Here is a 230,686-nt window from a genome sequence, read left to right as displayed (position 1 = left end):
CTCTGCCGCCAGTTCAGCAATAGCCCGCAGCGGGTCGATAGCACCGGCATCGGTAGTACCGGCTGTCGCCACAATGGCCAGGATCTGATCGCCATTAGCTTGCGCCTGCGCCACCTTCTCGCGTAAATCGTTGAGATCCATACGGGCGAACTCATCGGTTTTCACCAGCGTCACGCACTGGTAACCCAGACCGAGCAGCGCCATGTTCTTCTGCACAGAGAAATGCGCGTTTTCAGAACATAACACTTTAATTTTACGCAGATTGCCGACCAGACCATCCTGCTGAATGGAATGTCCCTGACGTGCGAAAAATGCATCGCGCGCCAGCATCAGCCCCATCAGATTGCTCTGGGTGCCGCCGCTGGTAAACACGCCCGCGTCGCCAGCCTGATAGCCCACCTGAGTACGCAGCCATTCGATCAGTTTCATCTCAATGATGGTCGCTGACGGGCTTTGATCCCAGGAGTCCATGCTCTGGTTAGTGGCGTTGATCAGCACTTCCGCCGCCTGGCTGACCACCAGGCTCGGGCAATGCAAATGCGCAACACATTGCGGATGGTGCACAGACAGGCTGTCTTTTAAAAAGTACTCAATCGCACGTTCAATCGCGGCCTGGTTACCCAGACCGTTTGGATTGAAATCCAGCGTAATACGCTCGCGCAGCTCAGCAACGGTTTTGCCCTGATACATCTCAGGTTGTTGCAGCCACTGCACAACAGCTTCACTGCTCTGTGCAATGGCCTGCTGGTAGGCTTCAGTACTTTGCGCTGAGCCTGCCAGAATCGGGTTTAACTCGGACATCAGAATCTCTTACTCCGCTCAGGCAGGTTTGATGCCAGCCGCTAACAGCGCCTGCTCAAACTTGTCGAGGAAAATACCCAGCTCATCGTTGGTGATCAGCAGGGAAGGCAACAGGCGCAGCACGCAACCATTACGGCCGCCGCGTTCGAGGATCAGGCCAGCTTCGAAGCATTTTTTCTGCAACAACGCAGACAGTTCGCCGTCAGCCGGGTAGCAACCCATGTGATCCTGCGCTTCGTTTGGTTTGACGATCTCGATACCGATCATCAGGCCCAGACCCCGCACGTGACCCATCACCGGATAACGTTTTTGCATGTCAGCCAGTTTGCCTTTCAGCCACTCACCCTGTGCCGCCACTTTCTCGGCAATTTTCTCTTCTTTCAGGATTTTCAGCGTGGTCAGGCCGGTGGCCATCGCCAGCTGGTTACCGCGGAAGGTGCCGGTGTGGTGACCCGGTGCCCAGGCATCGAACTCTTTCCTGATACCCAGAACGGCCAGTGGCAGACCGCCGCCAACCGCTTTAGACATCACAATGATGTCAGGCTCAATGCCCGCGTGTTCGAACGCAAACTGTTTACCGGTACGGCAGAAACCGGCCTGAACTTCGTCCAGGATCAGCATAATGCCGTGTTCCTGAGTCACTTTACGGATGCGCTGCAACCACTCAGCCGGAGCCGGGTTCACGCCGCCTTCACCCTGAACCGCTTCCAGAATGACAGCCGCAGGTTTGCGAACGCCGCTCTCAACGTCGTTGATCAGGTTTTCGAAGTAATAGGTTAAGGCTTTAACGCCAGCGTCACCGCCAATGCCCAGCGGGCAGCGGTACTGATGCGGATAAGGCATAAACTGCACTTCCGGCATCATGCCGTTAACCGCTTCTTTCGGAGACAGGTTACCGGTCACTGCCAGCGTGGCGTGCGTCATACCGTGATAGCCACCCGAGAAGCTGATGATACCGCTACGGCCGGTGACTTTTTTAGCCAGTTTCATTGCGGCTTCAACTGCGTCAGCGCCCGACGGGCCGGTGAACTGCAGGCAATACTCTTTGCCCTGTTGTGGCAATAAAGAGAGCAGATATTCAGAGAACTGATCTTTCAACGGCGTTGTCAGATCCAGTGTATGTAACGGCAAGCCGCTGGTAATGACATTTTGGATGCTTTGCAGCACCTCAGGGTGATTATGTCCAAGCGCAAGCGTACCCGCGCCAGCCAGGCAATCAAGATATTGTTTATTCTCAACATCAGTGATCCAAACGCCATTGGCCTTGGCAATTGCCAGTGGCAATTTACGTGGATAGCTCCGAACATTCGATTCAAATTCAGCTTGTCTCGCCAAATAGGTTTCATTGTTTCCGTTTAATGAATTCGCACCTAAACTGTCAATACGGACTTTATCCGTCATCATATCTCTCCTACAACCGTGTGTTATTAGAACGCCACAATTGAATAAATTTGATTAAGAAAATTACCAGCGTGTGAAAAACGCGGCCAATATATGGCTTTTTTGCCCCCACCTCAATAACTTATTTTGTATAGATTTGTTTATTCTTTCCCATATGAATCAATATGTTGCTGATTTAATGAACGATAATGCTGACTTAACTGTGTTAGGCAGTCATTAATAAAGCACTAAAAAGCACGTCCGGCTTGCTAAACAGCGTGTAAACACGCGACAGAACAGGCTTAAAATCGAGCCGTTAAGATACGCCGGCAGACCTGCTGATCATGAGGTCGCCGCAAAGGTTGTTATCCCTAAACAGTCCTTCAGGAAAGTTGTGTAATTATAGCCTGCAGGCTGTTATATGAGCGATGATATTAAAGTACGGGGCAGTAAATGGCTGAATAACCGTCAGTTATAAATTTTGAAATATATCACATCGGTCTATCGTCCGGTTATGACAGAAATAATACAACGAAAGATATCCGCTACGTATAAATCCTTTTTTCAAATATTCCCTCATTATTCAGCTTATTAACCGACCTTTGCGGCAGAAGAAAATAACATGCAAAAACGGCTGCTGGGAAAATCCGGAGGGCAGTCGACGTGACGCTCACCCAAAGCGTGCGGGGCCCTATCGCCGCCGCACTGGGAACCGTTGAGGTTCAGGGGACCGTTATCCGGCAGCATTGCAGACCCGCGTCCGGCGTTAAACGTTTCGTGAACATTCAGGCTTAGTTGCGCTCCGGGTCACCTGCCTGCTCGCGTTTTTGTCTTGCCGCCTCACGGGCTTCAGCGTCGCGTTTCTCATGAGTGGCGATGGCTTCATTCTGAATTCGGGTAGTGGTTTCTTCCTGTTCTTTGATTTGCCGGTCGACCCGTTCCTGACTTTCCCGGGCATAATCGGCCGCATACTGACTCTGCTGGCGTTCAATCTGCCGCATCTGTTCCTCCTGTTGCCGGTTTTGATCGGCGAAGTGCTCTTGCAGTTGTTGTCTGCCTTGCTGATCGGCAATTGCCGTGAAACTGAGAAGTAATGCAGAAGTACAGGTAATGCGGGCCCAGCGGGATAAAGAACCTGACATGGATAAACTCCCTTTCCAAAATATTTAAAATTCTTTATAAAAACATCGGATTGCCGGGAAAGAATATAAAGCGGGGCGACAGGCAGAAAGGGGAAGTCTCTTAAAAGTCTGAAAACAGCGAAAGTCTCCTTCCGCCGTCCCAGGTTTCAGCAATCAATATCCCTGCGTGACAATTTTGGCAGCGGAAGCCAGCACATCACGACGGGATTTCGCGTCTTTCTCCGGCTGAGTGAAATAGGTAATCAGGATCAGCGGCGCCTTATTATCCGGCCAGATCACCGCGATATCATTGGTTGTGCCGTAATCGCCGCTGCCGGTTTTATCGCCGACGACCCAGGTCGCAGGCAGCCCTGCGCGGATACTCATCGCGCCGGTGGTGTTGCCTTTCATCCATTCCACCAGTTGCGCACGTTGCGGTTCAGCCAGCGCACTGCCCAGCGCGACATGTTGCAGACTCAATGCCATGGCACGCGGTGAGGTGGTGTCGCGGTCATCGCCCGGAATGGCAGTGTTCAGCGTCGGTTCAGTGCGATCCAGACGGAACGTTTTATCGCCGAGCGTACGGGCATATTCCGTGACTTTCTGCGGGCCGCCAAGCTGCCCGATCAGTTTATTCATGGCGGTATTATCGCTGTACTGCAAGGCAGCAGCAGCCAGTTCACCAACCGTCATGCCGGTATTGAGATGCTTTTCGGTGATCGGGTTGTAATTTACCAGATCAGATTTTTTCAGGCTGACGTGCCGGTTCAGCAACTCTGTTTGCGTTTCGCTCTGCTTAAGAATGGCTGACGCGGCCATGAACTTGCTGGTGCTGCACATGGCGAAACGCTCATCAGCGCGGTAAGCAATCTGGGAGTTATCTTCGGTATTAATCAGCATTACACCAAGACGACCGCCGCTGTCTTTTTCCAGCGCCGCAAGTTGCTGCTGTACAGATGTCATTTTAGTGGCCGTTTGCGCCCATGACGCCGCGCTGAATGCGAGCATGGGCACCACAGCCGCCGCCATCAGCACGGTTTTACGCAGGGTATTTTTCATCATCAAAGCCTTCTCCTTTATATTGGCGAAGGGATTATGGCAAAAGCTGAGGCAGAAAGTAAAAAACCCGACAGAAATTGTCAGGTTTTAAACATGAAACGGAAAATTTTGGGAAACTAAAGGAGATTTAGAACGTTTCCCAGTTGCCCTGATCAGCGGCCGGAACCGGCTGACGATTTGACAGCAAGGCGGGAGATTTTGTCTGCCCGGCTTTACGCACCGCTGCCGTCGCCGAACCGGCGCTGACTTTAAAGATGCTGATCGCCTGTGATAAACGCTCAGCCTGCTCATTGAGCGAATACGCCGCCGAAGAAGCTTCCTGCACTAATGCGGCGTTCTGCTGGGTCACTTCATCCATCTGAGTGATGGCTTTGTTGATCTCTTCGATACCGGTGCTTTGTTCGTTACTGGCAATCGCAATTTCGCCCACAATGTCAGTCACATTTCTCACACTGGACACCACTTCCGCCATGGTGGCCCCGGCTTTGGCGACCAGTTGCGTGCCGTTATCCACTTTCGCTACAGAATCGTCGATCAGCACTTTGATCTCTTTGGCGGCACTGGCAGAGCGTTGCGCCAGATTACGCACTTCGGATGCCACCACGGCAAAGCCGCGCCCCTGCTCACCGGCACGGGCCGCTTCAACGGCAGCGTTCAGTGCCAGAATGTTGGTCTGGAAAGCAATGCCGTCAATCACGGCAATGATATCGACGATTTTGCGCGAGGAAGTATTGATACCTTCCATCGTGTTCACCACTTCGCCCACCACTTCACCGCCCTGCACCGCCACGCGGGAAGCCTGCGCCGCCAGCTGATTGGCCTGCCGTGCGTTATCGGCATTCTGTTTCACCGTTGCGGTCATCTGTTCCATCGCCGACGCAGTTTCTTCCAGCGAACTGGCCTGCTGTTCGGTACGGGAAGACAAATCGAGGTTTCCGGCAGCAATTTCGCTGGATGCACTGGTGATGGCATGAGTGCCTGCGCGCACTTCGGTGACGATTTTCAGCAGGTTTTCATTCATGTTTTTCAGCCCCTGCATGAGCTGCCCGGTTTCATCCTGCGAAGTCACCAGAATTTGTGTGGTCAGATCCCCTGCCGCCACGTTTTCAGCCACTTTCACCGCAGTATGCAGCGGACGGGTGATTGAACGACTCAGGAAATAACCCAGCGCGGCCGCCATTAAAATGGCCAGCGTGGAGAAAATCAACGTCAGCTGAATGGCGGTGGCACCATCGGCTACCGCTGTTTTACCTTCAGCTTGCAGTTGCTGATCCTGAGAGGTGGCAAAAGCGGTCGCCAGATCCAGATACGCATTTTGCGAGGTAGTCAGTTTACGCAGAACATATTCGGTCGCGCCGTCCATATCACCGGCACGGGCTAAGGCAATCAGTTGCTCTTTCGCAGCCTCAAACGTTTCACCCGCCTCCTGCAACGCTTTAATTTTCTGCTTGCCCGTTACGGTGGATTGGATCGCGGCGATTTTATCCATCGCGACATTGGTCTTTTTTACCGTGTCATCCAGTTGCAAATAACGCTTCTTATTTTGCTCCGGATTTTTAGTATCAATAACGATGCCGCGCAGATATTTAATCTGGTCATTTACGCCGTCGCGGACGTCAAATGCCAGCCGGACTTTCACGTAACGATCGTTGACTATTTGTTCAATACTGCTGTTAATGCTGCTTATTTTTGTGATTGCGATGCCGCTGACAATGAACAAAAGCAAAATGATAAGACCGAATGCTGCCCCTAAACGGGCACCGACACGCATATTGTTGATGAGTTTATACATTTTTATTTCCCTTATTTCCTGCCAATAAAACAAATAACATGAAAAATAATTCAATATATTGATTACATAGCGGAACTACATTTTAATGATTTATTTAATTCAACAGGGGTTATCGGTATAAATAAGGGAATCTTTAGTGACGTAAATATTGAGAAAGTGTAAAGAAGGATGACCGTTTAGCTCCCTCCCCTGCGAAGGGGGAGGAGCACAACGAAACCGCCGGGCAGGAGGACGAGTATTAATCAGGCAAACATTTCCTCAAGCCAGCCAACCCGCATTTCAGGCACGGATCGCAGCAACTCGCGGGTGTAATCATCCAGCGGTTCGGCCAGTGCGGAGGCGACCGGTCCCTGACGCACAATCACGCCCTGTTTGAGCACCGCGACCTCATCGGCAATTTCACGCACTACCTGCAAATCGTGGGTAATAAACAGGTAAGAAATGCCGGTTTCCTGCTGGATCTGGCGCAGTAACGCCAGCACATCACGGGCGACTAACGGGTCGAGCGCTGAGGTGGGTTCATCGCAAACGATAATTTTTGGCTCCGCCGCCAGCGCCCGCGCAATACACACACGCTGTTTTTGCCCGCCCGAAAGTGCGGCGGGGAAACGCGCCGCCAGTTCGGCATGTAATCCGACCTGCGCCAGCAATTCACTCACCCGGGCCTCGCGCTGGCTGCGGTTCAGGGTGGTAAAGCAGGCCAGTACACGGGAAATCTGACCGCCAATGCGCTCTTTCGGATCCAGCGCCGTGTCGGGGATCTGATGGATCAGTTGTACATCGCGCAACTGGACGCGGCTGCGCTGGCGCAAACTGGCGGGTAATACTTGCTGATTCAGGCTGATTTCCCCGCTTTCCTGCGTAAGCAGCCCGCAAATCACTTTACCGAGCGTCGATTTCCCCGAACCGGACTCACCGATCACCGCCAGCGTGCGCCCGCGCGGCAAACTCAGCGAAATATTTTGCAGTACCGGCTGTGCATGATAGCGCGCACTGATGTTACTGATATCCAGCGCGACGGGTGCAGGGCCCGTTTGCGGCGTTTTGTTCCCGCCCTGCGCGTGCAGCAAACGGCGGGTGTAATCCTGTTGTGGCTGGCTCAGCAATTGCGCCGTTTCCGCCTGTTCAACAGTTTTACCATGCTGCAACACCATGATGTGATCGCTTATCTGCGCCACGACCGCCAGATCATGGCTGATGTAAATCGCCGCGACGCCGGAAAGGCGGATCACATCGCTGATGGCTTTCAGCACGCCGAGCTGGGTGGTGACATCCAGCGCAGTGGTCGGCTCATCGAAAATCAACAATTCAGGCCCGGCACACAGCGCCATGGCAATCATCGCGCGCTGTAACTGTCCGCCGGAGACCTGATGCGGATAACGCTGATAAAACGCCTGTGGATCCGGCAGGCCGAGCTGTTCAAACAGAGCAATGGCTTTGGCCTGCGCCTGCTGGCGGGGATACACATTGTGTTTCAGCGCCGCCTCAATGACCTGCTCGCCGAGAGTGATCGCCGGATTAAACGCCGCTCCGGCAGACTGCGCGACATAAGCAATCTGTCTGCCACGCACCTGACGCAACTGGCGCTCAGAAAGCGAAGTCAGTTCCCGCCCGCTGAACGCAATTTTGCCGGAATGAATGCGCATCCCCTGACGGCAATGCCCGAGAATGGCCAGCCCGATGGTGGATTTGCCTGCGCCCGATTCGCCGATCAGACCCAGCACTTCGCCGCGCTTCACGGTGAAAGAGACGCAATCCACCAGCGTGCGCGGATTTTTACCCTGCGACACCACACACAGGTTTTCGACATTCAGTACGTGCTCATTCATGCTTTTTTCCCCACACACGACGCTCGCCGCTCATCAGCCAGTCCGCCACAGCGTTGACTGCCAGTGCCAGTACCGCGATTGCGCCCCCTGGCACCAGCGCCGCCCAGACGCCAAACAAAATACCGTCTTTATTATCGCGCGCCAGCCCGCCCCAGTCAGCGGTCGGTGGCTGAATACCCAGTCCGAGGAATGACAGCGCCGAGAGAAACAGCAGAATAAAAATAAAACGCAGGCCGAATTCGGCAATCAGCGTCTGGAGCGCATTGGGTAAAATCACATGCCCGAGGATCCAGCCGAGACTTTCACCGCGCAACCGCGCCACGTCGACAAACTCCATCACACCGATATCCACCGCGAGGGAGCGTGCCACGCGCAGCACACGGGTCGATTCCAGCAGGCCAAGTACCAGCGTCAGCACCAGAATGGTTTTCGGCAAAACAGCCAGCACGATCAGCGCCAGGATCAGCGTCGGGATAGCCATCACGATATCGTTGCAGCGGGAAATCACCTGATCCAGCCAGCCGCCACGCAGTCCGGCAATAAACCCGAACGTACAACCGACGATAAACGCCACCAGCGCCGCCAGTGTGGTCACACCCAGGGAAACACGGGTGCCCCAGATCAGGCGGGAAAGCAGATCACGGCCGAGATTATCGGTGCCCAGAACAGAATCAGGACCCGGTAAATCCCACGACATGCCGAGGGTCTGATCCGGCGCGTGCGGAGCCAGCCACGGAGCAAAAATGGCGATAAGGATAAACAGGCTCAGCACCAGCAGGCCAAGTATCGAAGCAGGTTTTAATGCAGGCATTACAGCAATTCCTAAGATTCAGCGGTTGTGGCGTAAACGTGGATTAGCGACCAGCGCCATTACATCCGCCAGCAAATTCAGCAGGATATAAATACCTGCCAGCAACAGCGCGCAATCCTGCATCACCGGAATATCGCGTTTGCTGATGCTGTCGACCATGTACTGCCCGAGTCCCGGATAAACAAATACGTTCTCGACAATCACCACACCGACCATCAGATAGGCCAGATTGATCGCCACGACGTTGATGATCGGCCCCACAGCATTGGGCAATACGTGACGCCATAAAATACGCGACGGCGACAGCCCTTTGAGCAACGCGGTATCCACATACGCCGAACTTTGCGCGGCTATCAGCGCGACGCGGGTCATGTTGCTCATATGGCCGAGGATCGCCAGTACCAGCGTGGCGCACGGCAGGGAAATGGCGGAGAGTTTGGCGGTCAGCGGCATATCCGCAGTGATACTGCTGTTGCTTGGTGCCCACGCCAGCGTGATGGCAAATATCAGGATCAGCAAATAACCGGAGAAAAATTCCGGCAGCGCCACCGTGGCGCGGGTGATGGCGTTGAGCAGCGTATCAATGACGCTGCCGTGATAACGCACGGAAATAAACCCGATCAGCAGCGCCAGAGGAACCGCAATCGCGGCGGTGCATCCGGCCAGAAACAGCGTATTACCCAGACGGGTAAACAGCGGGCCGCTGATGGCTTCACGGGTAGAAAAACTGGTGCCAAAATCACCGTGCAGCACGCCAAACAACCAGCTCAGATAGCGGCTGACCGCCGGTTTATCCAGCCCAAGCTGGAGATTCAGTTCGCGAATGGCATCCGGCGTGGCGCTCTGACCGAGGATCGCCGTCGCCGCATTGCCCGGCAGCAGCTGCACACCGGCAAAAATCAGCATGGAAACCGCCAGCACCACCAGCACGCCATAGAACAGCCGCACCAGCACCATGCTCAGCAAGCCGGAACGGTGTGGCGAAAAACGGCCCGCAGGCCGTTGAGTCACTTTCTGTTGTGCAGATAAGTCAGACATATTTTTACCCGGTTCAGCCTTCAATCCAGACTTTCTCTGCCGCACGGTTACCACTGAGCGGCATCCCCGGAACGGAAGTGAACCCCTTGATTTTGGCGGAACAACCGTCGAGTGCATCGGCATACAGCGGGATGATTTCGCTTCCCTGATCAACCAGCATTACCTGAATGTCATGATAAATCTGTTTGCGGCGTGCCTCGTCTGCTTCACCGCGTGCGGCTTTGACCATCGCATCGAATGCCGGTACGTGCCACGCCGATTCATTCCATGAAGACTGGCTGGTGAACACCAGAGAAAGCAGCGCATCAGCGGTCGGACGGTTCGCCCAGTTCGACGACACAAAGGCTTTCTTCTGCCAGATATCATTCCAGAACGCATCGTCGGGCACGCGCACCACATTCAGGTTAATGCCGGCTTTGGCGGCAGATTGCTGATAAAGCTGACCGGCATCGACCGCGCCAGGGAAACCGGCATCGGCGACATTCAGCGTCAGCGGACCGCTGAAACCGGATTTCTTCCAGTGGAACTGCGCTTTTTCAGGATCGTACGGACGCTGCGGGATATCTTTTGCAAAATAACGGTTCGACGGGAAAATCGGGTTGTCGTTCGCCACGCTGGCGTAACCGCCAAGCACGGTGTCGATAATTTTCTGACGATCGATGGCGTATTTCAGCGCCAGACGGCCATCAACATTATCGAACGGTGCCAGATTTGACAGCCCGGGGAAGGTGTAAATCATGCTGTCTTTCGCCCGTACCAGTTTCAGGTTCGGCATACGTTCGATGCGGCTGACAATGCGCGGATTCACACGGTTAATCAGTTGCGCCGAACCACTGACCAGTGCTGCCACGCGGGCCGTTGAATCGTTCATCGCCAGCGTTTCGACAGAATCGACATGCCCGCGTTCGCTGTTCCAGTAGTTCGGATTATGTTTGGTCAGCGTGGACACGCCCGGCTGGAATTTCTCAAGGATAAATGCGCCGGTGCCGATGCCTTTATCAAAGTTTTCATTTTCAGCGGTAATGGCGAAATGCACGGCGCTCAGCAGCCAGACAAATTCAACGTCCGGCGCGGTGAGTTTAATCGTGACTTCATGGTCGCCGGTGGCTTCAATTGAACTGACGGTATCCAGATACCCTTTCACCGGCGAGGTGGATTTCTCACCACGATGGTGATTCAGGGAATACACCACATCTTTCGCGCCCAGCGAGCGGCCATCGTGGAACTGTACGCCCTGGCGAATTTTCAGCACCCAGGTTTTGCTGCCATCGGTGGAGGCCCAGGCTTCAGCCAGTGACGGTGCCAGTCTGGCGTTTTCGTCGATTTCCACCAGATTGTTAAACATCTGAGAACCGACGAAATACATGTAAGTTTCGAACCAGAATGCCGGATCCAGACGGTCGGTGCTGGAGGCATTGTCCACGCCGACGACCAGATGGCCGCCTTTTTTCGGTTTTTCTGCCTCCGCAGCAAAGGCATTGCCCAGCCACAGAGAATGGGTAGCCGCAGCAACGGAAAGTGCCCCCGCACTTTTAATAAACGAACGACGATCAATCATGTGTTTTCCCTGTCTGCGAAGAGTGCATCTTCAGCATTAATGTGTGTTTTATTGTTTTTATGGATGTTTTCGGGTTATGGATATTATTTGGCGAAGGCCTGTTTCAGCGCGGCAATATGTTCCGGCCCGATCCCGCAACAACCGCCGACCAGGGTCGCACCCTGCGCTACCCAGTCTTTCGCGAAATCAAGATAACCGGCAGGATCGGTGTCCTGACGCATTTTGCTCAACCCTTCATTGGCGCCGCGTTTATTATCGGAAGGCTCGAACGCATTGGCATAAACGCCGATATCAAGCTGAGATCCCTGCGTCGTCAGCGCCGCTCGTGCAGTTTTCACCGCCGTCGCCATCACCTCAGGGCGGCTGCAATTGAACAGCACCGCCGCCGCAGAAACCCGCAGCGCCGCACTGACCGCATCGCCAACGGATTCACCGGAGCGCAGCAGCGCATTACCCTGATCGTCGGGATTATCCTGCAAGGTGAAAGACAGCCACAGCGGACGCGGGTCATCGCCCAGCACATCGCGCACCGCTTCGACTTCTGCGACAGAGCTTTGCGTCTCCGCCAGCCAGACATCGACACTGTCCGTCAGATTATCCACCAGCACTTGCAGTAATTTTTTGGCCGCCACCGGCTCGAACAGATCCGGGCGATAAGATCCGAGAACCGGAGGGAGCGAACCCGCGACCTGCACGGCAGCCGGTGCCGCCTCCGCCGCCTCACGAGCCAGCTTGCCGGAGAGCGCAATCAGCGCAGCGCCCTGCTCCGCAAAAATCTCTTCACCCACGTGGAACGGCACAACGGCGTAACTGTTGGTGGTGATGACCTGAGAACCGGCAGCAATAAAAGCATCGTGAGCGGCCCGCACAAATTCCGGCGCCTGCATCAGCGCCAGCGCAGACCATTCAGGCTGGCGAAAAGGAGCCCCCATCCGGGCCAGTTCGCGGCCCATGCCACCATCAAGGATTTTAATGTTACTGATCATTGTGCCACCACCATTGTGTTTTTCTTAACCGAATCAATCGTTAATCCGGGAGGTGGAGACACTCTACAAAACGAACGTTTAGATGTCTAGATTTCTTAATGGCTAAAAGGTGGGTTTTTAATGACAAACTGGTTTCACTCGCCGGGAGGGGTGGATCGAGAATATTTCGGTTCCTTAAGTGCTGCGGTCACATGACGTGCTGCGCCGAAACCGACCAAGAGGGAAAAGTGCTTTTTCCCTCTTGGATCTCCCTTCGCTTTTTCAACACGCGCTATCGCTCGCTGGCCATGTTTCAGGTAGCACAGCGACAGGCTGGAAATCTTGCCGCTGCGCGGTGCCTTCATTTCGGGATTGCAGCCTCAGGTCTGCAACCTCTCACTCAGCAAGCTTTCTGAATCGCCCGCACGATCTTAAAAATCAACGGCAGACTGTTTTTCATCTTTTAAAAAGGTTGATTGGCGTGCTCAAAATCCAGCTGAACGGAGCGGCTTCGAGACCTGTGGCTCGAAGACCGAGAGAAGGCAGTGCGAAGCACCTGGATTTGCGCCACTTACTATAGCCACGAAACACGTCCATCGTGCCCGCGACAGCGCGTAGTGAAAAAGCGCGGAGTCCAGAGGCCCGCGCGTTACCGGGTCTCTGGTCGGTGTGGGCCGACGCCCACGGTCTTGATCTTAAAAGGCCAGTGTGGACGGCCCCCGTCTGTAATACTTATTTACACTCGTAAACTCAATGCGTATTATTCTCATTCGCTTTATTGACTCAACCTGAAATTCTTCCTTTCCAGTCTTTCTATCCGGAGATCCCGGAGGGGTGATTCATGCTGAGAGAGCCGTATAAATACAAAATTGCAGTGGCTTAAAAAATAATAAAATAACCGTGTGGAGAATAGTTATGTGTGTCTTTTCAGGGAATTGCGCTGTCAGGAACAATAAACAAAACATTGATAATAATTCAGGAAAGAAACTTTCACTTTCAGTGATCGCGTTGTTAATGTCGTCGTCATTGCATTCTGCTTATGCCGCAGAAACAACGGCTAAAAAAACGGCGGGCGATACCGTTGTGGTGACCGGCGGGAACAATAGCACCTCCGCAACGGATACCGCCGCCACCGATTACAGTGTTCCGGTCACCACCGCAGGCACAAAAATGACCCTGACGGCGCGCGATATTCCGCAGTCCGTCAGTATCATCAGCAAGCAGCGCATGCAGGATCAGCAGTTACAATCTTTGGGTGATGTGCTGAGAAACACCACCGGTATTCAGGAAAGCGTCTCGGACCTTGACCGTCGCACTTATTACGCCCGTGGCTTTCTGATCGACAACTACATGGTCGATAACATTCCGACCACCTTCGATCCACGCTGGGATCTGGGCGATTCGCAATCTGACACGGCGATTTATGACCGTATCGAAGTCGTGCGCGGCGCAACCGGCCTGATGACAGGACCAGGCAACCCGTCGGCCTCCGTCAACCAGGTGCGTAAACACGCCGACAGCAAAGAATTCACCGGCAATGTTTCGGCTACTTACGGCAGCTGGAATAAACAACGTTATGTGGCCGATTTATCGACGCCGCTCAACGCATCCGGCAGCGTGCGTGGCCGTCTGGTCACCGGTTATCAGGATAAAAACAGCTACGTTGAGCGTTACGGCGCAACCAAAAAATTCGTTTACGCCACCGTCGATGCCGACCTCACCGATTCCACCCTGCTGTCCGCAGGCTACGAATTCCAGCAAACCAACACCGACAGCCCGACCTGGGGCGGTATGCCGCGCTGGTATCTGGACGGCAGCAAAACCGATTATCGTCGCGGCTTTAACTCCGCCCCGGACTGGGCATACAGCGATAAAGAAACCACCAAACTCTTCACCACCCTGAAGCAGTCGTTCGATAACGGCTGGCAGGCCACCCTGAACGGCACGCATACCGAATCCCATATTGACAGTAAGATGATGTATATCGACGGGACATTCGATAAAACCACCGGCGTGGGGGAATCCGCTTATGCCGGTTATCCGGTCGTCGCCGGTACCGGCTATAACACCGGTAAACGAAAAGTCGATGGCGTGGACGCCTTCGCCAGCGGTCCGTACGAACTGTTTGGCCGTCAGCATGAACTGATGACCGGGGTGAGCTACAGCAAACAGCAGAACACGTATTACAGTTCATTTGCCAATATCTCAACCGAAGAACTGGGCAACTTTAACGATTTCAACGGACAATTCCCTGAAACCGACTGGGCCCCGCGCACGCTGGCGGAAGAAAATGTTATTCGTCAGAAATCGGCTTACGTCGCGACGCGTCTTTCGCTGGCCGACCCGCTGCACCTGATCGTTGGCGCACGTTACACCAACTGGAATTCGCACACGCTCACCGATCAGATCGAGAAGAACAACATCACGCCGTACGCGGGTCTGGTGTTTGACATCAACGATACCTGGTCGACTTATGCGAGCTATACGTCAGTGTTCCAGCCACAGACTTACCGCGATATCAACGGCGGGTATCTGTCACCGGTCATCGGCAAAAACTACGAAGCGGGCGTGAAATCCGACTGGTTCAACAGCCGTCTGACGGCTTCCGTGTCCATCTTCCGCGCGGAACTGGATAACGTCGCGCAAAGTACTGGCCGCGTTATTCCGGGCACGACCGATACCGCTTACGAAGGTAAAAATGGCACCGTCAGCCGTGGCGTAGAATTTGAAGTGAACGGCGCACTGACCGATAACTGGCAGATGACGTTCGGCGGCACCCGTTACATTGCAGAAGATGAAAATGGCGATGCGGTGAACCCGCAACTGCCGCGCACCCAGTTGAAACTGTTCTCAAGCTACCGTCTGCCGATGTTGCAGGATCTGACCGTCGGCGGTGGCGTGAACTGGCAGACACATGTCTGGGATACGGTTCCTGGCCCAAGCGGCAACGGTACGCGCTATGCCGAGCAAGGCAGTTATGCGCTGGTTAACCTGTTCAGCCGTTATCAGGTCACCCGACAACTGGCGGTGCAGGCCAACGTCAACAACCTGTTTGACAAAGAATATGACACCAGTGTGAACCAGTATGTGGTTTACGGTGAACCGAGAAATGTGTCGGTGACGGCGAGCTATAGTTTCTGATTTGCTGAGGCCGCAGCAATTGCGGCTTATCACTTGCAGTGAGGGCAGAACGGGTATATTTCGGTTTCTCACTCGCCGTGATGGCTGGATCGAGAATATTTCGGTTTCTCAAGTGCTGCGGTCACATGACGCGCTGCGCCGAAACCGACCAGAGGGGAAAGGCTTTTCCCCTCTGAACTCCCCTCGCTTTTTCAATACGCGCTCCGCTCGCTGGCTATGTTTCAGGTATCTCCGCGACAGGCTGGAAATCTTGCCGCTGCGCGGTACCTTCTCTCGGTCCTGAAGCCTGAGGTCTTCAGGCCGCTCCGTTCAGCAAGCTTTCTGAATCGCCCCCACGATCTTAAATTCAACGGCATACTGTTTTTTATCTTTTAAAAAGGTTGATTGGCGTGCTCAAAATTCAGCTGAACGGAGCGGCTTCGAGACCTGTGGCTCGAAGACCGAGAGAAGGCAGTGCGAAGCACCTGGATTTGCGCCACTCACTATTGCACCAGAACATGTCCGTCGTGCCTGCGACAGCGCGCAGTAAAAGAGCCCGGGGGGTCTTGGGGGGTGGCGGCGATAGGCCGCCCCCCAAGTCGGTGTGGGCCGACGCCCACGGTCTTGACCTTGACCTGGACATTGATTTTAAAATCGCCCCCTTTGCACCGATCCGTGCAAAAAAACCAAAACTTACATAATTCCCCATGTTTCAACATGCTTTTATAAAGTACCATTAACATCATGAACACCATCCCTCATCCCCCTGTCTTTGATGGTCATAACGACCTGTTACTCCGCCTGTGGCTGCATGATGCAGCAGATCCTGCTGCCTTGTTTCTTGATGGCTCACTGGAAGGACATCTCGATTTCAGGCGCTGTCGTCTGGGTGGTTTCGCAGGTGGGTTATTTGCCATTTTCGTACCACCTGCTTCATATATGCCACAACTGAAGCCCGATTCACCTGCGGAACCTCATGACGCTTTTGCCATTACTCAGGCACAGATTTCACTGCTGGAACGCCTTGAAACGCAGTCCGCCGGGCGGGCAAAAATCTGCCGGACGGTCGGTGAAATTGAAGCGTGTATTACACAGAATGTGCTGGCGATGGTGATGCATATCGAAGGGGCGGAAGCACTCGGCGATGATTTCTCGCGGCTGGAGCGCTGGTATGAAAAGGGGCTGCGCAGCATCGGCCCGTTATGGAACTTACCCAACCAGTTTGGTACCGGCGTTAAGGGCGATTTCCCGGGATCACCGGATACCGGAGATGGCCTGACGCCCGCCGGGCTTGGATTGCTGCATGAATGTAACCGGAAAAGGATTCTGTTCGATGTCTCGCACATGAACGAAAAAGCCTTCTGGCAGACGGCAAAATTCAGCGATGCGCCGCTGGTAGCCACCCATTCAAATGTGCACGCGTTATGTCCGCAACCGCGTAATCTGACCGATAAACAACTGGCTGCCATTGCCGAAAGCAACGGCTTCGTTGGCGTTAATTTCGGCACGGCTTTTCTGCGGGCGGATGGAAAACGCAACGGCGACACCCCTATCACCGAAATTGTTAAACATCTTGATAACCTTGTTGGTAAACTGGGGGAAGAAAATGTCGGTTTTGGTTCGGATTTCGACGGTATCAATGTGCCGGATACGCTCGGTGATGTCGCCGGATTACCGTTGCTGCTTCAGGCTATGTCTGATGCGGGATACGGCGATGCATTGATCGAAAAAATCGCGTACCGCAACTGGCTGAAAGTATTAAAGCAAACCTGGGGTGAATAGTTTTTCATCCGATATTTTGCGCTAATCCCTGTGGCTTACAGGGCAATATCGGTTTGAGCTCATCGCAACAATTTTTTAGCCAAACCAGCGATATTTGACAATAAGCCGATCACCTGCCGCAATAAAAGGGGCAATGAACTTAACACTGTAATCATCAAGAGGACGTTATTATGTGGACTAAACCTTCATTCGAAGACCTGCGTTTAGGCTTAGAAGTGACACTGTACATTTCTAACCGCTAAGCCTTTATGCCCACGGTTAACTGTGGGCATCTTCCTTCCCTTTCCCCTGGTTCTTACATGCAGATTATCGTACTTGGTTCCGCGGCAGGCGGCGGCTTCCCGCAGTGGAACTGCAATTGCAGCAACTGTCAGGGTGTGCGTAATGGCACCATGAAAACGTCCCCCCGCACGCAATCTTCGATTGCCGTCAGCGACAATGGCACCGACTGGGTGCTGTGTAACGCCTCGCCGGATATTTGCCACCAGATTGCCGCCACGCCGGAACTGATAAAACAAGACGTTTTACGCGGCACCTCCATTGGTTCCATTATCCTGACCGACAGCCAGATTGATCACTGCACCGGCCTGCTGAATTTGCGTGAAGGCTGTCCGCATCAGGTGTGGTGTACGCCGGAAGTCCACGAAGACCTCACCACCGGTTTCCCGATTTTCACCATGCTTTCTCACTGGAATGGCGGCCTGCAACACCACGCTATCAGGCCGGAGAACCGCTTCTCCGTTGCCGTCTGCCCGAATCTTACATTCACTGCCATTCCGCTGCTGAGCAACGCGCCACCGTATTCGAAATACCGCGGCAAACCGCTCCCCGGCCACAATATCGCACTCTTTATTGAAGACACAAAAACCGGCACCTCGCTGCTGTACGCACCGGGTCTGGGCGAACCGGACGATGAACTGCTGAAATGGCTGCATAAAGCCGATTGCCTGCTGATTGACGGCACGCTGTGGCAGGACAACGAGCTGGCGACCACCGGCGTCGGCCGCAATACCGGCAAAGACATGGGCCATCTGGCGCTTGCCGAAGAACAAGGGCTGATCGCCCTGCTGTCGTCACTTCCGGCAAAACGCAAAATTCTCATCCATATTAATAATACCAACCCGATCCTCAATGAATCCTCTGCCGAGCGGCAGGCGCTGACGCAACAAAACATCGAAGTCAGCCGGGACGGGATGCGCATCGAACTGTAGGGCAAAACGACCATGAGCATATCGACAACACAGACGTCACCGATGACGCCGCAAGAATTTGAACAGGCGCTGCGTGCCAAAGGCGCGTTTTATCACATCCATCATCCCTACCACATTGCGATGCATAACGGTCAGGCGACCCGCGGGCAAATTCAGGGCTGGGTGGCGAACCGTTTCTATTATCAGACCAGCATTCCGCTGAAAGACGCGGCGATTATGGCCAACTGCCCGGATGCGCAAACACGCCGTAAATGGGTGCAGCGTATTCTCGATCACGACGGACATGGCGGCAGTGAAGGCGGTATCGAAGCCTGGCTGCGTCTGGGCGAAGCGGTGGGGTTAGACCGCGATGTGCTGCTTTCAGAAGAAAGGGTGTTGCCGGGGGTGCGTTTTGCGGTCGATGCCTACGTCAATTTTGCCCGCCGCGCCGTCTGGCAGGAAGCTGCGTGCAGCTCGCTCACCGAACTGTTCGCTCCGCAAATCCATCAGGCGCGTCTCGACACCTGGCCACAGCATTACACATGGATTGAGGAAGAGGGTTACGGTTATTTCCGCAGCCGCCTGAGCCAGGCTAACCGCGACGTCGAACACGGCCTGCAACTGGCACTGGAGTACTGCGATACTGTCGAAAAACAACAGCGCATGCTGGAAATCCTGCAATTCAAACTCGATATTTTGTGGAGCATGCTCGATTCCATGAGCATGGCCTACGAACTGAACCGCCCGCCGTACCACAGCGTGACGCAGCAGGCGGTCTGGCATAAAGGAAGACTCCTGTGATCACCATTACCGAACACTACACGCCGATGTTTCGTCGCGGCTACCGCATGCAGTTTGAGAAAACGCAGGACTGCCATGTGATTTTGTATCCGGAAGGGATGGCGAAACTCAACGACAGTGCGACCTTCATTTTACAACTGGTGGATGGCGGGCGGACAATTGCCAATATCATTGATGAGCTGAATACGCGCTTTCCGGAAGCCGGTGGCGTGAATGATGACGTCAAAGATTTCTTCGCTCAGGCCCATGCACAAAAGTGGATTACCTTCCGTGAACCTGCTTAAACCTGCGGTCAAACCGCCGCTGTGGTTGCTGGCCGAACTGACCTACCGCTGTCCGCTGCAATGCCCGTATTGCTCGAACCCGCTCGATTTCGCTAAGCAGGAAAAAGAACTGACCACCGCGCAATGGATCAAAGTATTCGAAGAAGCGCGGGAAATGGGCGCGGTGCAAATCGGTTTCTCCGGCGGCGAACCGCTGGTGCGTAAAGATTTGCCGGAGCTTATCCGTGCCGCGCGGGATCTCGGTTTTTACACCAACCTGATCACCTCCGGTATCGGGCTGACCGAAAAGAAAATTGATGCTTTTGCTGAGGCCGGACTGGACCATATCCAGATCAGTTTTCAGGCCAGCGATGAAACGCTGAACGCCGCGCTGGCCGGTAACGCCAAAGCGTTCCGGCAAAAACTGGAGATGGCCAAAGCGGTAAAGGCCCACGGTTATCCGATGGTGCTGAACTTTGTGCTGCACCGTCATAACATCGATCAGATCGACAAGATTATCGACCTCAGTATCGAGCTGGAAGCCGATGACGTCGAGCTGGCGACCTGTCAGTTTTACGGCTGGGCACAGCTCAACCGCGAAGGTTTGCTGCCGACCCGTGAGCAGATCGCCCGTGCCGAACAGGTGGTGCATCAGTACCGCGAAAAAATGGCCGGTACCGGTAATCTGGCTAACCTGTTGTTTGTGACGCCCGATTATTACGAAGAGCGTCCGAAAGGCTGCATGGGCGGCTGGGGGGCGATATTCCTCAGTGTGACGCCGGAAGGCATGGCGCTGCCGTGCCACAGCGCGCGCCAGTTGCCGGTGGAATTCCCGTCGGTGCTGGAAAATACCTTGCAGGAAATCTGGTACGACTCCTTCGGCTTTAACAAATACCGCGGCTTCGACTGGATGCCGGAACCCTGCCGCTCCTGTTCTGAAAAAGAGAAAGACTTTGGCGGCTGCCGCTGTCAGGCGTTTATGCTTACCGGCAATGCCGACAACGCCGATCCGGTATGCTCCAAATCTGAGCATCACGGCAAAATCCTCGCCGCGCGCGAACAGGCCAACTGCACCAACATTCAGATCAACCAGTTGCAGTTCCGCAACCGCGCGAACTCTCAGCTGATTTTCAAAGGCTGATACCCTGATGCTGCCAGCCGTACACACCCTGACACTGGCCAGCGGATTGCGGGTCAATATTCTCCATGACCCGCAGGCATCACGCGCTGCCGCGCTTGTTCATCTCAATGCCGGAAGCCACCACGAACCGCCGGAATTTCCCGGACTGGCACATCTGTTTGAGCATGTGGTGTTTGCCGGAAGCCGTCGGTTTCAGGGCGGGGACCGGCTGATGATGTGGGCGCAGGCGGAGGGCGCACAACTCAATGCCACCACGCACGCCACCTCGACGGCGTGGTTTTTCGAGATCATTCCGGCAAAATTTGAAGAGGGTCTGGCGCGGCTTATGGATATGCTGGTGCAGCCTTTGCTGTCGACGGATGCCGTGCAACAGGAAGTGGCCGTGATTGACGCCGAATACCGCATGCTCAGCGCTCATGCGGATCCCCTTTGTGATGTCGCGCTGAGTCTGGCCTTTGCCGCTCCGGCACAACTGCACGATTTTCACATCGGTCACCGTACCGCTTTCGGTGAGGACATTTCCGCTCTGCAACAGGCACTGAGGCATTATCATCAGCGATTCTTCACCGCAGGGCTGCTCACGTTATGGTTACAAGGCCCGCAATCTGTCGCTGAACTGACCGCGCTGGCAGAACATTACGGTAATGCCTTTGCTGCCGGTAAAGGTTCCCCACCGGCGCATACTCAGCCACTGGCGCTGAGCCGGGAACGCTATCTTCAGTTGCGTCTGGAAAGTTCACCACGCCTGCGTTTTTCGTTCCCGGTCACGCCTTGCCCGGCGCTGACGTTATTGCGCCAGTTGCTTACCGATGAAGCGCCGGGCAGTTTACTGGAACAACTGCGAACGCAGGCGCTGGCAGACAGCGTGCGGGTTTCGCTGCCGTACGCCTCTGCCGGTGACGCTATCCTCAGCATCGAATTCATGACCTGCGCCACTGCGCCCACGTTACGTGCCGGTGTGGAAACGCTGTTCTGCCACTGGCTGCAACAGATCCGTGATTTAAGCGCCGGGCATTTACAGCATTATACTGCCCTCGCCCGTCGCGATTTCAGCCGCTTAACCCCGCTGGATCAGCTGCGCGTCCGTACGCTGGATTTTGCGCCCGCTGCGCAAAATGGCTGGCAGAGATTGCTCAGCGAACTAAAACCGGAAAACATGACACGGCTGTGGATTGCCCCGGATGTTCACGGGCATAACGCGCCAGCTCAGGGTTTCACCCTGCCGGTCAGTTTAACTGAATGGCAGTCAAAAAGTGACAGCGTCACTAAATCAACCTTTATGTTTTACCTTTCGCCTGCCGTAACCGCACATAAAACGGATGAAAGCATCCACACAACCGGTGCGCCGCTGACCTTATTTCAGGCCTGCATCGCCCGCGCCAGCCTGCGGGCGCTTTGCGCGCAATCCGCTCATGAAGGCAATTCTCTGGTGTTTACTCATGTGCAGGGCAACGGCTTGTTGCAGCTCAGCGGACCGCAGGCATGGGCAACACATACACTCGCCACAGCGCTGGCACTGCTGCGCGCCCCTTCTCCCACCGCGCTGGCACAAGGTAAACGGCTGTATGAGCAGGAACAGCACCAGCGTAACTCGGATATCGCGATACGCACCCTGCTGGCAACATTGCCGGAAGTGGTCAGCGGGTCGTCCGGCAACGTACATGAGTTGCCGGCTGCCGGTGACGATGCCGCCGTGCTGATGTTCTGCCCGCTGGTGGAAAACACCGCTGAATGTCTGGCCGCCACGCAGGTTCTGGCGTCTTTCCTCGAGCCAAAATTCTTCCAGCGATTGCGCGTCGAAAAAAATGTCGGATACGTGGTGAGTTGCCGTTTCCATCAGACGGCGCGCCAGTCCGGCATTCTGTTTGCGTTGCAGTCGCCAGTGTATGACGCAGAAACGCTGCTGGGGCTTATCGGCGATTTTATCGCTGACATTCCGGCGCTTGTTGCTGAGATTTCCGCCGAAGCACTGGAAGAAAAGTACGGCGCGCTGCGGGAATCGCTGAGCGTGAAGCCTGCGGACAGGCTGGAAGCAGCGAGGCAACAGTGGCTGAGGGAGTTTGCGTATGCGCCGGAAATCAATGAAGCGTCTGTTGCGACGATGACAACAGAACAACTGCTCGCCTGTGTACGAGAACCGGACAACCCCCTCCGCGCCTCCGCAGGGGGAGGAGTAAAAACTCTTCTTCGTCTACACTATCCACGAAGACGAAGTTAAGGAAAACCATGCAAAAAACTACCCACACGCTGCAAAACACAGCATTCGACACCCTGCTGGATCACTATAAAAAAGCGTCACTGCGTACCAGCGGCATCTGGTTACTGCTCGCCAACCTGAGTTTTGTTCTTTTTCTGTTTGGCCGCCATCAGTTCAGGGTGCTGCTGGATCCGAACGCCGACGTGGCGGTTTCCGGTCCGGTGCTGGATAAATTAGCGCTGATTTTCCTGGTGTTTTTTATCATTCTTTTGCCGGTGCTGCGCTTCATACGCTCACGTATGCCCGCGATGATCCTGGCGTTTCTGGTCGGTTTGTACTGGGCCGTGGTGTTCCATTTCATGCTGGCCAGTGACGCGCAGCAACAACTGGTCTTCCCGCTGTTTTGTATGCTGATTTTTACGGCGCTGATTGCGCTGTACCCGACCATGCCGGTTCTTTACAGCTTCACCTTACCGCTGTGGTTCTCATTATTTTTTCATCTGGTATTGCTGAAACCGGCGATTCCGATTCTGGAAATCGCCGCAATGATTGTCGTCAGCGCCCTGTTTGAAACGGCGCGTATGATGCTCAGCCGCTGGTTTGTACTTTCTGTCCGGCGGGAATGCGACAACCAGTTGCTGGTCAGTAAGCTGGATAATCTGGCGCATTACGATCCGCTGACGGGCATAGCGAACCGCCGCCAGCTCGATAACCAGCTTGAACAGATGATTGCGCAAACGGAACGTCAGGGCGGCACCTTTTCCCTGATCATGATCGACGTGGATTTCTTCAAAAAATACAACGACCATTACGGCCATCAGGCCGGAGATACCTGTCTGGTGGGCATTGCGGAGTGTTTCAAGCAGGTCGTCAGGCAACCGGCCGATCTGGTGGCCCGTTATGGCGGCGAGGAGTTTGTCGTCCTGCTGCACAACGCCGATGCAAAAGACGCTGAAGTGGTCGCGGAACGCATCAGGCAAAGTGTGACGCAGGCGGCCATCCCCCACGCCTTATCGCAGGTGTCAGACACGGTGACGGTCAGTCAGGGCATTATGCAATGGTCGCCGGGAATGACATCGCTGGAATTACTCAAACGTGCCGACGGCGCACTGTATGACGCCAAGCATGCGGGACGAAACGGCTATTGCGTGGGGCAATGAAACAGGGCGCGGCTTCGAACGAAATCGCGCCCCCTCAGCATGTTACAAGGTCGCGCGATGCACCTGATCCCGTCCGTAAACCAGCGAATCCGCACTGATGTCAGCAATGGATTTCGCCCCGGTCAGTATCATCGCCACCCGCATCTCTTTTTCGATCAGGTTCAGCAGGTTAATGACCCCGGCCTCGCCCGCTGCCGCCAGCGCATACACAAACGCCCTGCCCAGCAGCACACTGTCCGCACCGAGCGCGATCATACGCACCACGTCCAGCCCGGTACGGATGCCGGAATCCGCAAGAATGGTGATGTCGCCTTTCACCGCGTCAGCTATCGCGGGCAATGCGTGAGCGGTGGACAGCACGCCGTCAAGCTGACGTCCCCCGTGGTTGGAGACCACAATGCCATCCGCACCAAATTTTACCGCGTCTTTTGCATCTTCCGGATCCAGAATACCTTTGATAATCATCGGGCCTTTCCAGAACTCACGGATCCACTCCAGATCTTTCCATGAAATCGAGGGGTCGAAGTTCGCCGCCAGCCAGCCGATATAATCTTCCAGCGTGGTCGGTTTGCCGCGATAGGCCGAGACATTACCGAGATCATGCGGTTTGCCGTTCAGGCCGACATCCCACGCCCATTGCGGATGCATCACCGCCTGAAACATCCGGCGTACTGCGGCGTTCGGGCCACTCATGCCGGAATGCGCATCACGATAACGTGCGCCGGGCGTCGGCATATCCACGGTAAACACCAGCGTCCTGACGCCCGCTGCCTGCGCACGCTCCAGCGCATTGCGCATGAAACCCCGGTCTTTTAATACGTAAAGCTGGAACCACATCGGGCGGTCAATGGCCGGTGCCACTTCTTCAATCGGACAGACAGAGACAGTGGAAAGTGTGAAAGGAATGCCTTTTTTCGCCGCCGCGCGGGCCGCCTGCACTTCGCCGCGTCGCGCATACATACCGGTCAGACCCACCGGTGCCAGCACGACGGGCATCGCCAGCTTTTCGCCAAACAGCTGGGTTTCAAGACTGAGATCGGACATGTTTTTGAGGATGCGCTGACGCAGGGCGATGTCAGCCAGATCGGCGGTGTTACGTCTGAGCGTATGCTCGTTGTAAGCGCCGCCGTCGATGTAATGAAACAGGAAGGGCGGCAGTTTACTTTTTGCCGCAGCGCGGTAGTCCGTTGATGCTGAAATAATCATTGTTTTCTCTCGTTATCTTGCGCTCTTGTAATTGGCGCTGTAGGGGTGTCAAAAGTGTAGCTGATAAACACAACCTGAGAGAAAACAATGGCAATGAAAAACCCTATTTTCACGCTGCAGAGCATGGGAGTAGAAGGAAGGGGAAATCTTGAAAATGCGCGGCGGGTTTAATCTCGCCGCTTTGATCGTGTTCACGGATTCATCATTTACCAGGTTTGTTGAGATGCCAGTGTAAAAGCCTGACGATCACCTGATATAAAATAACGGTAATAACAGGACAAATGATAAATAGCGCCCATCCGATAAAACCTTCAACATCTGGTTCTCCAAATATAGCGGCTGATTCATTCCAAAAAGCATATTGTTCTTTAGTCACCGGGGATGAAGGCCGCAGAATAAGAAAAACCAGAATGTAAATCCCCAAGCCGATTAAAATTCTACATCCCGTTGCCACACGACGCCTGTCCATTCAGGATCACCTCTATCATTCCATAACTCATTAAACCATTAGGTAATTCTGTCTGCCGGGTAGACATCAGGGCCTGACGAATAGCCATAAAATCACTGCGATGCTGAAGGGTGATACATCCTAAAGAAATTCCTAGTGGACCCGGGGGATGCAGGCGAAAATTACCACGCTCAACCCCTTCAATCCACGTTTTGTCATCTATTGAACCATCGTCCCGATAAAGAGCAAACCACTCCGCCTTAATCACCGGGGTAGGCGTAAACCACGAATAGGAATCACGAAGATCAGCCCTTACAATACCTTTCACCCCGCCCGTTGCTCGTTTGATAATATGATAGCGGCCATGTGGAATCGGCCCCAAATTAAGAATTCCACTACAACTTGCCCTGTTGCGATACGCATCTTTGCCAGAATAGGCCATGTAGGTACCTACTCCGTACATCAACAAAGGACAGTAATCCGCATCATTAATAACAAACTTTCCTTGTAAAGCCATGAAACCGCCTTTTTGAAAATTTAGCCTAAGGGAAGACACTACAGGAATCGCACCGCAAAAAACAGACGCCAGGACGGCCTGAATTGATAATAAAATTCTGAAAATTCAGTTTGTTACGACATCCGCTAATTGCACTAATAGCAGTATGGGCATAACGTGAAGTCTCATTTTACTAAAGGGAATTACAACCATGCCGATACCCGCTTATATGTGGCTTTATGATGATGGCGGTTCCGCTATTAAAGGTTCAGTGGATGTTGCAGGGCGTGAGGGAAGTATTGAGATCATCGGTTTCAGCCACGGTCTGAATATTCCCGTCGATAGCCGCAGTGGCAGCATTACCGGGACACGTTCTCATTCACCGATGATGTTTGAAAAGGAATTCGATTCGTCGAGTCCTTATTTATATAAAGCGGTCTCAAAAGGCCAAACGCTAAAATCCGCTGAGATCCGCTGGTATCGTATTAACGATGCCGGGCGAGAAGAGGCTTATTTTATTATGACGATTGAGGGCGTGAAGATTACTGGCGTAAATCCCGGGATGCCGAACGTTAAAATGTCGGGTAATTCGCAGATTAATCACATGGAATCAGTGTCAATGATGTACAACAAAATCACCTGGCACTGTGTTGACGGCAATATTAAATATACCGATGAATGGAATGACCGGTCATGATAAAAATGGGGTTAACACCCCATGTCACCGCACGATACACATCGGTTTACCCGTTACCGGTTCCGGATAGATTTGCGCATCAATATCAAACACCTGTGCCAGCAATTCGGGTGTCATCACCTCTTCCGGTGTGCCCTGCGCGATAATTTTTCCCGCTGCCATCATCACCAGATAATCACAATAACGGCTGGCCTGATTCAGATCATGGAGCACCGCCACCAGCGTTTTCCCCTGCTGATTCTGACTGCGCAACAGGCTCATCAGCTCGACCTGATGGCTGATATCGAGGTAGGTGGTCGGCTCGTCGAGCAGCACCAGCGGCGTATCCTGCGCCAGCACCATCGCCAGAAACACCCGCTGACGCTGCCCGCCGGAGAGTTCACTGACGCGTTTCTCTGCCAGTTCTGTGATATTGGTTTCCTGCATCGCCCGTTCGACGATGGTCTTATCCTGCTGCCCCAGCCTGCCCCACAGGTTCAGCCACGGGCTGCGGCCATAGCCCACCAGTTCACGCACGCTGATACCTTCCGGCGCAATATGCTGCTGCGGCAGTAACGCCAGTTTGCGGGCGAGAGGGCGGCCATGCAGCGTAGATAAATCATCATCACCGAGACGCAACGTACCGCAAGCCGGTGTCAGCAAACGTGAAAAGCATTTCAGCAGCGTGGATTTTCCGCAGCCGTTCGGGCCGATCAGCGCGGTAATTTTCCCGGCGGGTAGCGTCAGCGACAGGCCATTAAGGATATTTTTATTGCCGTATCCGGCAGTCAGATTTTCTGCACTGAGTTGCATAATCAGCGGGTTCTCATTAATAGCCAGAAGAAATACGGCGCACCGATCACCGCCGTTAATACGCCCGCAGGCAGTTCCAGTGGCGGGTGCAGCGTTCGCGCCAGCACATCGGCCAGCAGCAGAATCAGCGCCCCGACCAGTAATGACGCGGGGATCAGCACACGGTGACGACCGCCGACCAGTTTGCGGGTCAGGTGCGGTGCCACTAAACCGATAAAACCAACCGGCCCGCACGCCGCAACACTTATCGCCGCCAGCGCCACTGCCAGCAACAACACCAGCCGCTGCACGCGGGATACGCGAATACCCAGCGTCGAGGCGCTGTCATCACCGAGCGCCAGCACATCCAGGTCGCGGCAAAACCACAGACTCAGCGGCAGCAGGATCAGCAACCACGGCGCGACTATCTCAACAAAATTCCAGCCGCGCCCCCACAGGCTGCCGGTCAGCCACAGCAGTGCATTGTTGATTTCCATCGGGTGCGACAGCATCAGATAGTCAGTCAGGCTGGCGTAAAAGGCGGTCAGCGCAACCCCCGTCAGCGCCAGACGCAGCGGTGCTGAACGCCCGGCCATCAGGCGCAGCAACACAAAAGCGGCGATGCCGCCGGTAAACGCCAGCGGCGGCAGCCATAACACCGGCAGTGCAGGCAATAGCATCAGCGCCCCTGCTGACGCTAATCCGGCAGCATGATTAACCCCCAGAATGTCCGGCGAGGCCAGCGGATTGCGGATAATTCCCTGCACCAGCACGCCGGAAAGCGCCAGCGCCGCACCGACCAGCATCGCCAGCAAGGTGCGCGGCAACCGGTATTCAAACAGCGGAAAATGGTTGCTGTCAGCGGGCGATACTGCCAGACGCATTTGCTCAAACGTCAGCGTGTGGGTTCCGTAGCGCAGGGAAATCACAAAAGTCAGCAGCAACAACGCGCTGAGCGTGAGGAAAAGAGTGAACTGCCGGGTCATGTGCGCGTCCTCACCAGCCAGACAAAGAACGGTGCGCCAATCAGCGCCAGCACCACGCCCGCCGGTAATTCACCCGGCCACGCCAGAAAGCGCGCCAGTAAATCGGCCAGCAGCATCAGCGTGGCCCCGAAAATCATGCTGAGCGGCAACATACGGCGCAAATCATAGCCAATCCAGTAACGGGAAATATGCGGCACCAGCAGGCCGATAAACGCCAGCGGTCCGGCGACGCTGACACAGGCACCGACCAGCAGCAACACCATCAGATTGATGGTCAGGCGCAAACGCGGCAGGTTCACGCCCAGTGTCTGCGCGCTGTCGTCGCTGACCTGTAACAGGTTCAGGCGACCGGCAAGCAGCAACACCCACGGCGCGATGATCGCGGTGAACGGAAACAGGTGCCAGAATTCCGGCCAGCGGGCATGTGCCACGCCACCGGCCAGCCAGCTCAGAATGCCGTAGGCATGATCTTCGGAGAGGATCAGCGTGGCTTTGGCCAGTGCGGCGCACAGTGCAGAAACCGCCACGCCGGCGAGGATCAACCGGCTGCGATCGCCAGCCTGCCGCCAGCCGCCGCCCGTCAGCATCACCGTGCCCCAACTGACACCGCCGCCCAGCGCGGCCACCAGCGCGATGCTGAAGCCGGAGAAAAGTTGCGGGCTGAGTGCGCTGACCAATACCATCGCCAGTGACGCTCCGGCGTTGATGCCAAACAGTGAAGGCGACGCCAGCGGATTGCGGGTGAGGGTTTGCAGCAAACTGCCCGCCAGCGCCAGACTGGCGCCGAGCAGCATCGCCACCAGACTGCGCGGCAGGCGCAGGTTCAGTACCAGCGCCTGCGCCAGAGAAACCGGCGGGCCGGGCAGCAAGGCACGCAAAGATTCCACCGCGCCAATGGGCACCGCAGAACGGCAAAAAAGCGTCAGCCAGAAGCTGACGCCCAATATGAACAGGGGCAGCGTCCAGCGCCACCCGGCAAACAGATATTTTACTGCCATCATGGTGCGGTTTTAAGCGCCTGATGATGCAGGATCTGCACCGTGTCGCGGGCGATCTGTTCGGCGGCAAATACCCCGCGCATCCGCGCCCAGACGTTACTGTCCACCGACGCCTCCTGTTTTTGCTGCGCGGCTTTCATCATCTGCCACAGCGGATCCTGCTGCCACTGGCGCACGATGCTTTCCTGACGGTAGTGCGCAACGATCAGCCAGTCCGGATTGATCGCCAGCAACTGTTCGAAGCTGATATTGGCCAGCGCCTGCTGGTTAACCGGCTCCGGCACAATCAGGCCGAGCGAGGTCAGCACGCTGCCGGTGTAGGAGTCGCGCGTATGCAGATTGAACTGCTGCTCGCGCGACGTGCCGAAAACCACCTGCGTACCTTTTGGCAACTGCGCGGCAAACGCCTGCATCCGCTGGTGATGTTCCTTCAGCCGTTGTTGCATCAGCACATCTTTGCCCAGCACCTTGCCGATGATCGCCGCTGACGCCAGATCCTCACTGTAGGTTTCATTGCGGGATTTCAGCAGCAGCGTCGGTGCAATGCCTTTCAGTGCGGCGTAAATTCCGCTGTGACGGCTGCTGTCGGCGATGATCAAATCCGGTTTCAGCGCGGCAATCGCCTCAAGGCTCGGCTGCGAACGCGTGCCGACCGACTGCCAGGCGCTGATGCGCTGACGCACCTGCGGTAAAATGCGATCCGCATCGTTATCGTCTGCCACACCCACCGGGCTGACATCCACCACCGCCAGCGCATCCACAAAGGACAGTTCCAGCACCACTACCCGTTTTGGCGTGCTATCAATCGTAAAACTGCCCTGCTGATCGGTTACCGTCACGGCCTGCGCGGCAGGCAGTAAAAAACATAAGCTGGCAAAAAGCGCAAAGCGGGAGAAAAAAGACATAAAACCTCTGTGCGTTATCAGTCATTAAATATTGCCGAAACCCGGCGGGTCTCAGAACTTCAGGGAGCCTTGCATATACAACGTGCGCGGCTGCCCTGCGTAGATGCCTTTGTTGTTATCGTCATAGGCGCGGGTGAAATATTCGTGATCGAAAATGTTTTTCACACCGAAAGCCAGGTTCAGGTTTGCCATGTCTGCACCGAACTGATAACCGGCCCGTGCGCCCCACAGCATAAAGCCCGGAATGCGGCCGGTGCTGCCGTCAGCACTTTCTTCGACCGTGTTGGCGTTGTCAGCAAACTGACCGGACTGGTATTCGCTGTTGACGTTGAAGAACCAGTTGCCCGGTGTGTAATCCAGCCCCAGCGTGCCCTTGTTTTTCGGCGAGAACGGCACCTGATTGCCATGCGTATCGCCCTCTTCGCGGATCACCGCGTTGACATAGGCATAACTGGCGTAGGCAGAGACGTTTTCCAGTTTCGGCGACAGATCGGACAGGTCGTAACGGATCTGGCTTTCCAGCCCGGTGTGACGGGTTTTACCGCGCGCGGTTACGCTGTCGGTGGTCTGGCTGGAATCGTACTGATTGTTAAAGTTGATCAGGAACAGACCGACTTCCGCTTTCACAATGTTGTTATCAAAGCGCGTACCCAGTTCCCAGGTGCGGGCTTTTTCCGGCCCGATGTTGCCGCTGTCCACCGCTTTGCCAATCTGGCTGTACTGCACGGTGCCGAAAGAACCTTCGGTGTTGCCGTAAATATTCCAGGCGTCGTTCAGGTGATACACGACATTCAGCGCAGGCAGCGGCGCGTTGTAGCTGATTTCCTGCTTCGTGCCTTTGATATAGTTATTCTGGTAAGACTGGATATGTTCGTAGCGCATACCCGGCGTGAGGGTCCAGTCGCCGACGTCGATACGGTCATCGATATAAAACGCGTTGGCCTGCGTGCCGGACTGGGTATCGCGGTCATACGGGCTGTTGCCGGTCGGCAGTACGCCGGATTTAGCCGGGCTGTAGTAGCGCAGTTCGTGGGTAGATTCGCTGACGTAGCGGTAACCGACGCCCACTTCATGCGCGGTCTGGCCCAGATTGAAGCTCTGGCTGTAACGCGGTTCGATACCACGCACCCAATACTGGCGCGGGGAAAGCGTCAGATTTTTGCCCTGATCGAGATAGCCGCTGCGCAGCGTGTAGGTGTAGAAGCTCTGAATGTTGAATTTATGCTGTTGATCCGGCTGGTACTGATAACCGAAACTGGCGAGCTGGCGGCGTCCCCAGAATTCGTCGTACGGGCGCGTGGACTGAAAACGGCTGGCATTGTAATCGGCACGGGACAAACCGCCCGGCATTTCTGCGCGGCCTTCGTAATATTGCAGCAGGCTGTTAAACGTGTGGATTTCATTCGGCGCGTAACGGGTTTTCAGCATCACGTCGTCGATTTTCGTCGCGCTGTGTTCACGCCAGTCGCTGCCGCGGGTGCCGGAATACAATAATGCGCCACCGAGGCCGTTATCCGCCGTACCGCCAATCATCAGGTTGCCGGTGCCTTTCGGGTGATTCTGGCTGGAGGTCGGGCTGTAAGTGCCTTCCGTTCCGGCTTCGATACCAAAATCTTTCGGTATGGCACGGGTGACAAAGTTCACCACGCCGCCGACGCTTTGCGGCCCGTAACGCACCGCACCGCCGCCGCGTACCACATCCACCGCATCCATGTTACCGGGTGAAACCGGCGCAAGGGAAAGTTGCGGCTGGCCGTAAGGCGCGAACGGCACCGGAATGCCGTCCATCAGCACGGTTGTTCGGCTGGCAAGGCGCGGGTTCAGGCCACGGATACCGAAATTCATCGCCATATCGTGACTGCCGGTGCCGTTATTTTCCGGCGCATTCACACCCGGAATGCGGTTCATCACTTCACGCACCGTCGTCGCGCCGGTTTTCACAAAGTCTTCACGACGGATGACATCACGCGCCCCGCCATGCTCAAAAACGTCGTTTTCACGCGCATCCGCCAGCCAGTCACCGACCACGGTCAGTGATTCCGGCGTCTGTACCGGTACCGGGATAGCCGCCAGCGTAAAAGCACTATTACCCAGTGATTTGGCTTCCAGCCCGCTGTCTGCCAGCAGCGCCGTCAGGCCATCATCAGGGGTATAATTTCCCTGCAACCCGTTGCTGTGCTTGCCGCGCGTCAGCGATGAATCCACCGACAGTGTGATACCCGCTTTGGCCGCAAACTGATTCAGTGCGGTATCAAGATCGCCCGCAGCAATCTGATAAGACGCAGACTGAACCGCAGCCGCAGCGGGAAGCGCAGACATCAGCGCAGCAGGAATGATCGCGCAGTGAATAGCGATCGCCAGTGGTGTTGTTTTGCCAAAAGAACGAACAACGCGTGAGCGTGAAATGGACATACCGTCTCCAGATTTTATGTTTTTTTACTGTGTGTTTTTGAGCGTGTTACTTAGGAGTCGGATGAGAATGCAAAAGGGACAATCGCGAATGCGATTATTTATCATTTTTATTTGCAGAGAAATTTTTAACCGGCATTACGCAGGTACCACGTTCACCCAATAGCGGGTCATTGTCTGAATTTTTACGGGTAATGTGCGCGAGAGAATATTCAGCACGCTGTCGGTGTCGTTCAGCGGGAAGGTGCCGCTGATGCGCAGATCCGCGACGGCCGGATCACAGCTCAGGTGCCCGTGACGGTAACGGGCGAGTTCGTCCACCACCTCAGCCAGTCGCCGGTCGCTGACGCTCAGCACGCCTTTGTTCCAGCTTCCCGCACCACTTTCGATCGCCGTGACCTCGCCAAATGCCGTGCCGGTAAAGCGCACGGAGTGGCCTTCGCTGACCTGCAAACGTGGCACAGGATGGCCCGGCAGCGTAATTTCTACTGCGTGTTTCAGCACGGTCAGACGGGTCGCATCATCATACTGGCGGACGATAAATTCCGTGCCGAGCGCACGCAACATGCCCTGCTGCGTTTGCACCAGAAAAGGCCGTGCAACAGGCTGCGGATCGCGCGCCGTGGTAATACGGATTTCGCCCTGATGCAGGCGGATCAACCGCTGCTGCGGCGTAAAACGGATATCGGCGGCACTGGCGGTATTGAGTGAAAGCTGCGAACCGTCATCCAGACGCAGCGTTTTGATTTCGCCGGTGGAGGTGCGCGTATCTGCCAGCAGCCCCTGTCCGGCAGGCGTCTGCCACGCTTTCCAGGTCCCTCCCAGCCCGAGCAAGACCAGCAGCCCTTTCAGCACACGGCGTCGGGTGATGTCCGATTGCCGGTGCGCATGACTGAGCGTCTGATAACTGAATTTACCGGGCATGCTGTGCATCTGGCCCTGTAAGGATTCCACCCGCTGCCATGCCCAGCGATGATCTTCATGCTGCGCCAGCCAGACCTGCCATTTCTGATTTTGCTGCGGCGTAACCTCGCCGGAACACAAGGTGGCGAACCACCGGGCGGCCATTTTCAACGCGAGTCGCTGATGATCAGAGACGGAAGAATTCATCACGTTCAGCCGTGTTCCAGGCTGAACAACAAACAATGTTCAGTCGCCTTTGCCATGTACTTCTTGACCGAGCTGACCGAAACGTTGAGACGTTCAGCGATCACCGGATACGTCAGTCCTTCAAGCTGGGAAAGCAGAAAAGCCTGACGCACTTTTTCGCCCAACCCGTCAAGCATCGTGTCAATCTGCTGCAATGTTTCAAGCAGACACTGCCGCTGTTCCGGCGACGGCATATGCTCTTCCGGCATCAATGCCAGCATGTCGAGATAAGCACGTTCCAGCGCGTTGCGGCGGAAAAAATCCACCATGACGCGTCGGGCAATGGTGCAAAGAAAGGATTTGGGTTCGCGAATTTCCTGTGCGCTGTCACCGGTCAGGACGCGCATAAAGGTATCCTGCGCCAGATCATCGGCGTCATTTGCCGACCCCAGTTTGAACTGGAGCCAGTTTTTCAGCCAGCGGTGGTGCGAGCTGTACAGCGCTTCAAACGCGCGGGCGGGCGATACGGCAGCGTTGGTGGACATAGAAAGTTACATAACCAGACCAGAAATTCACAATTGGATGATAATTGATAATAGTTATCATTACAATCTGGAGCACGTGCTTTTCGCGGCATTATCTGAAGCGATCAGAAAATGGGAGGTTTATGCGTTTCGGGTTGGCAACCGGCTATGATTTCCTGCGATATATATTTTTTAACCTGAGGATGACGCCATTAATGATATTAATGGCGGATCCTGTGCCAGCGCACTTATTTTTCGACAATCTCTTTGACATCACCCTGATGGACCTGATGAATACTGCCATCAGTATCTTTATAAGATATCAGACCCGTATCTTTATCTTTCACCGGCTTGCCATGTGTGGTGATCATATGCCCGTCATTGGTTGAAATGATATAATCACTGGAACAGGCACTGACAGCAAACATGATGCCCATAACAGCCACTCCGCTTAATAATTTTTTCATAAAAACTCCTGTTTAATTTTAACGATAAATGTCCAAAAAATACGCTATCTGGCTAATAAACATATGATTATTTTTCAAACCACCCGCTTTTACATAATAGCATTCTGATGGGAAATATCAGGCATTAATACCGTCACTAAATACAACGATTGGACAACGAGATGCAGAAAAAAAAGCAGGATGTTAATATTTTAACATCCTGATAAAGAATTTTTCATACTTATATTACGCTGAATTATATTAATAATGATCCATGGGAAATTTATTATTGTTTACACCAGAAATTGAATCAAAAAGGTTATCAAACCGGAACGCCCGAAAAGGATGCACACAATCTCAAGCGGTGCGGGCGGTAATTTGGATGGTCAACCGTATATGACGGCACGTAACCTGAATATGTATTACCAGCAGCTTGATGCCGGACAAAAACCGATCATGATGATGACCGCAGCGACGCCCACGGATGACCTGCAATTCCTGACCGATTTGAGAGAGAGAAACAACCTTGAATACTTTGCTGATTTTTGGCGCAGGCAGCGGTGTCGACGCAGAACTGGTTAAGCTGACCGCGCAGGAATGGCCGGTGCGGACGCGCAAATCGTGTCAACGCTGCGCGGCATACGATTTTGCGCCGATGAAAGCCGACCCTGAAGGGATTGCCAGAACGACAAAATGGAAGGCTCCGCTGGAAATTGGCGGTGAATACGATTATCCCGGAATTGCACAATCACTGGATGATCTCGTGCCAGCAGAAACTTTACTGGCGGCTCTGCAGAGTACGGCAAATCAACTGACAGGTCTGAAAGAACGACTTGCTGCCCGTGGCATACCGCAACAGATCCTGAACATGCCTGCGATAAGTTTCAGTTTTATTCCCGAAAAATTGCGCCGCTGGGGCTGTTATGAAAGAACCTCTGATTGCGGCCGATTCAGCGAAAAGCACCATCGCTAAAATACGGGCGAAAAAAAATGATGCGAATCATTCGCGGCGTGACGCCGGACAAATGCTGGCTCAGGAAAAAACCTCTTCCACGGTAAAAAAACAAACCCGGCGAAGAGTATCGAGCCTGACGAAACCGGTCAGCACCAATGACAGAAATGAAGCCCGACTCAACATCATGCGGGCGTTACTTTTGGGTGAAATAACGCAGGGACAAGCGTTAAAAGCTCTGCGGATCACTGTGCTGGGATTAAAGCAGGACACTTTCGCGAAATTGGTTTCCGTATCGCGTAAGTCACTGTCAGAAGTAGAAAATGATAAAGGAAATTATACCCCTGACATCATCAACAGACTGTTCAAACCCTTTGGTCTGAAAGTCGGGCTGGTGCCTGTTTCTCAGCAGATATTCAGGACTCTCTTTGAGAGCAGTGAGTAAGATGTAAAAAAAGCCGCTCCTGTTACAGCGCGGCTTTGTCATGTTTCGCGTTCCCGCTTTTACCCTTTCGTCGCCACTTTCAGCAAAATGACGCCGGAGAAAATCAGCAGTACGGCGATGACGCGCAGCGGGCTGAGGCTTTCGCCAAACATCACCACACCGAGAATGAATGCGCCGATGGCGCCGATACCCACCCAGACGGTGTAGGATGTGCCGAGGGGCAGCGTTTTCATGGAAATCGCCAGCAAAACGACGCTGAGTATCATAAAGAAAACGGTAAGAATACTGGGAATGAGACGGGTGAAACCGTGGGATTCTTTCATCGCAGTCGACCAGACCACTTCAAAAATACCGGCGAAAAACAGATAAACCCAGGCCATGACAGTTCCTTAAAGCACGCAAGGTCGTCCCTGCATCAGTATGGCTGAGTCTCTGGTCGTCCAGTCAGCATGAAGAGTGAAGGAGTATAGTTCACTCTTTCATGCTGTTACAAAAACATAATCAGGATTCAGAGCGGCACAGAAAACTGGAAACAGGCACCGTGTTTCGGCTGTTCGATAAGCTTAATATCGCTGCCGTGCAGTTGCAAAATGCGACGGACAATCATCAGCCCCAGCCCGCCAGCACGGTGTTTGTTGGTACTGAGGATCGACGGACGGACGAACAGACTGTCTTTCAGCTCTGGCGCAATGCCCGGCCCGCTGTCTTTCAGTTGCACCATCACCTGCCCTGCCTGTTTCCACAGTTTTATTTCGATCACCCCACCTTCCGGCGTGAAACGAATGGCGTTATCCAGCAAATTGGTCAGCACCCGTTCAATCATCCCTAAATCCGCATTCACCAGCGGAATACCCGGCGTGATATCGGCCAGTAATTTTTGCCCGCGGGTTTCAGTTGCCAGTTCAAATTTCTGGAAAACATCCTGCACCAGTTCGCTCAGCGAGAAAGGCTCTTTCTGCGGTTTCACGACGCCGTATTCCAGCCGCGCCAGCTCAAATAATTCCTGTGCCAGCCGCCCGACTTTTTTACTTTGCGTCAGGGCAATATTCAGATAACGCTGGCGGTCCTCATCACTCAGATGATCGGCTTTTACCGACAGCGTTTCCAGATATCCGTGCAGGGAGGTCAGCGGCGTGCGCAGGTCATGGGAAATATTGGCGATAAATTCGCGGCGTTGCTGATCCTGCACCATCAGGCTTTGCCATTGCTGGTCGATGCGTTTTGCCAGCGCGACAAACGCCTGTTGCAGTTGCGTGACTTCATCGCGGGCTGCACCGGCCGGCGTATTCGTTTTTGCCAGCGCCTGAATCGCCTCCATGCCGCCGGTATCAAGCCGGGCAATCTGCGACGTGAGTTTACGCACCGGGCGCGTCACCCAGCGGAACGCCAGCGCGCCCGCCAGCAGGCCAAACAGCGCCACAAGCCCCATAGACCGCAGCGCCAGAGAAATCGCCGACTGATACTGCGCGTCGCTGGTCAGCGCAGTGTATTGATCGCCGAGAAGAATGATGTACACATAACCCTTGATGATACCGTCCACCCGCAAGGGCGCGGCGCTGAATACCTGACGCGTTTGCGGATCCCGCGGATTCTCGCCATATACCGGCATTTTCGCGCCGTTTAATAGCGCGTTCACCGGCGCTAAATCAATCTTCTGCTGTTGCAGTCGTCCGGGGGGCGCAGCATTACCGACGATATTGCCGTCTTTATCGAGGAGATAGACCTCAACACTTGGGTTCACCGCCATCAGTTGATCAAACAGCGTATGAACCGCTTTCGGATCCCAGTTCCCCTGGCTGAGCAGTGGATTATTTGCTGCGATCTGTGTCGCCAGGTTGGCCGACAGACGCTGGATCACCGACTGGCTGTACTGGTTGCTCGAGCGCACCTGCATGTAACCGGAAAACGCGCAACAGGCGATCAGCAGCCCCGTAAACACCAGGGTCAGTCGTTGCGCCAGCGTGAGATTTTTCATGATTTACCCTTGTGACTCCTCAGAAGAGGACACGAATTTATAGCCTTTTCCCCACACGGTCAGGATCCGTTCCGGCTCGGCCGGATTGGCTTCTATCTTGATGCGCAGCCGGTTGATATGGGTGTTTACCGTATGTTCATACCCTTCATGTTCATAGCCCCAGACCTGATTTAACAGACTGAGTCGCGAGAACACTTTGCCGGGATTTTTGGCAAAGAAGTACAACAGATCAAATTCGCGCGGGGTCAGCTCGACCGGCTGATGATTGAGCATGACGTCACGCGCAATCGGGTCGATCACCAGACCGGAGAAACTCAGCGTACCGGCGTCCATCTTCATATTACGGCTCATCGCTTCCTGCCGCCGGAACAGTGCCTTGACCCGCGCCACCAGTTCCAGCATGGAGAAAGGTTTTGCCAGATAATCGTCCGCACCCAGTTCCAGCCCGAGCACACGGTGCACTTCGCTGGAACGCGCACTGATAATAATGATCGGCGTGTAACGCGTCATATTGCGGGCCCGGCGGCAGATTTCCAGCCCATCGACGCCCGGCAGCATCAGATCCAGGATCAGCGCGTCCCAGCCACCTTTCTCCAGATGTGCCACCCCCAGATTGCCATCGGCGGCGTGGGTAATTTCATAACCTTCATCACGCAGATGCAGGCTGAGCAATTCTGCGATATCCCCGTCATCTTCAACGATCAGGATCTTCTTCGTCTTATCCATGTGTTATCCCAAAACGTGGCGTTTTCCCATGGTTTGAGTCTACACAAGCCAGGCCCGCCGAGTTATCACATTTTATTTAACTTTGCGTGAGGTCTCGGGGAACAAATCCGCTTAATACTCACCACATCACAGGGCGGACAGCCGGACTTCATTATGACAATACACACGGACTTACCTCATCAGGCAAAATCCAAACCGGCCACGGTGCACCCTTTGTGGCTGCGGCTGACCCACTGGCTGAATGCGCTGGCGGTGCTGATTATGGTGACCAGCGGCTGGCAGATTTATAACGCGTCGCCGCTGTTTAATTTTGATTTCCCCTCCACCCTCACGCTCGGTGGCTGGTTGGGCGGCGCTATTCAGTGGCATTTCGCCGGGATGTGGCTGTTCGGTTTCAATGGCCTGTTTTATCTGCTGATGAATATTTTTACCGGCCGGATGAAACAGAAATTCTGGCCGCTGACGCCGCGCGGCATCTTCAATGATTTTTGCGCCGCCCTGCGCGGCAAGCTGAAACACGATGATTTACGTCACTACAACATGGTGCAGCGCGCCGCCTACGTTTTCGTGATGTTCGACGGCATCGTGCTGGTGATTTCCGGACTGGTGGTGTGGAAATCGGTGCAGTTTCCGCTGCTGCGCGCACTGATGGGCGGCTTCGATACCGCGCGTTACGTCCATTTTCTGGCGATGGCGTCGCTGGTGGGATTTGTGGTGCTGCATATCGTGATGGTGGCGCTGGTGCCAAAAACGCTGATTGCCATGCTGCGTGGTCGCTGAGGAAACCCCATGAAAAAACTTATTAAAAAAACCATCAGCCAGATTTTCAGCACCGCTGACAGCGAGGCGATTGTACAGGAAGCCCAAAAGCAGATTATCCGCGAACTGGATGCGCCTTCCCGTCGCCTGTTTTTACAACGCGGGCTGACGCTCGGCGGCGTCGCGATGCTGACCGGTTGCGATATCAGCGATAACGCCAGCGTGGAAAACGCACTCGGCAAAATCTCCGGTTTCAATGACCGTGTACAGGGCTGGCTGTTCGGCTCAACGCGTCTCGCGCCGGTGTATGCCGAATCGATGATCACCCGTCCGTTTCCGTTTAATGCGTTTTATGCCGAAGAAGATGCGCCACAGGTCGACGGTAACGACTATCGCCTGAAAATCGCCGGTCTGGCGCTGGATAAACGCGAATGGTCACTGCCGGCGCTGTACAACATGGCGCAGGTCAGCCAGGTGACGCGACACATTTGTGTCGAAGGCTGGAGCGCGATTGGCAAATGGGGCGGCGTGCCGTTCGGTGATTTTCTGCGCCTGATCGGCGCTGACCTCACGGCGGAATATGTCAGCTTTAAATGCGCCGATGAGTATTACACCAGCATTGATATGGCGACGGCGCTGCATCCGCAAACCCTGCTGGCGCTGACCTATGACGGCCAGATTTTGCCGCGCAAATACGGCTTCCCGATGAAGCTGAGAATGCCGACCAAACTCGGTTACAAGAATCCAAAACACATCGAAGTGATTGAAATTACCAATAAGTTTACCGGTGGCTACTGGGAAGATCAGGGCTACAACTGGTTCGGCGGAAGCTGAACACGATCAACAACACCCTTTGTATCTCAAAACCTGAAAGAGGATTTACCATGAAAAAATTAACCGTAATGATGATGTCGGCTTGTCTGATGATGGGCGCAGTAAGCACCACGTATGCCGCTGACGCGATGGCGAAGAAAGACACCATGGGTCACATGTCGAAAGACTGCATGAAAAAAGACAGCATGAGCAAAGACAACATGGCAAAAGACAGTATGGGCAAAGACTGCATGTCGAAAGATCACATGAAGAAAGACAATATGTCGAAAGATGCCATGAAAAAAGATGCCATGAGCCAGTAAACCGTTTTACCCTGCGAGCCTGTAGCAAAAACGCCTCCGTCTGTTCTGCGGAGGCGTTTTGCTTTTGTTAAGCGTAAATAACCCGATGATTAAGACTTAATTCAAATATTCATTATTTTGTGGCACTGGACGCCAGGCGAATCTGAATATCATTGTCGAGATTATTCACCCAATGGTTATAACTGCGGTGGATCTCGCCTTTCTCTGCCAGCAGGTTAGTGCTGCCGACATAATTAATGGTGTAGCCGCTGGTGTTATAGGTAATACGGATATCGGCTTTGTGCTCACGATTATTCAGATGACCGTTAATCACGCCCGGTGCGCCATCCGTCATTATCCAGCCCCGTTTTTGCCCGGCGTCGATAATAGCGGTTCTGATCTGACTGTCTGAATTATGGGTTACCAGCGTGGTATGCGGCGTGGATACCGGCTCGGTACGCGCGCAGCCAGAAAGCGCCATGACACAAACAAGGCCGATAAGTAACTTACTTATAGATTTCATGTGAACCTTTTGGATTTAAAATTTGAGATAAAAGATTGAAAAGTCAACACAATATACGCCATTGTCCGAAAGGTGTCATGAGACGCGCCGGTTGAGTTTCATATATTTTACGCGTAGTATATAAATCATATATGATTCGTATACTGCCGAGGCAAACCCATGGGTATCATTAAGATTTCAGAACTGATGCACGAGAATTTGCGTATTGCCAGCCTGGCGTATACGCGTTCGATGAACGCACAGGCCGAGCACTGGATGAAAATTGGCATGCTGATGGAAACACATCCCGACATGACGCACAGCGAAATTTCGCAATTGCTGGTGCGTTGCAGCGTGGAATCGGACGAGAACAGTGACAGCATCCGCACGCTGTTAAACGTGGGCGGCACACACAGGAAGGCAAGCAATGAATAATGGTTCAGACAGCAGGTATTTCATCAACAATAACCGCATGATCAAAACGCCGGAAGGCATCGACAAAGCCCGTATCGCCGGGAAACTGGCCGCCCGTGTATTGCATATGATCACGCCTTACGTTGTGCCGGGAGTCACCACCAATGAACTGGATCGCCTCTGCCACGATTTTATCGTTAATGAGTTGCAGGCGATCCCGGCCAATATCGGTTATCACGGTTATCAGAAAACCACCTGCACCTCCGTTAACCATGTGATCTGCCACGGCATTCCTTCCGATAAGGCGCTGAAAAAAGGCGACATTGTTAACATTGACGTGGCGCTGATCAAAGACGGCTGGTACGGCGACACCAGTCGCATGTATTACGCCGGTGAACCCGGCATTCTGGCGCGCCGTCTGGTGGATACCACCTTTGAAGCGATGATGGCTGGCATTGCAGTGGTTCGCCCCGGCGCAACGCTTGGCGATGTGGGTTATGCGATTGCCGCTGTCGCCAGACGAGAAGGTTTTACGATTGTGGAAGAATATTGCGGGCATGGCATCGGCATGGGCTACCACGAAGATCCGCAGGTATTGCATTACGGCGAGCGAGGCCGCGGGCTGGTGTTACAGGAAGGTATGTTATTTACCATCGAACCGATGCTGAACGCCGGTAAAAAACAAAACAAAGTGCTGCCCGATGGCTGGACCGTGGTGACCAAAGACCATTCGTTATCCGCGCAATGGGAACATATGATTGCGGTGACGAAAGATGGCTACGAAATACTGACTCCGTGGCCGGAAGATAACTGATGTCTGACCGTATATTTCGGTAACAATCAAACGAAAAGCCCGATATTTAAATCGGGCTTGGAAAAATCGTATAGCTTACTGACAAACCAAAGTCATTTTAATGACGCAATGATATAGCGCCATTATTAACAACCCCGCCGCCCTTAATATGACGCATACCCACTTTTAAATATTGCCGTTTTTTAAACAGACCTGCAGTATCTTCTTTTACCGATAAGATGCCCGGGGCATTCGCAAGACTCTGGTATTTTATATTCCATTGTCCTTCTTCATATATCATAAATGCCGAACCTGAAATATTTTCCATTAACCCTTCCTGACCATTCATATGGTAGCCATAGTCCCGGTACTCCATCGCATCGATCATCCCCTGACCGTGTTCATTTACCGCCAGGTCGTTATATTCTGTATCCTCTTTCCCACCCTGGACATGTCTGACACGAAGGGTATTTTCATCTAATTTATCCGCAACAAACGTACAGCCACTGAACCCGGGTGTAAATACCAGCTCAGGTTGACCTTTTTGAGGATGAGCCGGGATATCGACATGCCCCCCTTGCGGAGCCCAATATGCGAGTGTTGCTCCTGCTCTCTTTTGATAATCAGATGTTTTTGAATCAACAATTCTTAATGCATGAATATTATCATTTTCATTTACAGAAATATGAATTGCACTAAATGCAAGGATATCCCCAATTCTATCCGGGTGAGTGAGGATTTTTTTCGTAGCATCATCCATGTCCATCTTCGCTGGATTAATAAGGTCCGTTAATAAGGGAATAGATTTCATTACCTCATCGTTTAAAACATCCCCTAATTTTATGGGAGTTCCTGTGACTTCCGCGCTAACCGGTGTAGCAGAAATCACAGGTAAAGCACCGGGCAAGTCTCTGTCTTTTCCTGTACTTAATTTGGGTTCATAGAGAGGACCTTCACCGAGCCGGGTACGCGGATGTGGCGCGAGACCATCATAGTCAGTCAATGTGACAGGATTATTCCTGCACATCCTGAACATATTAAGGCCATCAATCGTGCCCGCGGGATCCACACTCAGCCACCGACCTACCCAGGGTTGATAATAACGGTATCCGTAGTAGTACAGGCCGCTCGCATCCCGCTCTTTACCCGAGTAACGCAGGGTTTTGTAATTCGCCTCAACCTGACTGCGTGCTGACCACACCGCAGTGCCACCGTAGGGGTAATACTCCTCCGCGCTGATAATATTGCCGGCACCGTCCAGCTCAAGTACGCTACTGCCGTTGAGATTGTCATAGCTGTAACGTATCTGATCATTAGCGAGATCCGCCGGTTTACCTTCAACCCAGTGCATTATCCGTACCTGCGCCCGGCCCGCTTCTCCCAGGCAAATAACCTGCAGGTTTTCTGTTTGCATTCCGCCGCTGTTTGTTGTTCTCAGCTCCAGTCCCGGCAGGTAAATAACCTGCCTCATCTGCATAATATTATTGGCTTTTTGCTCAACGACCTTCAGTATTCGCTGGCTGCTGGTATCATAGCGGTAACACTCCCGGTCATCTGCATCACCCTCACGCGCGACCAGGGTCACCTGAAGTAACTCGTTACGTGCCGTCCAGCTAAGCCGCTGGCCAGGCTGGAGATATTTCTGCTGTCCACCTGCAGTGAACGAGGCGTCTACCTGAGACGGAATTTCTGCAAGTGTGCCTGATACGCCCCGGTTACTGCGGTCGCTGACGGTGATGGCCTGCGTGTAGTTGTTGTTTGTAGCGGGAGCGCTATGGCGTATCAGCGTCAGGTTGCCAGCATTATCGTAGGTATATGTGCGGGTGTAGGTCGTATAAGCAGAACTGTCTGTGGGAAGAGGAACGTTGGGAGATCGCAGGCTGCTGCCCTGCTGCCCGGCATTCGCCATTTCGCGCCCGGTGCCGCTGACGAGCTGGTAAAGGCTGTCGTAAGTGTATGTGTTCTCCGGCACCACTTTCTGATTACGCCAGAAGCGGGTTTCTTCGGCGTCATTGCGGATGCTAAGCACATTGCCCACCGGGTCATACTCATAGCGCAAATCCTGCAGCACTTTCGCGCCGGATGCATGTCCGGCCGGGCGCTCCGTTTTAATTCCGATCAGGCGCTGTGTTTCAGGCTCGTATTGGTAAGTTGTCACCACGCCATTCCCGTGCTCCTCCCGCAGCTTCTGCCCGGCAGCGGAGTACGTCAGGGACTTCACGATAACCTGCTCATTTGCGCCCCTGAGCCTCAGCCAACTGCCGGTCTGACGGCCAGCCACATCATAGGCCACGCGCTGCACATTATCCTGTGCATCTGTGGTAGTGAGTGTCATCCCGGTGGCATCAGTGGCAGTCAGCATGTTATAGGCTTCACTGGCGAGGAGGTCATTCCATACGGATGCATCTTGCCCTTGCCAGTCAGCCACGGTATCCGGGTTATTCGCGTCCTTCAGCAAACGGCGGGTGACGGACAGCGGCACACGGGTTAGGGCAATACTGTCTGTCTGAATCAAACCCGCAGTGTCGTAGTGACTGATGCACTGACCGGCAAGATTCAGCGCCCGCTCAGCATCCGTATTTCCCGCATACACGAAGCGATCTGATATGCAGGCGGCTTCGCCGTTAACCTGCTCCGTCATGCTGAGCGGACGTCCCGGCAAAGTGGCGTCCTCATACACAAAGGTGCGGCTCACTGCCTGACTTATGTCCTGCGTGCCGTCGTCAGCGGTTCTGATGTTACTGATCGTTATAAATGGCCGTCCGGCAGCGTCATCCAGGCAGACGGTAGTCCCGGCATCTGTGCTTTGTTTGTGTAGCAACCTGCCAGCCAGATCCGTCTGACGCCTGATGTTAACCAGACCGGCACCTTGCAGACGTGGGTCGGCACTGTGCTTGAGAAATCCGCACGCATTGTACTGATAAAAAGTGGTACGTTCGTCTGTCGCTTGCGGTGAATCCGGATGACGGTAGTACGTGATACTACGTACGGTCAGGCCACGATTGTCGGTAACATTTACCCACGGGGTTTGGCTAAACAGCGATGTGCTCATAATACTCTCCAGTTTGTGTTGTACAGCCAGTCAGGCTGTACACAAGAGTATAGTGGGCAGGATAATTGCTGAGATGTTTGATAAACAGGAAGCCGCCTTTCCCGTTTCGCACCGCCATGCGATATGAAGGAACTCACATGTCACTGGCTGCCATTCGGGCATATGCAGCGGCATAAGAAATCGCTTAACTGCGCTCGATTTCTTTGGTCGCGCGATCTAACGCATCGGTGATTTTATACAGCGTTTCCTGTTCGATCGGGCCTTTTGCGAGGCGCAGGTTGAGTGCCATGCGGATATTATTTATCGCGCGCTGCATTTCCGGAATACTGCGGTTGTTTGACAAAATCGCCAGCGAATGCAGTTTCTCCGTCACTGAACCGAGCAGATCTCCCTGCTCTGCCAGCGATTGCGAACCTTCCGGCGTAATGGAGTATTGCTTCTTACCCCCCTCTTCCTGACTGGCCATGATCAAACCCTGCTCCTCCAGGAAGGTCAGGTTCGGATAAATAATACTGGCGCTCGGCGTATATTCGCCTTTAGAGAGTTGTTCGATAGCCTTGATCAGTTCATAACCGTGAGCGGAACGCTGCTGCAAAAAATGCAGCATCAGCAGGCGGATATCCCCCGTTTCGAACATTCTTTCCCGGCGGTGTTTATGATTCATCATCATCGTTACTTATTATGCCAATAGGCCACACAACGCACCAGGTTCGGCTCTAATCCACGGGTTTCCACGAAATAATCATTCAGCCCTTTCGCGAATTTCCCTTCACCGGTCGCCCAGATGTAGTAATCGCTTTCAGGCAGGGGGAGACTTTTCAGCTTTTTAACCGCCGCGTCATCTTCCTGATAACCGTTGTGCTCATCACTGACAATCCATTCGATGTTAAAGTCTTTTTCTTCATCTAAATAACTGACGCAACTCACCTCTTTCACTTTCACCAGCACGGTGACTCTGGCGTCTGAACCGGCCTGTTTCAGCTCGCGCAGACGGCGTTTCACTGCCGGAAGACCGGTTTCATCGCAGACATACAACTGCCATTTATAAGTGGTCGGGATGATCAGTGAACCACGTGGCCCGCCGATGATCAGTTTATCGCCCGGCTTCGCTCCAGCCGCCCATTCGCTGGCGACACCACCGTCGTGAATATAGAAATCCAGCGTCAGTTCGTTGGTCTGTGCATCGTAATGCAGCGGCGTGTATTCGCGGTTCAGCGGACGCGGCCCTTCGCCCCACACGATCCCTTCTTCGGTGGCGACCGGCGGCGTAATCACATCACCCGGAACCGCCGGGAAAAAGAGTTTGATGTGATCATCAAAGCCGCGTGACGTAAACCCGGTCAGCTCGTCGCCGTTTAATACAATGCGTTTAAAACAGCCGGAAATCGTTTCGCTGCTTTTTACCGTGATATGACGGAAAACCAGTTCATTTTTGACACGGACCGGCAGGTTGGCGGCAGGGCTTTCAGTGCGATGTTGTGCCATCACGTTCTCTCTTTTGCGGTAAGGTTTGCTGAAAGATATATCTTAGCCATGTTTTACGCAACTTCACAAAGTGTAAGGATCTGCCATCCCTCCTCTGTTTTTCACCTCTGCATAGCCCGTTTCTCAGAACGAATTGCAAAGATTTTGTTAAGAAGTGCATTTTTCTTTATCATTTTATTGATAATAATTATCAGTATCATTATCATTCTCACAAAGCCGAGAAGGGGTAAGAGGTTGAATAAGCCCATATTTTATAAGGATAAAGGCTTTTTCACGGAAGAATAGAATGCAGATGACAGCACGTCTGATTTGTCGAAAGGCAGTAAATGCGAGCAGAACTTTAAAAATGAGTGCAGGACTAAAAAAATGTTCAAATCCTTTACACAGCAGGGTTTGGTGAAGAACGTCATTTTCATGGGGACGATTCTCACCACCACATTTAACGTAAATGCAGCGGAAGCCGTTAAAGACAATACCGATCTCACCGCAAACAACACGCAATCTTCTGAAGCCATCAAAAAAAAACCGGCGGTGCGGACAGCTCAGGATCTGGCGCAGAACAATGAAGAAGTTATGACGGTCACCGAAACGATGCCGGATAAAAAACCGGGCTCGAAAACCACCCTCACGGCGGCCGACATGCAGCGCAAAGGCGGTAATGATTTCGGGACTATCATGCGTTATGAACCGCTGATCACCGCGACCGGCGCTAATGGCGGCTCCGGCAACGGCAAAAGCGGTTTCGACCGCAGCGGTTATACCGGCTATAACATCCGTGGTCTGGAAAGCAACCGGGTGGGTATTGACGTCGACGGCATTCCCCAGCCCAGCGCCACCGGGCGCAGCTACGTCAGCCGTGCGGGTCTGAATACCTTTGGTATTGGCCGCGATTACATCGACCCGTATATTTACGGTCAGGTGGATATTGAATCCGGCGCCACATCAGCCGACCGCGCCAACACGTCCATCGGGGGAGCTGTTTCCTTCCTGCCAAAATCTGCCGATGATTACCTGCATCCGGGCAAGGAAACCTATTTCGGTTACCAGTCTGATTATGATTCTTCCGACCGTTCCTGGCATAACGGCATCACCGCTGCCGCCGGTGACGACACCCTGCGTGGCCTGATCGCCATCAGCCGCCGCGACGGTCAGGAGACCCGCAACAACAGCGGAACGCTAGATGCGTATCCGGCCAACTGGCACTCTGACGCCGTTATGACGTCAGTCATCTGGCAGCCGAATGATGCACATAAAATCACCGGCACCCTCGATTACTACGAAAAAGTGAACCACACCCATTACGATACCTGGAACAATGCCGGCAGCGCGATTCTGGGCACCGCACAACAGCAAAGTAACACCCGCCGCTGGGGCGCGAGCCTGAAAGACGAATGGACGCCGTTCAACGATTACGTGGATGCCATCGTCACGAAAGTGTATTACCAGTACACCCAGGCGCACGACAACACCTATCTGCCAAACGAAAGTCAGCAGATGATGAACGTGTACTCGAACTATGACGTGAACACCTACGGCGCGGAGACCAGCTGGCTGAAAACACTGGGTCGTCATGAGCTGAGTGCCGGTATCAACGGCCGCGTGTCCAACACAGAACGTCCGTTCCGCGAAAGTCCGGATCAAAGTGCTTTCACGACGATCATGCAGCCGGAAGCCAACAGCCGGACGTATATCCTCGGCGGCTTCCTGCAAGACACCATCAGGTTTGACCTGGACGGCCATAACTTCTCTGTGGTGCCTGCGGTGCGTGTCGCGTATCAAAATACCAAGGCACGAAACCTGTCAGATTTGTCCAACAGCATTGTTTCTGAAGATCAGGTTTCCACCCTGTACGGTAAAGCCAACTCCGATACGCAGGCTCTGCCATCGCTGGCCTTCACCTATGACATCACCCCTAAACTGATGACTTATCTGCAGTACCAGCGCGGCGCGCAGTTCCCGGATGCCAGCCAGCTTTACGGTTCCTGGAACCTCGGTTCTAACTATGCAGGACGTGGTCAGTATGCGCTGATCGGTAACACTGACCTGAAAACCGAAACCAGCAATAACTTTGAATGGGGTATGAAAGGCGAAGCCACGGAAGGCGTGACCTTCAAAACCTCCGTCTTCTATAACACCTACAAAAACTTTATTGCCAATACCCGTTACACCCGCGCGGGTAGTCCGGGTATGTTCACCAACGTGCCATCCAATATTTATACGATTTATCAGGCAGAAAACCGCGATGAAGCGTTTATCTACGGTGGCGATCTGAGCACTAAAATTAACTACGGTACCTGGTTCAGTAATGTTGATGGTCTGAGTACTACGTTCGCACTGGGTTATGCGAAAGGTCAGTCTAAATCCAGTTACGACGGTGACAAATATGTTGACCTCGACAGCGTGCCACCAATGAAATTTGTGGCAGGCGTGGCGTGGGATGATCCGTCAGGCATCTACGGTACCGCCCTGACGGCGACCTTCGTGAAAGGCAAAAAAGCCGAAGCGACCAGCCGACAGAGCTATACCAATGCCGGTACGCCAATCACCGGCTCCACCACCGAATACATGAATGTGCCGGGTTACGGTATGGTGGATGCAACGGCCTACTGGAAAGTCGCGAAGAACGTCAAGCTCAGCGGCGGTGTTTACAACATCACCGACCGCAAATACTGGGATTATCTGAGCAGCCGTACGCTGACCGAAACCACTAATCAGGATGAATACAATAAAGCGCTGGCCGTGATGCCGGGACGCAGCTTCCAGCTGGGTGTGAACGTCGATTTCTAACCGATAATACTCAACCGGGCAAAATCAGGAGCGTCATGTGCAAACATGACGCTTTTTTAATTTTACGCAAATAACCTGTTTTCACGCACGTCCACATTGGGGTTCAGCAGATAAACTCTGGTTTTACCCAACCGAAATGTGAGATTACATGGACTTAATCAGAAAACCTCTGGCACTTGCCCTCGCTTTACTCTTGTTACCGGCGGTTGTTTCTGCCACGACCTTGCGATACACCGATCACGAACCGCTGGGCGCAATGCGCACCCGCTTTATCAAAGATGTATTATTTCCGGCGATTGAAAAAGAATCCCATGGGCGCCTGAAAATTGAAGAGCACTGGGGTGGCGAACTCTCTACCGGCTACGATGCATTGCGCACTGTGCGCGAAGGAAACAATGCAGATATTGGCATTGTGGTGCCGGAATATACCGCCAAAGAGTTACCACTGCATCAGCTTTTCAAAAGTTTTCCGACAGGGCCATCCGGCGATAAACAGATAGCGTTCTTCCGCCGCGTATACGCCGAAATCCCAGCCTTCCCCGCTGAACTGGCAAAGAATGGTGTGGTAGATATTTTTCTCTCAACAGGTTATCCGGTGGCCTTTTTCAGCACACATCCGCTGGAGAAACTGCAGAATATCAAAGGCACCGCTTGGCGTTCAGCCAGTTTTTGGCATCAGAACTTCCTGCGTAATGCGGGCGCGACCCCAGTGACCACACCGTGGGGCGAACAAACGGTAAATGCATTTAAGACCGGTAAACTCGACGGCATTTTGGTCAACATTGACAGCGGTTATGATCTGAAAATCCAGAAGATGGCACCGGAGGTTATAGTCTCGAAAGAACTGTGGTTGGGTCATCTTTACCTTCTGGTGATGAACCATAAAGTCTGGAACGGACTGGCGCAGGAAGATAAGGACGCCATCACCCGCGCCGCTAATACCGCTTATAAAGTTGCCGGTTCGATGATGGATCACAGCGTTGAACCGCAACTGGATGCCCTGCGTAAAGACGGTGCAAATGTCCGCGTTCTGCAACACAGTGAAGTCACGTACTGGCAGGAAGTGACTGGCTATCAGGACATCCAGGCCAACTGGGTGAAGAACCAGGAAGCCGCTGGTGTTAAGGATGTCGCATCCACCCTGCAAAAAGTCAGTAAAGTCATGGAAGAAGAGATGAAGTAAAAATGCCTTATTCTGCGGCAGGAGGGGATCCCCTGCCAGGATCCCATTCTGATTATCAGGTTCTCTGAAGCAGCGCTGACGCCATCTGTATTATCTGCCGGTACTGGCTGAGCCGCGTTCTCTGTAGTCGGCGCAGGCTGATCTGATCACCCTGTGCAGCAGACCGATTTTAAAAACCGTATCACCCCGTGGCAGACGCTGCGTAGCGGCGTCAAACAGCACGGTTTGGCATGAAGGCACTTGCAGCTTGATATATCGCCCCAATATAGAGCTACACTATAAAGTTGCAATGTCACCTGCCAGGAGCAATGATAATGAACAGAGAACTGAATGATTTTGAACGTTTTGTCATCGAAAACAAAGGGACAGAGCGCCCGAATACCGGTGAGTATAACGACCACTTTTCACCGGGCCGCTACGTCTGTAAAAGATGTTCTGCGCCGCTGTATTCCTCAGAACACAAATTCGAATCCCATTGCGGCTGGCCAGCTTTCGACGATGAAATTCCGGGTGCGGTAGAACGTGTACCGGATGCCGATGGCCGCAGAACAGAAATTGTTTGTGCGAACTGTAAGGCACATCTGGGGCATGTCTTTGAGGGAGAATATTTGACCGAGAAGAATCTGCGCCATTGTGTAAACTCCGTTTCAATGATTTTTGAAAGTGCCGACGCGCAGGGAAATTACCACAAAGCAGAATAATCGCTTATTTCTGATGTGATAAACCCATAAAAAGAAGGGCCGCACAGGGGCAGCCCTTAAAAGGAAGAACTCCAACAATATTATAATGGCATGATGTTTTACCCTAAGGGTTGCTCAATAAACATCATGCCGGCATTATAATTGAATATGATTTATTTTCTATTCTCATTGCGTCTGTAAAAAGTAATAACTTTGTAAGACGGATTTATTATCACCACGTCTTACCGATATTAAACTGGAATTGCTCAGCGCTGTCCCCTTCATATTTCACCAGCGGCTGCGCATAAGAGAATACCAGCGGGCCAAGCGGGGATTGCCATTGCAGCGCTATACCACTGGAAACACGAATATGTGTCGGGTCACTGTAATCCGGAATACCCGCGGCTTCGGTCGCTGAGGTATTTTTCCATTTTGTATCCCACACCGTGCCGGAGTCGACAAATAATGATGTACGGACCGAACTGGCGTATTTCTCGCTGATGAACGGCGTCGGCACATACAGTTCCGCGCTGGCAATCGCCATCGCATTACCGCCCACCGCATCAGTCGATTTGGTCACCGGACAGGTGGAATACGAGTTGTCAGCGCTGCTGCATTTGTAATACGCCGCTTTCGGCCCGATGGTGTTGGAGGAGAAACCGCGAACCGAGCTGGAGCCGCCCGCGTAGAAGTTGTCGTAGAACGGCACTTCGTTGCTGCCAATGCCTGCCGCATAACCGGCTTTGGCGCGGCCCATTAATACCCAGTCCGATTTGTCGCTCAGCGGGATGTAATGGTTGGCATCGAAGGTGATTTTGTAATAGCTGTCGTCCGAGCCTGGCGTGGTGACTTTTGCTACCAGACTGGCGCGCGTGCCGGATGACGGGAAGAAGCCGCGGTTAAGATCGTTATACGCCCAGCCGGCGCTGGCGAAGAAGTCATTGGTGCTCAGTTGTGCATCGCTGCTGGTAGACGTCGTCACCAGCCCCGGCTGTACGCCGCTGGCATTGAGATAGCGCCAGACCGCCACCTGCGGCTCCATATCACTCAGCGTACTGTGAACGTAATCCAGCCCCAGATTCAGCGTATTATTTTCGCTGACCGGCAGACCGAGATTCACGCCCGTGCCGTAACTTTGCAGGTTATACGCCGCCAGATCGTTATCTTCTGCGTCGTAATGGTTGTAGAACACTTTACCGCCGAGGCTGATACCATCAACGGTGTAATACGGGTTAGTCGCCGAGACTTCGACATAAGTCTGATAAGAGTTACGTGTACCGCTAAAGCTGACCGTATTACCGCTGCCCAGCCAGTTATCCTGCGTCACACCGAGCTGATAACTGATGCCACTGTCAGTGCCGTAACCCACACCCACGTTGAATGTACCGGTATTGCGTTCTTTGACTTTGTAAACCACATCAACCTGATCTTGTGAACCCGGTACCGGCTGCGTATCCACATCGACCGACTCGAAATAGCCGGTACGGTTCAGCCTGTCTTTGCCCTTTTGCACCAGATCATTGCCCAGCCACGCGCCCTCCATCTGGCGCATTTCACGCCGCAATACTTCATCTTTCGAGGTGTCATTACCTTCAAAACGAATGCGTCGCACCGAATAACGGTTGCCGGTATCCACGCTGATACGCAGTTTCACGGTTTTATCCGTTTCATTAATGTCGCTTTGCGTCGTGACATGCGGATAGGCATAGCCGTAGCGGCCCAGCAAATTTTTGATATCGCTTTCCACTGTGGTGACTTTCGCGCCGTTATACCACTCACCGGCAGGAATAGTGGCAAGTGTTTCAATTTCGGAAGAATGTCCGGCCATATCACCGGTCACCACCACGCCGGACACGGTATATTTCGCACCCTCGGTAATATTGACGGTAATATAAATTCCTTTTTTATCCGGTGTTAAACTGACCTGGGTGGAATCAATATTAAAACGGGCATAACCGCGATCGAGATAAAAACTGCGAAGTGTTTCTAAATCACCTGACAATTTTTGTTTTTCATATTTTTTATCGCCAATCACATTCCACCACGGCACCTCATCGCGCAGCTGGAAATGGGCGATTAAATCGTCACTGGTAAAAGCTTTATTGCCCACAATATTGATTTGTTGAATTTTTGCCGACACACCTTCGGTAAAGACCAGTTTCACGTCCACGCGGTTACGCGGCAACGGCGTCACCACCGCTTTAACACTCGCGCTGTATTTGCCGACGCTGTAATAAAAATCCTCCAGCCCCTTTTCAATCGACGAAATGGTGGTGCGGTCCAGCGCTTCCCCGACGCGGATCCCTGAGGCTTCCAGGTTCTGCTGCAACATCTCGTCCTTTATGGCTTTGTTGCCTGAGAACGTAATGCTGGCAATCGTTGGCCGTTCTTTCACCTGGACAATCAGCGTGTTGCCATCTTCAAGCACCTTCACATCGTCAAAATTGCCGGTCGCAAACAATGCACGGATCGTCTGGCTGATATCGTCATCGGATACCGTATCTCCCACGCGCACAGGAATGCTCAGCAACGCCGCACCCACAGTGACCCGCTGCAATCCTTCGACGTGAATGTCTTTTACAACAAACCCGCCGGCAGCAAAAACCGGGACACTGCTGAACAGCAGCGACGCTAAGAGTAATTTTTTCATTGTCATGTGATCCGTGCTCGCCGTTTTTCAACTCACAAAAATTCCTGTTAACAAAAGATTTTGCTAGCAGAAGAAATAACCTCGCTAACAGACTGTGAGATATAGGCGAGGTTCAGCGGCTAACTTTTGATTTTCGTAAAACATGACATTGGATTACGCATTACTTACATTCTTTTCGCCGGAAGAACAGTTGCAGTCCGCGTAAATTCATCGGGCGCGGACCCGGTTTAAGACGAAAATGCCTTTAAGGTATCGCTATCGGGTAATGCGGTCATTGCGCCTCTGGCAGTGGTGGCCAGTGACCCGCATGCCAGTGCCTGCCGGATAATAGATTGCCAGACATTGTCCGACCTCAGCGGCCAGTGTTGCGCCAGTCCGGCCAGCAATCCGGCAACAAATGCATCTCCGGCACCGGTGGTATCCACGGCTTTCACTTCAGGCGCGGGGTAGTGTTTCAGACCCGCGTTATATTTCCGGTAGACCGAAACCCCTTGTTTCCCCTGCGTGACCAACAGCAGTTCGGGTTTATACACGTCGCACAGGCGCAGTACCCCTTCTGATAACAACGCTTCACCCGTCAGAAATTCCAGTTCATCCTCTGAGACTTTAATCACATCAGCCAGCGACAATGCGCGGGCAAGGTTTTCACGCAGTTGCCCCTCGTCAGGCCATAAGTCATGGCGGATATTGGGGTCAAAACAAATATAACCGCCTGCCGCTTTCATCTTTGCCATTGCCAGAAAGGCGGCAGAACGTGAAGGTTCTGCGGATAACGCAATCGAGCACAAATGTAGAAAATCCCCGGCGTCGAAAGCCGGAATGTCAGTGTCCCGGAGAAATAAATCGGCGCCCGGACGTACCATAAACGTGAAGGTGCGTTCCCCGTCAGCATCGTTTTCCACCACGACAGTGGACGTCCGGTGATCAGGGTCAGGATACATCCAGTCGATGTTCACCCCCTCATCACCGAGTGTTTTCATCAGGAACTTGCCGAAAGGGTCATCACCCACGCGCCCGATAAATGCGCTGTCTCCGCCGAGGCGGCGGATCCCGACGGCAACATTCGCCGGTGCCCCGCCCGGACATTTTAATAAGCGGCCATCTTCTTCAGCGATCAAATCCACCACCGCATCGCCCAATACCCAAACCCGGTTATTCATCTTCATTCCTTTTTTCAAACTCTGATAAATTGTCTGTCGATAAAATAGAAGAACCGGTTTAGCTATTCAAGTGCAAATAAATTCTCAGGATCAGAGAGCGATTTGCCAGCAAGATCACAATTCCACGACAGGACTGCAAAACTTCATTGCCTGCGGGCCGCGTCAATGTTTATTGTGCTCAGGAAAACCAGTTTAGCAATTTAGCTAAATAGTTTTCCCATAATAATTAAACCTCTTCTGAGTGATAAAAATGATGATCAAACCTCGTTATCTTGCTGTTGCTATTGGATTAATTTTATCAGGCACCGCCCAGGGCACCGATATTTCAGCCAGCGCCATTGAAGCCCGCTTTGCGGCACTGGAAAAACGACTACAGGTCGCCGAGAACCGCGCCGCCAAAGCCGAGAGGCGTGCCAGTGAAGCAGAACAGCAGGTCAAAACGCTGGAAGCGCGCACGGCCAGTAATGAACAGCAGACGCGCCTGGTGGCGAAGGATGTTGAGATGACCGGGCAAAAAACGGCGGAGGTGGCTAAACGTACGGAAACGTTAGCGGCGGATACGACTAAAAACAGCAGTGATAACAGCGGGTTTAAATTCACGGGATATGCACGTTCAGGCGTGATCATGAATGACTCCGCGACCTCAACGGAAAGCGGCCCTTATGTCACCCCTGCCGGACAAACCGGCGGTGCCGTCGGGCGTCTGGGCAACGAAAAAGACACCTACGTCGAGCTGAATCTGGAGCATAACCAGACGATGGCCAGCGGCGCGACCTCCCGCTACAAAGTCATGCTGGCTGACGGTCAGCGCAGCTATAACGACTGGACCGCGGCGACCAGCGATTTAAATATCCGTCAGGCCTTTGTTGAACTCGGCTCTTTACCCACGTTCAGCGGTCCCTGGAAAGATTCCACACTCTGGGCGGGCAAACGCTTTGACCGCGATAATTTCGACATTCACTGGCTTGATTCCGACATCATCTTCCTGGCAGGCACCGGCGGCGGGATCTACGACGTCAAATGGGGCGAGAATTTGAAAAGTAACTTCTCGCTTTACGGCAGAAACTTTGACGATCTTGAAGACAATAACAACGATGATACCCGCATCGAAAATTACATTGTCACGGCCAACAACTATGCCGGGCCTTTCCAGTGGATGCTGAGCGGGTTGCGTGCCAAAAACAATCAGGATCGCGAGAATACCGGCACAAGTGGGATCACTAATGCGGCTGACACCGGCTTCCACACCCTGCTGGCATACCACGGCGACAGTTTCTATGGCCTGCGTGAAGGGACATCCAAAACAGCGCTGCTTTACGGTCACGGGCTGGGGGCGGAGGTGAAAGCACTGGGTTCTGACGGACATCTGACTGACGATGCCAGTACACTTCGTCTGGCAACCTACGGCATCACGCCGATCAGCAAAAACTGGAGTATTGCACCGGCTGTGCTGGCTCAGCAGAGTAAAGACCGTTACGTCTCCGGGGATGATTATAAATGGCTGACGTTCAACACCCGGCTGATCCAGCAAATTACCGAGAATTTCGAGCTGGCGTATGAAGGCAGCTATCAGTATATGGATCTCGATCCGCAGGGTTACAGCGATTACAACAAAGTGAAAGGCGGTTTCTACAAACTGACCTTCGCACCGACCTTCAAGGTGGGCGATATCAGCAATATGCTGAGCCGCCCTGAAATCCGCTTCTTTGCCACTTACATGGACTGGAGCAAAGAACTCGACAGCTACTCTTCCAGTGATTCCTTTGGTACTGATGGTTTTGCGGCAGGCGGGCAGTGGAATTTCGGCATCCAGATGGAAACCTGGTTCTAAACGGCACAGTTTGATTCACAAAAAAAGCGCCCGGCCTGACCGGGCGTTAACGGTAATGATAAATTAAGGGATTCTATGAACATCAATGCAATCGCGACTGAGCTGCTTCCGCTGTTGGGCGGGAAGGACAATATTGCCAGCGCGGCACACTGTGCCACACGTCTGCGCCTGGTGCTGGCAGACGACAGTCTGATCAACAAAAGTGCCATCGAAAAAGTGGAAGGCGTAAAAGGCTGTTTCAGCAACGCCGGACAGATTCAGATCATTTTCGGTACGGGGCTGGTGAACAAGGTGTACGCCGAGTTTATTAAAGTGGCCGGTATCAGCGAATCGAGTAAATCCGAAGCCGCCGATATTGCGGCACGAAAACTTAATCCTTTCCAGCGACTCGCGCGCGTACTGTCGAATATCTTTGTGCCGATTATTCCGGCGATTGTCGCCTCCGGCCTGCTGATGGGGCTGCTTGGCATGGTGAAAACCTATGGCTGGGCTAATCCTGAGAGCGCGATTTTTATCATGCTCGATATGTTCAGCTCGGCGGCATTTATCATTCTGCCGATCCTGATTGGTTTCACTGCCGCGCGCGAATTTGGCGGCAATCCGTTCCTCGGCGCCACCCTGGGCGGCATTCTGACACATCCGGCGCTGACCAACGCCTGGGGCGTTGCCAGTGGTTTCCATACCATGAATTTCTTTGGTATTGAGATTGCGATGATCGGTTATCAGGGCACGGTATTCCCGGTGTTGCTGGCCGTCTGGTTCATGAGCTTTATTGAAAAACGCCTGCGCAAAGTAATCCCTGATGCCCTGGATTTGATCCTGACACCTTTCCTGACGGTCATCATTTCCGGTTTTATCGCTTTCCTGCTCATCGGCCCTGCGGGTCGTGTACTCGGGGACGGTATCTCCTTTATTCTCAGCACGTTAATTACCCATGCCGGTTGGGTGGCAGGCCTGGTGTTTGGCGGATTGTATTCGGTTATCGTGATCACCGGCATTCACCACAGCTTCCATGCTATTGAGGCCGGTTTACTGGGGAACCCGAATATAGGGGTGAATTTCCTGCTGCCTATCTGGTCAATGGCCAATGTTGCGCAGGGCGGCGCCTGTCTTGCGGTCTATTTCAAAACGCGTGATGCGAAAATTAAAGCCATTGCAGTGCCTTCGGCATTCTCCGCCATGCTTGGCATAACGGAAGCGGCCATTTTCGGTATCAACCTGCGCTTTATGAAACCTTTTCTCGCGGCGCTGGCAGGCGGTGCGCTCGGCGGTGCCTGGGTAGTCGCGATGCACGTCAACATGACGGCGGTGGGCCTGACCGGTATTCCGGGGCTGGCCATCGTGCAATCCAGTTCGATTCTCAGCTACCTTATTGGTCTGGTGATTGCCTTCGGCAGCGCATTCCTGCTGTCACTGCTGCTGAAATACAACACGGAGAGTGAAAAATGACGGAAACCCGTTTGCTGAAAAAAGCCCTGCGCAGTGTGGTGGCCGGTCAGGTCAGAGCGGCGGCGGATCCTTATCGCCCCGGCTGGCATCTCGCGCCGCCGGTCGGGCTGCTCAATGACCCTAATGGCTTTATCCAGCATAATGGTCGTTTCCATTTGTTCTATCAGTGGAACCCGCTGGCGTGCGCGCACGGTGCCAAGTTCTGGGGGCACTGGAGTTCAGCCGATTTACTTCACTGGCAGCATGAACCGGTGGCGCTGGTGCCGTCAGAAGAATTCGAAACCCACGGGTGTTATTCCGGTTCAGCCGTAACAGATAACGGACAGCTGACGCTCATTTACACCGGTAATGTGAAATATCCCGATGGCAGCCGCACGGCATTTCAATGTCTGGCCCGCGAAAATGCTGAAGGGCAATTTGATAAAGCCGGGCCGGTATTCAACCTGCCGCAAGGCTATACCGGACATGTGCGGGATCCGAAAGTCTGGTGGCATGACAAACACTGGTACATGGTGCTGGGCGCTCAGGATCTCAGCCTTAAAGGCAAAGTGTTATTACTGCGCTCAGACAACTTACTGGCCTGGGATCTGCTCGGCGAAATTGCCGGTTCAGGTTTATACGGGCTGGGTGAATTCGGCTACATGTGGGAATGTCCGGACTTATTCCCTCTCGCCGGTCACGACGTTCTGATTTGCTGTCCGCAAGGTTTGGCAGCGGGATCTGACCGTTATCTGAATACCTTCCAGGCGGGTTATTTTGTCGGGCAACTCGATTACGACAAGGCAACCTTTGCCCACGGCGATTTCGCTGAACTGGATCTGGGATTCGAATTTTATGCGCCGCAAACGACACTGACTGATGACGGGCGACGCCTGCTGATCGGATGGATGGGGATCCCGGACGGCGATGAGTTTTATCAGCCGACAATACAAAATGGCTGGTTGCATACCCTGACCTGCCCGCGGGAACTGACGCTGGTGGCGGGTAAAATCATTCAGCAACCGGCGCGTGAACTGCAACAACTGCGTCGTAACGTGCAGGAATGGCAAGGGGTTGCGGATAACGCGCCTTCTCCGGACATCACCAAAGCCGAGACAGAGATTGTCACTGAACACGCCTTCTGCGCCGATTTTGGTGGCGATATGACGCTCAGCCGGGACGGGGAATGTCTGCGTTTGACGCGAAAAAACCGGCGCACGGGCTTGCCTGAACATCGTGTCTGGCGGGGCCGGTTGCGCAAGCTGACGGTGTTATCCGACGCCTCAAGCCTTGAGATTTTCATTAATGACGGGGAAGCGGTGATGTCCTCACGCTATTTCCCTGTTTTACCGGCACAATTGAACTTGCGGGGTTCTCATCAGATTACGCTGCGCCACTGGTCGTTGGCGGAATGCGTGATAGAATAAATGTCTTTCCGGATAACAGAATATGGCGCAGTGAAAAAGACCAAACGCATCACTATCAGTGGCATAGCCGAACTGGCTGGCGTGTCGAAATCGACTGCCAGCCAGGTACTCAACGGACACAGCAAGAAGTTTCGTATTTCCGATCTCACCCGGGATCGTGTGCTCGCCGTGGCGGCAGAACATCATTATCAGCCGAGCATTCACGCCCGTTCGCTCAATGTCACCCGCAGTTTCACGCTTGGACTGGTGGTGCCTGAAATGACTAACTATGGCTTTGCCGCCTGCTCTAACGAACTTGAAACGCTGTGTCGCGAGAACGGCATGCAGTTGCTGATTGCCTGTACGGATGAAAATACCAGTCAGGAAACCATGGTGGTCAATAATCTTATCCAGCGTCAGGTCGACGGGCTTATCGTGGCGTCCAGCATGCTCAGCGATGCGGAATACGTAAAAATCAGCCAGCAAGTCCCTGTCGTTTTGTTTGACCGTCACATACAGGACACACAGCTCCCTATTGTCGTCTGTGAAGCCATTGAATCTTCAGCGGAACTGGTCTCCCGGATAGCAAAAACCCAGCGGGATGAGTTTTATTTTCTCGGCGGTCAGCCGCGTATTTCCCCGACCCGCGACCGCCTCGCAGGTTATCAGCTTGGTCTGCAGCGTGCGGGCGTCAGTCTGGATCCCGACTGGATCCTCTACGGTAATTACCACCCAAGCTCGGGGTACGAAATGTTTGCCCAACTTTGTGCCCGCCTTGGACGCCCGCCCAAAGCCCTCTTCGTTGCTTCATGTGGATTGATGGAAGGGGTTCTGCGATATATGAGCCAGCATCAGTTGCTTGAGAGTGATATCCATCTGTGCAGTTTTGACGATCACTATCTTTACGACTCCCTGTCCGTGAAAATTGACACGGTCGCCCAGGACTGCCGGGAACTGGCCATGCACTGCTTCAGCATGATAAGTGATCTCATGAATGAACAACCCATAGAACAGACGCAATGCTTTTTAAGCCCCAAATTGCATTGGCGCTCTCCGCCGTTCTCGCAGATCAAATAGATATTCAATGTCGTCACATGAGGATGATGAGAGATGTTAATTCATCTCGCGTCATCTGATTGTTCCTGCCAGCTTTGCTTCATCATGTTCCGGCTTCAGCAGCGGTGAACTCATCATTTCGCTGCCTGAAAGGGCATTGCGCACCGTTGCGCCGGTGAAGGGCACAGAGAAAATTACAAAACCTTTTGCATTAAATTGACACATTTTGTTATGTTATCACATATCAAAACAGTCACAACGATGAACAGGTTTAGGGAATGACACACAACAGGACGCAAAACACTGAACCGGTTCTTGCGGTACAAGGACTGACAGTTCGGCTCGCAGGTGAAACACGCCTCAGCGGACTGAGTTTCAGCGTCGGCGCAGGCGAGCGCGTATGTCTGCTTGGTGCCTCCGGTTCCGGTAAATCGCTGACAGCCAAAGCCATCACCGGCACATTGCCTGCGGGTGCCACACTCAGTGGCAGCATTCGGGTAAATGGCGTCGGGGTGTGTGGCAGACATCCGGTTTCGCGCTGCGCCGCCAGCCGCGTCGCCACGGTTTTTCAGGACTCCTCCACCGCGCTGAACCCGCTGATGACACTCGGTAAACAGTTGCGTCTCGCCCTGCCCGCCGCCCGCGAAGACGAACTCCGCACGATGCTGGATGCCGTAGGGCTGGGCGATATAACGCAATTTTACGCCCGTTATCCGGCGGAACTTTCCGGCGGTCAGCGCCAGCGTTTGTGTCTGGCGCTGGCGATGCAATCCGCGTCTTCGCTGCTGGTGGCCGATGAGCCGACTACCGCGCTCGACGTGCTGACCCAGCAACAGGTTTTACAGGTCATGCGTAACGCCTGCGCCAGCCCGCAATCGCCCCGTGCGCTGCTGTTTATCACCCATGATATTGCCGTCGCCGCACAGTTATGTGAGCGCGCACTGGTGATGGAAAATGGCGTGCTGGTGGAATCTGCCGGTATGGCGCAGTTGCTCAGTCATCCGCAACATCCTTATTCCCAAAAACTGGTTCACGCCGCAAGACAGGCCGCCGCGCTGCATCAGAATGCCGCGTCACTGTACGGGGTTGCCATCTGATGGAACCTTCACTGCCTCGGGTCTCCGGGCCGTTTCTGCATCTGCAAAATATCAGCCGCCATCTCGCCCTGCCGGGTTCTTTCTGGCGCACGCAGCGCACTGCCCTTTTTGAGCATCTGTCGCTGCGTATCGGCCGCCATGAAACCCTCGGGCTGGTCGGCGCGTCAGGCTGCGGAAAATCCTCCCTGCTGAGGATCCTGCTGGCACTCGAAGCGCCCGACAGCGGCGACGTGTATTGCGCCGGAGTCAGGATCCGTCCCGGTTCTGCGCGTTCTCTGCGTGAATACCGGCAGCGTGTGCAGTATATTCCGCAGGATCCGGCCGGTTCGCTGCCGCCGGTTCACACCGTTTATCAGATTATTGCCGAACCGCTGAAACGCCTCGGGTTTACCGGCGATATCCGGCTGCGCGTCAGCGATGTGATGGCGCAGGTTTGCCTGAGCGAGACGTTGTTATGGCGTGTGGCAGGTGAACTCTCAGGCGGACAGGCGCAGCGGCTGGCGATCGCCCGTGCGCTGGCGATAGGCCCGCAATTTCTGGTGGCCGACGAGCCGGTCAGCGGGCTGGACCTGCCGCTGCGCGGGCAAATCAAACACCTGTTGCAACAGGTGACACAGCAAAATGGCATGGGCCTGTTAATGGTCACGCACGACATGTCGATGGTTGCCGGATTGTGCGGACGGCTGCTGGTGATGCACGGCGGCGAAATTGTGGAAGACCGCGCCACGCAGGATGTTTTGCGCGCTCCGGACCATACGCATACCCGGCAACTGCTGCAGGCCATTCCTCATTTACCTTTAACCGTTGACGGATAACCGGATGCTGACCCGATCCATTGCGCACACCTCCGCGCCCAAACCGCCGCTGCTGCTCGCCAGCAGTCTGGTATTTAACATCGGCTTTTATGCCGTGGTGCCGTTCCTGGCGATTTTTCTGCGCGATGATTTATTGCTTTCCGGCTGGGCAATCGGACTGGTGCTGGGCCTGCGGACATTCTCGCAGCAAGGGATGTTTTTGCTCGGCGGCGCGCTGTCTGACCGCTACGGCGCGCGGGTGATCATTCTGCTGGGCTGCGTGGTGCGCATCGCCGGTTTTCTGCTGCTCGGGCTTTCCGACACGCTGGCACCGGTTATTCTCGGCGCCTGCCTGACCGGCATCGGCGGCGCGCTGTTTTCTCCTTCGATTGAAGCCCTGCTGGCGCAGGCCGGAACGCACAGCGAAAAAGCCGGAAAACGCAGCCGGGCTGAATGGTTTGCGCTGTCCGCCGTGTGCGCCGAACTGGGCGCGGTGCTGGGGCCATTACTCGGATCGCTGCTGTCCGGTTACGGTTTTCAGCCGGTGGCGCTGGCCGGTTCCGGCCTGTTTCTGATTGCGTTGCTGGTGTTGTTTTTCACCCTGCCCGCCACGCCAAAACGCGCCGCTGAACTGAAAATTGTGCCCTGGTGGCAGACCTTCCGTCAGCCGCGTTTTGTGGCCTTTATCATTGCCTACAGCGCTTACCTGTTCAGTTACAACCAGTTGTATCTGGCGCTGCCGGTGGAGCTGCGCCGTTCAGGTGGCAGCGAACAAGATCTCGGGCCGCTGTTCGTACTGGCCTCGGTGCTGGTGATCGTTCTGCAAATGCCGCTGGCGCGATTTTCCCGCCGGCTGGGTGCCGCACGGATTTTACCTGCGGGCTTCGGATTACTGTCGTCCGCTTTTATCGCCGTGGCGCTGTTCGCCTGGACGGTTCCGCCGGAAGGCTGGCTGCGGCTGCTGCCTTCCGTATTGCTGATCACTCTGCTGACTGTCGGACAGATGCTGATTGTGCCGGTCGGCATGGATCTCATTCCGCGCTTTGCCGGACAACATAATCTCGGCGCGCATTACGGTGCGCTGTCGTCAATGGGCGGCATTGCGGTGCTGACGGGGAATTTCCTGCTCGGCGGCCTGCTCGATAATGCCCTGACGCCCTCTCCGGGCGCAGTGATCCCGTGGCTGGCACTGGCCGCCGTTCCTTTTTTAAGCGCGCTGGCGATGCGGCGAATCTGCCGCCAGTTGCCTCCTCCTGCAATCTGACAAGGAATTTGTGATGTCTGTGAAACATGTAAGCCCGCTGGCCGGGCTGCTTTCTGCTGCGCTTTTACTGACCGGATGCTTCGGTGAAGCCGATAAAAACCCCGGCAAAACTGCGGATCAGCGCCTGCGGCTGGCGATGTTACAACCGCCGCGTTCCGGCCTGACGCCGCTCAGCGACGATGCGTTTAAACTTTCGCGCTGGAGTACGACAGAGACGCTGGTGACGCTCGATAAACTCGGCGAAGCGCAACCGGCGCTGGCGACAAAATGGCAGCAAACCGGTGATAACAGCTGGCGTTTCGAGCTGCGTCATGGCGTCAGATTCCACGACGGCAGCCTGCTTGATGCCGCCACCGTGGTGAATGCCCTGACTGTCGCCGCCCATGCCGCGCCGAAACCACGCATTCTGGATGGCGTGCAACTGACCGCCGTAGCGGACGGCGAACAGGCTGTTATGGTGACCACCGCACAGCCGGATCCGTTGCTGCCGCAGCGTCTTTCCAGCCCGCAACTGGCGATTCTTTCACAAAAAGCCTACAGCACCAGCGGCGTGGTGGATCCGCGCCATGCCGGTTCCGGTCCGTTTGAACTGGTGCAGGTGAACGGCACCAGCAGCGCCCGGCTGGAACGCTTCGGCGGTTACTGGGGCGAAAAGGCCAAAGCCAGTGGCATCGATGTCAGTTTCGTGCCGGACGGCACCGCACGCGGCGCGGCGTTACGTACCGGCGCGGCGGATATTGTCGAGGCCATTCCGGTGTCTCAGGCTCCATTGCTGGATCAGACGCTCATCCATGAAGTGCCGATGCCGCGCACCAACACGTTGTATCTCAACACGCGGCTTGGCGTAATGCAGGATCCGGCGCTGCGTGCCGCCGTTCGCGACGCCATTAACCGCCAGCAACTGGTGGATAACGTCTACGAAAAGCGCGCCGATGTGGCACAGGGTCTGCTCGGCCCGGCATTGCCGTGGGCCGCACCACTGCGCCAGCCGGTGAGCCAGCCGGTGACCGCCCGTAAACCGGCTGGTGAAACCATCACCTTAGCAACCTTCAGCGACCGTGCCGAACTGCCGGAGGTGGCGGTCTATGTTGCGCAGCAGCTGACGGCAGCCGGTTTTACCGTGAAACAGGTGGTCCGTGAATACTCACAAATCGAATCTGACGCGCTGGCGGGCAAGTTCGATGCCTTTATTTTATCCCGTGCCACTGTGCTGGATTCCGGCGACCCGGTGGCGTACCTGTACAGTGATTTTGCCTGCAAAGGCTCGTTTAACATTGCACAGCTTTGCCGCCCTGACATCGATCAGGCACTGCAAAAGGCTTCCGTTATTCCGGCAGGCGCTGAACGCCGTCAGGCGATCATGCTGGCCGAAAACCTGATCCTCGCCACGGATGCGGCCATTCCGATGCTGCATGAGCGGGTGATTCAGGGCGAGTTGGCAGACATACGCGACGCGGTGCGCGACCCGCGTGAACGCACGTTAATCAATGCCGCGACACAGCGCGTGGTGCAGGCCGACTGATGAGTGAATCTCTGTATTGCCGCACCTGCGCGGGCGTCAGTCGTCTGCGTATGAGTCAGACCGGTGGCGCAGGGGTGCCGCTGATTTCACGCTTGCTGACGCTGGCCGCCATCGTGGTGCTGACCGGCCTGCTGCCGTGGTTGTCGGGCAGTGATCCGGCGCTGTCATTGCTGCGCGCACGCTCCGGCGAACAGGAAGCCACGGCAGAAACTCTCAACGCGATCCGCCTGACGCTCGGGCTGGATCAGGGGCCATGGCATGCGCTGACGCACTGGCTGGGCGGTTTGCCGGGCGGCGATGCGGGCGTTTCCTGGGTGTCCGGCCTGCCGGTTTTACCCGGCATGTTGCGGGCAACAGGGGTTTCACTGACGCTGATGACGGCTTCCGCTGGCGTGGCGTTTCTGATTGCAGTGCTGTTATGCGCGGGCACGCTGATCCGCGGCTTGCAGGGCGGCACGCCCCGCCCCGCCGGTTTTCTGGCCGCCCTGCTGACGGCGCTGCCCGAATTTTTACTGGCGTCGGTGCTGCTGATCACCGGCGCGGTCTGGCTGAAATTTTTCCCGCCTTATGGCTGGGCCGGCTGGCATTACGCGGTTCTGCCTGCGCTGGCGCTGGGCATTCCGGCGGGCGGTTATCTCGGGCGACTGTATTCCGATGCCCTCAGCGGTGCCTTTAATGAAAGCTGGCTGACCACCTGGAGCGTGCTGGGAATTTCGCGCCGCCATATCGCACTGGCCATTATCCGGCGCACGTTGCCCGGCGTGATGCCGTTAACCGGACTGGTGCTGGTGTCGCTGACCGGCGGCGCAATTGCGGTGGAAAAAGTCTTCGCCATTCCCGGCCTCGGGCGCGCTACGCTGGGCGCGGCAGCAGCCGGAGATTTACCGGCATTACAAACCGGCGTGCTGATCCTGCTGCTGCTGGCTTCCGCCCTCGGCATGCTGACGGGCGGCATCCGGCGGATATTACTGGGCCGTGCGTTGTCATTGGGCGCGATGCCGGTTCCGCAACCTGTTGCCCTGCCTGAAAAACAGCGGGCATGGCTGCCGCTGCTGTGTCTGAGCATTCTGGTCGTTATGGTTTTCGCCGGTTTGCCACGCGACCCGCTGACCTCAGCGTATCTGCGCCTGCAACCGCCCTCTTTCGCTTTGCCCTTTGGCGCTGACGCCATGGGTCGTGACCTGCTCGCCCGCGTGGCACACGGCACGCTCAATACCTGTTTGCAGGCGCTGGCGGTTTCACTGATTTGTCTGCTCGCAGGCATGACTGCCGGTGCTTTTCCCCGCGCGATGACCGGCCCGATTGAAGTCACTAATGCGCTGCCGCCGGTCATTGCCGGGCTGGTGATCGCCGCCATTAATGGCCCGACCGCCACCGGCGCGGTAATTGCCGTCACCGTCGTCAGCTGGGCGCCGCTGGCGGCACATACTGCCGCGCTGGTGGCCGAAATCCGCGCAAGGCCATATATTCAGATGCTTGCGGTGATGGGCGTGGGTACATTGCGCCGTCATGTATTTTATGTGTTTCCTGCGCTGGCCGGTCCGCTGTTGCGCCACGCCCTGCTGCGTTTACCGGGCATCGCGCTGGCGCTGGCATCATTAGGTTTTCTCGGGCTTGGCGCACCGCCGCCCGCGCCGGAATGGGGACGTGTGCTGGCCGAGGGTATGCCTTACATAGAACGCGCCCCGTGGAGCGTGCTCGCGCCGGCCGGAGCACTGGCGTTGTTGTCCGTGCTGGCGGTGACGATGAGCAGTTTACGTTGGAAAAATCGCGTCCGGCAGCCAGGTACGCTGCATTAATCACTGTTCTACCGAGCTATCCAATATTGACTTTTCAGTTCCGGAGATCATGGAATAATCTCAGCAGGAATATTTTTTCTGTAAAAAAGTCTCTGATAAAAGTTTTGTCACTTCAGGAAGATAATTATTGCGCATTGCTTCTCTGTGTATCCTCCTCATTACATGCGGCATTTCGCCTGAAAAATTTACAAGTAAACAATAAAATAAATAACTTCTGCTTATATGAATAAACTTATTAGAAACATCTAAAAAATATATATTTCTCATTTTATGAAATCTCCGGGCGGCATTATTTAAAACCGTCAATCCTATATCACTTTTATCCTGGATGTTTTTGAGTAGAATAGCACAGACTTTAAATATGACTTAAGTAACACTCATTTTTTATTCATACCACTAATGATTTAATACAATGGATTCATTTCATAACCCGCAAACAAGGTGTCAGCGAGCGGGCTATATACTGCGTTGTGTCAAAGGGAATTAAACAATGGGCATTCAGGAATACATTCTTGCAGGCAGTAAATTACCGGTCCACAACCATTACCAGTTAAGACTTACACGACTTGAATCTCAGCAACCCGGCGTCGATATTTCGGTGCTCAGGTTCAGCGGCAGCGAGGCCATCAGCGATATTCTGCGCTATGAGATTGAGTTCACCAGCGCGGTGAAAGACATTCCCGCTCAGCACATCATCAATTATTCCGCCCTGTTCCTGATGTATCCCGACGGCAAGCCGTGGAAATCCGTTAAACCGCGCATTATCCCCGGTGTCATTACCCGGTTCCGCCAGTGCGGCACTTCCGCCGATGAGACCCGTTACGTCGCCACGCTGGAACACCGCGTCACGCGGTTAAATCAGGGCAGCAATAACGCGATTTACCAGAACGACAGCGTCATCAGCATGACCGAGAACACCTTCCTGCGTTACAACATGGACCGGCTGGATTTTCGGTTTGCGCTGCATGACCGGTATCCGCTGAAAAAATTTATGATGCAGTTCGGCGAAAGTGAATACGCCCATATTGCACGACGCCTGGCCGACAGCGGTATCTCGTACTTCTTTGAATACGATGAAGAAAACAACTGCGACGTTATGGTGCTCGCCGACCATTCTTACGCCTGGCCGGAACCGGTCGCCATCCCGTTCCGTAACCCGGCGGGCATGTTCGACGGCGGCCTGGAATCGGTCTGGGAGATGTCAGTCAGCCGCAAAGCCATCCCGAAATCGGTGACGGTTAACGACGATTACTACCCCGCAGCACAAAGCGATATGACCGCCACGGCGACCACCAATCCGGATTATCCAGCGCTGGTTGCCGAAGATTACCGCTGGGGTGAGTACTATCCTGAGCCGGGCAAGGAATACAGCAGCGATCCCGGACAGGGCATGTGGTACGCCAAACGCCGTCAGGAACGTTACCTTAGTGAGCAAATCACCTTTGAGGGCAAATCCAACTGCATGACGCTGCGTCCGGGGATGGTCATCACCACGCCCGGCAAAGACTGGCCTGAGGCGCCGGATGGCCTGCTGATTGTCTCCACAAACTCTAAAAACGTCGCCCGCGACACGGCGTATTTCGTCACCTTCACTGCCGTTCCCCGTAATACACAGCATCCGTACCGCCCTGCGTTGTTGCCGTGGCCAACTGTCACCGGCACGCTGCCTGCCCGTATCTCCAGCGCGCATCCGGATGAACCTTACGCGCACATCAACGCCGACGGTTTGTACCGTGCGCAGTTTGGCTTCGACCGCACCGAATGGCAGAAAGGCTTTGAGAGCTGCTGGTTGCGTCTGGCCAAACCGTATTCCGGTGATACCTGCGGCTTCCATATGCCGCTGCTGGATTCCACCGGCGTGGCGATTGCCTTCGAGAACGGTGACGTTGACCGGCCTTATATTGCTTATGCGCTGCACGATTCACGACATCCGGATCATGTGGCGCTGCCTAATTACAAGCGGAACATCATCCGCACTCCTTCTGGAAATAAGATTCGACTTGAGGACCAACGGGGCAAAGAACATATAAAAATCAGCACGGTACATTCAGGTAAGAGCCAGCTCAGTCTGGGACACCTGGTGGACAGTGCCAGAAAGCAGCGAGGTGAAGGCGCAGAATTGCGAACTGATGCCTATGTTGCCGTTCGCGGCGGGAAAGGCGTGCTGCTATCTACCGAGCCGAAGAACAGTGCTCAGGGACAGCAACTGGATATGGATGCCGCCATTGCCCAGCTTGAAAAAGCCCTGGCTCTGGCCAAAACCCTGAAGAGTACCGCCGATATCGCTCAGGCGTCTCCGGCAGAAACCACCGATCAGGAGTTGCTTAAGACAGACCTCACCAAACTCGCTCAGCCAGGTGTCGTCGTCTATGGCGATGCCGGTATTGCGCACACCACGCCGAAAACGATCCAACAAACTGCAGGTAAGAATCTGGTGGCCACCGCTGGCCAGGATGCCAGTTTCAGCGTATTCCGTCGCTTCTCAGTTGCCGCCGGTGAACTGTTCTCCGTATTTGCGAACAAGTTAGGCATCAAGCTCATCGCAGCTGCAGGAAAGGTGCAGCTACAGGCGCAAAAAGACCAGATGGAGCTGACCTCCTTCGAGGACATGCAGATCACCAGTACCAACGGCCGCATCGTGCTTAACGCCAAAAAAGAGCTGCTGCTGATGTGTGGCGGAGCTGGGATCCGCATTAAGGATGGAACGATCGAAGAACTTGCTCCTACCCGTATCACCCAAAAATCGCCGGTACTGGAGTATCAGGGTGGGGACAGCGTGAAGCAGGCGATGCCAACCTTTAATCAGGGGGACTTTGGTATGAAGTACAAACTACATATCAATGGTGACCCATCGCATGTTCTCAAGAACCAAAAGTTCCGGGTTCATCGTCAGGATGGCTCTGTCTCTGAGGGTATAACCGATGCAAACGGTGAGTCCTCTCTGTTGCAAATGAGTGAACTGGAAAATGTCGCCATTGAGTTGATCAAGGGAGTGAAATAATGGCTGATTCATGCTCTAACATTCGTAATCCAAAGCTTCTTTCAGAAGGTGATATTTGTCGTCCAGTTACATCCGGGAAGGCACTGATACAGGAGTGCGGTGTACAGCCTCCGCTGCCCTGCATTGTTATTTTGGTACACGGGGTCAATGACGTAGGGGAAGCCTACGAAAATCAGGACGTCGGTATTTGTGCCGGACTTAACACGCGCCTTGGCCGCACTGATATGCATCATCATGAGTGGAAACAGCATGATTTTATGATTTCCGACGCAGACGGAAACATCACAACAGAAACCTGTGCAGTGCAGGATCAGACATGTGTTGGTGTCGTTAACCGTTCACCGGTTATCCCTTTTTACTGGGGATATAAGCCGGTCGATCATGATGCATTTGTGCAAGACCAGAAACGCTATAAATCCGAGCTGCTAAAAAAGGGTAATGACGCAGACTTACCCTACGATACCTATCGTGAAAACGACACGAAAAAGTTGAAGGCGCATAACAATGCCAAAATCGACAATCTGAATAACTGGCTGGATCCTTTATCCGCTAAAGGTGGCGGTACGTTTGCGAACGCCACCACCAATATCCCGGATATGTTTGGTCCGGGAGCCGCTGGGCCGATACTGGCCATGATTGGGAAACTGATGTCGCGTACTGAAACGTTCAATTTGAACAATAAGGACTGGAGCCATCCAATCTATCAAAACCCGCACCGCATTTATCAGGCTTATGCAGCACGACGGCTGGCGGATTTGATATTGGATATTCGCCGAAATCAGGATACACAATCCGACACCATCAATATCGTCGCTCACAGTCAGGGGACGATTATCACCATGTTGGCCAATATGTGGGTTGAAGCTGAAGGATATCCTACCGCTGACTGTGTAATCCTTAATCACTCCCCTTATGCACTGGAAAATCGCTGGCTGGAAAACTTTATGCCAGGTAACCAGCAAACCAGTGATGCGCGACAAAAGACCTTTGCTCATTTCTGCAAATTGATGGCGAAGAATCCAAACGCACCGCAGGGCACCCTTTCACATGACAGTGCCTATATTCAAAAAATAATGGATACAGGCTGCCTGGCTAAAAAGGCAAAAGAAACTATCTGGGAAAGTGCCCTTTATAACCGCAATAACTTTGGTCGGGTTTATAACTATTTTTGCCCTAATGATCAGGTGGTATCCATGTCACCGATTCAGGGGTTTGGCTGGAGAGGTATTCCGGACAAAATTAAGGCACAGCTGGGCGATAATCTCTATCAACGTGTCTTCTGCAAAGATGTTTGGGTCGGTGACAAAACGGGTTTCCATTACACAATGCCACCACGTCAGGCTGATGATTCTAAAGATACTGGCTATTCCTTTACCGACGTCACTATCAACGCGCCGGTACTACCTGAGCCGTTTCAGTTTGCACTAATGGCGCAGGGTAAAGATAACTATAAAGCCAAAATGGCCGGTAACGATCCTGAGATAGCCAAAGCAGCAATGAAAGCGGAGAAGTTTATCCCGGAAACGGTTGATGTACCCAATAGCCCGCTCTTTTATGGGATGAGGTCAAACGGGAGCGTTCTAAGTCCAGAACAGCTGGAGGAGCTGAATGCCACGTATGCCCCTAAAAAGTTTGTTTCAGGAATAGTGTCTGGACACAGAGACTCATTTCAGCAGCTTATTCTCCAGCGGGAAATGACAAATGATGAGTTAACTGCTGCGGTGCAAATGGATGTTTCCTACAGCCAGCATTCATCGATTGTCGCCAGTGATAAAACCCCTTCCCATGCAATGGTCTACGACTTAGCGATCGGACAATGTGAGGCATTTGAAAATCAGGAATTCTGGGAGAGATTGCTACTTCAGGCCGACTGGAGAAGACCAGAAAACCCCGAACCCAAAATAAAACAATATTATATAGAGGGAATTTTACCTTACGAAGACATCAAACAGTTCATGAATAAGCCCGAATTGGACAAGGGTATGCCGATTGGAGAAGAGTTTGGTGTCAAGAACGATTATGGATCCCGCCAGATGGTTAAGCCTGGCAATCATCGTAATATGGAAAATACAACGGTTCAGCTTTTGCAGTGGGATATGCCCAAACCTCAGGTCTGACAGGGAAGATATATGCAAACGTTAAAAATGGCGGGTGTGCTTATTCTGGTAATTAACATCGGAGCATGTCAGGCCACACCTCAGTCTCCCCCGACGCAAGTCGTCTATCGATTTGATGATCATCGTTATCTGGAACTGACAGGATTTAACTGTCAGGGAGGGTTACGGTATATCGATACTCAACGAGGTATCCAACATCAGATTTATGACGTTTCAGATGGGTACCGGATTTTCACCAAGAAATTTGTTCATCCTTCCGAACGCTATATTGCAATTACCTCATATGAAGGAGGCGGGTTTGCCATTTCAAAAGATTATGGGCAAACGTGGGATGGCGCTCGTTTTTCACCTGGTGGTGGAGCAATACGATATAAAGGCTCTAATCCTACTCGTGAAGAAATTGAGTCGTTCACAGTAGTCAACGATCAGGGCTTTATGCTGACAAAAGCTGGTGATATTTACATGAGTTCCAAACCCTTTGATGACCCACGCCTTGAGCCTGGAGGAAGTGGGATTGACTATTCCTTCACGACAAAACGCGGAGTGTTGCAAACCAACCATATGCGTCCAGGTTATGGTGGAGGTAAATGGGGAACAGAGTATTCGTCATGGAACTCTTTTGCTGGCCCTAATCATTGGACTACAGACACCTATAGAAGAAATTTTCAGGGTATCCCTAATAAAGTGCCCGAAGTCAAAAATTATACCGGCTGGGATCATATGCGCTGTGACCCAAATTTAGGATTGGCTTCAAAATGATACTTATTCAAAGAATTGGCATAGGCCTTATGGCGGGCTTAATCAGTGCATGTCAGGCCGCACCTCAGTCCCCCCCGACGCAAGTCGTCTATCGGTTTGATGATCATCGTTATCTGGAACTGACAGGATTCAACTGTCAGGGAGGGTTACGGTATATCGATACTCAACGAGGTATCCAACATCAGATTTATGACGTTTCAACAGGGTACCGGATTTTCACCAAGAAATTTGTTCATCCTTCTGAACGCTATATTGCAATTACCTCATATGAAGGAGGCGGGTTTGCCATTTCAAAAGACTATGGACGTACGTGGGATGGTGCAAGTTTTTCACCTGGAGGGGGGGCTGTAAGATACAAAGACGACCATCCGCAACGTGAGGAAATTGAATCGCTCACAGTAGTCCACGATCAGGGTTTTATGCTGACTAAAGCTGGTGATATTTACATGAGTTCAAAACCCTTTGATGACCCACGTCTTGAGCCTGGAGGAAGCGGTATTGATTATACCATCACGACAAAACGTGGCCTTGTACAAGATCATCACATTGCACCTGGATACGGTGGAGGGAAATGGGGTGAGAATTACCTTTCATGGAATTCAGTGCAAGGCCCAAAACCATGGTCAATTTTGGCTTATAAAACCAATTTTCAGGGCATCCCCAATAAAGTACCCGCAGTCAAAAACTATAGCGGCTGGGATCATATGCGCTGTGACCCAAATTTAGGAATTACATCAAAATAAAATAGTGCGTTTGCGAAGCGTCTCGCTCACAGCGTGCGAACATTCTGCTATCAGGGAAGGTATAAGTAATGAAAGGTGTCATTCGCCTAGGCGATCCCCATACTCACGGTGGCAACGTCAGCTCAGCGTCTGGGGCATTATTTGAAGGTAAACCGGTGATGTTAGCCGGTGATACTGTCAGCTGTTCTCAGCATGGCACCGTGCCAGTGAATCAGGGGCATCCGACCTGGAAAATGAATGGTAAAGCCGTGATTGTGGACGGCTGCGTTGCGCAGTGTGGTTGCACTCTCAAAACAACCCTGCCGAACGCCGGAGCACAATGATGAACTGGCATCTTCCGCAGATGGCCCGCAACGCCTTACCCAAACTTCCTGGCTGGTGGTGGTGGTTAGCGGTACCGGCAGCCTGTATTGCACTGGCAGCCATCGCGCTGTTTTTCACCTGGCCGGTTCAGCGTGGATTTACCAACCTGCGGTTTTGGTTCTGGCTGTTACTGTTGCCGGTGTTGGTTTCCAGCGCAGTGATGGCCTTTGTGCTCAGTGCGGCTTTACAGGTCCGGCGTGAGACTGACTGGCGACATCTGTTTATTGACCGCAAATATGCCCACTGGCAGCACTGGGGACGCCGGTCTCTGCGGCTGGTGGCATTTCACTGCCTGACGCCGGAAACGGATATCGCCAGCCGGGAACTGGGTCTGGAAGGTCAGCCGCCGCAGGCCCCCGCGAAACCGGCAGAAATCATCCCCGTGCAACCTTTGCAACTGGGGGAATCCCCATTGAAAGATATTCTCTCCCAGACGCTCGAACCACTGTCCGAGACGTTGCGTGCGCAGTCCTCTATCGAAATATGGTTGTATGCAAACACGCCGGAAGAACAGGCCACAAACGCGGTCGAACAGTACTGGTCTGCCAAATTAAAAAAACGCTTGCCCACTGAGAACATCCACTGGCAGAGCATTGCCCAGGACGCCGCCTTGCTGGACAGCTGGTGTGATGAAGACATTTCCGTTCCGCGTCTGGTGATTGCCCTGCATTTGCTTGACGGCAAAAGCCAGGCCAGTGCCAGCAGCTCCGCCCTGCTCTTCCAGAGGTCTTCCGGGCCGGTGATAAAAGCCCCGCCTTTCCGACCGGTATACCTGTTCCGCCCGCTGGTGACACAGTCGCACGACCTCGATGCGGACTTCCCGCGATTTCTTGCCGCCAGCCAAACCGGGGCCAAACGTCTGAGCCATCTGTGGGATGCCGGGCTGCACAGCCGCGAGCGCGGCGCCCTGCTGGCCATGCTGGATGAACACGACGTGATGCTGCCGGCACAGGGGCGTCACGATCTGTCCCTGTTGTTAGGCCCTGCGAGTCCTGCCTCCTTCTGGCTTGCCCTGTGCCTCGCGGCGCAGGGATGCGATTTAGGCCAGCGCGGCCAGCTGGTCGCCGCACAGTCTGAGGAGTCCATCAGCCTGGTTCAGCTCAGCACCCAGCCTGCTGCGCCCGTGGACATGCCTGTCGATACGATTTCACGCTATCCGCTGGCCTATCTCGCGGGAATTGTGGCCGTGATGCTGGCCCTGATATTACTCCCCGCCGATCGTGATACGCAGAGTGGCATGCTGCCCTGGCTGGGCGGCGGACTGGTGGTTGTCGCGGCCCTACTGAGTTTCTCTGTCCCTCTGGCACTGCGCTTATGGCGTAAGCGGCTCGATGTGGAATGGCACCTGCTGGAACAACAACGTCATGACTAAAAGCCTTCACCTGATGCTGGTGGTGATGCTCGCCCTGGCCCTGAGCGTCCTGTGGCTGAGCGTGGACGGGGAAACCCTCACCCACGGCGTAGCCTGGTGGGCAACCGGCGTCATCCTGCTGAGCTATTTTCTGCTGGCCCGCTACGCCTTCGCCCTGGAATTGCTCGATTTTAACCGCCCGCCCGAGACACAGGACGATGCGCGCATCACGGCGTTTGATACCCTGCGTTTCACCCTGCGTCACCGCTATGACTGGCACTGGAAACACAAACAGCCGTGGCTTTTGGTCACCGGTGAGGCAGCGGTGGTGGAAAAAATCGCCCCCGGCCTGACGCAGGCGCGCTGGCAGGAAAGCCAGAACGCCGTCCTAATCTGGTGTGGCGAGGCCGATGCGCTGGATTTAGCCGCCGTGACGCAGCTGCGCGACATGCGCGGGCGCCGCGCCTTTAACGCCGTGCTGTGGGTCACTGATGTGACGGCTGAGCCGCAATACCTGTGGACTACGCAGCCGGTGCCTAATCAGACGCTGCCGGCGGGCAACAGCGACACCGTATATCGGCAGTTTATCGCGCTCGGGCACACCCTCAGCTGGCGTCCGCCGGTGTTTGGCGTGTGCCTGAGTGAGCCGCAGTGGGAACAGGACGACCGCCCGGTGCAGAGTATCGGCTGTCACTGGCCGGCGGGCACGCCGGTCTCACTTGATGACCAGCTCAGTCAGTTGGCCGCCACGCTCATTCCACAGGGCATTGCGCAGCTGAACGAGAACAAACACTGGGCCTGGCTGCTGCAGCTGTCTGGGGATTTGAAACACCACACCGGCGCGTTGCTCAGGCAGCGTTTTCAGCCGTGGCTCGGTGAGAATCAGCGCGTGCTGGCCGGCGGCATCTTCTTTATGCCTGCTGCCCCTGAATCAGCTTCTGTTCAGCAACGCTCCCACGCCTGCTATTTGTCCCCCGCCTGGAACGGCGTTATCGCGCAAAGCCGGATGCAACAGGGCCGCCGCGACCACCTGTCCACCGGTGACAGACTGGCCATCGGCACGCTGACGCTGGCGGGGCTGTGGGTACTCGGCATGGGAATATCTGCCTGTGCCAACCGCGCGCTTATCGCCGACAGCCAGGCGCTGCTGCAGGCGGCCCGCACGCCGGCCCCGATGTCCGACACGCTGACCCGCAGCGTCGCCCTGCAGGACAACATTGACCGCCTGCTGTGGTGGCAGCAAAACGGCTCGCCGTGGCTGCACCGCTTCGGTCTTGATCAGCGCGATGCGGTGATCGAAGCACTGTGGCCCGCCTATACCCGGCAAAGTCAGGCTCTGCTGATAACGCCTATGGTTAACGCGCTGAAAGACCGGCTGCAGGCGTTTGTGTCCCTGCCGCCGGGCTCTGCCGAACGACGTCTGGCCGGGAAACTGGCCTATCAGCAGCTGAAAGCTTACCTGATGCTGATGCATCCTGAACACGCCGATCCGGCCTTTATGCAGCCGGTGCTGTCTCCTCTGTGGACGGTGCCGGACGGCGTGGCTCCCGGAGAATGGCTGGCCCGTTCAGACAAACTGCTCGCCTTTTATCTGCAGCAACTGCCGCGCCATCCGCAGTGGAAGCTGCCTGCCGATGACACTCTGGTGGCCAACGTGCGCACTATTCTGCGCAGCCAGAAAGGCATCAGCAACAGCGAAAACGCGCTGTATCAGCAGGTGTTGCTGAGCGTGTCGCCGCACTATGCCGACGTCACGCTCGACAGCCTGCTTGGAGAGTTTGCCGGCGGTCAGCTGTTCTCCACCGATGACACCCTGCCGGGCATGTTCACCCGTGAAGCCTGGGAGGGGGAAGTCAGCGACGCGATTGATAAAGCGGCGGCGGCACGCCACGTCACCTCCGACTGGGTGCTGGATGATAAAGGCGAACAACAGCTGCTGACCAAAGACCCGCTGCAGTACCGCCTGACCGAACGCTACTTTGCCGATTACACCAGCGCCTGGCTCAATTTCCTCAACAGCATCCGCTGGAACACCAGCGACTCGCTGAGCACCTCCCTCGATCAGCTGACCCGGCTGGCCGATGCCCGTCAGTCGCCGCTGCTGGCCCTGAGCCGCACCCTGCGTTATCAGGGCGCGGCCGGTCAGCACCGCGAAGCGATGGGGGATTCCCTGCTGAAATCGGCACAAAAGCTGGTGTCGAAAACCACGCCGGACGCCGGATTTGCCGGCGGGCGCAATGACCCGACCCGCGTACTGAGCGAGACCTTCGCCCCGCTGCTGGCCGTGTTACCGCCGGAAACCCCGGCGGCAGGTGAAACGCAAACCGTGCAAAACACCGCCGTCGTTTCCGTCAGCAACTATTTGCTGCAGGTGTCACAAACGCGGCTGCAACTGATGCAGGTGGCCAATGCCTCCGACCCGCAGGCGATGGCACAAAACCTGGTCAGATCCGCCTTCAGCAACGGTGACACCACGCTGTCGCAGGGGCGTCACTACGCACAGCTTCTGGCGGCCAGCCTTGGCGGAGAGTGGAGCAGCTTTGCCGACGCCGCGTTTGTCCAGCCGCTGGAACAGGCGTGGAACGGCGTGATGACTCCGGCACAGCAGGGGATCAACAGCGCCTGGCAGGTTCAGGTGCAGAACCCGTGGCAGGCGGAATTTACCGGACGCTACCCGTTCGATAACACCAAAAATGACGCGGATTTCACCCAGCTGGCTCACTATCTGACGCCGGATACCGGCCTGATTGACCAGTTTATTACCCGGCAACTGGCCGGCGTGCTGGAAAAGCAGGGTGACAGCTGGGTACCTGACCCGCTCAACACCCAGGGAATGAGCATCAACCCGGACTTCCTCAGCGCGGTTAACCAGCTGAGCCAGCTTGGCCGCCGCGTCTTCCCGCAGGGCAAACCCGGCGTGACCTTTGAGCTGCAGATCCGCCCGACCCGCAACGTGGTAGAAACTGACCTGCAGATAGACGACGCCACCCTGAAGTACTTTAACCAGCTGCCGGGCTGGCAGACGTTCCGCTGGCCAGACGCCGCCAGCGATCATCCACAGGTGTCCCTGACGTACTCACCGGTCGCGGCATCAGGGAAAAGCGCCGACGCCTTCCAGAGCTATTTTCAGGCGGACGGAGGCTGGGCCTGGCTGCGTTTACTCGATAAGGCGCAGGTTGAACAGCTCGACAGCAGCCGCTATCGCCTGAGCTGGCAAACCGCCACCAGAGAGACGCTGAACGTGGTGTTACGCACCCAAAGCGGCGGTGGCCCGCTGGAACTGCTGACCCTGCGACGCTTTACGTTGCCGGCCCAAATATTTACCTCTCCGGGCCTGGCCACGGACAATGCGGAGGACACAACGCACCATGACGCCCGATAATTTCCAGCGAGTAAGACGCGGCACCGTGCTGTTTTTACTGCCCTTACTGATTAGCAGCTGCGGCCTGACGCAGCGCGTGGGCAACGGCGCTTCTGCGGTCGCCGATGCCGTGCTCTACCGTAAAATAGACACCCTGCATCTGAAGCTGACCTCCCGCGCCGCGCTCAACAGCAACGAAGGCGGCGAGGCGCTGCCGACGGTGGTTCGCGTTTATCAGCTCAAAGACCGTAAAACCTTCGATACGGCCAGCTACGCCGCCCTGCTCAGGCAGGACAACACCGTGCTGGCCGCTGACCTGCTCGACCGGCAGGTTGTCCAGGTAATGCCGGACGCAGAGGCGACGGTGGCCGTGCCGCTGCATGCCGACGCACAGTTTGTCGCCGTGGTGGCCCTCTTTATGGCACCGGATGTCACAAACAACACCTGGCGGCTGGTTCTCGAACGCAGCGACCTCGATGACAGTAAAGACCAGATCGTTGAGCTCAATGACAACCGGCTGCAACTGAGGAAAAGTCAGTAATGGAAGACGATTTCTTAAAATATTTTGACGGCGAAATGCGCTACCTGAAGGAAGCCGGGCTGGAGTTTGCGAAAGAATTCCCGGAACTGGGGCGTGCACTGGGATTAGATGGCAGTCCGGTACCGCGCGATGACTCCGTCGAACGGCTGTTTCAGGGCTTTTCGCTGATGATGGCCAAGCTGCGTCAGAAGATAGATGACGATATTCCCGAGCTGACCGAGCCGCTGCTCTCGCACCTGCTGCCGGTGATCAACCGCACCCTGCCTTCCACCGCGATTGTCGAACTGACACCGGCGGCGCCTGCGCTGCACATCCGCGAGGAAATATTACCGGCAGAAAGCGAACTGTTAACCCGGCCGCCGGGCAATGACAACCAGCGCTGTGCCTACCGCACGACCCGCGACCTGAAGGTGCATCCGTTTGCCCTCGATAACGTCTCGTTATTCACCCTGCAGGAAGGCCAGCAGGCGCTGAAACTGCGCTTTACCCTGCCCGCCCTCACTGAAATCCGCCGCGCCGACTGGCAGAACATCAGCCTGTATCTCAACGGCGACCGCGTGCTGCAGTCTGCGCTGTATCTGGCTCTCAGCCGTCAGATAAAGCGGGTAAACGTGCGGTTCTGGCAGGAATCGACAGTGCTGACGCCGGTGGACGTGCAGTTTGTGCCGCGCTGGCAGGCAGAAAACGACGCCTCAATCTGGCCGGAAAGCGACAGCCCGGCACTCTGCGGCGAGGTGCGCCCGTGGCTGGAGTATTTCACTTCCCCCGAACGCTATTTCTTTATGCAGCTGCGCGGGCTGGAGACCCTGACCTTCCCGGCCGACACCACCGCCTTTGATATCGAGGTGACGCTCAGCGAGCGCTGGCCATACGATCTGGCCGTGCCGCCGGATGCCATCCGCATGCACTGCGTGCCGGTGATCAACCTGTTCCGCCTGCTGGCCCAGCCGCTGTCCGTGACCGCCGCGGTCAGCGATTACCGCCTGCGTCCGCACCGGCTCAGCGACGGCCGCACTGAAATCTATGCGGTTAATGATGTCGCGGAAGTGACCGAGGACAACACTGAGTTCAGCTACGTGCCCTACAGCCAGTTCCGTGAGAAAGGCGGCATGCTCCAGTATGCAAAAAACTGGCCTGACCGTTATTACCACACCCGCATGTACCGGGGAACGTCCGGGCTGAACGAGACCATTTTAATGCTCGGGGGACGCACCCACGAGGCGCAGAACGGCCTGAAAATGCGCCTGAACATGACCTGCACCAACGGTGCCTGGCCGCGCATGGCGTTGCAGGAGAGCGTCTTCGACGGCGAAACTGCGCTGGGTAATCTTGAGCTGAAGTGTGCGACCCGCAAGCGTCCCTCGATGCCGTATTACCCGCCTGCCGCTGAACTTTATCAGTGGCAGGTGTTATCGCTGCTGCATCCGCAGGCCATCGCCGGTCTGATGGAGATCGGCACGCTGCGTCACGCGCTCAGCCTGCTGGACTGGACGCATGACCCGGAAAACGCGCGCCGCATTGCAGGCATCACGCATGTTGAATACGCACCGTCGCACTACCCCGCTGAAGGCTGGCACGGCGTGGCCATCCGCGTAACCCTGGATGAACATCAGTTCTGTGGTCTGGGTGACGCCCTGCTGTTTTGCGAGGTTCTGGAGCAGTTCTACACCCAGTACGCCGATATCCGCCGGTTCATTCAGCTGACGGTGACACTCAGCCAGTCCGGGACACAATGGGCATGGCCGGAACGCCGCCTGACGCGGGTGTTGTTCTGATGATGCCAGATGATTTTGATGACGATGCAAAAAAGAAAGAGAACGTCCTGAAGGAATTCTGGCGGGACAAGGACGGTAACGACCGGGCGTACGCGTTTAACTTCTACCGTTTCTGCCAGCTGCTGGAGAAACAACTCTCGGATAACAAACCGATCGGCAGCACCTTCTCGCCGAAAAACGATGCGGTGCGCTTTCGTCCGCATCCGGGGATGGGTTTTCCGGTCAGCGAACTTAAAGCCGTCGAAACGCGCGAAGAATGCCCTGATACACCGCCGACGGTGCGCGCCACCTTCATGGGATTATACGGCGTGGACTCGCCGCTGCCGACCGGTTACATCGATGATATTGCTCAGCGACGCGAAGGTCACGAGGCGCTGGAAGCCTTTTTAGACATCTTCAACCACCGGATGATGACGCAGTTTTACCGCATCTGGCGAAAGTACAATTATCCCGCCACCTTTGAGGACGGCGGTACCGACAAAACGTCGCGCAGCCTGATGGCCCTGACCGGTATCACCGGCAGTGGCGACGTACCCGCCTCGCGATTGCTGGCGTTACTGCAGCCGCTGGTCAGAACCACCCGCACGGCGGAGGGGATTGTCAGTGTGATCCGCTCACAGGCGCCCAACACGCAGGTCACCGTAAAACCGCATAAGGTCACGCGAATGGCCGCCGGCAAACGAGCGAGATTCTCTTTTTCAGAACAACAAAGGTTGAGCGATCATCTGGTTCTTGGCAGTCATACGGAGGATGCTAACTACTGCATCGGTGTAGAAATGTTTACCGAAGACGCGGCAGAGGCCAAAGGCTGGCTGCCCGGCGGTCAGTTGCGTGAAGACGTGTTTACCCTGCTGCGCGTCTATCTGGGGTGTGATTACGATGCCAGCCTGACGCTGACGATTCCGATGAAGCTCGCACCGCTGCCGCGCCTGGGCGATCCCAGGCTAATGGCGGGCTACAACGTGGTGATGGGGTTGCGGGAAGATAATCTGGATAAAATGCCGAAAGAGGTGACGATGAAACTGGGCAGGATCCGGAATGAAAGAAGATGTTAATGGTTTAATCGCTTTGCGAAAAGTGAATGGTTCGCTGTTTAACTGGCCGGTAACGTTAAGCATTAAAACACCGCCGCAGGTAGCCCGTTGAAATAAAGATCTTCTCTAACGAACAATACCGAATAGCCGGGCCCATTCTTCTACCTGCGATCGGTATATAAATTGAAAAAACTGTGGATAATTACCGGACTCATCTTCTACAAGTTGCACAAGGCACGGAAATTCTTTTGGTGCCTGCCGCAAAATATCTATTTCAATCTCGTCAGGTTCGAAAACCGAGGGGAATGTATCATCAAGATGCAGATAGTCTTTAATCATCCAGTCACGGTATTCATATATATTATTCAGCAGCTTCATGCCTTCGCCCCAACAGTTTTTTTAACTAAGATAGCAGGCATCTGGCAAACGTACCATGATGATAATTATGATTTTTATATCAACCCATCCCTTTCTAAAGCAAAACTCAAAGACACATTTTTATTTTCAGATACATTAAGCATTATCTTAGTACAGAAGTTCCTTTCATTACATTGAATTCATTTTACTTTAAAAAGAATGAATACCCGATGATTAAGACCATTCTTAATAATTTTTGCCCCCTCTTTGCTAATGTGAATTTCTCATTTACGCGGATAAATTACATCTTGAAACAAATTTTGCTGATGTGAGTGGCGCAACTCCTGCACCGTGAAACTGACGCGCCGTTTATGGCCGGGAATTACGTTGGGCAGGATCCGGGATAAGAAGTAAAAAGGCCGCTGCACCATTGGCGTTACAGCGACCTTTATCCTCACCTCACCTTATAACATCACTTTCGCCGCCATTTCGCGGCTGTAATCACGGCTGGCATCCACCAGCGTGCGGGTGTAATCATCATGGATATCGCCGCGCAGCAGGGCGTCGGTGTCCAGCGTTTCGAGGATTTTGCCGTACTTCATCACCGCGACGCGCTGGCAGAGATGGGCGATAACGCCCAGATCATGCGTCACCATCAGATACGTCAGCCCTTCCTCTTTTTGAAGATCGAACAGCAGATTGAGAATTTCCGCCTGCACGGAAACATCCAGCGCAGAAGTCGGTTCGTCGAGCAGCAAAACACGCGGTTTAAGGATCAGCGCCCGTGCAATCGCCACACGCTGACGCTGACCGCCGGAAAGCTGATGCGGGTAACGGCTGCGGAAAGCGCGGTTCAGACCGACTTTTTCCAGAATGGTGTTGATCCGCTGTTCCCGCTGATCGATACGGTGGATTTGCAGCGGCTCTTCCAGAATGTCGCCGATGGTATGACGCGGATGAAGTGAACCATACGGATCCTGAAACACCATCTGCACCAGTCTGCAACGCTCCCGGCCAATGCGGTGTTCAAGCTGCTGGCCGTCGATTTCCAGCTCGCCCTGCCAGTGGGTAAACAGTCCCGCCAGACATTTCAGCACCGTGGTTTTGCCCGAACCGGATTCGCCCACCAGCCCGAAAATCTCGCCTTCACGCACGGCGATATTCACATCGGTCAGCACCTGCGTGTTTTTTGCTCCTTCGCCAAAAGTCAGGTTCAGGTTACGCACGTCAATCATGGTTTTAGCTGTCATGTTGGCTCCTTAATCAGTCAGCCAGCTGGCCTGACGCTGCATTACCGGCAACGGATAACGGCGGTTATCCATGTCCGGCAGCGCGTTCAGCAGACCCCGGGTGTACGGATGCTGCGCGTTATCCAGATCGGTGGCGGCAATGGATTCCACAATGCGTCCGGCGTACATCACCAGCACACGGTCGCAGAAACTGCGCACCAGATTGATATCGTGACTGATAAATATCAGCCCCAGTCCCCGGGTTTTCACCAGGTCGTCGAGCAGCGCCAGCACCTGTAAACGCACAGAGACATCAAGCGCCGAGGTCGGCTCATCGGCGATCACCATTTCCGGGTCGGTGATCAGCATCATTGCGATCATGATGCGCTGCCCCTGCCCGCCGGAAATCTCGTGCGGATACAAGCCGTACACGCGTTCCGGGTCGCGGATACGCACCACGTCGAGCATGTTCAGCACTTTGCTTTTGGCATCGTTATAGGAACATTTGTGGTGCGAACGCCACGCCTCGGCAATCTGGTCGCCGACGCACAGCACCGGATTCAGCGAGTATTTTGGATCCTGCATAATCATTGAAATCCGCTTACCGCGCACCTGTCGCATCTGCGCCGGGCTGGCGTGCAGCAAATCCACATCGGCGAACTGCATTTTGCTGGCGGTGATACGCGCTTTCGACGGATGCAGATGCAACAGCGCGCGGCCGACGGTGGATTTACCCGACCCGGATTCGCCGACAATCGCCAGTTTTTCGCGGCCGAGCTGGAAGGACACGCCGCGAACCGCCTGCGTAACCTGACGGCCATTCACAAAGCTGACGTGCAGGTCCTGCACGTCGAGTAACGCCGGAGCGTCAGTCATTTCGGGGATCGAGAATGTCACGAAGGCCATCTCCTAAAAAGTTGAACGCCAGGCTGTTAATCAGGATCGCCAGACCGGGAATGGTCGCCACCCACCAGCACTCCATCATGTAGGTGCGGCCGCTGGAAATCATTGCGCCCCACTCCGGATCCGGCGGCTGAGCGCCAAGCCCGAGGAAGCCCAGACCGGCGGCAGTCAGGATAATCCCCGCCATATTCATGGTGATGCGGATGATCACCGACGGCAGACACAGCGGCACAATGTGACGCCACAACACCCGTACCGGACTCGCACCCTGTAACCGCACCGCCGAGATAAAGTCAGCCTGTCGCAGCGAGAGCGTTTCGGCACGCGCCAGACGCGCAATGGGCGGCCAGGCGGTGAGCGTAATGGCGATCACCACATGTTCCAGACCCGGCCCGAGTGCCGCGACAAATGCCAGCGCCAGCACCAGGCTCGGGAAGGAGATAAAGATGTCAGTGACGCGCATCAGCACCATGTCGGTTTTGCCACCGAAATATCCGGCTGTCACGCCGAGCAATAACCCGAGAGGCCCGACGGTGACCGACACCAGCAGCACGATGTACAGCGTGATGCGCGAGCCATACACCAGACGGCTGAAGATATCGCGGCCAAATTCGTCAGTGCCGAACCAGTGCGCCGCCGACGGCGGGCTGAGCGCGTTGTTTAAATCCTGCACCAGCGGATGAAAGGGTGCGATCCACGGCGCAAAAACCGCCACAATCATCAGCACCAGAACAATCGCGCCACCGATGGCGGTCAGCGGATTACACGCCATCTGCCACAGAAAATGACCGACACGGCCAACCGCCCTTTTCACGCGCTGACGTTTTTCATCGCCCGCGCTGAGCGGAACGGAATCGAGAGAAATCGTCATACTTTTGTCCTCGGATCAAAGACCTGATACAGCAGGTCAGAGAGCAAATTCAGCACCACGAAAATCATGCCGACCACCAGCACACAGCCCATCACCGCGTTCATGTCGCCCAGCATCAGGCTGCTGGTGAGATACGAACCGAAGCCCGGCCAGGAAAACACGGTTTCGATCAGCACCGCGCCTTCCAGCAGCGAGCCATACGCCAGCGCCACCACAGTCAGCAACTGGACCAGAATGTTGCGGAACGCGTGATTCCACAGCACCTGCCATTCGCTCAGCCCTTTGACGCGGGCAGTGATGATGAATTCCTGCGAAAGCTGCGCCAGCATAAAGCTGCGGGTCATACGGCTGATGTAGGCCAGCGAGTGAAAGCCGAGCAATGACGCAGGCAGGATCAGGTGATTGAGCGCGTTGCGGAACACTTCCCCGTTTCCGGCGATCAGCGCGTCAATCAGCATAAATCCGCTGTGGCGCGTGACCTGCCCGTCGAGACTGAAATCCACCCGACCGGCACCGCCGACCCAGCCAAGCCAGGCGTAAAACACCAGTAAACCCATCATGCCGACCCAGAATATCGGGGTGGAATACCCGGCCAGACTGATGATGCGCACCCCATAATCCGCGAGGCTGTTGCGTTTTGCCGCCGCCAGCACGCCGAGCGGAATACCGACGCCCGCGCCGAGAATGATCGCCAGTGTCGCCAGTTCCATGGTGGCCGGGAAGACGCGCAGAATGTCCTGCGTCACCGGTTTGCCGGTCAGCAGCGCATTGCCTAAATCACCGTGCGCCAGCCCGGAAAGGTAAATGCCGAACTGCGTCCATAACGGTTTATCAAAGCCGAGCTGATGGTAAACCTGCTCATACGTGCTGTGGTCGGCATCCGGTCCGACAATCGCCAGCACCGGATCGACCGGCATCACGCGGCCAATAAAAAACGTCAGCAGCAGCAGGCCGAACAGCGTGACCGCCACCTGCACCAGCCGCTTGCCGATGCGTCCGGCCGGGAAAGACATCCGCGCCGTTTGCTTTGAAGCAGGAGCCGGGATTTGCATGGTCATAACCCTTTACCTCCGGTTGGCTGCACGTCGGCAGGTTCGTCTTTCCAGACATCGCGCAGGAACGTGGTCGCGGAAGGATGTGGCAGGTAATTTTTGACATCCCTGCGCACCACAATGGAATCGACCATTTGCGAGAGCGGCACCAGCGCCGGGATCAGCGCGTCGTAACGTTCCTGAATGGCGAAGTAATCCTGTTTCTGTTTCTCCGGGTCACGTTCAAGCAGCGCCTGATCGATATCCGCATTCAGCTGTTTGTCATAGAAACCGGTGCGCCAGCCCTGAAAATTGGTCAGCCGCGCGGCGTCATTGTTGTCCGGGTTGTAGACCAGCGCGCGCAGGCTGGAATGCGGATGCGGTTCCACGCCGCTGCCGCCGCGCCCGACCAGCATGTCAAACTTGCGTTCACGCATCGCGCCGTAAATCTGGTTGCCGGTCCCGGTAACGATTTTGGCGCGGATCCCCGCCTGCATCAGCGTGGACTGCACCGCAATCGCGATATTGAGGAATGGCTGATCGGCCAGTACCCGCAGCGTCGTGTCAAAACCGTCAGGATAACCGGCTTCCGCCAGCAAGGTTTTGGCGCGCGGAATATCCAGCTTATAGCCCGGATCCGGCAGCGTGGCAGGCATGCCGACCTGAATGGGACGCTGATGCGCAATGCCATAACCGTTCATCAGCGCCTTGCCGATACCCTGATAATCAATCAGATAGCGCACCGCTTCGCGCACTTTCGGGTTAGCGAAATGCGGCTCTTTCATGCTCATCGCCACGTAATAAATAGTGCCTTTTTTCACCTGATCGACCTGCATGGCCGGGTCGTGACTCAGCGCTTTCACGTCCGACACCGCCATGTTATTGGCAATATCCAGGTCGCCTTTTTCAATCATCAGACGCAGGGTCTGGGATTCCTGAAAATGACGGAATACCACGCGGGAAAGTTTCGGCTCGCCGCGCCAGTACTGCGGATTACGGCTCATGTTCAGCACATCTTTTGCCTGCCAGTTATCGAGGCGGAACGGGCCGGAACCGGCTTCGTTAGTGGTCAGCCAGCGGTTGCCCCAGTCGCCGTTCACTTCATGCGCCTGCACGATTTTGCTGTCCAGCGCCACCACGCTGCCGAGCGCGGCCAGCGAGTAGATCACCAGTTTCGGGTCATTCGGTTTAGGTAGCTGAATTTCAACGGTATAAGGATCGGGGGCACGCACCATCTCATCGACATTCTTTTTACTGAAGCCGTAGGATTTCCACACCGAGGCCTGTGCCAGATTGAGATGCAAAATGCGACGCATCGACCACACCACATCCTCAGCAGTCACCGGATTGCCGGAATGGAATTTCACGCCTTCACGCAAATGAAAGGTGATGAGGTTGCGGGCGTCGTTGACCTCCCACGAGGTTGCCAGTGCGGGGCGCACGTTGGTCAGTTGTTGCGGATCAAGCTCAATCAGCGGGTCGTAAAGATTGACCACGATGCCGACAATATCATTGCCGGTCATCGCGGCCGGATCGAGCGTTAACAGGTTATTCATGTTCATGCCGATAATCAGCTGGTCGGGCGGCGTTTTTGCCTGCGCCGTCCAGCCAGCCGTCATCAGCAGGAGCGCGAAAAGCCATGCGCCCCACGGTTTGCCAGAGTTCATGATGTACCTTCCGGGTAGAGTCAGAGGTTTATTATTTTTTCTGCCCGCAGGTCAGTCGCGGCTGACGGTATGGGTTTCTATGTAATCAAAATTAATGTCCTCCCCGAGGCCGGGGCGATCAGAAAGATGCACAAAGCCCTGTTCATCCATCGGATCAACAATGCTGTTCAGATACGCTGCCGGTTCGTCGTACTCCAGGAACGGGTGCAGCAGACCGCGTTCGTACCAGCGACAATTGCGGATGGCACCGACCACCGCCAGGCTGGCCGCGCCGTTGCCGTGCACTTCACAATCCATACCGAAGGCTTCCGCCAGACTGGCGACTTTCATACATGGCGAGATGCCGCCGACGCCGTTGGCACCAGCGCGTAAGATGTCGCAGGCACCGGCTTTCACCCAGTCCGCACGGCTGTGATGCTTGCCACCCAGACTTTCCGGCCCGATCACGTCGATAGACAGATTTTCTGCCAGCCACGCGTAGGACGCCATGCTCTCCTCTTCCATCGGTTCTTCGAACCACGCGAAATTGAGTTTTTCCAGCGCCTTACCGATGGTCAGCGCCTGACTGCGGCTGTACCAGTGATAGCCGTCGAGCATCAGTTCGATATCCGGCCCGACCGCCTCACGCACGGCGGCGCAGGCTTTAATGTCCATTTTCGGGTCCGGCGCAAACGCCACCGGCGGCATCCAGGTATGCAGTTTGATGGCCTGATAACCGCGCGCCACCAGTTTTTCGGCAAACTGGCCGAATTCGTCCGGGGTCGACAGCCCGCCCTTCAGTTCATCGCCACACATGGTACTGCCGTACGCCGGGACTTTTTCGCGGAATCCGCCCAGCAGTTTGTGCACCGGCATATTCAGTTTGCGGCCAATCAGATCCCACAGCGCCTGTTCGACAAACGACAGCGCCCGCTCGGTCAACTGATGTGCACTGCCGCGCTGCCAGTGCACCAGATCCTGCCAGAGACGTTCGCGGTCGAACGGGTTCTGCCCAATCAACACTTTTCTGAAAAAGGCATTCACCACATGCGGACGCACCACTTCCGGCGGCGCGAACGAATATCCGCAATCCCCTTCGTCAGTGGTGAGGGTTAACATGGCCATTTTCGCCTGACTTTCTTCACCCGGATGAGAATGACCCGCGCTGTCAGAAACGCGACGGGTCGGATAAGTAAAAACAGAGACTTCAACAGAACTTATTTTCACAGCGATACCTGCCATTACTGAGAGAGTTGACGCTCTTCCGAGCGCTCCGTTATTGCACGTTCATTCAGCCATGTGAGCGCACTCACACTTCTTTAAAACTGCAATCCAACAATAATAAAATAGCGTTTCATAATTGAAGTTAGCCAGTTTGGTGACGCATTTCCACGGCTAAAAGCCGAAAATTTGCGGGTAACTTTGGGCATCTGCACGGGAGAATGTGAGCATTTTCACGAAAGTAAGAAGAAGTGTGATCTGTACGGGAAATAGACGGATGGGATGTAGGGGATATTCCGGCCCTGACTTTGTGATGAGAAAAGTGGGCACGGGGAAGTCAATCCGTTAGGCTAACGTTTTTAGAAAGTGTTTGGTGAGCAGCCGGAGTGGACTATGTTGCGCGTTATTGATACGGAAACTTGTGGATTACAGGGCGGCGTGGTGGAAGTCGCCTCGGTCGACATTGAAGACGGGAAAATCGTCAACCCGATGAGTGATCTGGTACGTCCTGACCGTCCGATAAGCCATCAGGCGATGGCAATACACAAGATTACCGAGGCGATGGTGGCCGACAAACCGTGGATTGAGGAGATCATTGCGCGTTATCACGGCAGTCAATATTATGTGGCCCACAACGCCAGTTTTGACCAGCGCATGCTGCCTGAAATGCAGGGTGAATGGATCTGCACCGTGAAACTGTCACGCCGTTTATGGCCGGGGATCAAGTACAGCAATATGGCGCTGTATAAATCCCTCAAACTGGAAGTGGCAACGCCTGCGGATCTGCATCATCACCGCGCGCTGTTTGACTGCTACATCACCGCCGCGTTACTTATCCGCATCATGGATGAATCAGGCTGGACACCGGAAGAAATGGTGACCATTACCGGGCGCCCTGCTTTAGTCAGCACCATGATGTTCGGCAAATATCGCGGCAGGAAAATTGCCGAAATCGCCGAAGACGACCCGATGTATCTGCGCTGGATGCTGAATAACATCAAAGAATTAACGCCGGACCTGCGGATGACGCTGAAGCATTATCTGGAAGTGCCGTAGGCATTACAGCGGTACCTCATCACGACACACCTTCAGCACCAGTTGCCGCAGCCAGCGGTGCGCCGGGTCGACTTCAGAACGCGGATGCCACATCTGGGAAATCGTGATTTCACGGGTTTTCAGCGGCAGTTCGAAAGCATACAACCGGTCTGGCTCAGCAATCAGGAATGATCCGGGGATCAGCGCTACCAGATCGGAGTTTTGCGCAATCGCCAGGGCGGCGGAAAAACCCGGCACGACGGCGGCAATTTTCCGTTTCAGCCCGACTTCAGCCAGCGCGTCATCCACGGGTCCGTAGGTATTGTTGCGACGTGAAACGACAACATGTCCGAATGACACATAGTCTTCCGCGGTAATCGCCTTCTTAAGCGCCAGCGGATGGCCTTTTCTCACCACCCCCATAAACCGGTCACGGAACAACGTCTGTAAGCGAATTTCCGGCCCCATTTCGCCTAAAACGCCGATCTCAAGGTCGACCCGCCCTTCCCGCAACGCATTTGAGGTTTTCTCCGGTTTTGGCATGAACCGCAAACAGACGCAAGGAGCAACCTGTGCAGCGGCGGCGATCATCGCGGCGCCAAACGCCACCACAAAACCATCATTGGAACGGATCAGGAAAGTGCGCTCAAGTCTGGCCAGGTTGAAATCTGCGGATGAAGGCCGCAACAGGGCGCGCGCCTCAAACGCTACATTCCGGGTGCGCTGACGAATTTCTTCGGCATAAGGCGTCAGCACCATATTGCGCCCGGCGCGCACCAGCAGCGGGTCGCCGGTGGTGGCACGCAGGCGGCTCAATGTGCGGCTCATGGCCGACGCACTTAATCCCAGACGACGTGCAGCCCCCGCCACACTGCCTTCAGCGAGAAGCACATCCAGGGCAATCAGTAAGTTCAGATCGGGTTCAGTCATTCCACCATACTAGCGCAGCGGTAAAAATGAGAGAAGGCGTTTGGTGCAGGTATTTAGTGCAGATGCTGCGTCTTCCGCACTATATTACCTGCCGGTATAGTTGCGTGACTCAATATCAATAAGGCGAATGCGTTATGGAATTATTTTCCGACAAACCAGGCGATGAAGGGTTACCCGGCCGCGAGCGCGGATTCGCCATGGCCGCTGTGATGATCATGGCAACGATGGCGGTATTCGACGGCTCGATGGTCAACATCGCGCTGCCGCAAATCGCACAGGCGCTGGATATTTCAGCAGGCGCAGCGGTGTGGGTGTCGAACGGTTATCTGCTGTCGGCGTCCATGACACTGGCAATCTTCGCCGCGCTGGCCAGTCACATCGGCTTTCGCCGGTTGTTTGCCGCCGGACTGACGGTGTTTACTCTCGCCTCCCTGGGTTGTGCGTTGTCATCGTCGCTCGATATGCTGATTATCATGCGGGTACTTCAGGGCATCGGCGCAGCGGCGACGCTGAGTATCGGTCCGGCGATATTGCGCTCCGTTTTCCCCAACCGTCTTCTCGGGCGAATACTGGGGCTGAATGCCCTGATGATCGCCACCAGCACCGCTGTCGCGCCGGTGCTGGGCGGGACGATATTATCGGCGATGAGCTGGCAGTGGCTGTTTGCGATCAATATTCCCCTCGGCATCATTGCGGTTGTTCTTACCCTTCGCGTGGTGCCATCAAACCCGGCCAGTACGCGCCAGCCGTTTGATACGGCGGGGGCGATTTTATCGGCGGTCGCACTGGGCGCGCTGATTATGGCGGCAGAATCCTTTGCGCGTCCGGGAAATGACGAACTTGCCACCGCCATTACCTATGGTCTGACAGCGATCATCGCAGGCGTGGCCTTTGTCTGGCGGCAGCGTCGCGCGCCAAAACCGCTGCTGCCGCTCGGCATGTTTGCCTCTGCACGGTTCACGCTGGCGGCCTTCACCTCGCTGGCCTCTTTCGTCAGTCAGGGGATTACCTTTGTTGCGCTGCCGTTTCTGTTCCAGAGCGTATACGGTTACAGCGCCTTCGTTTCCGCGTTGCTTTTCACGCCGTGGCCGCTGGGGATTATTCTGGCGGCACCGCATGCAGGACGCCTCGCCGACCGCTATCCCGCAGCCATTATTTCTACTGTGGGTCTGGCAGTATTTGCGGTGGGGTTATTGTTACTTGCGCAACTCCCCGCACATCCACAGGTCTGGGATATCGGTCTGAGAAGCTTTATCTGCGGACTGGGCTTCGGCTGTTTCCAGAGCCCGAATAACCGTGAAATGCTTTCCAATGCGTCGCGGGAAAACAGCGGTTATGCCTCCGGCGTACTGGCCATTATGCGCACCTTCGGCCAGTGTCTCGGTGCCGCCTGCGTCGGCGTTATCCTGACAATTTATTCAGCCAGGAGTGTGTTGCAGGAAGCCCAGGCAGTACAGGTCAGTTTATGGGTGGCGGTGATTGCGACGGTTGTGGCGATGCTGATCAGCCTGAGCCGCTTGCGAAACCCTGCCACTCACCTGCAGAATGGCTGAAACATAAACGTGCTGAGGAAGGATAAATTCTATGCTGGAACTGAGACCCAACTGTGAGTGCTGCAACACCGATCTGCCGCCTGCCGCCGATGCGAGGATTTGTTCGTTTGAATGCACCTTCTGCGTTCCTTGTGCCGAAAACACGCTGAAGGGAATATGCCCCAACTGCGGCGGAGAACTTGTCGCCCGTCCGCGCAGACCGGCGAATAAGCTGGCAAATAATCCGGCCTCAACTGCGCGGGTCTTTAAGCCAGAGGGTTGTGCTTCTTAGTGAACGTTATCCGCACGTCAGCGTTTCAGCCGCTGGCGTGCCCTGATGAAAAATCATCTGCCAGCCAGTTCCTCCGGCATTCGTCCAGCAAGATGCGCGCAGCGTGTAACGGCGGTTTTCGTTGCCCCTGTTCAGAAAGGTTTTATACGTCAGGATCACACAACTTTCATTAAGCGTCTGTAGCTGAAAACCCTCTGCTTCGAGCCTTAAATCCTGTGTTTCAGCAGTCAGCGCCGCCACTGTTTGTTGCCGGTCAACCATCACCCCCGAACGCGTGATTTCCCTGAAATCCGCATGCAAGACCTTTTCCAGCCATAATTTATCTTTCCGCCGGACACCATGGAGACTGCATTCCAGTGCCTTTATTTCATCCAAAACAACGGTCATCGGTCTTCTCCTTACTTCAGGATATATATAAACGCGTCTGTTTCCTGAAACTGAGCTAAAGTTATCCTTCTTCTGCTACTCCCGCCGCATAAAGGGAGTTAAAGAATTCTATATCATTATTATTAAAAAGGATTTTTATGCCCCGTACCACTTCTCTGGTTTCGTTATCTGCTCTGATCGCCTCGGTTTTTCTGCTCACCGGCTGTCCGCCTCCACCTGATTTAACCCAGTGGCAGCGCCCTGACAGCACCATAGATGACGCGCGTGTTGCGATGGGACAATGTGGCGTTCCGCTGCCGGGACCGGAACCTGATTTTACCGCTAATGAAACGGTACTGTATTACCAGTGCATGGAAGGAAAAGGGTTTACCTATAAACATGATTTTCATATCTGTGATGTCCACAAAAACACCCCTGCCTGCATCGAGAAACAGCAGGGACATCCGCTCAGCCAGCGGCAGCTTGAAGCGCTACCTTTTGTAGCCGATGAGGGTTTTCACCCGATCAAACCGGATTCAGGCCGGGATGAATCGCAGCTTATCAGCTGGCGTAAAACGGGCGCCTCACTGCATTTTTCGCACGCTGTTGAGAACGATAAGCTCGCGTTACAGGTGATGTATGACTGCGGGTATCCGAAACCGTTAGGCTCGGTTCCTTTCGTTCCTACCATTCTTAAGGCCGCGAAAGTTCAGCAATGCATGCTGGATAAAGGTTTTGAACCGAAACATAAACTCAGTCTGGTTTGCCGCAATTATCCGCAAGTGACAGGCTGCAAGAAATAGCGAAACCTATGTCCAGATTTCCCTGCCATCGGGCATGATCCAGACAATGCCTGCCGGTGATCGGGCTAAAAACCAGTAACCGGTATCGTCGAGATCGTCAAATTCATCCTCTGAATTCCCCCGGGGCCACGCGTCTTTTAACTGTTGTAATTGCTGGCCGTGTGTTCCGCCGAGATACTCGCCGCCTGAGGCCAGTCTGATTTTCCCTTCATTCATCAATCTTTCCAGCAAGGTAAAAAACACCTCAACCCGAAAGGCATCGTTGTCAGGAATATGCGCGCATTCGACACTGATATGTTGCCAAACGGCGCCTATTGATAGTCCGCAGGCGCTTTCTGAAACGGCATCGCAGACTGTTTTAATTTCCATTACCGGGCCCTTTTTTATTCAAATAATTTGATTGTTAACAGCAAAACACTCCGCTATTCATCCTGCGGCCAGTGTCCCTATCTGTCATAACGCGTTTTCCTTGCTATTTTATGATGAACAATACTTCCCCATATCATAAAACTAAAGACTCATCGGTATATCACCCGCAATATTCATCGAAATTGTTCGGGTAACTTCAGACAGGAGAAATAAAATGCATCACGCCTCACGCAACGTGCAAATCCGTAATGTGAAAGCAGGCCAGAATGTGGTGATTTACGAACCCGCTAATGTGTATGACTGCACTTTGCATGACGACGTTTTTGTCGGGCCCTTTGTGGAAATTCAGGCCAACACCAGCATCGGACGGGGGACAAAAATCCAGTCGCATACCTTTATTTGTGAATATGTCACTGTCGGGGAAAACTGCTTTATCGGCCACGGTGTGATGTTTGCTAATGATATGTTTAAAACCGGCAGGCCTGATGCGGAACGAAATTCATGGGCCAGAATTCACGTGGGTAACGATGTTTCCATTGGCAGCGGTGCGACCATTCTGGGCGTCACAATCTGCGATGGCACAGTGATTGGTGCGGGAAGCGTAGTGACGAAAGACATCACGATAAAAGGCATTTACGCCGGAAATCCCGCACGGTGGTTGCGCACGTTGTAGCTCCTCTGCCCCAAAATTTATGAGTCTGTGGAGGTCTTTTCTTGAACAGCCTTGCAAAGGTCATTAAGGAGCATCGTTCTTCTTACCCTAATCCTATTACATTGAGAGAAAACGAAATCGTCATGATCAGTCATTGTGATTTGGAATGGCGCGGCTGGATATGGATCCGTCAGAGTTCAGGCAATGCAGGATGGGCGCCCCAGCAAATATTTACCCTTAGTGCTCCGGACCGGGGAATTTGCACTGAGAATTATACGGCATATGAATTATCGGTTGCTCCGGGGGAAGTCCTCACGCTGGAGAAAAAGCTCAACGGCTGGTTCTGGGCATGCAACAAATCTGGAGAATCAGGTTGGGTGCCTGAGGAAAACCTAATGAACATCAGCAAGTGACAGATAATGTTACCCGCGCAGCAGTTATAAAAAAGGCCGCTTTCGCGGCCTTTCAGATTTCAGAACTTATAACACCGCTAATTATTTAGCATCAGCGTCTGGCAGTGCGTAAGCGATGATGTAATCGCCCAGTTTGGTGCCGAACGAACCGTGACCGCCTGCTGCGATAACAACGTACTGTTTGCCATTGACGGAGTAAGTCATTGGGGTTGCCTGGCCGCCTGCTGGCAGACGTGCTTCCCACAGTTTGTCACCGTTGCTCATGTTGAACGCGCGCAGGTAGTTATCTGCGGTTGCCGCGATGAAGAACACGTTACCGGCGGTAGAAACCGGTGCGCCCAGCATGGGCATACCCATTTTGAACGGCAGCGGTAATGGTGAGCTGTCGCGCACGGTACCGATCCGTTTTTTCCACACGATATCGTTGGTTTTCAGGTCAACACCGGAAATGTAACCCCATGCAGGCTGTTTACATGGGAAGCCCAGCGGAGACAGGAACGGATTCAGCGTCACGCCAAATGGCACGCCGTACTGCGGCTGAATACCCGTCTCGGTACCGGAACCGCCTTTATCGTTCGCATCTGGCTCGATAGGGTTGCCCGGACCGCGTGGGATCAGTTTAGACACGAATGGCAGCGCAATCGGGTTCGCGATAGCCACCTGACGGTCTGTATCCACAGAAATACCGCCCCATTCGAACATACCGAGGTTGCCCGGGAACACCAGAGTGCCCTGCTCGGATGGCGGCGTGAAGGTGCCTTCATAACGCAGTTTGTGGAAGATCACACGACACATCAGTTGGTCGTAGATCGTAGCGCCCCACATGTCTTTACCGGTCAGTTTGGCTTCAGGACGGAAAGTCAGTTTGGAGAATGGCTGGGTCGGAGACACATGGTCGCCTTTCGCCGCGCCTTGCGGAACAGGTTTCTCAGGCGCATCAACAATCAGCTTACCGTCACGGCGATCCAGCACGAAGATGTTACCGGTTTTGGTCGGTACATAAATCGCCGGAACTTTGTTGCCGCTCTTGTCAGTGATATCAGCCAGCGTTGGCTGCGCTGGCACGTCCATATCCCACAGGTCGTGATGCACAGTCTGATAGAACCAGGCCAGTTTACCGGTGGTCGCATTCAGCGCCAGCAGGCCGCTCGCGAAACGTTCCATTTCCGGAGTACGGTTGCCGCCCCAGATATCAGGGGTTGCCACGCCGATTGGCAGGTAAACCAGATCCAGTTTGTCATCATAAGCCGCAGGTGCCCATGAGTTCGGGGAGTTCGGCGTGAAATGCTGACCATCCTCAGGGATTTTGTTCGGCTCAGCCGCACCCGGATCGAAGGCCCACAGCAGTTTACCGGTCTCAACATCAAAACCACGGATCACGCCGGAAGGTTCGCGGTTTGAGTAGTTATCGGTAACCGCACCCGCCACGATGATCACAGATTTGGTGATGATAGGTGGTGAAGTTGGCTCGTAGTGGCCTGGGGTTGCATAAGGCATGTTGCCTTGCAGGTTCAGCTCACCGTTGTTGCCAAATGCCGGGCAACGTGCGCCGGTTTCAGCGTCCAGCGCAAACAGACGGCCATCGTTGACAGGCAGAATGATACGACGGGAACAGACAGCAGGCGCCGCGCCGTTGGTGGCGTTGCCTTCTGCGGCTGGTGTGGTCTCATGATAAGACACACCACGACAGGTCACGTGCTGGAAGGTTGGGTTGGGTTTCAGCTCAGGATCGAACTTCCACTTCTCTTTACCGGTTGCGGCATCCAGAGCAAACAGCTTCTGGTGCGGCGTACACAGATAAAGCATGTCGCCGATTTTGATTGGCGTGACTTCGTCAGTGATTTCGCCCGGATCGTTCGGGGTCTTCAGGTCACCGGTGCGGAAAGTCCAGGCCACGTCGAGCTTACTGACGTTTTTATCGTTGATCTGGTTCAGTGGCGAGTAACGGGTACCGCCCTGAGTACGTCCATACGCCGGCCAGTCGCCATCAGGGATGCCGGACTCAGATTTTGCCGGAGCAGAATCCGCCGCTTTGATGGTGCCGTTAATCACCTGCGGGTCGTTAAAGATGGCGTAGCCCAGCACGATCACGGTGAACAGCAGAGAAACTGCCAGCGCGCCGCGTGCAAAGGCGTTTTTCGCCAGCATCTGGTTATAAACCACGGGCAGCAGGATCCACAGACCCAGGAAGAAGGTGACGTCCAGACGCGGCGTCAGTGCCCAGAAGTCTGTGCCCACTTCCCATACAGCCCAGACAGTGGTGCCGAACAGGAAGATGGCATAGAGCAATAATGCAGAAGAGCGGCGACGGTAAAGCAGCCACGCAGTAACCAGCGAAATAACACCGGCAATGATGTAATAAAGAGAACCTCCTAATTTTGCCAGCCAGATACCACCGGCAAGAAGGTAAATCCCGCTTAACGCGGCGAACAAAGCGGTAATTATGACGACAATGCGTGATAACGAGGCTTTCGTTTCCATAGTTGATGACCTTACTGATTTTTTATAATCGTCGATTCAGGGATAGCCTGAATCTTCAAGAACATCCGGTTTTCACCGGGTGTCATTCCTTGCATGTGCTGCCCTGCTTCAAAAAGTGCAGGTAACGGGCAGCACCGCGTGGTTCGTTGTGGTTACTGACTGAAAATTATTCGAAACTATAAGAAAGCGTAGCTCCGCCACCGTAGTTTCTGCCAGGTGCCGGTTCGAAATAACGGCCGTTGCCTTCATTGACAATCACAGACCCGACATAATTTCTGTCGAACAAATTGTCGACACGGGTAAACAAGTCGAGCGTCACGTTGTTCCAGTTGAAGCGGTAACCCGCATTCACGCTGGCGACGGTATATGCCGGTGCCTGTTCACTGTTTTCGTCGTTGACTTCAATGTCGCTCATGTAGCGGATATCGGCACCCGCGTGCCATCCCTCAACCGGCGCCCACTCCAGAGAAGCGTAGCCCATGTTGCGCGCAATACCCGGCAGACGGTTGCCTGCGGGTGTGCAATCACCCGCGCCACAGGTCTCATTGCGGAAGGTCGCATCGAGCAGCGTCCAGGCCATTTTTACGCGCCAGTTTTCTTCAATCTGCTGATCTAATGACAGTTCCAGACCCCGACGGCGTGTCTTACCGGCGTTGGTGTAGCTCGACCGACCGCCGGTACTTTGTGCCACAATCAGCTCGTCATCAGTATCGGTCTGGAAGACGGCGGCGGTCACCAAGCCGTTGCCCACGCGCCATTTGCTGCCCAGCTCCACGGTGGTACTGGTGGAAGGTTCCAGCCCCAGATTCAGGCCCGATTTACCGTCGGTGCGGTAAGACAGTTCATTAATGGTCGGCGTTTCAAAACCACGACCGGCAGAAATATAGGTGTTCAGTGCAGGCGTCACGGCATAGTTCAGGGACGCCATCGGCAGCAGTTTATGATAACGGCGCGAACCGCTGTCATCAGGGTTGCTGCCGGTAATGTAATAATCCTGCGAGTCGAAACTCACGGTGCTGTAGCGCGCACCGGCATCGAGTGTCCAGCGCGATGTCAGGTTCCACGTGGTTTGCAGATAGGGATCGAGGTTCCACATCACGTTTTTTTCATTACGGCGTTCGTCGCCTTTCACACCCAGATCGCCTTCACTGTTGAAGTTCTCATAGCCGAAACGACGTTCGGTCATGGTTTCATAATCCAGACCGCCGGTAACCGAGAACGGCACGGAACCTATCTGATCGTCATGTTTCCAGCGGGTGTCTACGCCGGAGTATTTACGTTCCAGAACAATCACCCCGCCCGCGTTCAGCGGATTTTTCTGCGACGTAGCCGGGATAGTCTGATATTGCGTGGTGTGACGCTCGCCGTGATAAGTCATCAGGCTAAACTCATCGTTTTCGCCCATCTGACGCTGATAACGCAGGCCGACCTGCGTCTGATCAAGACTTTTACGTGCGTTGTACTGATCGGCGCGTCTGGCCTGCTTCGGGTCATCGTGCCATTCAGATTCTGTCAGGCCGCCCGGATCGTTGGCATCCACGGACACGCTGTTAAACATCAGTGTCAGGGTGCTGGCATCATCAATGCGCACGCCCAGTTTGCCGTTGCCGAGATTTTTCTGCGTACCGCTGTGGTCACGGTAACCATCAGTGGTGAAACGGGAACCGGAAATCAGGTAATTCACATCACCGGCATGGGTGCCGTCGCCGGTTGCGCCGCTGGCTTTGACGCTGTTACGAAACGAACCGTAGCTGCCAAAATAAGTGCCGGCTTCCAGGCTGGCAGGCTGTGAACCGGTTTGGGTATCGACGTTTACCACACCGCCGGAGGCGTTGCCGTACAGCGCCGAGAACGGCCCGCGCAACACTTCAACACGCTCTACCGAGTTGAGATCGATATTGGAGGTCTGCCCCTGCCCGTCCGGCATGGTGGCCGGGATACCATCAACGTAAATACGCACGCCGCGCACGCCATACATAGAACGGCTGCCGAATCCGCGAACGGAAAGTTGCAGATCCTGTGCATAGTTCTGGCGGTTCTGAACCTGTAAACCGGGGACGCTGCCCAGGCTTTCAGACAGATTGACCTGCGCTTTGCTGTTTCTGAAATCTTCGCCATCAATCACGCTGACTGCCGCCGGGGTGTCGAGTTCAGACAACTCACCGGTGCCTGCCTGTTTGATGACCATCATCGTCGAAGCATCGGATGCGTCATCCGTCTCACCTTTCGGCGTCGCGGTGGCTGACTGGGCGTAACTGACTGATACCGGGTTCAAAAATGACAGAAACGTGATGATAAAAGCAGAGGTTTTGGCGTTCACTTTATGAGTTCTTTTGTTTTACGTTAAAAGGTTGAGTCAAAAAAAGACGACGCATCTCTCAATTTTGGACATAAGAAGTAGACATAAATCGACCAATCTGATTGAGAGCCGTGAAGGGCCTCACTATAGATTTTTTCTTCCTGTTAGTACATACGCAACTTTACAAATATAACTTTTTAACAAAATACCGCACGCAGTGTACATCTGACCTCATTTTCAAATTCCATCTCCGTGCAAAATATGGGGGTTTACTCGTCTGTTACTGTTTTTACCCCCACCTGAAATAAAAATTCGCTTTCATTCGAAAATTCATCCCACCCTTGCCTGGTATTTATCTGCGTCCCGGTGGTAACGATTACACAATATACAATTCGTTGATAATAAACATATTTATCAAAAACAAAAAAGACACCTGACACGTATTTACCAGAGAATACTTTCAGTTGGCTAATTCCGTTTCGTCTTTCGAAACCCACGCTAAAACGCAGGCTACAGAATAAATATAGACCATTCTTTTAAGACGACGACATATTCATCGCCGTTTTTTCAGCCGATCCGTTGCGCGTAATGAAACTGTGGCGTCTTTACAAAATATATAAAATGGAAAATTCTCGCCATGCTTAAAATAACCGCAAATAACGCCGGGGAAGCGTTTTCACAGCGCCCTGCGGGTTCCGCGGCTTTATGACGTTTTTGTCATCCGCACGTCACTCCCCTGTCAGAGCACCGCGCTCAAAGTGGCATCACACACTGAGTTTCATTTCTGATCACAGTAAAAGAGGTCGTGCCATGCGTTTACGTTTAGTTTCAACATTGTTATTTGCCGCCACAGCGGCGTTCGGTTCACAGGCAGCCACCGCCGCACCGGTGAAAAATATTGTGCTGGTTCACGGCGCGTTTGTCGGCGGTTCAGGCTGGCGCCCGGTGTACGATATCCTGACACATGACGGCTATAAAGTGACCCTGGTGCAGGAGCCGCTTACGTCGTTTACCGATGACGTCGCCGCCACCAAACGTATTCTGGCTATGCAAGACGGCCCGGCCATTCTGGTCGGCCACAGTTACGGCGGCGCGATTATTACGGAAGCAGGAAATGATCCGCACGTGGCGGGGCTGGTGTATATCGCCGCGCATGCGCTGGATAACGGGGAAACGGAAGCAATTAACGGCAAGAAATTCCCGAACTCCGCGCATCCGTTTGTGAAAACGCCGGACGGTTTCCTGTACATCAATCCGGCCAATTTCCCGTCTGATTTCGCTGCAGACCTGCCACGCAAACAGGCTGAATTTGAAGCGCAGGCCCAGATGCTGACGTCCGCCAGCGTATTCACGGCAAACATTCCTGATCCGGCATGGAAAGTGAAGCCAAGCTGGTACATGGTGGCGAAGTCCGACAAGATCATTAACCCTGATTTAGAACGTATGTACGCCAAACGCGCACACAGCCACACCGTTGAAATCGCAGGCGCCAGCCATTCCGTTTATGAATCACATCCAAAAGAAGTGGCCGCACTGATTGAGCAGGCGGCAACGGGGGCGGTGAAGTAAGACGGGAAACGCCCCCCGCTACGCCCTGCGGGTAAACGCAATCATCAGGGAAAGGGCATAGACGACACAGCCCAGAAATACAGCGGGGGCGAGGCTGTCAAACAGATGTCCGGGCTGGGCATCTGAATACAACACCAGTGCCACGACGGAAACTCCCATCATGGCACCCGGCACGTGGATCCAGCGGGTCAGGCGTTCTTTTTGCGTTTTGTAGGCCACTAATTCCTGATTTGTCCGTTCAAGCGCATTGCTGAGCCGCTCGCAGTCTTCTTCGTTATCACGCAGGCGTTCTGCCAGGCGGCTGTTTTCATCTTCCAGTCCGGCGATCTGCTTCTTCAGTTTCGCCTTTTCATTCTTCGCATTCTGCCCTTCATACTCTTCGAGTTTCAGGCTGGCACGAAGCTGGGTGATTTTACGGTTCGCCTCGGCCGTCAGTTCTTTCTGCTGTCCGAGCAAGGCGTAATTCCCGTCAGCCCGGCGGTTGGCGGCATGACGTTTATCCTCTTCCTCACGCAACCGGTGTTCTGTCTCGGTTTCCAGCCGGGTTAAACGCTGTTGCAGCGTATCGCGCGCCGCCGCCATCGCGGCCATCTGACTGCCGGTATACGCAATCAGGCTGTTGGCGGCGTCCAGTTCTGCGGAGGTGGAATTGCCTGCCGCACGCTGGCGCGAACGCAACAATGCCAGTTCATCGACATGCTGCTTTCTCTGTATATCCGACTCGCGCAGCAGTTCGCTGATCCGCGTGTTGAGACGCAACAACTCCCCTTTCATCCGCTCAGCGTCTTCTGTGTCGCGGGTCTGGTTGCGCGCAACGGCCAGTTCATTGGTCAGGCTGCGGACCTGCTTTTCCAGTGAGGCAAGTTTTTCGAGCGTGACGGCGGTGTCTTTATAAACGGTTTTTACTTTTGCCTTATCTGACTCAGTGCGGCTGAAACTGACGCCCCTGAGCGCGCTTTCCACTTCGCGGGCGATGGTCGTTTTATCCATGGCCTTCATCCGGTTGCACGCACTGGCCAGGAAAGTGGCGGCTTCGTTGCTGTTACCGGTTCCAAACGCTTGTTTGATAAGGCTCTGTATCACGCTCATGGTATCGCACTCACTTGCCGTAAAAAGTCAGGGCACGCCCGTTGTGCACCCGTTTACTGATTGTATCAGATAGGATTTATTTTATTTACAGGAGTTATTTTAAGCGAGGTGAGTACAGCAGGATCCGTGGATTTTCTGACTTAAATCGCGATCACCCGCAGGCTTTTGACGCCTTTCGCGCCGAGCATCAGCGCACTTTCACTGTCAGCCATCGCCGCCGGGCCGGTGACCATAATCGCATAGCGGGCATTAAAGGGTTGCGGCTGGCGGTGGGCGAGATGCAGATGTTCGATGATGAGGTTAACGTCGAGCAACACCACCAGGTTTTTCGCCATCGCGCTGAGCGTGTTGACGCATAAATGATGATCACTGAGAAACACCGCGCCGGTTTCTGCCACGCCAAAGCAGGCACGAACCACGCCAACGTCCACGTCTTTCAGCGATGCCGCATCGGTGCGCGCATCGAAATCCACATCCGCGATAATCTCCGGCGTGGCGGAGCAAAACACAGAGTCTGCCGGATATAACCCGCGCAGATAGGCGTTCAGCGTGGTGTAGCCGTTTTTCGGCACCCGCAGGAACCTGTCATCCCAGATACCGCCCATCAGGGTCAGCGCCCGACCAAAATCCTCAGGCGGATTGGGTTTTTGAGTCTGTGGCGGGAACAGCGTTTGCATGAATTTATGCTGACGAATGCCGGTCAGGAAATCGTTGCGGTTCATGGGGTTTCCTTGTCAGGTGAAAGTCAGCAAAACCGGAGTCAGGTTCCCCTGCTCCGGCCGCCGCGTGTTAATTAATGGAACTGCAGGTAAGCAACGTGCGTTTGCAGGTATTCCTGCAAACCGTGTTTACCGTCGGCGCCACCGACACCTGACTTACGCCAGCCCGCGTGGAAGCCCTGCATGGCTTCGAAGTTTTCACGGTTGATGTAAGTCTCGCCGAATTTCAGCTGCTTCAGCGCTTTCATCGCCGTGTTGATATTGCTGGTGTAAATCGACGACGTCAGGCCGTATTCGCTGTCGTTTGCCATGGCAATCGCTTCATCCAGCGTTTTGAACGTCGCGACCGGCAGCACCGGGCCGAACACTTCTTCGTGCATGATCGGCATTTCCTGCCTCACATCCACCAGCACCGTCGGCTGATAGAAGAACCCTTTATCGCCATGACGTTTTCCGCCCAGCAGAACTTTTGCCCCCTGTGACACGGCTTTCGCCACTTTCTCTTCCACACGCTGCAATGCCGCAGCGCTGATCAGCGGCCCCATATCCAGTTCTTTTTGCTCAGCGGTATTGCCGAAGGTGACTTTTTTCATCGCCTCGCTGATGCGGGAAATGAATTCGTCGTACACACCTTCCTGCACGTACACACGTTCCGCGCAGTTACACACCTGTCCGGTATTGATGACGCGTGAACTGACGATGGCTTTCACCGCCAGATCCAAATCTGCGTCATTCATCACGATAGCCGGGGCTTTACCGCCCAGTTCCAGCGAGACTTTGGTGACGTTTTGCGCCGCTGCGGTCATGGTCGCAATACCGGCGGCCACGCTGCCGGTCAGGCTGACCATGCCGACTTTCGGATTCGCCGCCAGTTCCTGCCCGACTGTCGGACCATAGCCGGTCACAATATTCAGCACACCTTTTGGCAGACCAACTTTATGAATGATTTCCGCGAAAATGATGGCGTTATTTGGCGTGATTTCACTCGGTTTGATCACGATGGTATTGCCGGTGATGAGCGCCGGTGCGGCTTTACGGGCGATCAGGAAGAACGGGAAGTTCCACGGCAGAATACCGGTGGTCACCCCGATAGCTTTGCGGAACACAAAAATGTTTTCATTTGGCCGGTCACTCTGAATGATTTCGCCTTCGTAACGGCGCGCCCATTCCGCCATGTAGTCAAGGTAATCGGCGGTGAACAGCACTTCGGTTTGCGCCAGGCCGTAGGTTTTGCCGCCTTCCGCAATAATGGTTTCGGTCAGTTCGGCTTCGCGCTCACGGATACCGTCGGCAATTTTATGCAGCCACACGCCGCGTTCTACCGCAGGCAAGGCTTCCCAACCTGGCTGCGCCGCTTCGGCCGCATCAATGGCTTTTTTGGCATCTTCCGCCGACCCTTCAGGGATCTGCGAAATCACCTGTTCTGTCGCCGGATTCACAACATCAATCCATTTACCGCCCGTGTTTTCAACGAACCCGCCGTTGATGTACATACGTTTCTGAACTGTGCTCATGTAGGAGTCTCCAAATACGGATAGAGGTGATGAACGAGTTGTTAATAAAAAAGTTCTTTTTTGTGAAGTTTTAACAGCCTGTTCTATCCGCTGAGTTTTTACCTTTCCGTGGTTGCCATTTAATTTTGAGAAATGGCAAAAATGTCATGGTCCGACTGTCAGACATAACATTTCTGCAAAATACGGGGATCCGCAGAAATACCCCGTGCAGCTCGGAAAAGGCAGGATATTCACTACCTGATGCTGCGTGGCGCATAGCCAAATTCGCGTTTAAACAATGTGGAGAAATAATTGCTGTCGCAGAAACCGCAGTGGTGGGCGATCTCAGTGATCGGGCTGTCGCTGAAACGCAGCATGTTGCGCGCATTGAGCAGACGCAGGCGGTTGAGGTAGTTGAGCGGGGTGCAGCCGGTTTGCTGTTTCATCTGGCGGTGCAGGGTGCGCAGCGACATCGAGAACTGCGCGGCCAGTTCAGGCCAGTCGATTTCCTCGTTGTAATGCTCATTCATCCAGTCCAGCAGATTGTTCAGGTCACCGCCCTGCCCGCGATAGCCAACATCACGGCTGCCTTTACGCAGTAATAATAAGAGCTGCATAAAATACAATTCCTGCTGCGCCTGAGATTCCGGCGATTGCATGACGGGGTGTCGCGCCAGCAGGTCGATCAGGGTTTTAGCCTGCACAATCTGCGTCGGGCTGATGCGCCAGTGCGCCGGATACATCCCGTCCACCTCCTGCGGCAGTAAATCGCCGACGCCGTTAAGAAAACGGAACGCGTCCGGGCTGCGGTACAGCACGTTAGTCAGATGCAGGTTTTCAGTATCTTCATAAAGATGATGGTCACAGTGGCGCACAAAACACACGCTGCCCGCACTGAGGATCAGCGGCTGATCGTTAAAAACGTGCGTGCCGGTACCCTGCTCGACCAGCACAATTTCATTGAAATCCTGATGATGATGTTCAGGAAACGTTTCCTGCGGATAACGGGGTTCAATGGCGACCGGGAAATCTCCTGAGGGAAAATACTCACTACTGCGTAACACGGTCATTTCCGACTCCTTATTAACATTATCGTAATATCTTAGTCGGCGCCGTGGCGTCCATCGGGCTGAAACTGTGATCCGCCAGCCGCTTTTGAACAAAACATTCCCCGCCTTACGAAATCCTGCGTAATACGGCGTCCCGCGTCGCTTTATGCCTTATTTCAGTGCGTTTTTTTGAAAGCGGTAATGTGTGTTTTTCTGACCGTTTAGCCTGCCTGAAATAAGATTGTTATCAAATTGTGAGGTTGTTCGCTTAAACCTTTGCTTCTTTGCCATAGTTCGCCCTGAACTGGCACTCGCGGAAAGGTGAGCCTGTCAGCAACCTCCTAGAGTCGTGATCATGCGCCTGGCGCGTCGGCAATTTTTTAGTCGTTAAACTTTATGCGGACTTATGCGGAGTACAAACAATGAAATTAAAACACGTACTGAGCCTCACCCTGATAGCAGGCAGTATTTTGCTGGCAGGCGCGGCATCGGCAGAAGTGAAAATTGCACTGGTGGCAAAGTCGCTGGGCAACGGTTTTTTTGAGGCAGCAAACGTCGGCGCGCAGCAGGCTGCCAAAGAACTGGGCGATGTGAAAGTGATTTATACCGGCCCGACCACCACCACTGCCGAAGCGCAAATCGAAGTGCTCAATGGTCTGATCGCGCAAGGCGTGGATGCCATTGCCGTCTCCGCCAATGACCCGGATGCGCTGGTGCCGGTGCTGAAAAAAGCCATGCAACGCGGCATTAAAGTGGTGTCCTGGGATTCCGGTGTCGCCAAAGATGGCCGCCAGATCCACCTCAATCCCTCCAACAATGCGTTAATTGGCGAAACCAACGTCAAACTCGCCGCCGACGCGCTGAAAGCGCTGAATGTGGAGAAAGGCGATGTGGCGATCCTGAGCGCCACGCCAACCTCCACCAATCAGAATCTGTGGATTGCGGAAATGAAAAAAGTGCTGCCGAAATACCCTTCGGTAAATCTGGTGACGGTGGCGTATGGCGATGATCTGTCAGATAAAAGCTACCGCGAAACCATTGGCCTGCTGAAATCCTACCCGGACCTGAAAGTGATTATTTCCCCTTCTTCCGTGGGTATTGTGGCGGCGGCGCAGGCGGTAAAAGATCAGGGCAAAATCGGCAAGGTTTATGTCACGGGCCTGGGGCTGCCATCCGAAATGGCGGGGGCAGTGAAATCCGGTGCCACCAAAAGTTTTGCCATCTGGAACCCGATTGATCTGGGCTACGCCGCCACTTATCTGGCCTACGATCTGGTCAAAGGCACCGCCACTAAAACCGAAGCCAGCATGGGGCGTTTAGGCAAGGTGAAACTCGATGCCGACGGCAGCGGCGCTATGGCTGAGCCGTTTGTTTACGACGCCAGCAACATCGATAAATTCTCTAAAATCTTCTGATCCTGAATGCGGCTGACCGGTGCGCCGGTTGGCCGTTTTGTTGTATTTAGCCAGACAGGGGAACTCCATGAGTGATTCAGCGACACCGTTGTTGTCATTGCAGGGCATCAGCAAAGTCTTTCCGGGTGTCAGGGCGTTAAATAACGTTCACGTGGATTTGTATCCGGGAAAAGTAACCGCCCTGATTGGCGAAAACGGCGCGGGAAAATCAACGCTGGTAAAAGTCATGACCGGCATCTATCAGCCGGAAGAAGGCGAGTTGCGTTATAAAGCCATTCCGATAAAACTGCCGAATCCGGAATCTGCGCACAAAGTCGGGATCACCGCCATTCATCAGGAAACCGTGCTGTTTGACGAGCTTTCCGTGACCGAGAATATCTTCGTCGGTCACTATCTTTACCGCGGCATTTTCAAACGTCTGGACTGGCCGGCGATGCATCAGCAGGCACGCGACATCCTGACGCGGCTGGAAGTGAATATTGATCCGCACGCCATTCTGAAAGAGTTAAGCATCGCGCAACGCCATATGGTAGCGATCGCCCGTGCGCTGTCATTTGATGCGCAGGTGGTTATTCTCGACGAACCCACAGCTGCCCTTTCGCAACATGAAATCGTTGAGTTTTATCAGATTGTCGAACGCCTGAAACAGGAGGGTAAAGCGATTCTGTTTATCTCACATAAATTCGACGAGATTTTCTCCATCTCCGATTACTACACTGTTTTGCGCGACGGCAGCTATGTCGGCTCCGGCAAACTCAGCGACATCAGCGAACAGCAGATGGTGACCATGATGGTGGGCCGTGAAGTCAGCCAGGCTTACCCGAAAGTGAACTGTGAGCCGGGCGAAACCGTGCTTGAGGTGCAAAACCTTAGCCATCCGACCGAATTTGCGGGCATTAATTTTTCGCTGCGCAAAGGCGAAATTCTCGGTTTTTACGGGCTGGTGGGCGCGGGCCGTACCGAACTGATGCAGGCGCTGTTTGGCGTCACGCAGCCAAACGGCGGCAAAATTCTGATCAACGGCAAAGAGCACCATTTCTCCCGCCCGTCGCAGGCCATCCGCGCCGGGATTGTATACGTGCCGGAAGAACGTCAGAAACAGGGGGCGATCATTGATTTGCCGATCAGCCAGAACATCAGCCTGCCGCAGCTCAGCCAGCTTAATCCGCACGGTGTGCTCAATGACAAAAAAGAGTGGGCGCTGGCCGATGATTACGCCCGGCGGTTGCAGGTGAAAGCATCAAGCTGGAAACAGGCCGTGGGCACGCTGTCCGGCGGTAATCAGCAAAAAGTGGTGATTGCTAAATGGCTGGCGACCAGACCGGACATCATCATTCTCGATGAGCCGACCAAAGGGATTGATATCGGATCAAAAGCGGCGGTACATCAGTTTATGTCTGAACTGGTCGGGCGCGGGCTGGCAGTGATTATGGTGTCGTCAGAATTACCGGAAGTGATGGGCATGGCCGATCGCATCATTGTGATGCACGAAGGGCTGATGGTGGCGGAATTCAACGCCGGTGAGGCGACCGCAGAAATGATTGTCAGCGCGGCCAGCGGCGCGGGCGAGGAGGCAGCATGATCAAAAACCTGCTGAAATACCGCGAGCTGCTGCTGGCGGTGGTGATAGTGCTGATGGTGCTCGGCGTCGGCGCGCGTTCACCGGAGTTTGTCGGTGCCGGAAACCTGCTTGAGATGTTTAACGATACCTCGATTCTGATCATCCTCGCGCTCGGGCAGATGATGGTGCTGCTGACCAAAGGTATCGATTTATCGATGGCCGCCAATCTGGCGCTGACCGGCATGATCGTCGCACTGATTAACTTCCACCATCCGGATATTCCGGTGTGGTCGCTGGTGTTACTGGCGACGTTTCTCGGGCTGGTGATGGGCGCGATCAATGGTTTGCTGGTGTGGAAAGTGGGTATTCCGCCGATTGTGGTCACGCTCGGTACCATGAGCATTTATCGCGGCATTATCTTTCTGCTCTCCAATGGCGGCTGGATCAACGCTCATCAGATGAGCCCTGACTTTCTCAGTCTGCCACGCGCCACCTTTATCGGCCTGCCGCTGCTCGGCTGGTGTGCGATTGCCGCGCTGATTCTGGTGGCGTATTTCCTGCGTTACAGCCGTACCGGACGCGCGCTCTACACCGCAGGCGGCAACGCGACAGCGGCGTATTACACCGGCATTAATGCGGGCAAAATGCAGTTCGTCAGCTTCTGCCTTTCCGGCGCGCTGGCCGGATTCTGCGGCTATCTGTGGATTTCACGTTTCGCCGTGGCTTATGTGGATGTCGCCAACGGCTTTGAATTACAAATTGTCGCAGCCTGTGTGATCGGCGGGATCAGCACCATGGGCGGCATCGGCTCGGTGGTCGGTTGCCTGCTGGGCGCGTTGTTCCTCGGCGTTATCAATAATGCCCTGCCGGTGATTGAAGTATCGCCGTTCTGGCAGATGGCCATTTCCGGCGGCGTGATTGTCATCGCCGTGATCCTCAACGAACGCGCCAACAAACGTAAAGGACGGCTGATCCTGCGCCACTCCCCTGCCGTCCAGCCTGTGCGAACTGAAACCGGGGTAAGCTCATGAACAAGACCTTAACGTCGCGCAACACACCGCATTCCGCCACCGGAGAAAAGACAACCATGGCCGTCACGCCGTTTTTCCGCCGCATGATGTGCTGGGAAGGGTTTTTGCTGCTGGTAACGCTGCTGGTGTTTGTGGTGAATGCGTTCGCCTCACCGTATTTCCTCAATATATGGAACCTGTCGGACGCGACGTTTAACTTCACCGAAAAAGCCATCATTGTGCTGCCGATGGCGATGCTGATTATCGCCCGTGAGATCGACTTATCCGTCGCCTCCACCATGGCGCTGAGTTCCACCATGATGGGATTCTGCGCACAGGCCGGTTTACCAACGCCCGCACTGGTTGGCGTCGGGCTGAGCGTCGGCTTGTTGTGCGGGCTGATTAACGGCCTGCTGGTCACGCGGCTGAATCTGTCTTCTATCGTGATTACTATCGGGACCATGAGCCTGTTTCGTGGCATGACTTATGTGCTGCTGGGTGATCAGTCGCTGAATCAATATCCCGCCAGTTTTGCCTGGTTCGGTCAGGGGTATGTCTGGGGGCCGTTGTCGTTTGAGTTCACGTTATTCCTGGTGCTGGGGGCGGTATTTTATTTCCTGTTGCACAAAACCAACTTTGGTCGCCGCACTTATGCCATCGGTAATAATCCGGTCGCCGCGTGGTATTCCGGTATTAACGTCAAACGCCATAACCTGACGCTGTTCGTGCTGGTGGGTGTGATGTCCGGGCTGGCGGCGGTACTGCTGACGTCGCGCCTCGGCAGTACGCGGCCAACACTGGCGCTCGGCTGGGAACTGAGCGTGATTACCATGGCAGTGCTCGGCGGCGTCAGCGTGCTCGGCGGTTCCGGCAGCATGACCGGCGTCATTATTGCCGCGTTCCTGATGGGGCTGCTGACGTTCGGCCTCAGTCTGCTGAATGTGCCGGGGATTGTGATGTCGGTGATTGTCGGTGCGATGCTGATTGTGGTGATTTCACTGCCGGTGCTGTACCGCAAGGTGCTGGCGCGGGGGAAATAGCGTTTTAACTCCCCCGTCTTCGGGCGGGGGGTGTCGAATGAGTCATTGACGTTCAGGGTGAGGATTGCGTTTCAATGCCTTCACGTAACGCTTCCGCCAGGTTATCGAGCATAAAACTGATAAATGCCGTGCAGTCGCTGGCGCGATCGCATTCGCCAAGAATGCGGTAGTAATCCTGCTGCTGATTATGGATCAGCGTTTCTACCGGCAGCCAGGCCAGCTCTGAACGCCACTGGCTGAGGATCAGCGTTTGCCATAAGCGCCCCATCCTGCCGTTACCGTCGGCAAACGGGTGAATAAATTCAAACTCATAATGGAAAATAGAACTGGCGATGAGCGGGTGGATATCCGTTTCCTTTAACCAGTTCAGCAAATCTGACATCAGACGCGGGAGTTGCCCGGCCGGTGGTGCCATATGAATCAGCTGATTGTCACGATACACGCCCACATTGCCGCTGCGCAGGTGGCCGGGCGCATCCACCAGTCCGAGCATCAGCGTCTGATGAGCTTTCAGAACATCCTCAAGACGATGACTTTTCAATACCGGTAACTGTTCGTACGTCAGAATGGCGTTACGCACTTCCTGAATATCTTTTTGCGGCGCCAGCACGCGTTTGCCTTCCATAATGGCGGTCACCTGCGGTGTCGACAGGCTGTTGTGTTCGATAGCGAGTGAAGCCTGAATCGTGCGGATACGGTTTTCTTTTCGCAGCAGCACAGATGACTGTTCAGCATGCGCAGCCCAACGCCCCAGCAATTCCCCGACGTCCACAACCCGGTTGAGGATCTGCGGTGTGATACTGTACGGAGGCTGATAACCTGCCATTCAGTGCTCCTTGTTGAAATAGTGATGGGGCATAGTATCACGCGGCAAAATCTTCAAAAATCCCTCATTCATCATAGCCCTTGATCCCTGCCGCCCTCCTCCCGTAGTTTAAACCAACACAGGGTTTCTGAATGTCTTGATAAAAAAGGATAACGCATGAGAATTTTAGTGGTGGGAGCTGGCGCGACCGGCGGATATTTTGGTGCGCGGCTGGCACAGGCCGGGCAGGATGTGACGTTTCTTTTACGTGAAAAACGGGCGCAGGCCGTTCAGCAGGACGGGCTGACCATTCACAGTCCGCACGGTGATTTCCATTTTCAACCCAATGTATTACAGGCCTCACAGCTCACCGGGTCTTACGACCTGATTTTGCTGACGGTAAAAAGCTTCGGGCTGGAAGCAGCAATCAAAGATATCGCGCCGGTCGTCGGTGAAAACACGATGGTCATGCCGGTGCTTAACGGCATGAAACACATGGAGACGCTGAGCCTGCGTTTCGGTGAACATGCATTAATCGGGGGGTTGTGCAAAATCAACGCGACGCTGGATGCTGACGGGCATGTTCACCAGATGACGCCTTTGCATCAGATTATTTACGGTGAACTCTCCGGCGAAAAAACCGAACGCATCCTGAAAGTCGATCAGGCATTCCAGAGCGCAGGCGTTGAAGCCATCCTTTCTGAAACGATTATTACGGATTTGTGGGAGAAATGGCTGCTGCTCTCGAGTTTCGGGGCGATCACCTGCACCATGCGCGGCAACATCGGACAGGTGGCTTCTGCGCCGGGCGGGACGGAGTTCGCACAGGCCATTGTCACCGAGGCGCTGACCACCATGAAAGCCTTTGGCTACGCGGAACGCGCGGCTGCGGTGGCAAAAATCAGGGAATCGGTAACCGACAAAAGCTCACCGCAAACCTCGTCCATGTATCGCGATATGATGCAGGGTTATCCGATTGAAGCGGATCAGATTATTGGCGATCTGGTCGGGCGCGCGACGCGGGTGGGGATAAATATTCCACTGTTACAGGCGGCGTATACGCATTTGTGTGTATATCAGAAGAACTTCGTAAAACAGTAAATTCTTTCCGCCTGTTCCGGCAAATTTAAATGCTGAACAGGCGCTTTCAAAATTTATTTCGACAGTGAATGCCAGCAATAATAAACATCTTAAAATCAGTGCATTACACTTTTTCTAATTGTATTCTGCGGGACAAAGTCATAATTTTCAGCCTCACTTTTAAAATGGAATTTTTGAAAATGGCTATACCCGCTTATTTATGGCTTAAAGACGATGGCGGCGCACTGATTAAAGGTGGCGTTGACGTGAAAGATCGAGAATACAGCATCGAGGTAAAAGGTTTTCACCATAACCTGATGACTCCAACAGATGACCGTACGGGAAAAATCACGGGTACACGTGTCCATTCACCTATGATGCTTGTAAAAGATTTCGACTGTTCAAGCCCGTACATATACAAGGCGGTGGCAACGGGTCAATGCCTTGCTTCAGCTGAAATCAAATGGTATCGGATAAATGATGCTGGTCAGGAAGTGGAGTATTTCAACATGCTCCTGGAAAAGGTTCGTATCGTTTCGATTACGCCAGCAATGGCCGCTGCCAGCAATCCGAACGAAAATCATATGGAAACTATTGAGTTGCGCTACGAGAAAATCGCCTGGATGCATAATGATGGGAACATCATATTTGCTGATTCGTGGAATGATCGCCAAACTGCATGATTAAAAAGGGGCCAAAGCCCCTTAATCATAAAGCCATTTACCCGCCTTAGCCGATTCCGCGAACATTCTTACCGTTAAGGGCTTTCTGGTTTTTTCTACATCCTTGCGCTTAACCTTAAACCAGCGAGTGAAAAACGGAAGGTTTTCCCACGGAAAGTAGAAGGACCAATTTACGACTGACAGATCCACTTTAAAGGTTTTTTCATAGACTTCGAGGGCGCATACGAAATCATCACCCGGAGCAAAATCTTGTAGCTCAGTATCAAACTCAAGCGGCACTTCCCTTTTCAAATCGAAATCGTAGTAGCCAGGTATTTCCTCGCGGAACATTAATAAGACTTTTTCTTCCATTAAAAGTACGTCCATGCAATACGATCTTCTGGACGTGCTATTAAATTATATTTTGATCTGGTTTCGGCGGCCACCTGCTGAATTAATATGACTGCCATTGCATATCCAACAAAGGGGACATATCTATCTATCAGTGCAGCCCATTTCGTGGTTTTTCGCATAGTCAAGGTATTGAACGACTTACCAACCGGCGTCCACGCTCTAAGGCCAAAGGGCAGTTTGGCTTGCTTTAAAAGGGCCCTCGATAGCTTTGACGCTACGCTGGTTCCCGGTATTGCAGTTACCACCTTGCCCTGAACCGGAATGTAAGGCTGCCCTGTAATAATGAGAACTGTAGCCGTAGTATCCAACCCAAGGTGGTTTGATAAGCTTTCAATAAAAATTAGACCAAATAACTCTTGGTTACTCAGATTGGCATGCCCGTGATAAAAGTACGTTCCGCTCAGCTCTTCAGTCGTATCCATTTCAATATCCTTTTGATTAGAGGGGTTTTAGAATACCGCCGCTTTCCTACGCAGACAATTGTTCCCTGACACTGAATCCCCTTACTGCCCGGCGCGTCACTTTAATCGCATCGTCTACTTCACATCTCATAACGGTTTCTCATGACTGCCATTGCATGCGCTATTTTCGCCCCGGTAACATCCGCACCAACGTATTGTCACGCAGACGATAGTGATGCCAGAGCGCCGCAAAAGCATGTAAACCGATCAGGTAATAACCCGCATTTGCCAGCCATGTATGCAAAGTTTTAAGTTCTTTTTGCAATGACAAATCCGGCAAAACACTTTTGGGCATCATTAGGTTAAACATTGTCCAGTCATGACCGCTGTAGTATTTCGATAAAATGCCCAGTACAGGTAATCCGATAAACATCAGATAAATAACCGCGTGAACCAGCACTGAAAGATTATGTTGCCAGTGAGGTGGCGCAGGTTTAACGGAGGGCGTGGTATACATCGCGCGAACAAACACGCGCACACACATCAGAAATAATACACAAAAACCCAGGCTGTAATGTGCCAGCGTTAATAGTTCGCGTGCCTGTGAGCCTTTGATGAATGCCCCCTTGATATCCATCGTAGTATAGGTAAGAACGACTAAAACCAGCACCAGCCAGTGAATCACGATTTGCACAGAGGAATATCGGGTACGCATAGAAGTTCCGGTAAACGAAGATACGTTAACCATACTTGCTGAGACTTAAGCTTACATTAAGAGTAATGAGGGGAAACAATGTATGGGGAAAAAATCCGCAGAACGCCTGAAATGGTGAAAAAGGGAAATAAAAAATGGCGATGAACCGGATTTTTCTGCCCGGCTAAAAAGCGGGGCAGAAAAGCTCAGCACATCAGCCGTTCGGTTAGCGTTTGATCAGGAAACTTTCCAGTGTAGCACCGCCATCCAGTGCTGCTTTAATGGCAGAAGGCGTGCGGCCCTGGCCAGTCCAGGTTTTTTTAGAGCCGTCAGTATCCGTGTACTCATAAATAGCCGGGCGTGGCTTACGTTTGGCTTTGGTGGTGACTTTGGCGCTCTGGTGGCCCAGAAGATCATCAATTGCGATGCCGTCGTTTGCCAGCATTTCACGGTATTTCAGTAACTTTTCGTCGCGCTCTTGTTGCTGCGCACTGCGCGCTTTTGCATTTTCGCGAGTTTCTTCGACAATGGCGGTCAGTTTCTCAAGAATTTCTTCCAGAGTGCTCAAAGGCATTTCGCGAGCCTGAGCCCGAAGTGTACGGATATTATTCAAAACGTTTAATGCATTGTCCATGATGTGCTCACTTTAGAGATGTATCATTAAATTAGTGACTCTGATTCTACACAAACAAATAATGATATCAATTGCGTCAGGATAATATTACACCTTATTACACAATTCCTGTGTGAGCCCCTTCAGTTTATTGAATTTTAATACGTTCTTTTTATAAGGGCTTATTGCGTCTGGATTAATAAATTTTTAGCGCACAAATCACCTTGAGAACGTCAAAATAAGCAGAAAAATATTATTAAGCTAAATTTCCCCCTCTTTATAAGAGTATCGCTGCGTGAATAACATATGTTGCTATTATGTACAAATCAGGCCAGTTCTTTTCTTTTGGTGCGGTTCTCCATGCTTAACCTTATTCATGCCGCTAAAATTCTTCTGCCGGAAACCGATGAAAGGCATCTTATGCACAAAAAAATTAAAGCGGTTAATGCGGCATCGCTTTAAAATGTGATTCACATCACACAGGAATTTTATTAACGCCATGTTTAAGACTATTTTTGTTGTTTGTGCCGCGTGCGTGGCGCTGAAGCTTGCGCTGGACTGGCAGATTATATTGCAGGTGGCGGAAGGTTAACCGTCAGCTGAGAAGCCAGAGCCGCAAATTCGGTCAGATTGCGGGTTAATACGCCGCGTCGCCATATCAGCCATGTGGTCAAAAAACGATAATTATCGGCCAGCGGCCAGATGCTCACCGTGGTGCTGCCCGGCATACTTTCCAGCATACTGCGTGGCATCAGCGCCAGCCCGCCGCCAGCGATCACGCAAGCCAGCATGCCGTGATAAGACTCCATTTCGTAGATTTTCCCCGGTGCAGCGCCATCATCCGCAAACCAGCTTTCGAAATGACGGCGATAAGAGCAGTTCGAGCGGAATGCATACAGAATCTCCCCGTTAACATCCTGACCGCGTGTTACAGGCGCGTGGTGCAAAGGGGCGACAATCACCATTTCTTCTTTATACACGGGCACGCCATCCAGAACCGGATGCAGTACCGGCCCGTCTACAAACGTCGCTTCCAGCTCCCCTTCCAGCAATTTATCCAGTAATTCCCCGGAAGGGCCAGTGCTCAGCGCCAGTTCGACTTTACTGAATTGCTGGTGATAACGCGCCAGCAGAGCGGGGATCCGCACCGCGGCGGTGCTTTCCAGCGCGCCCAATGCAAATATCCCCTGCGGTTCCGTGCCCGCCACAGAGATCCGCGCTTCATCGACTAAATCGAGAATGCGGTTGTTGTAAGTGAGAAAGTTTCGCCCGGCCGGGGAAAGGCGCAATCGCTGGTTTTCACGAATAAACAGCGCCACACCCAGTTCAGCTTCGAGCTGTTTGATACGCGTGGTGAGATTGGAGGGCACGCGGTGAACCAACTGCGCCGCCGCGCTGATACTGCCGGTTTGTGCGACGGCGCGAAACATTTCGAGCTGTGACAGATTCATAGTCTTTCTCAAAAAGTGAACGGTTTACTTATTTTTATTCATTTTTATTCATCTGTGCAAGTCTCTATGCTCATCGGACAGGATAAATGAGGAACACATAATGACAACGCCCGACACGCACGCAATTTCGCTGAACCCGTTCAACGGCCAGCGTATCGCAGAGTATCCTTTCGACACCGCACCGGCACTTGAGGAGTCCGTCGCACAAGGCAGCGCAGCCTTTAAGCAGTGGCGCAAAACGGATATCGCTCAGCGCGCATCCCTGCTGAACAATCTGGCGACAGAACTTCGCGCAGCCGGTGAAGACATCGCCCGCATGATCAGCCGCGAAATGGGTAAACCCGTTAAACAGGCACGCGCTGAAGTGGAGAAATCCGCAGGCCTGTGCGAATGGTATGCCCGGCAGGGTCCGGCGATGCTCGCACCTGAACCCACCATGGTCGATAACGGCGAAGCGCACATTCATTACCGCCCTTCCGGCATGATCCTGGCGATTATGCCGTGGAACTTCCCGGTCTGGCAGATCCTGCGCGGCGCGGTACCTGCGTTACTGGCGGGCAATACATTCCTGCTCAAACCTGCGCCGAACGTGATGGGCACAACTTATCTGGTGAAACAGGCTGCGCTGAAAGCCGGTTTCCCGGCGGGGGCGTTTGGCGTCATTAACGTCGGGAATGCAGATGTTGCCGCGTTGATTGCCGACCCGCGCGTTGTCGCCGTCACGGTGACCGGCAGCGTGCGTGCGGGTGGTGCTATTGCGGAGCTGGCAGGTAAATCGCTGAAGAAATGTGTGCTGGAGCTGGGCGGTTCTGATCCCTTTATCGTGCTTAATGATGCCAGCCTCGATGAGGCGGTGAAAGCGGCTGTCGCGGGCCGCTATCAGAATACCGGACAGGTTTGCGCCGCCGCGAAACGCATGATTGTGGAAGAAGGTGTGCTCGAAGCCTTTACTGAGAAATTTGTCGCGGCCACACAGGCACTCGTCATCGGTAACCCGCTGGATGACGACACCTATATTGGCCCGATGGCGCGCTACGACCTGCGCGATGAACTGCACAAACAGGTGCAGGACACGCTGGCCGAAGGCGCAACGCTGTTGCTGGGAGGTGAGAAAATTGCCGGCGACGGTAACTTCTACGCCCCCACCATTCTGAGCAACGTGACGCCGCAAATGACGGCATTCCGTCAGGAATTGTTTGGGCCCGTTGCCGCAATTACCGCCGCGCGTGATGCTGAGCATGCTGTCGAACTGGCGAATGACAGTGATTTTGGCCTGAGCGCCACGATTTATACCGCCGACCTTGCACGGGCAGAACAGATGACCGGCGAACTGCAAACCGGGGGCGTATTTATCAATGGCTACAGTGCGTCAGACCCGCGCGTGGCATTTGGTGGCGTGAAAAAAAGTGGCTATGGCCGCGAATTGTCACATTTCGGTTTACGCGAATTCTGCAATGTGCAGACCGTATGGAGCAACCGTAAGTAACGGTTGTCCTGTTGAGGGTTAAGATAATCACAGGATTTCATAATCCTGTGATTATCTCTTTTAACTGACCCCGTGAGCCCGGTGCCTGGATCCTGGTGACGGCCTGATGATAACGGGACGCCTTTGTTGTTACTTAAACAACCCCATCAGATGGTTTAAAATCAGCGAAGAAAGGGTGAAATCAGGGTCAGCAAATGTGACGCCCTGCGCACCAAGATGTGAGAATAATGGCAACGTCAGTGCAGGTAATACACATAACAGCAGGCCATTGATACCACTGGCAATCATCGCGCCACGGAACCCGCCGGTAGCATTACCGAAGATGGCCGCCGCGCCTCCCGTAATAAAGCTCGCCATAATGCCCGGAACAATAATGGGCAATCCGACAAACGGGAAGATGAGAATACAAGCCAGTTCCACAGAGAAGCTCACCAGAAAACCAATCAACGTGGCATTTGGCGCTTTCGTGAAAAGCACCATGACATCCACCGCCGGGACCGCGCCAGGGGCGAAAACTCGCGAGAACCCTTTAAACGCCGGTACGATTTCCGCCGTAAATAAGTTGACGCCCGCTTTGGCGAGATACAGACCGCAAGCAAACACGGCCGACTGCTCAAGAATAAAAATAAGCGTATTTTTATCTGCCGCACCTGCACCATACACCAGCGTCATCGCCGTTTTGATCTGCGGTTGTGTAGCAAATACACAGGATATGAGCAGAAGAACCAGCATCGTTAAAAGCGTGGCGATGTTGGGTTCCCGCAGGAAATCAAACTTGTTACTGATTTTAAGATGTTCTGTATCGGTCTTTTTATTACCGAACCATTTCCCCATATATGAGCCGATGATATATGAAGATATGGCCGCGTGAGAAATGGCATATTCATCAGAGCCTATGATTTCACGGCTAAATCTGTTCAGGAAAAACGGCGATGCGGCCATATAAAAGCCGATGAAAATCGACGAGATGATAATAATGGGATAATAGCTATAACCCAGTTGCATCAGCACTGCTGTTAATGCAAAGGACATAAACAAGACAAGATGCAGCGAGAGATAGATAAATTTCAGGCGCGTAAAGCGGGCCAGAAGAATATTGATCACCATAGAAAACAACAGAATTATCGCTGCCGTTGAACCAATCTGATCGATGGTCGCCGCCATGATTGCTTCATTACTCGGCACCACACCAACAATGTTAAAGGCGTTAGAAAACAAGGTGCTAAAGGCCGTTAACACTTTCATTAAGATTGAGCCACCGACTTTTATCATGGTAAATCCGATAAAAGAAAGTGCCGTTCCGGTGATTATTCTTGATACCGATGCTTTTTGAAAAACCAGTCCCAGAAATGCAATAATCGCAATGATAACAGCCGGTGTTTTAACCAAACTCAGAAATATTTCCATCTTCCCCTCTTTCATTGAATTTATTTTGATTGAAAGTTGCGGCCTTTTTCTAAGAAACTTTATCGTTACATTTTTCCAACATATCTCATTCAACCTTATTCAGCCGTTATGGGATCTTGCTTTATGAAACAATGTTTCTTTTTATTTGGCACGACGTTTTATATAGATATCCTGAAAGGGATGATGTGAAGTGACTCGCAATTAGTGGAGCAGAAGGCATTTTTTAATTCGTTTTGGAATGGACATAACAGGAGGGCACCGGTCTGACGAAGCGCAATGCTGGCCGCCGCTTCCCGCGTTGCGGGTCTGAATCCTTCGACGCTCTCCAGTGCACTCTCCGGACCGCGGACAAAAGGTGAAATGCGCATCCCGCAGGCCGGGCGCAAAACGCCTTCCTTTTTGTACTCATTTCAAAAATACCTGACCTGTAACCAGGTGAAAATATCCTCTTTTATTTTCGCGTTAATTGTGGCGGGAGATTAATTAACAAAGAATTAGCAATTAAAGCTAAAGGTCATTACATGAAAAGGTATTTATTAGCATTGCCCGCTGAATATTTCCGGTGCGCTAACGCCCTTATTCATTAACGGTGCAACTCAAGATCCGATTTAGAAAAATGACCTGATGAGGAGTAAATCCATGAAAGGCTTAGTGAATGATGTTTTATCAATATTCTCACCCAAAGCGGTTAAGCCTGTTTTGGTCCGCCAGGGGTTATCGCATCGCGAGATTGCCTCGCTGCAGGCCGTCGGTGTGACCACGGTGTCCTGGGCCACCTCCATGGAAGAACTCAACAACGCATTTGTAAAAAAAGCGCTGGATGCAGGCGCCGTCGGCTACCACATTACCCATGTAGAATCGCACAAACCGGGCAAGGAGCAACAACACGTCATGGCTGCCACCGCGACCTTTTATCATATCAATCACAAAGTAGCTTATGGCTGATGTACAGGGAAAGTCGCTATAAAAATGCCGCAGGCGTGCGGCGTTTTGACATTATCCCCCCCCACACACCTTTCGGCGGATGAGGGGTTTCAGCAATCTCTTAGCGTGTCACCGGATTACATCTGGGTCAATCATGTAACCCGCTGCAACGCCTGAAATTTCTCTGGAAAGCACCCGTCATTTCCGCACTTAGCCCGTTGGTTTAGCTCACTCAATTACGCTATAGTGCGTGCGCCGCGGCAAAATCCGCTGCCGGGTTTCGCAGCCTGAATATCACGTTAGAAACACATATGTCATAATTATGTGTTGGGCCTTCCTGTACCTGTCAAACGCAGAGATATCGTGTTTGTACATTCAATGGTGGCTCAGGCAGGGCAACCTTCGGGTTGGCCGGGTTTCTAACGTTCGCCGGTACTGCGAACCCTGTCTGAGCTACCACCAATAAGAGTTTCGCAGCTCTGTCGGTGGCTTATATCCACACGTTAGAGATTCAAAACATGAAACTATCACATACCCCTACATTTCTGCCCTTCTTCCCGGCTGTTCCTGCGCTGTCAAAAACAGGAGCAACCCGTCATGAATAATCACGACTGGCATCAGGCCGATATCATTGCTGCATTGCGTAAGAAAGGCACAACGCTGGCCGCCGTTTCCCGCGCTGCCGGTCTGAGTTCCTCGACGCTGTCTAACGCACTTTCAAGACCCTGGCCGAAAGGTGAACTCCTGATTGCCCAGGCACTGGAAATACACCCAAGCACCATCTGGCCAAGCCGGTATTTTGATCCCAGGACCCGTGAACGTATTCAGCGGACGGTGAGATCGTCGAACAGAATATAGAAATCGATATCAGGGCGCGGAATGCGCCCTTTATAGTGGCTATTTCAAAAAATTGCGAATCTGTAACCCATAAGAACATGGCTAACACCGCGACCTTTTCGCTATCAATCACCAAGTGGCTCATGGCTGATTTGCAGATCAAGCCGTTATGAAATGAAAACACCTCAGGCTTTAAGGATTGCGGCTTTTTTTATATTGGGGAAAGGTTTACATAAGGTCACTGCTCATCCGGTCCAATGACTGAAAGCCGCGCTCGTCAACATGCAGCAGCATCATTTTCTTTTTCTTAACACCTATAACGGGTAAGATTAGTCCTAATAACAACCTGTAAGGAAATAGAAATGGGATCTATGGTTTTTTGTAGAGGATGCGGAAAGGAGATCCACGAGTCGGCTAAATCATGCCCGCATTGTGGAGCAACTCAAAGTATTAATCCTCAGGGGACTAAAAGCAGGGTTGCTGCTGCTTTGTTAGCATTCTTCCTGGGTGGTTTTGGTGTTCATAAGTTTTATCTGGGTAAAATCGGGCAAGGGTTCTTATACCTCATCTTCTGCTGGACATTTATTCCTTCAATAATTGCCTTCATTGAATTCATTATTTATCTGTGCGATTCAGATGAAAACTTCGCCAAAAAATACGGTTGAGTTAATTATTTGATTATAAAAGCCGCTTTCAAAAGTGGCTTTTTAGAATCTACTCAACACGACATGAGGTTATTGATAAAAAAAACCCACACCCACCTTTCGGCGAATGCGGGTTCTCAGTAATCTTTTGTCCGTTAAATCACATTACATCTGGATCAGATGTTTGATTTTCACGTCCGGATTGGTGTCGGCAGCGTAATCAACACCGTTCAGGCCAAAGCCGAACAGACGCATGAACTCGCTTTTATAGCCCGCGAAATCAGTCAGTTCAGCGATGTTGTCGTTAGTGACTTCATTCCACAGTTTACCGACTTCTTCCTGCACTTCCGGCGCGATCTCTTTGAGGTCAGCGCGCAGACGGCCTTCGTTATCGACCAGTGGCTCAGCGCCGTACAGGCTGTCTTTGTACAGACCGTAGACCTGCTCGATACACCCTTCATGAGTGCCCTTTTCTTTCATCACTTTGAACAGCAGGGAAAGGTACAGCGGCATCACCGGAATAGCAGAACTCGCCTGCGTCACAACGGCTTTCAGTACGGAAACGCGTGCATCGCCGCCCTGTTCTGCCAGCGTGCTGCGGATATCCAGAACACGTTTGTCCAGATCCTTCTTCGCTTCACCGATAGAACCGTTCCAGTAAATGTCCTGCGTGACTTCTTCACCCAGGTAGGTGAAGGCGGTAGTTTTCGCGCCTTCAGCCAGCACACCGGCGGCTTTCAGGTCGTCGATCCACATCTGCCAGTCTTCGCCACCCATAACGGCCACTGTGCCCGCGATTTCTTCCGGGGTTGCCGGTTCCAGCGTGGTTTCGTTGATGGTTTCTTTGTCGGTATTGATGCCGCGAATGGTGACTTGTTTACCGATTGGTTTCAGGGTGGAGTTGAACACTTCACCGGTTTTAGGATGGGTGCGGCGCGGTGCTGCCAGGCTGTAAACCACCAGATCAACCTGACCCAAATCTTGTTTGATCAGCTCAATGGTCTTTTGCTTCACTTCATCGGAGAACGCGTCACCGTTGATACTTTTTGCGTACAGGCCTTTCGCATCGGCGAATTCTTCGAATGCGGCTGAGTTATACCAGCCCGCAGTGGCGGTTTTGGATTCATCGCCCGGACGTTCGAAGAAGATGCCCAGCGTGGCAGCGTCAGAACCGAAAGCAGCAGAGATGCGGGCAGCGAGGCCGTAACCGGTAGAAGCGCCGATCACCAGGACTTTTTTAGGACCGCCTGCGATTTTGCCTTGCGCGGTAACGTAGTCGATTTGTTCTTTAACGTTCGCCTTGCAACCTTCCGGATGGGCAGTAACACAGATAAAGCCACGGATACGTGGTTTGATAATCATATAGACCTCATTGCAACTGTCTCAGTAAATTGGCCGATAGAATATAGGTTTGCGCCGTTTCAGGCAAAACCTGACGCTTCATCGCCGTGTAAACAGACTTCTCTGACCCGAAAATAGGCTCGTTTGCGTCAGAAAGTATAAAAATTGAACCAAAAGTGATCCCCGTAGTGTAACGCAGTCACGCCGGGATTTTCATTTCAGGCTTCACGCATTCCAAAAGCATGGCGGCGGCAAACCGGACATTCATTATCCCGGGCGGACCAGGCGGGAAATAAGTGGCGACATACCCGGCATTGTGCTTGTTCAAGGCTGTAAACGGTTAATGTACCTTCATTGCTTTCACGCACGAATAACGCGCCGTCGAAGCAAACCGCTTCGCAGTTGCCACAACCGGTACACTTCACAGGATCCAGCGTTAACGCGAGATTATCCAGGCAGATGGCTTGTTCGGGGCAAATCCGGCTACAGGCACCGCAGAGGGCGCAACGGCCTTTGTCGAGATCAAGGTGATATTCGCTGATCTGCGTAAAACGGGTGCGCCTGGACCGACGCCCGACAGGAACGTTACCGGCAGAAGCGCCTTCGTTTTTAAGATGCAACCACCGGCGGCGTGAACCGTTGAACGTTTGCCGGGACGGCGGCACAATATTCCACAGTGGTTCCTGCATTTGTTTCAGACGAACATTCAGCGTGGCGACGGCCAGAAACCAGCCAGCCGCGCTGTCCGCTGTCATCTCAACAAAACGAATGCCGTATTCACTGTGCCACATCAGTAATTCTTCCGGGCATGGCGCAATAGTGCTGAGCGGCGTCACCAGCCGGTCACCGCGATAATGCCTTTGCGCCGGTGAAATACCCTCCGGCGCACCCGTCGGGCAGTTAAAAAGACAATACCCGCAGCCGATACAGGCCTGCGGATTAATCACCATCATTTTTTCTTTATTGAACGTGACAGCCCCTGTCGGGCAAACTTCCGCGCAGGCTACGCAGCGGCTATTTTTCACGGTGTTGCGGACGCATGCCTTTCCGGCACCCGTAAAGCGCGGACGGTCATTAAGCGAAAATACCTCCATCAGTGAATGCTGAAGAAGTTAAAACGCAACATTATTTCAGCAAGCAGCATCAGGATCCCACCCGCGGACAGTAATCCCCCACGAATACGGTGATTTTGCCCGCTATATGCCGTCGCGCCCGTACCTGCAATCAGTATCACCCATGCAACCAACCGCAATGTCTGCGACTGGTCAAAAGCGACCAGCGGCTGGTGCGGGAAAGTGATGACATCACTGTTCACGCCGCCCAGATAGCCCAGATACAGCAGTTGTTCCAGCAAACGCATCAGCGTTACCGCAATCAACAGGCCGATGCCGAAGCCGGCTAAACGTCGGGCAAGCTGCCATGGCAGCCACGGACAGCGCGAAATCCGCCAAAGCCCGGCAATCGCGCCCAGGCTGAGCGCCGCACCATAAAACATGACGTAAGTATTGACGTGCATCCAGGTCACGACCGAAGCGTGAACGTAAACCGCGCTCATACAAAACAGATCAGTCAGTCCCAACAATGAAGCGAGCAGCAACAACGACGTCATGACGCGCTTTAACATCAGGGCAATCAACGTTGTCAATCCCAGCATACCCAGATAAAGACTGGCGAAGACAATTTCCCGGCTCAGCCAGGAACTGCTGATGTGGCTCAGCGCGTGGAAGGCATTCAGCGGGTAGCCCAGATGCGCTGTCGAAACCATCAGCCCCAGCGCACCTGTGATGAAAGCCAGCAACATTGCCGGTGTGGCAACGCGCCATTTATCCTGCGCGTTCAGGTTGTCAGCGCCATAAATCAGCGTAAAGGTGATGAAAACGATGCTGCCCACGGAAAGCTGGAGCAGCAGTGTGAAGATGATAAGTGGCCATTCCTGCAGCATTATTGACTCCTTTTTTCCGCACCCTGGTGCGGTTTGATGACCAGATTAGGCTGAGTCAGCGCGGAATCCGGTAATCCCTGAACATCACAAAGACTGCCGTATTTCGCCCGTAACTCATCGATCGGACCAAACTTAATAGCGCCTAACGGACAGGTCGAGACGCACACAGGCTGCTGACCGGTTACCTGCAAATCGATACAGAAATCACATTTCGACATCTGACCGGTCTGCGTATTGAGCTGAGGAGCACCGTACGGGCAAGACCACGCACAGTATCCGCAACCGACGCATTTATCGGTATTCACCCGCACGATGCCGTCACCGGGACGTTTATGCATGGCCGTCGTCGGGCAATTTTTAGTACAAACCGGGTCGTTGCAGTGATTGCAGGAAATAGACAGCGTATAGGCGTACACGTTGTTGACCATTCCGCCCATGCCTGTGGGGATGAAACCGCCCCCTTTGATTTCATAGATACGACGAAAACGCCTGCCCACTTCAAGATTGTTTTTATCTTTGCAGGCGACCTGACAGGCTTTGCAGCCGGAACAACGGGAGGAGTCGATATAGAAGCCGAGCTGGCGATCGCTGACCGGAGGATAATCTGTAAACTGGCTCATGCTTTAATAACCTCCACAAGCATAGTCTGATGGGAATTCCCTTTTGCCAGCGCGGTAATACGCGCCGAACTGAGTACGTTAGCGCAACCGCCGTGATCGACACCGCGGGCATCCGGTTGCCACCAGGCACCGGCCTGCATAGCCACCACGCCGGGCATAATCCGCTGAGTCACTTCCGCCGGGATTTGTGTCACGCCGCGGTCATTGTGAATACGCACAAGGTCGCCCTGGGCAATACCACGACGATGAGCATCCAGCGGATTGATCCATAACTTTTGTTCCTGAACTTCCTGCAGCCACGGGTTGGCATACTGCGTGGAATTCGCACGGTTCTTGCCTTTCCAGGTAATCATCTGCAACGGAAATTTTTCCGCCAGCGGATCTTCCGGCCCTTCGTGAGCGGGCACATAGTGCGATAATGCCGGGATTTCCGGATGGTGCATGTCATAAAGCCTGCGCGAGAAAATCTCGATTTTTCCGGAAGGTGTCTGGAAAGGATGATTTTTCGGGTCGCGGATATTATCTTCAAACGCCACATATGGCTCGCTTTTGAACAGATGACGACGCGTTACCAACAGTTCTTTAAATGTCGGGAGTTTCTCATCAGGCATCGCCTGACGGGTTTTCTCCCAGATGTGAGTAATCCATTCTTTCTCTGTCCGACCCTGGCTGAATTCTTGTTCAACACCCAATTTCGCCGCCACCTCGCGCAACCAGTCGTAGTCAGAACGACTTTCGAAAGGTGGCTCGATGAGCTTTTCCGACAGCATCAGGTAATTACCTGTTCCCCAGGTTTCGCCAATGTTCCAGCGCTCCATAAAGCTGGTTTCGGGCAACAACAGATCGACATATTTAGCGCTTGGCGTGAGGTAAAGATCGCTGGCAACAATGAATTCAATTTTCGATTCATCTTCGAGCACCTTTACGGCCTGGTGGATATCCGGGTTCTGGTTAGCCAGATAATTACCCGCCAGCGAGAAAAGAATGCGGATATTGCTGTCGAGTTTATCCCCGCCGGTCAGCCCGTCCTGCGGCGTGACCAGACTCGCGTCATCCGCTGCCTGCACCCAGTTCATTACCGAGATTTTTTGTTTCACCGGATTGTCCGGCATCTCCGGCCCTGTGGTGAATTTACGGTTGCCGATACCCCCGTAGCCACCAGCCCAGCCGCCTTTGATCCCGACATTCCCGGTAAGGGTAGCCAGCAATGTCGAGCCGCGCGCGGTGCGTTCGCCGCAATTATGCCGCTGTGGTCCCCAGCCCTGGATCAGTGCGGCAGGTTTGGTTGTTGCATACTCTCTGGCCAGCCGGCGGATGGTCTGAGCAGGAACATGGGTGATCACTTCTGCCCACTCAGGGGTTTTCACGACGCCGTCTTTCACCCCGGTCAGATACGACATCAGCGATTCGTCTGGCGGTACATCTTCAGGCATTGAGCTTTCATCAAATCCCAGCGTATAGCGCTCGATGAAGGCATTATCGTGCAGATTTTCGCTGACGATGACATACATCATCGCATCCATAAGCGCGTTATCCGTTGAAGGACGCAGCGGGATCCATTCATCCGCCAGCGAAGAAGCGGTATCTGAATAGCGCGGATCTACCACAATGAAGCGCGTGCCGTTTTGCTTCATCTGCTGAAAATAGTGATTGGTGTGACCAAAGATGGTTTCTGTCGGATTATGCCCCCACAGGATCACCAGTGGCGTATCTGCCAGCGTATCCAGCGTGTTACCGCTCGCCGCCGTGCCGTAGGTGTAAGGCGTCGCCGCCGCCGTATTTCCCATACTGACAGAATGGTAGGAACTAAGATGACCGCCGGTCAGATTCAATAACCGGCGGGCCATCGTATCGCCGGAGAATGCGCCGCCGCTGACCGCGGTTCCCACATGAACGTAACGCGATGACGGTCCGTATTTTTTCGTAATACGTTGCAGATTATCGGCGATAAGTGTCGTCGCTTCGTCCCAGCTTATCCGGACAAATTTACCCTCGCCGCGTTTGCCCACGCGCTTCATCGGATATTTCAGACGATCCGGGTGATAGACAAATTTCCGGTAACTCCGTCCACGCACACAGGCGCGCATCACCGGCATGTCCGGGTCAAGTTCTGCATCGGGCCGCGTGGTAATTTGAATGACTGCACCGTCCTGAACATGCGCCCGGATATCGCATTTCCCGCCGCAGTCAAACGTACTACATGTCGCCACCACGTTGACCGGAGAGGGCACTAATCCTGACGAGGTAACGGAGGATTTATCGGCGGCATGACTGAATTTGAATCCGACCAGAGGAAGCGCAGCCACCATGCTGCTGACCTTAACGAAATCACGCCGGGTAACGTTTGAAATTATGTCACATTTATTTTTCATAACATTGGCTCAAAAAAGGAAAAGATCTTCCCATGCTTAACTCAAATTATTCCTTGTGGAATATCAAACCAACGCACGCCGTTACTCACTGTCAGGCAAAAATTTCCGTTTTGTCTCCTTCTGGTGTTGGCTGACATTTCCGGTAATTATTGTTAAGCATTGCGAATCATTTTCGCGAATATTTCATCACTAAAAAGTAACTTTTCATTCACCAAAATCGCGCCAGCCCCCTTCATTTCTCCCGTTTCCTTTCAAAATCCGGATTATGCGTTAGATTTATAGCGTGTGATCTGAATCACACAAAAACCATAATAAAGTCATGATTAGGGAGCATCTGTGAGTAAGAAAATAAACAGTGGCGGTCAGGATGAGGCGGCGAAAGCCTCGCAACCGACCGAACCGCTGGTAAAAGTCATTGCCTTTATAGCCACCCTGGGTGGCTTACTTTTTGGCTACGATACAGGGGTTATTGCCGGTGCTTTGCTGTTCATGAAGCACGATCTGCATCTGACATCGTTAACCACCGGGATGGTCACCAGTTTCCTGATCCTGGGTTCAGCAGTGGGTGCGGTCTGCGCCGGTCGCGTGGCGGACCGCTTCGGACGTAAGAAAGTCATTCTGGTGATGGCACTGATCTTTATGGCCGGTTCGCTCGGCTGTGCTACGGCACCCAACGTCGTGATAATGATTATCTGCCGGTTTATTCTGGGGCTGGCGGTCGGTGGCGCGGCAGCGATTGTGCCGATATATATTGCGGAAATCGTCCCCTCTCATCGCCGCTGGCAGTTCGTTACGTTACAGGAACTGATGATCGTCTCCGGTCAGTTGATTGCGTACACCAGTAACGCGGCCATCAACGAAGTGTGGGGTGGCGAAACCACCTGGCGCTGGATGCTGGGTGTCGCCTGCGTCCCGGCTGTGGTGTTGTGGGTCGGAATGCTTTTCCTGCCCGATACGCCGCGCTGGTATGCCATGCATGGCCGTTATCGCGAAGCGCGCGACGTGCTGGAACGTACCCGCAAAGCCAGCAAAGTGGAAAAAGAACTGAGCGAAATCCGCAGTTCCATGAGTTCCAGAAGCGAGAAACATTCCCGCCGTCAGAAAACGATCTCCGTCTGGATGAAGCGTCTGGTGTTTCTGGGGATTGGCATCGCCATGCTGCAACAGCTTTCCGGCGTGAACACCATTATGTTTTACGCACCGACCATGTTGCAGGCCACCGGGCTGAGCACCAACGCCTCGCTGCTCGCCACCATCGCCAACGGGGTGATTTCGGTGCTCATGACGTTTGTCGGCATTATGCTGCTGAGCCGCTTTGGCCGTCGTCCGCTGCTGCTGACGGGTCAGATTGGCTGCACGCTTACGCTTCTTGCCATCGGGCTAGTGACATGGTTGATGCCGGAAACTGTCAACGGGCATCCGGATACCGTACGCAGTTATCTGGTGTTAGGTGGCATGCTGGTTTTCCTGTGCTTTCAGCAGGGCGCACTTTCGCCTGTCACCTGGCTGTTGCTGTCGGAAATCTTCCCGATGCGCATCCGCGGCATGGCTAACGGTGTATCGGTATTTGCCATGCAGATGACCAACTTCTCCATCGCCTTTATGTTCCCGATCATGCTGGAATCTATCGGGCTGACGATGTCATTCTTCTGCTTTGCCGCCATCGGCGTCGCAGGTGGCCTATTCGCCGTGATATTCGCGCCGGAGACGCAGGGCAAAACCTTAGAGCAGATTGAGAAACACTTTAAGAAACAGTTGCAGGATGACCCCGTTCCGCAGGAAGCAGGCAGTTAAGTTAATAAGGTCATAACTCTGTCCGGCCAGTATGTTATCTGGCCGGACAGGACGTCAGAAGAAAGAAAAGCCTGCCCCCTCCCCCCTCACATCTGATGCATCATGTTGTATAATCGGTTTCCACGCCCTTATCCCAACTCCGGGTGCGCGCACATTATTTGCTACGGTGAACTTTTGAATTATCCCATCAGTTCGATTAATCACGCTTATCTGGGCAGCAGCGTTTACGCCACCTTGCGTGAGGCTCTGATTACCGGCCGTCTGAAACCTAATGATCGCCTGCGTATCCGCGAGCTGGCCGAACAGGTCGGCACCAGCGTCACGCCGGTGCGGGATGCAATTTTGCAACTGGCCAAAGAGCAGGCGCTGGAAATGCGCACGCCGAAAGATATCCGCGTACCTCAGCTCGATGAACAGCAGTACCAGGAAATCCGCACTTTGCGGCTGGAACTCGAAGGTCTCGGCGCGGAGAAAGCCGCGCAGTCGGTGACGGAATACGAATTACAGCGGATTGCGCAGAACATCGAAAACAACCGTCAGGCCATCAGCAACGAAGATTTACCCGAAGCCCTGCGCCTGAACAGTGAGTTTCACCTGATGCTGGCGCAAAGCGCGCGGATGCCGTTACTGAGTAACTTTATCGACAGTTTATGGATGCGCACCGGCCCGCTGATTGCGCAGGCGTATGCCCATTTCTCCGAACGCATGGCAATTGAACATCACGAAGAGATTTTGATCGCGCTGCGTAAAGGCGACGGCGCAACCGCCAGACGCGCCATTCAGGAAGATATTCTCGACGGCAGCCAGAAGATGGTCGAGTTTCTGGCCGTGGGACGTGAAAAAGCGTGAGGCGAAAGTGTCAAATATGACCCTTTAATGCCGATTTTTACTGCCAGAATGCACAAACGGCGGCGTGAACGGCATAAAGGTTCAAATATGACACTTTCAGAGCTTAAATGGTTCGACGTGACGGGTCTGTCACCCCATTTCGGCCAGCACGCCCGCCAGTGTTTCCAGCAACAGCGTAGCGTGTTCCGGCTGAAAGACCAGCGGCGGGCGAATTTTCAGGACGTTCGCTGCCGGGCCCGTAGCGCTAATCAAAACCCGTTTCCGCCGCATGGCATTGACCACAAAAGCCGCCCGTTCTGGCGCGGGTGTATTGTACTGATCGCTCACCAGTTCCACTCCGATAAACAAACCATCGCCGCGAACATCACCTATAACCGGATAACGCTTCGCCAGCTTTTGCAGCCCTTCTCGCAAGATAGCACCGGTCATCCTGGCATTCTGCTGCAACGCTTCACGACGTAAAATCTGTAAAACGGCATGCGCTGCACGACAGGAAACCGGGTTGCCGCCGAACGTATTGAAATAGCGCTGACGGCGGCCAAACTCCGTGAACAATTCCGGTCTGCCCACCAGTCCGGCAACCGGATGACCGTTGCCCATCGGTTTGCCCAGGCTGATCAGGTCAGGTGTCACGCCGTAACGGGCGAACCCCCAGCGCTGGCTGCCGGTACGACCAAAGCCGGGCTGCACTTCGTCTGCGATAAATAATCCCCCTGCCGCCCGTACCCGTGCCACGGCGCGTTGCATCTCCGCCGGTTCGGGGCTGAAAACACCGTCGCTGGAGAAAATAGTGTCCGCTAACAACGCCGCCGGTTTTACGCCTGCCTGTTTCATCGCGTCCAGCGCCCGCTCCACGCCGGCAGCAAATTTACCCGGATGGCGAAACGTGTCCGGCGCATCGGTCAGCCAGACATTTTTGCCCTGCTCAAACCCGTCGCCAAGCGAGGGCGAGAGTTCTGCCAGCGCGCTGGTCACTCCGTGATACGCCCAACGCGTTACAATGACGCCCTGCCCGCCCGTGACTTGCCGTGCGATACGCAACGCCAGATCGTTGGCCTCGCTGCCGGTGCAGGTCATGGTCAGGTTGCGCAGCTCAGGCGGAAACTCGGTCAGGAAATCTTCAGCAAATTCGACAATCGCATCATTCAGATAACGGGTGTGGGTGTTGAGTTGCGCGGCCTGCGTGGCGATGGCTTCAACCACCGCCGGATGGCAATGGCCAACCGACGCCACATTATTATAAGCATCCAGATAGCGCCGCCCTTCGCTGTCGTATAACCAGACGCCTTCACCGCGCACCACATGCAGCGGCTCCTGATAAAACAGCCGGTAGCCGCCACCGAGAAACTGCTGGCGGCCTTCTGATACCTGTTTCGACGTGAGCATAAAACGGCCTCTTATTTCTGTTCAAATGCGCACGACTGACGAAATATCAGGTCAGTCTGCGTAAAGGGCAGCGACATCAGACGCGATAAACTTCCCCAGGCGTGGGCCTGATTACGCAAAATATAGTCACGGTTTTGCGGATACAGCGCCGCACGGTGCCGGGCAATCAGCAAACTCAGCGCCAGCCGTGACGCCACCAGTTCCGGCAAGATATCCAGCTCGGCACCGGTGAGTGGCAAACGCCCGGTATAAGCGGCAATCATCGGCCGGCAATAAAGGAAAAGATCGTCGCCTTCACTGTTGAGCTGATAAGCCAGCGCGGTGGCCAGTTCGTTGATAAGCGGCGCGTGAAGGGCGTCACCGAAATCAATAATGCCCGCCAGACGTTGCGGATCGGCGCTGTTAACCAGTACGTTGTGGGCGTTCAGATCATTGTGGATCACTTGTCTGCGCAACTGCTGGCTGGCCGGAACCACTTTTTGTCGGTGGGTTTCCAGCACGCGGGTAATGGTACGGCGCTGTTCAGGATCAGTGAATTGCGTTATCCCGCCTTCAAGACGTGACATGTCGCTGATATCCCACAGCAAATCACGCTTTGCACCGGGATGTTCAAAATCTCGCAGCGCAATATCCAGCCGGGCCAGCGCGTCACCCAGTTCATGCATCAGCCTTGGGGTACGCGGCACCTGATATTGCGCAGTGCCCGGCAGATAACTCACGGCACGCAGCGTCAGAAATTGCCCGGCAACCTTCACCTGCGGCGTGAGTTCGCCGTGGCGGCTTTGCAGTAAACGCGGCACCGGCAGCTGGCTGTCATGCAGGGCCAGATGGCTGAGAATGGCAGTCTGGAAATCCACTTCAGCAGGCACTTCCGCCGGATTCACAAAACGCAGCATATAAGCGTGGCCGGGATCCGTTGTCAGACAAAAATTGCTGTCGCGTTCACCGCCCAGCACCTCCGCTTTGCCTTCCAGCCCGTAAACCTGCGCAGCAATATTCTCAGCCTGCAACGTGCTGACTCGCGGAACCTCCGTCGTAAGGAGGCCGGTTAATAACAGCGAAGGCGTGTCAGACATGCTGACCGCCGTTTACGTGGATCTCAGCGCCGTTAACGTAAGAGGCACCCGAGGTACACAGGAAATGGATCAGCGAAGCGACTTCTTCGGCTTTGCCCAGACGCTGTAAGGGTACGCTGCGCTCGACGATATCCTGCGTGCCCGGAGAAAGAATCGCAGTATCAATTTCTCCCGGCGCAATAGCGTTCACACGTACACCGTGCGGACCGAATTCGTGCGCCATTTCGCGTGTCAGTGTGGAAAGCGCCGCTTTGGAGCAGGCATAGGCCACACCTGCAAACGGATGCACTTTGCTGCCCGCAATCGAGGTCACATTAATGATGCTGCCCTTTGCGGCTTTCAGTTCATCAAATAATCCGGTCGCCAGGATCGCGGTCGAGAACAGGTTGACGTTAAACACCTGTAACCAGGTGGCGTAATCGCTGTCGAGCACGCCAAGACGGCCGCCGGTGGGCGTTTTCGGTGAAATACCGGCGTTATCGACCAGTGCATCCAGCCGCCCGCCGAGGCGTTCCTTGATCATCGGCAGGGCTTTCTGCACGCTGTCGATATCTTCCAGATCCAGATGAATATGATTGAGGAAACCCTCTGCCCACGGGCATTCATCTACCCAGTTCTGCCGCGATGCGGTGAAAATCCGCCACCCTGCCGCATAGAAATGTTTGACGGTCGCGTGACCAATGCCACGGCTTGCACCGGTCAGCAAAAGTGTTTTTTTCTGCGTTGTGTCGGTCATGAGAAGGGCTCCCGTTATTTTTGATATTTGATGCATCAGGAATAATGAAAAAAAGAGGACCTGTAAAGTCCTCTGATGAATTTAACGTCAGTGTGTGGCCGGAGAATGACGCAGGCGTTCGCCCCGGCGGCGCAGTAATTCCATCACCAGCAGCAAAATCAGCGAAGCCCCCACCATTAGCGAAGCCGCAGCCGCAATGGTCGGGTCGAGGTTTTCACGGATGCCGGCAAACATCTGAATGGGCAGCGTTCGCTGACGCGGGCTGGCAAGAAATAACGTCACCACCACTTCGTCGAATGAAGCAGCAAACGCAAACAGCGCCCCGGAGAAAACACCCGGCGCAATCAGCGGCAGCGTGACTTTGCGGAACACCGTCCACGGCGACGCGCCGAGGCTGGCGGCGGCGCGGGATAAATTACGGTCATAATTTTTGAGTATCGCCACCACAGTGATCACCACAAACGGTACGCCAAGTAACGCATGCGCCAGCACCAGCCCGAGATAGCTGTTGAGCAGCGACACGCGGGCAAAGAAGAAGAACATGCCCACGGCGATAATCACTACCGGCGCGATCATCGGCGATATCAGGATCGCCATAACCAGCGATTTGCCACGAAACTCGCCGCGCACCAGCCCGACCGACGCCAGCACACCCAGCACGGTCGCCAGCAAAGTGGCCAGCGGCGCAATCAGCAGACTGTTGCCCAGCGAGCTCAGCCATTCATCTGAGTGGAAAAATGTCTGATACCAGCGCAGCGAAAAACCGGTCAGCGGGTAGCTGAGGAACGAACCGGCATTGAACGACAGCGGCACAATGATCAACACCGGTACAATCAGAAACAACAGGATCGCCGCGCTGTAGAAATTAAAACACCAGCGCCACAACCGCAGAATTAACGCCCCTTTTTGTCTCATTGTGTGTTTCATCTTCAGGCTCCTTAATGCGCTGCAATTTCAGCTTTGGTACGCGTGACGCGGATATAAACGATATATAACAGCACCACAATCACCAGCAACTGACTGCCCAGCGCCGCAGCCATTCCCCAGTTCATCGTGGTATTAGTGAAGAACGCCACGAAATAACTGATCATCTGATCCCCCGGGCCGCCCAGCAGCGCTGGCGTGATGTAGTAACCCATCGCCATCATAAACACCAGCAACGCACCGGCGGTTACACCCGCATAAGTTTGCGGCACATAAACCCGCCAGAATGCCGTGAAAGGATGCGCACCCAGTGAAATCGCAGCGCGAACATAGTTAGGGGAAATGCCTTTCATCACTGCATATAAAGGAAGGACGATAAACGGCAGCATGATGTGGGTCATCGAGATATAAACACCGAGGCGGTTGAACACCATCACCAGCGGATGATCAATAATGCCGGTGGAAAGTAACGCACGGTTAATCAGACCACCCGATTGCAGCAGTACAATCCAGCTTGCAGTGCGGACAATCAGCGACGTCCAGAACGGCAGCAACACCAGAATCATCAGCAGATTCGCGCGTCCGGCCGGTTGTTTTGCCAGCCAGTAAGCCAGCGGATAACCCAGCGCGACGCAGCAAACCGTCACCACCAGCGCCATCCACAATGTGCGCAGCAGGACGTTGACATACAGCGCCTGATCCGGTGGCAGGGCAACAATTTTTCCGCTATCAGCGTCTACCTTGCGGTCAAACACCGACAATAAATAAAGAGAAGTGACCGGAGCCGAAGCACGTTTCACCGTCTGCCAGGTACTGAGTTCTCCCCACAGCGGCATACTCCGGATCAGTGGTTCACGCACCGCCCCACCGCCCTCCGGTACGTGGCGTAATGTGCCGGTGATCAGGCTGCGGTAACGGTTATCTTCGTAGCTTAAACGTTTGGCGATTGTCGCCATCTGACCGCTGTTGCGGGCATTACGCAAATCGGCGACCAGTGCGGAAAACGTTGCCTCATCTGGCACGCTTTTGCCGTCCCAGTGGGAAAGCAGTGCCACGGTTTCCGGCATCGTTGCGCCCAGCTCGGGATTGGTCACACTCTTACCCAGAATGGACGCAATCGGGAAGAGAAAACTGACGATGACAAACAACAGTAACGGTGCAATCAGTAATAACGATCGGCGGGTGTACGCCGCGTCCACTTTGCGCAGACGCTGACGCAATGTCGGCCCTTCTGCTGATTCTTCCGGCACCGGAGTGGTTAACATTTCGGTTTGGCTCATGTTTTTCTCCCGCTGCGAGGTTTTTATGCTTTTATCGGGCTCACAGCCCAAAATCATTCAAGTTGCAGCAAGGCGGCGAACGAGACGGATCCCCGGTCACATACTTGAGTATGTGACCGGGATTCGCGAGTGAAGCCAACGCAGGTGCAGCTTGAAGGATGAAGGGCCGACTACTTAGAAGACCAGGCGTTGAACCGTTGCTCGAGATCTTCACCATGCTCAATCCAGAAGTGAGTATCTACCTGCAAAGCGCCTGCCAGGTTTTTCTCGGCGGTTGGCAGATTCTGAGCATATTTCGGGTCGATCATACCGGTAACGGATTTTTCGGTCGGCCCGTAGGGGATGGTTTCGGCAAAGACTTTCTGGTTTTCAGGTTTGTTGGCGAAAGCAATAAACTGTTCTGCCAGATCTTTATGTTGGGAACCTTTGACGATGGCCCAGCTGTCAAGGTCGTAGAGGCTGTTGTCCCAGACCATTTTGAAATCATGGCCTTCCCCTTGTGCGGCGCTGACGCGGCCATTATAAGCAGACGTCATAACCACATCGCCGGAAACCAGCCACTGCAAGGGTTGTGCACCGGATTCCCACCATTGAATGTTCGGCTTGATCTGGTCAAGTTTTTTGAATGCGCGCTCTACGCCCGCAGGCGTTGCCAGCACTTTATAGATATCTTCGCGTTTTACGCCGTCAGCCAGCAAGGCGATTTCCAGCGTGAATTTGGCACTCTTGCGCAGTGCACGTTTGCCCGGAAAATCTTTCACATCCCAGAAGTCGGCCCAGCTTGTTGGCGCTTTTTTCAGTTTGCTGGCGTCATAAGTCAGCACGGTTGACCACAGGAAAATGCCCGCACCACATTCGGTGACCGCACCCGGCACATATTGCGCTTTATCGCCCAGCTTGCTCCAGTCCAGCGGTTCAAACAGCCCTTCATCACAGCCGCGGATAAGCTCCGGGCTTTCCACTTCCACCACGTCCCAGCCAACCTGTTTGGTTTCGACCATTGCACGGATACGCGCCATTTCACCGTTGTATTCTCCCGGCTCAATCGTGCCCTTTCCTGCTGCCGCAAAAGGTTTGTAAAAGGCTTTGTCCTGGGCGTCCTTGTTCAGGCCGCCAAAAGAAATCACGGTCAGGGATCCCGCCTGAGCCTGAAACACCATCCCTGCAATAAGCGTGGTAAGGACTATTTTCTTGAACATGCTGTGACTCCTGGGTTAACAAAAAAGGAAAAGCGCTAAGAGAACGGCATTGTTAAAAATATGATGCATCATATTTTATTACAGAGCATAAATTATGCCATTTCTGTTGAGTCCGCCCGCCACGCACAGAACGGCGGGCGGACAGGGATTAAAGAGGCGTTATGTGATTTTTTTATGCCTCATGACACTCAGTTTCTGATGACGGGCACTGCTTTCGTGCATCGGTGCACTTTATCTGCACAGCGACTCACCCGGCGCGATGCACGGGTTTCCTCAGTCAGCCAGCACGCGGGACAAAATGGTCAGTGCAGCTTTGAACTGCACATCAGGAATGGTCAGCGGATACAGGAAACGGATCACGTTGCCGTGTACACCGCAACTGAGCATCAGCAATCCGGCGTCCAGTGCTTTGCGCAGATACTGCCTGGTCAGTTCAGAAGAAGGCTTTCCGGTAGACGGATCGTTAAATTCAGCCGCCACCATCGATCCCCGCGCGCGGACATCCACCAGCGCCGCGCAATTCGCTTTGGCTTTCTCCAGCACTTCGGCCAGCTCTGCGCCCAGACGATTTGCGCGCTCGCAGAGTTTTTCTTCTTCAATGATGTCCAGCACCGCCAGCGCAGAAGCGACAGCCAGCGGATTACCCGCGTACGTGCCGCCAAGGCCACCCGGCTCCGGTGCATCCATCAGTTCAGCACGCCCGGTGACCCCGGAGATCGGCAAACCGCCGCCGAGACTTTTCGCCATAGTGACGATGTCCGGTTTGGCATCCGGATAGTACTCTGAGGCAAACATTTTACCGGTGCGCGCAAACCCGCTCTGTACTTCGTCGGCAATCATCACGATGCCGTGACGGTCACAGATTTCGCGCAGACCTTTCACGAAATCTTCCGGGGCAATATTAAAGCCGCCCTCGCCTTGTACCGGCTCATACAGGATCGCAGCAATCTGCTGCGGCGCGATATCGCTGCGGAAAATACGCTCGATGCTGTCGAGTGCCATTTCAGTGGTGACGCCGTGAACAGCGTTGGGATATTGCGCGTGAAAGACCGAGGCCGGGAACGGCCCGAAGCCCACTTTGTAAGGCACCACTTTGCCGGTCAGCGCCATGGTCAGCAGCGTGCGGCCATGAAAGGCGCCGGAGAAGGTGATGATGCCGGGACGACCGGTGGCGGAGCGGGCAATTTTCACCGCGTTTTCGACAGCTTCCGCGCCGGTACTGAAGAACGTGGTTTTCGCTTTGCCGCTCACCGGTGAAATCATGTTGATGCGTTCGGCCAGATCCACAAAGCTGGCATAAGGCACAATCTGGTAGGAAGTGTGCGTGAACAGGTCGAGCTGGTTGCGGATGGCTTCAACGATTTTCGGGTGACGATGCCCGGTGTTCAGTACCGCAATCCCGGCAGTGAAATCAATATACTCCCGCCCTTGCTCATCCCACAGCGTGGCATTTTCTGCTTTCGCTGCATAGAAATCACACATGACGCCAACACCACGCGGTGTCGCCTCTTTACGGCGTTTTTCCAGTTCACTGTGACTCATCTTTCGCTCCTGCCTTCAGGTTGATGTTTTACAGATTGCCGGTTGCGAGATGAATAATTTGTCGAATTAGCAATCCGTTCTTGTTTTTTATCCCGTCAGCGGCCCTATAATCCAGAACCAGTTTTAATTATTTTGAGGATCCACTTTGCGCTCATTGCTTTCTGACCTCATTTTGCAACGTCTCACTGAGCTTTCAGATGCCCTGCCCGGCACGCTGAACAAGCGGCTTTATCAGGCATTACAACAGGCTATATTTGATGGCAGTATTTCCCCTGGCAGCCGTTTACCAGCCTCAAGAGACCTTGCCAAAGAGCTGAATATTTCGCGCAACACAGTGCTGGCTGCCTACGAGCAGTTGCAGGCCGAAGGCTACATTCAGACCCGCAGCGGAAGTGGTACCTTCGTTCCCGCAGATTTACCGAAAGACGGCGTATTCGCCGATAAAACACCCACGCGCTGCACTCCGGTTCGCAGCCACGTGTCACTTTCCAAGCGCGGTTCTCAATTGCTGACGCGTACCGGTGTTGCCTCGCATCAGTGGGGCGCGTTTATGCCGGGCGTACCGGACGTCACCAAATTTCCGCATGACATCTGGCGTAAATTGCAGAACCGCCTGAGCCGTCGTCTGTCTCCCGAATTTCTCACCTACTCCGGTCATGGTGGCTGCCCGCAACTGCAGCATGCGCTGGCAGATTATTTGCGTATTGCGCGGTCTGTTGACTGCACGGCAGATCAGATCCTGATCACCGCCGGTACCCATCAGGCGCTGGACTTGCTGGCGAAAATGCTCTGCGACCCCGGCGACACGGCCTGGATTGAGGAGCCGAGTTACTGGGGAATTCGTAACGTGCTGACCATCAACGGCGTTGATATTCAGCCGGTGCCGGTGGACGAAAACGGGCTGAACCCGCCTGACAGTCCGCCACAGGACCGTGCACCGAAGCTGATATGCGTGACACCGTCACATCACTATCCGCTTGGTTCGGTGATGAGCCTGGCCCGGCGGCAAAAAATTCTTGCCATCGCCAGTCAGCAAGGTAGCTGGGTGGTGGAAGATGATTACGACAGTGAATTTCGCTATTCAGGCAGCCCGATCCCCGCGTTGCAGGGACTGAGCAGCGATGCGCCGGTGATTTACATCGGTACTTTCAGTAAGACAATGTATCCGGCAATGCGGATAAGTTACGTCGTGCTGCCTCGCCCGCTGGCCTCACGCCTGAAAATTGCGCACTCCGAATTGTACCGTGCCGGTAACGGACTCACGCAACTCACGCTGGCACAATTTATTCGCGAAGGGCATTACGCCGCTCATATCCGCCGGATGCGATTGCTTTACGGCAGGCGGCGTAATGCCCTGATACGGCTTATAGAACAGGAACTCGGCCCGGAATTTCTGTGTGAAAACAGTAACGCCGGTCTGCATCTGATTTTGTCACTGCCTGATTCGATTGATGATGTGGCGCTGAGCGCAGAGCTGGAGCAGAAAAAAATTCTCACGCGGCCGCTGTCGGCATATTACCTGCGCCCTGCCCCGCGGCGCGGACTTTTGCTCGGTTACGGCTGCGTTCCTGAAGAAGAAATTGAAACGACTTTCGGGCATATCGTCGATTGTTTGCGGCGCAGGCTGCAATCCGGTGGTGCAATCCCACTTACCGATAATGAGGCGCTACCCAAAAGAGGGATTGCCTGATCCTGCGTTAAATACCGTATTTATTGCTAGCAATAAATCTTAGACATATAAAAATCATAATAGAATTCATAAGCCTGCGAGATTTCTCTCAGGCTCATATTTTGTGTTCTTTTGTCAAAAAATGCTTGTTAGCGTCAGAAGTGGGTGGTAAAGATTTTTAATAACGCCAGACAAACACTCCTTCTGAGGATGTTTTATGCACAAATTGTGCCGTGTCGCGTCATCCCTTTTTCGATAATTTTTAACTGCGGAGTGTCTGTGATGAGAACGTATGTCAGCTTCAAAAATATCAAGAAGAGTTACGACGGGGAAAAATTGGTGGTCAAAAACCTCAACCTTGATGTGCGCGAAGGAGAATTTCTGACACTGCTGGGCCCATCCGGTTCCGGCAAAACCACCAGCCTCATGATGCTTGCAGGTTTCGAAACGCCTACGCAGGGTGAAATCTTACTGCGTGATAAACCTCTGCATAATTTGCCACCACATCAGCGAGATATCGGCATGGTGTTCCAGAACTATGCGCTTTTCCCTCACATGACCGTGGCCGAAAATCTGGCATTTCCACTGACCATCCGCCGGCTTAATAAATCTGATATCAAAGAGAAAGTTGACCGCATTCTGGACATGGTCAAACTCAAATCTCTGGCTGACCGCTACCCCGCACAAATGTCGGGCGGTCAGCAGCAACGTGTTGCGCTAGCCCGCGCACTGGTGTTTGAACCTAAGCTGGTGCTGATGGACGAACCCCTTGGCGCACTGGATAAACAATTGCGCGAACATATGCAGATGGAAATTAAGCAACTCCACAAAATGTTAGATCTGACGATTGTTTATGTGACGCATGACCAGAGTGAAGCAATGACAATGTCTGACCGTGTTGCGGTGTTTAATGATGGCGTGATACAGCAGATGGACAGCCCGAGTGTCATCTATGAAAAACCGGATAATGCATTCGTGGCCCAGTTCATCGGTGAGAATAACAGCCTGCTGGCGACCAACAATGCAGCGGAAGGCGATTACTATCGCGCCTCGCTTGATGACGGAACCCAACTGCGTGCTGTAAAAATCCGGCCAAGTTCACCGGGCAAAAAGATTTTGCTCTCGATTCGTCCTGAACGTATCAGTGTGAATAGCCCTCAGCCGGGGATGGAACAGGTGAAGGCAAGAATTCAGCAATTTATTTATCTGGGTGATCATGTACGCATGATGACAGAAGTAGCCGGTCAGGATAATTTTATGGTTAAACTTTCTGCGGCTGCAATGGATCCTGACTGGAAGCCAGGTTCCGAGGTGTTACTTTCCTGGCAACCTGAACATCTGCGCGCACTGGATGTGATCACCCACTGATTTAAATCCTGAAATCCCTGAATTCGGAGATTACCTGCTCTTGGGATTCAGGGATACTAACATCCTTAAATCATGGTACTGTCTCCCATCATCCCATCATCCCATCATCCCATCATCCTATTATCTTATGATTCTTACATCCTATCATCCTGATATCTTTGTATCTTCTTTCGCTACCCTTCTGGAATCATGTGATTCAATAATTACAGAATCCTTGCACGTAGAATCCCGTAATCACAGGATGAGGTCAGTACAGTACCGCATCTTATCATCTTATCATCCCGTCATCTCAGGATGCCTGCTGGGATTACAGAATCACAGGATAATATCTCAGGATCCTGTGATTCTTGCTCATCTATCCCAGGATTATGAAATTCTGACCGCATCCCGTAATCTCAGGATTTAATATCCAACCAATAGCTCTATCTACATGATTATTATGGTATGATTACAGGATTACTTAATCCCTAAGTTGATACAAAATCCCATAATCCTGAGATTAATTCTGCATCATATAATCTCAGGATACTTATCATCTTGCTGCCAGCGACTTGTGTACGCGGTTTAGCATGCTCATAACTTTAAATCCTGATATCTCCGAATCCTCGAATCAGAGTGGGATTACAGGATTATAAAATCCTTGAATGCTACGTTATGGATATCATGAGCCTCCTGTAATCATTAAATCTTGTAAGCTCAGGATTCGGGGATACAGTAATACTCTTCACTGCATTGCATCAGGATTCCAGGATGATAAGAGTGCTGTAATCCTGATACGTATCCTTGTATCTCAGGATGCTGGTAATTGTAGAATTATATAATCACAGAATTACAGAATTACAGGACTAATCTGCGCTGGCATCATCGAATCCAAAGAGTCTGGGATTGTAAGATAGAAAGATGGTGAGATGGTGAGATGGTGAGATGGTGAGATGGTGAGATGGTGAGATGGTGAGATGGTGAGATGGTGAGATGGTGAGATTATAGAATCCGGGAATGAGGTCTTACAATGACTCAGCGTTTTTATTTTTCCGCATCTCATCTGTATGACATAAGCCGATGATGACAAAATCCTGAAATCATAAAATCTCGGAATCTTGTCATCCTGCAATCCTTAAATCATGGAAGAAAGGGCGTTCACACTCATAAGATAGAGAAATCACCGAATCTCAGGATTACATAATCATGGGATATTATAATTCAATAATCCTTAAATATTGAAATCCCCGGATGCAAACTTTATAGTAGCGCCTCAATCCTGTGATTCATGGATTAGAAAATCTCAGAATCCTGTGATTACACACTTTATGAATCCTGAAATCTTATGATTTTAGAATCCTGTTATCTTCATTGTACACTTCATCAGAGGTTGTCATGGCAGCGAAAATTATTTCTTTCCTGAACGGGAAGGGCGGAGTAGGGAAAACCACGACGTCTATAAACATAGCAACCTGTCTTGCCCGGCAAGGACACAAAGTCGTAATGGTGGATACCGATCCGCAGGGAAGTATCAGTAACTGGTATGACGAAAGCAAATGCCAGTTCGACCTTGCAGAAGCGGCTTCAGAAAAAGAAGTCTATACCGTTCGCAAGCAACTGAAAGAATATGATTACGTGGTGATAGATGGTGCTGCTGCCATTTCAGCGATTTCATCCGCTGCGGTGATGGTCAGTGATCTGGTGCTGATCCCCGTGACACCGTCACCTTTAGATTTTGCCGCCTGTGGCGCTATTCTGGCCGTCGTGGAAGCCCGCGAGAACTTGCAACCGGTGATTGCCCGTTTTCTTATCACCAAAAAAGTCGCTTCAGCTAAAATGCTTGAAGTGTTGAAAGAATCCATCGCCGATACCGGAGTTCCTGCATTACGTACTGGCACGACACAGCGCCAGGTTTACATTCGCACAATGATGGATGGCGGTACCGTTTTCGATACGACAGACGGAAATGCGAAGGGTGAAATTGAAATTATGACCAAAGAAATTACGGAGTTGCTGAAATGAAAATGAAACTTGGCCAGCACAGACAACTGACGACAGCCCTGGAAGCGGTATCTAAACCACCCGCATCAGTAAAGAAATTGCAGACCAACATCGATGAAGAACTGCATCGCCGTTTCAAAACCAGCTGCTTCCTGCAAGATCGCGAAATGAAAGACGTTCTGACAGAGTTGATCGAGGCCTGGCTCATCACCAACGAACGCACATGATACGTTGATCACCGGTTGGATCGGGCCTCTCAGGGCCCGTTTCTGATGACTCCTCCGGCATGAGATCCTTACGCGGTCTGGCTTCAGCGCTAACTTATCCCTTCCTGAATTATCTTCTCCTGTGTGCTCAGATCCCAAGATCTAATAATGTTTTGTTTATTTTCTAAGTTTAGATCTTTCTCTTTAGAGACGGTTTTTACCTTTTATTATCAAAAGGTTATGACAGTCATTGTGGAGGTATTTCCTGCGTCAGGTGGAGATCATTCCTGTTGGAGGTGGATCCTTTTTATGCTGAATGTAGAGTCTTTTTCTGTGGATAATGTCTTTATGGATCAGGCTATTATCTACGTGGAATGATTTCCTGTGGATATCTCGTTTACCCGCCAGTCAGCCAACCTGGCAAGCTTAACATCTCCCTAACAGACTGTCACAACAGGCATTTCTTATAAGTGGAAGGATTTCCTGATCCCATAGCTAACATCAATATGTGGAACAATTTCCTGTGACAGCGTCACGTTGTGTCACTGAGTCCGATAAACGATCTCCAATACCCGCTGGCAGGGCAGAGCAATGCTCTTTGAGCCGTTCAGGTAAGGGCATATGTGGAAGCTTTTCCTGCTCCTGATCTGCTCAATGTGGAAACATTATCTGATCCCTGGAAAGCATCCTCTTATCCTTTATCTAAAATAATCTTTATAAATCAGATAATTAAAATAGTGGTGACAATGTCACTTTTCTATATGTGGAATGTTTTCCTGATCAAAGATGATGATGTTCGCGATGTTTGCCCGCAGAAAACCTCAATGCGTTACTAAAGGTGGAGAAATTTCCTGATCCTGTTGCCGGCTATATGTGGAAAGATTTTCTGCGAGTGCGCCCCGACTTCTTATGTGGAATGATTTCCTGTAAATATGATCAACCACTTCTTAATGTGGAGACATTTTCTGATCCCCGGACCCCCTATATGTGGAAAGTTTTTCTGTGCATCCGCTCAGGCTGAAAACCCTGGGTCGAAGCGAAGTGAGAAGGGGATCACAAAGCTGACTTTGATGTTTTTGTGTGCTCCGGCGCTTCATATGTGGAGTGATTTTCTGATCGCACAGAGTCTGTGGTGAGGAATTGCTGATAAAATTCCGCGAAGATCATCCTTCGTATAAGTGGAATAATTTCCTGTAAAAAACTCGACGATCCAAGGTGTTAAAAAAAGGATCCCTGACGGCGCTGAAAAGCATATGTGGAGATTTTTCCTGATCAGACTTTTCGGATCATTGTTTAATGTGTTGATTATAAAAGAATAAATAACCCTTGTTTTTACTTTACGTCGGTATTTTTTATGTGGAATAATTTAACTACTTTCCACTTATGGATCCTGCTACATGGAACTGAATAAACTCACCGTAGTTCAGGGGAATGATCTTCTTGAAGGCGCTTACAGCGTCACTCTGGATGAAATGCGCCTGCTAAATCTGGCACTGGCACAAATTGATAGCAGGAAACCTCAGCCAGATACGCTTTATCGACTTTTCCCTCAGGATTATCAGCGGATCTACGGGGTAAACCCGACAAGCAGCCACCGCCAGTTGCGTGAAGCAGCTGAAAGCCTGATGAAAAAGCCGGTCACCATCTACAAACCGGATGTTAAAACCGGCAAGGTTCGCACTGTGCAACTCTCCTGGTTTTCACGTCTCGAATATGTGAGCAGCGACGATCACAGCGCAGTAGTTTTGCGGTTCGGGCAGGATGTCGCTCCGTATCTTTATGAACTTAAAGAATCTTTTACCAAGTTGAATTTTGCCAACATCGCAAAACTTGATACGCCTTTCTCCGTACGATTGTATGGCTGGCTCATCAAAGCTAAGAACCTCTACGGACGCCGCAGCGGCAAAGCCATAGAAGTGACGCTGGATCTTAACTGGATGCGCGAGAAGGCCGGTTTGGCGGGCAAATATGAGGACTATCGGGACTTCCGTCAGAAACTCCTTGAGCCTACGATCAACCGGATCAACGCCAATACCGATATTTCGGTGGTCTGGGAGCCGGTAAAGCAGGGCAGAACCGTCGTATCCATCAAGTTTGCCTATGTGGATGAATCCGCGCCAGAAGCCAGCAAACCGCTACGCCCGCGTTTACCGCGCCGTCCGCGTGCTGTCGCCGGATCGGCGCTGGAAGGCGAGTGGGCACGCCGTTGCATCTCCATCTTCGAGGAGTATCGCGAGAAACTCAGCGCTTACGATGTGGATGAGAAGGCCACCTTGCCGGATCTGCGCAAGCTTTCGGGTTGGTATAAGCTGATCGGTGAGAAGAATAAGCAAAAAGAGATCCTCGCAGAGGTTAGTGCACGCAGCAAAAAAGCCGCTGCCTGATTGGCCTGAACCAGAAATAAAAACGGCGTATCTATAAAAGATACGCCGTTTTTATTTGTCAAAATCACCCCCCGTCAGAGTATATGTCTAATACGAATAGGGCTTAACGAGTTAGTGAGTACTTACTGGGTGATATCAGGAAATCTTTCCACATTAGCCGTTTTGGCGACTTTTCCAGCGTACTGTTTAAAAGCTATAAGCCATACGTTCTAAAAAATGATCACATGAGGCATAAAACCCAGTGCGGAAGCCTATTTCTAACGTATATGCAGGCTTGAAGTGTAAGTGATACTGACATTATCGGCCACGTTTGCCCTTAAATTGCCACCATGCACCATTTGCACCGCCATTTTATCGCCATTTAAGCCAGAGGGTTTAGCCTTACTGCTTCCTCAAGGTGCTCGGGTGCAAAATGGGCGTAACCCGCCATGCGTCAGCGGGTGATCGATATCATGCGCAAATATGCCTTGAAAGAAGACGGTGACGAACGCGGCGCAGCGGGCTACATCGCCAAATACATCGTAAAGAACATCGACGGTTACGCACTGGAAGGCGAGCGTGACCACGAAACCGGCGAGCTGCTGACAGATTCCGCTGCCGCTGTCACCGCCTGGGCTGCTACCTGGCGGATCCCTCAATTTCATCCTATCGGCCTGCCTACCATGGGGTCATACCGTGAGTGCCGCCGCATCCGTTCCATCAGCCTGGCTGAAACTTTTGACGAAGAAGTCGAAGCCGTTCGCGCTGCTGCTGATGCAGGTGATTTTATGGCGTACATGTCAGCCCAGGGCGGCGCTAATGTGCCTCGCGACGATCAGACTGTGCGTGTCGCCCGCCGCGTGGCTGATGAGCTGAACGCATACGATGAGGAAGTCAAAAAGGTTGTGGGCATTTTTGCGCCTCACCTCGGCGAATCCCGTGTTTATGAAACCCGAACAACACAATGGCGGATCGTTTCTTCTTCTGTTGACGTTGAGGTTTTGACCTTAAAAAGCGCCTCCGGCGCGCCTACAGCGTCCACTTCTGACAACCTGCGAGTTGTTGGCTGGACAGACACTGCCGCCGTGAGGGCGATTGTGGCGCGCATTAGGGAGGAAACACCGAGAGTCAGCAAGGCGCAGCGAAGTTTTGACCCAACGAAAGCCCGGGATGTTGCTCCTTCGGCAAGACTGACGGCAGAGGAACGGGCGCGATTGCCTGAGATTGGACGGGAATTGATGAAAAACGGCATCACTGCGCATCGCTGGGAGCTGGAAGCATTAACACGGGGGGCTACGTTGAAAGTAGGTGATACAGAAATACATTTCGGAATGGTTGAGGATTGGCCGGAGTTTAGCTAGAAAAAACGCCCTGGTGGGCGTTTTAGTTCATTTGATGAGTATATCATTCAGAAGCTCTTAACTGCTGCCGGATGTATAGGTGAAATAAATAAACTACTCCTACAGCAAGCAAGGCTGAAACACTCATCGCTGTATTTAGGTATAGGTCTAATATTCCCTCTGCATCGTAGATACCAAAGAACCATGCAAAGTGATGCATTGCGTCCTCAGTGATGAAGTTATCAATCACCTGGCTAAAGATGACCGTCAATACGCAGAACGCAATCAGATAGCCCAAGCTCGCAAAAAAAACCTTTACCCACCTCATCCAAGCATAATCTTGATCATTCCTCAGTAAAGGACACGATTTAAGGCATGTTCTTCTGCCATAAACTACTTATTAATTTTTGAGGCATCTTCCTGTTTAACCTGTTCCATCCAGCCTTCTAATGACCATAGACAGGTTGCGGATTCAACTCCAGGAACGTCCAGCAATGCCAGACGTGTTTCATTATAAATACGCATCATTTCTTCTTTAGGCTTATTTAACGGGGAAACACAGGATAGAACGCTTCCTTGCTGATGCTTATATTTGTGCTTGTCAAGTATGGCGAGAGTGTTCAATGTCTCTTTAGAATTTGGGGCAATAGCATAATAAAGTGCTTCGGAGAGCTGTTCTGCCTGTTGCTGATTAATCACCGGCGCTAAATCCGGTGCCAAAGATATCCAATCCTTTTGACCGCTGGCAATATTATCAAGTGCGGTTTTCCAATCATCGGATGATATTTTTTCAGAGAATTCACTTTCGCCATATTTTTGGATTTCATTGCGTAATTTTTGCGGAGTAGCCGCAGCAAAAGCCATCACAGGAAACAATAAAAGTGCAGCAAAAAACCTCATCTGACGACCTCAAGAGATTCAGACGACCCTCGGATTTGGTGACGCACTGATGGTGGCAGGATAATACAGCCCTCAGATGCGAAACCTGATGGCCCGTGAGTTCTTTCACCATGAATTCGAAATAGGCTCCTGCCAAAAGAATCGCCAGATGTTTGGTGAAGTTCTATGGTCATTGGGCCTTTAGACGCTGTCGTGGATCCAATTCGATAAGTCCCACGTGGGAGAGGTCCCATTCCTCTAACATGTTGGCGGTCAGGGTTGTTTTTGTTGGTCAAAACGCCGGAATAACCTTTTCCAACAAGCACACCATCGTGGAACATTTCACCGGTACTTTGTTTGTATGTCCAAACCATTTTCACATCTCCTTATGCAGTAGCTCGTTCGTTCCAGCTATCAGAATGTTGAATGTTCCCATCCAAATACTTCCACGTGATTTTTTCATATCTCAATTCAACGTATTCGATGTGGTTTCTTTTTTCGCCATACGCAGATTTAATATCGTGCATCATTGGAATAATCCCAATAATTTTTACGTTTTCTAAAAGGGTATTAAAATATTCCACTTCCTGCCCAGCATCATTGATACGATAGTATTTGATTTCAGCGGATTTGAGCGTCTGCCCGGTGCATAAAGCTTTATAGATATAGGGGGTCGATGAATCAATTTCCTTATCGAAAGTAAACGGTGCATGAATTCTGGTGCCCGTTGGCTTCCCAGTATTGTTGTCATTGGGGATTGAAACGTCATGCGTAAAACCTACTATCTCAATACTTCCCTCACGTCCCCGGACATCGACAGAACCTTTGATATCTGCTCCGCCGTCATCCTTCAACCATAAATACGCTGGTATAGCCATTGTTAACAACTCCTTATGTTTTGTAGGGAAAACATACACCCAAAAAACCACTTGAACAATATGGACTTTTGCCGCAAAGCGGGGATTTTCTATTTTGCAGGCAAAGCATTCGGATGGCTGATAATTGCCATTCATAACATTCAGAAATATATGGAAATCATATCAGAAAAAACCTACTTAACTGTATAAATACACAGTTAAATGAGGTGGGAATGGAAGGATTACAAACGGCTGCATTGTTGGAGAGGATCGCGTTAATTGTCAAGTTAGCCACATCTACAGATTGCGATCATGATAAACGGGAGATGGTCGCCATTTGGATTGCGGAAATGGCGGTAGCCGAAAAAGAGGAGTTACTTGCCGTTATCTTTGATGTAAACGGTGCGGGCAAAATCCATTGATTTCATTGCATAGCTCTATCAGGAGCTATGCATGCATCACCTGCATGTTTTTGCATGATCCCGAAAGGATCAAAAAATGCCTGTTCGCCCCTACTGCTGGGCTTAGGGGCGCTCTTAGTCATGCAGTAAAAACAGCGAACCAAGTCAGAAGCGGGCAGGCGGGTAACATTGCGCGCGCCGAGGAGCCTCATGACAAAAAATGTCGAAACCTCCGGCATGCTATGGTGTTTTGACTTGTGTTTTGAGCGCAGCGTGATTCTGAGGCGCTTGTGTAAGGTGGGAAGGGGGCTAATGAGAAGTGGGTTAGCCGATACTCATATTTGAAAGAGGCGATGAGCAATGATTAAGTCAATCAAACCTCGTATATATTTACTGAATTACCTCATACAACCAGATAAGAAAGTTGACTTAAGGTCATCTATGAGTATAGAAAATTGAACTGAAGACACTAATTATAACCCATAAGGATCTACGCAATGGAGTCCCCCAAATTATTCATATCTTATAGCTGGTCTAATCCAACCCATGAACAGTGGGTCATTGAGTTAGCTAACGAGCTAACCGAATCTGGTGTTCATGTAATCCTTGATAAATGGGATCTGAAAGAAGGTCATGACTCGGTTGCCTTCATGGAAAAGATGGTTACTGACTCTGATATATCTAAGGTGGCAATTATATGTGACGAAGTTTACGCATTAAAGGCAGATGGGCGAGCTGGCGGCGTCGGGACTGAAACTCAAATCATCTCACGTGAAGTTTATGAAAATCAGGAGCAAGGGAAATTTGTCGCGATCATTTCAGAGAGAGATTCACAGGGTAAGGCATTTTTGCCAACATATTATAAATCGCGAATATATATTGATTTAAGTCAGCCTGATAGTTACGCCGATAATTTCGAAAAATTATTACGGTGGGTATATGACAAACCTCTTTATACGAGGCCAACCATAGGAAAGCAACCTTCTTTTTTAGGCGAATCGGAAGGAATATCTCTAGGCACAACGTCAACATATAAAAGGGCTGTCTCTGCTATCAAGGAAAATAAAACATTTTCCGCAGGTGCATTAGACGAGTATTTTTCGACTTTCATCACTAATCTTGAGAGTTTTAGAATCGGAAAAAAGGAAGGTGAGTTCGATGATCAAATTATTGATAACATAGATAAGTTCCTTCCATATAGAAATGAAATAATTATGTTATTCATTACTATCGCACAATATGCACCAAAAGAAGAAAATATCCTCAAAATACATCGATTCCTTGAGGGTCTTGTCCCGTATATGCATAGGCCTCAGAATGTTAATAGTTGGCAGGAATGGGATTTTGATAATTTTAAATTTATTATCCATGAGGTATTTTTATATTCGATCGCAATATTTATGAAGTTTGAACGGTTTGCAGAGGTGAATATATTATTAACACAAAAATATTACGTACCAGGGAATACAGATTATGGAAAAAACACAATGGTTGGGTACCAAGTGTTTCGAGAACACTTACATTCCATGCAGCATAGGAATAGCAGGTTGAATTTGAGGCGGTTATCTCTTCATGCCGATTTACTAGAACAAAGAAGTAAGAGTTCGGGTCTAGAGTTTCGTTATTTAATGCAGGCTGATTTTATATTATTTATCCGTTCTGAAATCCAAGGTGATGATTATTATTCTCGCTGGTTCCCAACCACATTACTGTATGTTGGCCATTTCCACAGTGCATTTGAAGTGTTTGCAAGGTCTTCATCAAAGTCTTACTTTGATAAAGTAAAATGTATTTTAGCTATAGATAAACCATCAGATATGAATGAGCTAATGGCTGCATATGAAACAGGTGAAAAAATATTACCAAGGTGGGATTTCGAATCATTTACCCCTTCCCAATTACTTGGCTTTGAAAAATTAGCAAAAGACGCATAAATGGTATAGCCATTCTAGGATAGTTTTTCACCATTGAAGAGCATCAGATATAGCCCCTGTCACGGGGCTTTCTCGCCTTACTCTGGTGTAAGTTCGTATGCGGAGAATTCGATCACCTCCTCCCCAAACCACGCATTCAACTCCTTAAACCGCTCCTGCAACGGCGTGAGTTCGTTACGGACAAACACCTGCGACGCCTTCACCGAATCACCAAACCCACCGCTGTTCTCCGGAATAATCCCCATCATCTGCGGCGGCACACGGTGCGCGCACAGCAAATCGTTCTGGCTGGCTTTCTTAATGTTGAAGAAATCGTCTTTGGTTGCGACTTCACTGATTTCACCCTCAGTCATATCATCGGGAATGATGACGTCATAAAGCCTGGAAAATTTTCTTTCAGCCATGTCGGCACGGAAAACCTGCCAGCCATCTGGTGTTTTTTTAACACCGAGAAACCGGCCAAAGACGTTATAAATCAGCATAAATAACTCTTCATCATAATCCAGATATATGCAGAGTAGGACGCTGCGAAAGATATGTAAATCACTGTAATGTCAGATGTATGTTTTTGCGGATAACATGCAATAATTGCATATGATTAAAATGATCACATGGTGATTATTATGATGCACTGCCCGAAATGCCAGCACGCCGCTCACGCCCGTTCAAGTCGTTACCTGAGTCTCAATACTAAAGAGCGCTATCACCAGTGTCAGAATATTAACTGCAGTTGCACGTTTAAAACTCATGAGTCGATTGCTGACATCATTGTCGAACCAGGAACTGTTCATGCCGTTCAGTTACACCCTGACAAGCATCAGCAGCAATCTCTCCAGATGCATTAAAACAAGAAACCCGCCAATCGCGGGTTTCTTGTCTATTGTGTCTTATCAATGATTAGAGGCTATGATTGCTCGCCGCACTAAGGGATGGGTAAACTCCACCGCCATTTCATCGCCATCACTAAAACCATAGCTAAAAAGTAACTTTAGTAATCAAAAAATAACATTATGAATTTATTGAATTTAACTTGATTATTTAAAGTTATTTTTTGGCATTAATAAATAATAAACAGCTATAAGCCATATTTTTTCGTTGTTAGACAAGGCCAAACGGCATCCTTACTCTTTGTCATGTTTTGTAAACCGTTTGCATACTTATGATGAGGATGTCTTTTGACTACGTTATTACGTTCTGCATTCGCGCCAGCCGCACAACGCGCGCGCCGTACTGCTTCTTTCAAAATCGCATTACTGGCCAGCGCCGTGATGCTGTCTTCTTTTGCATTCGCTGATGATGTTTTAAAGGAAGGCATCACGCCGGCAACAGATGCAAGCCAGGTGCCTGCGGCGGCGAAGCTGCGCACTGATACGGTCATTGCCGGGATTTCTGAACCGCAGGGGATTTTTAACCCGTATTTTTTCGTCAACGGCTGGGATGAAAACGTCACTAACGTGATTTTCGCCCGTCTGATCGACTGGGACAGCCAGGGCAAACTGGTTCCTGGCCTGGCGCAAAGCTGGACCGTCAGCCCGGATGGCAAAACCTATACCATCAAACTACGTCCTGACCTGAAATTCAGTGACGGTTCATCACTCACCGCTGAAGACGTCGCGTTTACACTGACGGTGCTCTATGACCCAAAATACGATGGTGATACCGATATCACGCTGGCGCATATTGCCGGTGGTGAGGAATACAAACAAGGTAAAGCGGAAAGCATCAGCGGCCTGAAGGTGATCGACCCGCTGACGTTACAGGTTACCACCACCCAACCGGGAGCCACCACGCTGCAAAAAATCGGCGGGCCCGTGCTGTCGAAAGCCTATTATGGCAAAGGTTACCAGCGCGGAAATCTCGATTACCTGCGCACGCTGCACGGTAAGCCGCTGGGCAACGGCCCTTACGTGTACGACAAGTACATTCCGGGGCAGGAGATCCGCTTCCACGCCAATGCAAACTACTATCGTGGCGTTCCGCCGACACCGCGCTTCATTTATCGCGTGACCAACCCGTCGACTAACTTCCAGTTATTCCAGACCGGCGATACGGATTACGATGCCTTCACTTCCCGCCCGGATGACATCGAACAGCTGAAAATGCTCGGCTTCGCCAATATCAATCTGTACGGATCCAGTGATTACAGCAAAATTGAATTTAACGTTCATCGCCCGGCGTTGCAGGATGTGAAAGTGCGTCAGGCGCTGATCTACGGGCTGGATCGCCAGAAACTGATCGACGTGGTGTATCAGGGTTACGGCACCGTGGCGATTGAGCCGATCGCGCCTATTTCCTGGGCTTACAACACTGATGGCGTGAATCCGTACAAATTCGATCCGGCGCAGGCCAGTAAATTGCTGGATGAGGCAGGGTGGAAAGTTGGCGGCGACGGTATTCGTGTGAAAGATGGTAAACGTCTCGAACTGACGCTGCTGGTCAGCAAAAAAGTGCTCAACGATGCGCTGATCCCGATTGCGAAAGAAGATTATCAGAAAATTGGCGTACTGCTGAAACCGCAGGTCGTGGACTTCAACGCCCTGATGTCGCAGCGTAAAGCGGGCAATTATGATCTGGCATCATTCAGCACCAGCACGCTTAACGATCCGCATGATGGCGTGTGGGATTACTACAGCACCGAGGCTACCGAATCCGGCTACAACAATCCTGAAGTCGATAAGCTGATCAACGAAGGCAACGCCACGCTGGATATCGAAAAGCGTAAGCCGATTTACCATGAGCTGTACAAAGTGCTGGCTAACGATCCGCCGGCGATCCTGCTCGGTAACCGCAAAATTCTTTCAGCCAGCAGCGCACGCGTGACCGGTTTTAAACCGGATATCTACAACGGTCTGACCGGCAGTCTGCCGGACGTCAAAATCGTAAAATAAACAGACATAACGCAGCTGCCGGAAGAGTCCGGCAGCTTCAATGAGAAAGTCATGAGAAATTTCATTCTGCGTCGTTTGCTTCAAACCATTCCGATGTTGTTCCTCGCTTCGCTGCTCATCTTCATGCTGTTTGCCAAAACGCCGGGCGATTTTATTGATGGCAATATTACGCTGACCGCACAACGCGCTGCTGAACTGAAAGCCTTATACGGCCTGGATCAACCGCTGCTCAGCCGTTATCTGCACTGGCTGGGAAATCTGTTGCGGGGTGATCTGGGTTTTTCATTGCAATATCAGATCCCGGTCAGCCAGTTGCTGGATCAGTACATCTGGAATTCCTTTCTGCTCGCCACTATTGCGATGGTGTTGTACTGGGGGATCGCGCTGGCGGTCGGTATTGTCTCGGCGATGAAGCCTTATTCCCTGTTCGATCACGTGGTGAGTGTGGTTATCTTCGCCGCGATGTCCTTCCCGACGTTTTTCCTCTGCCTGCTGCTGATCAAATGGTTTGCCGTTGATTTGCACTGGTTGCCGGTGGGTGGCATGACCAACACCGGCAGTGACGTGACCGGCTGGGCATGGGTGATGCAGGTGGCCGCGCATCTGGTGTTGCCGGTCGTTGCACTGGTGATGCTACAGGCGGGCAGCCTGACACGATATTTTCGTGCCAGCATGCTGGATGTGGTGCGCATGGATTTCATCCGTACCGCACGGGCGAAGGGCCTGCGGGAACGTACTGTCATCCTCAAACACGCGCTGCGAAATGCCTTGTTGCCCATTATTACGCTGCTGGGATTTGAGTTGCCCGGGCTGTTTTCCGGGGCGCTGATCACCGAAAAAGTCTTCAACTGGCCGGGTGCAGGTCACATTCATATTGATTCGCTGGCAGCGCGTGATTACCCGGTTCTGATGGGATTCACGCTGTTTCTGGCGGTACTGACCATTCTTGGCAATCTGATTGCCGACGTGCTGTATGCGTGGGCTGACCCGCGTATCCGTGTGAGGTCGTAATGTTTGGTTCTTTATTTTCGACAAACCGCCGCCTGCGCGAAGCGCAAATTCCAATGCTTGCTCAGGCGACGCCGTCACCCTGGCGGCAGGCGTGGCGGGCGTTGCGTCAGAACCGGCTGGCGATGTTTTGCTTAATCCTGCTGCTGGTTATGGCTGTCTGGTGCATAGCGGGTCCTGACTATTCTCCCTGGCGCGATGATGCCACTGATGCGCTGATGATCAACAAAGCGCCGAATGCTGAACACTGGCTGGGCACCGATTTTCTCGGACGCGATGTCTATACGCGGCTGCTGCTGGCGGGGCGCATCTCGCTGATTATCGGCATGCTGACCATGTTGCTGTCCGTGACGCTCGGATATCTCATGGGCGCGGTATCCGGCTATCTCGGCGGCGTGGCCGATAAAATCATCATGCGTTTTGCCGATCTGGTGATGACTATTCCGAGCCTGCCGCTGCTGATTGTCATGGGGGCGATGCTTTCTGAACTGGATTTTTCGCCGGATTCCCGTGTGTACATGGTGATCGTAATGCTCAGCCTGCTGGAATGGCCGAAGCTGGCGCGTCTGGTTCGCGGACAAATTCTCTCCCTGCGTGAACGTGATTTCATGCTGGCGACGCAGGTACTCGGCTTGTCTTCCCGCCGCCGTTTGTTCGGCCATTTACTGCCAAACACGGTGCCGATTCTGGTGGTGATGGCGACGATGGCCGTGGCGAACGCCATTCTCAGCGAATCGGCACTCAGCTATCTGGGATTAGGCGTGGTGCCACCGACGCCGTCATGGGGAAATATGATGGATGCGGCGAACAGTCTGATCGACTTCCAGCGTCGCCCGTGGTTGTGGATGCCGCCGGGTGTGGCGATCTTTATTACTGTGATTGCGATCAACGTGCTGGGCGATGGCCTGCGTGACGCGCTCGATCCAAAGCTGAAACGGAGCAAAACATGACGCAACCGTTGATCCGTTTTAATCAGCTTTCGCTGTCGTTCTCCAGCGATCAGGGGCGCGTGCGTGCGGTGCAGGATGTTACCTTTGACGTTCAGGCGGGGCAAACCGTGGGTATTGTCGGTGAGTCAGGCTGCGGGAAAAGTGTCACGGCGATGTCGCTGATGGGGCTGTTACCGCCACAGGCTGCGCGTATCGATGGCGGTGAAATCCTGTTTCAGGGGCAGAATTTACTCAAACTTAGGCCATCACAGATGGCGGATTTGCGCGGTAACCAGCTGGCGATGATCTTTCAGGAGCCCATGACTGCGTTGAATCCGGTACTGACCCTCGGCGAACAACTGGTTGAACCGCGGATCCGCCATCTGGGTGAATCGCCGAAACTGGCGTGGACGCATGCGACGAAGATGATCACCGAAGTCGGGCTGGCGCGGGCGGAAAGCCTGATGACCAGTTATCCGCATCAGCTTTCCGGCGGTATGTTGCAGCGCATCATGATTGCGATGGCGCTGAGCTGTAAGCCGCAGTTACTGATTGCGGACGAACCCACTACCGCGCTGGATGTCACGGTTCAGGCGCAAATCCTGCGTTTACTGCGTGAACAGGCGCAGCAGAATCACATGGCGCTGATGCTGATTACCCATGATTTAGGGGTGATCGCGCAAATGGCTGATCACGTCGTGGTGATGTACGCCGGTAAAATTGTCGAGCAGGGCGCAACGGCGCAGGTGCTGCGCAATCCGCTGCATCCTTATACACAGGGGCTTATCGCCTCCAGACCTACCCCCGGAGAACGCCGTCGCCGCTTGTATTCCATTCCCGGCCAGGTACCGGATCTGGCCGCACTGCCGCCTTATTGCGCATTCACTGAACGTTGTGCCCGCGCCACTGACCGATGCCGTCAGGGGATCCCGCCGCTGGAAGGCCAGTACCGGCAGGCAGCGTGTTTTTACAGCGGGCTGAGCGCCGTAAGTGACAACGAAAACAGGGGATTACAGCCATGAATGCTGAATATCTGATTGAAGTGGATGGCCTGAAAAAGTATTTCCCGATCCGCGACGGCGTGTTCGGGCAGGAAACCGGCCAGTTGCGCGCCGTGGATGGCGTCAGTTTTAACATCCGTAAAGGCACGATTTTTGGGCTGGTCGGTGAATCCGGCAGCGGAAAAACCACGGTGGGTCGTACACTGCTCGGGCTGTATGACAAAACGGCGGGCAACGTGAAGTTTCGCGGTGAAGACCTGCACAGCCTGAAACCGAAACAACTGAAAGCCCTGCGCCCGAAAATCCAGCTGGTCTTTCAGGATCCGTACAGTTCGCTGAACCCGCGGATCCGCATTGGTGATGCCATTGGCGAAGCGATGCTGGAACATAAGCGGTGTACGCGGGCGCAACTGCCCGAGAAAGTGCGGGATGTCATGAAAATCTGCGGCCTGTCGCCGCTGCATTACAACCGCTTTCCGCATGAGTTTTCCGGCGGTCAGCGCCAGCGTATCGGCATCGCCCGTGCGCTTATTCTGCAACCGGACTTTATCATCGCTGATGAACCCATTTCCGCGCTGGACGTGTCGATTCAGGCGCAGATCATCAATTTGTTCGCGGATTTGCGCGACGATCATGGCGTGACATTCCTGTTTATCTCGCACGATCTCGGCGTGGTAGAGCATCTTTGTGATGACGTGGCGGTGATGTATCTCGGCCAGTTAGTGGAGACGGCCAGCCGCGATGCGTTGTTCCGCAAGCCCCTGCATCCTTACACGCAGGCGTTGCTGGCAGCGGTGCCAACGCTGGATCCGGACAGCGAACCGGTGGCGATGGTCAGTGGTGAAATTCCGGATCCGTCAAAACCGCCTGCCGGCTGCCGTTTTCACACCCGCTGCCCGCGTGCAACCGACCACTGTCGTCAGGACATTCCGGTTCTGCGTGAGATAGAAAGCGGCCATCACGTGGCCTGCCATCAGGTTTAACCCTTCACCCGCCGGAATTCACTCCTCCATGATCCGGCGGGCTTCCATCTGCATTTTTTGCCCGACGCTTTGGGTCACATCGATCACCTTCTGTGTGGCAGGCGAGAGAAATGCCCCTTCCAGCCAGGTGATCCCCACACGGCGTTCCATCACTAACTGATCGTTATCGATACGGATCAGCCGTGAAAGAAACTCTTCTTCCACCAGAATGTTCTCCGACAAAAAACTCAGCAACCCGCTTTTGGCAATCAGCCCCGGAACCGAGGCCAGCGAGCTTATTTCCACTTTTACGTCCGGTGCCGGACAATGGTTTTCATAGAACATCTTATCCAGCCACTGGCGCATCGACACGGTTTTGGCTGGCAAAATCCAGCCATAACGGCTGAGTTCCCGCAGGCTGGCGGGTTTCCCTGCCAGCGGGTGATCGCGGGACGCGGCGACGATCACCCGGTCGGCGGTTACCGGTAACTGCACCACCGGACTGTCGTAATTAACTAAAGGCCCGATGATCACATCGATCGCATGACGTTCCAGCAGGGCAAAAAGCACGTCATTCATGCCGATCTGGATTTCCAGTTTCATATTCGGCACCTGCGATTGCAGCATTTTGCAGATTTCCGGCAGTAAGAATTGCGTTGCTGAACCGGAGACGCCCACGCGAACGATCCCGCCCGCGCCGCTGCTCAGTTCATTCATGATTTCGCCAATCTCAAGATAAGCACTTTGCAGCGCGACCCCACGCTGATAAAGAATGCGTCCCGCTTCGGTCAGTTCCAGCCCGCGACCGGCGCGTTTGAACAGTTTGATCTTCAGTTCGCGCTCAAGACGGGTGATAGATTTCGACAGCGCAGGCTGAGTTATATTTAAATTTTGTGACGCAAGTCTCAAATTCATCATCTCTGCCGCAGTAACGAAGTAATCTAAGTCTCTGTTATTTAACATTGATTCCTGAAATTCATCAGTTAGGTAATAAAATATAGTAGAAGGCATGAAACGCAGGGTCAATAATCTCGCGATCTTCACGGCGGCGAGGGCGTCGCCGGGAAGACAACGCCAGCGAATCCACCTGTTTTAAGTAAAATAAGACTCTAAGTGCATCTATGAAAATTGTTAATTTCATCATCAGTAAAGACCACACTAAAAGCTTCGGCATCTACCAAAAAGACGGGATTGTCGACGTCGGCGCGCATTCGGGATGCCGGGACATTAACGAATTCATGGCACATCATCAGATGGAAGAACTGCAACGTTACGTGCAGTTGCCGGCGGACCTTCAGCTGAACGACATCAGTTTTCTGCCGGTTATCGACAGGCCGGGGAAAATTTTTGGCGTGGGCATGAACTACGCGGAAAAACGCAAAGAATTTAACGAAACCAGCGACGCGCCAACGTTGTTTGTCCGCTTTGCGGATTCACAGGTCGGGCATAATGGCACCATCATCAAACCGGCTTCTTCTGAGCAGTTTGATTATGAAGGCGAACTGGCGATTGTTATCGGCCGTACCGGCCGTAATATTTCAGCCGATGACGCGCTGGATTATATTGCTGGCTACAGTTGCTATATGGATGGCTCGGTGCGTGACTGGCAGCATAAATGGTATACCGCAGGTAAAAACTGGCCATCGACTGGCGCATTTGGTCCGTGGATGGTGACGCCGGATGAAGTGGGCGACCCGCAAAATCTGAGCATTAAAACCTGGCTGAATGACCGGCTGGTGCAGGATGACACCACGGCCAATATGGTGCACAGCATTGCGCAAATGATCGCCTACATCAGCACATTTACTCAGCTTTCTCCGGGTGATGTGATCATGACCGGTTCACCGGGCGGCGTCGGTAAAACCCGCGTTCCGCCGTTGTTCCTGCATGAGAATGACAAGATTGAAGTGGAAATTGAAAATATCGGGCGGCTGACCAATCTTATTCAGAATGCACCGCTGTCTGAGATGACGCATTCAAAGACAGCGGCCTGATAAACCTCAGCGCGTTTGATTTACCAGTGGCACCGTGTGTTCGGTGCCTTTGTTTTTGACGACCATCAGATAGGTCAGCGTGAACGACAGCCCCAGCGACAGCACCACGCCCATCACAATGTAGATGAAATACGGACCGATGTAGGCGGGCAGGCTGAAAATGCTCGACAGAATATAGCCGTACAACCGCACCCCGAAGAATGCGATAAATGCCGACGCCACGGAACTGCTGAGGGTGGTGGCGATAAAGGCTTTTTTGTAGCGCGTCAGTACGCCGAATAATGCCGGTTCGGTGATCCCCAGCAAACCGGAAATCGCTGCTGACAGCACCACGGATTTTTGTTCGCGGGTTTTAACGTGGAAATAAATCGCAAAGGTCGATCCCGCAATCGCCATGTTGGCCATAAACATCATCGGCATCAGCATGTCCCAGCCCTGATCGGTAAAGTTCTGCAAGGCAATCGGCGTCATCGCGTGGTGCATGCCGGTGAGGATCGCCACCGGGCGGATCGCGCCGACAATAAAGCCCGCAAACACCGCCGAGACATCGAATAACCCCTGAATGCCAAATGCCAGTAATTTACCGAGATAAATCCCCGCCGGGCCAATCAGCGTCAGCGATACCAGCGCCGCGATAAACAGTGTCAGCGTCGGCGTAAAGACGGTTTTCAGCACATCCGGCATGATTTTATCTACCCAGCGGTGGATGTAACTCAGCGCCAGCACGGAGAAAATCACCGGGATCACGCTGGCCGAATAGTTGAAGACAGACACCGGCAGCACATCCATAAAATACAGCGCGGTCGGCGCACCGGTTGTATGGCTGGCGAGCGCTTTTGCCGCGTCCATCAGCGTCGGGTACATCAGGCAGGCGGCCACGGCGGCGGCCAGATATTCATTGGTTTTGAAGATTTTCGCTGCAGAAACCGCGAGGAAAAACGGCAGGAAGTAAAACACGCCGCTGGCGATCAAATCGATGATCATCACGGTTTCGCTTTTGGCCGATATGACTTTCAGGGCAATCAGTCCGGCCAGTAAACCTTTAATCATCCCCGCGCCCGCAATGGCCGGAACGATCGGGCCGAACACGCCGGAGACGGTATCCATGAACATCGACACCAGGCTTTTGCGTCCTTTTGTGGAAACATTTCCTGTTGTTGTTTCAGCGTTGCCGGTCACCGGATCCAGTTGCGACACGATGGCGTCGTACCAGATATTCACCCTCGGCCCGATGATAATCTGTACCTGTTCGCTCTGGCTTTGCGCACCGAGCACGCCGGGCAGATTTTTAATCTCATCCCAGGCCACTTTATTTTCGTCGCGTAAATCAAAGCGCAAGCGGGTCATGCAATGCCAGACTTTATTGATATTTCCCGCTCCCCCAACCAGCTTAATAACCGAATGCATTATTTCTGTATTCACCCTGAACCCCGCGACGACACATTAATTATTCATTGTCAGATGGAAGGGGAGTGTAATGATGGCCTTTTTCAAAAACAAACCAATAAAACAGGATCTTCATCACAAAACCCGACATAAAAGCGTTGTTTGCATGCAGTGCAGTTAAATTGGTTTGTTTTTAAATGATATTCACGCGTGCTTTTAAACCAAAAATAAAAGCCTGAATTTAAGGTTTACAAGCAGGATGAAAATACGTTGAAATAACAGCAATACGAATATTCCTGCCGCCTTTTTATGAAAAATAATAACGGTCTTTATTAAGGATTTATCATGCAGCCTGTGCTGATTACCAATATCGAATGTCAGATAACGCACCCCGATCGTCATAATTTAGTGGTGGTCAGAATTGAGACGGATTGTGGTGTTTTCGGCCTGGGCTGCGCGACGTTCCAGCAGCGCCCGCTGGCCGTCAAACTGATGGTCGATGAATATCTTAAACCGCTTCTGATCGGCCGCGATGCCAATCACATCGAAGATTTGTGGCAGATGATGATGGTGAACGCCTACTGGCGTAACGGGCCGGTGATCAATAACGCCATTGCGGGCATTGATATGGCGCTGTGGGATATCAAAGGCAAGCTGGCGAATATGCCGCTGTATCATTTGTTTGGCGGTAAATCGAAGGATGCGGTCACCGCTTACAGCCATGCGGCGGGCGAAACGCTGGAAGAATTGTATGGCGAAGTGGATCGTTTGCTGGGCGAAGGTTACCGGCATATCCGCTGTCAGCTGGGTTTTTACGGTGGCAATGCGCGTGATTTTCACAGTACCCGCGAACCGACGGCGGGCGCGTATTACGATCAGGATCAGTACATCGACAACACGCTGGCGATGTTCAAAGCGCTGCGTGAAAAATACGGCAATCAGTTCCACATTCTGCACGACGTTCACGAACGGCTGTTCCCGCAGCAGGCGGTGCAGTTTGCCAAAGCCGTGGAACAATACCGGCCTTACTTTATTGAAGATATTCTGCCACCGGACCAGAACGAATGGCTGGCGCAGATCCGCAGTCAGACAGCGGTGCCGCTGGCGACCGGCGAGTTATTCAATAACCCGGCAGAGTGGAAGGATCTGATTATTCACCGCCGGATCGACTTTATCCGCTGTCATGTTTCGCAAATCGGCGGCATCACCCCGGCATTAAAACTGGCGCATTTCTGTCAGAGCTTTGGCGTGCGACTGGCGTGGCATTGTCCGCCGGATATGACGCCGGTAGGCGCTGCGGTGAATACGCACCTCAATATTCATCTGCATAATGCGGCAATTCAGGAATTTGTCGCGTATCCGGCCAACACACAGCGGGTGTTTCCCGGCGCACAGGCACCGGAGAAAGGCTATTTTTATCCGGGAGAAGAAGCAGGGATCGGCGTGGGCTTTGACCCGCAGGCGGCGGCAGAATTTCCGGTGGTGTACCGTCCGCATGAATGGACGCAAAGCCGTCTGCCGGACGGTGTGATCCATACGCCGTAACGCTTTTACGTCTGGCGAAAAGCCAGATTGTCCTGATTAAAGGGGATCACGTAAGTGCAGGAATAATCGATGTCGATAATGTCGCTGAATGCGTAAACCTTGCCGCCCTGCAAAATGCCTCTGTTGGTAATGTGCATGGCGGCAATGCCTTTTTTACATCCCAGAATGTGTGCCTGTTCTTTACTCACCGTCACCGCCTGATAGCGGGTGAGGGAATGTGAAATCGCATAGCCCTTGCTAAGAACATATTGCTGAATGGAATGCTCGATGGTCTTCTGATTCAGATCGCTAAATTCACGGGCAGGCATGCGGGAATATTCAATCTGTACGTTGCGCTGGCTGATACGCCGCAAACGGGTGAAGGCCCAGATAAAATCATCAGCACTCAGATCGAACACCTGTTGCTCTTCTTTGTCCGGACGCCGCTTATGCAGCTCCAGCATTTTAAAGCTGATCTCGGCGAATTTCTTTTCGGTGATCGAGTTGTACACCAGCGGATTACTGCCCACGCCGGGGTTAATGTAAATTCCCGAGCCCTGCACAATGCGCACCGCCCCGATACTCACCAGTTTTTCCAGCGCCTTGCGCACGGTAAAGCGCGAAACCCCGTATTCCTCCGCCAGCTGGCGCTCCGGCGGTAACTTCTCCGGCAGCGATCCGCTGTGCTGATAAATCTTGCTCAGTAAATCCTGAGCGATAAATTCGCTTTTTTTCATGGGATGTTATCTGTGCGAGAAACGGGTATTTGAGCATGAGGAGGCCGCCGTGGGCAAATTACAGCTTATAAACTGTATTTATCGTTAACAGCTTGCAGGCTGTATTTTGCTTTTACAGAGCATCATCGTTGGAATATGCGCTTCTGTATTATCCCCTAAAAGGGATATTTTATATTTTATCTGCTGTAAGGGATAAATGTTGATTTATCCCCTGTAAGGGATACACTGATATTATCCGCCAGGGAGGATAATATGAACATTACTTCTGCAAAAATGCTCGCCAGTGCGCTGCGTAATGAGCGTAAAAAGCGCAAACTTAGCCAAAGTAAAACGGCTGAGGCCATTGGCCTGAAGCAGTCTACGGTTTCTGAATTTGAAAATTATCCGGACGGCACCCGTCTGGAAACACTGTTCAAATTATTGGCGGCGCTGGATTTAGAGCTCCAGATCACGCCAAGGGATAGCAATCCGCAGGAAAAGAGTTCCTGGGATCAGGAGTGGTAATACATGGATAAGTTAACGCTTGCATTAAATGGCATTGCTGTTGGTACCCTGGAAAAAGGCGGCAGTGGTGAAATGTCATTTGTTTATCATCAAAGCTGGCTCGATCGCCCCGGAGCCCGTGCTATCTCGTTATCATTACCTCTTCAGGCAGATAAATTCCGTGGCGCAGTGGTATACAACTTTTTTGACAATCTTCTACCCGATAACGAACAGATACGCAGCCGTATTCAGGCACGTTTCCACATCCCGACGAAGCAGCCTTTCGATTTGCTTTCGCGGATCGGCGGTGACTGTGTCGGTGCGATCCAGCTCTATCCTGAAGGTGATCAGGTTGCACCTGTCACTGAAATTCATGCCCAACCGCTTGGTGAAAAGGATATTGAGCAGCTTCTGCAGGGATATAAGGATGCACCTTTGGGCATGGAAGCTGACATTGAAGACTTTCGCATTTCTCTGGCCGGTGCACAGGAAAAAACGGCTTTGCTCTGGTATCGCGACCAGTGGCATCGCCCGCAGGGTAGTACGCCTACCAGCCATATCCTTAAACTCCCCATTGGTTATATCGCTAACAATGGCATTGATCTCAGCGAGAGCGTGGAGAATGAATGGTTATGTCTGAAGATAGCCGAAAAATTTGGATTCCCTGTTGCGAGATCTGAGATTGCCAACTTTGGCTCGCAAAAAGTATTAGTCGTTGAGCGTTTTGACCGTCGCTGGTCGCAGGATGGATCTTGGCTGATGCGTTTACCTCAGGAGGATTTTTGTCAGGCGTTAGGCGTCGCCCCGGCATTGAAATATGAGGCTGATGGCGGCCCCGGGATTGCGCGCTCAATGAAGCTCTTGTTGGGTTCTCAACGCGCAGGAGGGGATCGGGACATGTTTTTTAAGAGCCAGATCCTCTTCTGGATGCTGGCTGCTATCGACGGTCATGCGAAGAATTTCAGTGTTTATATCGAGCCGGGTAGCGCATACCGTATGACACCGCTTTATGACGTGATGTCAGCATTTCCTCTGATGCATCCAACAGGTATTCCGGCGAAGAAAGCAAAAATGGCGATGGCGGTACTCGGCAGTAACCGGCATTTCCACTGGGACAGGATCCTGCCCCGTCATTTTGTCTCAACGGCACAACGGGTCAGTTACTCGCAAGAAAACGTATCAGCCATGATGACGGAAATGAAAGAAAAAACAGAACAGGTGATTGCAGATGTGAAAGCTACGTTGCCGGTTGATTTTCCGGCAAAAATCAGCCATGCAATTTTTGAAGGACTCCGGCGTCAGGCAGCGCGATTGCCTTAATCCCCAATAAAAAAAGCCCGCCGGTCTGCACCAGCGGGCTTTGTGTTTACTGCGAAATCTTACTTCTCGTCAGGCAGCGCGTAGGCGATCACGTAGTCGCCGCGTTCTGCGGACTGACGTGCGCCACCGGCGCTGATGATGATGTACTGTTTACCGGTTTTCGGTGAAACGTAGGTCATCGGGCCGGACTGGCTGCCGACCGGCAGACGGGATTTCCAGATCTCTTTACCGTTTGCGGTATCAAACGCGCGCAGATAGAAATCCTGCGTACCGGCGAAGAACAGCAGGCCGGATTGCGTTGACAGGCTCGCGCCCAGCGTTGGCATACCGACTTCCATTGGCATGCGCATTTTGATGCCCAGCGGACCGGTGTCTTTTACGGTACCGACCGGCACCTGCCAGACGATTTTACCGGTTTTCAGGTTCACCGCAGACATCGTACCGAACGGTGGCTTCTGGCAAGGAATGCCCAGCGGAGACAGGAAACGCTCGCGGACTGCGCCGTAAGGCGTACCTTCCATCGGCACCATCCCCATCTCGATGCCGCTCGCGCCGGTCGGAACCTGTGCACGCGGCACCATGTAGTTCGCCAGACCCAGACGCATATCATTCACGAACATGATGGCGTTGTTCGGATCAACCGAGACGCTGCCCCAGTTCATGCCGCCCAGAGAACCCGGGAATTGCAGGGAACGATCCAGACCCGGAGGCGTGTAAACGCCTTCGTGACGCATACCTTTAAATTCGATGCGGCACAGCAACTGATCCATCGGCGTCGCGCCCCACATATCAGATTCTTTCAGCGTCTGGTTACCGATGTTTGGCATGCCAACAGAGAAAGGCTGCGTTTTGGCGTAGCGTTCGCCAGGGACGTTACCCTGCGGCACTTCACGGTTTTCGACTTTCGCGACCGGCTGGCCGGTTTCGCGGTTCAGCATGAAGATCATGCCTTGTTTGGAGGTCTGCACCAGAACCGGCGTGCTGCCACCTTTACCGTCCGGCAGGTCATACAGCAGCGGCTGAGACGGCAGGTCGAAGTCCCACAGGTCGTGATGCGTGGTCTGGAAGGTCCAGCGGACTTTGCCGGTGGCCACGTCTACCGCAACGACAGATGAACTGTATTTGTCATCCAGCTCAGTACGCGTGCCGCCGAAGAAGTCTGGCGTCGCGTTGCCGGTAGGCATGTAAATCAGACCCAGTTTCGGATCATATGACATCGCCGACCAGACGTTTGGCGTGCCACGGGTATAAGTCTGACCTTCCGGTGGCAGTTTGGTGATGTTCGGATTACCCGGATCCCATGCCCATACCAGTGCGCCGGTGTGCACGTCGAAAGCACGCACCACGCCCGGAGGTTCGCCGGTGGAGAAGTTATCCGCGACGCGACCACCGACGACCACCACGTTACCCGCAACCAGCGGAGTAGAGGTTTGCTGATAGTAGCCCGGCTTGACTTCGCCCATGCCGACTTTCAGGTCAACCACGCCGTTGTCACCGAAATCAGCGCAAGGCTTGCCGGTGTCAGCGTTGATGGCAATCAGACGCGCATCAATGGTGGGCAGGAACAGACGACGTTCGCAGGTGGCGCTGACGGTACCGCCGGTTGCCGCCGGTGCTTGCGGAGCATCGGTTGCAGGCGCAGCAGCTTCCGACGCTGCGTTTGGCGTTGCCGGTTCAGCCGCAGGAGTTGCAGCCGGTTGTGCAGCCGGAGCCTGTGATGCCGTGCTGTTCTCGCTGTTGTTCTGGTAATAACCCAGTCCGCGACAACGCTGCCAGTTAGGCGCGGTGGAGTTGGAATCGTAGGACCACAGCTTTTTGCCGTCATCAACAGACAGGGCGATCACTTTGCTGTAAGCGGTACAGACGAACAGTTTGTCACCGATTTGCAGCGGGGTGTTCTGGTCTTCAGCGCCGGAGCCGTTGCTCTGCGGGATATCGCCGGTATGGGCAATCCACGCAACCTGAAGTTTATCCACGTTGGTTTTGTTGATCTGATCCAGTGCAGCAAAACGGTCGCCAGCGGGAGTGTTGCCCCAGCTTTCCCAGTTCTTCTGTTCTGCCCCTTTTTCAACCGGTTTCACCGGCACCTGATCGTTGTCGGCGCTGATGATCGGCGTCGGCACGAAGGTGTTACCGAAAGCGACAATCAGCGCAACAGCCAGAACCGCCGCCAGCGAGAAGCCCGGCCCTTTACGCACCACCAGACCCGCGCGTGCCTGAAGCAGCGGATAGGCCAGTGCCATCAGAAAAGCCAGAACGCCGAATGTGAACAGGCGGGAGAACAATGGCCAGAACGTGAAGCCCGCGTCCCAGACAGCCCAGATAATAGAAAGCACAAAGGCCACGGCGTACAGCCATGCGCCCGATGGCTTACCTTTGAAAATCAAAACGGCGGAAACGATGAGCGCCAGACCCATCAGCAGGAAGTAAAGGCTTCCTCCTAATGTGGCCAGGTACGCACCACCGATACCGAGTGTCAGGCCGATGACGACCATCAGCGCACTCAGTAACCAGAGGAGCCAGGTCCACTTGTTATTTGTTGTTGGCATGATTTATCTCACTGCATTGGTTTGGTGAAAATAGGTTGTAGAGAACTGTTGATGAAAAGCGGGTACCACTTAATGACCACCCGTCATTAAATGAACCAATTAGAACAATTTCGCGGAAAGAGTAATACTTCTCATCGAGGTTGTGAATGTGTAACGAAGAGTTTGAAATTAGGTAAATTATTATAGATTAGATTATTATTTATGCAGTAAGACTTTAATCATTGATTTTAAATAATAAAATAAAGTGACTTATTCTCTATTTTTATTTTTAAACAAATTTATATACGTTTTTCATCTAATTGATCGCACCAACTGTCTGCAGATTTCTCACCATAAAGGGGAGAAGGGCAACACGTGGACTTATTGGTACGATTTGCGCGAACCTGACGGGACGTTTTACAAATAGCCTTCAATTAATGTCTTCATTTCCTGGGTGATGTGTTCCACCAGACGGCTTTTCGGGATCTGCGGTGGGAAAACGGCGAGATAGGCGATGCTGATATCAGGTGTAAATGGCTTGAGCACGATATCGCTTTTGTGGCTGCGCGCGGTGATAAAATCGACCACACCGATACCCAGATTATTCCCCGCCATCACACAACAATTGTTCAGCGACGTTTCAATCGGGTTATTCATATAAAGGTCGAGACGGCTCATCACCTGATCGAGTTGTTCACGCAGCGGCGTTTTGCGTCCGGGTATAATAGGGCGGTAACGCGTCAGATCCATCGCGGTGACGACGTCCTGTTTGGCCAGCGGATGACGCGGCGACATCACCGCAACCGCATTGGCCCGCGCCAGCATCTCTGCTTCCAGCCCTTTCACATCCGGCTTACCGAAAATGAACCCGACGTCATACTGATTACCGGTTACCACATCGGTGATGTGTGTGGTGCTCTCGATATCCAGAAACAGCGAGATATCGCTGATACGCTCAATCAGTGGCGGCAGAATGTGTTCGACACACAGCGCGGAAAGCGCCGCAACCGTACCGATACGCAAAACGCTGCCTTTTGAGTGACGGATTTCATCGGCGATACGTGAAATATGTTCAAGTCCGAGGTACAGGCGCTCGACTTCCCGATACAACTTGATGGCATCGTCGCGCGGGATCAGGCCGCGCCCGTCGCGGTCAAACAGCTTCAGATCAACCGCATATTCGAAGTCGCGGATCAGGCGGCTGACCGCAGGCTGCGTAATGTTCATCATATTGGCGGCGGCGGTCATGCCTCCGGTAAGGATCACCTTGTGAAAAGCTTCTACCTGTCTGGGATTAATTTTCATCATACATCCTTTAGATCCATAACATTTGTTTATGGATGTAACACAAAATACAATTTTCAATTCAAAAGTCCACCCCCTAGACTTCAGTTTACGACCTGATACACATTGCCTGAAAATCTAAAATAATTAAGGGTTAAATGCATGAGAAAGTCCGTTCTGGCAGGAGTGCTTTTCTCGGCACTGGCCACGCCTTTTATTTTACAGACCGTACAGGCCGCTGATCTTAATATCGGCCTTGCCGCATCCACCACTTCTATGGATCCGCAGTTTTATGTCGGCGGCGCCAACAGCGCAATGGCGCGCAATATTTTCGATGGTCTGGTGAATCAGGACGAAAAACAACACATTACGCCTGCGCTTGCCGTGTCATGGAAAGTGATTAATGACACCACCTGGGAATTTGCCCTGCGTCCCGGCGTGAAATTCCACGACGGCAGCAATTTCACGGCCAAAGATGTGATTGCCAGTGTGAAACGCGTGGCGCTGGCGTCGAAGAACAGTCCGAGCGCTTATACGCCGTATGTCAACGACATCGCAGACGTCACCGAGGTCAATCCTCTCACTGTGAGGATTACTACCAAAACGCCGTCACCGTTATTACTGAATAATCTGAGCCGCGTTGCCATCTTACCGGCGCGTCTGGAAACCGTCGGGTCACAAACCCTCAACGAAGGGAAAGACGTCACCGGGACCGGCCCGTTCAAATTTGTCAGCTGGACGCCGGACGATAACGTCGTGCTGGCGCGCAATGACCAGTACTGGGGCGGAAAAGCGCAGTGGGATAAAGTCACGTTGCGCGTGTTCAAAAACCCGAGTGCCCGCGTTGCGGCGTTGCGTTCCGGCGATGTTGACATGATTGAAAGTGTGCCGACAGCGGACGGACGGGATCTGGGCAAACAAACCAGCCTGCATCTGGAATCCGTGGCAGGTAACCGTATTTTGTATTTACACCCGGATCAGGATCGCGATGTGTCGCCTTTTGCCAAAGGGCCGGACGGCAGCAATCCGCTGAAAAAACGTGAAGTGCGCGAGGCGATGTCGCTGGCGATAAACCGTCAGGCGATAGTTGACCGTATCATGGACGGGCAGGGTGTTCCCGCGTCGCAACTGGTGCCAAAAGGCTACTTTGGTTACACGCCGTCGATTGCCGCGCCGGTGTACGATCCGGCGAAAGCGAAGCAATTGCTGACGCAGGCCGGTTATCCGGATGGCTTCACGCTGACGTTCCATGCGTCGAATGACCGTTATCCGAACGATTCTAAAATCGCACAGGCGCTCGGTCAGATGTTCAGCCGTGTCGGCATTAAAACTGATGTCGTGACCATGCCGGGCAGCGTGTATTTCTCACGCGCCTCCAAACGCGATTTCAGCCTGATTATGGGCGGTGCGGCGATTGAAACCGGTGAAGCCTCCGGTGTGCTGGGCCCGTTGCTCGAAACCTTCGGGCCGAACGGCGGACAAGGCAACCGCGGGCGTTACTCGAATCCTGAATTTGATAAAACACTGCTGCAGGCGCGGGAAACGCTTGATGACGGCCAGCGTGAAAAGTTACTGCAACACGCCACAGAGATTGCGATGAAGGACGAAGGCACCATTCCGCTATTGTTCCTCTCCTACACCTGGGCGATGAAAACACCTTATACCTACGTTGGCCGCTCCGACGGCTACACGTTGCCGTACTTTGTGCATGAGAAGCAGTAAATAACACGCAAAGTACATACCGAACCAAGGCGGGAATAGAGCACCAACACCAGGGTTGTTCTAAGAAAAGAGAGAGAAGCTATGACTTCTTTTAGCGGTGTGTATCCCTATCTGGTTTCGCCGGTCACTGACGGCGGCCAGATAGACAAACCAGTGCTTACGGCGCTGGTCGAACACCTGATTGCCAGTGGCGTGCACGGTCTGACGCCACTGGGCAGTACAGGTGAGTTTGCTTATCTCAGTGCAGAACAGCGCACTGAGATAGTGAAAACCGTTGTGGAAGCCGCCAGGGGGCGCGTTCCGGTCATTGCCGGGGTCGCAGCCACCACCATTCAGGACGCCGTAGCGCAAACCGCTCGCTACGTCGCACTGGGTGTGGACGGTATTCTGGCGATCCTTGAGGCTTATTTCCCGGTGCCCGAACAGGGTGTCGAGGATTATTTTCGTGCCATCGCGACCGCCGCAGGAAAACTGCCGGTCGTGCTGTACACCAATCCGCAGTTCCAGCGTTCTGATCTCAGCCTGCCGGTGATTGAGCGGCTGAGTTACGTGGAAAATATCAACTATATTAAAGATGCCTCGACCAATACTGGCCGGTTGCTGTCGATTATCGAACGCACGCAGGGGCGGATGCAGGTTTTTGCCGCATCGGCACATATTCCTGCCTGCGTGATGCTGATTGGCGGCGTGGGCTGGATGGCCGGTCCGGCCTGTATTGTGCCGAAGCAAAGTCTGGCGCTGTATGAAGCCGCGCGGCAGGGCGACTGGACAAAAGCGATGGCGTTGCAGCGTCCGCTGTGGCGCATCAATGAAATCTTCGCCAGATATTCCATCGCCGGTTGTATCAAAGCGGCGCTGCAATTACAGGGTTTTGAGGTGGGCGATCCGTTGCCGCCGCAGGTGCCGTTAAATCAGGCTGCGCGTCAGGAAATCGCAGAGGTTTTGCGTTCTGTGGGGGCTTTGTGAAAACGATACCGGTGGTCATTGACTGTGATCCGGGTATTGACGACGCCATTGCGCTGCTCAGCGCGTTCGTTGCACCGCAACTGAATATTCTCGGCATTTCTACCGTGTGTGGTAATCAGCCGCTGGTGAATACCACCCGTAATGCGTTGCAAATTACCGAACTGGGTTACCGGCTGGATATCCCGGTTTTTGCCGGATGCCATCAGCCGCTGCTGCGTGCGCCGATCCACGGCCAGTTCCATGGCGAAAACGGTCTGGGCAATACCGCTTTTCCCGCGCCGCAAAAGCAGGCAGAATCCCTTCATGCCGTTAACTTCCTGATCAGCTGTTGCGAACAGGCGATTGAAAATAATCAGCCACTGACGCTGTGCATGCTCGGGCCGCTGACCAATCTGGCAACGGCGCTGCGCATTAAACCTGAAATCACCGCCGGTATGGGTCGCGTGGTGCTGATGGGCGGCGCATATCGCGAAGCCGGTAACCGCACCATGACCTCTGAATTCAATATGCTCGCCGATCCCCATGCCGCGCATATTGTGTTTTCCTCGGATCTGAACATCACGGTTTTACCGCTCGACGCCACGCATCAGGTGATTTTGACGCCGGAACATGTGGCGAAATTTATCAAAGTCTCCGGGCGGATCTCAGCAACGCTGGGCGAACTGATGGCGTTCTGGGATCGCAACGACGTGCGCCGTTACGGTTCACGCGGCGGGCCGCTGCACGACCCGCTGGTGATTGCTTACGTACTGGCGCCGGAACTGTTCGGCACCGAAAAAGCGCGGGTGTTTGTCGAACACGACAGCGAGTTGTGCATGGGGCAAACGGTCGCCGACTGGCACGACAAGTCAGGGCAGACGCCCAACGTTGATATCGTCACGCGCGTGGAGGCTGGCAAAGTCTTCGCGCTGTTTTACGAGCTGCTTTCACGTTATGCCGGGAAATAAAATTATGAGCCAGCGCATCATTATCGATACCGATCCTGGCGTGGATGACGCCATCGCGTTGTGGCTGGCGCTGGCCTCGCCGGAACTGGACGTGCTCGGTGTGACCGTTGTCGCCGGCAATGTGGCGCTGAAAGACAGTGTGCGCAACGCCTGCAAAATTGTCGCGTTGTCCGGCAAAATCGCTACGCCCGTTTTCGCCGGTGCGCCCGGTCCGCTGGCGCGCGATCAGGTTTACGGCAAGTACGCGCATATCGGCGCATTTAACGATGAACTGGTGCCGGACACCGGCCTGCAACCGCAGGCTGAACACGCAGTGGATTTTCTGGTGCGCACCTTAAGACAGGCTGCCGAAGATAATGATCCGATTTCGTTGTGCGTGATTGGCCCGATGACCAATATCGCGCTGGCGCTCGGCATGCACCCGGATGTCGCACGCGGCATTAAACAGATCGTTACCATGAGCTGCGCCTTTACCGCCCTCGGCCACCGCGTGCCGTGGGCCGAATTTAACGTCTATGCCGATCCGCATGCGGCCGAAAAAGTGTTTAACAGCGGCGTGCCGCTGATCATCATGCCGCTCGATATGACTTTTCAGGCGCTGATCGGTGCAGATGATATTGAGGCATTAAAACAGGATGGCGGCCAGCCGGGTGAATCCGTTGCCGCGTTGCTGAACGCGTTTGATCGCAGTGACCTCAGTCGGTTTGGTCGCGAAGGCGGGCCGGTGCATGACGCCACCACCGTCGCGTGGTTGTTGCAGCCCGGTTTGTTTGAAGGCCAGCCCGCGCGCGTGGGTGTGGCCGTTTCCGGTAATACCGCCGGCTATACTTACGCGGATTTCTGGAACAAACTGGCGACGCCTGCGAATGCTGTGGTCATGCAGTCCGTCGATGAGTACGGTTTCTTCAGTCTGATGCGCCGCGTCTTCTCCCGTTACGGTACCCGTTACAGCAATACCTCCGGTGAAATGCGCGCATGAGCCGTTACCTGCTGGGACGTTTCGGACAAACGTTGCTGACGCTGTTCGTGATGTCATTGCTGGTTTTCGCAGGCGTTTATCTGGTCGGTAATCCGGTCGATCTGCTGCTCAGTACCACAGCAACCCCCGCCGAACGCCTCAGTGTCATCCAGTCTTTTGGCCTTGATAAACCGGTGTGGGAGCAATATGGCCTGTTCGTGGTCAATGCCCTGCATGGCGACATGGGCAACTCCTTCATCTACAACCAGCCCGCGCTGCACCTGATTTTTCAGCGCATGCCTGCCACGCTCGAGCTGGCGCTGGTGGCGTTTGCGCTGGCGCTGGTGATTGGCATTCCGCTTGGCGTGTACGCAGGCTTGCGCCCTGACGGCTGGCTATCGAAATCGATCATGGCTGTATCAATTTTAGGCTTCAGCCTGCCGACGTTCTGGATTGGTCTGATGATGATCATGCTGTTCAGCGTCAAACTCGGCGTGCTTCCGGCCTCGGGACGTGGTGCAACGGTGGAAGTTTTCGGCGTTCCCGTCAGCCTGTTTACCGCCGACGGTCTCGCACATCTGATCCTGCCTGCCCTGAATCTGGCACTGTTTAAAATCTCGCTGATTATCCGTCTCACCCGCGCCGGTGTGCTCGAATGTCTGCAACAGGACTTCATCCGTTTCGCCCGCGCCAAAGGCTTGTCGGAAAGCCGCATCGTGCTGGTTCACGTATTGAAAAACACGCTGATCCCGCTGATTACCGTCATCGGCCTTGAGCTTGGATCGCTGATCGCCTTTGCCGTGGTCACCGAAACCATTTATGCCTGGCCGGGGATGGGCAAACTGATCATTGATTCTATTGCCATGCTCGACCGTCCGGTGATCCTGGCGTATCTGATGATCACCGTGGTGATGTTCAGCCTGATTAATTTGCTGGTGGATGTGCTCTATGTGCTGGTGGATCCGCGAGTGCGGCTGGGGGGCGAAAACTGATGGCGTCTGATTCCGTACATTCGCGCACCGCCGTTCAGGGCAAATCTCAGCCCGCCTTTTACACCACCGTGCGTGCCCTGCTGCGCAATAAATTCTCCTTATGCGGCCTGATCATTTTAGGCATCGCCATTCTGCTGGCGGTGCTGGCTCCGTGGATCTCGCCGCAAAATCCGTATGATTTATCGCAACTCGACATCATGGATGGCCGCCTGAAACCGGGCACGTCCAGCCTGAGTGGCATGATTTACTGGCTCGGCACCGACGATCAGGGGCGCGATTTGCTGAGCGCTATTTTGTACGGCACGCGGACCAGTCTGCTGGTGGGGGTTTCCAGTGCGGCGATTGCGCTGACGCTTGGCGCCGCACTGGGGCTGATTAGCGCTTACGCTGGCGGCAAAACGGACGCGCTGATCATGCGTATTGTCGATATTCAGCTGAGCTTTCCGCCGATCCTGATTGCCCTGATTTTGCTGGCGGTGCTCGGGCAGGGCGTCGATAAAATCATTCTGGCGCTGGTGGTCACGCAATGGGCCTATTACGCGCGTACCCTTCGCGGCTCGGCGTTGCTGGAACGTCGCCGCAGTTACGTGGACGCCGCGCGCAGCATGGCGCTTTCCAGCCCGCGCATTCTGTTCCGTCATATTTTACCCAACTGCCTGCCGCCGCTGATTGTCGTGGCGACCATGCGCATTGCTTACGCCATTATGCTTGAAGCCACGCTGTCGTTTCTCGGCATTGGTTTGCCGGTTACCGAGCCTTCGCTCGGCCTGCTGATTGCCAACGGTTTTGATTATCTGATGTCCGGCGATTACTGGATAAGCTTCTTCCCCGGTATCACGCTGCTGGTGCTGATTGTCGCCATCAATTTAGTCGGTGACGCCCTGCGCGACATCCTCAACCCGCGGAATAAGGATTGATGATGCAAACCCCAGTGTTACAGGTCGATAAGCTCAATACGGCGTTCTCCGTGGACGGCGAATGGCTGAACGTGGTGCGTGACCTTTCGTTCTCGATTGGCCCGAAAGAAACGCTGGCGCTGGTGGGCGAATCCGGTTCCGGCAAAAGTGTGACAGCGATGTCCGTCATGCGTTTGCTGGATGAAAAACAGACCCGTTATTCCGGCCGCATTCATTTTGACGGCCGGGAATTGCTCAGTCTCACCCCCCCGGAGATGCAAAGTATACGCGGCAACCGCATCGGCATGATTTTTCAGGAGCCGATGACCAGCCTGAATCCGGTGCTGAAAATCGGTGTGCAAATCACTGAAGTGCTGAAGCGACATCGCGGCATGGACGACGCCTCCGCCCGTGCCGAGGCGGTCCGGTTGCTGGAAAAAGTGCGCATTCCGGCAGCCACCTCGCGGCTGAATGAATATCCGCTGAGCTTTTCCGGTGGCATGCGTCAGCGCGTGGTAATTGCCATCGCGCTGGCCTGTAATCCGCGTTTGCTGATTGCGGATGAACCGACGACGGCACTGGATGTCACCATCCAGGCGCAAATCCTGGCGCTGATTAAATCCTTGCAGGAAGAAGAGGGCATGTCTGTTCTGTTCATCACCCACGATATGGGCGTGGTGGCGGAAGTGGCGGATCGCACGCTGGTGCTGCACCGTGGCGAAGCCGTGGAGCAGGCCACCACGCGGGAAATCTTTCATCATCCGAAACATCCCTACACCCGCGCGCTGCTGTCGGCGGTGCCGCGGCTGGGTACGATGCAGGGCGTGGCATTGCCAAAACGCTTCCCGCTGACCGATATGCACACCGGCGAACCGCTGCCCGTGGCGGAGTCTGTCGATACGCTGCGCACCGGACAGCCGGTGCTGGAGATTAAAAATCTCGTGACGCGCTTTGATGTGAAATCCGGCCTTCTGCGTCGTGTTTCTGCCCGTATACATGCGGTGGAGGACGTTTCATTCAGCCTGCAGCCGGGCGAAACACTCTCGCTGGTCGGGGAATCCGGCTGCGGGAAATCTACCACCGGCCGCACGATTTTACGCCTCACTGAAGCAACTTCCGGCGACATACTGATCCGCGGGCAAGATATCCGCCGGGCAGACAGCGCGCGGCTGGCGGATATCCGCACCCAGGCGCAGATGATTTTCCAGGATCCGTACGAAAGCCTGAACCCGAGAATGCGCATTGGTCAGGCGATTGCCGAACCGATGATAAGCCTCGGCTTGCACGATGCCACCAGCGCGAAAATCCGCGTGGCGCAACTGCTGGAACAGGTCGGATTGCAAAGCAATATGGCGATGCGTTTTCCACACCAGTTTTCCGGCGGACAACGGCAGCGCATCTGTATTGCCCGCGCACTGGCGCTGGAACCGAAAATGATCATCGCCGATGAAGCCGTGTCGGCGCTGGATGTGTCCGTTAAAGCACAGGTCATCAACCTGATGCTCGATCTGCAACAGGAACTCGGGCTGGCGTATCTGTTTATCTCGCATGATATGGCGGTGGTCGAGCGGATCAGCCATCGCGTGGCGGTGATGTATCAGGGAGAAATCGTGGAAATCGGTTCACGCGCGGATATTTTCGAAAATCCGCAGCACATCTACACCCGCAAACTGCTGGCCGCCGTGCCGGTGCCCGACCCGGATGTTCACCATACACGCACCGTCGTGCCGGAAGAACTCGCCAGCCCGCTACGCGCAGCCACTTATCAGCCGCCGGTGCGTCATTACCGCGAAGTCAGCGCAGGGCATTTTGTGCAGATTTGACGATTGCGTTACGGGGTTGAGTGCTGCAAAACCCGCCAGTCAGTCAACAGCCTGCCAGAAAACCCATCGCCGCCTGAAGAACCTGATGCTGATTTCCCTGCCCATTTGCCCGTTTGGTTGTGGTTAAGCGGTGATTAATGTCAGAATCTGCGGGGTATCGTATTTTTTTTAAATCTCATATTCAGAAGGTCTTATGTTCAAAATATATCTGATCCTCGCTGTTTCTATCTGCGCGGAAACACTGGCGACGACCATGATGAAAGCGTCTAATGGATTCACCCGGTTAATTCCGAGCGTCATTGTGGTTGTCGGTTATGCCATATCGTTTTATGGCCTTTCTCAGGTTGTTAAAGTGATGCATATCGGCATCGCCTACGCTATCTGGGCAGGAATGGGGATTTTCCTTGTTTCAGCCATGTCATTTTTCATCTACAAACAGCGGCTTGATACCCCGGCGCTGATTGGCATGGGCTGCATCGCTCTCGGCATTATGATCATCCAGCTTTATTCTAAATCTGTGTCGCATTAACCCTGAAACTGCCTTTCCCCGTCACTTTATTCGCCGCCGTACCCGGCGGTTAACCTCCCTCTTTACACGTTAGTTACAACATACTTATATGTGGAGTCATTTCCTGTCCGCGTTATCTGTATGTGCCTTTTCCGTTTGAACGTCCGCGCGCCTCTGTAGGCTGCATCGCAGGCGGAGACTGGCTTATCCGGCAGGCGGATAATAAATACCCTAACAGTCATTATGAAAAGACCTTGACCCTGTGATAGTGATCACGTTTATTAGCCAGATTATACAGACATGAAATAATTCACCTTGCTAAGGATAAAAAAATGACTGAGTGCTCATCGCTGGACACCCGGCCAGAAACTTCAGCGTTCCGCCGCTGGCTGGCGGTTTACTCACTGGCCTGCGGCACCTTCGCGCTGGTTAATACCGAATTTCTGCCGATCGGTTTACTGTCGCCTATCGCGCAATCTTTGGGTGTCACCGAGGGGCATGCCGGGCTGGCGGTGATGTTGCCCGGTTTAGTTGCCGCAATTTCTGCGCCGCTGATCATGCTGTTTGCCCGAAAAATGGATCGCCGCACCTTATTGTTGCTGCTTAGTGCGACGGTCATCGTGGCCAACGGTATCGCCGTGATGGCGCAGTCGTTCAACATTTTGCTGATCGGACGCATTATTCTGGGCGTCGGAGTGGGCGGTTTCTGGTCATTTGCCATTCCCTCCGGGCGGCGGCTGGTGTCAGAAGAGCAGGGCGCCCGGGCCATTTCGCTGATCACCGCAGGCGTGGCGGTCGGCACGGTCGCAGGGGTACCGGCGGGCGCATTTATCGGGGATCTGTTCGGCTGGCGCATGGCGTTTATGCTTAACGCCGTACTGGCGCTGGCGTTCTTCGTGCTGCAATGGCTGGCGTTGCCTTCGCTGCCAGCACAACACTCTATCGGCCTGCGTGCGATGCTGGGCGTCACGAAAGTGGCAGGGATCCGCTACGCGCTGATCATCGGCGTATTTATGGCGGGGGGTCATTTCGCAGCGTATACCTACCTCGAGCCGTGGCTGCGGTTTAGCCTGCATCTTACAGCCAGCCATATTTCTTTATTACTGATGGGCTATGGTGTGGCGGGATTGCTGGGCACGCTGACCACGGAAATCACTGTCCGTGAGCTCGGTGTCAGGAAAGCGTTTATGCTCAATATGCTGCTGCTCAGCGCCTCGGTGCTGGTGTTGTCGCTGTTCCCGGTGCCGCTGGCGCTGGCCTGTGCACTGGTGATCCTCTGGGGATTAGCGTTTGGTGCGTTACCGGTATGTCTGAATATCTGGACGTATCAGGCGTCGCCTGCGTTGTTTGAAACCGGCTCGGCGTTGCTGGTGTGTGTCTTCCAGACGTCGCTGGCGCTGGGCGCATTGTTTGGCGGCATCCTCGCTGACAGCGCGGGCGTCAGCAGCGCCTTCCTGCTCGGCGGTGTGCTGACATTGCTGGCCGGTATCACCATTTTCCTGTCCCGTCCTCAGCCTGCGGTATTACACGCTGCGGGCAAATGATCGGTTTACGATCAGGAAATCTTTCCACATAAGAAAATCCCCCCACAAAACCCGCCTATTGCGCGGGTTTTGTCAGGTATGAGGCAAATAAAACCCAACTGTTATTTTTTGGTTATCCGGCAGCGCTCCCGCTCTATGTTATTTCTTTTTCGTATTTGTTCATCCTGACAGGCTTTGAAACACTGAGAGCTTCAGCAATGCTGTTTCAACCTTTTAATTATTCACGGAAAGAGTAAAACCGTTATGCGCATAACACTAAAATTTTCAGTTCTGGCTTTATCTCTGGTGGGCGCACTGGCGCTGAGTGCTTGTGATCAAAAATCGCAGGAAAACCACATTAAAGTGGGTATCAGTGCGGGCATCGATCAGCAGATGTGGGAAACCATCAAAAAAACCGCTAAAGACAAATACAACCTTGATGTGGAAGTCGTGACCTTCAACGATTTCGTGTTACCAAACTCGGCGCTGAGCAGCGGCGACATTGATGTAAACTCATTCCAGCACCGTCCTTATCTGGATAAACAGATCAAAGAGCGTGGCTACAAGCTGGTGGAAGTGGGCAAAACCTTTGTTTATCCGATTGCAGGATATTCCCGCAAGATAAAATCTCTCGATCAGCTCAGCGATAACGCGCAGGTTGCGGTGCCGAATGACCCGACTAACCTTGGCCGTTCGCTGTTACTGCTGCAAAAAGAAGGCTTGATCAAACTGAAAGAGGGCGTAGGTTTGCTGCCGACGTCTCTGGATATCATTGAGAATCCAAAGCACCTCAAAATTGTTGAAATCGAAGCGCCGCAGCTGACACGCGCCATTGATGACGACAAAATTGAGCTGGCGATCATCAACACCACTTATTCAGGACAGGTCGGGCTGACGCCGGGGAAAAATGGCCTGTTTGTCGAAGATAAAGATTCACCTTACGTGAATATCATCGTGGCACGCGAAGATAATAAAGACAGCCAGGCCGTGAAAGAACTGGTTGAAGCGTATCAGACGGATGCCACCGTGAAAGCGGCAGACGCTATTTATCACGGGGATGCGGTAAAAGGCTGGTAATACGGGCAGGGTAATAGAGTAATCATTGAATCCTGAGATTTTATAATCTCAGGATTTTTGTCTATAGAAAACCCCCAGCTAGGCTGGGGGTTCCGTAAAGCTTCCAGCTTTGAGCCGGATATAAAAACCCCTTTTGATTTGTTAAAACACCTTGCGGTCTGGCAACTGCATTGGTCAAACAAGAAATCAAAAGGGGGTCCCAATGGGGGACGAAAAGAGCTTAGCGCACACCCGATGGAACTGTAAATATCACATAGTTTTCGCGCCTAAATACCGAAGGCAGGTCTTCTACGGCGAGAAACGCCGTGCAGTAGGGAGTATTTTAAGAAAACTGTGTGAATGGAAAAATGTGCACATTCTGGAAGCAGAATGCTGTGCAGATCACATCCATATGCTTGTGGAAATCCCGCCGAAGATGAGTGTATCGAGCTTCATGGGGTATCTGAAGGGCAAAAGTAGTCTGATGCTATATGAACAATTTGGTGATCTTAAATTCAAATACAGGAACAGGGAGTTTTGGTGCCGAGGGTATTATGTAGATACAGTGGGTAAAAATACATCGAAGATCCAGGAATACATAAAGCACCAACTGGAGCAGGATAAACTAGGGGAACAGTTATCAATCCCGTATCCAGGGAGCCCGTTTACGGGCGGTAAGTAACGAATTTGGATGCAAATGTCAGATTGCTATGCGCCTGTTAGGGCGCGGCTGGTAACAGAGCCTTACAGGCGCATATGAAAAACCTCCGGCTATGCCGGAGGATATTTATTTTGTTTTTACGATAACCTAAAATGAGTCGTTATTCAAAATAGAACCAGGCTGTTTTAATCAACCCGTTTTCGACTTCAAATACGGCAATACTGTTGACGGGGGTATCATAAATTCCGTAAATCATTTCATGATCAAACACTTTGTTGCCCAGCAGGGTTCTTGAGATAAGCTCGGCGCGCAACGCTTTGTTGTTAAATCTGTGGTTCTGGTAAAACGTTCTGAGCGCTTCTTTGCCCTGTAAAGAGGGCGACATGTTCGGCATACGGTACGCCATAAAATCAGTACTGTAGCAGGAAACAAAAGCATCAAGATCGTGGTTGTTATAGGCCTGAAACTGCTTTTCTACCGGGATAACTGCATCCATATATTATCACCCATAATGAATTTTTATTTATTAAAAATGCATATTAATTCATATCTGGCCTTGCGGAAATGTCTGAGAAATAAAAAAGGCCGCCCGTGGCAGCCTCATGTGCAAATCGATGCAATGATCAGCACACGCCAAAATCACCGTCTTCGTGATACAGATCTACGGTATCCGCTTTCACTTCAATTTCTGTGGCAGAAAAGTCGTCCGTACGTGAGCACCACAGCGTGTCGCCTTCAACACGCCGGACAATCATTTTCGGGCCACCGGTTTTAGACTGAACGAGATCTTGCGGTTTAAACATGCTTTATTCCCCGGTTATCTATGCTGTTGTGATGTATGGAAAAGGTCTCCGCGGACCGTATAGCCCGGCCATCCTCGCGGATCACTGATCAGAAGCTATACTTAATGTTAATGTAATACAAACCGGAGGAAAATATGACCATTCATAAGAAAGGACAGGCACACTGGGAAGGCGATATTAAACACGGTAAAGGTTACATCTCTTCTGAAAGTGGTGCCCTGAAGGAACAGCCCTATGGATTCAACACCCGTTTTGAAGGCAAGCCCGGCACCAACCCGGAAGAACTGATTGGCGCGGCGCACTCAGCCTGCTTCTCCATGGCGCTCTCGCTGATGCTCGGCGAGGCAGGGCACACGCCGGAAAGCATTGATACTGTCGCAGATGTTTCACTCGATAAAGTGGACGGCGGCTTTGCCATCACCAAAATCGCGCTCGACAGCAAAGTGAAGCTGCCTGGTATTGATAAAGATAAATTTGATGAAATCATCCAAAAAGCCAAAGCTGGCTGCCCGGTTTCTCAGGTGCTGAAAGCGGAAATCACCCTGACGTATCAGCTGGAAAACTGATGATTTAACAGATTATGACTTTCTGAAAAAAGCCACGCGATGTTTGCGTGGCTTTTGTGTTGTTATCCCATGATCAGCTTTTTAAACAGCAGCGCCTGAACATTTTGCCGCTGCGAAAGCAGCACATACACCGAGATCAAATTTGCCGGTTCATCATAGGTATATATGATGCGATAACCGCTCGCGGAATTTCTCCGCCTCAGGTTATTCCGGTGCACCGCCGCTTCCCTGTTGTGACGGCCATTTCCAGTTGCGGACTTCAGGCAAATCCTCGCCATATTCGCGCACATAGCGATGATGCGCGGCGATTTTTTCCTGCAAATCATCCAGAATATCATCTGCTTTGCCCTGCAGTTTTTCCGTATGCACAATGGCTGCCTGCGCCAGATGGAAGCGATCGAGCTTATTGAGCACGGTCATATCAAACGGCGTAGTGGTCGTGCCTTCTTCCATAAAACCGCTGACATGGAAATTACGGTGATTATTGCGCTGATAGGTTAAGCGATGGATCAGGCTCGGATAGCCGTGGAAGGCGAAAATCACCGGTTTATTTTGAGTGAAAATGCCGTCAAATGCTTCTGCGCTCAGTCCGTGAGGATGCTGTTCCCGGGTCTGCAAGGCCATAATATCCACCACGTTCACCACCCGGACGCTGAGATCCGGCAGGTATTCCCGCAGTAAATCGGCCGCCGCCAGGGTTTCCATGGTTGGTACATCGCCCGCGCAGGCCAGCACCACATCCGGTTCCGTTCCGTCCTGCTCAGTGCCTGCCCACGGCCAGATACCCATGCCTGCGGCACAATGTTCTGCGGCTTCTTCGGCAGACAGCCACTGCGGGGCAGGTTGCTTACCGGCCACAATGACATTGATGCGGTCCCAGGTTTGCAGACAGTGATCCGCCACCCACAGCAGCGTATTGGCATCCGGCGGCAGATAAATACGCACGATATCGGCTTTCTTATTAGCGACATGATCCATAAAACCCGGATCCTGATGGCTGTAGCCATTGTGATCCTGACGCCAGACATGAGAGGAAAGCAGATAGTTAAGGGAAGAGATCGGCTTACGCCACGGCAACTTACGTGTCACCTTCAGCCATTTGGCATGCTGGTTGAACATCGAATCGACGATATGAATAAAGGCTTCATAACAGTTGAACAGCCCGTGCCGTCCGGTGAGCAGATAGCCCTCCAGCCAGCCCTGACACTGATGTTCACTGAGAATTTCCATTACCCGGCCATCCGCGGCCAGTTGCTCGTCGTAAGGTTCAATGTCTTCCAGCCAGGTGCGGTTCGTGACATCAAACACATCGCTGAGCCGGTTAGACGCGGTTTCATCCGGGCCGAACAGCCGGAAGTTATCGGGATTGAGGGTAAAAATATCGGCCAGATAGCGTCCCAGCATTTCTGTCGATTGTACCTGTGGTTCGCCACGCGAGGTCAGCTCAACCGCAAATTTCGCCCGTTCTGCCGGGACCAGTTCTCGTCGCAGTCTGCCGCCGTTGGCGAAGGGCGACGCGCCCATGCGTTTATCGCCCTGTGGTGCCAGCGCCCGTAATTCCGGTTTCAGCCGTCCCTGTTCATCGAACAGATCGTCGGGCTGGTAGCTGCGCATCCAGTTCTCAAGGATTTGCCGGTGCTCGTCGTTTTCACGACAGGAGGATACCGGCACCTGATGTGCGCGCCAGAAACCTTCGACTTTCTTGCCGTCGACGGACTGCGGGCCGGTCCAGCCTTTCGGACTGCGCAGGATAATCATCGGCCAGCGCGGAACCCCTTTGGTTGGCCTACCGGCGCGGGCGCGCAACTGGTGATCTTTGATGATATCCAGTGCAATATTCAGCGTCCGCGCCATCTGAATATGCATCTGTTCCGGTTCGTGACCGCTGACAAATAACGGCTCGTAGCCATAACCGGAAAATAACTGGCGCAAATCTTCGTCGTTCATTCGGCCCAGAATGGTGGGGTTAGCAATTTTATAGCCGTTGAGATGCAGCACCGGCAGCACGGCACCGTCCCGCACGGGATTAAGGAATTTATTGCCATGCCAGCTGGAGGCCAGCGGGCCGGTTTCCGCTTCACCGTCGCCAATGACGCAGGCGGCGATTAAACCGGGATTGTCAAACACGGCACCGAAAGCATGAGACAGCGAGTAGCCCAGTTCACCGCCCTCGTTAATCGACCCCGGCGTTTCCGGCGCGGCATGGCTGGGAATGCCACCGGGAAATGAAAACTGCCTGAACAGTTTTTGTATTCCGCTGGCATCTTCGCTGATCTGCGGATAAATCTCGCTGTAGCTGCCTTCAAGCCAGGTATTTGCCACCATTCCGGGGCCGCCGTGACCCGGACCACAGATATAAATAATATCGAGATCTCGCTGGCATATCGCCCGGTTGAGATGTGCATAAATAAAATTCAGGCCGGGCGTTGTGCCCCAGTGACCCAGCAGCCGGGGTTTTATGTGCTCAGGTTTAAGGGGTTCGCGCAGCAGCGGGTTATCCATCAGATAGATTTGGCCGACAGAGAGATAGTTCGCGGCCCGCCAGTAGCGGTCAACTTGTCTGAGTTCCTCTTCAGCACAGCGCTGTGAAGATGATAGCGTCATCATTTCCTCCGGGATTGAGTGGAATGCGGGGGTACCGATTAACCCTGGTATCTATTAACCCTAATAGAAAAATGCGATCCCGGCCAAGTTGCGCAGCGCGCGGACTCTGACAAATGGCGTGTCATCAGCTATAGATATTGAGCGTTACTTTAAAAATTCGAATAATTTACCGGGGATACAATGAAGGACGAAAGCGAAAAGACAGGTCTGATCGGGCTGGCCATTGGTGCAGCGGTTATGGGGTTAATTTCCAGTGGCACGTCCATTAATCGGGAAAGCATCATTGAAGAACTGCGGCGGCTCGGGCGTAAAAAGGGGGACGGTCTGGAAGATGAGATCTTCGTGAAAGCCGCTCAGCTGGTCGGCAAAGGGCAATGATTCATGTCATCGGGCGCAAAAAAATACCCGTCAGGGGAGACGGGTATTGGATCCATGACAAGGGGAATGTCTGAATAATCTGTAGATTGCTACAGAAGACAAGATCATACCCTCTTTTTGTGAATCATTTGTGTAGGAGAAATCTGTTTTCTCCCGGTCAGTTATTTGCGGCCTAAAAGCAGCCCCAGAACCACGCCAATCGCACCGGCAGCAATCAATCCCGACAGCGGATTTTCTTTGATTTTATCCGCCACGTCAGAAACAACTTCATTCGCCTGCGCGGAGTATTTGCGTGCAGCACCTTTCAGCTGATGTTTTGGAGAGTCAACAAAATCTCCAAATTGCTTCTGCGCTTCACCGGCAAACTCATTAACCGTGTTTTCTACTTTACCTTCCACACGGTTAGGATCTTTATCAAAGTCTTGTGATGACATATCGTGCTCCTTTTTGGGTGGAATTTAAGTTTAGTCGAAAAGTCAGGGCATGCAGGGTTTGCCTGCACAGGGCGGATGGATATCAGACTTTTCTTGCCAGCAGCGTCGCAAAACGCAGCTTGTAACGATCACCGTTTTCATCACGTTTATGCAGTTCGCCGACCTCTTCGTTGTATTTCACAATCTCCCAGTCGCGATAGTAATCACGTAATTCTGCCGGTTTAAATGTGAACGGGAAGGGCAGCGGGCACGGATAATCCGGGCTGTCCATGGCGGCCACAATCAGGTTATAACCGCCCGTTTTGGTGGCCGCGTGCATATCTTCAATAATGTGCGGAATGCTGTCGCGTTGCAGAAACATCATGACGACGGTCGAAAAGATAAAATCATATTCACCGCTGAAACGGTGCGTGTTCAAATCAGCTTCGCTGATATGGATGTGGGTCAGGGATTGCGCCGCAATAATATCATTCACTTTTGCGACGCTCATGGCGTTGTTATCCCAGCCCGTCACATCAAATCCTTTCAGATTGAGATACAGCGAATTTCGCCCGCTGCCACAGCCTAAATCCAGCGCTTTGCCTGGCTGAACATACTGTACTGCGTTGATGATTTCTGAGTGGGTACGGGTCAGACCGTATTTTTCGGTATAAAAATCTTCTGGTGCGGGTTGCTGAGTCATGCCCTGGTTTCCTGAAAGTGAATCGACTGTCAGCGATTATCCTCCAAAACGGCAACCGCGCTATTACTCTTAATGGTCAGGGGTCTGAGCAACGCAGTATTTTTATCTCAATATGTCAGGAAAGATAATCAATTGAGATTTTTCCGTAAATAAAATTTCTGTTATCGTGGCGTTTATAACTGCAGCCTGCCTGGAATATCTTCATGCTTTTAACCCTCGTCTATCGCAGCCACATTAGTGACGCTGTCTCGCCTGCTTCTCTCGAAGAGATGGTGTCGCGGGCTAACATTAAGAACGAACGCAACAGTATTACCGGCATTTTACTTTTTGACGGAATGCACTTTTTCCAGTTGCTGGAAGGGCCGGAAGAGGCCGTCGATGCTATTTATAGCGAGATTTGCAGCGATCCACGGCACAACAATGTCGTTGTTCTCATGCGTGATTACGCGCCCTCGCGCCGCTTCGGCAATGTGGGGATGGAACTTTTTGATCTCAGGCACCATCACGAGGATGTTGTCCTCCAGGCCGTTCTGGATAAAGGAACGTCCAGATACCGGCTTACCTATGAGGACCGTGCGCTTCAGTTTTTGTGCACTTTTGTACAGGCTCGCGAAAAGGAAAATTATCTCGAAATTCTTCCGGCGGATTCCTGGTCTTTTATCGCAGATGAGTCACTTAAACCTGAAGCCGGATTTATCTTTCCTGAGATGAAGGATTACAGCTTCACGTTTCAGCCCATTGTTGATCCGCTGAGTCGTGAGATTATCTCTTACGAGGCCAGACTGTGTGGTCCCGGTGGCGGTTCTGCGATGGAATATTTTTCTGCGCTTTCCGGAAAAAATATTTATGACGCTGATTTGAAATCCAAAAAACTGGCCTTTGCGCTGGCACAAAAGACAGGGATTAGCGACAAAACGCTGACAATCAAACTGTTGCCTATGACATTAGTCAGGGTGCCTGATGCTATCGGTTTTTTGGTTCATGAGATTACTGCTCATGGTCTGGTACCCGAACAGATTGTCGTGGCCATCACAGAGAACGGCGTCGTGACCCGCGAGGATAATTTCGTCACAGCGTTGCAACAGCTTAAAGCCTCAGGAATGCGCCTGGCGATTGATGATTTCGGTGCAGGATCAGCGGGATTGTTGCTGCTGACGCAATGCCAGCCTGAAAAGATTATGATTGACCGCAATATGATTTGTGACATTCATACCAGCGGACCCAAACAGGCCATTGTTCAGGCCATTATCAGATTTTGTTCTTCTCTGGAAATATCGGTTATCGCAACAGGTGTTGAAAAACCAGAAGAATGGATGTGGCTCGATGCCGCCGGGGTATGTAATTTCCAGGGATCGCTGTTTGCTTCGCCAAGGCTAAATGGAGCACCGGTTGTCGCGTGGCCGGAAGTTAAGCAGGAATACCCGTTAAGCCATCAAAATCTTTAACTATCCGGTATCTGATAAAACATTCTCGGTAAGATTAAATAAATCAGTCGGAAAACTATAAAATAGTTGTCCGACTGATTCGTAAAGCGGTAACGTCATGCAGGCGATATATTAGGCTATATCATCGTCAGGAGTGCGGTATACGACGTATTCAAGTGCCTCGAGGTAGACATCCTGTTTACCCGAATCACTTTCCTGCTCAATTTTCTGAATCAGACAAAGAATAATATCTTTATGGGTAACATATTCTTTCTGATTTTTTAAATTATTATAAATACGGATGACAGTTTCATTGCCGATAAGAAGCTCAGGGTCTTCTGTCAGAATATAATCAGCCAGTTTGACATGAGTATAAGACACATCTTGCATTTTGATACCCTCCGCACTTGTTGTTTATGAAAGAGTCCACATTCAGTCATTAAAAATGAACATGAAGCTATTAAAAATAATAAACCTGATCAGCCGGGATCAGACGCCGGAATCAGGGGGCGTCATACCTACCACCATTTCCAGCGCACTACGCAGAATATCCAACTGCACCACATCAGAGGTGCATTCAAGCTGTGTAATCAGGTGTAATATAATGGCTTTATTTGTCACTTTACCTTTTTCGGCCAAAATGGCACGGATAGCGGCACCCAACACTTCGGTTTCACTCAAAAACAGTTCACCTGTATGGTTAAAATAGCTGTAATCTTCTGAATTACCAACAGAGTCTGTCATTGGCTGGGATGAGTTTGATTTCATCGAATCGCTGGAATTCAGCATATGACTCTCTGATGAATCAATGACTTTTCTTATCATCGGACGGCCCTTCAGCATTGAAAAAGTGTCGCACATTGTCGACATCCCGCACTTCGTAGGTGATCCGCGCACGCTTATCAGCCAGATCATGGCGGATCTCATTAATAATCTGCTCGCAGGCAGTTTTTCGATTTATACTGTCAGCACTTGCAGCCATAAACTGTAATTGCGCAATGAGTCTGTCAGTCGAAATTGGACTCTTCGATTTAAGCAAGGAAATTACGGCCTCGCCTATCAGCTTATCAGTGAGTCTTTCTTCATTACTTCTATACATATTAGCAGCCTCTGAATATATGCCGGTCAAAGGTCTTGGGCAGATTAGCTTCAGGTTCCGAGTGAATACCTTTTGCCTTCAGGCATAAAATTGGGTAGGCGATGAATTAAACAAGCCCGCATAATATGTCGAACTGAAATGCTATGAAGCCAATCGTTGCACTACGATCTTAATCAGGATGGATCATGAATCACGCTCAAGCACCAGACGGATAAGCTTCATATAATGCTTTTCCTCTTCTTCACTGCCAGCCGCTTCAACACGATTTAAAAGTTTTGAACATAAAGCTTTGCGATTGAGGTTCTTTCCTGCCTCAAGAATTTCAACCACAACGCGCCCCAGGGTTTCCTCTTCAGAAAAGACCTGGCTATATAAGGAATGAGACGTGTCCGGAGACATTCCGTTGTGCCTGTTCTGACGCATAATTAACCCTTATGTTAATAGATGTGTGAGTAATGATTGCCTGTGTGACTATAAAGTTATACAAGATATAGAAAGTTGTACAGGTATTTTTGGAAAAAAGTTAGCAATTCCTGAAGCACAAAATTTTCCGGTCTCAGGTCGGTGAAGTCTTTGCAGGATGGCCATATGTCAGCTGAGCGATGAGTCGCTGACTGCACGCTGGCCGGTCTGCCGGTAAAGGTAACTGCCCGTGCCATGCACCGGATCGCCCTCGAAGCCCACTTTCTGCATACCGATTTTCTCCAGAACGCGCTGTGAAGCCAGATGATTTTCCCGCACGGTAGCCGAAATTCGTGGTATGCCCAGTTTCTTAAAACCAATGTTGAGCACTGCGCTGGCAAACTCCGTCGCCAGCCCCTTTCCCCATGCCGTTGTCGCAAAACGATAGCCGAGAAACACACGATGATTTTCGTAGCCTTCGCGGATACCCAGGCCGCCGAAACCGATAATATGATCCGGTTGATGATTGTGCGCAATGGCCCAGTGCCCGTAACCGTTTTCCTGCCATTCCCCCAGCCAGCCGTTCAGTTTTTCCTGCGCCGCCGCGATGTCTGGTAATGGCCCGCGCGGGTTAAACAGATTCGTTTGCGGATCGCCGTAAATAGCAAAAAATGCGTGAATATCCTCAGCCGTAACAGGCCGCAACAGCAACCGCGATGTTTCGATAATCATAATGAAGGGTTTCCTCACGTCAGCTGAGTTAAATCTTAGCTCGCGCAGGGAGCTCCGCCAGCCTGCTTTGCATAAAATCAATAAATCTTCGCACCTTTTCCGGTACGTGGCGGGTGTGGGGATACAGGGCGAAAATGCCCTGTGGCGCAAACCGATGATCGGGCAGCAAATGACATAAACGCTGCCCGTCGATTTCCGGCTGCACCAGCCAGTCCGGCAGCAGGGCGACACCTGCGCCTGCCAGCGCAAAGGCTAACAACGCCGAGGCACTGTCGGCCACAATGGCGGGCGGAGTCGTTACGCGAAACGGGTTTTGTTTTCCCTGAGCATCAGTGACCGGCCAGTTCATGGGTAACGGCAGGCGGCTGTGGGCGATCCACCGGCTTGCGGCCAGCTGATCCAGCGTACTGATGTTAGCCTGTTCACGCAAAAAGGCCGGAGAAGCCACCGGCATTATACCGAAACGCCCGAGTGCGGCGGCATGATGGCTGGAGTCGGTGAGCTGGCCGAGGCGGATCGCCAGATCAAAACGTCCGGCGATCAGGTCGTCATGGTGTGAAGAGGCAACGTGCTGGATCCTCAGTTGCGGATGCAGGACACAAAATGCCGCCAGCGCCGGAACCACCACGCGCGCGCCGTATTCCGGCGTACTGGTGATCCGCAACTGACCGCTCAGGCCACCGTGATCACGACGCACGTCGTCGAGCACCGATTCAGCTTCCTGCAATAAATTCTGACAGCGTTGATAAAAGCGTTCACCTGATCCCGTCAGCGCCAGCCGCCGGGTGCTGCGGGTCAGCAGTGCGACGCCGGTTTCACTTTCCAGTTGCTTAACATTGAAACTGACTACCGCTTTGGTCAGCCCGAGCGAGGCTGCTCCGCCGGTAAAACTGCCTGCGTTAACCACCGCGACGAAAATCTCCAGCCGCTGCAAATTCAGCATCTCATTCATCCTTACTGTCAAAATTATTTTGACAGTGTAACTGCGCCGCGTCCGTTTATCCGTAAGAACTTCTCCGTTACATTGCCCGCCTTTACCCATGAGCGGATGAAGTACAGATGAGCCACAGGGCGCGGGTTGCCGCAGTGTATTTGCTCGGATTTTTCGTTGATCTGATCAACATGTTTATCGCCAATGTGGCGTATCCCGGCATTGCGCGGGAGTTTCAGGCACCGGTCAGCGCACTGGCGTGGGTCAGTACCGGCTATATTCTGGGGCTGACGTTGGTGATCCCGCTGAGCCGATGGCTGGCGGAGCGTTTTGGTGCGCGTCGGGTTTTTATCCTCTCGCTGACAATTTTTATGCTCGCATCGCTCGGTGCGGGCATCGCCGGAAGCCTGACTGCGCTGACTGGCTGGCGGATAGTGCAGGGGCTGGGCGGCGGGTTGCTGATCCCGCTCGGGCAAACGATGACCTACGCGCTTTACCGCAGCCATGAACGTGCCCGGCTCTCAGCGGTGATCATGCTGGTCGGGTTGCTGGCACCGGCACTTTCTCCGGCGATCGGTGGCATTATCGTGGACAGTTTCAGCTGGCGCTGGGTGTTTATTGCCAGCCTGCCACTGGCGTTACTGGCCTGGATGCTGGCACTTTGCTGGCTGCCGGAAACGCCGCGTGAACCAACGGGGAAATTGGACCTGAAGGGATTTGTGTTGCTGAACAGCGGACTGACGCTGGTGCTGTGCGGCCTGACCCGTTTAGGGGATAACAGGGAATGGCTGAGCGGCAGCGCGTTATTGCTGGCGGGTGCAGGGCTGATGATGATGTTTGTGCGGGCATCGCAAAAAAATCCCAATCCTTTGCTGGATCTGTCTCTCATCAAAGACCCGCTGTTACGCGTCAGTATGCTGATCTATCAGTGTATTCCGGGTGTGTTCACCGGCGTCAGCCTGATTGCCATGCTGTATCTGCAAAATGTTCACCATTTCTCAGCGACCCAATCGGGCGGGTTGATGGTGCCGTGGTCGCTGGCGTCGTTTGCTGCCATCAGTTTTACCGGCAAAATGTTTAACCGGATCGGGCCGCGGGCGCTGTTCATTCCCGGCTGCCTGATTCAGGGTGCAGGTATTGGCTTGCTGGCGCTGCTCAGCGTATTCCCCGCGCAACCGTGGCTGGCGGTCACCGCCTTCACGCTGATGGGCGCGGGCAGCAGTTTGTGCAGCAGTACGGCGCAAAGTGCCGCATTTTTGCATATCGGTACTCAACGACTGGCCGACGCCAGCGCGCTGTGGAACATCAACCGGCAGCTGAGTTTTTGTCTTGGCGTGACGCTGGTCAGCGTGCTGCTCAATATGTTGCAGATTTACCTTCCGCAATCTGCGTTCAGGCTGGCGTTCATTTTTGCATCCGCCAGCGTTATTGTTCCGGTCATGCTGTGTCTGGGGTTGCCGGGCCGTGACATTGTGCAGGAACGGCATCAGCAGGAACTTCAAAAGGAAAGAAGATGAATCGTTTTGTGAAAGAAGTGTTTGATGCGCATGTGTTAATTCAGCGCTGGTTCTCAGACTCCGCTGCACCTGGGCAGGTTTGTGATGAACTGCTGGCGCGGTTTAGTCCGGCTTATTCGATGGTAACTATCACCGGCCACCGGCTGGATCATCCGGCATTGTGTGCTTTTTTCAGGGCGCAGCGGGGCGCGAAAAGCGGGCTGAAGATTGAGGTCGAAAAGCCGGTGGTGATTGCTGAAAGTGAAAAAGGCGCGGTAGTCGCGTATCAGGAACGCCAGCAGTTGCCTGGTCAGCCGGTAACGCTGCGTTATTCGACGGTGGTATTTGTGGTGAATGCAGAAGGGAAAATTCTGTGGCGTCATTTGCATGAAACGCCAGCCGCCTGATCGCCTTTAAAAAAACGGCCTTCCGCGAGGAAAGCCGTTTGAGCCTGCAAAAGTGATTACTTCGTCAGAGTTTTTCTGACTTCGCTGACGTCTTTCGCCGTGACCGCCGGTGCATTATTGCTCCAGCCCTGACGGATAAAGGTCGACAACTGCGCCGCTTCTTCGTCAGTCAGACGGCTGGCAAAGCCCGGCATCACCAGCGTGGACGGTGCCCGCGCGGTGGAGGGTTGCTGAGCGCCCGCAAGGATGGTGTGGATCAACCCGGTCGGGTCTTTGGCATTCACAATCGTTGCCTGATCGAGTTGCGGGAACACGCCCGGTGCGCCTTTGCCGGTCACAAAGTGGCAGGCACCGCAGTTATCCAGATACAAACGCTCGCCTTCGCTGAGGTTTTTCGCCGCCGTCAGTCTGGCTTCGGTCGCACTGACTTTCTGCGTGTCTTCTGCCGGAACCGGCGGGTTGCCACCGAGGAACTTGATGTAGGCCGCGATGGCTTTGAGGTCGTCATCGGTCATGTGTGCGGTACTGTTTTCCACCACAGACGTCATTTCGCCGCCCACTGCCGCTTTGTCATTACGCCCTTTGCCCAGATAATCGACGATTTCCTGTTCGTTCCAGTGCGCCACGCCGCGCAGTGAAGGCACATCCCAGTTATTCAGGCTGCCGCCTGCCAGGAAATCAGCGTCGCTGCTGTCCAGCGCCTTTTCGTTCATGCCGAAACCGCGCGGGGTATGGCAACTGCCGCAATGCCCGAGGCTCTCTACCAGATACGCCCCGCGATTAACCTGCGCAGATGCGCCGCCGATCGGCTGGAATGGTTTGTCAGACGCGAACGCCCAGTTCCAGAAACGCATCCCCCAGCGCTGGCTGAACGGGAAGCTCAGATCCGTTTCAGGCGGTTGTTCCGCGCTCGGTTTTACGCCCTGCATAAAGTAAACGTAGAGCGCGTGCATATCCTCATCGTTAATTTTGGCGTAATCAGGGTAAGGCATCGCCGGATACAAACGGGTGCCGTCCGGCAGAACGCCTTTGCGCACCGCATCCGAGAACTGAGCTTCGCTATAACCGCTAATGCCGTGGTCTTTATCCGGTGTAATGTTGGTCGAATAAATGGTGCCAAGATTCGAGTTGATTGCCAGCCCGCCGGAAAACGCCGGTTTACCCGCCACGGTATGACAGGCACCGCAGTCGCCCAGACGCGCCACGTATTCGCCCTGTTTAATGAGCGCGGCGTTGTCGGGCTGCGCATTTGTGACAGCCTGCGCATTCGCCATAAAACCTGCACCCAGCAGCAAGGCATTAGCGATAAATAAACTTTTGAGTTTCATCCTGTTCATCTCCGCTTATGCCTGAACCAGTGGACCGGGGTTTTTCAGGTACTGATCTTTAATGGCCTGCGCCGCCATCAGGGTGATCGCACCAATGGTATCGGTCGGATTAGCCTGGAAGTTTTGCGGGAAGGCATTGCCGCCCGGCACAAAGACGTTATGTACATCCCAGCTTTGCAGGAACTTGTTCAGCGCAGAAGTTTTCGGGTTGTCGCCCATCACCGCGCCGCCCACGTTGTGCGTGGAAACGTATTTGGTCAGGTCAAAGTGCGCGTCCATCGGCAGGAAGCTTTCGCTGTAGCTGTCCGGGTTGAGCTCTTTAGTGATATTGCCGACGATACCTTTCAGATATTGCTGCAATTTGAGTTCGTTCTGTTTCCAGTCGAAGGTCATGCGCAGCAGCGGATAGCCATATTCATCTTTATAATTCGGATCGAGATCCAGATAGATATCGCGGTAAGACTGGCAGGTGGTGGTGATGCTGATTTTCATCGAATGGCCATACCATTCTTCCATGCCTTCTTTCCAGCCGGTGCCCCATGCAGGCGTGCCTTTTGGCAGCGAGGTGCTGATTGGCGTGCCGGTGGCCTGCGAACTGTGGATTTTCGCGCCGCCGATAAAGCCTAAAGATGGGCCATCGAAGTTGCCCGGAGAGATGTCGTTGAACATCTGGCCGGTGGCGCCTGCGGTAGCGAACGGATTGAAGTTTTTGTCCTTGAAGAACAGCGTCGAGCCGCCGTTACTGAGGAACGCATAGTTACGGCCAATCGCGCCTTCTTCAGTGATCGGATTGTAAGGCTTACCGATCCCGGACAGCAGCATCAGGCGCACATTGCAGAACTGGAAGCTGCTCAGCACCACGATTTTCGCCGGCTGGAAGCACTCGTTGCCGTCTGCATCCATGTAGATCACGCCTTTGGCGGTTTTCTTGTCGTCATGCAGTTCGACTTTCAGCACGTTGGCATGGACTTCATAGGAGAAGTTATCCATCCGTTTCAGTGCGTCCATGACCGCAGTCTGCGGCGAGGCTTTCGAGTAGTTCAGGCACGGATATTTACTGCAATAACCGCAGTAGTTACACGGCGCGATCTGGTTGCCGTACGGGTTGGTCCAGGCGCGGGACACGCAGGCTGACGGGTTCGGGAACGGGTGATAGCCCATCTTTTTGGTGACTTCAGCAAACATGCTGCTGTTAAGCGTATCTTCCAGCGCAGGCAGCGGATACGGTTCGGAGCGTGGTCCTTCGAACGGATCCCCGCCTTCCATAATCTGACCGCGCAGGTTACCGGTTTTACCGGACTGACCGCAGATGTGCTCAAACTTGGTGTAATACGGCTCAATTTCATCCCAGGAGAACGGGAAATCCATGATCCGCATGTCTTCCTGCAAGATGCCCGGTTTATAGGCTTCGTCAGCGTAAGTTTTGAGTTTTAAGTCGGTCGGCGTCGGGCGAATCAATACCGCCGTCCAGTGCAGACCGGAACCCCCCACGCCGGTCCCCGGCGCAAATGCGCCCCATTTACGGGTCGGCAGGGCAGTTTCACTCATGTTATAACGCACGGTGACGGCGGCTTCTGCCGGGGTCGCCATGACTTTATTGCGTACCGCGTAGGCATATTCATCCGCCGGTTTTGGGTAAGCAAATTCTTCGTAGCCACGATCGCCGCCACGTTCGAGCGCGCGGACAGTCAGACCTGCCATCGCCAGCTCGATACTCATCAGCGAGCCAGCCCAGCCGAGGCCGACAACCACGACGTCGACTTCTGGTTTAGTTACTTTTGCCATCTTTAATCCTGTCAGTCATCAGAAAACGGTAATAGGGCGGGGCACTCAGGCGCGCGCGCCCTGCAGGCTCACAGGCCCCAGCGGATACGGGACGTTATGCTGCTTAACCCACTCGGTGAAACTGGCACGTGCGCCGGGGAAGCCGATGGCGATCCACGCCTTCATCCCTTTGTTTCCGCCGTAGATCGGGTCTGCCAGATAGCCGTGTTTGGTATCTGAAAGCAGTTCACTGAAGAATTGCGAAGCCACGAGGTTTTCTTCACCAAGATCCGCAAAGTGGATACCGTTTTTCTGAAGCTGCGTCAGAACGTTGTCTTTGTCCTGATCGGCGAGTTCATGGAAGGCTTTCTGATGATTTTGCTGACACCAGCTGTTCGCCAGGCGAATGCCGGTTTTGTAGATTTGCTGCGGACGGAAAGGGATCTGGTATCCCATCGTGGCCGGAGCATGCACGTTGAACGGGCCCTGCATGTAGATTTCTTCACCGAAATCGCCGTGCATTTGCTGATCGATAAAAATAGGCACATTGGTTTCGAGTGCGCCCGGTGCTTTGCCTTTACCGCCTGCGGGGATCAGACGGTCAGCGGCGGCCATAATAAACTGCCACTCATCGGCACTGAAAAATATCGGTTTATAATCGAGTAAATCAGGGGCAGCCATTTCCGCAGCTTGTGCCGCTGACATCCCTTTCATCATAATGGTGCCGACCGGCAAAGCCATCAGCGACCCAAGTAAAAACTTGCGACGGGTTGTTTTTTTTTGAAGGAGCATAGAATTACGACTCTCACATGCCTGATGTTAAGTTTGGGTTAATTGTTATTATTTTTGGGTACAAAATTATAATATCACTGCTACATCTAAAATAAATGAATAAATTCCACATGAACTATGAGGTGGGAAATGTATTAAGGATTTTGACAGGTTTAATTTGATTTAAAACAGAGTAAAATCAATGATATGTCGATGTTTTTTTATTGTGTATGGACGAGGGAAAATAGCATTGTTTATCAAAATATTCTTCATAATTTTGTTGGTCGAATTTAGATCAATATAATTCCTCACGGAAACTTTCTGTTATTAGTTGTTGTGAATGTTAGCTAACATTTCTAACAAATAAGAATGAGTTTCAATTGCTGGGGTTATTTATTACCGGGAGAAATATAAAGTTGAATTAATTACGCGAACAACTCCCTCCCCTGCGAAGGGGAGGAGCAAAACTTAAATGCAAACAACGGCTCGATGTCTTCTCTCACCTGCGAAATGAGGGTCAAAAACATAAGCTGAAATGTGCGCGGACCCTAAGCCGACTCACGAATCACCAGCCGGTAACCCATATCGACAATCGGCTCTTCAACCGCGATGCCTTCAATTTTATCCGCCAGCATATCCGCCGCGCGGATGCCTAAATCCCATTTTTCAACGCTGACTGTGGTTATCGCCGGGCGGTTGTGGGCGGCAAAATTCAGATCCGCAAAACCTATCACCGAGAAATCATCCGGGACGCTTAAACCCTGTGCCTCGGCTTCCATAATGGCGCCTTGCGCCAGCGTGTCAGAACTGCAAATGATGGCGTCGAAACGCTCACCGGTGGCAAGCAGTTGCCTGAGTGCATGGCGCCCGACTTCCATATTGGCCGGACGCGAGACGATCACTTCTTTAATATCGTGCCCGGCGAGCGTCCTTAACACACTGATGGCACCGTTTTTGCGCACCATTGCGCGACGATCCGACGCACAGATAAAACCAAAGCGCGTAAAGCCTTTGCCGAGGAAATAGTCACCGATGGCATTGCCCACTTTTTCGTGCGAGAAGCCAATCAGCATATCAATCGGCGTGGGTGTCAGATCCCAGATTTCTACCACCGGAACATTGGCGTTCAGAATGATTCTTTTCAGTTCTGAGGTGTGATGAATGCCGGTCAGCACAATCCCGTCCGGTCGGCGTGAAAGCAGAGTGGCGACAATATCGGTTTCGTCTTCCGGTTCATAGCCGACAATACACAACAGCATGTGATAACCCCGCGCCGCGAGTTGGTCGCTGATTGCCTGAACGGTATCGACAAACATGTTGTTGTTGATCTGCGGCACCACGACGGCGATGAGTTTAGTGCGACGGGTCGCCAGCCCGCCGGCGAGCATATTAGGAATGTAACCGGTGCTGTTTACGGCTTCCATCACGCGGGCAATGGTCGCCGGGCGCACAACTTTGGGATTGTTTAAGGCGCGGCTGACGGTCATCGGGGAGAGACCGGCCGCCTGTGCGACATCCTCGAGCGTGGCCGTGCGGGAACGGCCTTTTTGAGTATTTATTTTATTATTCAACGTGTTGACCACTGAGTTCTGGCATTAAAATAGTAATGTTTGCGCAATCATTGTCAGTTTCTCATATTGTCCCCGGTTTAGGTAAGTGTAAATGTTAACTACTTGTTGCGTGAGCGTGCGTCCTTAACTTATTTATCCTCACGAATTATTTGCCCAAAACGTGAAGGGAGTCATAGGGGATGGTCAAGGAGAGACGATTTCTATTAGTTAGGAATTATCCTGTACAAAAGTGTTGCCGTATACTCCTCTCAAGCAGAGACAATGGGTCATCTTCATGTATTTGCTCTGAGCACATTCTCACAGGTGAAGGAACAACCGTTGCCTGAGCTGCAATTTATCGGGATATGAGGGTTTCAACATGGAAAAGAAAGTCATCTATTTGTTTTGTTCCGCCGGAATGTCGACCTCCCTGCTGGTTTCTAAAATGAAAGTGCAGGCTGAGAAATATGAAGTGCCGGTCATTATTGAAGCATTTCCTGAAACGCTGGCCGCCGAAAAAGGCGCGGGTGCCGATGTTATCCTGCTGGGGCCGCAAATTGCCTACATGCTGGATGAAATTAAAAAAGTGTTACCTGGAAAACCGGTAGAAGTGATTGATTCTGGCCTCTACGGCAAAATTGATGGACTCGGTGTATTGAAAGCGGCAGTCGCGGCGATCAAAAAAGCAGCAGCGCAGTGAATTAACGTTTAGCGTCAACTTTTGCATTACCCATTTTTTGTATTTTTATGTCAAAGAGAAATCCAGTCAAAGAGCGAATTTCATCCCTGGCCGCCGGAAGGCGGCATTAAAGGAAAATGCCCATGAGCAAAGCCATTGATTCACTTGAAAAGATACTTCTTCCTTTTGCCGTCAAAATAGGTAAACAAGCGCATATTAACGCCATTAAAAATGGCTTCATCAAATTAATGCCGCTGACCCTCGCGGGCGCTATGTTCGTTTTAATTAATAACGTGTTCCTGAATTTTGGGGCCGGTTCTTTCTTTTATTCTTTAGGTGTGCGTTTAGACCCGTCAACGATCGACACACTGACGGGCCTTAAAACTATCGGTATTAATGTTTATAACGGTACGCTCGGTATTATGTCGCTGATGGCACCGTTCTTTATCGGCATGGCATTAGCGGAAGAACGTAAAGTGGATCCGCTGTCCGCCGGTTTATTAGCCGTTGCAGCCTTTATGACCGTGACGCCATACAGCGTTGGTGAAGCCTATGCCGTGGGGGCAAACTGGCTGGGCGGGGCGAATATTATTTCCGGTATGGTGATAGGTCTGGTGGTCGCGGAAATGTTCACCTTTGTTATTCGCCGCAACTGGGTGATTACCTTGCCGGCGAGTGTGCCGTCTTCTGTTTCCCGTTCCTTCTCGGCATTAATTCCGGGTTTTATTATTCTGTTTATCTTCGGGGTTATTTCCTGGTTACTCGGATTATATGGCCACAACTTCCACCAGATTATTATGGATTCTATTTCCAAACCTCTGGCGGCAATGGGCAGCGTGGTAGGCTGGGCGTATGTGATTTTCAACTCCCTGTTGTGGTTCTTTGGTGTGCACGGTTCGCTGGCGCTAACTGCACTCGACAACGGCATCATGACCCCGTGGGCGCTTGAAAACATCGCGCTGTATACCGAATACGGTTCCGTGAGTGCGGCGGTTGAGGCGGGGAAAACCTTCCACTTCTGGGCCAAACCGATGCTGGATTCCTACATCATGCTGGGCGGTTCCGGTGCCACCCTCGGACTTATCATCGCCATCTTTATCGCTTCACGCCGTGCCGATCATCGTCAGGTGGCGAAGCTGGCACTCCCGTCAGGCATCTTCCAGATTAACGAACCGATCCTGTTTGGTCTGCCGATTATCATGAACCCGGTGATGTTTATCCCGTTCGTGCTGGTCCAGCCGATTCTGGCTGCCATCACACTCGCGGCGTACAGCATGGGCATTATCCCTCCGGTCACGAATCTGGCGCCGTGGACCATGCCGACCGGGCTTGGGGCCTTCTTTAACAGTAACGGCAGCATCGCTGCACTGCTCGTCGCGTTGTTTAACCTGGGCATTGCCACGCTGGTGTATATGCCATTTGTGATCTTATCTAACAAAGCGCAGACGATTATTGAAGAAGAAGAAAGTGAAGAAGACATTGCAGCCGCACTGAAATTTTAATCTGAACGGAAGGCGGCAGGACAAGTTTCCCGCCGTCATCCGGCCAATCACGGAGAGACAGAAATGATGGATTTAGACAGCATTGTTGAAACTGAAAGTGAAATGCAGGATCTCGAAGAAGTGGTGATGGGGTTGATCATTAACTCCGGACAAGCGCGCAGCCTGGCTTATGCGGCGCTCAGGAAAGCCAAAGAAGGGGATTTTGAGCAGGCGTACGCGGTGATGGCGCAGTCAAAAATGGCGCTCAATGAAGCGCATCTGGTGCAGACCAAACTGATTGAAGACGATCAGGGCGAAGGGAAAACCAAAGTCAGCCTGGTGCTGGTGCATGCGCAAGACCATCTGATGACATCAATGCTGGCCCGCGAACTGATTGCTGAACTCATTGAGCTTCATGAGAAAATAAAATAACGTAGGAAGCCATAATGCAACCACCGGTACTGAGCATGGAAATCAAGACAGCGCGCGAAAATCAACTCTTCGACGGTCAGAATTTCCACATGTTCATCTACAACAAAGTAGAAAGCATTTCCGGGCTGCATGAACACGATTACTACGAATTTACAGTGGTGCTGACCGGCCGGTATTACCAGAACGTCAACGGTAAACGGGTATTGTTAGAGCGTGGCGACTTTGTCTTTATCCCGCTGGGATCCAACCACCAAAGCTTTTATGAATTTGGTGCGACGCGGATACTTAATGTCGGGATCAGCAAAGCGTTCTTCGAGCAACATTATTTATCTTTACTGCCACCCCGCTTCGTGGCGTCACAGGTTTATCAGATTAAGACTGAATTTCTGGCTTATATAGAATCTGTGATCGCTTCTCTTAATTTCAGGAACGGGGAATTTAATGAATTTCTGGAAATGGTGACGTTTTATATTGTGAACCGTTTACATCATCACAGAGAGTCAGAAATTACCACCGATGCGCCAGGCTGGCTTAAAAATGCCATCGAGAAGATGCATGATAAAGCGCAGTTTGGTGACAAAGCATTAACGAATATGGTGGCGCTTTCCGGTAAATCGCAGGAATATCTCAGCCGCGCCACGCAGCGACATTATGGCAAAACGCCGATGCAGATTATTAATGAAATTCGCATAGATTTTGCCAAGAAACAGCTGGAGATCACCAATTACTCGGTCACGGATATTGCGTTTGAATCCGGCTACAGCAGTCCGAGCATGTTTATTAAAAACTTTAAAAAACTGACTTCTTTTACCCCGAATCATTACCGGAAGAAGTTGTGCAGTATTAATTAACGCGAACCATTTATTTCTCTGTTTAAATTTGCAGTGCATTATTATTGCACGGGAGTTCCTATGCGTAACAAACTGAAAGTTGTCACTATCGGTGGCGGAAGTAGTTATACCCCGGAATTACTGGAAGGTTTTATTAAACGTTACGACGAATTGCCGATTACTGAATTATGGCTGGTCGATGTGGAAGCCGGTAAAGAGAAACAGGATATTATTTTCAATCTTTGCCAGCGTATGGTGGAACGCGCAGGCGTGCCGATTGTGATGCATAAAACGCTGGATCGCCGCGAAGCATTGGCGGATGCCGATTTCGTCACCACGCAACTGCGCGTTGGTCAGCTAAAAGCGCGCGAACTGGATGAACGCATCCCGCTGAGCCACGGTTATCTCGGGCAGGAAACCAACGGGGCAGGCGGCTTGTTCAAAGGGCTGCGGACGATCCCGGTGATTTTTGACATCATCCGGGATGTCGAGGAGATCTGCCCCGACGCCTGGGTGATAAACTTCACCAACCCGGCGGGCATGGTGACGGAAGCGGTATTCCGCCACACCAAATTTAAGAAATTCATTGGCGTATGTAACATCCCGGTGGGCATGAAAATGTTTATTCAGGATGTGCTGAAGCTGACGCCGCAGGAAGAGTTGTCCATCGACCTGTTTGGCCTGAACCACATGGTGTTTATCAAAGATGTCCTGGTCAACGGCGAATCACGTTTCGCCGAGCTGCTTGATGGTGTCGCGTCCGGCACACTGACGGCCGGTTCGGTGAAAAATATCTTTGATTTGCCATTCAGCGAAGGCCTGATCCGCTCCCTGAATCTGCTGCCGTGTTCTTATCTGCTGTATTACTTTAAGCAGAAAGAGATGCTGGCGATTGAAATGGGCGAATTCTACAAAGGCGGCGCGCGCGCTACGGTTGTGCAGAAGGTTGAAAAACAGCTGTTCGATCTGTACAAAAATCCTGATCTGAACGTCAAACCGAAAGAACTGGAATTGCGCGGCGGAGCCTATTATTCCGACGCGGCCTGCGAAGTGATCAGCGCCATTTACAACGATAAACAAACCGAGCAGTACGTCAATTTCCCGCACAATGGCCATATTGATAACATCCCGGCTGACTGGGCGGTGGAAATGACCTGCACCATCGGGCGCGACGGTGCAAAACCACACCCGCGTATCACGCATTTTGACGAAAAAGTGCTGGGCCTGATTTACACCATCAAAGGGTTTGAGATTGCCGCGAGCGAGGCCGCACTGAGCGGTGAATTCAATGATGTGCTGCTGGCGATGAATCTTAGCCCACTGATCCATTCCGATAAAGATGCCGAGATACTGGCGCGAGAAATGTTGCTGGCACATGAAAAGTTGCTGCCGAATTTTGCAGAAACCATCGCCACACTGAAATAACCCCACGGCCTTCCCGGTGACGGGGAGGCTTTCACAGGGAGGCTTATGGATAAATTACTGATCGTAAACGCCGATGATTTCGGGCTGTGCAAGGCGCAGAACTACGGGATTATTGAGGCGTTTAACAACGGCGTTGTCACCTCAACCACGGCGATGGTCAACATGGCGACCACGGAACACGCGGCGGTTCTCAGCGCCGCACACCCTGAACTGGCGGTCGGCATGCATTTTGTGCTGACACTCGGGCGTCCGTTGTCGCCGATGCCGGGTCTGGTTCGTGACGGGGAACTGGGCAAGTGGATCTGGGAAATGGCGGAGCAGGGCACGCTGCCGCTGGATGAAATCGCGCAGGAACTGCAATGCCAGTTTGACCGTTTCGTGGCGGTGTTTGGTCGCCTGCCGACGCATCTCGACAGTCATCATCATGTGCATATGTTCCCGCAGATTTTCCCGATCGTGGAAGCGTTCGCGAAAGATCAGGGCATTCCTGTACGCATTGACCGTAACGAAATCCGCAGGCGTGACATTGCGCTGCGCGGTGCGAAGAGTACCGACGGTTTCGACAGCAGTTTCTACGGAGAGGCGATTTCAGACGCCCTGTTTCTGCAAACGCTGGACAACGCCACGCAGCGCGGTGACCGAACGCTTGAAATCATGACCCATCCGTCGTTTATTGATAACACCATTCTGGCAAGCAAATATTGCACTCCGCGCCTGGCGGAGCTGGATGTACTGACATCGGCTTCGCTCAAAGCCGCGATCGCCGAGCGCGGATTCCGGCTGGGATCGTTTAAGGATTTATAAGCCGTAATACGCAAAGGCTGCCGCGGGCATCAGGTTCGCGGCGGCCTTTTTGTGGGCGTCAGCGTCAGCCCGGCCCCTCACTCCCTGCCGCCAGCAGCGGAACCAGAATGTCGCTAACCGGCGTAGGAATACCCTTTGCGTGACCAGAACGCTGCACGACGCCGTTGCGTATATCCCACTCCAGCGGGCGGTTAGCCTGGCGATCGGCGAGAATCGAGGTGCCTAAATCCGCAGGAGCACGATGAAAACCGTCAACGATCTCTTGTGCAACGCTATCGCTGAGTACCGCACCTTCCGCCCGAGCGACAGTCAGACACTCATGCAGATAAGCCAGTGCCAGTTGCGTGATATCCCCGCGTGAGAACATCCCCGCACGGCGGTTTGCGAGAACCATCAGACCCGCGACCGCATTTTGCAGCAGTTTGCGCCATGCAATCGAGAGGAAGTCGGATGATAATTCAACCGCGCAGCGCGTGCCGCTGAGTGCATCAGCGATCCGTTTTGCCTGTGGCACATCCGGCAAGGTCAGACGCGGTTTTGCGCGCAGCCGGACGGAGGCATCCGGCTCACGCTGTGCCGGGAACCATACGACGGAAGGCACCACCGTTGCCCCGTTGACGTAAGGTTCCAGCAGCGTTTTCTGTTCAACGCCGTTTTGCAGCGCACAGACAATGGTATTTTCATCGCACAATGCGGCCAGCCAGTCAGCGCTGTCAGCCACCTGCGTGGTTTTCACCGCGACAAAAACCAGACCGAACGGACGGTCGGCCGCCGACGGATTGTTCAATACCGGACCTGGCACCACAATCTCGCCGTCATCATGATGCAGAATTAATTGCGGGTGCGCAGTGCGCCCGCAAAGCAGCGGCGTGCGGTTAACTTCATGCAGTACCGCGGCGATGGTCGTGCCAATTGCACCGGGACCTAACAGAGCAGTAGCAGGGCGGTCAGACATATCGGGTTCTCCTGATTTGATTAACCTATCAACAGTGTGCCGGTGGCAATCACCGCACACGCCAGCATTTTTCTCAGTGTGAGTGTTTCACCAAGAAACAGATAACCCAGGACTGCGGCAAACAACACGCTGGTTTCACGCAGCGCGGAGACGGCGCCCATCGGCGCGGCCGTCATGGCATAAATGATCATGCCGTAAGCCAGCAGCGATACCACACCGCCTGCTGCCGCACTGAGTAAACCGGGCCGCCAGCGCAGTAAACTTTTCGTGTCGCGCAGGATGATATACAGCGCTGGCATCAGCGCCCCCCATAACATGCTCATCCACACGGTATAGGAAAACGAATTGCCGGAGACGCGCACGCCTATGCCATCCACTACGCTGTATGCCGCAATAAAAGCGCCGGTGGCCAGGGTATATTTCAGCCCCGGCATCGCCGGTCTGCGTCTTCCCAAGGCAAGCATCAGAATGCCACCAGAAATCAGCGCGATGCCGACAAACGTGTTAAAGGCGATCTTTTCTCCGGCGAACAGGGCCGCGCCACAGGTCACCATCAGCGGCGAAGAACCGCGCGCAATCGGGTAGGTTTGCCCGAGATCCCCGCTCTGATAACTGCGTATTAAACACAGGTTATAACCCACATGCAGCAAGGCAGATAACATCGCATACTTCACGCTCTCCCGCTCAGGGAGTGGCAGAAACGGCGCGATGGCGACGCAGCTCAACGCAATTGCCACGCACATGATGGTCATCGACCATAACCGGTCAGTACCGCCGCGCAATAAGGCATTCCAGCTGGCATGCAGCAGGGCGGCGAGTAGCGTCAGTAAAATAATATGAGCGGGCATGTGCTGATGCTAAACAGCCCGTGCCCGGATTAACAGTGAAGTGTTGTCATCGTGGTATGAGCAATGGCTCATACTCTAACGGTAGCTGAGCTGCGCCTGTTGTGATTCGGCCAGCAGCCAGTTACGGAATTCCATGATGTGCGGCTGGCTTTCGATGCCTTCCGGACAGACAAAGTAATAAGCGGCCGGAGAGGGAAAATTGACGTCAAAGAGCCTGACCAGACTGCCATCACGGATTTCTTTTTCAACGTGTCCGCTGCGCGCCAGCGCAATACCCTGACCCAGTAACGCGGCTTCAATCGTCATATTTGTGTCGGCGAAGCGCACACTTTCGTGCAGTACATCGGTATTTACCCCGACCTGCTTAAACCAGGCATCCCATTTGGGGACCAGATCTGCCCCGTCACGCGTCAGCAGCGGAAAGCGCAACAGTTCAGCGGGTTCAGAAGGGGTACCAAAACTGGCTAAGAATGCGGGGCTGGCAACCGGGAATAATTGTTCGCGGAACATAAACTCTGTATGCAGCGCGGCATAATTGCCGTGTCCGAAGCGGATCGCCACATCGGAATCTGCGCTGGCGAAGTGAATGGCTTTATCCGTGCTTTCCAGCGTGACCAGTATCTCTGGATGCAAACGGGCTAATTCCGGCAGGCGCGGTAACAACCACTTTAACGCGAAAGAATAGGTGGTGCTGACACGCAACCGCACCCGTCCTTTTTGTTCACGCAGATCGGCAAGTGTGGTTTCGAGTTTGCTAAAGAATTCCCGCACCAGCGGGGCGAGCGCCGCACCGGCAGGCGTCAGGCTCAGGGTTTTACCACGCTGAAAAAGCTGCAGACCCCAGATCTCTTCCAGTTTTTTCAACTGGTGGCTGACCGCACTTTGCGTAATAAACAGCTCTTCTGCGGCTGAGGTAAACGTGGTGTGGCGGGTGACCACTTCAAAAGTGCGCAGTGTGGTTGTAGGAGGGAGATCACGCATCATTGTGTTCCTGTTAATGAGCTAATGCTCATAACAGAGTAAGCCGGGGCCTGTGCAAAAGATACGATAAAAGAAAGAATGGCCTGCATTACCTGCCATGCAGGCCATTTTTATGTCGTTCTCAAAGGATCAGAATGAGAAGCACGAACATCCTAAGGCACCCCAGAAGGCGTTGTCATCGGACACCGGCACATCGGAACCGCGGGCAATGTCATGGCTGTGTTTATGCACACCGCACGGGCCGACGCACTGATGCCCCTGACGAACCAGCCCGACACGTGCTGCACCTTGCGGCGGTGCAGAGCGGTAATGCCCTGGCACCGTGGTGACCGGCGACCAGTCCGGCAGCACAGGAATAGCGGGCGGTGCGAGAGGCGAGAAGCTGCCTGCAGCATAGACCACTTTGCCATCGACTACGGTCATCACCGATTCGATTCCTTTGATACGTTCTTCCGGCACGCTGAAGAAATCTTCAGAAAGCACCGCCAGATCGGCCAGTTGCCCGATTTTGATCTGACCTTTCTTGCCCTGTTCGCTGGAGAACCAGGAGCTGCCTTGCGTCCACAACATCAGCGCGGTTTCGCGGTCAATGCGGGCATCGTCATCGTACATCGCCATGCCGCCGACGGTGCGGCCGGAAACCAGCCAGTACAGCGCGGTCCACGGGTTGTAACTGGCCACACGGGTCGCATCGGTGCCCAGCCCGACCGGCACACCCGCAGACAACATTTTCGCCACCGGCGGCGTATGTTTGGTGGCCTCGATACCGTAACGGTCAGCGAAATATTCCCCCTGGAACGCCATACGGTGCTGTACCGCAATGCCGCCGCCCAGCGCTTTGACGCGCTCGATGTTGCGTTCGGTAATGGTTTCCGCGTGGTCAAAGAACCAGTGCAACCCGTTGAACGGAATATCGCTGTTCACTTTCTCAAAGACGTCCAGCATCCGGCTGATCGACTCGTCATACGTGGCATGCAGGCGGAACGGCCAGCGGTGCTCTACCAGATGACGCACCACGCGCTCAAGTTCGACCTCAGTTCCCGGTGGTAAATCCGGACGCGGTTGCAGGAAGTCTTCAAAGTCTGCGGCTGAAAATACCAGCATCTCACCTGCGCCGTTATGACGGTAGAAATCGGTGCCCTGGCCGGGTTTGAGCATATCGGTCCATAACTCAAAATCTTCAAGTTCATGTTGCGGACGCTGAGTAAACAGGTTGTAGGCAATGCGTACTGTCAGCTGATTTTTCTGATGCAGCTCATCAATGATCTGATAATCCTCAGGATAATTCTGGAAGCCGCCACCCGCGTCTATAGCGCTGGTGAGGCCAAGGCGGTTCAGCTCACGCATAAACTGGCGGGTGGAATTCACCTGCTGTTCCAGCGGCAGTTTCGGGCCTTTTGCCAGCGTGGAATACAAGATCATCGCGTTCGGTTTGGCGATCAGCATGCCGGTCGGATTACCATTGCTGTCACGCTGAATTTCCCCGCCCGGAGGATTTGGCGTGTCTTTGGTATAGCCGACCACGTTGAGTGCGGCGCGGTTGAGCAGGGCACGGTCATACAAATGGAGGATAAACACCGGCGTATCGGGCGCGGCCTGGTTAATTTCATCGAGCGTCGGCATGCGGCGTTCGGCAAACTGGAATTCTGTCCAGCCGCCGACCACGCGTACCCATTGCGGGCTTGGTGTGCGCAGCGCCTGCTCTTTCAGCATCCGCAGGGCATCAGCCAGCGAAGGCACGCCTTCCCAGCGCAGTTCCAGATTGTAATTCAGACCGCCACGGATCAGATGCAGGTGCGAGTCGTTCAGGCCGGGAATGGCGGTATGACCGTGCAAATCCACCACCTGCGTCTGTGCATCTGCAAATTGCATCACTTCATTTTCGGTGCCGACAGCCAGAAATTTACCGTCTTTGATTGCGACGGCGTTTGCCAGCGGTTTTTCTCTGTCAACGGTATGGAATTTGCCGTTAAGCAGGATCAGTGAAGCAACATTATTTATTGAATTCATTGGAAAATCTCCTGTTATTGCGCGGAAGAGCGCGTCAGCCATGAATGAAATACGCGTGTAACGATCGGCATCCAGAGGAAAACCACCAGCCCGACGACTGTGGCGTCATTGAGTAAATGACCGCCTTCGGTGCCTTTAAGCTGTGGCAAAAACTGCCCCCAAAACCAGGGCACAAGGTGAGTCGATGGGTAAATCACGCCCAAGGTCAGCAGATACTGTTTCCAGCGGGCTGGCGGACGGACATTCGCATTCGGCGGGGTGAACCAGAATTCGGCACCAGGGCGCACTTCGGTATTGTCGTTTTGCAACAACAGCGGACTGACTTCTGCCACCAGTTGTTTACGCAGATCCGAGTTGTGCCAGGCGTTGAGATTTTCCAGCGTGTCGAAACGCACCAGAATAGTGTAAGCATCGCCGCTGCGGCTCGGGCGGATGACGTTGACGCCCAGATGCCCCGGAAAAGTACTGGCCTGCGGCATAATTTTATTCAGCCAGGCTTCGTATTGCGCTTCGCTGGCTGGCGCAATCTTATGGGTAATAACGAGCGTGACATGTTGCTTGTGGGTCTGGGACGGGGACATACATCACCTCAGCTGATTAAAATAAAAGGTTTTATCGAATCAATGAAATGATGTTAGTCGGTGGGTTGAATCAATGATAGGTGAGAATTTTTGCGGACTTGTTAAGTTTTTTTGTTAATTACTGCGTGCCTGCGATACGCAAGCTACGCTGTTTCATAACACGATGCAGATTCGATTCCAGCCAGTCGGCGAGTCCGGCAACCTGATCTTTGACTTCGATGCCGAGCGGGGTCAGAGAATATTCCACATGCGGCGGCACCACCGGATAAGAACGGCGGTCGATGAAACCGTCTTCTTCGAGAGACTGTAAAGTTTGCGCCAGCATTTTTTCGCTGACTCCCCCGACTTTGCGGCGCAGTTCGCTAAAGCGCAGAGTGTTATCACTGAGCGCGATCAGGATCAGTAATCCCCAGCGGCTGGTGATGTGGCGCAGGATTTCGCGCGACGGGCAGTTGGGATTCAGGACTTCGCCCCGGCGGATTTGTTCGGAGAGTGGCAAACGTTCAGCGGGTTGCTCAGAGGAAATTATTTTCATACTAACCTTTGGGTATGTACTTACGTAAAGTTAGTGTATCGCATAGGATGTGTTTACGGCGACGCTTTTAGCGTCTTTAAAGCATAAATTGAATACTTTTTTGGAGAAACCCCTATGATCGCCATTACCGGTGCTACCGGCCAGTTAGGCCGCCTTGTTATTGCCGCACTGCTGAAAAAAGTACCTGCAAATCAGATTATTGCTGCGGTGCGTAATCCGCAAAAAGCCCAGGATCTGGCAGATCTGGGTATTGAAGTGCGTCAGGCTGATTACAGCCAGCCCGCTACCCTGGATTCTGCTTTTAAAGGCGTCGAAAAACTGCTGCTGATTTCTTCCAGTGAAGTCGGTCAGCGTGAAGCACAACATAATGCGGTCATCGACGCAGCAAAACGCGCAGGTGTGAAACTGCTGGCTTACACCAGCCTGCTTCATGCAGACAAAAGTCCGCTGGGACTGGGTGTTGAACACCGTGCGACCGAAAAAGCATTAAGCGAATCTGGCGTGCCCTTCGTGCTGTTGCGTAACGGCTGGTACACCGAAAACTATGCGGCGAGTATCGCCCCGGCACTGGCGCATAACGCGTTTATTGGTTCCGTCGGCGAAGGAAAAATTTCTTCCGCGGCGCGTCAGGATTACGCTGAAGCCGCTGCGGCCGTGCTGACGCAGGAAAATCAGGCCGGTAAAATCTATGAACTGGCCGGAGATGATGCCTACACCCTGACCGAATTCACTGCTGAAATTGCCCGTCAGTCCGGTAAAAAAGTCGATTACATCAACCTGCCGGAAGCGGAATTTGCTAAAGCGCTGCTTGGTGCCGGGTTACCGGAAGGACTGGCGAATATGCTGGCGGATTCTGATGCGGGTGCAGGGAAAGGCGGCTTGTTTGATGATTCTCATACATTGAGCAAACTGATTGGTCGCCCGACCACGCCTGTTAAAGATGTGATCGCCGCAACGCTGAAAACGCTTTAACAAAACAGTTATTACGCTCCGGCCTGTTAACATCATATTTAACAGGCCGGTAATATTTTTTAAATCACATCGTCTTGCGTAGAAAGCAGCACCAGTTCCAGCAAGTTACGGCAAGCCTGCTGATTACTGATGTTGGTCTCCTGTTCCAGCTGACGCACCAGACCTTGAATGATGGCCTTATTGCTCACCGGATAGTGGCTGGCGAGAAGTCCTGAAACAAGGGTCCCGAGGATCTCAACTTCGCTTAATGTCGGCGTTTCCCGCGCATTTAAATAATCACTGATTTCTGTAACTGTTTGTTCTGCTTCGATTTGCATGTAGACCTCCTCAAACTTTTCAGCGGATTTGTCTTAGTGAAAAGTGCCTATTGCCAGTCAGGAAAAAAAGTATTGTGAAGTTTTTCTTCACAATTTCCGGCCCTGACTCATCTGCTCGTTGCGTTGCACATCACGAAAACTCCAGCCATGAAAAAAACCTTTGGAAGAAGGGAAATCCAATTTTTCTTCCAAAGGTCAGGCTGAATACGCCCGTAATAGACGGACTAATGATGAAGCAGGGGTAACAGAAAGTTATACAAAGATTGCGAATCTGTACAGGTATGGCTGCGAAATATCTTAAATTTAGTTGCTAGCAATCGAAAAAAAAGCACAAATAGTTCATCTCTCCGGCGCGTCAATACATTCACGTGGCAATTTAGTTCCGCGCTTAATGGTTTCGGGCGTGAATTCATCTGCCTGTACAAGTGAAATGCGTTACGGCAGAATATGTGCCCTTTTTAGTACAGGCCCGATGTAAATCCGGCAGCGAATAAGGAGTCATGCGGTGAAAATCAATGTCATTGGTACCAGCGGGAGCGGGAAATCGACGCTGGCACGCAACATTTCTCAGAAACTGAATATTCCTTATATTGAACTGGATGCGCTGTTCTGGAAGCCGGACTGGCAGGGTACGCCGGATGACGAGTTTTTTGCCCGTCTGGCAGGAAAACTGGCGGCCAGTGACGGCTGGGTGATCGACGGAAATTACAAACGCACGCAGCCCGTGAAATGGCGCGAAATCGATATGATCGTGTGGGTGGATTATTCGTTCGGGCGAACGTTATATCAGGCGGTGAAACGCGTCTTCATACGGGCATGGGGCCAAAAGGAAATCTGGGCAGGAACGGGGAATCGCGAGTCGTTTCGTAAAAGCTTTTTCAGCCGGGATTCAATTATTCTGTGGACGCTGAAAACGTACGCGAAAAACCGTCGCTACTATCAGGCATTGTTTAACGATCCTGACTGGCAGCATGTACGCTTTGTCCGTCTGAAATCACCCCAGCAGACTCAGGTTTTCCTGCGTAATCTGACCGAGCTGTAACACCATCCACGGGCTGAATGCCCAGGGCGTTGCCCGAACGCTGTTCTGCAAATCTTCCGGCTTAACCCACTGATAATCCATAACTTCAGAATCGCGCGGCGCCGGGGGCTGGCGGGTGAAAGCGGCAAATATCGGGCAAAATTCGTTTTCGACAATCCCGGATGCATCGGTGGCACGATACTGAAATTCATCAACCAGCGAGGTGATGTGCTCAACGGATAATCCCAGTTCGTACTGACAGCGACGGTAAACTGCCGCCTGAAGGGATTCGCCCGGCAGCGGGTGTCCGCAGACAGAATTTGTCCAGACGCCGGGCCAGGCCACTTTGCTCAGGGCGCGTCGTGTCAGCAGGATTTCGCCGCGATCGTTGTGAATGTAGCAGGAAAATGCAAGATGCAAGGGTGTCTGGTCGGTGTGCACCAGCGCTTTATCCATCGTACCCGCCGGTTGATTTTTAACATCAAGTAACACGACTTCTTCAATCATAAAAACTCCTGTTAGTTCTCCGTCATTGACCGTGTATAACCTCCTTCCAACCGTTCACTCTCCGCTGGCATCCATCCCCTGATGCGGCCTGAGTCAGACATCCTGAGCGATGGCGGTGGTTTCGAGGGGGCGACAATAATTTTCGATGTTGTTACGCATATTATCAATGATGCTATGACAGATGAGTTTGACGATATACCGTGCATGTAAAAAACCCGGCATTTAGCCGGGTTAGGATTATGATTAAAAGGCCGATATCCAGGTTGAGTTAGTCATAGAGCCATTTACCGGCTCGCGCCGATTCTGCAAGCATTCTCAGTGTTAGCGGAGCGGGTTCGATATACTTCACTCGGCATGATTTAGGTAACAGGAAATTTGGAATCATGCCCTTTTCATCAGGCCAGTATTTCAGGAAATTGAATCCCTCTGTGTCTACTCCAAAGGTCTTGAAATAGCTTGTCATGATTTCTTCGCCTGTCTCCCAAACCCAGACATAGCGTCCTGTAGTAAGACTGGTATCAATCGTGACAGGCCATTTACCCGTCTTATTCCATCCTAAGTTATACCAATCTATGACATCCTGGTTATTCACCATAAGCGGTCATTCCATGCATCACTGTATTGAATACTAGCCAGGCTTTGGCTACTTTTTCTTTTTAAGTAAAAAGGCAACAAGCCAGATCAGTGAAATGTTCAACAGGAATGAAGTTAGATGGATAAAGGTCATAAAGATATTTGCCCATGATTCTTCTGTTATAAAACCTGTTTTTTCTGTCAAAAGTGAGTACGCGATATTTTCGGGTATTAAGGCGAAAATGGTGACGAGTATTACGACAAAAGACGCCGAGCCAGCCATCCAGATCAGAACATATTGGTATGGCTTCATTAGTACACCTGCACTGTGCCAAACGCTTTCATTGTTGGGCTAACCATCGTGGTTGGTGTCTTGAGTAATGCCTCTCGAAGGATATCGAAGTGTGACTTACTGGTAAATGTTATGCAGCCGTTACTTGTCCCCTGATATCCAGCCGGATGTAATCTGAAATTTCCACGTTCGACATCCTCAATGAAAGTCGTGTCATCAATCAAGCTATCATCGCGAAATAATGCAAACCACGCTGCATGATCTGAACCGCTGACAATTGACTTAAGCCAATCACGCTGCTTGTACATTAAACCCCCCCAGGGCGGGATACGATGTAGTACCTGCCTGGTGGTAGTGGTCCTATGTTTTTTACCGCTGTCTGTTCAGGATCGTTGCGCTGTGCGGGATTGCCTGAGTATGCAGGGAAAAAACCAATTCCCGGGCAACTTAGCGTTGATATACCCGCTCCGTTTAACCGAAACGTACACTTGATCATCTGTCATTCCATGCATCTGAAAAAATGATATTCCCATCGCAATGTTTCCACGTGATCCGCTCGTAACGCAGTGAAATTGACTCAAGGTGGTTATGTTTTTCAGTGGCAGGGTTTTTGCAATCATGCATTAGCGGGCAAACAGAAACGACCTTTACATTTTCCATCAGCATATTGAAATATTCAGCTTCCTGACCAGCATCGTTGATCCTGTACCACCTTATCTCCGCAGATTTTAAGGTTTGGCCTTTTGCGACGGCCTTGTAAAGGTAGGGCGATGAGCTGTCGAATTCTTTTTCAAAAGTCAGCGCGGAATGTACACGAGTACCGGTGATCTTGCCTGTGTTGTTGTCAGTAGGTAAAAACAAGCCGTGACCGAAACCCAGAACCTCAATACTCCCCTCACGCCCATTCACATCGACAGATCCTTTGATGTCTGCGCCGCCGTCGTCTTTAAGCCATAGGTAAGCTGGTATTGCCATTTTAGTAAGTCCCTTTTAGAAGTAAGGGTATAAATTACGCCCATCAATCGCCGAAAACAATTAGCGGACATCGTAATGATTTGATTTTCGGATGTTTATTATTGATGAGCGTTCATCATGTGGCTGGTGACAGAGTGTCTGAGGATTTTTTGGGCAATACGGCGCTGAATGCAGATTAATGACGGGAATTATGGAACGAAGCGGGCCTTTACCTAATCATGTTACCGGTATCACACAAAACAAAAATCATAAGAAATTTATAATATCTCGCAATTGTCGCTCTCTTTTAACCATTCTATAACAAGTCCTCGGGCCACGGACGGACTGACTTTTTTGTGTTTAACCCTACAAAAGGCAGGACGAAAAATGACTGCGAAGTTATCCGTAAAAGAAAAAATCAGCTACGGTCTGGGGGATATGGCGAGCCATATTGGCCTGGATAACGTCATTATATTTTTGACGTTTTATTACACCGATGTCGTGGGATTACCGGCAGTCTTTGTCGGGACAATGTTTCTTGTTGCACGCGTCGCTGACGCCATTGTGGACCCTGCGATGGGGTTGATCGCCGACCGGACGCAAACGCGTTTTGGTAAATTCCGGCCGTATATTCTCTGGCTGGCGTTACCTTTCGGGGCAAGCTGTTTACTGGTTTACGCGGTGCCGGAATCCCTGACGCTGGGCGGTAAAATGGTGTACGCCAGCGTCACCTATTGCGTGATGATGCTGATGTATACCGCCATTAACATTCCGTATTGCTCGATGGGCGCGATCATTACGCCGGATAATTCCCAGCGTATTTCCCTGCAATCCTACCGCTTCTTCCTTGCCACGCTGGGCGGCGCCATGTCCACGTTCCTGATGATGCCGCTGGCAGAAATGATGGGCGGTGGCAATAAACTCGACGGCTATTTTGGCGCGATGGCGATCATGGCATCGATCGCTGTGGTGATGTTTCTGCTGTGCTTCCTCAACACCAAAGAACGTATCAGTGCGCCGCCGACACACGAGAATTTTCTTTCCGATTTACGCGATTTAGTGCGTAACGACCAGTGGCGCGTGGTGGCGGCGCTGATCTTCTTCAATATCTCCTTCGGCGTGGTGCGTCTCGGCGCGATGATGTATTACGTCACCTATTATCTCGGCAATGCCAGCTACTTTATGTGGCTGCTGGCTGCACACATTGTCGGCAAAAGTCTCGGCAGTCTGCTGGTTAAACCACTGACCCGCAACCGCAGCAAACTCGCGGCCTTCACGCTGTGTGCCATTCTGACCGGTGCGCTGAGCGCGGCGATTTTCTTCGTTCCGGCGTGGATCTCTCTGCTGGTGGGCATGACCTTGCTGGTCTCCACTTTCTATCAGGTCACCACCACGCTGATGTGGGTGATGATGTCTGACGTGGTGGATTACGGCGAATACAAACAGGGTAAGCGCATGGATGGCACCGTGTTTTCCACTTTACTGGCGATCCTCAAAATGGGGATGGCGGTGAGCGGGGCAGTGGTCGGCTGGACACTGGGCATGAGCGGCTACGTGCCGCATGCCGCCCAGCAGAATACTGTCGCGATGCTGTCGATTATCGCGCTGTTCTCGCTGGTGCCGGGCATCCTGTCGATGTTCAGCGCACTGTCGATGCGCTGGTACAAACTCAATGACGCCACCATGAAACAGATCAATCAGTCCAAAATTTCACGGGAACATGAGCCTGAACCTCAGGCCACCTTGCATACACAGGAGTCCGCATGAGCGAATTAATCGCCGAAAAAAACCGTATCCTCTGGCATTTCGATCAGCAAACGCTGGTGATTGAACCCTGGGGCGAGCACAGCCTGCGCGTGCGTGCCACCTGCCGGCCTGAACTCAATGATTCGCTGTGGGCGCTGTTGCCAGCGGGCGCTCAGCCACAAGCTGAAATCAGTCGCAGCGCGGAAACCCTGACGCTGCGTAACGGCAACATCACGGCGTCGGTGAATATCAAAGGGCAACTGGCGTTTTATAACCAGCGCGGTGAACTGATCCTCGAAGAGTTCTGGCGTCAGCGTTCCACGGTGGGCATTGGCGCAACAGAAAAGAGTCAGGATAAATACATCAGCGCACTGAAAATGGATGCGCGTGAATTTAAAGCCATTCCCGGCGGCAAACATCAGCTGACGGTGCGGTTTGAGTCGCGTCCGGATGAGAAAATTTATGGCATGGGGCAGTACCAGCAAAACTGTCTGGATCTGAAAGGTTGCACACTGGAACTGGCGCAGCGCAATTCACAGGCCAGCGTGCCGTTTATGCTTTCGAGTCTGGGCTACGGCATGTTGTGGAACAATCCGGCGATTGGCGAGGTGACATTCGGCAAAAACATTACCCGCTGGGAAGCGCAGGTCACGGAGCAGATGGATTACTGGATCACCGCCGGTGACACGCCCGCTGACATCATGCATCAGTATGGTCGCGCGACAGGCACCGCGCCGCAAATGCCGGAATACGCCACGGGTTTCTGGCAATGCAAATTGCGTTACCGCACGCAGCAGGAAGTGCTTGAGGTCGCGCGGGAATACAAGCGCCGCAATCTGCCGGTTTCGGTGATTGTCATCGACTTCTTCCACTGGCCGAATCAGGGGACATGGTGTTTTGACCCGGTGGACTGGCCGGACCCGAAAGCCATGGTGGCGGAGCTGAAATCGCTGGGCATTGAAACCATGGTATCGGTCTGGCCGACAGTGGACAGCCGGACCGACAATTATAAGGAGATGAAATCCAAAGGCTATCTGGTCAATACCGATCGTGGTGTGTCGGTGAATCTGGATTTCCTTGGCAACTGCACCTTCTTTGATGCCACACATCCCGGTGCCCGTCAGTTTGTCTGGGAGAAAGTGAAGCAAAACTATTACGATCTGGGTATCCGTACCTTCTGGCTGGATGAAGCTGAGCCGGAATATCGCGCCTATGATTTTGATAACTATCGCTATCATCTCGGGCCGGTGCTGGAAGTCGGGAACATCTATCCGCAGAAATTCGCGCAAGGCTTTTACGACGGTTTACAGCAGGAAGGCGAAAACGAGATCGTGAATCTGGTGCGTTGCGCCTGGGCGGGCAGCCAGCGTTACGGTGTGCTGGCGTGGTCGGGCGACATCCATTCTTCTTTTCACGCGCTGCGTAATCAGATTGCCGCAGGCCTGAATATGGGGCTGGCGGGCATCCCGTGGTGGACGACGGATATCGGCGGATTTCAGGGGGGTAATGTAAACGATCCGGCGTTTCAGGAGTTGCTGATCCGCTGGTTCCAGTGGGGTGTATTCTGTCCGGTGATGCGGTTACACGGCTACCGTGAGCCACAGATCCAGCCGCCGGAACCGTGGCGAGACGGTATCGCGCAGTGTAACAGCGGCGCGGCAAATGAAGTCTGGAGTTACGGCGAAGAAAATTACCAACTGATGAAAAACGGGTTATTCCTGCGTGAAAAACTGCGCCCGTACATCAGTCGCGTAATGCAGGAAGCGCACGAAAAGGGCGATCCGGTAATGCGCACGATGTTCTATCAATATCCGGCTCAGGCTGAAAGCTGGCAGGTAGAAGATCAGTACATGCTTGGCGCAGATATTCTGGTCGCCCCGGTGTTGTACGCCGGTCAGCGCGAGCGGGAAGTGTGGTTACCGGCGGGAGAAACGTGGGTGGCGCTGAATGGCGAACGCTATGAAGGGGGGAGGACAATCACGGTTGCTACGCCGATGAGTGAAATTCCTGTGTTTGTACGGGAAGGTGCAGACTCGACTGCACGGGCGATTTTGTAATCTGGTTGCAGATGGCCGCTGCAACGGGGCGGCAGTTCAGAAGAGATGGGCGAAAATTTCGGTTTTTCAATAGCGGTGATCGCTTAACGCGCTGCGCCGAAACCGCCCAAGAGAGGGAAGTGCTTTCCCTCTCTTGGATCTCTCCCCGCTTTTTTACTTCGCGCTCCGCTCGTAGGCTATGTTTCAGTTAACACAGTGATAGCCGCAAAATCCCGCCGCTGCGCGGTGCCCTCCGTTCGGGTTACAACCCGCGCAAACTACCGCGCGGTTTTACACCTCTCCTCCGGCGTGATTTTGGATCCGGCCTCAGGTTTATACTTCACAACCTCACTTTCTTCATTCTTTAAAATCCCACGGGCGATTCAGAAAGCTTGCTGAATGAGAGGTTGCAGACCAGAGGCTGCAATCCCGAAATGAAGGCCCCGCGCAGCGGCAAGATTTCCAGCCTGTCGCTGTGGTTGCTGGAACATAGCCTACGAGCGAAGCGCGCAGTTTAAGACGTGGAGATCCCAAAGAGGGCTCGTCATAGCCCTCTTTGGTCGGTTTCGGCGGCAATTGTTGAGCAGTCACTGCACGTGAGAAACCGAAACTTTCACGATCTAACTCTCCAGCCAGCCGTGCAACTGCAAATCGAGTTATCACAAAACCGTTAACTCTCCGCGAGGATTCCGTAATCCCTCCCCTTGTAGTCTGATGTCATCGACAGCAACCGTAATGGTGGCAACAATGATTAACAGACGTAATTTCCTGCTGGGCAGTGGCGCGGTCTCGGCCGCTGCGCTGATGGGGCTGGTCCCGTCACTGTTTTCCCGCAGCGCTGGCGCGCAGACGACATCTGAAAAATTTGAAATCACGCTGACTGATGCTCAGTGGCATCAGCGCCTGAGCGAGGATCAGTACCGTATTTTGCGCGAGGCGGGCACCGAACGGCCGTATTCCAGTCCGTTAAACGACGAGCACCGGGTGGGCGAGTTTGCCTGCGCAGGCTGCAATCTTGCTCTTTTCTCCTCGGCGACCAAATTCGACAGCCATACCGGCTGGCCGAGTTTCTGGAAACCTCTGGGCAACGCCGCGCAAACCAGCCGGGATACCTCACTCGGTATGGTGCGCGATGAAGTGCATTGCCGCCGGTGTGGCGGACATCTGGGGCATGTATTTGATGACGGTCCGCAGCCGACCGGTCTGCGCTATTGCATGAACGGGCTGGCGATGACGTTCACACCTAAAGCTTAATCTGTCAGGAAATTGACTATGAAATTTGCATCGAAAAACAGGCGTAACTTTCGCCACTACAGCCTGATCGCCGGGCTGATGCTGGCGTCTGCGTTCGTGTTCGAAAATAATGCCTGGTCATGGGGCGCAGGGGCAGAACCGGCGGTAGTGATCCCGGCACCGGCAAAAGATGAGCCAGCAGGCACTGCACACAGCGAAACCGCGCTGTTTGCCGGTGGCTGTTTCTGGGGGATCCAGGGTGTGTTTCAGCATGTAAAAGGCGTGACCAGCGCGGTGTCCGGTTATACCGGTGGTGCGGCGCAAACGGCCCGTTACGAGCAGGTCAGTACCGGCGAGACCGGTCATGCGGAATCGGTGAAAGTAACCTTTGACCCGACACAAGTGACGTATGGCGAACTGTTGCAAATCTTCTTCTCGGTGGGGCATAACCCGACTGAGTTAAACCGTCAGGGTCCGGATACCGGCAGTCAGTACCGGTCAGCAGTTTTCCCTTTAAGCGCCGCGCAGGCGGAGGTGGCGAAAGCGTATATTGCCCAGCTTGATGCCAGCCACAGTTACAACGAACCGCTGGTGACAAAAGTAGAAAGTCATGCACATTTTTATCCGGCTGAGGCTTATCACCAGAACTTTTTAAACGATAACCCGGACTATCCGTATATTGTGGTGAACGATCTGCCGAAAATTAAATATTTGAAGCAGTATTTCCCGGCGCAATATCGTGAACAGCCGGTACTGGTGAAGGAATAAAGAATAAGGGAGGGCGCATTTCGGGAAGTGAAATGTGCGCTCTTTGCCGTCCGGACGTAAATAATGATACCGGAAGGAGAAGAAAGGGCGATCGATCCGATCGCCAGCTCAGGGTGCATTTTTCAGGTTAACGCAGAGGAGGCGACGTTATTTCGCCAGCAGTTCCTTGCGGACGATTTCTGCACCCGCACTTAACGCATCCAGCTTGCCTCTTGCGACACCACGAGGTAAAGGGATCATCCCGCAGTTGGTGCAGGGATAGAGTTTGTCGGCATCGACAAATTGCAGCGCTTTTCGAAGAGTGGCGGCGACTTCTTCCGGGGTTTCAATGGTATTGGTCGCCACGTCTATGGCACCGACCATCACCTTTTTACCGCGGATAAGCTCCATCAGCTCCATCGGTACATGCGAATGATGACATTCCAGTGAAATGATATCGATATTGGATTTCTGCAATTTTGGGAAAATCTCTTCGTATTGTCTCCACTCTGTGCCCAGCGTTTTTTTCCAGTCGGTATTGGCTTTGATGCCATAGCCGTAGCAAATGTGCACAGCCGTTTCACATTTCAACCCTTCGATAGCTCTTTCTAACGTGGCAATGCCCCAGTCATTCACTTCATCAAAGAACACGTTAAAGGCCGGTTCATCAAACTGGATGATATCGACACCCGCAGCCTCTAATTCTCTGGCTTCTTCATTGAGAATCTTGGCAAATTCCCAGGCGAGTTTCTCGCGACTTTTATAGTGGTTGTCATACAGCGTGTCGATCATGGTCATCGGCCCAGGAAGAGCCCATTTGATCGGTTGTGTCGTTTGCTGGCGTAAAAACTTCGCATCTTCAACAAAAACGGCCTTTTTGCGACTCACCGGGCCAACAACTGTCGGCACACTGGCTTCATAGCGATTACGGATCTTAACCGTCTCACGTTTCTCGAAATCAACGCCCTCGAGATGCTCAATAAAGGTCGTGACAAAATGCTGACGCGTTTGCTCGCCGTCACTGACAATATCAATACCTGCCTGTTGTTGATCTTCCAGACACAAACGCAGGGCATCCAGTTTGCCGTCAATTAATTCCTGATCCTGCAATTTCCACGGGGACCAGAGCACCTCAGGCTGTGCCAGCCACGAAGGTTTAGGCAAACTGCCCGCAGTGGATGTCGGTAATAATTTTTTCATACACAGGTGACCTTATATTTTTTATGGTTAATCAGAGAGCGGAATGAGCAGACCATTGTTCAAGAACATTCTGGTAAGGTTTGATGAAGCATTCTTCAGTAAACTTCCCCTGCTCAATAGCCAGATGGCTACGTTCTTCCCGGTCATAAACAATACGGGTTAACGAATAATCCTGATAATTCAGGCTGGGTTGATACTGTATTCCTGCCGCGGAATTAGCATTATAAATTTCAGGACGATAAATCTTCTGAAAAGTTTCCATCGTGCTGATGGTGCTAATAAGCTCAAGATGAGTGTAATCACTGAGTAAATCGCCAGAAAAATAAAATGCCAGCGGCGCAACGCTGTTTTCAGGCATGAAATACCGCGCCCGCAGTCCCATTTTTGCGAAATATTCATCAGTCAGGGAAAGCTCATCCTGCTGATATTCAACGCCTAATACAGGGTGTTTATTTCCTGTACGATAGTATGTGTTTTTGCTTGAAACACTCAGGCAGATAACGGGCGCTTTAGTGAAGTTATCTTTGTAAGCATCTGATTTGACAAAGCGTTTGAATATATTTCCATGTAATTCGCCAAAATTATCCGGCAGGCTAAATTCAGGTTGATTCTTATTATGCTCTGGCAGTAAAACGCTAAAGTCATAATCACGCACATAGGAGGAAAAGTTATTTCCTACAATGCCTTCAATGCGTTGGTTGGTTTTTTTATCAACGACAGTTGTCTTCAGTATTTCAATCACCGGGAAGCTGTCGGCCTTGCCTTCAGCATCAATATTCAACTGAGCAGTAATAATATCGAGTTCGACAGAATACCGGTCTTTCTTAGGATTATCCCAGTGCACCAGAGAATTGAAGCGATTATCGATCATCACTAAGGTGTTGCGCAGGTTTTCCTGACGTTTTTCACCCCTTGCCAGATTGGCAAAATTGGTGGTTATACGCGTATTTTCCGAGGGGTTATAATTCTCGTCGAAACGGATGCTTTTAATGGTAAATGTCAGTTTTTTATTCATTATTATCAGGTGTCCCGGCTGCTGAAAAATCTACGTTATTTCAGTCGTTTTCATATTTTTAAGAGTGAATCGCGATGACTCTTTTATGCCTGAGTCATTGAGTGAAAAAAAGTGATATAAATTCACAGAACATGAGACAAATTCATGATCACGCCTTCCCCGGATGCCGTTCCTGCCCGCAGGTAACAGACACACTTCGGTGCTGACTGAAACACCTGATTTTTGCCGGTAATATGCTGAACGAAATTCATGAGGGATCAGAAAGAGGATCGCAGTACTTTTTGAGGCAGATGCAGTAGCCGAAGCGCGTGAGCGATCCCGCAGACTTTGAGTAGCCGTATCTGTCGATACGCCCTGCGGTCCAGATTGCCACCGGGATCATCGACATCTGAGAAATAATCACCGTTGCGGCGAATGCCCGTCAGTGCGATGAGCGTTAATAACATCGTGCAGGTCATGAGAATGAAAATAGCGCCGATGCCCCAGTACCAGGCGATCCCTCCGGGATGACAGGAATGTTAAAACTCAGGGTGTGGTTTTCAGAGTTGCCGCTCCTCCTTAATACCCGAAGGGTATTAAGGAGGGGTTGTGGTGAGGTGTAGCCGTCAGACTGTTTTTTATGACAACGTTCTCAGATCGCCGCTTTCGCCCGCTGTTTCACGGCATAAATCAGCACCACGGCGAAACATACCATCGGCAGGGCGTAGGAAACCGCGGTGTTGTAGTGATCGGCGATAGCGCCCATCAGATACGGCATCACCGCGCCACCGACAATCGCCATGATCATCACCGAGCTGGCGCGTTTGGTTTGTTTGCCCATGTTCTTGACGCCCATCGCGAAAATGGTCGGGAACATGATCGACATGAAGAAGAAAATCGCCACCAGTGCAATCACCGAGACGTTATCAATCCCCGCAACCACCACGCCGCACAGCACAATATTGATGATGGCGTAGACCACCAGCAGCGTGACCGGGCGGACAAAGCCCATCAGCCAGGTGCTGAAGAAACGCCCGACCATAAAGCTGATCATGCCGACAGACAGCAGATACGACGCGTTCTGGTTCGACAACGTGTGCCAGTGTTCGGTGGTGTAGTTAATGAAGAACGCGCCGACGCCAACCTGTGCCGCGACGTAGAAGAATTGTGCGATGACGCCGCCGGTAAAATGGCCGTGCTGCCACAATCCTTTCCCGATACCATGATCTTCCGGGGCGCTTTGCTCGCGGATGTCCGGCAATTTGGTGCGCCCGAACAGGAAGGCAATCAGCAGCACTAACACGGCGATGGCGACGTAAGTGGTTTTCACCGAGGACAATCCGTCCGTCGTGGTGCCTTGTGTGGCGGAGAAGAACAGTGAACCACCGATAATCGGGCCGATGAACTGACCTAAACCGTTGAAGGACTGGGAAAGGTTCAGGCGGCGTTCGGCTCCGGCCGGATCGCCCAGCACGGTGGCGAACGGGTTAGCGGCGGTTTCGAGACAGCCCAGACCGAGGGCAATCACGAACAACGCGAACAGGAACATGCCGAAGCTGCCTGCGGAGGCGGCGGGCACGAACAACAGTGCGCCCAGGGCATACAGGCATAAACCGACCAGGATCCCGGCTTTATAGCCAAACCTGTCCATGAAGAAACCGGCAGGCAGGGCGATGATAAAATACGCCCCGAAATAGGCGGCCTGTAGCAGACCGGACTGGGCTTTATTGACGTGCAACACGTCCTGGAAATGCTTATTCAGGACATCCAGCAGCCCGTAGGATAAACCCCACAGGAAAAACAGCGTGGTGACCAGTATGAACGCCAGTCGGAAACCGGACGTCGTTTTGCGCTGCGCATAAGCGGGCGCGGCAGTTTTATCGGCGAGCATGTTGTATTCCTCAGTATCTGGTGACGCATGTAGGGGTTCAGCTCAGGTGGCTGATTTTTTATGTCAGATAACGTGAAAAACGGTTAACTCCCTCATAGCAGGGAGTTTTTGCTCCTCCCCACTGTCAGGGTTGAGCGGGTTTTGCTTTGCTCCTCCCCCTGCGAAGGGGGAGGCTGGGAGGGGGTTTAGCAGGCAACTTCAGATCCAGAGTTGCCATTAATACCCCACCCCAACCCTCCCCTTCGCAGGGGAGGGAGCAAACTGAATTCTCATCCAGCATCAAAGCAATAAGACTACTTCTGTTCAGTCAGTGAAAAAATCCTCTCCATTTCCACCCACTTTTCACCGGCGGGCGTCCAGGGCGTGGGGCGTTGATATTTCCACATCAGGGCTTCCCACTCGCAGACTTTCGGATCCTCCAGACTGCGGCGTTCGAACAGCCCGCTGTCAAAATCTTCCGTGGTTTCCATCACCATCATCAGCCGGTTGCCCAGCCGGTAAATTTCCATCTCTGTGATGCCGTAACGGCGCAGATGTGCGGTAATTTCCGGCCAGATTTCGCGGTGATAACGCTGATATTCTTCGATAAGCGCCGGATCGTCCGCCAGATCCAGCGCCTGACAATAGCGGCGTTTCATGTTAAGGCCCGGTCGAGATGCATATAACCGCCGTCCACCGTCAGCCACTGGCCGGTGGTGTGCGAGGTGCGGGAAGAGAGCAGGAACACCACGGTGTTGGCGATTTCCTGCGGCGTGGTCATGCGCTGCTCCAGCGGAATATGCGAGGTGATTTGTTGCAGCTTTTCTTCGGGATGGTCGAAGCTTTTGATCCAGCGTTCGTACAGCGGCGTCATGACTTCCGCCGGGATCACGGCGTTCACGCGGATGCCGTCACCGAGCAGCGCCGCTGCCCATTCGCGGGTCAGCGCCAGAATGCCGCCTTTCGCCGAGGCGTAACCGCTGGTGTTGCCTTGTCCGGTTAACGCGGTTTTCGAGCTGATATTGACGATAGCTCCCCGGCTGGCGCGCAGGGCGTTCAGGCTCAGGTGCGCCATCAGGTAATAATGGATCAGGTTCTGTTCGAGCGACTGCACAAAGGCCTCACGACCTGCCTCCAGCCCGACGCTGTCATTCGCACCGGCATTGTTCACCAGCCCGTCGATACTGCCGTAGCGGGTCAGCACCTCATTCACCGCCGCCTTGCAACTGGCTTCGTCGCGCAGTTCAGTCAGTACAAAACTGGCCTGTGGCGAAAGCTGTTGCAGTTTATGCATCAGTTCATTGGCCGGTTCGGTATTGCTGATGATCACCGGAATCGCGCCTTCTTCCGCCAGCGTCAGCGAAATCGCCGCGCCAATGCCGGACCCGCCACCGGTGACCATCACCACTTTATTTTGCAGATGCAGATTCATCAGTCATTTCCTGTAATCGGTAAACCGTGCAGGCATTGCCGCCATAAAGGGCTGCCTGCTCGTCAGAACTGAGTGACCCCGTGGCCTGTTGCCATAAATTCCACGGATTTTCATCCCCGCCTGCCAGTAAACACACCGGCCAGTCAGAGCCAAACATCAGGCGTCCGGTGCCGAAAACCTCCAGTGCGGCATCGAAATACGGCAACAGATCGCGGGCTGACATCCCCCCCGGGCGTGGCTCGGTCAGCAGCCCGGAGAGCTTGCAACTGACGTGTTCCAGTGCCGCCAGCGGCGCAATCTGTTTCTTCCAGTACGCCGCGCCCAGGCTGAGATCCGGCTTGCCGAGGTGATCGAGCACCAGAAAATGTCCGTCATGCCTGGCCGCAAACTGCACGGCATCGCGCAGATGGCGGTGCGTCACCAGAATTTCATAGACATAGTCCTGCCGCTGAATCTGGCGAATACCGGCATTAATGGCCGGATCCGCCAGCCATTGCGCGGGCGAAGGTTCGTCCTGAACCTGATGACGAAATCCGCGCAGCAGCGGGTGCGAAATAGCGTCCAGATCCCGTTGCAGCGCGGATGAGGACATATCCACCCAGCCGGTCACGGCACGCACAAAGTCAGTGTGTTCTGCAAGTTCCAGCAGCCAGCGGGTTTCACCGGCTGAAGGGCACGCCTGAACCAGAACCGTGCCCTGAATATCGTGACGTTGTAACGTATTCTTCAGCGTTTCCGGCAAAAAATCCTGTTTCAGCACCGCCATTTCATCGCTTATCCAGCGGTAATCCTGCGGGGTGTAGCGCCAGAAATGCTGGTGGCTGTCGATGCGTATCATCGGCATTTTCCTTCCTGCTTTCCGAACATTGAGGTCAGGTGTGATGGCGGTATCTTTCGACCGACGCCTGATGCATCTCGATAGAGAATCCCGGTGCCTGCGGTGGCATATAGGCCGCGCCACGGATGTCACACGGATGCACAAAATGCTCGTGAAGATGGTCAACGTATTCGATGACGCGGCCTTCATGAGTACCGGCGATGCACAGATAATCAATCATTGACAGGTGTTGTACGTATTCGCATAACCCGACGCCGCCCGCGTGCGGACACACCGGCAGATTGTATTTGGCGGCCATCAGCATCACGGCCAGCACCTCATTGACGCCGCCCATACGGCAGGCATCAATCTGCACCACGTCGATGGCTTCGCGCATAATGAACTGCTTGAACATGATGCGGTTCTGGCACATTTCGCCGGTGGCGACCTTAACCGGCGCAACGCCCTGACGGATTTTGCGGTGACCTTCGATGTCGTCCGGGCTGGTCGGTTCTTCGATAAACCAGGGTTTGGCAAAGGCGAGGGCATTCACCCACGGGATCGCCTCGTCGGTTTCCCACACCTGGTTGGCGTCGATCATCAGTTTGCGATCCGGGCCGATGACTTCGCGGGCAATGCGCACGCGGCGGATGTCGTCTTCGAGGTCGCGCCCGACTTTCAGTTTCAGATAATCGAAACCGGCGTTGACCGCTTCCTGGCATAAACGGCGCAGTTTGTCATCGGGATAGCCCAGCCAGCCTGCTGACGTGGTGTAGCACGGGTAACCTTCAGCCAGCAGTTTCTCTCTGCGTTGCGCCTTGTTGTCAGCGCGTTGCCGCAATAAGGCCAGCGCCTCCTGTGGCGTAATGCAGTCGGTGATGTAGCGAAAATCGATGCAGCGCACCAGCTCTTCCGGTGACATGTCAGCCACCAGTTGCCACAGGGGTTTACCGGCGGCTTTGCTCCACAAATCCCACACCGCGTTAACTACCGCGCCGGTCGCGAGGTGGATTGCGCCTTTGTCAGGGCCAATCCAGCGCAACTGACTGTCACTGGTAAAATCGCGCCAGAACTGACCCATATCGGCGATAATGGCCGCCAGTTCGCGTCCCACAATCAGGTGTTCCAGCGCCTTGATCGCCACGCAGCAGATTTCGTTGCCGCGCCCGATGGTGAAGGTCAGTCCGTGGCCT

At 53.0% G+C, this 230,686-nt stretch carries 207 protein-coding genes and 8 pseudogenes (2 of these 215 only partly in view); 106 read left to right on the top strand and 109 right to left on the bottom strand.

Features of this window, described 5'->3' with window-relative positions; translation table 11 throughout:
* The 11 genes from RAHAQ2_RS23305 to RAHAQ2_RS25735 form a co-directional block, all read right to left on the bottom strand.
* Nucleotides 1-801, bottom strand: partial view of a pyridoxal phosphate-dependent decarboxylase family protein gene (locus tag RAHAQ2_RS23305; protein ID WP_014341842.1) — the 5' portion only. 672 nt of this gene lie to the left of the window's left edge; 801 of the gene's 1,473 nt are visible here — the first part of the coding sequence; its start codon is at nt 799-801; the stop codon falls past the left edge of the window.
* A gap of 18 nt (nt 802-819) precedes the next feature.
* The gene (locus tag RAHAQ2_RS23300; protein ID WP_037041013.1) at nt 820-2,205 is read right to left on the bottom strand and encodes a diaminobutyrate--2-oxoglutarate transaminase; all 1,386 of its coding nucleotides are present in this window, start codon (nt 2,203-2,205) and stop codon (nt 820-822) included.
* Between the two features lie 767 nt (nt 2,206-2,972).
* On the bottom strand, nt 2,973-3,323 hold the full coding sequence (locus RAHAQ2_RS23295; RefSeq protein WP_014341840.1) for a hypothetical protein: 351 nt from the start codon (nt 3,321-3,323) through the stop codon (nt 2,973-2,975).
* A gap of 153 nt (nt 3,324-3,476) precedes the next feature.
* Nucleotides 3,477-4,364, bottom strand: coding sequence for an RAHN family extended-spectrum class A beta-lactamase (gene blaRAHN, locus RAHAQ2_RS23290; protein WP_014341839.1), 888 nt, complete (start codon nt 4,362-4,364; stop codon nt 3,477-3,479).
* Between the two features lie 124 nt (nt 4,365-4,488).
* The gene (locus tag RAHAQ2_RS23285) at nt 4,489-6,153 is read right to left on the bottom strand and encodes a methyl-accepting chemotaxis protein (RefSeq protein ID WP_014341838.1); all 1,665 of its coding nucleotides are present in this window, start codon (nt 6,151-6,153) and stop codon (nt 4,489-4,491) included.
* A gap of 242 nt (nt 6,154-6,395) precedes the next feature.
* Entirely contained in the window at nt 6,396-7,982 is a 1,587-nt protein-coding gene (locus RAHAQ2_RS23280) for an ABC transporter ATP-binding protein (protein ID WP_014341837.1), read from the bottom strand.
* Nucleotides 7,975-8,793 carry an ABC transporter permease gene (locus RAHAQ2_RS23275; protein ID WP_014341836.1) on the bottom strand — a complete coding sequence of 273 codons (819 nt, stop codon included), beginning with the start codon at nt 8,791-8,793 and terminating at the stop codon, nt 7,975-7,977. Before RAHAQ2_RS23275 ends, RAHAQ2_RS23280 begins: the two co-directional genes overlap by 8 nt.
* An 18-nt stretch (nt 8,794-8,811) precedes the next feature.
* On the bottom strand, nt 8,812-9,750 hold the full coding sequence (locus RAHAQ2_RS23270; RefSeq protein WP_086935308.1) for an ABC transporter permease: 939 nt from the start codon (nt 9,748-9,750) through the stop codon (nt 8,812-8,814).
* Between the two features lie 94 nt (nt 9,751-9,844).
* Nucleotides 9,845-11,386: an ABC transporter substrate-binding protein gene (locus tag RAHAQ2_RS23265; RefSeq protein ID WP_193785537.1), complete on the bottom strand. Its 1,542-nt coding sequence runs from the start codon at nt 11,384-11,386 to the stop codon at nt 9,845-9,847.
* An 86-nt stretch (nt 11,387-11,472) separates the two neighbouring features.
* Nucleotides 11,473-12,375, bottom strand: coding sequence for a homocysteine S-methyltransferase family protein (locus RAHAQ2_RS23260; RefSeq protein ID WP_014341833.1), 903 nt, complete (start codon nt 12,373-12,375; stop codon nt 11,473-11,475).
* Between the two features lie 134 nt (nt 12,376-12,509).
* On the bottom strand, nt 12,510-12,719 hold the full coding sequence (locus RAHAQ2_RS25735; protein ID WP_156105444.1) for a hypothetical protein: 210 nt from the start codon (nt 12,717-12,719) through the stop codon (nt 12,510-12,512).
* Nucleotides 12,720-13,269: 550 nt separating this feature from the next.
* On the opposite strand from RAHAQ2_RS25735, the gene fhuE reads away from it, so the two are divergent.
* The 9 genes from fhuE (at nt 13,270) to RAHAQ2_RS23215 (ending at nt 24,008) form a co-directional block, all read left to right on the top strand.
* Nucleotides 13,270-15,495, top strand: a complete 2,226-nt coding sequence (fhuE, locus tag RAHAQ2_RS23255) for a ferric-rhodotorulic acid/ferric-coprogen receptor FhuE (protein ID WP_014341832.1) — start codon at nt 13,270-13,272, stop codon at nt 15,493-15,495.
* Nucleotides 15,496-16,218: 723 nt separating this feature from the next.
* Nucleotides 16,219-17,256: a dipeptidase gene (locus RAHAQ2_RS23245; protein ID WP_014341831.1), complete on the top strand. Its 1,038-nt coding sequence runs from the start codon at nt 16,219-16,221 to the stop codon at nt 17,254-17,256.
* Between the two features lie 170 nt (nt 17,257-17,426).
* On the top strand, nt 17,427-17,498 hold the full coding sequence (pqqA, locus tag RAHAQ2_RS25345) for a pyrroloquinoline quinone precursor peptide PqqA (RefSeq protein WP_013578120.1): 72 nt from the start codon (nt 17,427-17,429) through the stop codon (nt 17,496-17,498).
* 57 nt (nt 17,499-17,555) lie between these two features.
* A complete protein-coding gene (pqqB, locus tag RAHAQ2_RS23240) occupies nt 17,556-18,467 on the top strand; it encodes a pyrroloquinoline quinone biosynthesis protein PqqB (protein ID WP_014341830.1) in 912 nt (303 codons plus the stop codon).
* 12 nt (nt 18,468-18,479) lie between these two features.
* Nucleotides 18,480-19,247 (top strand): pyrroloquinoline-quinone synthase PqqC, encoded by a 768-nt coding sequence (gene pqqC, locus RAHAQ2_RS23235; protein ID WP_014341829.1) that lies wholly within the window; start codon nt 18,480-18,482, stop codon nt 19,245-19,247.
* 26 nt (nt 19,248-19,273) lie between these two features.
* Nucleotides 19,274-19,531 carry a pyrroloquinoline quinone biosynthesis peptide chaperone PqqD gene (pqqD, locus tag RAHAQ2_RS23230; protein ID WP_037041038.1) on the top strand — a complete coding sequence of 86 codons (258 nt, stop codon included), beginning with the start codon at nt 19,274-19,276 and terminating at the stop codon, nt 19,529-19,531.
* On the top strand, nt 19,518-20,651 hold the full coding sequence (pqqE, locus tag RAHAQ2_RS23225; RefSeq protein ID WP_014341827.1) for a pyrroloquinoline quinone biosynthesis protein PqqE: 1,134 nt from the start codon (nt 19,518-19,520) through the stop codon (nt 20,649-20,651). The genes pqqD and pqqE overlap by 14 nt, the downstream gene beginning before the upstream one ends.
* 7 nt (nt 20,652-20,658) lie before the next feature.
* Entirely contained in the window at nt 20,659-22,869 is a 2,211-nt protein-coding gene (gene pqqF / locus RAHAQ2_RS23220; RefSeq protein WP_014341826.1) for a pyrroloquinoline quinone biosynthesis protein PqqF, read from the top strand.
* An 8-nt stretch (nt 22,870-22,877) separates the two neighbouring features.
* Nucleotides 22,878-24,008, top strand: a complete 1,131-nt coding sequence (locus RAHAQ2_RS23215; RefSeq protein WP_014341825.1) for a sensor domain-containing diguanylate cyclase — start codon at nt 22,878-22,880, stop codon at nt 24,006-24,008.
* A 42-nt stretch (nt 24,009-24,050) separates the two neighbouring features.
* On the opposite strand, the gene lldD is transcribed toward RAHAQ2_RS23215, so the two are convergent.
* The 3 genes from lldD to RAHAQ2_RS23205 all read right to left on the bottom strand — a co-directional run bounded on the left by lldD (nt 24,051) and on the right by RAHAQ2_RS23205 (nt 26,179).
* Nucleotides 24,051-25,214, bottom strand: a complete 1,164-nt coding sequence (gene lldD / locus RAHAQ2_RS23210) for an FMN-dependent L-lactate dehydrogenase LldD (RefSeq protein ID WP_014341824.1) — start codon at nt 25,212-25,214, stop codon at nt 24,051-24,053.
* Between the two features lie 202 nt (nt 25,215-25,416).
* The gene (locus RAHAQ2_RS25340) at nt 25,417-25,683 is read right to left on the bottom strand and encodes a hypothetical protein (protein WP_014341823.1); all 267 of its coding nucleotides are present in this window, start codon (nt 25,681-25,683) and stop codon (nt 25,417-25,419) included.
* Nucleotides 25,652-26,179 (bottom strand): DUF2778 domain-containing protein, encoded by a 528-nt coding sequence (locus tag RAHAQ2_RS23205; protein ID WP_014341822.1) that lies wholly within the window; start codon nt 26,177-26,179, stop codon nt 25,652-25,654. The genes RAHAQ2_RS25340 and RAHAQ2_RS23205 overlap by 32 nt, the downstream gene beginning before the upstream one ends.
* Nucleotides 26,180-26,369: 190 nt before the next feature.
* Between RAHAQ2_RS23205 and RAHAQ2_RS23200 the strand changes: the two genes are divergently transcribed.
* Nucleotides 26,370-26,855, top strand: a complete 486-nt coding sequence (locus RAHAQ2_RS23200; protein WP_014341821.1) for an Hcp family type VI secretion system effector — start codon at nt 26,370-26,372, stop codon at nt 26,853-26,855.
* 24 nt (nt 26,856-26,879) lie between these two features.
* Here the strand turns inward: RAHAQ2_RS23200 and fecE are convergent, their stop codons facing one another.
* The 8 genes from fecE to RAHAQ2_RS23160 all read right to left on the bottom strand — a co-directional run bounded on the left by fecE (nt 26,880) and on the right by RAHAQ2_RS23160 (nt 35,004).
* Nucleotides 26,880-27,647, bottom strand: coding sequence for a Fe(3+) dicitrate ABC transporter ATP-binding protein FecE (gene fecE / locus RAHAQ2_RS23195; protein ID WP_014341820.1), 768 nt, complete (start codon nt 27,645-27,647; stop codon nt 26,880-26,882).
* A 2-nt stretch (nt 27,648-27,649) separates the two neighbouring features.
* Nucleotides 27,650-28,612, bottom strand: a complete 963-nt coding sequence (gene fecD, locus RAHAQ2_RS23190; RefSeq protein WP_014341819.1) for a Fe(3+) dicitrate ABC transporter permease subunit FecD — start codon at nt 28,610-28,612, stop codon at nt 27,650-27,652.
* Nucleotides 28,609-29,613 (bottom strand): iron-dicitrate ABC transporter permease FecC, encoded by a 1,005-nt coding sequence (fecC, locus tag RAHAQ2_RS23185; protein WP_014341818.1) that lies wholly within the window; start codon nt 29,611-29,613, stop codon nt 28,609-28,611. The genes fecD and fecC overlap by 4 nt, the downstream gene beginning before the upstream one ends.
* The gene (locus RAHAQ2_RS23180; protein WP_014341817.1) at nt 29,610-30,515 is read right to left on the bottom strand and encodes a Fe(3+) dicitrate ABC transporter substrate-binding protein FecB; all 906 of its coding nucleotides are present in this window, start codon (nt 30,513-30,515) and stop codon (nt 29,610-29,612) included. The genes fecC and RAHAQ2_RS23180 overlap by 4 nt, the downstream gene beginning before the upstream one ends.
* Before the next feature lie 51 nt (nt 30,516-30,566).
* On the bottom strand, nt 30,567-32,927 hold the full coding sequence (fecA, locus tag RAHAQ2_RS23175; RefSeq protein ID WP_014341816.1) for a TonB-dependent Fe(3+) dicitrate receptor FecA: 2,361 nt from the start codon (nt 32,925-32,927) through the stop codon (nt 30,567-30,569).
* Nucleotides 32,928-33,062: 135 nt separating this feature from the next.
* Nucleotides 33,063-34,034: a ferric citrate uptake sigma factor regulator FecR gene (gene fecR, locus RAHAQ2_RS23170; protein WP_014341815.1), complete on the bottom strand. Its 972-nt coding sequence runs from the start codon at nt 34,032-34,034 to the stop codon at nt 33,063-33,065.
* Between the two features lie 5 nt (nt 34,035-34,039).
* On the bottom strand, nt 34,040-34,558 hold the full coding sequence (gene fecI, locus RAHAQ2_RS23165) for a ferric citrate uptake sigma factor FecI (protein WP_014341814.1): 519 nt from the start codon (nt 34,556-34,558) through the stop codon (nt 34,040-34,042).
* 227 nt (nt 34,559-34,785) lie between these two features.
* Nucleotides 34,786-35,004 carry a YgdI/YgdR family lipoprotein gene (locus RAHAQ2_RS23160; protein WP_014341813.1) on the bottom strand — a complete coding sequence of 73 codons (219 nt, stop codon included), beginning with the start codon at nt 35,002-35,004 and terminating at the stop codon, nt 34,786-34,788.
* A 619-nt stretch (nt 35,005-35,623) separates the two neighbouring features.
* On the opposite strand from RAHAQ2_RS23160, the pseudogene RAHAQ2_RS23155 reads away from it, so the two are divergent.
* Nucleotides 35,624-35,956: pseudogene (locus tag RAHAQ2_RS23155) on the top strand (hypothetical protein); the annotation flags it as partial.
* Nucleotides 35,907-36,380, top strand: coding sequence for a helix-turn-helix transcriptional regulator (locus RAHAQ2_RS23150; RefSeq protein ID WP_014341812.1), 474 nt, complete (start codon nt 35,907-35,909; stop codon nt 36,378-36,380). The pseudogene RAHAQ2_RS23155 and the gene RAHAQ2_RS23150, both read left to right, overlap by 50 nt.
* Before the next feature lie 59 nt (nt 36,381-36,439).
* On the opposite strand, the gene RAHAQ2_RS23145 is transcribed toward RAHAQ2_RS23150, so the two are convergent.
* The 3 genes from RAHAQ2_RS23145 to RAHAQ2_RS23135 form a co-directional block, all read right to left on the bottom strand.
* On the bottom strand, nt 36,440-36,760 hold the full coding sequence (locus RAHAQ2_RS23145) for a DMT family transporter (protein WP_014341811.1): 321 nt from the start codon (nt 36,758-36,760) through the stop codon (nt 36,440-36,442).
* 128 nt (nt 36,761-36,888) lie between these two features.
* Entirely contained in the window at nt 36,889-38,355 is a 1,467-nt protein-coding gene (locus tag RAHAQ2_RS23140) for a sensor histidine kinase (RefSeq protein ID WP_014341810.1), read from the bottom strand.
* Between the two features lie 3 nt (nt 38,356-38,358).
* Nucleotides 38,359-39,081: a response regulator transcription factor gene (locus tag RAHAQ2_RS23135; protein ID WP_014341809.1), complete on the bottom strand. Its 723-nt coding sequence runs from the start codon at nt 39,079-39,081 to the stop codon at nt 38,359-38,361.
* A 153-nt stretch (nt 39,082-39,234) separates the two neighbouring features.
* Here RAHAQ2_RS23135 and RAHAQ2_RS23130 point away from each other — a divergent pair, with 153 nt between their 5' ends.
* From RAHAQ2_RS23130 to RAHAQ2_RS23120, 3 genes are read left to right on the top strand one after another with little or no spacing between them, the layout of a single operon-like run.
* The gene (locus RAHAQ2_RS23130; protein ID WP_014341808.1) at nt 39,235-39,861 is read left to right on the top strand and encodes a cytochrome b/b6 domain-containing protein; all 627 of its coding nucleotides are present in this window, start codon (nt 39,235-39,237) and stop codon (nt 39,859-39,861) included.
* Nucleotides 39,862-39,870: 9 nt separating this feature from the next.
* Entirely contained in the window at nt 39,871-40,674 is an 804-nt protein-coding gene (locus tag RAHAQ2_RS23125; RefSeq protein ID WP_014341807.1) for a molybdopterin-dependent oxidoreductase, read from the top strand.
* 50 nt (nt 40,675-40,724) lie between these two features.
* On the top strand, nt 40,725-40,976 hold the full coding sequence (locus RAHAQ2_RS23120; RefSeq protein ID WP_014341806.1) for a pentapeptide MXKDX repeat protein: 252 nt from the start codon (nt 40,725-40,727) through the stop codon (nt 40,974-40,976).
* A gap of 112 nt (nt 40,977-41,088) precedes the next feature.
* Here RAHAQ2_RS23120 and RAHAQ2_RS23115 read toward each other — a convergent pair whose 3' ends face one another.
* The gene (locus RAHAQ2_RS23115) at nt 41,089-41,478 is read right to left on the bottom strand and encodes a hypothetical protein (protein ID WP_014341805.1); all 390 of its coding nucleotides are present in this window, start codon (nt 41,476-41,478) and stop codon (nt 41,089-41,091) included.
* A 159-nt stretch (nt 41,479-41,637) separates the two neighbouring features.
* Between RAHAQ2_RS23115 and RAHAQ2_RS23110 the strand changes: the two genes are divergently transcribed.
* Both RAHAQ2_RS23110 and map read left to right on the top strand, forming a co-directional pair.
* Complete coding sequence (locus RAHAQ2_RS23110; RefSeq protein ID WP_014341804.1) at nt 41,638-41,892, top strand: ParD-like family protein; 255 nt, start codon at nt 41,638-41,640, stop codon at nt 41,890-41,892.
* A 37-nt stretch (nt 41,893-41,929) separates the two neighbouring features.
* On the top strand, nt 41,930-42,685 hold the full coding sequence (gene map / locus RAHAQ2_RS23105) for a type I methionyl aminopeptidase (RefSeq protein ID WP_037041078.1): 756 nt from the start codon (nt 41,930-41,932) through the stop codon (nt 42,683-42,685).
* Nucleotides 42,686-42,782: 97 nt separating this feature from the next.
* On the opposite strand, the gene RAHAQ2_RS23100 is transcribed toward map, so the two are convergent.
* The 3 genes from RAHAQ2_RS23100 to RAHAQ2_RS23090 form a co-directional block, all read right to left on the bottom strand.
* Nucleotides 42,783-45,716, bottom strand: a complete 2,934-nt coding sequence (locus RAHAQ2_RS23100; protein WP_014341802.1) for an RHS repeat domain-containing protein — start codon at nt 45,714-45,716, stop codon at nt 42,783-42,785.
* Between the two features lie 184 nt (nt 45,717-45,900).
* Nucleotides 45,901-46,386, bottom strand: coding sequence for a PadR family transcriptional regulator (locus RAHAQ2_RS23095; RefSeq protein ID WP_238532101.1), 486 nt, complete (start codon nt 46,384-46,386; stop codon nt 45,901-45,903).
* Between the two features lie 2 nt (nt 46,387-46,388).
* Nucleotides 46,389-47,201 (bottom strand): siderophore-interacting protein, encoded by an 813-nt coding sequence (locus RAHAQ2_RS23090; RefSeq protein ID WP_014341800.1) that lies wholly within the window; start codon nt 47,199-47,201, stop codon nt 46,389-46,391.
* A gap of 414 nt (nt 47,202-47,615) precedes the next feature.
* Between RAHAQ2_RS23090 and RAHAQ2_RS23085 the strand changes: the two genes are divergently transcribed.
* From RAHAQ2_RS23085 to RAHAQ2_RS23075, 3 genes and pseudogenes are all read left to right on the top strand, one after another.
* On the top strand, nt 47,616-49,988 hold the full coding sequence (locus RAHAQ2_RS23085) for a TonB-dependent receptor domain-containing protein (protein WP_420802831.1): 2,373 nt from the start codon (nt 47,616-47,618) through the stop codon (nt 49,986-49,988).
* A gap of 148 nt (nt 49,989-50,136) precedes the next feature.
* The gene (gene dctP / locus RAHAQ2_RS23080; protein ID WP_014341798.1) at nt 50,137-51,171 is read left to right on the top strand and encodes a TRAP transporter substrate-binding protein DctP; all 1,035 of its coding nucleotides are present in this window, start codon (nt 50,137-50,139) and stop codon (nt 51,169-51,171) included.
* Nucleotides 51,172-51,485: 314 nt separating this feature from the next.
* Nucleotides 51,486-51,842 (top strand): annotated as a pseudogene (locus RAHAQ2_RS23075) (methionine-R-sulfoxide reductase); the annotation flags it as partial.
* Nucleotides 51,843-52,083: 241 nt separating this feature from the next.
* Here the strand turns inward: RAHAQ2_RS23075 and bamA are convergent.
* Nucleotides 52,084-54,507 (bottom strand): outer membrane protein assembly factor BamA, encoded by a 2,424-nt coding sequence (bamA, locus tag RAHAQ2_RS23070; protein ID WP_014341797.1) that lies wholly within the window; start codon nt 54,505-54,507, stop codon nt 52,084-52,086.
* A 221-nt stretch (nt 54,508-54,728) separates the two neighbouring features.
* Nucleotides 54,729-55,661: an aminoimidazole riboside kinase gene (locus RAHAQ2_RS23065; protein WP_014341796.1), complete on the bottom strand. Its 933-nt coding sequence runs from the start codon at nt 55,659-55,661 to the stop codon at nt 54,729-54,731.
* Between the two features lie 250 nt (nt 55,662-55,911).
* Here RAHAQ2_RS23065 and RAHAQ2_RS23060 point away from each other — a divergent pair, with 250 nt between their 5' ends.
* The 19 genes from RAHAQ2_RS23060 to tssG all read left to right on the top strand — a co-directional run bounded on the left by RAHAQ2_RS23060 (nt 55,912) and on the right by tssG (nt 82,924).
* Complete coding sequence (locus tag RAHAQ2_RS23060; protein WP_014341795.1) at nt 55,912-57,492, top strand: carbohydrate porin; 1,581 nt, start codon at nt 55,912-55,914, stop codon at nt 57,490-57,492.
* A gap of 75 nt (nt 57,493-57,567) precedes the next feature.
* A complete protein-coding gene (locus RAHAQ2_RS23055) occupies nt 57,568-58,941 on the top strand; it encodes a sucrose-specific PTS transporter subunit IIBC (RefSeq protein ID WP_014341794.1) in 1,374 nt (457 codons plus the stop codon).
* Nucleotides 58,938-60,347 (top strand): sucrose-6-phosphate hydrolase, encoded by a 1,410-nt coding sequence (locus tag RAHAQ2_RS23050; RefSeq protein WP_014341793.1) that lies wholly within the window; start codon nt 58,938-58,940, stop codon nt 60,345-60,347. The genes RAHAQ2_RS23055 and RAHAQ2_RS23050 overlap by 4 nt, the downstream gene beginning before the upstream one ends.
* Nucleotides 60,348-60,377: 30 nt before the next feature.
* Complete coding sequence (locus RAHAQ2_RS23045) at nt 60,378-61,403, top strand: LacI family DNA-binding transcriptional regulator (RefSeq protein ID WP_169314505.1); 1,026 nt, start codon at nt 60,378-60,380, stop codon at nt 61,401-61,403.
* 257 nt (nt 61,404-61,660) lie between these two features.
* Entirely contained in the window at nt 61,661-62,479 is an 819-nt protein-coding gene (locus tag RAHAQ2_RS23040) for an ATP-binding cassette domain-containing protein (protein WP_014341791.1), read from the top strand.
* Nucleotides 62,479-63,294: an ABC transporter ATP-binding protein gene (locus RAHAQ2_RS23035; protein WP_014341790.1), complete on the top strand. Its 816-nt coding sequence runs from the start codon at nt 62,479-62,481 to the stop codon at nt 63,292-63,294. The genes RAHAQ2_RS23040 and RAHAQ2_RS23035 overlap by 1 nt, the downstream gene beginning before the upstream one ends.
* Before the next feature lie 4 nt (nt 63,295-63,298).
* On the top strand, nt 63,299-64,537 hold the full coding sequence (locus RAHAQ2_RS23030) for an MDR family MFS transporter (RefSeq protein WP_014341789.1): 1,239 nt from the start codon (nt 63,299-63,301) through the stop codon (nt 64,535-64,537).
* Nucleotides 64,538-64,550: 13 nt separating this feature from the next.
* Nucleotides 64,551-66,059 (top strand): ABC transporter substrate-binding protein, encoded by a 1,509-nt coding sequence (locus RAHAQ2_RS23025; RefSeq protein WP_014341788.1) that lies wholly within the window; start codon nt 64,551-64,553, stop codon nt 66,057-66,059.
* Nucleotides 66,059-67,858 carry an ABC transporter permease subunit gene (locus tag RAHAQ2_RS23020; RefSeq protein WP_014341787.1) on the top strand — a complete coding sequence of 600 codons (1,800 nt, stop codon included), beginning with the start codon at nt 66,059-66,061 and terminating at the stop codon, nt 67,856-67,858. The genes RAHAQ2_RS23025 and RAHAQ2_RS23020 overlap by 1 nt, the downstream gene beginning before the upstream one ends.
* A gap of 490 nt (nt 67,859-68,348) precedes the next feature.
* The gene (locus RAHAQ2_RS23015) at nt 68,349-70,859 is read left to right on the top strand and encodes a DUF2345 domain-containing protein (protein ID WP_014341786.1); all 2,511 of its coding nucleotides are present in this window, start codon (nt 68,349-68,351) and stop codon (nt 70,857-70,859) included.
* Nucleotides 70,859-72,976, top strand: a complete 2,118-nt coding sequence (locus RAHAQ2_RS23010; protein WP_014341785.1) for a T6SS effector phospholipase Tle3 domain-containing protein — start codon at nt 70,859-70,861, stop codon at nt 72,974-72,976. Before RAHAQ2_RS23015 ends, RAHAQ2_RS23010 begins: the two co-directional genes overlap by 1 nt.
* A gap of 12 nt (nt 72,977-72,988) precedes the next feature.
* Complete coding sequence (locus tag RAHAQ2_RS23005; protein WP_014341784.1) at nt 72,989-73,735, top strand: T6SS immunity protein Tli3 family protein; 747 nt, start codon at nt 72,989-72,991, stop codon at nt 73,733-73,735.
* Complete coding sequence (locus RAHAQ2_RS23000) at nt 73,732-74,478, top strand: T6SS immunity protein Tli3 family protein (RefSeq protein WP_014341783.1); 747 nt, start codon at nt 73,732-73,734, stop codon at nt 74,476-74,478. The genes RAHAQ2_RS23005 and RAHAQ2_RS23000 overlap by 4 nt, the downstream gene beginning before the upstream one ends.
* A gap of 68 nt (nt 74,479-74,546) precedes the next feature.
* A complete protein-coding gene (locus tag RAHAQ2_RS22995; protein ID WP_014341782.1) occupies nt 74,547-74,801 on the top strand; it encodes a PAAR domain-containing protein in 255 nt (84 codons plus the stop codon).
* Entirely contained in the window at nt 74,798-76,213 is a 1,416-nt protein-coding gene (locus RAHAQ2_RS22990) for a hypothetical protein (protein ID WP_238532104.1), read from the top strand. Before RAHAQ2_RS22995 ends, RAHAQ2_RS22990 begins: the two co-directional genes overlap by 4 nt.
* Nucleotides 76,206-79,574 carry an ImcF-related family protein gene (locus RAHAQ2_RS22985; protein ID WP_014341780.1) on the top strand — a complete coding sequence of 1,123 codons (3,369 nt, stop codon included), beginning with the start codon at nt 76,206-76,208 and terminating at the stop codon, nt 79,572-79,574. Before RAHAQ2_RS22990 ends, RAHAQ2_RS22985 begins: the two co-directional genes overlap by 8 nt.
* Nucleotides 79,561-80,094, top strand: coding sequence for a type VI secretion system lipoprotein TssJ (gene tssJ, locus RAHAQ2_RS22980; protein WP_014341779.1), 534 nt, complete (start codon nt 79,561-79,563; stop codon nt 80,092-80,094). The genes RAHAQ2_RS22985 and tssJ overlap by 14 nt, the downstream gene beginning before the upstream one ends.
* Nucleotides 80,094-81,869 carry a type VI secretion system baseplate subunit TssF gene (tssF, locus tag RAHAQ2_RS22975; RefSeq protein WP_014341778.1) on the top strand — a complete coding sequence of 592 codons (1,776 nt, stop codon included), beginning with the start codon at nt 80,094-80,096 and terminating at the stop codon, nt 81,867-81,869. Before tssJ ends, tssF begins: the two co-directional genes overlap by 1 nt.
* Nucleotides 81,833-82,924 (top strand): type VI secretion system baseplate subunit TssG, encoded by a 1,092-nt coding sequence (gene tssG / locus RAHAQ2_RS22970; RefSeq protein ID WP_014341777.1) that lies wholly within the window; start codon nt 81,833-81,835, stop codon nt 82,922-82,924. Before tssF ends, tssG begins: the two co-directional genes overlap by 37 nt.
* A 105-nt stretch (nt 82,925-83,029) precedes the next feature.
* Here tssG and RAHAQ2_RS22965 read toward each other — a convergent pair whose 3' ends face one another.
* Nucleotides 83,030-83,281, bottom strand: coding sequence for a hypothetical protein (locus RAHAQ2_RS22965; protein WP_014341775.1), 252 nt, complete (start codon nt 83,279-83,281; stop codon nt 83,030-83,032).
* Between the two features lie 443 nt (nt 83,282-83,724).
* Entirely contained in the window at nt 83,725-84,495 is a 771-nt protein-coding gene (locus RAHAQ2_RS22960) for an ABC transporter ATP-binding protein (protein ID WP_037041085.1), read from the bottom strand.
* Between RAHAQ2_RS22960 and RAHAQ2_RS26280 the strand changes: the two genes are divergently transcribed.
* Entirely contained in the window at nt 84,421-84,789 is a 369-nt protein-coding gene (locus RAHAQ2_RS26280; RefSeq protein WP_377442410.1) for a hypothetical protein, read from the top strand. The genes RAHAQ2_RS22960 and RAHAQ2_RS26280 overlap by 75 nt on opposite strands.
* A gap of 33 nt (nt 84,790-84,822) precedes the next feature.
* Here RAHAQ2_RS26280 and RAHAQ2_RS26275 read toward each other — a convergent pair.
* The 5 genes and pseudogenes from RAHAQ2_RS26275 to RAHAQ2_RS22935 form a co-directional block, all read right to left on the bottom strand.
* Nucleotides 84,823-85,365: pseudogene (locus tag RAHAQ2_RS26275) on the bottom strand (ATP-binding cassette domain-containing protein); the annotation flags it as partial.
* Nucleotides 85,358-86,263 carry an ABC transporter permease gene (locus RAHAQ2_RS22950; RefSeq protein WP_014341772.1) on the bottom strand — a complete coding sequence of 302 codons (906 nt, stop codon included), beginning with the start codon at nt 86,261-86,263 and terminating at the stop codon, nt 85,358-85,360. The pseudogene RAHAQ2_RS26275 and the gene RAHAQ2_RS22950, both read right to left, overlap by 8 nt.
* Entirely contained in the window at nt 86,260-87,276 is a 1,017-nt protein-coding gene (locus tag RAHAQ2_RS22945) for an ABC transporter permease (protein ID WP_049796167.1), read from the bottom strand. The genes RAHAQ2_RS22950 and RAHAQ2_RS22945 overlap by 4 nt, the downstream gene beginning before the upstream one ends.
* Before the next feature lie 41 nt (nt 87,277-87,317).
* The gene (locus RAHAQ2_RS22940) at nt 87,318-88,961 is read right to left on the bottom strand and encodes an ABC transporter substrate-binding protein (RefSeq protein WP_014341770.1); all 1,644 of its coding nucleotides are present in this window, start codon (nt 88,959-88,961) and stop codon (nt 87,318-87,320) included.
* 51 nt (nt 88,962-89,012) lie between these two features.
* Nucleotides 89,013-90,167 carry a mandelate racemase family protein gene (locus RAHAQ2_RS22935; protein WP_014341769.1) on the bottom strand — a complete coding sequence of 385 codons (1,155 nt, stop codon included), beginning with the start codon at nt 90,165-90,167 and terminating at the stop codon, nt 89,013-89,015.
* A 387-nt stretch (nt 90,168-90,554) separates the two neighbouring features.
* Here RAHAQ2_RS22935 and exoX point away from each other — a divergent pair, with 387 nt between their 5' ends.
* Nucleotides 90,555-91,217: an exodeoxyribonuclease X gene (exoX, locus tag RAHAQ2_RS22930; protein ID WP_014341768.1), complete on the top strand. Its 663-nt coding sequence runs from the start codon at nt 90,555-90,557 to the stop codon at nt 91,215-91,217.
* 3 nt (nt 91,218-91,220) lie between these two features.
* Here exoX and RAHAQ2_RS22925 read toward each other — a convergent pair whose 3' ends face one another.
* Nucleotides 91,221-92,126 carry a LysR family transcriptional regulator gene (locus RAHAQ2_RS22925; RefSeq protein ID WP_014341767.1) on the bottom strand — a complete coding sequence of 302 codons (906 nt, stop codon included), beginning with the start codon at nt 92,124-92,126 and terminating at the stop codon, nt 91,221-91,223.
* A gap of 134 nt (nt 92,127-92,260) precedes the next feature.
* Here RAHAQ2_RS22925 and RAHAQ2_RS22920 point away from each other — a divergent pair, with 134 nt between their 5' ends.
* Both RAHAQ2_RS22920 and RAHAQ2_RS25330 read left to right on the top strand, forming a co-directional pair.
* Nucleotides 92,261-93,679 carry an MFS transporter gene (locus RAHAQ2_RS22920; RefSeq protein ID WP_014341766.1) on the top strand — a complete coding sequence of 473 codons (1,419 nt, stop codon included), beginning with the start codon at nt 92,261-92,263 and terminating at the stop codon, nt 93,677-93,679.
* 31 nt (nt 93,680-93,710) lie between these two features.
* Nucleotides 93,711-93,950 (top strand): DUF1272 domain-containing protein, encoded by a 240-nt coding sequence (locus tag RAHAQ2_RS25330; protein ID WP_014341765.1) that lies wholly within the window; start codon nt 93,711-93,713, stop codon nt 93,948-93,950.
* A 6-nt stretch (nt 93,951-93,956) separates the two neighbouring features.
* Here the strand turns inward: RAHAQ2_RS25330 and RAHAQ2_RS22915 are convergent, their stop codons facing one another.
* Nucleotides 93,957-94,337: a nuclear transport factor 2 family protein gene (locus RAHAQ2_RS22915; RefSeq protein WP_014341764.1), complete on the bottom strand. Its 381-nt coding sequence runs from the start codon at nt 94,335-94,337 to the stop codon at nt 93,957-93,959.
* Between the two features lie 137 nt (nt 94,338-94,474).
* Between RAHAQ2_RS22915 and RAHAQ2_RS22910 the strand changes: the two genes are divergently transcribed.
* Complete coding sequence (locus RAHAQ2_RS22910; protein ID WP_014341763.1) at nt 94,475-95,119, top strand: hypothetical protein; 645 nt, start codon at nt 94,475-94,477, stop codon at nt 95,117-95,119.
* 6 nt (nt 95,120-95,125) lie between these two features.
* On the opposite strand, the gene RAHAQ2_RS22905 is transcribed toward RAHAQ2_RS22910, so the two are convergent.
* A complete protein-coding gene (locus RAHAQ2_RS22905) occupies nt 95,126-95,488 on the bottom strand; it encodes a DUF596 domain-containing protein (protein WP_014341762.1) in 363 nt (120 codons plus the stop codon).
* A gap of 214 nt (nt 95,489-95,702) precedes the next feature.
* Here RAHAQ2_RS22905 and RAHAQ2_RS22900 point away from each other — a divergent pair, with 214 nt between their 5' ends.
* A complete protein-coding gene (locus RAHAQ2_RS22900) occupies nt 95,703-96,161 on the top strand; it encodes an acyltransferase (protein WP_014341761.1) in 459 nt (152 codons plus the stop codon).
* A gap of 41 nt (nt 96,162-96,202) precedes the next feature.
* Nucleotides 96,203-96,553, top strand: coding sequence for an SH3 domain-containing protein (locus tag RAHAQ2_RS22895; RefSeq protein WP_014341760.1), 351 nt, complete (start codon nt 96,203-96,205; stop codon nt 96,551-96,553).
* A gap of 81 nt (nt 96,554-96,634) precedes the next feature.
* Here the strand turns inward: RAHAQ2_RS22895 and RAHAQ2_RS22890 are convergent, their stop codons facing one another.
* Both RAHAQ2_RS22890 and pqqU read right to left on the bottom strand, forming a co-directional pair.
* Nucleotides 96,635-99,034, bottom strand: coding sequence for a glucose/quinate/shikimate family membrane-bound PQQ-dependent dehydrogenase (locus RAHAQ2_RS22890; RefSeq protein ID WP_014341759.1), 2,400 nt, complete (start codon nt 99,032-99,034; stop codon nt 96,635-96,637).
* Nucleotides 99,035-99,200: 166 nt separating this feature from the next.
* Nucleotides 99,201-101,354 (bottom strand): TonB-dependent receptor PqqU, encoded by a 2,154-nt coding sequence (gene pqqU / locus RAHAQ2_RS22885; protein ID WP_014341758.1) that lies wholly within the window; start codon nt 101,352-101,354, stop codon nt 99,201-99,203.
* Nucleotides 101,355-102,143: 789 nt separating this feature from the next.
* On the opposite strand from pqqU, the gene RAHAQ2_RS22880 reads away from it, so the two are divergent.
* Nucleotides 102,144-102,902, top strand: coding sequence for an alpha/beta hydrolase (locus RAHAQ2_RS22880; protein WP_014341757.1), 759 nt, complete (start codon nt 102,144-102,146; stop codon nt 102,900-102,902).
* 18 nt (nt 102,903-102,920) lie between these two features.
* On the opposite strand, the gene RAHAQ2_RS22875 is transcribed toward RAHAQ2_RS22880, so the two are convergent.
* The 4 genes from RAHAQ2_RS22875 to rhaS (RAHAQ2_RS22860) form a co-directional block, all read right to left on the bottom strand.
* Nucleotides 102,921-103,991 carry a coiled-coil domain-containing protein gene (locus tag RAHAQ2_RS22875; protein ID WP_014341756.1) on the bottom strand — a complete coding sequence of 357 codons (1,071 nt, stop codon included), beginning with the start codon at nt 103,989-103,991 and terminating at the stop codon, nt 102,921-102,923.
* A gap of 140 nt (nt 103,992-104,131) precedes the next feature.
* Entirely contained in the window at nt 104,132-104,713 is a 582-nt protein-coding gene (locus RAHAQ2_RS22870; protein ID WP_014341755.1) for an LUD domain-containing protein, read from the bottom strand.
* A gap of 71 nt (nt 104,714-104,784) precedes the next feature.
* Complete coding sequence (gene aldA / locus RAHAQ2_RS22865; RefSeq protein ID WP_014341754.1) at nt 104,785-106,224, bottom strand: aldehyde dehydrogenase; 1,440 nt, start codon at nt 106,222-106,224, stop codon at nt 104,785-104,787.
* Nucleotides 106,225-106,457: 233 nt separating this feature from the next.
* Nucleotides 106,458-107,273: an HTH-type transcriptional activator RhaS gene (gene rhaS / locus RAHAQ2_RS22860; protein ID WP_014341753.1), complete on the bottom strand. Its 816-nt coding sequence runs from the start codon at nt 107,271-107,273 to the stop codon at nt 106,458-106,460.
* 401 nt (nt 107,274-107,674) lie between these two features.
* On the opposite strand from rhaS (RAHAQ2_RS22860), the gene rhaS (RAHAQ2_RS22855) reads away from it, so the two are divergent.
* The 4 genes from rhaS (RAHAQ2_RS22855) (at nt 107,675) to RAHAQ2_RS22840 (ending at nt 112,278) form a co-directional block, all read left to right on the top strand.
* On the top strand, nt 107,675-108,667 hold the full coding sequence (gene rhaS, locus RAHAQ2_RS22855; protein ID WP_014341752.1) for a rhamnose ABC transporter substrate-binding protein: 993 nt from the start codon (nt 107,675-107,677) through the stop codon (nt 108,665-108,667).
* 67 nt (nt 108,668-108,734) lie between these two features.
* On the top strand, nt 108,735-110,249 hold the full coding sequence (locus RAHAQ2_RS22850; RefSeq protein WP_014341751.1) for a sugar ABC transporter ATP-binding protein: 1,515 nt from the start codon (nt 108,735-108,737) through the stop codon (nt 110,247-110,249).
* Entirely contained in the window at nt 110,246-111,259 is a 1,014-nt protein-coding gene (locus RAHAQ2_RS22845; protein ID WP_014341750.1) for an ABC transporter permease, read from the top strand. The genes RAHAQ2_RS22850 and RAHAQ2_RS22845 overlap by 4 nt, the downstream gene beginning before the upstream one ends.
* Nucleotides 111,256-112,278 (top strand): ABC transporter permease, encoded by a 1,023-nt coding sequence (locus tag RAHAQ2_RS22840; protein WP_014341749.1) that lies wholly within the window; start codon nt 111,256-111,258, stop codon nt 112,276-112,278. Before RAHAQ2_RS22845 ends, RAHAQ2_RS22840 begins: the two co-directional genes overlap by 4 nt.
* 64 nt (nt 112,279-112,342) lie before the next feature.
* Here the strand turns inward: RAHAQ2_RS22840 and RAHAQ2_RS22835 are convergent.
* Nucleotides 112,343-113,104, bottom strand: a pseudogene (locus RAHAQ2_RS22835) (Fic family protein); the annotation flags it as partial.
* Between the two features lie 156 nt (nt 113,105-113,260).
* On the opposite strand from RAHAQ2_RS22835, the gene RAHAQ2_RS22830 reads away from it, so the two are divergent.
* Nucleotides 113,261-114,184, top strand: coding sequence for a ketopantoate reductase family protein (locus tag RAHAQ2_RS22830; RefSeq protein WP_014341747.1), 924 nt, complete (start codon nt 113,261-113,263; stop codon nt 114,182-114,184).
* A gap of 179 nt (nt 114,185-114,363) precedes the next feature.
* Complete coding sequence (locus RAHAQ2_RS22825) at nt 114,364-114,846, top strand: Hcp family type VI secretion system effector (RefSeq protein WP_014341746.1); 483 nt, start codon at nt 114,364-114,366, stop codon at nt 114,844-114,846.
* 21 nt (nt 114,847-114,867) lie between these two features.
* Here RAHAQ2_RS22825 and RAHAQ2_RS22820 read toward each other — a convergent pair whose 3' ends face one another.
* The 5 genes from RAHAQ2_RS22820 to ptrR all read right to left on the bottom strand — a co-directional run bounded on the left by RAHAQ2_RS22820 (nt 114,868) and on the right by ptrR (nt 118,398).
* On the bottom strand, nt 114,868-115,212 hold the full coding sequence (locus RAHAQ2_RS22820; protein ID WP_037041064.1) for a DUF1493 family protein: 345 nt from the start codon (nt 115,210-115,212) through the stop codon (nt 114,868-114,870).
* Entirely contained in the window at nt 115,197-115,661 is a 465-nt protein-coding gene (locus RAHAQ2_RS22815; RefSeq protein WP_014341744.1) for an STM2901 family protein, read from the bottom strand. Before RAHAQ2_RS22815 ends, RAHAQ2_RS22820 begins: the two co-directional genes overlap by 16 nt.
* Before the next feature lie 160 nt (nt 115,662-115,821).
* Nucleotides 115,822-116,355: a cytochrome b561 gene (gene cybB, locus RAHAQ2_RS22810; protein WP_014341743.1), complete on the bottom strand. Its 534-nt coding sequence runs from the start codon at nt 116,353-116,355 to the stop codon at nt 115,822-115,824.
* A gap of 205 nt (nt 116,356-116,560) precedes the next feature.
* Nucleotides 116,561-116,968, bottom strand: coding sequence for an H-NS family histone-like protein (locus RAHAQ2_RS22805; protein ID WP_014341742.1), 408 nt, complete (start codon nt 116,966-116,968; stop codon nt 116,561-116,563).
* 545 nt (nt 116,969-117,513) lie between these two features.
* Nucleotides 117,514-118,398 carry a putrescine utilization regulator PtrR gene (ptrR, locus tag RAHAQ2_RS22800; RefSeq protein WP_014341741.1) on the bottom strand — a complete coding sequence of 295 codons (885 nt, stop codon included), beginning with the start codon at nt 118,396-118,398 and terminating at the stop codon, nt 117,514-117,516.
* A gap of 100 nt (nt 118,399-118,498) precedes the next feature.
* Between ptrR and RAHAQ2_RS22795 the strand changes: the two genes are divergently transcribed.
* Nucleotides 118,499-119,884 carry an aldehyde dehydrogenase family protein gene (locus RAHAQ2_RS22795; RefSeq protein WP_014341740.1) on the top strand — a complete coding sequence of 462 codons (1,386 nt, stop codon included), beginning with the start codon at nt 118,499-118,501 and terminating at the stop codon, nt 119,882-119,884.
* A gap of 129 nt (nt 119,885-120,013) precedes the next feature.
* Here RAHAQ2_RS22795 and RAHAQ2_RS22790 read toward each other — a convergent pair whose 3' ends face one another.
* Entirely contained in the window at nt 120,014-121,291 is a 1,278-nt protein-coding gene (locus tag RAHAQ2_RS22790; RefSeq protein WP_014341739.1) for a PTS ascorbate transporter subunit IIC, read from the bottom strand.
* Between the two features lie 276 nt (nt 121,292-121,567).
* Between RAHAQ2_RS22790 and RAHAQ2_RS26270 the strand changes: the two genes are divergently transcribed.
* The 4 genes from RAHAQ2_RS26270 (at nt 121,568) to RAHAQ2_RS22770 (ending at nt 123,717) form a co-directional block, all read left to right on the top strand.
* Nucleotides 121,568-121,774, top strand: a complete 207-nt coding sequence (locus RAHAQ2_RS26270; protein ID WP_037041067.1) for a helix-turn-helix domain-containing protein — start codon at nt 121,568-121,570, stop codon at nt 121,772-121,774.
* Nucleotides 121,775-121,930: 156 nt separating this feature from the next.
* Nucleotides 121,931-122,236 (top strand): YdgH/BhsA/McbA family protein, encoded by a 306-nt coding sequence (locus RAHAQ2_RS22780; RefSeq protein ID WP_014341738.1) that lies wholly within the window; start codon nt 121,931-121,933, stop codon nt 122,234-122,236.
* A 576-nt stretch (nt 122,237-122,812) separates the two neighbouring features.
* Complete coding sequence (locus RAHAQ2_RS22775) at nt 122,813-123,073, top strand: helix-turn-helix domain-containing protein (protein ID WP_014341737.1); 261 nt, start codon at nt 122,813-122,815, stop codon at nt 123,071-123,073.
* 341 nt (nt 123,074-123,414) lie between these two features.
* Nucleotides 123,415-123,717 carry a TM2 domain-containing protein gene (locus tag RAHAQ2_RS22770; protein ID WP_013578013.1) on the top strand — a complete coding sequence of 101 codons (303 nt, stop codon included), beginning with the start codon at nt 123,415-123,417 and terminating at the stop codon, nt 123,715-123,717.
* Nucleotides 123,718-123,861: 144 nt separating this feature from the next.
* On the opposite strand, the gene fabV is transcribed toward RAHAQ2_RS22770, so the two are convergent.
* The 5 genes from fabV to RAHAQ2_RS22745 all read right to left on the bottom strand — a co-directional run bounded on the left by fabV (nt 123,862) and on the right by RAHAQ2_RS22745 (nt 129,971).
* Complete coding sequence (gene fabV / locus RAHAQ2_RS22765; protein ID WP_014341736.1) at nt 123,862-125,058, bottom strand: enoyl-ACP reductase FabV; 1,197 nt, start codon at nt 125,056-125,058, stop codon at nt 123,862-123,864.
* Nucleotides 125,059-125,255: 197 nt separating this feature from the next.
* Complete coding sequence (locus RAHAQ2_RS22760) at nt 125,256-126,131, bottom strand: 4Fe-4S binding protein (RefSeq protein WP_014341735.1); 876 nt, start codon at nt 126,129-126,131, stop codon at nt 125,256-125,258.
* Nucleotides 126,131-126,979: a dimethyl sulfoxide reductase anchor subunit family protein gene (locus RAHAQ2_RS22755; protein WP_014341734.1), complete on the bottom strand. Its 849-nt coding sequence runs from the start codon at nt 126,977-126,979 to the stop codon at nt 126,131-126,133. The genes RAHAQ2_RS22760 and RAHAQ2_RS22755 overlap by 1 nt, the downstream gene beginning before the upstream one ends.
* A complete protein-coding gene (locus RAHAQ2_RS22750) occupies nt 126,979-127,599 on the bottom strand; it encodes a DMSO/selenate family reductase complex B subunit (RefSeq protein ID WP_014341733.1) in 621 nt (206 codons plus the stop codon). The genes RAHAQ2_RS22755 and RAHAQ2_RS22750 overlap by 1 nt, the downstream gene beginning before the upstream one ends.
* Nucleotides 127,596-129,971 (bottom strand): DMSO/selenate family reductase complex A subunit, encoded by a 2,376-nt coding sequence (locus RAHAQ2_RS22745; RefSeq protein ID WP_014341732.1) that lies wholly within the window; start codon nt 129,969-129,971, stop codon nt 127,596-127,598. Before RAHAQ2_RS22745 ends, RAHAQ2_RS22750 begins: the two co-directional genes overlap by 4 nt.
* Nucleotides 129,972-130,307: 336 nt before the next feature.
* Here RAHAQ2_RS22745 and RAHAQ2_RS22740 point away from each other — a divergent pair, with 336 nt between their 5' ends.
* Both RAHAQ2_RS22740 and RAHAQ2_RS22735 read left to right on the top strand, forming a co-directional pair.
* A complete protein-coding gene (locus RAHAQ2_RS22740; protein WP_014341731.1) occupies nt 130,308-131,765 on the top strand; it encodes a sugar porter family MFS transporter in 1,458 nt (485 codons plus the stop codon).
* A gap of 174 nt (nt 131,766-131,939) precedes the next feature.
* On the top strand, nt 131,940-132,614 hold the full coding sequence (locus tag RAHAQ2_RS22735) for a GntR family transcriptional regulator (RefSeq protein WP_037041069.1): 675 nt from the start codon (nt 131,940-131,942) through the stop codon (nt 132,612-132,614).
* Nucleotides 132,615-132,743: 129 nt separating this feature from the next.
* Here RAHAQ2_RS22735 and RAHAQ2_RS22730 read toward each other — a convergent pair whose 3' ends face one another.
* The 7 genes from RAHAQ2_RS22730 to RAHAQ2_RS22700 all read right to left on the bottom strand — a co-directional run bounded on the left by RAHAQ2_RS22730 (nt 132,744) and on the right by RAHAQ2_RS22700 (nt 140,757).
* Complete coding sequence (locus RAHAQ2_RS22730) at nt 132,744-134,000, bottom strand: aspartate aminotransferase family protein (protein WP_014341729.1); 1,257 nt, start codon at nt 133,998-134,000, stop codon at nt 132,744-132,746.
* Nucleotides 134,001-134,011: 11 nt separating this feature from the next.
* Nucleotides 134,012-135,076, bottom strand: coding sequence for a phosphotransferase (locus tag RAHAQ2_RS22725; RefSeq protein WP_014341728.1), 1,065 nt, complete (start codon nt 135,074-135,076; stop codon nt 134,012-134,014).
* Nucleotides 135,069-135,812, bottom strand: coding sequence for an SDR family NAD(P)-dependent oxidoreductase (locus RAHAQ2_RS22720; RefSeq protein ID WP_014341727.1), 744 nt, complete (start codon nt 135,810-135,812; stop codon nt 135,069-135,071). The genes RAHAQ2_RS22725 and RAHAQ2_RS22720 overlap by 8 nt, the downstream gene beginning before the upstream one ends.
* An 87-nt stretch (nt 135,813-135,899) precedes the next feature.
* The gene (locus RAHAQ2_RS22715; protein ID WP_037041090.1) at nt 135,900-136,727 is read right to left on the bottom strand and encodes an ABC transporter permease; all 828 of its coding nucleotides are present in this window, start codon (nt 136,725-136,727) and stop codon (nt 135,900-135,902) included.
* A 23-nt stretch (nt 136,728-136,750) separates the two neighbouring features.
* A complete protein-coding gene (locus RAHAQ2_RS22710; RefSeq protein WP_014341725.1) occupies nt 136,751-138,016 on the bottom strand; it encodes an ABC transporter permease in 1,266 nt (421 codons plus the stop codon).
* Between the two features lie 170 nt (nt 138,017-138,186).
* Nucleotides 138,187-139,215, bottom strand: a complete 1,029-nt coding sequence (locus RAHAQ2_RS22705; RefSeq protein WP_014341724.1) for an ABC transporter substrate-binding protein — start codon at nt 139,213-139,215, stop codon at nt 138,187-138,189.
* 273 nt (nt 139,216-139,488) lie between these two features.
* Entirely contained in the window at nt 139,489-140,757 is a 1,269-nt protein-coding gene (locus tag RAHAQ2_RS22700; RefSeq protein WP_014341723.1) for a 4-aminobutyrate--2-oxoglutarate transaminase, read from the bottom strand.
* A 145-nt stretch (nt 140,758-140,902) separates the two neighbouring features.
* Between RAHAQ2_RS22700 and pdxR the strand changes: the two genes are divergently transcribed.
* The 6 genes and pseudogenes from pdxR to RAHAQ2_RS22665 form a co-directional block, all read left to right on the top strand.
* Nucleotides 140,903-142,447: a MocR-like pyridoxine biosynthesis transcription factor PdxR gene (gene pdxR, locus RAHAQ2_RS22695; RefSeq protein WP_014341722.1), complete on the top strand. Its 1,545-nt coding sequence runs from the start codon at nt 140,903-140,905 to the stop codon at nt 142,445-142,447.
* Nucleotides 142,448-142,708: 261 nt separating this feature from the next.
* The gene (locus tag RAHAQ2_RS22690; protein ID WP_014341721.1) at nt 142,709-143,794 is read left to right on the top strand and encodes an ABC transporter ATP-binding protein; all 1,086 of its coding nucleotides are present in this window, start codon (nt 142,709-142,711) and stop codon (nt 143,792-143,794) included.
* Nucleotides 143,795-145,168: 1,374 nt separating this feature from the next.
* Entirely contained in the window at nt 145,169-145,795 is a 627-nt protein-coding gene (parA, locus tag RAHAQ2_RS22685) for a ParA family partition ATPase (RefSeq protein WP_014341720.1), read from the top strand.
* Entirely contained in the window at nt 145,792-146,001 is a 210-nt protein-coding gene (locus RAHAQ2_RS22680) for a plasmid partition protein ParG (protein WP_014341719.1), read from the top strand. Before parA ends, RAHAQ2_RS22680 begins: the two co-directional genes overlap by 4 nt.
* Before the next feature lie 1,376 nt (nt 146,002-147,377).
* The gene (locus RAHAQ2_RS22670) at nt 147,378-148,364 is read left to right on the top strand and encodes a replication initiation protein (RefSeq protein ID WP_014341718.1); all 987 of its coding nucleotides are present in this window, start codon (nt 147,378-147,380) and stop codon (nt 148,362-148,364) included.
* 431 nt (nt 148,365-148,795) lie between these two features.
* Nucleotides 148,796-149,704 (top strand): annotated as a pseudogene (locus RAHAQ2_RS22665) (replication endonuclease); the annotation flags it as partial.
* A 372-nt stretch (nt 149,705-150,076) separates the two neighbouring features.
* On the opposite strand, the gene RAHAQ2_RS22655 reads toward RAHAQ2_RS22665, so the two are convergent.
* The 3 genes from RAHAQ2_RS22655 to RAHAQ2_RS22650 are packed head-to-tail and all read right to left on the bottom strand — an operon-like array spanning nt 150,077 to nt 151,440.
* Nucleotides 150,077-150,583 (bottom strand): hypothetical protein, encoded by a 507-nt coding sequence (locus tag RAHAQ2_RS22655; protein WP_014341717.1) that lies wholly within the window; start codon nt 150,581-150,583, stop codon nt 150,077-150,079.
* Nucleotides 150,580-150,936 (bottom strand): tlde1 domain-containing protein, encoded by a 357-nt coding sequence (locus RAHAQ2_RS25320; protein WP_014341716.1) that lies wholly within the window; start codon nt 150,934-150,936, stop codon nt 150,580-150,582. Before RAHAQ2_RS25320 ends, RAHAQ2_RS22655 begins: the two co-directional genes overlap by 4 nt.
* A gap of 12 nt (nt 150,937-150,948) precedes the next feature.
* Nucleotides 150,949-151,440, bottom strand: coding sequence for an Hcp family type VI secretion system effector (locus RAHAQ2_RS22650; protein ID WP_014341715.1), 492 nt, complete (start codon nt 151,438-151,440; stop codon nt 150,949-150,951).
* Between the two features lie 212 nt (nt 151,441-151,652).
* Between RAHAQ2_RS22650 and RAHAQ2_RS22645 the strand changes: the two genes are divergently transcribed.
* Nucleotides 151,653-151,841: a hypothetical protein gene (locus tag RAHAQ2_RS22645; RefSeq protein WP_014341714.1), complete on the top strand. Its 189-nt coding sequence runs from the start codon at nt 151,653-151,655 to the stop codon at nt 151,839-151,841.
* Between the two features lie 476 nt (nt 151,842-152,317).
* Nucleotides 152,318-153,754 (top strand): SEFIR domain-containing protein, encoded by a 1,437-nt coding sequence (locus RAHAQ2_RS22635; protein WP_014341712.1) that lies wholly within the window; start codon nt 152,318-152,320, stop codon nt 153,752-153,754.
* A 77-nt stretch (nt 153,755-153,831) separates the two neighbouring features.
* Here the strand turns inward: RAHAQ2_RS22635 and RAHAQ2_RS25875 are convergent.
* Both RAHAQ2_RS25875 and RAHAQ2_RS26265 read right to left on the bottom strand, forming a co-directional pair.
* Nucleotides 153,832-154,092 (bottom strand): annotated as a pseudogene (locus RAHAQ2_RS25875) (phage portal protein); the annotation flags it as partial.
* Between the two features lie 54 nt (nt 154,093-154,146).
* Nucleotides 154,147-154,236, bottom strand: a pseudogene (locus RAHAQ2_RS26265) (DUF7661 family protein); the annotation flags it as partial.
* A 141-nt stretch (nt 154,237-154,377) separates the two neighbouring features.
* Here RAHAQ2_RS26265 and RAHAQ2_RS25305 point away from each other — a divergent pair.
* The 6 genes from RAHAQ2_RS25305 to RAHAQ2_RS22605 all read left to right on the top strand — a co-directional run bounded on the left by RAHAQ2_RS25305 (nt 154,378) and on the right by RAHAQ2_RS22605 (nt 160,563).
* Nucleotides 154,378-154,599, top strand: a complete 222-nt coding sequence (locus RAHAQ2_RS25305) for a DNA-binding transcriptional regulator (RefSeq protein ID WP_014341711.1) — start codon at nt 154,378-154,380, stop codon at nt 154,597-154,599.
* A gap of 423 nt (nt 154,600-155,022) precedes the next feature.
* A complete protein-coding gene (locus RAHAQ2_RS22625; protein ID WP_231572412.1) occupies nt 155,023-156,642 on the top strand; it encodes an ABC transporter substrate-binding protein in 1,620 nt (539 codons plus the stop codon).
* A gap of 51 nt (nt 156,643-156,693) precedes the next feature.
* Nucleotides 156,694-157,653, top strand: coding sequence for an ABC transporter permease (locus RAHAQ2_RS22620; RefSeq protein ID WP_014341709.1), 960 nt, complete (start codon nt 156,694-156,696; stop codon nt 157,651-157,653).
* Nucleotides 157,653-158,600 (top strand): oligopeptide ABC transporter permease, encoded by a 948-nt coding sequence (opp4C, locus tag RAHAQ2_RS22615; RefSeq protein ID WP_014341708.1) that lies wholly within the window; start codon nt 157,653-157,655, stop codon nt 158,598-158,600. Before RAHAQ2_RS22620 ends, opp4C begins: the two co-directional genes overlap by 1 nt.
* Nucleotides 158,597-159,601, top strand: a complete 1,005-nt coding sequence (locus tag RAHAQ2_RS22610; protein WP_014341707.1) for an ABC transporter ATP-binding protein — start codon at nt 158,597-158,599, stop codon at nt 159,599-159,601. The genes opp4C and RAHAQ2_RS22610 overlap by 4 nt, the downstream gene beginning before the upstream one ends.
* Complete coding sequence (locus RAHAQ2_RS22605) at nt 159,598-160,563, top strand: ABC transporter ATP-binding protein (protein WP_014341706.1); 966 nt, start codon at nt 159,598-159,600, stop codon at nt 160,561-160,563. Before RAHAQ2_RS22610 ends, RAHAQ2_RS22605 begins: the two co-directional genes overlap by 4 nt.
* Before the next feature lie 18 nt (nt 160,564-160,581).
* Here the strand turns inward: RAHAQ2_RS22605 and RAHAQ2_RS22600 are convergent, their stop codons facing one another.
* A complete protein-coding gene (locus tag RAHAQ2_RS22600) occupies nt 160,582-161,505 on the bottom strand; it encodes a LysR family transcriptional regulator (protein ID WP_014341705.1) in 924 nt (307 codons plus the stop codon).
* Between the two features lie 158 nt (nt 161,506-161,663).
* Here RAHAQ2_RS22600 and RAHAQ2_RS22595 point away from each other — a divergent pair, with 158 nt between their 5' ends.
* Nucleotides 161,664-162,536, top strand: a complete 873-nt coding sequence (locus RAHAQ2_RS22595) for a fumarylacetoacetate hydrolase family protein (RefSeq protein WP_014341704.1) — start codon at nt 161,664-161,666, stop codon at nt 162,534-162,536.
* Nucleotides 162,537-162,542: 6 nt separating this feature from the next.
* On the opposite strand, the gene RAHAQ2_RS22590 is transcribed toward RAHAQ2_RS22595, so the two are convergent.
* A complete protein-coding gene (locus tag RAHAQ2_RS22590) occupies nt 162,543-163,943 on the bottom strand; it encodes a PTS transporter subunit EIIC (protein ID WP_037041113.1) in 1,401 nt (466 codons plus the stop codon).
* Nucleotides 163,944-164,267: 324 nt separating this feature from the next.
* Between RAHAQ2_RS22590 and RAHAQ2_RS22585 the strand changes: the two genes are divergently transcribed.
* Nucleotides 164,268-165,467, top strand: coding sequence for an enolase C-terminal domain-like protein (locus tag RAHAQ2_RS22585; protein ID WP_014341702.1), 1,200 nt, complete (start codon nt 164,268-164,270; stop codon nt 165,465-165,467).
* A 5-nt stretch (nt 165,468-165,472) separates the two neighbouring features.
* Here the strand turns inward: RAHAQ2_RS22585 and RAHAQ2_RS22580 are convergent, their stop codons facing one another.
* Nucleotides 165,473-166,183 carry a GntR family transcriptional regulator gene (locus RAHAQ2_RS22580; RefSeq protein ID WP_014341701.1) on the bottom strand — a complete coding sequence of 237 codons (711 nt, stop codon included), beginning with the start codon at nt 166,181-166,183 and terminating at the stop codon, nt 165,473-165,475.
* A 252-nt stretch (nt 166,184-166,435) separates the two neighbouring features.
* Between RAHAQ2_RS22580 and RAHAQ2_RS22575 the strand changes: the two genes are divergently transcribed.
* Nucleotides 166,436-166,687, top strand: a complete 252-nt coding sequence (locus tag RAHAQ2_RS22575; protein ID WP_014341700.1) for a helix-turn-helix domain-containing protein — start codon at nt 166,436-166,438, stop codon at nt 166,685-166,687.
* Between the two features lie 3 nt (nt 166,688-166,690).
* A complete protein-coding gene (locus tag RAHAQ2_RS22570; protein ID WP_014341699.1) occupies nt 166,691-167,986 on the top strand; it encodes a type II toxin-antitoxin system HipA family toxin in 1,296 nt (431 codons plus the stop codon).
* A gap of 59 nt (nt 167,987-168,045) precedes the next feature.
* On the opposite strand, the gene RAHAQ2_RS22565 is transcribed toward RAHAQ2_RS22570, so the two are convergent.
* The gene (locus RAHAQ2_RS22565; protein ID WP_014341698.1) at nt 168,046-170,535 is read right to left on the bottom strand and encodes a membrane-bound PQQ-dependent dehydrogenase, glucose/quinate/shikimate family; all 2,490 of its coding nucleotides are present in this window, start codon (nt 170,533-170,535) and stop codon (nt 168,046-168,048) included.
* 396 nt (nt 170,536-170,931) lie between these two features.
* Nucleotides 170,932-171,819, bottom strand: coding sequence for a LysR family transcriptional regulator (locus RAHAQ2_RS22560; protein WP_014341697.1), 888 nt, complete (start codon nt 171,817-171,819; stop codon nt 170,932-170,934).
* 141 nt (nt 171,820-171,960) lie between these two features.
* Here RAHAQ2_RS22560 and RAHAQ2_RS22555 point away from each other — a divergent pair, with 141 nt between their 5' ends.
* The 11 genes from RAHAQ2_RS22555 (at nt 171,961) to tnpA (ending at nt 183,871) form a co-directional block, all read left to right on the top strand.
* Nucleotides 171,961-173,520 carry an ABC transporter substrate-binding protein gene (locus RAHAQ2_RS22555; RefSeq protein WP_014341696.1) on the top strand — a complete coding sequence of 520 codons (1,560 nt, stop codon included), beginning with the start codon at nt 171,961-171,963 and terminating at the stop codon, nt 173,518-173,520.
* 81 nt (nt 173,521-173,601) lie between these two features.
* Nucleotides 173,602-174,486, top strand: coding sequence for a dihydrodipicolinate synthase family protein (locus tag RAHAQ2_RS22550; RefSeq protein ID WP_014341695.1), 885 nt, complete (start codon nt 173,602-173,604; stop codon nt 174,484-174,486).
* Nucleotides 174,483-175,433 (top strand): nucleoside hydrolase, encoded by a 951-nt coding sequence (locus RAHAQ2_RS22545; protein WP_014341694.1) that lies wholly within the window; start codon nt 174,483-174,485, stop codon nt 175,431-175,433. Before RAHAQ2_RS22550 ends, RAHAQ2_RS22545 begins: the two co-directional genes overlap by 4 nt.
* A gap of 4 nt (nt 175,434-175,437) precedes the next feature.
* The gene (locus tag RAHAQ2_RS22540) at nt 175,438-176,412 is read left to right on the top strand and encodes a nucleoside hydrolase (protein ID WP_014341693.1); all 975 of its coding nucleotides are present in this window, start codon (nt 175,438-175,440) and stop codon (nt 176,410-176,412) included.
* Nucleotides 176,409-177,383, top strand: a complete 975-nt coding sequence (locus RAHAQ2_RS22535) for an ABC transporter permease (RefSeq protein WP_014341692.1) — start codon at nt 176,409-176,411, stop codon at nt 177,381-177,383. Before RAHAQ2_RS22540 ends, RAHAQ2_RS22535 begins: the two co-directional genes overlap by 4 nt.
* The gene (locus RAHAQ2_RS22530) at nt 177,383-178,300 is read left to right on the top strand and encodes an ABC transporter permease (protein ID WP_014341691.1); all 918 of its coding nucleotides are present in this window, start codon (nt 177,383-177,385) and stop codon (nt 178,298-178,300) included. The genes RAHAQ2_RS22535 and RAHAQ2_RS22530 overlap by 1 nt, the downstream gene beginning before the upstream one ends.
* A 2-nt stretch (nt 178,301-178,302) precedes the next feature.
* On the top strand, nt 178,303-180,102 hold the full coding sequence (locus RAHAQ2_RS22525) for an ABC transporter ATP-binding protein (protein ID WP_014341690.1): 1,800 nt from the start codon (nt 178,303-178,305) through the stop codon (nt 180,100-180,102).
* Between the two features lie 193 nt (nt 180,103-180,295).
* Complete coding sequence (locus RAHAQ2_RS22520; RefSeq protein WP_014341689.1) at nt 180,296-180,631, top strand: DMT family transporter; 336 nt, start codon at nt 180,296-180,298, stop codon at nt 180,629-180,631.
* Nucleotides 180,632-180,942: 311 nt separating this feature from the next.
* Entirely contained in the window at nt 180,943-182,154 is a 1,212-nt protein-coding gene (locus tag RAHAQ2_RS22515) for an MFS transporter (RefSeq protein WP_014341688.1), read from the top strand.
* 243 nt (nt 182,155-182,397) lie between these two features.
* The gene (gene metQ / locus RAHAQ2_RS22510; RefSeq protein WP_014341687.1) at nt 182,398-183,210 is read left to right on the top strand and encodes a methionine ABC transporter substrate-binding lipoprotein MetQ; all 813 of its coding nucleotides are present in this window, start codon (nt 182,398-182,400) and stop codon (nt 183,208-183,210) included.
* A 202-nt stretch (nt 183,211-183,412) separates the two neighbouring features.
* Nucleotides 183,413-183,871: an IS200/IS605-like element IS1541D family transposase gene (gene tnpA, locus RAHAQ2_RS22505; RefSeq protein WP_014333746.1), complete on the top strand. Its 459-nt coding sequence runs from the start codon at nt 183,413-183,415 to the stop codon at nt 183,869-183,871.
* A 139-nt stretch (nt 183,872-184,010) separates the two neighbouring features.
* Here tnpA and RAHAQ2_RS22500 read toward each other — a convergent pair whose 3' ends face one another.
* Both RAHAQ2_RS22500 and RAHAQ2_RS22495 read right to left on the bottom strand, forming a co-directional pair.
* The gene (locus RAHAQ2_RS22500; protein WP_014341686.1) at nt 184,011-184,346 is read right to left on the bottom strand and encodes a nuclear transport factor 2 family protein; all 336 of its coding nucleotides are present in this window, start codon (nt 184,344-184,346) and stop codon (nt 184,011-184,013) included.
* Nucleotides 184,347-184,473: 127 nt separating this feature from the next.
* Nucleotides 184,474-184,653, bottom strand: coding sequence for a YodC family protein (locus tag RAHAQ2_RS22495; RefSeq protein ID WP_014341685.1), 180 nt, complete (start codon nt 184,651-184,653; stop codon nt 184,474-184,476).
* Between the two features lie 134 nt (nt 184,654-184,787).
* Here RAHAQ2_RS22495 and RAHAQ2_RS22490 point away from each other — a divergent pair, with 134 nt between their 5' ends.
* Nucleotides 184,788-185,219 (top strand): OsmC family protein, encoded by a 432-nt coding sequence (locus RAHAQ2_RS22490; RefSeq protein ID WP_014341684.1) that lies wholly within the window; start codon nt 184,788-184,790, stop codon nt 185,217-185,219.
* 204 nt (nt 185,220-185,423) lie between these two features.
* Here the strand turns inward: RAHAQ2_RS22490 and RAHAQ2_RS22480 are convergent, their stop codons facing one another.
* Nucleotides 185,424-187,823 (bottom strand): phosphoketolase family protein, encoded by a 2,400-nt coding sequence (locus RAHAQ2_RS22480; RefSeq protein ID WP_014341683.1) that lies wholly within the window; start codon nt 187,821-187,823, stop codon nt 185,424-185,426.
* Between the two features lie 180 nt (nt 187,824-188,003).
* On the opposite strand from RAHAQ2_RS22480, the gene RAHAQ2_RS22475 reads away from it, so the two are divergent.
* Nucleotides 188,004-188,201, top strand: a complete 198-nt coding sequence (locus RAHAQ2_RS22475; RefSeq protein WP_014341682.1) for a hypothetical protein — start codon at nt 188,004-188,006, stop codon at nt 188,199-188,201.
* A 161-nt stretch (nt 188,202-188,362) separates the two neighbouring features.
* Here the strand turns inward: RAHAQ2_RS22475 and RAHAQ2_RS22470 are convergent, their stop codons facing one another.
* Nucleotides 188,363-188,635 carry an ElaB/YgaM/YqjD family protein gene (locus RAHAQ2_RS22470; RefSeq protein ID WP_014341681.1) on the bottom strand — a complete coding sequence of 91 codons (273 nt, stop codon included), beginning with the start codon at nt 188,633-188,635 and terminating at the stop codon, nt 188,363-188,365.
* An 82-nt stretch (nt 188,636-188,717) separates the two neighbouring features.
* The gene (tehB, locus tag RAHAQ2_RS22465) at nt 188,718-189,317 is read right to left on the bottom strand and encodes a tellurite resistance methyltransferase TehB (protein WP_014341680.1); all 600 of its coding nucleotides are present in this window, start codon (nt 189,315-189,317) and stop codon (nt 188,718-188,720) included.
* A 203-nt stretch (nt 189,318-189,520) separates the two neighbouring features.
* On the opposite strand from tehB, the gene RAHAQ2_RS22460 reads away from it, so the two are divergent.
* Nucleotides 189,521-190,762, top strand: coding sequence for a diguanylate phosphodiesterase (locus RAHAQ2_RS22460; protein WP_014341679.1), 1,242 nt, complete (start codon nt 189,521-189,523; stop codon nt 190,760-190,762).
* A gap of 111 nt (nt 190,763-190,873) precedes the next feature.
* Here the strand turns inward: RAHAQ2_RS22460 and RAHAQ2_RS22455 are convergent, their stop codons facing one another.
* The 6 genes from RAHAQ2_RS22455 to RAHAQ2_RS22430 form a co-directional block, all read right to left on the bottom strand.
* Nucleotides 190,874-191,131 carry a biofilm development regulator YmgB/AriR family protein gene (locus RAHAQ2_RS22455; protein ID WP_014341678.1) on the bottom strand — a complete coding sequence of 86 codons (258 nt, stop codon included), beginning with the start codon at nt 191,129-191,131 and terminating at the stop codon, nt 190,874-190,876.
* A gap of 99 nt (nt 191,132-191,230) precedes the next feature.
* Nucleotides 191,231-191,566 carry a biofilm development regulator YmgB/AriR family protein gene (locus RAHAQ2_RS22450; protein ID WP_086935305.1) on the bottom strand — a complete coding sequence of 112 codons (336 nt, stop codon included), beginning with the start codon at nt 191,564-191,566 and terminating at the stop codon, nt 191,231-191,233.
* A complete protein-coding gene (locus RAHAQ2_RS25290; protein ID WP_014341676.1) occupies nt 191,547-191,840 on the bottom strand; it encodes a hypothetical protein in 294 nt (97 codons plus the stop codon). Before RAHAQ2_RS25290 ends, RAHAQ2_RS22450 begins: the two co-directional genes overlap by 20 nt.
* A gap of 183 nt (nt 191,841-192,023) precedes the next feature.
* On the bottom strand, nt 192,024-192,263 hold the full coding sequence (gene ycgZ / locus RAHAQ2_RS22440) for a regulatory protein YcgZ (protein WP_014341675.1): 240 nt from the start codon (nt 192,261-192,263) through the stop codon (nt 192,024-192,026).
* A 168-nt stretch (nt 192,264-192,431) separates the two neighbouring features.
* Nucleotides 192,432-192,974 (bottom strand): GNAT family N-acetyltransferase, encoded by a 543-nt coding sequence (locus RAHAQ2_RS22435; protein ID WP_014341674.1) that lies wholly within the window; start codon nt 192,972-192,974, stop codon nt 192,432-192,434.
* Nucleotides 192,975-193,002: 28 nt separating this feature from the next.
* Nucleotides 193,003-193,917 (bottom strand): LysR family transcriptional regulator, encoded by a 915-nt coding sequence (locus RAHAQ2_RS22430; protein WP_014341673.1) that lies wholly within the window; start codon nt 193,915-193,917, stop codon nt 193,003-193,005.
* 116 nt (nt 193,918-194,033) lie between these two features.
* Between RAHAQ2_RS22430 and RAHAQ2_RS22425 the strand changes: the two genes are divergently transcribed.
* Entirely contained in the window at nt 194,034-195,422 is a 1,389-nt protein-coding gene (locus RAHAQ2_RS22425) for an MFS transporter (protein ID WP_014341672.1), read from the top strand.
* A complete protein-coding gene (locus RAHAQ2_RS22420) occupies nt 195,419-195,808 on the top strand; it encodes a hypothetical protein (protein WP_014341671.1) in 390 nt (129 codons plus the stop codon). The genes RAHAQ2_RS22425 and RAHAQ2_RS22420 overlap by 4 nt, the downstream gene beginning before the upstream one ends.
* A gap of 56 nt (nt 195,809-195,864) precedes the next feature.
* Here RAHAQ2_RS22420 and RAHAQ2_RS22415 read toward each other — a convergent pair whose 3' ends face one another.
* The 4 genes from RAHAQ2_RS22415 to RAHAQ2_RS22400 all read right to left on the bottom strand — a co-directional run bounded on the left by RAHAQ2_RS22415 (nt 195,865) and on the right by RAHAQ2_RS22400 (nt 201,242).
* Nucleotides 195,865-197,136, bottom strand: a complete 1,272-nt coding sequence (locus RAHAQ2_RS22415) for a c-type cytochrome (RefSeq protein ID WP_014341670.1) — start codon at nt 197,134-197,136, stop codon at nt 195,865-195,867.
* Nucleotides 197,137-197,151: 15 nt separating this feature from the next.
* Nucleotides 197,152-198,921 (bottom strand): GMC family oxidoreductase, encoded by a 1,770-nt coding sequence (locus RAHAQ2_RS22410; RefSeq protein ID WP_014341669.1) that lies wholly within the window; start codon nt 198,919-198,921, stop codon nt 197,152-197,154.
* A 45-nt stretch (nt 198,922-198,966) separates the two neighbouring features.
* Complete coding sequence (locus RAHAQ2_RS22405; RefSeq protein WP_014341668.1) at nt 198,967-199,692, bottom strand: gluconate 2-dehydrogenase subunit 3 family protein; 726 nt, start codon at nt 199,690-199,692, stop codon at nt 198,967-198,969.
* A gap of 527 nt (nt 199,693-200,219) precedes the next feature.
* Entirely contained in the window at nt 200,220-201,242 is a 1,023-nt protein-coding gene (locus RAHAQ2_RS22400; RefSeq protein ID WP_049796165.1) for a LacI family DNA-binding transcriptional regulator, read from the bottom strand.
* Between the two features lie 358 nt (nt 201,243-201,600).
* On the opposite strand from RAHAQ2_RS22400, the gene RAHAQ2_RS22395 reads away from it, so the two are divergent.
* The 6 genes from RAHAQ2_RS22395 (at nt 201,601) to chbG (ending at nt 206,872) form a co-directional block, all read left to right on the top strand.
* Complete coding sequence (locus RAHAQ2_RS22395; RefSeq protein WP_014341666.1) at nt 201,601-201,921, top strand: PTS sugar transporter subunit IIB; 321 nt, start codon at nt 201,601-201,603, stop codon at nt 201,919-201,921.
* Between the two features lie 122 nt (nt 201,922-202,043).
* A complete protein-coding gene (gene chbC / locus RAHAQ2_RS22390; RefSeq protein WP_014341665.1) occupies nt 202,044-203,402 on the top strand; it encodes a PTS N,N'-diacetylchitobiose transporter subunit IIC in 1,359 nt (452 codons plus the stop codon).
* A gap of 63 nt (nt 203,403-203,465) precedes the next feature.
* Nucleotides 203,466-203,813 carry a PTS N,N'-diacetylchitobiose transporter subunit IIA gene (gene chbA / locus RAHAQ2_RS22385; protein WP_014341664.1) on the top strand — a complete coding sequence of 116 codons (348 nt, stop codon included), beginning with the start codon at nt 203,466-203,468 and terminating at the stop codon, nt 203,811-203,813.
* A gap of 14 nt (nt 203,814-203,827) precedes the next feature.
* Nucleotides 203,828-204,664: a transcriptional regulator ChbR gene (chbR, locus tag RAHAQ2_RS22380; RefSeq protein WP_014341663.1), complete on the top strand. Its 837-nt coding sequence runs from the start codon at nt 203,828-203,830 to the stop codon at nt 204,662-204,664.
* Nucleotides 204,665-204,724: 60 nt separating this feature from the next.
* Nucleotides 204,725-206,068, top strand: coding sequence for a 6-phospho-beta-glucosidase (locus RAHAQ2_RS22375; RefSeq protein ID WP_014341662.1), 1,344 nt, complete (start codon nt 204,725-204,727; stop codon nt 206,066-206,068).
* A gap of 45 nt (nt 206,069-206,113) precedes the next feature.
* The gene (chbG, locus tag RAHAQ2_RS22370) at nt 206,114-206,872 is read left to right on the top strand and encodes a chitin disaccharide deacetylase (protein WP_014341661.1); all 759 of its coding nucleotides are present in this window, start codon (nt 206,114-206,116) and stop codon (nt 206,870-206,872) included.
* A 64-nt stretch (nt 206,873-206,936) separates the two neighbouring features.
* Here the strand turns inward: chbG and RAHAQ2_RS22365 are convergent, their stop codons facing one another.
* From RAHAQ2_RS22365 to RAHAQ2_RS22340, 6 genes are all read right to left on the bottom strand, one after another.
* Nucleotides 206,937-207,827 carry an oxidoreductase gene (locus RAHAQ2_RS22365; RefSeq protein WP_014341660.1) on the bottom strand — a complete coding sequence of 297 codons (891 nt, stop codon included), beginning with the start codon at nt 207,825-207,827 and terminating at the stop codon, nt 206,937-206,939.
* 20 nt (nt 207,828-207,847) lie between these two features.
* Nucleotides 207,848-208,675, bottom strand: a complete 828-nt coding sequence (locus tag RAHAQ2_RS22360; protein ID WP_014341659.1) for a DMT family transporter — start codon at nt 208,673-208,675, stop codon at nt 207,848-207,850.
* Between the two features lie 75 nt (nt 208,676-208,750).
* Nucleotides 208,751-209,656, bottom strand: coding sequence for a transcriptional regulator GcvA (gcvA, locus tag RAHAQ2_RS22355; RefSeq protein ID WP_037041145.1), 906 nt, complete (start codon nt 209,654-209,656; stop codon nt 208,751-208,753).
* Between the two features lie 129 nt (nt 209,657-209,785).
* On the bottom strand, nt 209,786-211,666 hold the full coding sequence (locus tag RAHAQ2_RS22350) for an amidohydrolase (protein ID WP_014341657.1): 1,881 nt from the start codon (nt 211,664-211,666) through the stop codon (nt 209,786-209,788).
* A 14-nt stretch (nt 211,667-211,680) separates the two neighbouring features.
* Nucleotides 211,681-212,247 carry an antibiotic biosynthesis monooxygenase gene (locus RAHAQ2_RS22345; protein ID WP_014341656.1) on the bottom strand — a complete coding sequence of 189 codons (567 nt, stop codon included), beginning with the start codon at nt 212,245-212,247 and terminating at the stop codon, nt 211,681-211,683.
* 118 nt (nt 212,248-212,365) lie between these two features.
* A complete protein-coding gene (locus RAHAQ2_RS22340; protein WP_014341655.1) occupies nt 212,366-212,782 on the bottom strand; it encodes a winged helix-turn-helix transcriptional regulator in 417 nt (138 codons plus the stop codon).
* 114 nt (nt 212,783-212,896) lie between these two features.
* Between RAHAQ2_RS22340 and RAHAQ2_RS22335 the strand changes: the two genes are divergently transcribed.
* On the top strand, nt 212,897-213,754 hold the full coding sequence (locus RAHAQ2_RS22335) for an SDR family oxidoreductase (protein ID WP_014341654.1): 858 nt from the start codon (nt 212,897-212,899) through the stop codon (nt 213,752-213,754).
* Nucleotides 213,755-213,813: 59 nt separating this feature from the next.
* Here RAHAQ2_RS22335 and RAHAQ2_RS22330 read toward each other — a convergent pair whose 3' ends face one another.
* Nucleotides 213,814-214,071: a biofilm/acid-resistance regulator YmgB/AriR gene (locus RAHAQ2_RS22330; RefSeq protein ID WP_014341653.1), complete on the bottom strand. Its 258-nt coding sequence runs from the start codon at nt 214,069-214,071 to the stop codon at nt 213,814-213,816.
* A 505-nt stretch (nt 214,072-214,576) separates the two neighbouring features.
* Here RAHAQ2_RS22330 and RAHAQ2_RS22325 point away from each other — a divergent pair.
* On the top strand, nt 214,577-215,113 hold the full coding sequence (locus RAHAQ2_RS22325; protein ID WP_014341652.1) for a P-loop NTPase family protein: 537 nt from the start codon (nt 214,577-214,579) through the stop codon (nt 215,111-215,113).
* Here the strand turns inward: RAHAQ2_RS22325 and idi are convergent.
* From idi to RAHAQ2_RS22300, 4 genes and pseudogenes are all read right to left on the bottom strand, one after another.
* A complete protein-coding gene (idi, locus tag RAHAQ2_RS22320; protein WP_014341651.1) occupies nt 215,066-215,599 on the bottom strand; it encodes an isopentenyl-diphosphate Delta-isomerase in 534 nt (177 codons plus the stop codon). The two genes, RAHAQ2_RS22325 and idi, sit on opposite strands and share 48 nt — an antisense overlap.
* A gap of 268 nt (nt 215,600-215,867) precedes the next feature.
* Nucleotides 215,868-216,194 carry a DUF1493 family protein gene (locus tag RAHAQ2_RS22315; protein WP_014341650.1) on the bottom strand — a complete coding sequence of 109 codons (327 nt, stop codon included), beginning with the start codon at nt 216,192-216,194 and terminating at the stop codon, nt 215,868-215,870.
* Between the two features lie 290 nt (nt 216,195-216,484).
* Nucleotides 216,485-216,960: pseudogene (locus RAHAQ2_RS22305) on the bottom strand (DUF2778 domain-containing protein).
* Complete coding sequence (locus tag RAHAQ2_RS22300) at nt 216,957-217,439, bottom strand: Hcp family type VI secretion system effector (protein WP_014341647.1); 483 nt, start codon at nt 217,437-217,439, stop codon at nt 216,957-216,959. Before RAHAQ2_RS22300 ends, RAHAQ2_RS22305 begins: the two are co-directional and overlap by 4 nt.
* Before the next feature lie 366 nt (nt 217,440-217,805).
* Between RAHAQ2_RS22300 and RAHAQ2_RS22295 the strand changes: the two genes are divergently transcribed.
* The 4 genes from RAHAQ2_RS22295 (at nt 217,806) to msrA (ending at nt 223,201) form a co-directional block, all read left to right on the top strand.
* Nucleotides 217,806-219,185, top strand: coding sequence for a glycoside-pentoside-hexuronide (GPH):cation symporter (locus tag RAHAQ2_RS22295; RefSeq protein ID WP_014341646.1), 1,380 nt, complete (start codon nt 217,806-217,808; stop codon nt 219,183-219,185).
* Nucleotides 219,182-221,221, top strand: a complete 2,040-nt coding sequence (locus RAHAQ2_RS22290) for a glycoside hydrolase family 31 protein (protein ID WP_014341645.1) — start codon at nt 219,182-219,184, stop codon at nt 221,219-221,221. The genes RAHAQ2_RS22295 and RAHAQ2_RS22290 overlap by 4 nt, the downstream gene beginning before the upstream one ends.
* 726 nt (nt 221,222-221,947) lie before the next feature.
* The gene (gene msrB, locus RAHAQ2_RS22285) at nt 221,948-222,454 is read left to right on the top strand and encodes a peptide-methionine (R)-S-oxide reductase MsrB (protein ID WP_014341644.1); all 507 of its coding nucleotides are present in this window, start codon (nt 221,948-221,950) and stop codon (nt 222,452-222,454) included.
* A gap of 18 nt (nt 222,455-222,472) precedes the next feature.
* A complete protein-coding gene (gene msrA, locus RAHAQ2_RS22280) occupies nt 222,473-223,201 on the top strand; it encodes a peptide-methionine (S)-S-oxide reductase MsrA (protein WP_014341643.1) in 729 nt (242 codons plus the stop codon).
* 147 nt (nt 223,202-223,348) lie between these two features.
* On the opposite strand, the gene RAHAQ2_RS22275 is transcribed toward msrA, so the two are convergent.
* The 7 genes from RAHAQ2_RS22275 to RAHAQ2_RS22245 form a co-directional block, all read right to left on the bottom strand.
* Nucleotides 223,349-224,380, bottom strand: a complete 1,032-nt coding sequence (locus RAHAQ2_RS22275) for a methionine synthase (RefSeq protein ID WP_014341642.1) — start codon at nt 224,378-224,380, stop codon at nt 223,349-223,351.
* Between the two features lie 31 nt (nt 224,381-224,411).
* Complete coding sequence (locus tag RAHAQ2_RS22270) at nt 224,412-225,395, bottom strand: DUF1852 domain-containing protein (RefSeq protein WP_014341641.1); 984 nt, start codon at nt 225,393-225,395, stop codon at nt 224,412-224,414.
* 631 nt (nt 225,396-226,026) lie between these two features.
* On the bottom strand, nt 226,027-227,265 hold the full coding sequence (gene fucP, locus RAHAQ2_RS22265) for an L-fucose:H+ symporter permease (protein WP_014341640.1): 1,239 nt from the start codon (nt 227,263-227,265) through the stop codon (nt 226,027-226,029).
* Between the two features lie 293 nt (nt 227,266-227,558).
* The gene (locus RAHAQ2_RS22260) at nt 227,559-227,903 is read right to left on the bottom strand and encodes an L-rhamnose mutarotase (protein WP_014341639.1); all 345 of its coding nucleotides are present in this window, start codon (nt 227,901-227,903) and stop codon (nt 227,559-227,561) included.
* The gene (locus tag RAHAQ2_RS22255; protein ID WP_014341638.1) at nt 227,900-228,676 is read right to left on the bottom strand and encodes an L-fucose dehydrogenase; all 777 of its coding nucleotides are present in this window, start codon (nt 228,674-228,676) and stop codon (nt 227,900-227,902) included. The genes RAHAQ2_RS22260 and RAHAQ2_RS22255 overlap by 4 nt, the downstream gene beginning before the upstream one ends.
* Nucleotides 228,654-229,514, bottom strand: a complete 861-nt coding sequence (locus tag RAHAQ2_RS22250) for an amidohydrolase family protein (RefSeq protein WP_037041173.1) — start codon at nt 229,512-229,514, stop codon at nt 228,654-228,656. Before RAHAQ2_RS22250 ends, RAHAQ2_RS22255 begins: the two co-directional genes overlap by 23 nt.
* A gap of 34 nt (nt 229,515-229,548) precedes the next feature.
* Nucleotides 229,549-230,686 carry the 3' portion of an L-fuconate dehydratase gene (locus RAHAQ2_RS22245; RefSeq protein WP_014341636.1) on the bottom strand. It continues 140 nt past the right edge of the window, so only the last 1,138 of its 1,278 coding nucleotides appear in the window; its start codon lies beyond the right edge, outside the window; the stop codon is at nt 229,549-229,551.

This window comes from Rahnella aquatilis CIP 78.65 = ATCC 33071 (genome assembly GCF_000241955.1).
GTDB lineage: Bacteria > Pseudomonadota > Gammaproteobacteria > Enterobacterales > Enterobacteriaceae > Rahnella > Rahnella aquatilis.
The sequence above is the reverse complement of the archived record's forward strand: the minus strand, read 5'-3'. Positions and strand labels throughout refer to the sequence as shown.

Bases quoted from the DNA above. Each gene is read 5' to 3' on its own strand.
- RAHAQ2_RS22360 (WP_014341659.1), bottom strand. From the start codon at position 208,675: ATGCCCGCTCATATTATTTTACTGACGCTACTCGCCGCCCTGCTGCAT.
- msrA (WP_014341643.1), top strand. From the start codon at position 222,473: ATGAAATTTGCATCGAAAAACAGGCGTAACTTTCGCCACTACAGCCTG.
- RAHAQ2_RS23145 (WP_014341811.1), bottom strand. From the start codon at position 36,760: ATGGCCTGGGTTTATCTGTTTTTCGCCGGTATTTTTGAAGTGGTCTGG.
- pqqC (WP_014341829.1), top strand. From the start codon at position 18,480: ATGAGCATATCGACAACACAGACGTCACCGATGACGCCGCAAGAATTT.
- rhaS (WP_014341753.1), bottom strand. From the start codon at position 107,273: ATGACCGTGTTACGCAGTAGTGAGTATTTTCCCTCAGGAGATTTCCCG.
- RAHAQ2_RS22540 (WP_014341693.1), top strand. From the start codon at position 175,438: ATGAGCCAGCGCATCATTATCGATACCGATCCTGGCGTGGATGACGCC.
- RAHAQ2_RS22500 (WP_014341686.1), bottom strand. From the start codon at position 184,346: ATGGATGCAGTTATCCCGGTAGAAAAGCAGTTTCAGGCCTATAACAAC.
- fecI (WP_014341814.1), bottom strand. From the start codon at position 34,558: ATGTCCACCAACGCTGCCGTATCGCCCGCCCGCGCGTTTGAAGCGCTG.
- RAHAQ2_RS22270 (WP_014341641.1), bottom strand. From the start codon at position 225,395: ATGAATAAAAAACTGACATTTACCATTAAAAGCATCCGTTTCGACGAG.
- RAHAQ2_RS22495 (WP_014341685.1), bottom strand. From the start codon at position 184,653: ATGTTTAAACCGCAAGATCTCGTTCAGTCTAAAACCGGTGGCCCGAAA.
- RAHAQ2_RS23030 (WP_014341789.1), top strand. From the start codon at position 63,299: ATGCTGACCCGATCCATTGCGCACACCTCCGCGCCCAAACCGCCGCTG.
- RAHAQ2_RS22690 (WP_014341721.1), top strand. From the start codon at position 142,709: ATGAGAACGTATGTCAGCTTCAAAAATATCAAGAAGAGTTACGACGGG.
- RAHAQ2_RS22780 (WP_014341738.1), top strand. From the start codon at position 121,931: ATGAAAGGCTTAGTGAATGATGTTTTATCAATATTCTCACCCAAAGCG.
- RAHAQ2_RS22365 (WP_014341660.1), bottom strand. From the start codon at position 207,827: ATGTCTGACCGCCCTGCTACTGCTCTGTTAGGTCCCGGTGCAATTGGC.
- RAHAQ2_RS22605 (WP_014341706.1), top strand. From the start codon at position 159,598: ATGAATGCTGAATATCTGATTGAAGTGGATGGCCTGAAAAAGTATTTC.
- RAHAQ2_RS22255 (WP_014341638.1), bottom strand. From the start codon at position 228,676: ATGAATCTGCATCTGCAAAATAAAGTGGTGATGGTCACCGGTGGCGGG.
- RAHAQ2_RS22760 (WP_014341735.1), bottom strand. From the start codon at position 126,131: ATGGAGGTATTTTCGCTTAATGACCGTCCGCGCTTTACGGGTGCCGGA.
- RAHAQ2_RS23000 (WP_014341783.1), top strand. From the start codon at position 73,732: ATGATACTTATTCAAAGAATTGGCATAGGCCTTATGGCGGGCTTAATC.
- RAHAQ2_RS23280 (WP_014341837.1), bottom strand. From the start codon at position 7,982: ATGAATGAGCACGTACTGAATGTCGAAAACCTGTGTGTGGTGTCGCAG.
- RAHAQ2_RS22915 (WP_014341764.1), bottom strand. From the start codon at position 94,337: ATGACCGTTGTTTTGGATGAAATAAAGGCACTGGAATGCAGTCTCCAT.
- RAHAQ2_RS23095 (WP_238532101.1), bottom strand. From the start codon at position 46,386: ATGATGATGAATCATAAACACCGCCGGGAAAGAATGTTCGAAACGGGG.
- RAHAQ2_RS22610 (WP_014341707.1), top strand. From the start codon at position 158,597: ATGACGCAACCGTTGATCCGTTTTAATCAGCTTTCGCTGTCGTTCTCC.
- RAHAQ2_RS22680 (WP_014341719.1), top strand. From the start codon at position 145,792: ATGAAAATGAAACTTGGCCAGCACAGACAACTGACGACAGCCCTGGAA.
- RAHAQ2_RS22490 (WP_014341684.1), top strand. From the start codon at position 184,788: ATGACCATTCATAAGAAAGGACAGGCACACTGGGAAGGCGATATTAAA.
- RAHAQ2_RS23005 (WP_014341784.1), top strand. From the start codon at position 72,989: ATGCAAACGTTAAAAATGGCGGGTGTGCTTATTCTGGTAATTAACATC.
- parA (WP_014341720.1), top strand. From the start codon at position 145,169: ATGGCAGCGAAAATTATTTCTTTCCTGAACGGGAAGGGCGGAGTAGGG.
- RAHAQ2_RS22340 (WP_014341655.1), bottom strand. From the start codon at position 212,782: ATGAAAATAATTTCCTCTGAGCAACCCGCTGAACGTTTGCCACTCTCC.
- msrB (WP_014341644.1), top strand. From the start codon at position 221,948: ATGATTAACAGACGTAATTTCCTGCTGGGCAGTGGCGCGGTCTCGGCC.
- RAHAQ2_RS22710 (WP_014341725.1), bottom strand. From the start codon at position 138,016: ATGAGCCAAACCGAAATGTTAACCACTCCGGTGCCGGAAGAATCAGCA.
- RAHAQ2_RS25320 (WP_014341716.1), bottom strand. From the start codon at position 150,936: ATGGTTTGGACATACAAACAAAGTACCGGTGAAATGTTCCACGATGGT.
- RAHAQ2_RS22430 (WP_014341673.1), bottom strand. From the start codon at position 193,917: ATGCTGAATTTGCAGCGGCTGGAGATTTTCGTCGCGGTGGTTAACGCA.
- RAHAQ2_RS23035 (WP_014341790.1), top strand. From the start codon at position 62,479: ATGGAACCTTCACTGCCTCGGGTCTCCGGGCCGTTTCTGCATCTGCAA.
- RAHAQ2_RS22475 (WP_014341682.1), top strand. From the start codon at position 188,004: ATGAAGGACGAAAGCGAAAAGACAGGTCTGATCGGGCTGGCCATTGGT.
- RAHAQ2_RS23020 (WP_014341787.1), top strand. From the start codon at position 66,059: ATGAGTGAATCTCTGTATTGCCGCACCTGCGCGGGCGTCAGTCGTCTG.
- RAHAQ2_RS22415 (WP_014341670.1), bottom strand. From the start codon at position 197,136: ATGAAACTCAAAAGTTTATTTATCGCTAATGCCTTGCTGCTGGGTGCA.
- RAHAQ2_RS22460 (WP_014341679.1), top strand. From the start codon at position 189,521: ATGCTTTTAACCCTCGTCTATCGCAGCCACATTAGTGACGCTGTCTCG.
- RAHAQ2_RS23100 (WP_014341802.1), bottom strand. From the start codon at position 45,716: ATGAGCACATCGCTGTTTAGCCAAACCCCGTGGGTAAATGTTACCGAC.
- tssG (WP_014341777.1), top strand. From the start codon at position 81,833: ATGGCCGGAACGCCGCCTGACGCGGGTGTTGTTCTGATGATGCCAGAT.
- RAHAQ2_RS22830 (WP_014341747.1), top strand. From the start codon at position 113,261: ATGAGAATTTTAGTGGTGGGAGCTGGCGCGACCGGCGGATATTTTGGT.
- RAHAQ2_RS22945 (WP_049796167.1), bottom strand. From the start codon at position 87,276: ATGTCTTTCCCGGCCGGACGCATCGGCAAGCGGCTGGTGCAGGTGGCG.
- RAHAQ2_RS23260 (WP_014341833.1), bottom strand. From the start codon at position 12,375: ATGATCAGTAACATTAAAATCCTTGATGGTGGCATGGGCCGCGAACTG.
- exoX (WP_014341768.1), top strand. From the start codon at position 90,555: ATGTTGCGCGTTATTGATACGGAAACTTGTGGATTACAGGGCGGCGTG.
- RAHAQ2_RS22840 (WP_014341749.1), top strand. From the start codon at position 111,256: ATGAACAAGACCTTAACGTCGCGCAACACACCGCATTCCGCCACCGGA.
- RAHAQ2_RS22755 (WP_014341734.1), bottom strand. From the start codon at position 126,979: ATGCTGCAGGAATGGCCACTTATCATCTTCACACTGCTGCTCCAGCTT.
- RAHAQ2_RS22595 (WP_014341704.1), top strand. From the start codon at position 161,664: ATGAAAATTGTTAATTTCATCATCAGTAAAGACCACACTAAAAGCTTC.
- RAHAQ2_RS22425 (WP_014341672.1), top strand. From the start codon at position 194,034: ATGAGCCACAGGGCGCGGGTTGCCGCAGTGTATTTGCTCGGATTTTTC.
- pqqB (WP_014341830.1), top strand. From the start codon at position 17,556: ATGCAGATTATCGTACTTGGTTCCGCGGCAGGCGGCGGCTTCCCGCAG.
- tehB (WP_014341680.1), bottom strand. From the start codon at position 189,317: ATGACTCAGCAACCCGCACCAGAAGATTTTTATACCGAAAAATACGGT.
- fecC (WP_014341818.1), bottom strand. From the start codon at position 29,613: ATGATGGCAGTAAAATATCTGTTTGCCGGGTGGCGCTGGACGCTGCCC.
- RAHAQ2_RS22275 (WP_014341642.1), bottom strand. From the start codon at position 224,380: ATGAAAAAATTATTACCGACATCCACTGCGGGCAGTTTGCCTAAACCT.
- RAHAQ2_RS22535 (WP_014341692.1), top strand. From the start codon at position 176,409: ATGAGCCGTTACCTGCTGGGACGTTTCGGACAAACGTTGCTGACGCTG.
- RAHAQ2_RS22520 (WP_014341689.1), top strand. From the start codon at position 180,296: ATGTTCAAAATATATCTGATCCTCGCTGTTTCTATCTGCGCGGAAACA.
- chbC (WP_014341665.1), top strand. From the start codon at position 202,044: ATGAGCAAAGCCATTGATTCACTTGAAAAGATACTTCTTCCTTTTGCC.
- RAHAQ2_RS22725 (WP_014341728.1), bottom strand. From the start codon at position 135,076: ATGTCTGACACGCCTTCGCTGTTATTAACCGGCCTCCTTACGACGGAG.
- gcvA (WP_037041145.1), bottom strand. From the start codon at position 209,656: ATGCGTGATCTCCCTCCTACAACCACACTGCGCACTTTTGAAGTGGTC.
- idi (WP_014341651.1), bottom strand. From the start codon at position 215,599: ATGATTGAAGAAGTCGTGTTACTTGATGTTAAAAATCAACCGGCGGGT.
- RAHAQ2_RS23270 (WP_086935308.1), bottom strand. From the start codon at position 9,750: ATGGTGCTGGTGCGGCTGTTCTATGGCGTGCTGGTGGTGCTGGCGGTT.
- RAHAQ2_RS22920 (WP_014341766.1), top strand. From the start codon at position 92,261: ATGGAATTATTTTCCGACAAACCAGGCGATGAAGGGTTACCCGGCCGC.
- RAHAQ2_RS22470 (WP_014341681.1), bottom strand. From the start codon at position 188,635: ATGTCATCACAAGACTTTGATAAAGATCCTAACCGTGTGGAAGGTAAA.
- RAHAQ2_RS22350 (WP_014341657.1), bottom strand. From the start codon at position 211,666: ATGAATTCAATAAATAATGTTGCTTCACTGATCCTGCTTAACGGCAAA.
- RAHAQ2_RS22910 (WP_014341763.1), top strand. From the start codon at position 94,475: ATGCCCCGTACCACTTCTCTGGTTTCGTTATCTGCTCTGATCGCCTCG.
- chbG (WP_014341661.1), top strand. From the start codon at position 206,114: ATGGATAAATTACTGATCGTAAACGCCGATGATTTCGGGCTGTGCAAG.
- RAHAQ2_RS25305 (WP_014341711.1), top strand. From the start codon at position 154,378: ATGATGCACTGCCCGAAATGCCAGCACGCCGCTCACGCCCGTTCAAGT.
- RAHAQ2_RS22260 (WP_014341639.1), bottom strand. From the start codon at position 227,903: ATGAAACGCCGCTATTGTCAGGCGCTGGATCTGGCGGACGATCCGGCG.
- RAHAQ2_RS22575 (WP_014341700.1), top strand. From the start codon at position 166,436: ATGAACATTACTTCTGCAAAAATGCTCGCCAGTGCGCTGCGTAATGAG.
- RAHAQ2_RS22825 (WP_014341746.1), top strand. From the start codon at position 114,364: ATGGCTATACCCGCTTATTTATGGCTTAAAGACGATGGCGGCGCACTG.
- RAHAQ2_RS22655 (WP_014341717.1), bottom strand. From the start codon at position 150,583: ATGAGGTTTTTTGCTGCACTTTTATTGTTTCCTGTGATGGCTTTTGCT.
- RAHAQ2_RS22335 (WP_014341654.1), top strand. From the start codon at position 212,897: ATGATCGCCATTACCGGTGCTACCGGCCAGTTAGGCCGCCTTGTTATT.
- RAHAQ2_RS22565 (WP_014341698.1), bottom strand. From the start codon at position 170,535: ATGCCAACAACAAATAACAAGTGGACCTGGCTCCTCTGGTTACTGAGT.
- map (WP_037041078.1), top strand. From the start codon at position 41,930: ATGATCAAAACGCCGGAAGGCATCGACAAAGCCCGTATCGCCGGGAAA.
- ycgZ (WP_014341675.1), bottom strand. From the start codon at position 192,263: ATGCGTCAGAACAGGCACAACGGAATGTCTCCGGACACGTCTCATTCC.
- RAHAQ2_RS22960 (WP_037041085.1), bottom strand. From the start codon at position 84,495: ATGATTGACGTGCGTAACCTGAACCTGACTTTTGGCGAAGGAGCAAAA.
- RAHAQ2_RS23065 (WP_014341796.1), bottom strand. From the start codon at position 55,661: ATGAATAACCGGGTTTGGGTATTGGGCGATGCGGTGGTGGATTTGATC.
- RAHAQ2_RS22940 (WP_014341770.1), bottom strand. From the start codon at position 88,961: ATGAACTCTGGCAAACCGTGGGGCGCATGGCTTTTCGCGCTCCTGCTG.
- RAHAQ2_RS22790 (WP_014341739.1), bottom strand. From the start codon at position 121,291: ATGGAAATATTTCTGAGTTTGGTTAAAACACCGGCTGTTATCATTGCG.
- rhaS (WP_014341752.1), top strand. From the start codon at position 107,675: ATGAAATTAAAACACGTACTGAGCCTCACCCTGATAGCAGGCAGTATT.
- RAHAQ2_RS23160 (WP_014341813.1), bottom strand. From the start codon at position 35,004: ATGAAAAAATTATTAAGCGGAGTGGCTGTTATGGGCATCATGTTTGCT.
- chbR (WP_014341663.1), top strand. From the start codon at position 203,828: ATGCAACCACCGGTACTGAGCATGGAAATCAAGACAGCGCGCGAAAAT.
- RAHAQ2_RS23110 (WP_014341804.1), top strand. From the start codon at position 41,638: ATGGGTATCATTAAGATTTCAGAACTGATGCACGAGAATTTGCGTATT.
- RAHAQ2_RS22580 (WP_014341701.1), bottom strand. From the start codon at position 166,183: ATGAAAAAAAGCGAATTTATCGCTCAGGATTTACTGAGCAAGATTTAT.
- RAHAQ2_RS25340 (WP_014341823.1), bottom strand. From the start codon at position 25,683: ATGGACAGGCGTCGTGTGGCAACGGGATGTAGAATTTTAATCGGCTTG.
- RAHAQ2_RS22815 (WP_014341744.1), bottom strand. From the start codon at position 115,661: ATGGATACGACTGAAGAGCTGAGCGGAACGTACTTTTATCACGGGCAT.
- fecD (WP_014341819.1), bottom strand. From the start codon at position 28,612: ATGACCCGGCAGTTCACTCTTTTCCTCACGCTCAGCGCGTTGTTGCTG.
- RAHAQ2_RS23205 (WP_014341822.1), bottom strand. From the start codon at position 26,179: ATGGCTTTACAAGGAAAGTTTGTTATTAATGATGCGGATTACTGTCCT.
- RAHAQ2_RS22330 (WP_014341653.1), bottom strand. From the start codon at position 214,071: ATGCAAATCGAAGCAGAACAAACAGTTACAGAAATCAGTGATTATTTA.
- fecA (WP_014341816.1), bottom strand. From the start codon at position 32,927: ATGTCCATTTCACGCTCACGCGTTGTTCGTTCTTTTGGCAAAACAACA.
- RAHAQ2_RS23085 (WP_420802831.1), top strand. From the start codon at position 47,616: ATGGGGACGATTCTCACCACCACATTTAACGTAAATGCAGCGGAAGCC.
- RAHAQ2_RS25290 (WP_014341676.1), bottom strand. From the start codon at position 191,840: ATGTATAGAAGTAATGAAGAAAGACTCACTGATAAGCTGATAGGCGAG.
- RAHAQ2_RS23295 (WP_014341840.1), bottom strand. From the start codon at position 3,323: ATGTCAGGTTCTTTATCCCGCTGGGCCCGCATTACCTGTACTTCTGCA.
- RAHAQ2_RS23150 (WP_014341812.1), top strand. From the start codon at position 35,907: ATGAAAGAACCTCTGATTGCGGCCGATTCAGCGAAAAGCACCATCGCT.
- chbA (WP_014341664.1), top strand. From the start codon at position 203,466: ATGATGGATTTAGACAGCATTGTTGAAACTGAAAGTGAAATGCAGGAT.
- RAHAQ2_RS22990 (WP_238532104.1), top strand. From the start codon at position 74,798: ATGATGAACTGGCATCTTCCGCAGATGGCCCGCAACGCCTTACCCAAA.
- RAHAQ2_RS22925 (WP_014341767.1), bottom strand. From the start codon at position 92,126: ATGACTGAACCCGATCTGAACTTACTGATTGCCCTGGATGTGCTTCTC.
- fabV (WP_014341736.1), bottom strand. From the start codon at position 125,058: ATGATTATCAAACCACGTATCCGTGGCTTTATCTGTGTTACTGCCCAT.
- RAHAQ2_RS22635 (WP_014341712.1), top strand. From the start codon at position 152,318: ATGGAGTCCCCCAAATTATTCATATCTTATAGCTGGTCTAATCCAACC.
- RAHAQ2_RS23050 (WP_014341793.1), top strand. From the start codon at position 58,938: ATGACGGAAACCCGTTTGCTGAAAAAAGCCCTGCGCAGTGTGGTGGCC.
- RAHAQ2_RS22770 (WP_013578013.1), top strand. From the start codon at position 123,415: ATGGGATCTATGGTTTTTTGTAGAGGATGCGGAAAGGAGATCCACGAG.
- RAHAQ2_RS22900 (WP_014341761.1), top strand. From the start codon at position 95,703: ATGCATCACGCCTCACGCAACGTGCAAATCCGTAATGTGAAAGCAGGC.
- RAHAQ2_RS23115 (WP_014341805.1), bottom strand. From the start codon at position 41,478: ATGAAATCTATAAGTAAGTTACTTATCGGCCTTGTTTGTGTCATGGCG.
- RAHAQ2_RS23015 (WP_014341786.1), top strand. From the start codon at position 68,349: ATGGGCATTCAGGAATACATTCTTGCAGGCAGTAAATTACCGGTCCAC.
- RAHAQ2_RS22650 (WP_014341715.1), bottom strand. From the start codon at position 151,440: ATGGCTATACCAGCGTATTTATGGTTGAAGGATGACGGCGGAGCAGAT.
- metQ (WP_014341687.1), top strand. From the start codon at position 182,398: ATGCGCATAACACTAAAATTTTCAGTTCTGGCTTTATCTCTGGTGGGC.
- RAHAQ2_RS22905 (WP_014341762.1), bottom strand. From the start codon at position 95,488: ATGGAAATTAAAACAGTCTGCGATGCCGTTTCAGAAAGCGCCTGCGGA.
- RAHAQ2_RS22590 (WP_037041113.1), bottom strand. From the start codon at position 163,943: ATGCATTCGGTTATTAAGCTGGTTGGGGGAGCGGGAAATATCAATAAA.
- RAHAQ2_RS22600 (WP_014341705.1), bottom strand. From the start codon at position 161,505: ATGTTAAATAACAGAGACTTAGATTACTTCGTTACTGCGGCAGAGATG.
- RAHAQ2_RS23090 (WP_014341800.1), bottom strand. From the start codon at position 47,201: ATGGCACAACATCGCACTGAAAGCCCTGCCGCCAACCTGCCGGTCCGT.
- RAHAQ2_RS22420 (WP_014341671.1), top strand. From the start codon at position 195,419: ATGAATCGTTTTGTGAAAGAAGTGTTTGATGCGCATGTGTTAATTCAG.
- RAHAQ2_RS22720 (WP_014341727.1), bottom strand. From the start codon at position 135,812: ATGACCGACACAACGCAGAAAAAAACACTTTTGCTGACCGGTGCAAGC.
- RAHAQ2_RS22435 (WP_014341674.1), bottom strand. From the start codon at position 192,974: ATGATTATCGAAACATCGCGGTTGCTGTTGCGGCCTGTTACGGCTGAG.
- RAHAQ2_RS22995 (WP_014341782.1), top strand. From the start codon at position 74,547: ATGAAAGGTGTCATTCGCCTAGGCGATCCCCATACTCACGGTGGCAAC.
- RAHAQ2_RS22705 (WP_014341724.1), bottom strand. From the start codon at position 139,215: ATGTTCAAGAAAATAGTCCTTACCACGCTTATTGCAGGGATGGTGTTT.
- RAHAQ2_RS22730 (WP_014341729.1), bottom strand. From the start codon at position 134,000: ATGCTCACGTCGAAACAGGTATCAGAAGGCCGCCAGCAGTTTCTCGGT.
- RAHAQ2_RS23200 (WP_014341821.1), top strand. From the start codon at position 26,370: ATGCCGATACCCGCTTATATGTGGCTTTATGATGATGGCGGTTCCGCT.
- RAHAQ2_RS22345 (WP_014341656.1), bottom strand. From the start codon at position 212,247: ATGTCCCCGTCCCAGACCCACAAGCAACATGTCACGCTCGTTATTACC.
- tssJ (WP_014341779.1), top strand. From the start codon at position 79,561: ATGACGCCCGATAATTTCCAGCGAGTAAGACGCGGCACCGTGCTGTTT.
- RAHAQ2_RS22645 (WP_014341714.1), top strand. From the start codon at position 151,653: ATGGAAGGATTACAAACGGCTGCATTGTTGGAGAGGATCGCGTTAATT.
- RAHAQ2_RS23025 (WP_014341788.1), top strand. From the start codon at position 64,551: ATGTCTGTGAAACATGTAAGCCCGCTGGCCGGGCTGCTTTCTGCTGCG.
- pqqD (WP_037041038.1), top strand. From the start codon at position 19,274: ATGTTTCGTCGCGGCTACCGCATGCAGTTTGAGAAAACGCAGGACTGC.
- RAHAQ2_RS22315 (WP_014341650.1), bottom strand. From the start codon at position 216,194: ATGGTGAATAACCAGGATGTCATAGATTGGTATAACTTAGGATGGAAT.
- aldA (WP_014341754.1), bottom strand. From the start codon at position 106,224: ATGAGCACAGTTCAGAAACGTATGTACATCAACGGCGGGTTCGTTGAA.
- RAHAQ2_RS23135 (WP_014341809.1), bottom strand. From the start codon at position 39,081: ATGGATAAGACGAAGAAGATCCTGATCGTTGAAGATGACGGGGATATC.
- RAHAQ2_RS23140 (WP_014341810.1), bottom strand. From the start codon at position 38,355: ATGAAAAATCTCACGCTGGCGCAACGACTGACCCTGGTGTTTACGGGG.
- RAHAQ2_RS22745 (WP_014341732.1), bottom strand. From the start codon at position 129,971: ATGAAAAATAAATGTGACATAATTTCAAACGTTACCCGGCGTGATTTC.
- RAHAQ2_RS22405 (WP_014341668.1), bottom strand. From the start codon at position 199,692: ATGCTCCTTCAAAAAAAAACAACCCGTCGCAAGTTTTTACTTGGGTCG.
- RAHAQ2_RS23125 (WP_014341807.1), top strand. From the start codon at position 39,871: ATGAAAAAACTTATTAAAAAAACCATCAGCCAGATTTTCAGCACCGCT.
- RAHAQ2_RS22670 (WP_014341718.1), top strand. From the start codon at position 147,378: ATGGAACTGAATAAACTCACCGTAGTTCAGGGGAATGATCTTCTTGAA.
- RAHAQ2_RS23215 (WP_014341825.1), top strand. From the start codon at position 22,878: ATGCAAAAAACTACCCACACGCTGCAAAACACAGCATTCGACACCCTG.
- RAHAQ2_RS22300 (WP_014341647.1), bottom strand. From the start codon at position 217,439: ATGGCAATACCAGCTTACCTATGGCTTAAAGACGACGGCGGCGCAGAC.
- RAHAQ2_RS22985 (WP_014341780.1), top strand. From the start codon at position 76,206: ATGACTAAAAGCCTTCACCTGATGCTGGTGGTGATGCTCGCCCTGGCC.
- RAHAQ2_RS23055 (WP_014341794.1), top strand. From the start codon at position 57,568: ATGAACATCAATGCAATCGCGACTGAGCTGCTTCCGCTGTTGGGCGGG.
- bamA (WP_014341797.1), bottom strand. From the start codon at position 54,507: ATGACAATGAAAAAATTACTCTTAGCGTCGCTGCTGTTCAGCAGTGTC.
- RAHAQ2_RS22875 (WP_014341756.1), bottom strand. From the start codon at position 103,991: ATGAGCGTGATACAGAGCCTTATCAAACAAGCGTTTGGAACCGGTAAC.
- RAHAQ2_RS22845 (WP_014341750.1), top strand. From the start codon at position 110,246: ATGATCAAAAACCTGCTGAAATACCGCGAGCTGCTGCTGGCGGTGGTG.
- RAHAQ2_RS22530 (WP_014341691.1), top strand. From the start codon at position 177,383: ATGGCGTCTGATTCCGTACATTCGCGCACCGCCGTTCAGGGCAAATCT.
- ptrR (WP_014341741.1), bottom strand. From the start codon at position 118,398: ATGAATCTGTCACAGCTCGAAATGTTTCGCGCCGTCGCACAAACCGGC.
- RAHAQ2_RS22555 (WP_014341696.1), top strand. From the start codon at position 171,961: ATGAGAAAGTCCGTTCTGGCAGGAGTGCTTTTCTCGGCACTGGCCACG.
- RAHAQ2_RS22965 (WP_014341775.1), bottom strand. From the start codon at position 83,281: ATGAAGCTGCTGAATAATATATATGAATACCGTGACTGGATGATTAAA.
- RAHAQ2_RS23060 (WP_014341795.1), top strand. From the start codon at position 55,912: ATGATGATCAAACCTCGTTATCTTGCTGTTGCTATTGGATTAATTTTA.
- RAHAQ2_RS23130 (WP_014341808.1), top strand. From the start codon at position 39,235: ATGACAATACACACGGACTTACCTCATCAGGCAAAATCCAAACCGGCC.
- RAHAQ2_RS22775 (WP_014341737.1), top strand. From the start codon at position 122,813: ATGAATAATCACGACTGGCATCAGGCCGATATCATTGCTGCATTGCGT.
- pqqF (WP_014341826.1), top strand. From the start codon at position 20,659: ATGCTGCCAGCCGTACACACCCTGACACTGGCCAGCGGATTGCGGGTC.
- RAHAQ2_RS22480 (WP_014341683.1), bottom strand. From the start codon at position 187,823: ATGACGCTATCATCTTCACAGCGCTGTGCTGAAGAGGAACTCAGACAA.
- RAHAQ2_RS23300 (WP_037041013.1), bottom strand. From the start codon at position 2,205: ATGATGACGGATAAAGTCCGTATTGACAGTTTAGGTGCGAATTCATTA.
- RAHAQ2_RS22290 (WP_014341645.1), top strand. From the start codon at position 219,182: ATGAGCGAATTAATCGCCGAAAAAAACCGTATCCTCTGGCATTTCGAT.
- lldD (WP_014341824.1), bottom strand. From the start codon at position 25,214: ATGATTATTTCAGCATCAACGGACTACCGCGCTGCGGCAAAAAGTAAA.
- RAHAQ2_RS22410 (WP_014341669.1), bottom strand. From the start codon at position 198,921: ATGGCAAAAGTAACTAAACCAGAAGTCGACGTCGTGGTTGTCGGCCTC.
- fecE (WP_014341820.1), bottom strand. From the start codon at position 27,647: ATGCAACTCAGTGCAGAAAATCTGACTGCCGGATACGGCAATAAAAAT.
- RAHAQ2_RS22620 (WP_014341709.1), top strand. From the start codon at position 156,694: ATGAGAAATTTCATTCTGCGTCGTTTGCTTCAAACCATTCCGATGTTG.
- RAHAQ2_RS23040 (WP_014341791.1), top strand. From the start codon at position 61,661: ATGACACACAACAGGACGCAAAACACTGAACCGGTTCTTGCGGTACAA.
- RAHAQ2_RS22870 (WP_014341755.1), bottom strand. From the start codon at position 104,713: ATGAACCGCAACGATTTCCTGACCGGCATTCGTCAGCATAAATTCATG.
- RAHAQ2_RS22625 (WP_231572412.1), top strand. From the start codon at position 155,023: ATGCTGTCTTCTTTTGCATTCGCTGATGATGTTTTAAAGGAAGGCATC.
- tnpA (WP_014333746.1), top strand. From the start codon at position 183,413: ATGGGGGACGAAAAGAGCTTAGCGCACACCCGATGGAACTGTAAATAT.
- blaRAHN (WP_014341839.1), bottom strand. From the start codon at position 4,364: ATGATGAAAAATACCCTGCGTAAAACCGTGCTGATGGCGGCGGCTGTG.
- cybB (WP_014341743.1), bottom strand. From the start codon at position 116,355: ATGCGTACCCGATATTCCTCTGTGCAAATCGTGATTCACTGGCTGGTG.
- RAHAQ2_RS23180 (WP_014341817.1), bottom strand. From the start codon at position 30,515: ATGTCTTTTTTCTCCCGCTTTGCGCTTTTTGCCAGCTTATGTTTTTTA.
- RAHAQ2_RS25735 (WP_156105444.1), bottom strand. From the start codon at position 12,719: ATGAAGGCACCGCGCAGCGGCAAGATTTCCAGCCTGTCGCTGTGCTAC.
- RAHAQ2_RS22890 (WP_014341759.1), bottom strand. From the start codon at position 99,034: ATGGAAACGAAAGCCTCGTTATCACGCATTGTCGTCATAATTACCGCT.
- RAHAQ2_RS22560 (WP_014341697.1), bottom strand. From the start codon at position 171,819: ATGAAAATTAATCCCAGACAGGTAGAAGCTTTTCACAAGGTGATCCTT.
- RAHAQ2_RS22570 (WP_014341699.1), top strand. From the start codon at position 166,691: ATGGATAAGTTAACGCTTGCATTAAATGGCATTGCTGTTGGTACCCTG.
- tssF (WP_014341778.1), top strand. From the start codon at position 80,094: ATGGAAGACGATTTCTTAAAATATTTTGACGGCGAAATGCGCTACCTG.
- RAHAQ2_RS22715 (WP_037041090.1), bottom strand. From the start codon at position 136,727: ATGAGACAAAAAGGGGCGTTAATTCTGCGGTTGTGGCGCTGGTGTTTT.
- RAHAQ2_RS22455 (WP_014341678.1), bottom strand. From the start codon at position 191,131: ATGCAAGATGTGTCTTATACTCATGTCAAACTGGCTGATTATATTCTG.
- RAHAQ2_RS26270 (WP_037041067.1), top strand. From the start codon at position 121,568: ATGCTGGCCGCCGCTTCCCGCGTTGCGGGTCTGAATCCTTCGACGCTC.
- RAHAQ2_RS22375 (WP_014341662.1), top strand. From the start codon at position 204,725: ATGCGTAACAAACTGAAAGTTGTCACTATCGGTGGCGGAAGTAGTTAT.
- fecR (WP_014341815.1), bottom strand. From the start codon at position 34,034: ATGAATTCTTCCGTCTCTGATCATCAGCGACTCGCGTTGAAAATGGCC.
- RAHAQ2_RS22850 (WP_014341751.1), top strand. From the start codon at position 108,735: ATGAGTGATTCAGCGACACCGTTGTTGTCATTGCAGGGCATCAGCAAA.
- RAHAQ2_RS22250 (WP_037041173.1), bottom strand. From the start codon at position 229,514: ATGATACGCATCGACAGCCACCAGCATTTCTGGCGCTACACCCCGCAG.
- RAHAQ2_RS23120 (WP_014341806.1), top strand. From the start codon at position 40,725: ATGAAAAAATTAACCGTAATGATGATGTCGGCTTGTCTGATGATGGGC.
- fhuE (WP_014341832.1), top strand. From the start codon at position 13,270: ATGTGTGTCTTTTCAGGGAATTGCGCTGTCAGGAACAATAAACAAAAC.
- RAHAQ2_RS22515 (WP_014341688.1), top strand. From the start codon at position 180,943: ATGACTGAGTGCTCATCGCTGGACACCCGGCCAGAAACTTCAGCGTTC.
- RAHAQ2_RS22525 (WP_014341690.1), top strand. From the start codon at position 178,303: ATGCAAACCCCAGTGTTACAGGTCGATAAGCTCAATACGGCGTTCTCC.
- RAHAQ2_RS22700 (WP_014341723.1), bottom strand. From the start codon at position 140,757: ATGAGTCACAGTGAACTGGAAAAACGCCGTAAAGAGGCGACACCGCGT.
- RAHAQ2_RS22805 (WP_014341742.1), bottom strand. From the start codon at position 116,968: ATGGACAATGCATTAAACGTTTTGAATAATATCCGTACACTTCGGGCT.
- RAHAQ2_RS23285 (WP_014341838.1), bottom strand. From the start codon at position 6,153: ATGTATAAACTCATCAACAATATGCGTGTCGGTGCCCGTTTAGGGGCA.
- RAHAQ2_RS22395 (WP_014341666.1), top strand. From the start codon at position 201,601: ATGGAAAAGAAAGTCATCTATTTGTTTTGTTCCGCCGGAATGTCGACC.
- RAHAQ2_RS22880 (WP_014341757.1), top strand. From the start codon at position 102,144: ATGCGTTTACGTTTAGTTTCAACATTGTTATTTGCCGCCACAGCGGCG.
- RAHAQ2_RS23010 (WP_014341785.1), top strand. From the start codon at position 70,859: ATGGCTGATTCATGCTCTAACATTCGTAATCCAAAGCTTCTTTCAGAA.
- RAHAQ2_RS22750 (WP_014341733.1), bottom strand. From the start codon at position 127,599: ATGAGCCAGTTTACAGATTATCCTCCGGTCAGCGATCGCCAGCTCGGC.
- RAHAQ2_RS22950 (WP_014341772.1), bottom strand. From the start codon at position 86,263: ATGACGATTTCTCTCGATTCCGTTCCGCTCAGCGCGGGCGATGAAAAA.
- opp4C (WP_014341708.1), top strand. From the start codon at position 157,653: ATGTTTGGTTCTTTATTTTCGACAAACCGCCGCCTGCGCGAAGCGCAA.
- RAHAQ2_RS22795 (WP_014341740.1), top strand. From the start codon at position 118,499: ATGACAACGCCCGACACGCACGCAATTTCGCTGAACCCGTTCAACGGC.
- dctP (WP_014341798.1), top strand. From the start codon at position 50,137: ATGGACTTAATCAGAAAACCTCTGGCACTTGCCCTCGCTTTACTCTTG.
- fucP (WP_014341640.1), bottom strand. From the start codon at position 227,265: ATGCTCGCCGATAAAACTGCCGCGCCCGCTTATGCGCAGCGCAAAACG.
- RAHAQ2_RS22820 (WP_037041064.1), bottom strand. From the start codon at position 115,212: ATGGACGTACTTTTAATGGAAGAAAAAGTCTTATTAATGTTCCGCGAG.
- RAHAQ2_RS22585 (WP_014341702.1), top strand. From the start codon at position 164,268: ATGCAGCCTGTGCTGATTACCAATATCGAATGTCAGATAACGCACCCC.
- RAHAQ2_RS25330 (WP_014341765.1), top strand. From the start codon at position 93,711: ATGCTGGAACTGAGACCCAACTGTGAGTGCTGCAACACCGATCTGCCG.
- RAHAQ2_RS22295 (WP_014341646.1), top strand. From the start codon at position 217,806: ATGACTGCGAAGTTATCCGTAAAAGAAAAAATCAGCTACGGTCTGGGG.
- RAHAQ2_RS23275 (WP_014341836.1), bottom strand. From the start codon at position 8,793: ATGCCTGCATTAAAACCTGCTTCGATACTTGGCCTGCTGGTGCTGAGC.
- RAHAQ2_RS23245 (WP_014341831.1), top strand. From the start codon at position 16,219: ATGAACACCATCCCTCATCCCCCTGTCTTTGATGGTCATAACGACCTG.
- RAHAQ2_RS22450 (WP_086935305.1), bottom strand. From the start codon at position 191,566: ATGATAAGAAAAGTCATTGATTCATCAGAGAGTCATATGCTGAATTCC.
- RAHAQ2_RS22550 (WP_014341695.1), top strand. From the start codon at position 173,602: ATGACTTCTTTTAGCGGTGTGTATCCCTATCTGGTTTCGCCGGTCACT.